General features: G+C 63.0%; 203 protein-coding genes, 5 tRNA genes, 8 pseudogenes and 1 other annotated feature (1 of these 217 running past the window's edge). Of the genes and pseudogenes, 100 read left to right on the forward strand and 116 right to left on the reverse strand.

Annotated elements, in window-relative coordinates:
• The 3 genes in view from kynA to kynB are tightly spaced (at most 10 nt apart) and all read right to left on the reverse strand, a layout consistent with a single transcriptional unit that may run on beyond the window.
• Positions 1-737, reverse strand: the 5' portion of a protein-coding gene (kynA, locus tag OKW44_RS33130) for a tryptophan 2,3-dioxygenase (protein ID WP_018421654.1). 190 nt of this gene lie to the left of the window's left edge; the window shows 737 of its 927 coding nt (coding positions 1-737); its start codon is at positions 735-737; its stop codon lies beyond the left edge, outside the window.
• 10 nt (positions 738-747) lie between these two features.
• The gene (gene kynU / locus OKW44_RS33135) at positions 748-1,998 is read right to left on the reverse strand and encodes a kynureninase (RefSeq protein ID WP_018421653.1); all 1,251 of its coding nucleotides are present in this window, start codon (positions 1,996-1,998) and stop codon (positions 748-750) included.
• Complete coding sequence (kynB, locus tag OKW44_RS33140) at positions 1,985-2,689, reverse strand: arylformamidase (RefSeq protein WP_018421652.1); 705 nt, start codon at positions 2,687-2,689, stop codon at positions 1,985-1,987. The genes kynU and kynB overlap by 14 nt, the downstream gene beginning before the upstream one ends.
• 130 nt (positions 2,690-2,819) lie before the next feature.
• On the opposite strand from kynB, the gene OKW44_RS33145 reads away from it, so the two are divergent.
• Positions 2,820-3,335 (forward strand): Lrp/AsnC family transcriptional regulator, encoded by a 516-nt coding sequence (locus OKW44_RS33145; protein ID WP_018421651.1) that lies wholly within the window; start codon positions 2,820-2,822, stop codon positions 3,333-3,335.
• Positions 3,336-3,415: 80 nt separating this feature from the next.
• On the opposite strand, the gene OKW44_RS33150 is transcribed toward OKW44_RS33145, so the two are convergent.
• Complete coding sequence (locus tag OKW44_RS33150; protein WP_018421650.1) at positions 3,416-3,925, reverse strand: flavin reductase family protein; 510 nt, start codon at positions 3,923-3,925, stop codon at positions 3,416-3,418.
• Positions 3,926-3,976: 51 nt separating this feature from the next.
• Complete coding sequence (locus OKW44_RS33155; protein ID WP_162633998.1) at positions 3,977-4,225, reverse strand: hypothetical protein; 249 nt, start codon at positions 4,223-4,225, stop codon at positions 3,977-3,979.
• Positions 4,226-4,424: 199 nt separating this feature from the next.
• Between OKW44_RS33155 and msrA the strand changes: the two genes are divergently transcribed.
• Complete coding sequence (gene msrA, locus OKW44_RS33160; RefSeq protein WP_018421649.1) at positions 4,425-4,964, forward strand: peptide-methionine (S)-S-oxide reductase MsrA; 540 nt, start codon at positions 4,425-4,427, stop codon at positions 4,962-4,964.
• 60 nt (positions 4,965-5,024) lie between these two features.
• Here the strand turns inward: msrA and OKW44_RS33165 are convergent, their stop codons facing one another.
• The 3 genes from OKW44_RS33165 to pdxH form a co-directional block, all read right to left on the reverse strand.
• A complete protein-coding gene (locus tag OKW44_RS33165; RefSeq protein WP_026226014.1) occupies positions 5,025-6,353 on the reverse strand; it encodes a DUF72 domain-containing protein in 1,329 nt (442 codons plus the stop codon).
• A gap of 96 nt (positions 6,354-6,449) precedes the next feature.
• Complete coding sequence (locus OKW44_RS33170) at positions 6,450-7,664, reverse strand: class I SAM-dependent methyltransferase (RefSeq protein WP_018421647.1); 1,215 nt, start codon at positions 7,662-7,664, stop codon at positions 6,450-6,452.
• A 149-nt stretch (positions 7,665-7,813) separates the two neighbouring features.
• Entirely contained in the window at positions 7,814-8,455 is a 642-nt protein-coding gene (gene pdxH, locus OKW44_RS33175; protein ID WP_018421646.1) for a pyridoxamine 5'-phosphate oxidase, read from the reverse strand.
• A gap of 264 nt (positions 8,456-8,719) precedes the next feature.
• Between pdxH and tcdA the strand changes: the two genes are divergently transcribed.
• The gene (gene tcdA / locus OKW44_RS33180; protein ID WP_026226013.1) at positions 8,720-9,577 is read left to right on the forward strand and encodes a tRNA cyclic N6-threonylcarbamoyladenosine(37) synthase TcdA; all 858 of its coding nucleotides are present in this window, start codon (positions 8,720-8,722) and stop codon (positions 9,575-9,577) included.
• A 67-nt stretch (positions 9,578-9,644) separates the two neighbouring features.
• On the opposite strand, the gene trxA is transcribed toward tcdA, so the two are convergent.
• Both trxA and OKW44_RS33190 read right to left on the reverse strand, forming a co-directional pair.
• Entirely contained in the window at positions 9,645-10,493 is an 849-nt protein-coding gene (trxA, locus tag OKW44_RS33185; protein ID WP_018421644.1) for a thioredoxin, read from the reverse strand.
• Between the two features lie 96 nt (positions 10,494-10,589).
• Positions 10,590-11,465, reverse strand: coding sequence for a pirin family protein (locus OKW44_RS33190; protein WP_018421643.1), 876 nt, complete (start codon positions 11,463-11,465; stop codon positions 10,590-10,592).
• A 166-nt stretch (positions 11,466-11,631) separates the two neighbouring features.
• On the opposite strand from OKW44_RS33190, the gene OKW44_RS33195 reads away from it, so the two are divergent.
• A complete protein-coding gene (locus tag OKW44_RS33195; protein ID WP_018421642.1) occupies positions 11,632-12,513 on the forward strand; it encodes an O-acetylserine/cysteine exporter in 882 nt (293 codons plus the stop codon).
• A gap of 82 nt (positions 12,514-12,595) precedes the next feature.
• On the opposite strand, the gene OKW44_RS33200 is transcribed toward OKW44_RS33195, so the two are convergent.
• A complete protein-coding gene (locus tag OKW44_RS33200; RefSeq protein WP_035471048.1) occupies positions 12,596-14,203 on the reverse strand; it encodes an N-acetylmuramoyl-L-alanine amidase in 1,608 nt (535 codons plus the stop codon).
• Positions 14,185-14,781 carry a tRNA (adenosine(37)-N6)-threonylcarbamoyltransferase complex ATPase subunit type 1 TsaE gene (gene tsaE, locus OKW44_RS33205; protein WP_026226012.1) on the reverse strand — a complete coding sequence of 199 codons (597 nt, stop codon included), beginning with the start codon at positions 14,779-14,781 and terminating at the stop codon, positions 14,185-14,187. Before tsaE ends, OKW44_RS33200 begins: the two co-directional genes overlap by 19 nt.
• A 17-nt stretch (positions 14,782-14,798) precedes the next feature.
• On the opposite strand from tsaE, the gene queG reads away from it, so the two are divergent.
• From queG to xerD, 3 genes are read left to right on the forward strand one after another with little or no spacing between them, the layout of a single operon-like run.
• Entirely contained in the window at positions 14,799-16,109 is a 1,311-nt protein-coding gene (queG, locus tag OKW44_RS33210) for a tRNA epoxyqueuosine(34) reductase QueG (protein WP_026226011.1), read from the forward strand.
• Between the two features lie 52 nt (positions 16,110-16,161).
• Complete coding sequence (locus tag OKW44_RS33215; RefSeq protein WP_018421638.1) at positions 16,162-16,632, forward strand: methylated-DNA--[protein]-cysteine S-methyltransferase; 471 nt, start codon at positions 16,162-16,164, stop codon at positions 16,630-16,632.
• Positions 16,629-17,585, forward strand: coding sequence for a site-specific tyrosine recombinase XerD (xerD, locus tag OKW44_RS33220; RefSeq protein ID WP_018421637.1), 957 nt, complete (start codon positions 16,629-16,631; stop codon positions 17,583-17,585). Before OKW44_RS33215 ends, xerD begins: the two co-directional genes overlap by 4 nt.
• A 33-nt stretch (positions 17,586-17,618) precedes the next feature.
• Here the strand turns inward: xerD and OKW44_RS33225 are convergent, their stop codons facing one another.
• Positions 17,619-19,181: a class I adenylate-forming enzyme family protein gene (locus OKW44_RS33225; RefSeq protein ID WP_018421636.1), complete on the reverse strand. Its 1,563-nt coding sequence runs from the start codon at positions 19,179-19,181 to the stop codon at positions 17,619-17,621.
• A gap of 151 nt (positions 19,182-19,332) precedes the next feature.
• Between OKW44_RS33225 and ybaK the strand changes: the two genes are divergently transcribed.
• On the forward strand, positions 19,333-19,824 hold the full coding sequence (ybaK, locus tag OKW44_RS33230; protein WP_018421635.1) for a Cys-tRNA(Pro) deacylase: 492 nt from the start codon (positions 19,333-19,335) through the stop codon (positions 19,822-19,824).
• 142 nt (positions 19,825-19,966) lie between these two features.
• Positions 19,967-20,602, forward strand: a complete 636-nt coding sequence (gene plsY / locus OKW44_RS33235; RefSeq protein ID WP_018421634.1) for a glycerol-3-phosphate 1-O-acyltransferase PlsY — start codon at positions 19,967-19,969, stop codon at positions 20,600-20,602.
• Between the two features lie 94 nt (positions 20,603-20,696).
• On the opposite strand, the gene OKW44_RS33240 is transcribed toward plsY, so the two are convergent.
• Positions 20,697-21,182 (reverse strand): YajQ family cyclic di-GMP-binding protein, encoded by a 486-nt coding sequence (locus OKW44_RS33240; protein WP_018421633.1) that lies wholly within the window; start codon positions 21,180-21,182, stop codon positions 20,697-20,699.
• A gap of 268 nt (positions 21,183-21,450) precedes the next feature.
• Between OKW44_RS33240 and murB the strand changes: the two genes are divergently transcribed.
• A complete protein-coding gene (murB, locus tag OKW44_RS33245) occupies positions 21,451-22,491 on the forward strand; it encodes a UDP-N-acetylmuramate dehydrogenase (RefSeq protein ID WP_018421632.1) in 1,041 nt (346 codons plus the stop codon).
• 131 nt (positions 22,492-22,622) lie between these two features.
• On the opposite strand, the gene argF is transcribed toward murB, so the two are convergent.
• Positions 22,623-23,552, reverse strand: coding sequence for an ornithine carbamoyltransferase (gene argF / locus OKW44_RS33250; RefSeq protein ID WP_018421631.1), 930 nt, complete (start codon positions 23,550-23,552; stop codon positions 22,623-22,625).
• 506 nt (positions 23,553-24,058) lie between these two features.
• Between argF and OKW44_RS33255 the strand changes: the two genes are divergently transcribed.
• The gene (locus tag OKW44_RS33255) at positions 24,059-24,406 is read left to right on the forward strand and encodes a DUF3579 domain-containing protein (RefSeq protein ID WP_018421630.1); all 348 of its coding nucleotides are present in this window, start codon (positions 24,059-24,061) and stop codon (positions 24,404-24,406) included.
• A 157-nt stretch (positions 24,407-24,563) separates the two neighbouring features.
• Here the strand turns inward: OKW44_RS33255 and rpsT are convergent, their stop codons facing one another.
• Positions 24,564-24,842, reverse strand: a complete 279-nt coding sequence (rpsT, locus tag OKW44_RS33260) for a 30S ribosomal protein S20 (protein WP_018421629.1) — start codon at positions 24,840-24,842, stop codon at positions 24,564-24,566.
• 505 nt (positions 24,843-25,347) lie between these two features.
• Between rpsT and murJ the strand changes: the two genes are divergently transcribed.
• Both murJ and OKW44_RS33270 read left to right on the forward strand, forming a co-directional pair.
• Positions 25,348-26,898: a murein biosynthesis integral membrane protein MurJ gene (gene murJ / locus OKW44_RS33265; protein WP_018421628.1), complete on the forward strand. Its 1,551-nt coding sequence runs from the start codon at positions 25,348-25,350 to the stop codon at positions 26,896-26,898.
• A gap of 5 nt (positions 26,899-26,903) precedes the next feature.
• Positions 26,904-27,746: a SirB1 family protein gene (locus OKW44_RS33270; protein ID WP_026226009.1), complete on the forward strand. Its 843-nt coding sequence runs from the start codon at positions 26,904-26,906 to the stop codon at positions 27,744-27,746.
• A gap of 127 nt (positions 27,747-27,873) precedes the next feature.
• Here the strand turns inward: OKW44_RS33270 and OKW44_RS33275 are convergent, their stop codons facing one another.
• The 5 genes from OKW44_RS33275 to lpxK form a co-directional block, all read right to left on the reverse strand.
• Positions 27,874-28,632: a 3-hydroxyacyl-CoA dehydrogenase gene (locus OKW44_RS33275; protein WP_026226008.1), complete on the reverse strand. Its 759-nt coding sequence runs from the start codon at positions 28,630-28,632 to the stop codon at positions 27,874-27,876.
• A gap of 258 nt (positions 28,633-28,890) precedes the next feature.
• On the reverse strand, positions 28,891-29,556 hold the full coding sequence (adk, locus tag OKW44_RS33280) for an adenylate kinase (RefSeq protein WP_018421625.1): 666 nt from the start codon (positions 29,554-29,556) through the stop codon (positions 28,891-28,893).
• 211 nt (positions 29,557-29,767) lie between these two features.
• Positions 29,768-30,562, reverse strand: a complete 795-nt coding sequence (kdsB, locus tag OKW44_RS33285; RefSeq protein WP_018421624.1) for a 3-deoxy-manno-octulosonate cytidylyltransferase — start codon at positions 30,560-30,562, stop codon at positions 29,768-29,770.
• 190 nt (positions 30,563-30,752) lie between these two features.
• Positions 30,753-30,956, reverse strand: coding sequence for a Trm112 family protein (locus OKW44_RS33290; protein ID WP_007180583.1), 204 nt, complete (start codon positions 30,954-30,956; stop codon positions 30,753-30,755).
• Positions 30,937-31,953, reverse strand: a complete 1,017-nt coding sequence (lpxK, locus tag OKW44_RS33295; protein ID WP_018421623.1) for a tetraacyldisaccharide 4'-kinase — start codon at positions 31,951-31,953, stop codon at positions 30,937-30,939. Before lpxK ends, OKW44_RS33290 begins: the two co-directional genes overlap by 20 nt.
• 549 nt (positions 31,954-32,502) lie before the next feature.
• Here lpxK and xseA point away from each other — a divergent pair.
• From xseA to OKW44_RS33310, 3 genes are all read left to right on the forward strand, one after another.
• Positions 32,503-33,882, forward strand: coding sequence for an exodeoxyribonuclease VII large subunit (gene xseA, locus OKW44_RS33300; protein WP_018421622.1), 1,380 nt, complete (start codon positions 32,503-32,505; stop codon positions 33,880-33,882).
• 215 nt (positions 33,883-34,097) lie between these two features.
• Complete coding sequence (gene sodB, locus OKW44_RS33305; protein WP_013090345.1) at positions 34,098-34,676, forward strand: superoxide dismutase [Fe]; 579 nt, start codon at positions 34,098-34,100, stop codon at positions 34,674-34,676.
• A gap of 696 nt (positions 34,677-35,372) precedes the next feature.
• On the forward strand, positions 35,373-35,924 hold the full coding sequence (locus tag OKW44_RS33310) for a glycine zipper family protein (protein ID WP_018421621.1): 552 nt from the start codon (positions 35,373-35,375) through the stop codon (positions 35,922-35,924).
• A 121-nt stretch (positions 35,925-36,045) separates the two neighbouring features.
• Here OKW44_RS33310 and OKW44_RS33315 read toward each other — a convergent pair whose 3' ends face one another.
• Complete coding sequence (locus OKW44_RS33315; RefSeq protein WP_026226007.1) at positions 36,046-37,599, reverse strand: NYN domain-containing protein; 1,554 nt, start codon at positions 37,597-37,599, stop codon at positions 36,046-36,048.
• Positions 37,600-37,763: 164 nt separating this feature from the next.
• Positions 37,764-38,411 carry an ATP-dependent Clp endopeptidase proteolytic subunit ClpP gene (gene clpP, locus OKW44_RS33320; RefSeq protein ID WP_018421618.1) on the reverse strand — a complete coding sequence of 216 codons (648 nt, stop codon included), beginning with the start codon at positions 38,409-38,411 and terminating at the stop codon, positions 37,764-37,766.
• Between the two features lie 259 nt (positions 38,412-38,670).
• Here clpP and OKW44_RS33325 point away from each other — a divergent pair.
• Positions 38,671-39,713 (forward strand): annotated as a pseudogene (locus tag OKW44_RS33325) (sigma-70 family RNA polymerase sigma factor).
• Here the strand turns inward: OKW44_RS33325 and OKW44_RS33330 are convergent.
• The 3 genes from OKW44_RS33330 to OKW44_RS33340 form a co-directional block, all read right to left on the reverse strand.
• Entirely contained in the window at positions 39,669-40,943 is a 1,275-nt protein-coding gene (locus OKW44_RS33330) for an EAL domain-containing protein (protein ID WP_018421616.1), read from the reverse strand. The pseudogene OKW44_RS33325 and the gene OKW44_RS33330 overlap by 45 nt on opposite strands.
• A 321-nt stretch (positions 40,944-41,264) precedes the next feature.
• The gene (gene mdtD, locus OKW44_RS33335; protein WP_026226006.1) at positions 41,265-42,722 is read right to left on the reverse strand and encodes a multidrug transporter subunit MdtD; all 1,458 of its coding nucleotides are present in this window, start codon (positions 42,720-42,722) and stop codon (positions 41,265-41,267) included.
• Between the two features lie 129 nt (positions 42,723-42,851).
• Complete coding sequence (locus OKW44_RS33340) at positions 42,852-44,270, reverse strand: aminotransferase-like domain-containing protein (RefSeq protein ID WP_018421614.1); 1,419 nt, start codon at positions 44,268-44,270, stop codon at positions 42,852-42,854.
• A gap of 183 nt (positions 44,271-44,453) precedes the next feature.
• On the opposite strand from OKW44_RS33340, the gene OKW44_RS33345 reads away from it, so the two are divergent.
• Positions 44,454-44,759: a DUF2917 domain-containing protein gene (locus OKW44_RS33345; protein WP_018421613.1), complete on the forward strand. Its 306-nt coding sequence runs from the start codon at positions 44,454-44,456 to the stop codon at positions 44,757-44,759.
• 35 nt (positions 44,760-44,794) lie between these two features.
• Here OKW44_RS33345 and OKW44_RS33350 read toward each other — a convergent pair whose 3' ends face one another.
• Positions 44,795-46,036 carry a citrate/2-methylcitrate synthase gene (locus OKW44_RS33350; RefSeq protein WP_018421612.1) on the reverse strand — a complete coding sequence of 414 codons (1,242 nt, stop codon included), beginning with the start codon at positions 46,034-46,036 and terminating at the stop codon, positions 44,795-44,797.
• Between the two features lie 126 nt (positions 46,037-46,162).
• On the opposite strand from OKW44_RS33350, the gene OKW44_RS33355 reads away from it, so the two are divergent.
• Positions 46,163-47,572 (forward strand): CoA transferase, encoded by a 1,410-nt coding sequence (locus OKW44_RS33355; RefSeq protein WP_018421611.1) that lies wholly within the window; start codon positions 46,163-46,165, stop codon positions 47,570-47,572.
• A 66-nt stretch (positions 47,573-47,638) separates the two neighbouring features.
• Here the strand turns inward: OKW44_RS33355 and OKW44_RS33360 are convergent, their stop codons facing one another.
• The gene (locus OKW44_RS33360) at positions 47,639-48,385 is read right to left on the reverse strand and encodes a GntR family transcriptional regulator (protein WP_018421610.1); all 747 of its coding nucleotides are present in this window, start codon (positions 48,383-48,385) and stop codon (positions 47,639-47,641) included.
• A gap of 195 nt (positions 48,386-48,580) precedes the next feature.
• Between OKW44_RS33360 and OKW44_RS33365 the strand changes: the two genes are divergently transcribed.
• The gene (locus OKW44_RS33365; protein WP_018421609.1) at positions 48,581-49,426 is read left to right on the forward strand and encodes an aldo/keto reductase; all 846 of its coding nucleotides are present in this window, start codon (positions 48,581-48,583) and stop codon (positions 49,424-49,426) included.
• A gap of 93 nt (positions 49,427-49,519) precedes the next feature.
• On the opposite strand, the gene OKW44_RS33370 is transcribed toward OKW44_RS33365, so the two are convergent.
• From OKW44_RS33370 to OKW44_RS33390, 5 genes are all read right to left on the reverse strand, one after another.
• Positions 49,520-49,981 (reverse strand): Rap1a/Tai family immunity protein, encoded by a 462-nt coding sequence (locus OKW44_RS33370; protein ID WP_026226005.1) that lies wholly within the window; start codon positions 49,979-49,981, stop codon positions 49,520-49,522.
• Between the two features lie 989 nt (positions 49,982-50,970).
• Positions 50,971-53,160, reverse strand: coding sequence for an ABC transporter ATP-binding protein (locus tag OKW44_RS33375; RefSeq protein WP_018421606.1), 2,190 nt, complete (start codon positions 53,158-53,160; stop codon positions 50,971-50,973).
• On the reverse strand, positions 53,157-54,053 hold the full coding sequence (locus OKW44_RS33380) for an ABC transporter permease (RefSeq protein WP_018421605.1): 897 nt from the start codon (positions 54,051-54,053) through the stop codon (positions 53,157-53,159). Before OKW44_RS33380 ends, OKW44_RS33375 begins: the two co-directional genes overlap by 4 nt.
• Positions 54,050-55,078 carry an ABC transporter permease gene (locus tag OKW44_RS33385; RefSeq protein ID WP_026226004.1) on the reverse strand — a complete coding sequence of 343 codons (1,029 nt, stop codon included), beginning with the start codon at positions 55,076-55,078 and terminating at the stop codon, positions 54,050-54,052. Before OKW44_RS33385 ends, OKW44_RS33380 begins: the two co-directional genes overlap by 4 nt.
• Before the next feature lie 41 nt (positions 55,079-55,119).
• Positions 55,120-56,793, reverse strand: coding sequence for an ABC transporter substrate-binding protein (locus OKW44_RS33390; protein ID WP_026226003.1), 1,674 nt, complete (start codon positions 56,791-56,793; stop codon positions 55,120-55,122).
• A gap of 363 nt (positions 56,794-57,156) precedes the next feature.
• Between OKW44_RS33390 and OKW44_RS33395 the strand changes: the two are divergent.
• Positions 57,157-57,252 (forward strand): annotated as a pseudogene (locus tag OKW44_RS33395) (transposase); the annotation flags it as partial.
• Positions 57,253-57,313: 61 nt separating this feature from the next.
• Here the strand turns inward: OKW44_RS33395 and OKW44_RS33400 are convergent.
• From OKW44_RS33400 to OKW44_RS33425, 6 genes are all read right to left on the reverse strand, one after another.
• Positions 57,314-58,333: a HoxN/HupN/NixA family nickel/cobalt transporter gene (locus tag OKW44_RS33400; protein WP_018421602.1), complete on the reverse strand. Its 1,020-nt coding sequence runs from the start codon at positions 58,331-58,333 to the stop codon at positions 57,314-57,316.
• A gap of 38 nt (positions 58,334-58,371) precedes the next feature.
• Positions 58,372-58,899 carry a cupin domain-containing protein gene (locus OKW44_RS33405; RefSeq protein ID WP_018421601.1) on the reverse strand — a complete coding sequence of 176 codons (528 nt, stop codon included), beginning with the start codon at positions 58,897-58,899 and terminating at the stop codon, positions 58,372-58,374.
• Positions 58,900-59,100: 201 nt separating this feature from the next.
• A complete protein-coding gene (gene fusA / locus OKW44_RS33410) occupies positions 59,101-61,206 on the reverse strand; it encodes an elongation factor G (protein ID WP_018421600.1) in 2,106 nt (701 codons plus the stop codon).
• A gap of 316 nt (positions 61,207-61,522) precedes the next feature.
• Complete coding sequence (locus OKW44_RS33415; RefSeq protein ID WP_026226002.1) at positions 61,523-62,038, reverse strand: DUF192 domain-containing protein; 516 nt, start codon at positions 62,036-62,038, stop codon at positions 61,523-61,525.
• Positions 62,039-62,182: 144 nt separating this feature from the next.
• Positions 62,183-62,371, reverse strand: a complete 189-nt coding sequence (locus OKW44_RS33420) for a hypothetical protein (protein ID WP_018421598.1) — start codon at positions 62,369-62,371, stop codon at positions 62,183-62,185.
• A 497-nt stretch (positions 62,372-62,868) separates the two neighbouring features.
• A complete protein-coding gene (locus tag OKW44_RS33425) occupies positions 62,869-63,438 on the reverse strand; it encodes a pseudouridine synthase (RefSeq protein ID WP_018421597.1) in 570 nt (189 codons plus the stop codon).
• Positions 63,439-63,699: 261 nt separating this feature from the next.
• Between OKW44_RS33425 and icd the strand changes: the two genes are divergently transcribed.
• Entirely contained in the window at positions 63,700-64,956 is a 1,257-nt protein-coding gene (gene icd / locus OKW44_RS33430) for an NADP-dependent isocitrate dehydrogenase (protein ID WP_018421596.1), read from the forward strand.
• 181 nt (positions 64,957-65,137) lie between these two features.
• On the opposite strand, the gene OKW44_RS33435 is transcribed toward icd, so the two are convergent.
• Positions 65,138-65,344: a cold-shock protein gene (locus OKW44_RS33435; RefSeq protein ID WP_018421595.1), complete on the reverse strand. Its 207-nt coding sequence runs from the start codon at positions 65,342-65,344 to the stop codon at positions 65,138-65,140.
• A 555-nt stretch (positions 65,345-65,899) separates the two neighbouring features.
• On the opposite strand from OKW44_RS33435, the gene clpS reads away from it, so the two are divergent.
• On the forward strand, positions 65,900-66,214 hold the full coding sequence (clpS, locus tag OKW44_RS33440) for an ATP-dependent Clp protease adapter ClpS (RefSeq protein ID WP_008919570.1): 315 nt from the start codon (positions 65,900-65,902) through the stop codon (positions 66,212-66,214).
• On the forward strand, positions 66,211-68,508 hold the full coding sequence (gene clpA, locus OKW44_RS33445; protein ID WP_018421594.1) for an ATP-dependent Clp protease ATP-binding subunit ClpA: 2,298 nt from the start codon (positions 66,211-66,213) through the stop codon (positions 68,506-68,508). The genes clpS and clpA overlap by 4 nt, the downstream gene beginning before the upstream one ends.
• 143 nt (positions 68,509-68,651) lie before the next feature.
• On the opposite strand, the gene dut is transcribed toward clpA, so the two are convergent.
• The 6 genes from dut to OKW44_RS33475 form a co-directional block, all read right to left on the reverse strand.
• Complete coding sequence (gene dut / locus OKW44_RS33450) at positions 68,652-69,098, reverse strand: dUTP diphosphatase (protein WP_018421593.1); 447 nt, start codon at positions 69,096-69,098, stop codon at positions 68,652-68,654.
• Positions 69,099-69,163: 65 nt separating this feature from the next.
• Positions 69,164-70,180 (reverse strand): LLM class flavin-dependent oxidoreductase, encoded by a 1,017-nt coding sequence (locus OKW44_RS33455; RefSeq protein ID WP_018421592.1) that lies wholly within the window; start codon positions 70,178-70,180, stop codon positions 69,164-69,166.
• An 80-nt stretch (positions 70,181-70,260) separates the two neighbouring features.
• Positions 70,261-71,478, reverse strand: coding sequence for a bifunctional phosphopantothenoylcysteine decarboxylase/phosphopantothenate--cysteine ligase CoaBC (gene coaBC, locus OKW44_RS33460; RefSeq protein WP_018421591.1), 1,218 nt, complete (start codon positions 71,476-71,478; stop codon positions 70,261-70,263).
• A 124-nt stretch (positions 71,479-71,602) separates the two neighbouring features.
• Positions 71,603-72,109 (reverse strand): signal peptidase II, encoded by a 507-nt coding sequence (lspA, locus tag OKW44_RS33465; RefSeq protein WP_018421590.1) that lies wholly within the window; start codon positions 72,107-72,109, stop codon positions 71,603-71,605.
• The gene (ileS, locus tag OKW44_RS33470) at positions 72,109-74,946 is read right to left on the reverse strand and encodes an isoleucine--tRNA ligase (protein ID WP_026226001.1); all 2,838 of its coding nucleotides are present in this window, start codon (positions 74,944-74,946) and stop codon (positions 72,109-72,111) included. The genes lspA and ileS overlap by 1 nt, the downstream gene beginning before the upstream one ends.
• 168 nt (positions 74,947-75,114) lie before the next feature.
• The gene (locus OKW44_RS33475; protein WP_035471153.1) at positions 75,115-76,110 is read right to left on the reverse strand and encodes a bifunctional riboflavin kinase/FAD synthetase; all 996 of its coding nucleotides are present in this window, start codon (positions 76,108-76,110) and stop codon (positions 75,115-75,117) included.
• Between the two features lie 138 nt (positions 76,111-76,248).
• Here OKW44_RS33475 and purN point away from each other — a divergent pair, with 138 nt between their 5' ends.
• The 6 genes and pseudogenes from purN (at position 76,249) to nadC (ending at position 83,209) form a co-directional block, all read left to right on the forward strand.
• A complete protein-coding gene (gene purN / locus OKW44_RS33480) occupies positions 76,249-76,902 on the forward strand; it encodes a phosphoribosylglycinamide formyltransferase (RefSeq protein ID WP_018421587.1) in 654 nt (217 codons plus the stop codon).
• The gene (locus OKW44_RS33485) at positions 76,899-78,158 is read left to right on the forward strand and encodes an RsmB/NOP family class I SAM-dependent RNA methyltransferase (protein ID WP_018421586.1); all 1,260 of its coding nucleotides are present in this window, start codon (positions 76,899-76,901) and stop codon (positions 78,156-78,158) included. The genes purN and OKW44_RS33485 overlap by 4 nt, the downstream gene beginning before the upstream one ends.
• A gap of 72 nt (positions 78,159-78,230) precedes the next feature.
• A pseudogene (locus OKW44_RS33490) lies at positions 78,231-79,608 on the forward strand (mechanosensitive ion channel family protein).
• Positions 79,609-79,818: 210 nt separating this feature from the next.
• Positions 79,819-81,015 carry a DesA family fatty acid desaturase gene (locus OKW44_RS33495; protein ID WP_026225997.1) on the forward strand — a complete coding sequence of 399 codons (1,197 nt, stop codon included), beginning with the start codon at positions 79,819-79,821 and terminating at the stop codon, positions 81,013-81,015.
• Between the two features lie 131 nt (positions 81,016-81,146).
• Positions 81,147-82,286 (forward strand): quinolinate synthase NadA, encoded by a 1,140-nt coding sequence (gene nadA / locus OKW44_RS33500; RefSeq protein ID WP_018421584.1) that lies wholly within the window; start codon positions 81,147-81,149, stop codon positions 82,284-82,286.
• Positions 82,286-83,209, forward strand: coding sequence for a carboxylating nicotinate-nucleotide diphosphorylase (gene nadC, locus OKW44_RS33505; RefSeq protein WP_018421583.1), 924 nt, complete (start codon positions 82,286-82,288; stop codon positions 83,207-83,209). The genes nadA and nadC overlap by 1 nt, the downstream gene beginning before the upstream one ends.
• Before the next feature lie 124 nt (positions 83,210-83,333).
• Here the strand turns inward: nadC and nadB are convergent, their stop codons facing one another.
• From nadB to radC, 4 genes are all read right to left on the reverse strand, one after another.
• Positions 83,334-84,932 carry an L-aspartate oxidase gene (gene nadB / locus OKW44_RS33510; RefSeq protein WP_018421582.1) on the reverse strand — a complete coding sequence of 533 codons (1,599 nt, stop codon included), beginning with the start codon at positions 84,930-84,932 and terminating at the stop codon, positions 83,334-83,336.
• A 225-nt stretch (positions 84,933-85,157) separates the two neighbouring features.
• Complete coding sequence (gene rpmG / locus OKW44_RS33515; RefSeq protein ID WP_008919555.1) at positions 85,158-85,325, reverse strand: 50S ribosomal protein L33; 168 nt, start codon at positions 85,323-85,325, stop codon at positions 85,158-85,160.
• A gap of 10 nt (positions 85,326-85,335) precedes the next feature.
• Complete coding sequence (gene rpmB, locus OKW44_RS33520; RefSeq protein WP_007180631.1) at positions 85,336-85,569, reverse strand: 50S ribosomal protein L28; 234 nt, start codon at positions 85,567-85,569, stop codon at positions 85,336-85,338.
• 210 nt (positions 85,570-85,779) lie between these two features.
• Positions 85,780-86,691, reverse strand: a complete 912-nt coding sequence (gene radC / locus OKW44_RS33525) for a RadC family protein (protein ID WP_026225996.1) — start codon at positions 86,689-86,691, stop codon at positions 85,780-85,782.
• A gap of 208 nt (positions 86,692-86,899) precedes the next feature.
• Between radC and OKW44_RS33530 the strand changes: the two genes are divergently transcribed.
• The 7 genes from OKW44_RS33530 to OKW44_RS33560 all read left to right on the forward strand — a co-directional run bounded on the left by OKW44_RS33530 (position 86,900) and on the right by OKW44_RS33560 (position 93,970).
• Positions 86,900-87,355: an FKBP-type peptidyl-prolyl cis-trans isomerase gene (locus tag OKW44_RS33530; RefSeq protein WP_018421579.1), complete on the forward strand. Its 456-nt coding sequence runs from the start codon at positions 86,900-86,902 to the stop codon at positions 87,353-87,355.
• 2 nt (positions 87,356-87,357) lie between these two features.
• Complete coding sequence (ispH, locus tag OKW44_RS33535) at positions 87,358-88,317, forward strand: 4-hydroxy-3-methylbut-2-enyl diphosphate reductase (protein ID WP_018421578.1); 960 nt, start codon at positions 87,358-87,360, stop codon at positions 88,315-88,317.
• 542 nt (positions 88,318-88,859) lie between these two features.
• Entirely contained in the window at positions 88,860-90,062 is a 1,203-nt protein-coding gene (locus OKW44_RS33540; protein ID WP_018421577.1) for a branched-chain amino acid ABC transporter substrate-binding protein, read from the forward strand.
• A 228-nt stretch (positions 90,063-90,290) separates the two neighbouring features.
• Positions 90,291-91,241: a branched-chain amino acid ABC transporter permease gene (locus tag OKW44_RS33545; protein ID WP_018421576.1), complete on the forward strand. Its 951-nt coding sequence runs from the start codon at positions 90,291-90,293 to the stop codon at positions 91,239-91,241.
• A gap of 26 nt (positions 91,242-91,267) precedes the next feature.
• Positions 91,268-92,437 carry an ABC transporter permease subunit gene (locus tag OKW44_RS33550; protein WP_018421575.1) on the forward strand — a complete coding sequence of 390 codons (1,170 nt, stop codon included), beginning with the start codon at positions 91,268-91,270 and terminating at the stop codon, positions 92,435-92,437.
• A 19-nt stretch (positions 92,438-92,456) separates the two neighbouring features.
• On the forward strand, positions 92,457-93,248 hold the full coding sequence (locus tag OKW44_RS33555) for an ABC transporter ATP-binding protein (RefSeq protein WP_018421574.1): 792 nt from the start codon (positions 92,457-92,459) through the stop codon (positions 93,246-93,248).
• A 17-nt stretch (positions 93,249-93,265) separates the two neighbouring features.
• A complete protein-coding gene (locus OKW44_RS33560) occupies positions 93,266-93,970 on the forward strand; it encodes an ABC transporter ATP-binding protein (protein WP_026225995.1) in 705 nt (234 codons plus the stop codon).
• Between the two features lie 132 nt (positions 93,971-94,102).
• Here the strand turns inward: OKW44_RS33560 and OKW44_RS33565 are convergent, their stop codons facing one another.
• From OKW44_RS33565 to OKW44_RS33580, 4 genes are all read right to left on the reverse strand, one after another.
• Positions 94,103-94,396: a GYD domain-containing protein gene (locus OKW44_RS33565; RefSeq protein ID WP_018421572.1), complete on the reverse strand. Its 294-nt coding sequence runs from the start codon at positions 94,394-94,396 to the stop codon at positions 94,103-94,105.
• A 265-nt stretch (positions 94,397-94,661) separates the two neighbouring features.
• Positions 94,662-95,135 carry a GNAT family acetyltransferase gene (locus tag OKW44_RS33570; RefSeq protein WP_018421571.1) on the reverse strand — a complete coding sequence of 158 codons (474 nt, stop codon included), beginning with the start codon at positions 95,133-95,135 and terminating at the stop codon, positions 94,662-94,664.
• A gap of 19 nt (positions 95,136-95,154) precedes the next feature.
• Positions 95,155-96,339, reverse strand: a complete 1,185-nt coding sequence (locus tag OKW44_RS33575) for an acetylornithine transaminase (RefSeq protein WP_018421570.1) — start codon at positions 96,337-96,339, stop codon at positions 95,155-95,157.
• 313 nt (positions 96,340-96,652) lie between these two features.
• Positions 96,653-97,684 carry a CDP-6-deoxy-delta-3,4-glucoseen reductase gene (locus tag OKW44_RS33580; protein WP_018421569.1) on the reverse strand — a complete coding sequence of 344 codons (1,032 nt, stop codon included), beginning with the start codon at positions 97,682-97,684 and terminating at the stop codon, positions 96,653-96,655.
• A gap of 94 nt (positions 97,685-97,778) precedes the next feature.
• Between OKW44_RS33580 and OKW44_RS33585 the strand changes: the two genes are divergently transcribed.
• Positions 97,779-98,810 (forward strand): Rossmann-fold NAD(P)-binding domain-containing protein, encoded by a 1,032-nt coding sequence (locus OKW44_RS33585; RefSeq protein ID WP_018421568.1) that lies wholly within the window; start codon positions 97,779-97,781, stop codon positions 98,808-98,810.
• Between the two features lie 113 nt (positions 98,811-98,923).
• Here the strand turns inward: OKW44_RS33585 and OKW44_RS33590 are convergent, their stop codons facing one another.
• Positions 98,924-99,112 carry a hypothetical protein gene (locus tag OKW44_RS33590; RefSeq protein WP_018421567.1) on the reverse strand — a complete coding sequence of 63 codons (189 nt, stop codon included), beginning with the start codon at positions 99,110-99,112 and terminating at the stop codon, positions 98,924-98,926.
• A gap of 167 nt (positions 99,113-99,279) precedes the next feature.
• On the reverse strand, positions 99,280-99,990 hold the full coding sequence (locus OKW44_RS33595) for a pseudouridine synthase (protein ID WP_018421566.1): 711 nt from the start codon (positions 99,988-99,990) through the stop codon (positions 99,280-99,282).
• Between the two features lie 94 nt (positions 99,991-100,084).
• Here OKW44_RS33595 and OKW44_RS33600 point away from each other — a divergent pair, with 94 nt between their 5' ends.
• From OKW44_RS33600 to OKW44_RS33640, 9 genes and pseudogenes are all read left to right on the forward strand, one after another.
• On the forward strand, positions 100,085-101,353 hold the full coding sequence (locus OKW44_RS33600) for an MFS transporter (protein ID WP_018421565.1): 1,269 nt from the start codon (positions 100,085-100,087) through the stop codon (positions 101,351-101,353).
• A 217-nt stretch (positions 101,354-101,570) separates the two neighbouring features.
• Positions 101,571-102,647: a MurR/RpiR family transcriptional regulator gene (locus tag OKW44_RS33605; RefSeq protein ID WP_018421564.1), complete on the forward strand. Its 1,077-nt coding sequence runs from the start codon at positions 101,571-101,573 to the stop codon at positions 102,645-102,647.
• Positions 102,644-103,633: an isoaspartyl peptidase/L-asparaginase family protein gene (locus OKW44_RS33610; protein WP_018421563.1), complete on the forward strand. Its 990-nt coding sequence runs from the start codon at positions 102,644-102,646 to the stop codon at positions 103,631-103,633. Before OKW44_RS33605 ends, OKW44_RS33610 begins: the two co-directional genes overlap by 4 nt.
• A gap of 70 nt (positions 103,634-103,703) precedes the next feature.
• Positions 103,704-105,627 (forward strand): annotated as a pseudogene (locus tag OKW44_RS33615) (dipeptide ABC transporter ATP-binding protein).
• A gap of 154 nt (positions 105,628-105,781) precedes the next feature.
• Positions 105,782-107,344: a glutathione ABC transporter substrate-binding protein GsiB gene (gene gsiB / locus OKW44_RS33620; protein WP_018421561.1), complete on the forward strand. Its 1,563-nt coding sequence runs from the start codon at positions 105,782-105,784 to the stop codon at positions 107,342-107,344.
• A gap of 116 nt (positions 107,345-107,460) precedes the next feature.
• Positions 107,461-108,381 (forward strand): glutathione ABC transporter permease GsiC, encoded by a 921-nt coding sequence (gene gsiC, locus OKW44_RS33625; RefSeq protein ID WP_018421560.1) that lies wholly within the window; start codon positions 107,461-107,463, stop codon positions 108,379-108,381.
• Positions 108,382-108,388: 7 nt separating this feature from the next.
• Positions 108,389-109,294 (forward strand): glutathione ABC transporter permease GsiD, encoded by a 906-nt coding sequence (gene gsiD, locus OKW44_RS33630; protein ID WP_018421559.1) that lies wholly within the window; start codon positions 108,389-108,391, stop codon positions 109,292-109,294.
• Positions 109,291-110,406: a DmpA family aminopeptidase gene (locus OKW44_RS33635; RefSeq protein ID WP_018421558.1), complete on the forward strand. Its 1,116-nt coding sequence runs from the start codon at positions 109,291-109,293 to the stop codon at positions 110,404-110,406. The genes gsiD and OKW44_RS33635 overlap by 4 nt, the downstream gene beginning before the upstream one ends.
• The gene (locus OKW44_RS33640) at positions 110,403-111,236 is read left to right on the forward strand and encodes a M55 family metallopeptidase (RefSeq protein ID WP_018421557.1); all 834 of its coding nucleotides are present in this window, start codon (positions 110,403-110,405) and stop codon (positions 111,234-111,236) included. The genes OKW44_RS33635 and OKW44_RS33640 overlap by 4 nt, the downstream gene beginning before the upstream one ends.
• 24 nt (positions 111,237-111,260) lie before the next feature.
• Here OKW44_RS33640 and OKW44_RS33645 read toward each other — a convergent pair whose 3' ends face one another.
• Positions 111,261-112,154: an alpha/beta fold hydrolase gene (locus OKW44_RS33645; protein ID WP_018421556.1), complete on the reverse strand. Its 894-nt coding sequence runs from the start codon at positions 112,152-112,154 to the stop codon at positions 111,261-111,263.
• Between the two features lie 244 nt (positions 112,155-112,398).
• Between OKW44_RS33645 and OKW44_RS33650 the strand changes: the two genes are divergently transcribed.
• The 3 genes from OKW44_RS33650 (at position 112,399) to OKW44_RS33660 (ending at position 114,970) form a co-directional block, all read left to right on the forward strand.
• On the forward strand, positions 112,399-112,557 hold the full coding sequence (locus OKW44_RS33650; RefSeq protein ID WP_018421555.1) for a hypothetical protein: 159 nt from the start codon (positions 112,399-112,401) through the stop codon (positions 112,555-112,557).
• Positions 112,558-112,853: 296 nt separating this feature from the next.
• The gene (locus OKW44_RS33655) at positions 112,854-114,119 is read left to right on the forward strand and encodes a glycosyltransferase family 87 protein (protein ID WP_018421554.1); all 1,266 of its coding nucleotides are present in this window, start codon (positions 112,854-112,856) and stop codon (positions 114,117-114,119) included.
• A gap of 167 nt (positions 114,120-114,286) precedes the next feature.
• Positions 114,287-114,970 carry an ureidoglycolate lyase gene (locus OKW44_RS33660; protein ID WP_026225994.1) on the forward strand — a complete coding sequence of 228 codons (684 nt, stop codon included), beginning with the start codon at positions 114,287-114,289 and terminating at the stop codon, positions 114,968-114,970.
• A 125-nt stretch (positions 114,971-115,095) separates the two neighbouring features.
• Here OKW44_RS33660 and OKW44_RS33665 read toward each other — a convergent pair whose 3' ends face one another.
• Positions 115,096-115,995 (reverse strand): DMT family transporter, encoded by a 900-nt coding sequence (locus tag OKW44_RS33665; RefSeq protein ID WP_018421552.1) that lies wholly within the window; start codon positions 115,993-115,995, stop codon positions 115,096-115,098.
• A 972-nt stretch (positions 115,996-116,967) separates the two neighbouring features.
• On the opposite strand from OKW44_RS33665, the gene OKW44_RS33670 reads away from it, so the two are divergent.
• Positions 116,968-117,453: a hypothetical protein gene (locus OKW44_RS33670; protein ID WP_018421551.1), complete on the forward strand. Its 486-nt coding sequence runs from the start codon at positions 116,968-116,970 to the stop codon at positions 117,451-117,453.
• Positions 117,454-117,844: 391 nt separating this feature from the next.
• Entirely contained in the window at positions 117,845-118,252 is a 408-nt protein-coding gene (locus OKW44_RS33675; RefSeq protein WP_018421550.1) for a DUF2278 family protein, read from the forward strand.
• A gap of 144 nt (positions 118,253-118,396) precedes the next feature.
• On the opposite strand, the gene OKW44_RS33680 is transcribed toward OKW44_RS33675, so the two are convergent.
• Positions 118,397-120,289: a phospholipase D-like domain-containing protein gene (locus OKW44_RS33680; RefSeq protein ID WP_018421549.1), complete on the reverse strand. Its 1,893-nt coding sequence runs from the start codon at positions 120,287-120,289 to the stop codon at positions 118,397-118,399.
• An 883-nt stretch (positions 120,290-121,172) separates the two neighbouring features.
• Positions 121,173-122,105, reverse strand: a complete 933-nt coding sequence (locus OKW44_RS33685; protein ID WP_018421548.1) for a LysR family transcriptional regulator — start codon at positions 122,103-122,105, stop codon at positions 121,173-121,175.
• A gap of 113 nt (positions 122,106-122,218) precedes the next feature.
• On the opposite strand from OKW44_RS33685, the gene OKW44_RS33690 reads away from it, so the two are divergent.
• Entirely contained in the window at positions 122,219-123,505 is a 1,287-nt protein-coding gene (locus OKW44_RS33690; protein ID WP_239499140.1) for an MFS transporter, read from the forward strand.
• 442 nt (positions 123,506-123,947) lie between these two features.
• Here the strand turns inward: OKW44_RS33690 and OKW44_RS33695 are convergent, their stop codons facing one another.
• A complete protein-coding gene (locus tag OKW44_RS33695; protein WP_018421547.1) occupies positions 123,948-126,062 on the reverse strand; it encodes an acyltransferase family protein in 2,115 nt (704 codons plus the stop codon).
• Positions 126,063-126,303: 241 nt separating this feature from the next.
• Here OKW44_RS33695 and OKW44_RS33700 point away from each other — a divergent pair, with 241 nt between their 5' ends.
• From OKW44_RS33700 to OKW44_RS33710, 3 genes are all read left to right on the forward strand, one after another.
• Positions 126,304-126,648: a hypothetical protein gene (locus tag OKW44_RS33700; protein WP_018421546.1), complete on the forward strand. Its 345-nt coding sequence runs from the start codon at positions 126,304-126,306 to the stop codon at positions 126,646-126,648.
• 216 nt (positions 126,649-126,864) lie between these two features.
• Complete coding sequence (locus OKW44_RS33705; RefSeq protein ID WP_429412277.1) at positions 126,865-129,999, forward strand: autotransporter-associated beta strand repeat-containing protein; 3,135 nt, start codon at positions 126,865-126,867, stop codon at positions 129,997-129,999.
• On the forward strand, positions 129,989-130,924 hold the full coding sequence (locus OKW44_RS33710) for an autotransporter domain-containing protein (protein ID WP_429412279.1): 936 nt from the start codon (positions 129,989-129,991) through the stop codon (positions 130,922-130,924). Before OKW44_RS33705 ends, OKW44_RS33710 begins: the two co-directional genes overlap by 11 nt.
• Positions 130,925-131,356: 432 nt before the next feature.
• Here OKW44_RS33710 and OKW44_RS33715 read toward each other — a convergent pair whose 3' ends face one another.
• The gene (locus OKW44_RS33715) at positions 131,357-131,944 is read right to left on the reverse strand and encodes a DUF4865 family protein (RefSeq protein WP_018421544.1); all 588 of its coding nucleotides are present in this window, start codon (positions 131,942-131,944) and stop codon (positions 131,357-131,359) included.
• 837 nt (positions 131,945-132,781) lie between these two features.
• On the opposite strand from OKW44_RS33715, the gene OKW44_RS33720 reads away from it, so the two are divergent.
• The 4 genes and pseudogenes from OKW44_RS33720 to OKW44_RS33735 all read left to right on the forward strand — a co-directional run bounded on the left by OKW44_RS33720 (position 132,782) and on the right by OKW44_RS33735 (position 137,026).
• Positions 132,782-133,072: a hypothetical protein gene (locus tag OKW44_RS33720; RefSeq protein ID WP_018421542.1), complete on the forward strand. Its 291-nt coding sequence runs from the start codon at positions 132,782-132,784 to the stop codon at positions 133,070-133,072.
• Between the two features lie 241 nt (positions 133,073-133,313).
• Positions 133,314-133,382 (forward strand): annotated as a pseudogene (locus OKW44_RS33725) (type II toxin-antitoxin system ParD family antitoxin); the annotation flags it as partial.
• 116 nt (positions 133,383-133,498) lie between these two features.
• Positions 133,499-136,642, forward strand: coding sequence for a CheR family methyltransferase (locus tag OKW44_RS33730; RefSeq protein WP_035471040.1), 3,144 nt, complete (start codon positions 133,499-133,501; stop codon positions 136,640-136,642).
• Positions 136,643-136,651: 9 nt separating this feature from the next.
• Positions 136,652-137,026 carry a response regulator gene (locus OKW44_RS33735; protein ID WP_018421540.1) on the forward strand — a complete coding sequence of 125 codons (375 nt, stop codon included), beginning with the start codon at positions 136,652-136,654 and terminating at the stop codon, positions 137,024-137,026.
• A gap of 136 nt (positions 137,027-137,162) precedes the next feature.
• Here OKW44_RS33735 and OKW44_RS33740 read toward each other — a convergent pair whose 3' ends face one another.
• The 3 genes from OKW44_RS33740 to hemN all read right to left on the reverse strand — a co-directional run bounded on the left by OKW44_RS33740 (position 137,163) and on the right by hemN (position 139,107).
• Entirely contained in the window at positions 137,163-137,339 is a 177-nt protein-coding gene (locus OKW44_RS33740; protein ID WP_018421539.1) for a hypothetical protein, read from the reverse strand.
• A 174-nt stretch (positions 137,340-137,513) separates the two neighbouring features.
• Positions 137,514-137,598, reverse strand: a tRNA-Leu gene (locus tag OKW44_RS33745).
• Between the two features lie 123 nt (positions 137,599-137,721).
• On the reverse strand, positions 137,722-139,107 hold the full coding sequence (hemN, locus tag OKW44_RS33750; RefSeq protein WP_018421538.1) for an oxygen-independent coproporphyrinogen III oxidase: 1,386 nt from the start codon (positions 139,105-139,107) through the stop codon (positions 137,722-137,724).
• 205 nt (positions 139,108-139,312) lie between these two features.
• Between hemN and OKW44_RS33755 the strand changes: the two genes are divergently transcribed.
• The 3 genes from OKW44_RS33755 (at position 139,313) to OKW44_RS33765 (ending at position 141,193) form a co-directional block, all read left to right on the forward strand.
• Positions 139,313-139,588: a YkgJ family cysteine cluster protein gene (locus OKW44_RS33755; RefSeq protein WP_018421537.1), complete on the forward strand. Its 276-nt coding sequence runs from the start codon at positions 139,313-139,315 to the stop codon at positions 139,586-139,588.
• 84 nt (positions 139,589-139,672) lie between these two features.
• A complete protein-coding gene (locus OKW44_RS33760) occupies positions 139,673-140,266 on the forward strand; it encodes a DUF1439 domain-containing protein (RefSeq protein WP_018421536.1) in 594 nt (197 codons plus the stop codon).
• Positions 140,267-140,356: 90 nt separating this feature from the next.
• Complete coding sequence (locus OKW44_RS33765; RefSeq protein ID WP_018421535.1) at positions 140,357-141,193, forward strand: undecaprenyl-diphosphate phosphatase; 837 nt, start codon at positions 140,357-140,359, stop codon at positions 141,191-141,193.
• 70 nt (positions 141,194-141,263) lie between these two features.
• Here the strand turns inward: OKW44_RS33765 and trmB are convergent, their stop codons facing one another.
• Together trmB and OKW44_RS33775 are read right to left on the reverse strand one after the other, a co-directional pair.
• The gene (trmB, locus tag OKW44_RS33770) at positions 141,264-142,070 is read right to left on the reverse strand and encodes a tRNA (guanosine(46)-N7)-methyltransferase TrmB (RefSeq protein ID WP_018421534.1); all 807 of its coding nucleotides are present in this window, start codon (positions 142,068-142,070) and stop codon (positions 141,264-141,266) included.
• Between the two features lie 126 nt (positions 142,071-142,196).
• Positions 142,197-142,270: transfer RNA gene (locus tag OKW44_RS33775), tRNA-Gly, on the reverse strand.
• Positions 142,271-142,494: 224 nt separating this feature from the next.
• Here OKW44_RS33775 and OKW44_RS33780 point away from each other — a divergent pair.
• Positions 142,495-144,078 carry a methyl-accepting chemotaxis protein gene (locus OKW44_RS33780; protein ID WP_018421533.1) on the forward strand — a complete coding sequence of 528 codons (1,584 nt, stop codon included), beginning with the start codon at positions 142,495-142,497 and terminating at the stop codon, positions 144,076-144,078.
• 56 nt (positions 144,079-144,134) lie between these two features.
• Here the strand turns inward: OKW44_RS33780 and OKW44_RS33785 are convergent, their stop codons facing one another.
• From OKW44_RS33785 to OKW44_RS33795, 3 genes are all read right to left on the reverse strand, one after another.
• A complete protein-coding gene (locus tag OKW44_RS33785; RefSeq protein ID WP_018421532.1) occupies positions 144,135-144,698 on the reverse strand; it encodes a YggT family protein in 564 nt (187 codons plus the stop codon).
• Between the two features lie 157 nt (positions 144,699-144,855).
• Positions 144,856-145,176: an EthD family reductase gene (locus tag OKW44_RS33790; protein WP_018421531.1), complete on the reverse strand. Its 321-nt coding sequence runs from the start codon at positions 145,174-145,176 to the stop codon at positions 144,856-144,858.
• Positions 145,177-145,261: 85 nt separating this feature from the next.
• The gene (locus tag OKW44_RS33795; RefSeq protein WP_026225991.1) at positions 145,262-146,197 is read right to left on the reverse strand and encodes a Rossmann-like and DUF2520 domain-containing protein; all 936 of its coding nucleotides are present in this window, start codon (positions 146,195-146,197) and stop codon (positions 145,262-145,264) included.
• Positions 146,198-146,473: 276 nt separating this feature from the next.
• Between OKW44_RS33795 and OKW44_RS33800 the strand changes: the two genes are divergently transcribed.
• From OKW44_RS33800 to OKW44_RS33810, 3 genes are all read left to right on the forward strand, one after another.
• Entirely contained in the window at positions 146,474-146,635 is a 162-nt protein-coding gene (locus OKW44_RS33800) for a hypothetical protein (protein ID WP_204357140.1), read from the forward strand.
• 386 nt (positions 146,636-147,021) lie between these two features.
• The gene (locus OKW44_RS33805; RefSeq protein ID WP_018421528.1) at positions 147,022-147,333 is read left to right on the forward strand and encodes a hypothetical protein; all 312 of its coding nucleotides are present in this window, start codon (positions 147,022-147,024) and stop codon (positions 147,331-147,333) included.
• Between the two features lie 207 nt (positions 147,334-147,540).
• The gene (locus OKW44_RS33810; protein ID WP_018421527.1) at positions 147,541-148,506 is read left to right on the forward strand and encodes a threo-3-hydroxy-L-aspartate ammonia-lyase; all 966 of its coding nucleotides are present in this window, start codon (positions 147,541-147,543) and stop codon (positions 148,504-148,506) included.
• Between the two features lie 72 nt (positions 148,507-148,578).
• On the opposite strand, the gene OKW44_RS33815 is transcribed toward OKW44_RS33810, so the two are convergent.
• Together OKW44_RS33815 and OKW44_RS33820 are read right to left on the reverse strand one after the other, a co-directional pair.
• Positions 148,579-149,259 carry a LysE family translocator gene (locus OKW44_RS33815; RefSeq protein ID WP_026225990.1) on the reverse strand — a complete coding sequence of 227 codons (681 nt, stop codon included), beginning with the start codon at positions 149,257-149,259 and terminating at the stop codon, positions 148,579-148,581.
• Positions 149,260-149,305: 46 nt separating this feature from the next.
• Positions 149,306-150,880 (reverse strand): UbiD family decarboxylase, encoded by a 1,575-nt coding sequence (locus OKW44_RS33820; protein WP_018421525.1) that lies wholly within the window; start codon positions 150,878-150,880, stop codon positions 149,306-149,308.
• Positions 150,881-151,496: 616 nt separating this feature from the next.
• Here OKW44_RS33820 and OKW44_RS33825 point away from each other — a divergent pair.
• Positions 151,497-152,711: a transglycosylase SLT domain-containing protein gene (locus tag OKW44_RS33825; RefSeq protein WP_018421524.1), complete on the forward strand. Its 1,215-nt coding sequence runs from the start codon at positions 151,497-151,499 to the stop codon at positions 152,709-152,711.
• Between the two features lie 100 nt (positions 152,712-152,811).
• Here the strand turns inward: OKW44_RS33825 and OKW44_RS33830 are convergent, their stop codons facing one another.
• The 4 genes from OKW44_RS33830 to ribBA all read right to left on the reverse strand — a co-directional run bounded on the left by OKW44_RS33830 (position 152,812) and on the right by ribBA (position 156,293).
• A complete protein-coding gene (locus tag OKW44_RS33830) occupies positions 152,812-154,008 on the reverse strand; it encodes a pyridoxal phosphate-dependent aminotransferase (RefSeq protein ID WP_018421523.1) in 1,197 nt (398 codons plus the stop codon).
• 159 nt (positions 154,009-154,167) lie between these two features.
• On the reverse strand, positions 154,168-154,602 hold the full coding sequence (gene nusB, locus OKW44_RS33835; RefSeq protein WP_018421522.1) for a transcription antitermination factor NusB: 435 nt from the start codon (positions 154,600-154,602) through the stop codon (positions 154,168-154,170).
• Positions 154,599-155,111: a 6,7-dimethyl-8-ribityllumazine synthase gene (ribH, locus tag OKW44_RS33840; RefSeq protein WP_018421521.1), complete on the reverse strand. Its 513-nt coding sequence runs from the start codon at positions 155,109-155,111 to the stop codon at positions 154,599-154,601. The genes nusB and ribH overlap by 4 nt, the downstream gene beginning before the upstream one ends.
• A 48-nt stretch (positions 155,112-155,159) precedes the next feature.
• Positions 155,160-156,293: a bifunctional 3,4-dihydroxy-2-butanone-4-phosphate synthase/GTP cyclohydrolase II gene (gene ribBA, locus OKW44_RS33845; protein WP_018421520.1), complete on the reverse strand. Its 1,134-nt coding sequence runs from the start codon at positions 156,291-156,293 to the stop codon at positions 155,160-155,162.
• Between the two features lie 328 nt (positions 156,294-156,621).
• Between ribBA and OKW44_RS33850 the strand changes: the two genes are divergently transcribed.
• The 8 genes from OKW44_RS33850 (at position 156,622) to OKW44_RS33885 (ending at position 165,064) form a co-directional block, all read left to right on the forward strand.
• Positions 156,622-157,743 carry an enolase C-terminal domain-like protein gene (locus tag OKW44_RS33850; RefSeq protein WP_018421519.1) on the forward strand — a complete coding sequence of 374 codons (1,122 nt, stop codon included), beginning with the start codon at positions 156,622-156,624 and terminating at the stop codon, positions 157,741-157,743.
• Positions 157,744-157,771: 28 nt separating this feature from the next.
• Positions 157,772-158,809: a hypothetical protein gene (locus tag OKW44_RS33855; RefSeq protein WP_026225989.1), complete on the forward strand. Its 1,038-nt coding sequence runs from the start codon at positions 157,772-157,774 to the stop codon at positions 158,807-158,809.
• On the forward strand, positions 158,806-159,471 hold the full coding sequence (locus OKW44_RS33860) for a gluconate 2-dehydrogenase subunit 3 family protein (RefSeq protein WP_018421517.1): 666 nt from the start codon (positions 158,806-158,808) through the stop codon (positions 159,469-159,471). The genes OKW44_RS33855 and OKW44_RS33860 overlap by 4 nt, the downstream gene beginning before the upstream one ends.
• Positions 159,461-161,104 (forward strand): GMC family oxidoreductase, encoded by a 1,644-nt coding sequence (locus OKW44_RS33865; protein WP_018421516.1) that lies wholly within the window; start codon positions 159,461-159,463, stop codon positions 161,102-161,104. The genes OKW44_RS33860 and OKW44_RS33865 overlap by 11 nt, the downstream gene beginning before the upstream one ends.
• A gap of 262 nt (positions 161,105-161,366) precedes the next feature.
• Positions 161,367-162,503: a muconate/chloromuconate family cycloisomerase gene (locus OKW44_RS33870; protein ID WP_018421515.1), complete on the forward strand. Its 1,137-nt coding sequence runs from the start codon at positions 161,367-161,369 to the stop codon at positions 162,501-162,503.
• Between the two features lie 27 nt (positions 162,504-162,530).
• Complete coding sequence (gene catC, locus OKW44_RS33875; RefSeq protein ID WP_026225988.1) at positions 162,531-162,821, forward strand: muconolactone Delta-isomerase; 291 nt, start codon at positions 162,531-162,533, stop codon at positions 162,819-162,821.
• 78 nt (positions 162,822-162,899) lie between these two features.
• Positions 162,900-163,835 (forward strand): catechol 1,2-dioxygenase, encoded by a 936-nt coding sequence (catA, locus tag OKW44_RS33880; RefSeq protein WP_018421513.1) that lies wholly within the window; start codon positions 162,900-162,902, stop codon positions 163,833-163,835.
• Between the two features lie 98 nt (positions 163,836-163,933).
• Complete coding sequence (locus OKW44_RS33885; RefSeq protein WP_018421512.1) at positions 163,934-165,064, forward strand: GTPase; 1,131 nt, start codon at positions 163,934-163,936, stop codon at positions 165,062-165,064.
• Positions 165,065-165,072: 8 nt separating this feature from the next.
• On the opposite strand, the gene OKW44_RS33890 is transcribed toward OKW44_RS33885, so the two are convergent.
• The 5 genes from OKW44_RS33890 to OKW44_RS33910 form a co-directional block, all read right to left on the reverse strand.
• Entirely contained in the window at positions 165,073-166,611 is a 1,539-nt protein-coding gene (locus OKW44_RS33890) for a TonB family protein (RefSeq protein ID WP_204357139.1), read from the reverse strand.
• A gap of 155 nt (positions 166,612-166,766) precedes the next feature.
• Positions 166,767-167,402 carry a riboflavin synthase gene (locus OKW44_RS33895; RefSeq protein WP_018421510.1) on the reverse strand — a complete coding sequence of 212 codons (636 nt, stop codon included), beginning with the start codon at positions 167,400-167,402 and terminating at the stop codon, positions 166,767-166,769.
• Positions 167,403-167,417: 15 nt separating this feature from the next.
• Positions 167,418-168,569 carry a bifunctional diaminohydroxyphosphoribosylaminopyrimidine deaminase/5-amino-6-(5-phosphoribosylamino)uracil reductase RibD gene (gene ribD / locus OKW44_RS33900; protein ID WP_018421509.1) on the reverse strand — a complete coding sequence of 384 codons (1,152 nt, stop codon included), beginning with the start codon at positions 168,567-168,569 and terminating at the stop codon, positions 167,418-167,420.
• A gap of 63 nt (positions 168,570-168,632) precedes the next feature.
• Positions 168,633-169,916 (reverse strand): glutamate-1-semialdehyde 2,1-aminomutase, encoded by a 1,284-nt coding sequence (gene hemL, locus OKW44_RS33905; RefSeq protein WP_018421508.1) that lies wholly within the window; start codon positions 169,914-169,916, stop codon positions 168,633-168,635.
• Positions 169,917-170,077: 161 nt separating this feature from the next.
• Positions 170,078-170,548, reverse strand: a complete 471-nt coding sequence (locus tag OKW44_RS33910; RefSeq protein WP_018421507.1) for a hypothetical protein — start codon at positions 170,546-170,548, stop codon at positions 170,078-170,080.
• A gap of 283 nt (positions 170,549-170,831) precedes the next feature.
• Between OKW44_RS33910 and OKW44_RS33915 the strand changes: the two genes are divergently transcribed.
• From OKW44_RS33915 to OKW44_RS33945, 7 genes are all read left to right on the forward strand, one after another.
• Positions 170,832-172,052 (forward strand): Bcr/CflA family multidrug efflux MFS transporter, encoded by a 1,221-nt coding sequence (locus tag OKW44_RS33915; protein ID WP_018421506.1) that lies wholly within the window; start codon positions 170,832-170,834, stop codon positions 172,050-172,052.
• 214 nt (positions 172,053-172,266) lie between these two features.
• Positions 172,267-172,497, forward strand: a complete 231-nt coding sequence (locus tag OKW44_RS33920; RefSeq protein ID WP_026225987.1) for a hypothetical protein — start codon at positions 172,267-172,269, stop codon at positions 172,495-172,497.
• An 82-nt stretch (positions 172,498-172,579) separates the two neighbouring features.
• On the forward strand, positions 172,580-172,984 hold the full coding sequence (locus OKW44_RS33925) for a RidA family protein (protein WP_018421504.1): 405 nt from the start codon (positions 172,580-172,582) through the stop codon (positions 172,982-172,984).
• Between the two features lie 321 nt (positions 172,985-173,305).
• Positions 173,306-173,635: a phage integrase central domain-containing protein gene (locus tag OKW44_RS33930; protein WP_018421503.1), complete on the forward strand. Its 330-nt coding sequence runs from the start codon at positions 173,306-173,308 to the stop codon at positions 173,633-173,635.
• Positions 173,636-173,651: 16 nt separating this feature from the next.
• Positions 173,652-173,819, forward strand: a complete 168-nt coding sequence (locus OKW44_RS33935; RefSeq protein WP_018421502.1) for a phage integrase central domain-containing protein — start codon at positions 173,652-173,654, stop codon at positions 173,817-173,819.
• Positions 173,816-174,217, forward strand: a complete 402-nt coding sequence (locus OKW44_RS33940) for a hypothetical protein (RefSeq protein ID WP_162633996.1) — start codon at positions 173,816-173,818, stop codon at positions 174,215-174,217. Before OKW44_RS33935 ends, OKW44_RS33940 begins: the two co-directional genes overlap by 4 nt.
• Positions 174,218-174,258: 41 nt before the next feature.
• Positions 174,259-174,783, forward strand: coding sequence for a hypothetical protein (locus OKW44_RS33945; protein ID WP_239499138.1), 525 nt, complete (start codon positions 174,259-174,261; stop codon positions 174,781-174,783).
• A 116-nt stretch (positions 174,784-174,899) separates the two neighbouring features.
• On the opposite strand, the pseudogene OKW44_RS33950 reads toward OKW44_RS33945, so the two are convergent.
• Together OKW44_RS33950 and OKW44_RS33955 are read right to left on the reverse strand one after the other, a co-directional pair.
• Positions 174,900-176,130 (reverse strand): annotated as a pseudogene (locus OKW44_RS33950) (IS3 family transposase).
• Positions 175,736-175,852: a sequence feature (AL1L pseudoknot), on the reverse strand. (Overlaps the previous pseudogene by 117 nt.)
• A 449-nt stretch (positions 176,131-176,579) precedes the next feature.
• Positions 176,580-177,603, reverse strand: a pseudogene (locus OKW44_RS33955) (IS30 family transposase).
• Between the two features lie 949 nt (positions 177,604-178,552).
• On the opposite strand from OKW44_RS33955, the gene OKW44_RS33960 reads away from it, so the two are divergent.
• The 6 genes and pseudogenes from OKW44_RS33960 to OKW44_RS33985 all read left to right on the forward strand — a co-directional run bounded on the left by OKW44_RS33960 (position 178,553) and on the right by OKW44_RS33985 (position 185,191).
• Positions 178,553-179,218 (forward strand): cupin domain-containing protein, encoded by a 666-nt coding sequence (locus OKW44_RS33960; protein WP_113061945.1) that lies wholly within the window; start codon positions 178,553-178,555, stop codon positions 179,216-179,218.
• A gap of 2 nt (positions 179,219-179,220) precedes the next feature.
• Positions 179,221-180,627, forward strand: coding sequence for a UDP-N-acetylmuramoyl-tripeptide--D-alanyl-D-alanine ligase (locus tag OKW44_RS33965; protein WP_018421495.1), 1,407 nt, complete (start codon positions 179,221-179,223; stop codon positions 180,625-180,627).
• A gap of 111 nt (positions 180,628-180,738) precedes the next feature.
• Entirely contained in the window at positions 180,739-182,496 is a 1,758-nt protein-coding gene (locus tag OKW44_RS33970; RefSeq protein ID WP_018421494.1) for an AGE family epimerase/isomerase, read from the forward strand.
• Between the two features lie 27 nt (positions 182,497-182,523).
• Entirely contained in the window at positions 182,524-183,594 is a 1,071-nt protein-coding gene (locus tag OKW44_RS33975; RefSeq protein WP_018421493.1) for an alpha/beta hydrolase family protein, read from the forward strand.
• A 6-nt stretch (positions 183,595-183,600) separates the two neighbouring features.
• Positions 183,601-183,721, forward strand: a pseudogene (locus OKW44_RS33980) (IS110 family transposase); the annotation flags it as partial.
• A 441-nt stretch (positions 183,722-184,162) separates the two neighbouring features.
• On the forward strand, positions 184,163-185,191 hold the full coding sequence (locus tag OKW44_RS33985; RefSeq protein WP_162633995.1) for a hypothetical protein: 1,029 nt from the start codon (positions 184,163-184,165) through the stop codon (positions 185,189-185,191).
• Positions 185,192-185,983: 792 nt separating this feature from the next.
• Here OKW44_RS33985 and OKW44_RS33990 read toward each other — a convergent pair.
• From OKW44_RS33990 to OKW44_RS34025, 8 genes are all read right to left on the reverse strand, one after another.
• Positions 185,984-186,619: a hypothetical protein gene (locus OKW44_RS33990; RefSeq protein WP_018421492.1), complete on the reverse strand. Its 636-nt coding sequence runs from the start codon at positions 186,617-186,619 to the stop codon at positions 185,984-185,986.
• A 22-nt stretch (positions 186,620-186,641) separates the two neighbouring features.
• Positions 186,642-187,184 carry a hypothetical protein gene (locus OKW44_RS33995; protein WP_018421491.1) on the reverse strand — a complete coding sequence of 181 codons (543 nt, stop codon included), beginning with the start codon at positions 187,182-187,184 and terminating at the stop codon, positions 186,642-186,644.
• The gene (locus tag OKW44_RS34000; RefSeq protein ID WP_018421490.1) at positions 187,181-187,591 is read right to left on the reverse strand and encodes a hypothetical protein; all 411 of its coding nucleotides are present in this window, start codon (positions 187,589-187,591) and stop codon (positions 187,181-187,183) included. The genes OKW44_RS33995 and OKW44_RS34000 overlap by 4 nt, the downstream gene beginning before the upstream one ends.
• Before the next feature lie 4 nt (positions 187,592-187,595).
• Entirely contained in the window at positions 187,596-188,171 is a 576-nt protein-coding gene (locus tag OKW44_RS34005; protein ID WP_084754179.1) for an AlpA family phage regulatory protein, read from the reverse strand.
• A gap of 262 nt (positions 188,172-188,433) precedes the next feature.
• Positions 188,434-188,994 (reverse strand): hypothetical protein, encoded by a 561-nt coding sequence (locus OKW44_RS34010; RefSeq protein WP_429412298.1) that lies wholly within the window; start codon positions 188,992-188,994, stop codon positions 188,434-188,436.
• A gap of 1,132 nt (positions 188,995-190,126) precedes the next feature.
• Complete coding sequence (locus tag OKW44_RS34015) at positions 190,127-190,633, reverse strand: hypothetical protein (protein WP_162633994.1); 507 nt, start codon at positions 190,631-190,633, stop codon at positions 190,127-190,129.
• Positions 190,634-190,660: 27 nt separating this feature from the next.
• A complete protein-coding gene (locus OKW44_RS34020) occupies positions 190,661-191,392 on the reverse strand; it encodes a helix-turn-helix domain-containing protein (protein WP_018421487.1) in 732 nt (243 codons plus the stop codon).
• A gap of 1 nt (position 191,393) precedes the next feature.
• A complete protein-coding gene (locus OKW44_RS34025; RefSeq protein WP_084754164.1) occupies positions 191,394-191,759 on the reverse strand; it encodes a DUF4258 domain-containing protein in 366 nt (121 codons plus the stop codon).
• A 677-nt stretch (positions 191,760-192,436) separates the two neighbouring features.
• On the opposite strand from OKW44_RS34025, the gene hsdR reads away from it, so the two are divergent.
• From hsdR to OKW44_RS34040, 3 genes are all read left to right on the forward strand, one after another.
• Positions 192,437-195,901: a type I restriction-modification system endonuclease gene (gene hsdR / locus OKW44_RS34030; protein WP_018421486.1), complete on the forward strand. Its 3,465-nt coding sequence runs from the start codon at positions 192,437-192,439 to the stop codon at positions 195,899-195,901.
• Between the two features lie 74 nt (positions 195,902-195,975).
• Positions 195,976-197,433: a class I SAM-dependent DNA methyltransferase gene (locus OKW44_RS34035; RefSeq protein WP_018421485.1), complete on the forward strand. Its 1,458-nt coding sequence runs from the start codon at positions 195,976-195,978 to the stop codon at positions 197,431-197,433.
• The gene (locus tag OKW44_RS34040; RefSeq protein WP_018421484.1) at positions 197,430-198,860 is read left to right on the forward strand and encodes a restriction endonuclease subunit S; all 1,431 of its coding nucleotides are present in this window, start codon (positions 197,430-197,432) and stop codon (positions 198,858-198,860) included. Before OKW44_RS34035 ends, OKW44_RS34040 begins: the two co-directional genes overlap by 4 nt.
• Before the next feature lie 983 nt (positions 198,861-199,843).
• Here OKW44_RS34040 and OKW44_RS34045 read toward each other — a convergent pair.
• The 3 genes from OKW44_RS34045 to OKW44_RS34055 form a co-directional block, all read right to left on the reverse strand.
• Positions 199,844-200,059 (reverse strand): hypothetical protein, encoded by a 216-nt coding sequence (locus tag OKW44_RS34045; RefSeq protein WP_162633993.1) that lies wholly within the window; start codon positions 200,057-200,059, stop codon positions 199,844-199,846.
• 578 nt (positions 200,060-200,637) lie between these two features.
• Complete coding sequence (locus tag OKW44_RS34050; RefSeq protein ID WP_018421480.1) at positions 200,638-201,420, reverse strand: helix-turn-helix domain-containing protein; 783 nt, start codon at positions 201,418-201,420, stop codon at positions 200,638-200,640.
• 323 nt (positions 201,421-201,743) lie between these two features.
• Positions 201,744-202,364 (reverse strand): hypothetical protein, encoded by a 621-nt coding sequence (locus OKW44_RS34055; protein WP_018421479.1) that lies wholly within the window; start codon positions 202,362-202,364, stop codon positions 201,744-201,746.
• Positions 202,365-202,528: 164 nt separating this feature from the next.
• Here OKW44_RS34055 and OKW44_RS34060 point away from each other — a divergent pair, with 164 nt between their 5' ends.
• The gene (locus OKW44_RS34060; protein WP_162633992.1) at positions 202,529-202,774 is read left to right on the forward strand and encodes a hypothetical protein; all 246 of its coding nucleotides are present in this window, start codon (positions 202,529-202,531) and stop codon (positions 202,772-202,774) included.
• Between the two features lie 56 nt (positions 202,775-202,830).
• Here the strand turns inward: OKW44_RS34060 and OKW44_RS34065 are convergent, their stop codons facing one another.
• The 4 genes from OKW44_RS34065 to OKW44_RS34080 form a co-directional block, all read right to left on the reverse strand.
• On the reverse strand, positions 202,831-203,115 hold the full coding sequence (locus OKW44_RS34065) for a hypothetical protein (protein ID WP_162633991.1): 285 nt from the start codon (positions 203,113-203,115) through the stop codon (positions 202,831-202,833).
• A gap of 108 nt (positions 203,116-203,223) precedes the next feature.
• Positions 203,224-203,688, reverse strand: a complete 465-nt coding sequence (locus tag OKW44_RS34070; protein WP_280785001.1) for a DUF1643 domain-containing protein — start codon at positions 203,686-203,688, stop codon at positions 203,224-203,226.
• A 13-nt stretch (positions 203,689-203,701) separates the two neighbouring features.
• Entirely contained in the window at positions 203,702-204,112 is a 411-nt protein-coding gene (locus OKW44_RS34075; protein ID WP_280785003.1) for a Lar family restriction alleviation protein, read from the reverse strand.
• Positions 204,109-204,396 (reverse strand): hypothetical protein, encoded by a 288-nt coding sequence (locus OKW44_RS34080; protein ID WP_429412304.1) that lies wholly within the window; start codon positions 204,394-204,396, stop codon positions 204,109-204,111. The genes OKW44_RS34075 and OKW44_RS34080 overlap by 4 nt, the downstream gene beginning before the upstream one ends.
• Positions 204,397-204,615: 219 nt before the next feature.
• On the opposite strand from OKW44_RS34080, the gene OKW44_RS34085 reads away from it, so the two are divergent.
• Complete coding sequence (locus OKW44_RS34085; RefSeq protein ID WP_162633990.1) at positions 204,616-204,924, forward strand: hypothetical protein; 309 nt, start codon at positions 204,616-204,618, stop codon at positions 204,922-204,924.
• 263 nt (positions 204,925-205,187) lie between these two features.
• Here OKW44_RS34085 and OKW44_RS34090 read toward each other — a convergent pair whose 3' ends face one another.
• The 15 genes from OKW44_RS34090 to rph form a co-directional block, all read right to left on the reverse strand.
• Positions 205,188-205,415, reverse strand: a complete 228-nt coding sequence (locus OKW44_RS34090) for a phage antirepressor KilAC domain-containing protein (protein WP_162633989.1) — start codon at positions 205,413-205,415, stop codon at positions 205,188-205,190.
• Between the two features lie 157 nt (positions 205,416-205,572).
• Positions 205,573-205,788, reverse strand: coding sequence for a hypothetical protein (locus OKW44_RS34095; protein ID WP_162633988.1), 216 nt, complete (start codon positions 205,786-205,788; stop codon positions 205,573-205,575).
• A 164-nt stretch (positions 205,789-205,952) separates the two neighbouring features.
• Positions 205,953-206,237 carry a hypothetical protein gene (locus OKW44_RS34100; protein ID WP_162633987.1) on the reverse strand — a complete coding sequence of 95 codons (285 nt, stop codon included), beginning with the start codon at positions 206,235-206,237 and terminating at the stop codon, positions 205,953-205,955.
• Positions 206,238-206,578: 341 nt separating this feature from the next.
• A complete protein-coding gene (locus OKW44_RS34105) occupies positions 206,579-209,383 on the reverse strand; it encodes a DUF927 domain-containing protein (RefSeq protein ID WP_018421474.1) in 2,805 nt (934 codons plus the stop codon).
• The gene (locus OKW44_RS34110) at positions 209,376-209,540 is read right to left on the reverse strand and encodes a hypothetical protein (RefSeq protein ID WP_018421473.1); all 165 of its coding nucleotides are present in this window, start codon (positions 209,538-209,540) and stop codon (positions 209,376-209,378) included. Before OKW44_RS34110 ends, OKW44_RS34105 begins: the two co-directional genes overlap by 8 nt.
• Positions 209,541-209,733: 193 nt before the next feature.
• A complete protein-coding gene (locus OKW44_RS34115; protein WP_018421472.1) occupies positions 209,734-209,904 on the reverse strand; it encodes a hypothetical protein in 171 nt (56 codons plus the stop codon).
• A gap of 284 nt (positions 209,905-210,188) precedes the next feature.
• Complete coding sequence (locus tag OKW44_RS34120; RefSeq protein WP_162633986.1) at positions 210,189-211,115, reverse strand: BRO-N domain-containing protein; 927 nt, start codon at positions 211,113-211,115, stop codon at positions 210,189-210,191.
• Positions 211,096-211,392 (reverse strand): hypothetical protein, encoded by a 297-nt coding sequence (locus OKW44_RS34125; protein ID WP_018421470.1) that lies wholly within the window; start codon positions 211,390-211,392, stop codon positions 211,096-211,098. Before OKW44_RS34125 ends, OKW44_RS34120 begins: the two co-directional genes overlap by 20 nt.
• Positions 211,392-211,613, reverse strand: coding sequence for a hypothetical protein (locus OKW44_RS34130; RefSeq protein WP_018421469.1), 222 nt, complete (start codon positions 211,611-211,613; stop codon positions 211,392-211,394). The genes OKW44_RS34125 and OKW44_RS34130 overlap by 1 nt, the downstream gene beginning before the upstream one ends.
• A 147-nt stretch (positions 211,614-211,760) precedes the next feature.
• Positions 211,761-212,687: a DUF6387 family protein gene (locus OKW44_RS34135; protein WP_162633985.1), complete on the reverse strand. Its 927-nt coding sequence runs from the start codon at positions 212,685-212,687 to the stop codon at positions 211,761-211,763.
• Between the two features lie 66 nt (positions 212,688-212,753).
• Positions 212,754-213,992, reverse strand: coding sequence for a tyrosine-type recombinase/integrase (locus OKW44_RS34140; RefSeq protein WP_018421467.1), 1,239 nt, complete (start codon positions 213,990-213,992; stop codon positions 212,754-212,756).
• Positions 213,993-214,178: 186 nt separating this feature from the next.
• Positions 214,179-214,268 (reverse strand) — tRNA-Ser (locus OKW44_RS34145).
• A 54-nt stretch (positions 214,269-214,322) separates the two neighbouring features.
• On the reverse strand, positions 214,323-215,552 hold the full coding sequence (gene hemW / locus OKW44_RS34150; RefSeq protein ID WP_018421466.1) for a radical SAM family heme chaperone HemW: 1,230 nt from the start codon (positions 215,550-215,552) through the stop codon (positions 214,323-214,325).
• Positions 215,549-216,211: an RdgB/HAM1 family non-canonical purine NTP pyrophosphatase gene (gene rdgB / locus OKW44_RS34155; protein ID WP_018421465.1), complete on the reverse strand. Its 663-nt coding sequence runs from the start codon at positions 216,209-216,211 to the stop codon at positions 215,549-215,551. The genes hemW and rdgB overlap by 4 nt, the downstream gene beginning before the upstream one ends.
• Positions 216,208-216,945, reverse strand: a complete 738-nt coding sequence (rph, locus tag OKW44_RS34160; protein ID WP_026225983.1) for a ribonuclease PH — start codon at positions 216,943-216,945, stop codon at positions 216,208-216,210. The genes rdgB and rph overlap by 4 nt, the downstream gene beginning before the upstream one ends.
• A gap of 325 nt (positions 216,946-217,270) precedes the next feature.
• On the opposite strand from rph, the gene OKW44_RS34165 reads away from it, so the two are divergent.
• From OKW44_RS34165 to OKW44_RS34185, 5 genes are all read left to right on the forward strand, one after another.
• Positions 217,271-218,194 (forward strand): YicC/YloC family endoribonuclease, encoded by a 924-nt coding sequence (locus tag OKW44_RS34165; protein WP_018421463.1) that lies wholly within the window; start codon positions 217,271-217,273, stop codon positions 218,192-218,194.
• Positions 218,195-218,213: 19 nt separating this feature from the next.
• A complete protein-coding gene (gene gmk, locus OKW44_RS34170) occupies positions 218,214-218,897 on the forward strand; it encodes a guanylate kinase (RefSeq protein ID WP_018421462.1) in 684 nt (227 codons plus the stop codon).
• A 60-nt stretch (positions 218,898-218,957) separates the two neighbouring features.
• Entirely contained in the window at positions 218,958-219,161 is a 204-nt protein-coding gene (gene rpoZ / locus OKW44_RS34175) for a DNA-directed RNA polymerase subunit omega (protein WP_008921215.1), read from the forward strand.
• Between the two features lie 98 nt (positions 219,162-219,259).
• Entirely contained in the window at positions 219,260-221,620 is a 2,361-nt protein-coding gene (locus OKW44_RS34180) for a RelA/SpoT family protein (RefSeq protein ID WP_018421461.1), read from the forward strand.
• Between the two features lie 123 nt (positions 221,621-221,743).
• The gene (locus tag OKW44_RS34185) at positions 221,744-222,229 is read left to right on the forward strand and encodes a phage protein NinX family protein (RefSeq protein ID WP_018421460.1); all 486 of its coding nucleotides are present in this window, start codon (positions 221,744-221,746) and stop codon (positions 222,227-222,229) included.
• Between the two features lie 74 nt (positions 222,230-222,303).
• Here OKW44_RS34185 and OKW44_RS34190 read toward each other — a convergent pair.
• A tRNA-Arg gene (locus tag OKW44_RS34190) sits at positions 222,304-222,380 on the reverse strand.
• Between the two features lie 75 nt (positions 222,381-222,455).
• Positions 222,456-222,532: transfer RNA gene (locus OKW44_RS34195), tRNA-Arg, on the reverse strand.
• A gap of 123 nt (positions 222,533-222,655) precedes the next feature.
• Between OKW44_RS34195 and greB the strand changes: the two genes are divergently transcribed.
• Positions 222,656-223,225 (forward strand): transcription elongation factor GreB, encoded by a 570-nt coding sequence (gene greB / locus OKW44_RS34200; RefSeq protein WP_018421459.1) that lies wholly within the window; start codon positions 222,656-222,658, stop codon positions 223,223-223,225.
• A gap of 134 nt (positions 223,226-223,359) precedes the next feature.
• On the opposite strand, the gene OKW44_RS34205 is transcribed toward greB, so the two are convergent.
• A complete protein-coding gene (locus tag OKW44_RS34205) occupies positions 223,360-224,529 on the reverse strand; it encodes a porin (RefSeq protein WP_018421458.1) in 1,170 nt (389 codons plus the stop codon).
• Positions 224,530-224,894: the final 365 nt, after the last annotated feature.

The raw sequence follows: 224,894 nt of genomic DNA on the forward strand, positions 1-224,894 counted from the left end.
TACAGCTCCCAATGCTCGGACGGATTGCGATACACCTCGAGCCACGCCGCTTCGACCGATGCATCATGTTCGGTCGGCTTCGTCCAGTCGCGTTCGAGCCGCGCGGGCGAAATCCTGAAGCCGCGGCGCGCGAGCAGCCTCACCACTTCGTCGTAGAACGACGGCGCTTCGAGCGATGCCTTCACTTGCGCGTACACGTCGGCGCGATGCGCGTGCGGCTTCAGCATCTGCTCGTTCTTGTTGCCGAGCAGGAATTCGATCTGCCGGTACTGATACGACTGAAAGCCCGACGAACTGCCGAGGTACGGCCGCATCGCCGTGTATTCGGACGGCGTCATCGTCGCGAGCACGCTCCACGCCTGCACCAGCTGCTCCATGATTCGCGACACGCGCGCAAGCATCTTGAACGCGGGCGGCAACTCGTCGCGATGCACGGCCGCGAGCGCCGCGCGCAGTTCGTACAGCGCGAGCTTCATCCATAGCTCGCTCGTCTGATGCTGGATGATGAACAGCATCTCGTTGTGATCCGGCGACAACGGATGCTGCGCGTCCAGCACCGTGCCGAGCGACAGATAATCGCCGTAGCTCATCGACTCCGAGAAGTCGAGCTGCGCGTCGTGCCAGCCGCTGTCGGCCGCGCTCGCGGACGGCGCCGACGCTGTCCGTCCGTGCCCGAACGGGCAGCCCTGTGCCGCCGGTTCTTCTGGCAAGCCCGGCGTGTGCATGTGATCGGTCATTCTGTCGTCCTCAGGTAACGGCGCCGCGCTGGGCGAATTCAGGCGCCCGCCAGGCCTCGCGAGTGAGCACGTCGCGCAAGATTTCGACGGCGTCCCATACGTCGACGAAGCGCGTGTACAGCGGCGTGAAGCCGAAGCGCAGCACGTGCGGCTCGCGATAGTCGCCGATCACGCCGTGCGCGATCAGCGCCTGCATCACCTCGTAGCCGTGCGGATGTTCGAAGCTCGCGTGCGAGCCGCGCTGCGCATGCTCACGCGGCGTCACGAGCTTCAGTGGAAATTCGCTGCAACGTGTCTCGACGAGTTCGATGAACAGATCGGTCAGCGCGAGCGACTTCTGGCGGACGGCCTCCATGGTCGTTTGCAGGAACACGTCGAGCCCGCATTCGACGAGCGCCATCGACACCATCGGCTGCGTGCCGCACAGGTAGCGGCCCACGCCGTTGTCGGGCTGATACGTCGGGTTCATCTCGAACGGCGCGCGATGCCCCCACCAGCCCGACAGCGGCTGCGCAAACTCGTTCTGGTGACGCCTGGGCACCCACACGTACGCGGGCGAACCGGGACCGCCGTTCAGATACTTGTAGGTGCAGCCGACCGCGTAGTCGGCACCGACGCCGTTCAGATCGACCGGCACCGCGCCCGCCGAATGCGCGAGATCCCACAGCGCGAGCGCGCCCCTGTCGTGAATCAGCTTCGTCAGCGCGGCCATGTCGTGCATATAGCCGGTGCGGTAGTTCACATGCGTGATCATCGCGATCGCGGTGTCCTCGCCGATCGCGCTGGGCAGTTCGGACGGATCGTCGACGAGGCGCAGCTCGTAGCCGCGATCGAGCTGCTCGATCAGGCCCTGCGCGATGTACAGATCGCTCGGGAAGTTCGAGCGCTCGGACACGATCACGCGACGCTTCGGATCGCGCGCATTGGCGAGCCGCACGGCGGCCGACAGCAGCTTGAACAGGTTGATCGAGATCGTGTCGGTAATCACGACTTCGTCTTCGGCCGCGCCGATCAGCGGCGCGAGCTTGTTGCCGAGTCGGCGCGGCAGCGCGAACCAGCCGGCATTGTTCCAGCTGCGGATCAGTCCCTCGCCCCATTCGGCGGCGATCACGGTCTGCGCGCGCTGCGCGGCGGCAGCCGGCGGCACGCCGAGCGAGTTGCCGTCGAGATAGATGGTCGTCGGCGACAGCGCGAACTGGTCACGCAGCGCTGCGAGCGGTTCGGCGCTGTCGAGCGCCACGGCTTCATCACGATGGTTCATGGTGGTTCGATGGGTTGGGTTGTCCGGTTGATCGCTCGCCGGGGAGCGTGGCTGAGCGCGAGCCGGGCAGTGCACGCAGCACCGCGCGCACCGGGCTCGCGTCGAGCGTGGTCAGCTTCAGCGGCAGCGCGATCAGCTCGTAGTCGCCAGGTTCGACCACGTCGAGCACGATGCCCTCGAGAATCGCCATCCGGTGAGCGCGAATGCGGTGATGCGCGTCCATCGTCTTCGATTCCTGCGGATCGAGCGACGGCGTGTCGATGCCGAGCAGCCTCACGCCGCGCGCGGCGAGCAGGTCGACGGTCTCGGGCGCGACCGCGCAGAACGCACTGTCCCACTCGCGCGTCGGCGCTTTTCTGTAAGTGCGCAGTAAGACTCGCGGCGGCAAATCGTCGAGCGAGCCGGCAAGATGTTGTGGCGTCACAACAGGCGACGCACCGATACAGTCAATCACTCTGCATAAACCGAGATATGCGTCGAGCGGCACGTTGCCGATCGCGGCGCCGTCGACGTCGTAGTGCAGCGGCGCGTCGGTATGCGCGCCGGTGTGCGGCGAGATCGTCAGACGCGCGACATTGACCGGCGAGCCAGCCTCCATGCGCCAGACGCGCTCGATGCCGACCGGCGTGTCGCCCGGCCAGACGGGCGTGGCGGTATCGACGGCGGGGGTGATGTCCCAGAGTGATCGCATGACGGTGTCGACGGTTGGTAACTGTCTCTAAATGATAGAGGTCAAGCTGTGAAATGTGATTGCGAAAAAATCTCCTTACCAGCCGTGTCTTGGAACATAATTTGAGTCAAACCGGAAAGGGAGACCGAATATGAACGCGATCTCGCTCGACGCCACCGATTGCCGTATCTTGACGGTGCTTCAGCAGGAAGGACGGATCAGCAATCTCGACCTGGCGGAGCGCATCTCGCTCTCGCCATCGGCCTGTCTGCGACGCTTGCGTCTGCTGGAAGAGCAGGGCGTCATCGAACACTACCGAGCGTGCCTGAACCGCGAAGTTTTGGGGTTCGAGCTCGAAGCGTTCGTGCAGGTATCGATGCGCAACGACCAGCAGAACTGGCACGAGAGTTTTGCCGAAGCGTTGCGCGACTGGCCCGAAGTGGTGGGCGCTTTCGTCGTGACCGGCGAAACCCACTATCTGCTGCGCGTGCTCGCGCACAACCTCAAACACTATTCGGACTTCGTGCTCAATCGCCTGTACAAGGCGCCGGGCGTGATGGACATTCGCTCGAACATCGTGCTCGAAACGCTGAAGGAAGATTCGGGCGTGCCGGTGTCGCTCGTGAAGAAGAACAGCGGGCACGGAGCCACGCATAGCGACCGTTGAGGATGATGAGGGCGGGGGCGCGCCGTTTTCGACGCGTCCGACCGACAGGCGCTACAGACGCCAGGGAAGTGCCGCGCCGCTCAAAGCGGCTTCAGGCCGTGGAACTGCGCGTTCTGGAACACGAGCGGCAGCATGTCCGCGGCATTTTCATGCACACCGCAGCGCTCCACTTCGCCGACGAAAATCACGTGGTCGCCTTCCTCGTAGCGGCTGCGGTTATGGCATTCGAACCACGCGAGTGCGCCGTCGAGCACCGGCATGCCGGTGTCGCCCGCCGCGTGCGACACGCCCTCGAAGCGGTCGCCCTTCACGGTCGCGAAGCGCTTGCACAGATCGAGCTGCGTCGAGGCCAACACATTGATCACGTAGTGACTGTTGGCGCGGAACACCGGCATCGACGCGGAGCGCGTTGCGAGACTCCACAGCACGAGCGGCGGAGAGAGCGACACCGAGTTGAACGAACTGGCCGTGATGCCGATCAGTTGGCCGGACGCGGCGCGCGTCGTGATCACGGTGACGCCGGTCGCGAACTGGCTGAGCGCCTGTTTGAACGCGGACGGGTCGAAGTTGGGTGGGCTCGCGCGCTTCATCGGGGCGAGGCCCCCGTCGCGCGCCGTGTGAAAGAACGACTGCAGCGCGAATCAAGGCGCGAATTGAAGCGTATACCCGCGCGGCGGGAAGCGGATGTTTCGAAAGTCATGGTGAAAATCGTTGATTTCTGCCAATTTTAACTGCAATCGCCGCGCGCGCCGCACGACGATGCGTGCGACGCGTGGCAGCCGGGCGGTTGCATCGACGATCTCCTCAAAAGGCTGCACGCGAAAATTTACCCATCGTGCTGGGTCGAGTTGCGGGCGCGGCGCTTGCGTGTATGAGGCACGGTTATTCACCCGTCGCCTGCCGGCGTTTCTATACTCGATATCTGCACGGCCGGATTTGCGGTCATTGCGCGACGGGTGCCTGACTCGTGCCTGACTGCGCCTTTCGGAACGCATTTTCGGCCATATATTCGGATGCGGTGGCAGATACGGCGGCGCTGCGCAGGCCGGCTGCCGATCATTGTGTGAATCTGATCCTGGGGTGAAGCTTATGAACGAGACAGCAACGCTCGGCGGTGGATGTTTCTGGTGCCTCGAAGCGGTGTATCTGGGCGTCGAGGGCGTCAATGCGGTGGAGTCGGGTTATGCGGGCGGTCACTCGCGCCATCCGAGCTACGAGCAGGTCTGCGACGGCGACACCGGTCACGCGGAAGTGGTCAAGGTCGACTTCGATCCGGCCAAGATCAGCTATCGCGAGATTCTCGACATCTTTTTCGCGATCCACGATCCGACCCAGCTGAACCGGCAGGGCAACGACGTCGGCACGCAATACCGCTCGGTGATCTTCACGCATTCCGACGCGCAACACGAAACCGCGCTACAGGCGATTCGCGAGATCGGCGAACAGCGCATTTACGACGGCAAGCTCGTGACGGAGGTGCTGCCGCTCGGCGACAATTACTGGCCCGCCGAGGCTTATCATCAGAACTATTTCGCGCAGCATCCGAATCAGGGCTACTGCTCGTTCGTGGTAGCGCCGAAAGTCGCGAAATTCCGCCAGAAGTTCGCGCATCGGATCAAGGCGGGTTAACGGCGCAGGAGGATTGGAGTCGGCAACGGGCGGATGCGTAAGACCGCCCGCTGCTGTTCGTCACTGCGGTTCCTGTGCTCGCGATGGCGCCTCGTCGCCGTTATCGCCGCGTCCCTGCGTGACTCGCACGCAGGCTTCGACGATTTCTTCGGCCAGTTTCACGCAGCTGAGCGGCGCCGATCCCTCCGCCTTGTTGTTGACCGCGATCACGACCGGCTGACCAGCGAGCGCGTAGCGCGCGGCCAGCGCGGCGAGCGACGCGCGCGTCGCCGGATCTTCGTCGACGAGCCGGTTGAACGGCTCGTACTTCGCCTTCGCCTGTTCGTACTTGAAACCGCCGTGCAGGCTCCAGCGCACGATCAGCGGACCGGCCGGCTCGCCATCGAGCAGCGCGAGCGCCGCGGCCTGGCGCAGCGGATCGGGCATCCGCGCATGAATGCCGACGCAGTAGCGCACGCCAGCCGTCTTCAGCATGCGGATGAAGCGCGGCGTGAGCAGGCTCGCGTCGCGAATCTCGACCGCGTAGCAACTGCCGTCTGGCAGCCCGGGCAGCGCGTCGAAAAACTCTCCCAGACGCTCGATGAATACGGCCGGCTGCGCAAGCATCTGATCCGGCAGCGGCGAAAACTGGAACACCAGCGCGCCGGCCTTTGCGCCGAGGCCTTCGAGGCAGGGCGTGACGAAATCGTCGATCGCCATCTGCGCGTTCAGGAAGCACGGGTTCAGCGACACCGGCTCGCCGCGCTCGGCGCGCACGGTGGCATCGGTGATCGTCATCGGCGCCTTGACGATGAAGCGGAAGTGCTCGGGCACCTGCTGCGCGTAGCGCAGGTATTCGGTGACCGTCAACGCCTGGTAGAACGAGCGGTCGATGCTGACCGTCTTCAGCAGCGGATGTGCGCCGTACGCACTCAAGCCCTCGCGCGACAGTTTGCTGTTGCTGTAGTCGTCGCCGTAGACGATGCCTGTCCAACCGGGGAACGACCATGTCGACGTGCCGAGGTGGATCTGCGGCGGCAATTGCGCCGCGAGCGCGAGCAGTTCCGGCGACGGCGGTGCAGCGAGCACGTCGCGGCTGCGGCGCTTTTTCGGGGCGTCGGCGGAGACCGGGGCGCAGTCTGGTTCAGGAGCGGGGCTGTCGGGCGGGGTGTGGTCTTCGAACAGCGACGCGGGGGCATTGGATATTGCGGTCTTCGGCGTGCGCTTGTGCTCTGGCTGCGCGGCAGCGCTTGCGGCCGAATCGGCTTCACGTGCGGACATGGCCGGCGATTCTGCCGCGGCCTCCACCGGCATCCCGAACAGATCGAACTGCTGGGTGGCCTGATGCGCCGCGTCGTCCGCGCTGCCGTCCAACGGCTCTTCAACGTCACTCGTCCTGCTCTGGTCCATCAATGTCCGGCCTGCTGTTCATCAGAATTGCGCCGCGGCGCGCGCTCCATGCACGCCGCCGCGGCGCGACCGGTCACAAACCGGGTCACAGCCGGGTCACAGCGGTTTTTCGTACATGTAGCGGCGCGACCACGGCAGGGTTTTCGCGCTGCGGCCGGCTTTGCGGCACACCACCTGGAAAATCGACACGTCGTCGTTTTCGAACGCATACGCGCAGCCGGCCAGATACACGCGCCAGATGCGGAATTTTTCGTCGTCGACGAGCTTGCGCGCCTGGTCCGCGCGGGCTTCGAAATTTTCCGCCCAGATGTCGAGCGTGTGCGCATAGTGACGGCGCAGGCTTTCGACGTCAACCGCTTCGAGCCCACCGCGCTGCATCGCTTCGAGCGCGAGGCTGATGTGCGGCAGCTCGCCGTCCGGGAACACGAAGCGGTCGATGAACTCACCGCCACCGAGCGCGGTTTCGCCGCTATCGGCGTCGCTCGACGTGATGCCGTGGTTCATCGCGATGCCGTCGTCGGCGAGCAGATCGTGCATCTTCTGGAAATAGCCGGGCAGGTTCTTGCGGCCGACGTGCTCGAACATGCCGACGCTCGTGATGCGATCGAACTGTCCCTGCACGTCGCGATAATCCTGCAGGCGGATTTCGATCTGGTTTTCGAGGCCCGCCGCTTTCACGCGCGCGGTGGCGAGGTCGAACTGGTTCTGCGACAGCGTGACACCGACGCACTTCGCGCCGAACTTCTGCGCGGCGCGCAGCACGAGAGCGCCCCAGCCGCAGCCGATGTCGAGCAGACGCTGCCCGGGCTGCAGCTGGATTTTGGTCAGAATGTGATCGATTTTCTTCAGCTGCGCGGTCGCGAGGTCTTCGGTGCCGGTCTCGAAGTACGCGCACGAGTAGACCATGTTCTCGTCGAGCCACAACTTGTAGAACTCGTTCGACACGTCGTAGTGATACTGGATCGCTTTCTTATCCGACGTCTTCGAGTGATTGAAGTAGCGCCGCACGCGCGCGAGCTTGCCAGCGCTCGTCACGGTGCTGCGCGCGAGCTGATAGCCGATATTGATGATGTCCGACAGCTTGCCCTCGATGTCGATCTTGCCTTTGACATAGGCTTCGCCAAGATTGTCGAGGCTCGGTTCGAGCAGATAGGGCAGCGCGGTTGCGCTCTTCACGTGTAGCGTGACCCGGGGCGCGGCGAACTGCCCGAAGTCGTGTTGCTGACCGTCCCACAGCACGAGGCGTGCGGGCAGGTTAGCTGTGGTTTTGACATCTTCAACCCACTGCGCCAGCTTTTTCTCCCAGAACATGTGATCTCTCCGTGTTCGTTGATTTAAAGCAAAGCTATGTGGATCGCGACATGGCGCGGCGCATTCCGCGGGCCGCGCAACGCAATCCCGCCGGCGCGCGCCGCTACGTTGGCGCCGCCGCCGGCCTCATTCGTCCGGTCATCGACCGGTCAGGGCGACAGACGTGCGATCAGCCAGTTGGCGCTTTCTTCCGCGCGCGTGAAAAGCAGCCGATCGTGCAGCCGAGACGGCCGCCCCTGCCAGAATTCGATCGCGTCGGGCACCAGACGGTAGCCACCCCAGTGCGGCGGACGCGGAGGATTTTCGCCGTATTGCAGGCTGATTTCGCGTTCGCGTACTTCGAGCTGCGAACGGCTTTCAATCACCTGACTCTGATTCGATGCCCATGCGCCGATCCTCGAGCCGAGCGGACGAGACGCGAAATACGCGTCACTGTCTGCCTCGCTCGTTTTGACGACGCGGCCCTCGATGCGCACCTGGCGTTCGAGTTCGATCCAGTGAAACAGCAGGCTCGCGTAGGGGTTCGCGCTCAGTTCGCGGCCCTTGCGGCTTTCATAGTTGGTGAAGAATACGAAACCGCGCTCGTCGACGCCCTTGATGAGCACGATGCGTGCCGAAGGCCGGCCGCGCGCGTCGACCGTAGCCAGCGTCATGGCATTCGGCTCGGGCAGCTTGGCGTCGATGGCCTGCTGGAACCACGTGTCGAATTGACGGAACGGATCGTGGTTGACGTCGGCAACGTCCAGTGAGCCCAGCGAGTAGTTTTTTCGAAGCTCGGCGAGTGAGATCATGTTCTTATGCGAACGCTACAGTGGGCCAAGTATAGCTAAGGCGTCAGGTTTTTGCGCGCGAGCGGAGCAACGTATGGCGCGGCGCATGTTGCGCCAGCGCAAGCCTGCAACATTGCGTCGCTGCTCGTGGTTCTGCGCGGCTGTTTGCACGTGTTCAGGCAAAATACGGGCTGCGCGCCCCATTTGCCAAAGCAATTTGCCAAGGCGATTTGCCAAGGCGCCACCGCCTGCTTTGTTCCGCCTGTGTTTTCGAGCCCTGCCATCATGTCCAGCACCGCCGCGCAATCCGATCTTACTACCAGCCTCGACGCGAACGAAACCGCCGACCGCGCGCGCCGTTTCGGCGGCATCGCCCGTCTGTATGGCGCGCCCGCGCTCGCCGCATTCGAGGGTGCGCACGTCGCGGTGATCGGCATCGGCGGGGTGGGGTCGTGGGTCGCGGAGGCGCTTGCGCGCAGCGCGCTCGGCACGCTGACGCTGATCGATCTCGACAACGTCGCGGAAAGCAACACGAACCGGCAGATTCACGCGCTCGACGGCAACTACGGAAAACCGAAGGTCGAAGCGATGGCCGAACGCATCGCGGCAATCAATCCGTACTGCGAGGTGCGGCTGATCGAGGACTTCGTCGAGCCGGACAATTTCGCGGCCATGCTCGGCGGCGGCTTCGACTATGTGATCGACGCGATCGACAGCGTGCGCACGAAGACCGCGCTGATCGCATGGTGCGTCGAGCGCAAGCAGCCGCTGATCACGGTCGGCGGCGCGGGCGGTCAGCTCGACCCGACGCGGATCCGCATCGACGATCTCGCGCTGACGATCCAGGACCCGCTGCTGTCGAAGGTGCGCGGGCAGTTGCGCAAGCAGCATGGCTTTCCGCGCGGGCCGAAGGCGAAGTTCAAGGTGAGCGCCGTGTATTCCGACGAGCCGTTGATCTATCCGGAAGCGGCCGTCTGCGATATCGATGAAGAAGCCGAGCACGTGAGCACGTCGCCGGGACATATGGGGCCGGTCGGCTTGAATTGCGCGGGGTTTGGCTCCAGCGTGTGCGTGACCGCGAGCTTTGGTTTTGCGGCCGCGGCGTTTGTGTTGCGGGAGCTGGCGAAGAAGGCGACGGTTTAGGTGGCAGCCCGGGCGGCGGTTTCAACCGCTCTGACCCAGGCTGCCATCGGGCAAAACATCACAATGATCAATATAACGACGCGCTCAGCCTGCGCCGCCACTGCGACACCAGCTCCGGCTGATGCGCGGCCAGATCGAACACCGACAACATCGTCTTGCGGCCGATATCGTCGCGGAACGTGCGGTCGCGTTGCACGATCGCGAGCAGATGTTCGAGCGCCTGCGCGTATTTGCGTCGCGCGATAAACGCATTCGCGAGATCGAAGCGTGCTTCGAGATCGTCGGGATTGCCGGCGACGCGCGCTTCGAGCGCATCGGTGGGCGGCAGGTCCGCGGCGGCGTCCACCGCGTCGAGCCGCGTCTTGATGGCGTTGAAACGCGCGTCGATGCCTTGCGTGGTTTTCGGCGACAGCAGATCGACTTCGTTGCGGGCCTCGTCGATGCGGTTGTCTTCGAGCAGTAACTCGATGCGGTCCATACGCGCGTCGTCGAAGCCCGGGTCGTACGCGAGCGCCGCTTGCAGCAGGTCGTAGGCGTCGTCACGGCGGCCTTCGGCGAGCGCGGTCTGCGCTTCGATGCGCGCGGCCGGCGCCCCTTGCGGCACGAGCCGGTCGAGGAACTCGCGCAGCTGTCCTTCCGTCAGCACGCCGACGAACTGATCGACGGCCTGGCCGTCGGCGAACGCGATCACGTGCGGAATGCTGCGGACCTGGAAGTGCGCGGCCAGTTCGTGGTTCTCGTCCACGTTGACCTTCACGAGCTTCCATTTGCCGGCGGCTTCGGCTTCGAGCTTTTCGAGCATCGGGCCGAGACTCTTGCAGGGGCCGCACCACGGCGCCCAGAAATCGACCAGCACGGGGGCCAGCATCGACGCCTTGATGACGTCCTGTTCGAAAGTGGCCAGAGTGGTGTCCATTGCGTCCTCGTCGATAGAAACGGTTTTTGAACAGGCACTAGTTGGGGCCGAATCGCGCGAATTCAATGCGGTGATTCGCGCGCGGGCCCGGCGCCGTCACTTGCGCTGCGGCAGCGGAATCCATTCGGTTTCGCCGGGCACATGGCCCATTTCCTGATTGGTCCACGCGAGCTTCGCGGCTTCGATCTTCTCGCGCGAGCTCGCGACGAAATTCCATTCGATGAAGCGCTCGCCGTCGAGCTTCTCGCCGCCGAGCAGCATCACGCGCGCGCCGTGCGTGCTCGCGAGCGTGACGGTTTCGTCGAGCGCGAGCACGGCCATCTCGGCCGCTTCGAGCGGCGTGCCGTCGATTTCCAGATCGCCTTCCACCAGATACACGCCGCGCTCCTCGTGCTCCGGTTCGAGCGCGAACGCGCTGCCCGGCGTGAAGTCAGCGGCGACGTACAGCGTGCCCGAAAACGTCGCGACCGGCGACACCGCGCCGAATGCGGTGCCCGCGATCACGCGCAGCGTCACGCCGTTGCGCTCGACGACCGGCAAGGTCGCCGCCGCATGATGCGCGAACGACGGCTCGGCGTCTTCATCGGCGAGCGGCAGTGCGACCCAGGTCTGAATGCCATGAACCGTCTGGCCGCGCGCGCGGTCTTCCGGCGGCGTTCGCTCCGAATGGACGATGCCGCGTCCGGCCGTCATCCAGTTGACGTCGCCGGGGACGATCTTCTGCTCGGAGCCGAGGCTGTCGCGATGCATGATCGCGCCGTCGTACAGATAGGTGACGGTCGCGAGGCCGATATGCGGATGCGGGCGCACGTCGAGGCCGCTGCCGGGTTCGAGGGTCGCGGGGCCCATGTGGTCGAAGAAAATGAACGGGCCGACGAGGCGCGCCGCCATCGCAGGCAGCACGCGCCGCACGGTCAGATTGCCGATGTCGCGTAAGTGCGGTTTGAGGACGGCTTTGATCGAGGAAGTCATGGGCAGGCTCGACGGGAAAGTGAAAGGAGAAGGCTCAATGGTCGATTCTACTGCGCGTCGCGCGCTGCCGACGGCAACGGCGCACGCTCGCCACGAGCGGGCGCAACGAAGCTAATTTGCGGCCTCCGTTACACTGCCAGATTGCACCGTTTCATTGGAGAGCCGGATGTCGCCCAGGGACTTGCTGCTCGCGCTGATCGTCGTGCTCGCGTGGGGCGTCAATTTCGTCGTGATCAAGGTCGGCCTGCATGGCGTGCCGCCGATGCTGCTCGGCGCGCTGCGCTTTACGCTCGCCGCGGTGCCGGCGGTGTTTTTCGTCAAGCGGCCGCAGTTGCCGTGGCGGTGGCTGTTCGCCTACGGCGCGACGATCTCGTTCGGGCAATTCGCGTTCCTGTTCTCGGCGATGTACGTCGGCATGCCGGCGGGGCTCGCATCGCTGGTGCTTCAGGCGCAGGCGTTTTTCACGCTGATCTTCGCGGCGCTGTTTCTGCACGAGCGCTTCCGTTTGCCGAACGTCGCGGGTCTGCTGATCGCCGCGGCGGGGCTCGCGGTGATCGGCCTGCAAGGCGGCCACACGATGTCCGTCGCTGGTTTCCTGCTGACGCTGTGCGCCGCGTGCATGTGGGCGCTCGGCAACATCGTTACGAAGAAGGTCGGCAAGGTCGATCTGGTCGGACTCGTCGTGTGGGGGAGCCTGATTCCGCCGCTGCCGTTTTTCGCGGCGTCGTTCGTGTTCGAAGGGCCGCGCGAGATCGCCGCCGCGCTGACCGGTATCAGCGCGCTGTCGATCTTCGCGATCGTCTATCTGGCGTTTGTCGCGACGCTGGTCGGCTATGGCTTGTGGAGCCGTCTGCTGTCGCGCTATCCGGCGAGTCAGGTCGCGCCGTTCTCGCTGCTGGTGCCAATCGTCGGACTCGCGTCGGCGTCGCTGCTGCTCGGCGAGCAACTGTCTGCGATGCAGGTGGCGGGCGCGTTGCTAGTGATGGCGGGGCTCGCGGTCAACGTGTTCGGCGGCTGGGTCGTGCAGCGCTTGATGCCGGCACGCTGAGCAACCGTTGCGCCACGGGTTGCGAGCGTGAATCACAAAACGGCCGGCGGGCCGTTTTGTGATTGGCTCGTGCGTGCCGACATCACGTCATGCGGCCCTTTGCGAGCGGCGGATTCGCCGCGAAATAGCGCTTGATGCCGGTCAGGATCGCGTTGGCCATCCTTTCGCGATACGCGTCGTCGTTCAGGCGGCGCTCTTCGTCCGGATTGCTGATGAACGCGGTCTCGACGAGGATCGACGGAATGTCCGGCGCCTTCAGCACTGCGAAGCCGGCCTGCTCGACCGAGCCCTTGTGCAGCTTGTTGATGTCGCCGATCTCTTTGAGCACGAAGTTGCCGTAGCGCATCGAGTCGCGAATCTGCGCGGTGGTCGACATGTCGAACAGCGCGCGGTTCACGGTGGCGTCGTCGGACTTGATGTTGATGCCGCCGATCAGATCCGACGAGTTCTCCTTGTTCGCCATCCAGCGCGCGGCCGCGCTCGACGCGCCGTGCTCCGACAGCGCGAACACCGAGGAGCCCTTCGCCTCGGGCGTCGTGAACGCGTCCGCGTGGATCGACACGAACAGGTCCGCGCCGACGCGGCGCGCTTTCTGCACGCGCACGTTCAGCGGCACGAAGAAGTCGGCGTCGCGCGTCATCATCGCGCGCATGTTCGGCTGCGCGTCGATCTTCGCGCGCAGCTTCTTCGCGATGTCGAGCGCGACGTGCTTCTCGTAGGTGCCTGCGCCGCCGATCGCGCCCGGGTCCTCGCCGCCATGACCCGGATCGATTGCGACGGTGAGCAGTCGCACGGTGTTGCTGCGGCTCGACTTCGGCGTGGTGAATGCGTAGGTGTCGCCGCTGTCGCCGAGGTTGTCGTTGTTGCTGTCGAGCCCGCGTGCGGTGCTGTTGCTGTTGGCGTTGCCACCCTTGTTGCGCGCCAGTGCGGCAGGCGGCGCGGAGGGCGCGGCCGGCGCCGCCTGCCTGCCGGCAATGACCGGCGCGGAGGGCGCCGTCGTGCCATGCGTGGGCGGATGCGGTACGCCCGCGGCGCCATTGCCGGCGCCACCGTTCTGCGCGTAGTGCTCGAAGAACGCTTCGCTGTTGTCGACGGGCGGCGCAGTGCCGGGGCCGGCAAGCGTCGCGGGCGGCGCGCTGTTTTCTTCGTCGAGCGCCTGCTGCTTGCGCTCGGTCTGCGCGAGCAGGTCCATCAACGGATCGGGCGCGACAGCCGGATACAGGTCGAACACGAGCCGGTACTTGTACGCGCCGACCGGCGGCAGCGCGAACACCTGCGGCTTCACCGAGCCCTTCAGGTCGAACACCATGCGCACGACGTGCGGCTGATACTGCCCGACCCGCACCGACGAAATCTGCGGATCGTTTGGTGTGATCTTCGAGACCAGCTCCTTCAGCGCCTGATCGAGATCGAGGCCGTTCAGATCGACGACGAGCCGGTCCGGTCCCTGCAACAACTGCTGCGTGTTCTGCAGCGGCTGATCGGATTCGATCGTCACGCGCGTGTAGTCGCGCGCGGGCCACACGCGCACGCCGAGCACCGAGCTCGCAAACGCGAGACGCGGAGCGACGAGGCCGAGCACCAGCGTCGACGCACTGGCGCGCAGGATCTGTCGGCGCCGCCAGTTATGCGTTGCGCCCGCCGCCGATTCGATCGATTGGAATGGTTTGATTAACATCTTTCGAGACATGCCTTTCCTGATTCGCTATAAGCGCGTGCGACGAGTACGCGTGCGTCCGCGTTTGCTTCTGTGTTGCCGACGAGCCCGAGCGAGAAGACGAGATCCGGCACGCCGAGCAGCGGTCCCGCGCGTTGCGGCCATTCGACGAGGCAGACCGCGCCGCTGTCGAAATATTCGCGAAAGCCCGCGTCGGCCCATTCGGCCGGATCGGTGAATCTGTACAGATCGAAGTGATAGAGCGCGAGTTCCCCGGCGGGCCGCTCGAGCACATACGGTTCGACGAGCGTGTAGGTCGGACTGCGCACGCGGCCCGTGTGGCCGAGGCCGCGCAAGGTCGCGCGCACGAGCGTGGTTTTGCCGGCGCCGAGATCGCCGAGCAGTTGGACTTGCAGGCCGTGGAACGCGAGGGCGCTTGCGGTGCCAGGCTGGGCTGGCTGTGCCTGATGCGAGTCCGCGCGCACGCTTTCGATCGCCTGTGCGAAGCGCGCGCCGAACGCCTGCGTGGCGGCTTCGTCCGCGAGCGCGAAAGAGCGTTCGAGCAGCACTTGAGCGGACGGTAGGGGCGCGTGATCGGGATTGACAGGCATTCTCGTAAAATGGCGTGATGAACCGAAGTCCGAAGTCCCCTGTTTTCTGCACGCCCGCATCGGCCGATGATGCCATGCGAGCTTCTGGCGCAACGTCCCGTTTCGACGAGGCGGCGCTTCGTGCGCTCGCGCTCGACATCAAGACGTGGGGCCGTGAACTCGGTTTCGGGGCGATCGGCATTAGCGATACCGATCTGTCGGCCGCCGAAGCGCCGCTTGCAGCGTGGCTCGAAGCGGGTTGCCACGGCGAGATGGATTATATGGCCAAACACGGCATGAAACGCGCGCGGCCGGCCGAGCTTGTGGCCGGCACGCGACGCGTGATCACCGCACGCATCGCCTATTTGCCTGCGCAGACGCTGGAAGCAGAGGCGACTGAAGGGGCGCATGAAGGGGGACATGAAAGCGCGCCTGAAAGCATGCCGCAAGACGTAACGCAACCCGCCTCACGCGCGACACCCCGCGCGCGCGACTGGCGCGCGGCCGAGCACGCGCGGCTCGCGGACCCGTCCACGGCGGTCGTGTCGATCTACGCGCGCGGCCGCGACTATCACAAGGTGATGCGTCAGCGCCTGCAACAACTGGCCGACCGGATCGAAGCGGTGATCGGGCCGTTCGGCTATCGCGTGTTCACCGATTCGGCGCCGGTGCTCGAAGTCGAGCTCGCGCAGAAGGCCGGCATCGGCTGGCGCGGCAAGCACACTTTGCTGCTGCAGCGCGACGCCGGCTCGCTGTTTTTCCTCGGCGAGATCTATGTCGACGTGCCGCTGCCGACCGACGCCGAAACCTCGCCCGAGGCCGCGCCCGAAACGCCGGGCTCGCATTGCGGCAGCTGCGCGCGCTGCATCGGCGCCTGTCCGACCGGTGCGATCGTCGCGCCGTACAAGGTCGACGCGCGGCGTTGCATCTCGTATCTGACGATCGAGCTGAAGGGCAGTATTCCGCTCGACCTGCGGCCGCTGATCGGCAATCGGGTGTACGGCTGTGACGATTGCCAGCTCGTGTGTCCCTGGAACAAGTTCGCGCAGGCCGCACCGGTCGCCGATTTCGACGTGCGGCACGGGCTCGATCGCGCGTCGCTGGTCGAACTGTTCGCGTGGAGCGCTGAGGAGTTCGATACGCGCATGCAGGGCAGCGCGATTCGCCGCATCGGCTATGAGAGCTGGCTGCGCAATCTCGCGGTCGGCATGGGCAACGCGTTGCGCGCCGCGCCCGGAAGTCTCGACCTCGATGCCCGTGGCGCGATCGTGCTGGCTTTGAGGCAGCGAGCCGACGATCCGTCGGCGGTCGTGCGCGAGCATGTGGAGTGGGCGCTCGAAGCGGCGTAAAGTCGTGGCAATTCGGTGCCGGCAATCTGGCACGCTAGAGGAGCAGGCAATCATGTTCAACTCAGTGATCGATGCGCCGTTCGGCAAGATCGGCATCCGGCTCGAAGGCGAAGCCGTGCGCGAGATCGTATATCTGCCCGACTCGACCCCCAACGTCGCGCCCGACACGCCGCTCGCACGCGAGGTGGCCGAACAGATCGAGCGTTATTTCGAGCACGCGTCAGCGAAATTCGAGCTGCCGCTCGCCGAGTGCGGCACCGCGTTCCAGCGGCGCGTGTGGCAGGCGATCAGCGACATCCCGCCCGGCGTCGTGCTGACTTACGGACAACTCGCCAAGCAGCTCGGCAGCGTGCCGCGCGCGGTCGGCCAGGCGTGCGGCGCCAATTTCTTTCCGATCGTGATTCCGTGTCACCGCGTGGTGAGTTCGAGCGGCATCGGCGGCTTCGCGCACGATGGCGGCGACGGCTTCTTCCGCAACGTGAAGCGCTGGTTGCTCGCGCATGAAGGTGTGCCGTACGTATGAGCACGAGCACCACCACCGATACCGCTGTACACGTCGAAGACACGGCAGCCGCATCACCGCTGCTGCTGACCAGCTCCGCATCGATCGACGCCTTCTGCGACGCGCTGTGGCTCGAACATGGCCTGTCGCGCAACACGCTCGACGCGTATCGCCGCGACTTGCGGCTCTTCTGCGAATGGCTCGCGCACGCGCGCAACGCTTCGCTCGACACCGCGAGCGAAGCCGACCTGAGCGCCTACAGCGCGGCGCGGCAAAAGGACAAGGCGACCTCGGCGAACCGCCGGCTGTCGGTGTTTCGCCGCTATTACGCGTGGGCCGTGCGCGAGCATCGCGCGGCCGCCGATCCGACCTTGCGCATCCGCTCGGCGAAGCAGCCGCCGCGATTTCCGTCGACGTTGAGCGAGGTCCAGGTCGAAGCGTTGCTCGGCGCACCCGACATCGACACGCCGCTCGGCTTGCGCGATCGCACGATGCTCGAGTTGATGTACGCGAGCGGCTTGCGCGTGACCGAACTGGTCACACTGAAAACCGTCGAGGTGGGACTCAACGAAGGCGTCGTGCGCGTCACTGGCAAGGGCTCGAAGGAGCGGCTGGTTCCGTTCGGCGAAGAGGCGCACGCGTGGATCGAGCGCTATCTGCGCGAGGCGCGTCCGGCGCTGCTCGGCCCGCGCGCGACCGATGCGCTATTCGTGACGACACGCGCGGAAGGCATGACGCGCCAGCAGTTCTGGAACATCATCAAGCGACACGCGCAGGCTGCGGGCGTCCATGCGCCGTTGTCGCCGCACACGCTGCGGCACGCGTTCGCGACCCATCTGCTCAATCACGGCGCGGATCTGCGCGTCGTGCAATTGCTGCTCGGTCACACCGATATTTCGACGACGCAGATCTATACGCACGTCGCGCGAGAGCGGCTGAAATCGCTGCATGCGCAGCATCATCCGCGCGGGTGAGCACGACGTGAAGCGCGCGGGTGCCCGCGCGCTTCACACGAACTCGCGTAACCGGTGCTTGAGAATCTTGCCGGTCGATGCGGCCGGCAGCGCCGCGAGCACCTTCAGCTCGGCTGGCCGCTTATATGGCGCGAGCCGCTCGCCGCACCACGCGATCAACTCCGCGGGCGTGACCGTCGCGCCGGAAACCAGCTCGACGAACGCGATCACCTCCTCGTTGCCCTCGATCGCGCGTCCGAGCACCGCCGACTGCACGACCTGCGGATGCGCGTTCAGCACATGCTCGACCTCGGCCGGATACACGTTGAAGCCGGAGCGGATGATCAGCTCCTTGCTGCGCCCGACGATATGCAACGCGCCGTCCGCGGCCTGCCGCGCGAGGTCGCCGGTCTTCAGCCAGCCATCCTCGGTGACGGTCGCGCGGGTCTGCTCGGGGTTGCGGTAATAGCCGAGCATCACGTTCGGCCCGCGCACCCATAGCTCGCCGATCTCGCCCGGCGCGGCTTCGACGCCGTCGAGCCCGACGAACTTCACCTCGACGCCTGGAATGACTTCGCCGACCGAGCAATCGGCGCGCGGCGCGTCGACCATCGTCTGCGACACGGTCGGGCTGCTTTCGGTCATGCCGTAGCCGTTGTGCAGCGGCAGACCGTACACCGCTTCGGCCTGCGCCTTCAGCGCGGCGTCGAGCGGTGAGCCGCCCGAGTAAGCGAAGCGCAGTCGCGGCGCGGACCATGAGTGGCCGTGCGTGTGCAGATGTTCGAGCAGCTTCGCGTGCATCGCCGGCACGCCCTGGAAGATCGAGACGTGCTCGGTGGCGAGGGCGAGGCGCACCGCTTCCGGCACGAAGCGCGGCGCGAGCCGCAACGTCGCGCCCGCATGCAGGCTGCCGAGGCACATCGACGCGAAGCCGTACACATGCGAGATCGGCAGCACCGCATAGACGACGTCGTCGGGCCCGACCTGGCGCAGCCGGCTCGACACGGCCGCGATGTACAGCAGATTGCGATGCGACAGCATCACGCCTTTCGGCGTGCCGGTGGTGCCGGTCGTGTAGATCAGCGCCGCGCATTGGCGGTCGCTGGCGGGTTCGACGGCTTCGGCTTGCACGCTGCTGTCCACCACATACGACCATGCGCCGATGTCCGGCGACAGCGTGGGTGCGTGCGTCGCTCGATGCCGCTCAGCATGCTGGCGTGCGTCGGGCGAGCTTTCGGGCGCATACGCGACGACGCGCGGTTGCGCATGCGCGCGGATCGACTCGAGTTCGGCGGCCGACAGTCGGGCGTTCGACACGAGCGCCCACGCATCGAGCTTCGCGGTCGCGAATAGCAGCACGATTTGCGCGATGCTGTTCTCCGCGACGATCATCACGCGATCGCCGCCGCGCACGCCCGAGTCGCGCAGCAGCGCGGCGGCCGCATCGACGGCCTCGCGCAGTTGCGCGTTGGTCAAGCGGCGCGCATCTTCGATCAGCGCGACATGCCGCGGATCGCGTGCGGCGGCGAGCGCCGGGATGTCGCCGATGCGCGCGGGCAGGGCGGCGAGCAGCGCGGGGATATCGATCGTGGAACGGATGGATGAAGCCTGCTTCAACACTGTCTCCTCTTTACCAATTCGTAGCCCTGCGCTCAGTATCTCGCACCGCGCAGGCATATTTTCGAACGATCGTGCCACAAGCGCCGAACCCGCACAATTGGCCATCCGGCAAATAGCCGTTGTGCAAACTCGCCATTACAATGCGCCGATGAGCAAATCCAGACACGTGTCCGAAACACCCGCCACGCAGCTGCTGCGCCGCCACGGCGTCACGTTCGGCGAGCATCCTTACGACTACGTCGAACATGGCGGCACCGCGGAATCGTCGTGCCAGCTCGGCGTCGACGAGCATCACGTCGTGAAGACGCTGGTGATGGAAGACGAGCACGCGAAGCCGTTGATCGTGCTGATGCACGGCGATCGCACCGTCAGCACCAAGAACCTCGCGCGGCAGATCGGCGTGAAGCGCGTCGAGCCGTGCAAGCCCGAGGTCGCGAACCGGCATTCGGGTTATCTGATCGGCGGCACGTCGCCGTTCGGCACGCGCAAGCAGATGCCGGTGTATGTCGAGTCGACCATTCTCGAGATGGACAAAATCTGGTTGAACGGCGGGCGGCGCGGCTTTCTCGTCAGCATCGAGCCGAAGGTGCTCACCGATCTGCTCGCGGCGAAGCCGGTGCAATGCGCGAGCGTGGACTGACGCCGATGAGCGGGTTGACGTTTGCCTGAACGTTTTTCGCGCGGACGCGTTCGGTAAAATGTGCGCCGCCCTGATTCGACGGGCATGCACTGTTGCGGTTGGGGTATCGAATGTCAGACCGCGATCCTTATAAGAGTCCCAGATGCAAAACCTGATCGTCGCTGTCGTTGCCTATCTGATCGGTTCGTTGTCGTTTGCCGTGATCGTGAGCGCCGCGATGGGTCTCGACGACCCGCGCTCGTACGGCTCGGGCAACCCGGGCGCCACCAACGTGCTGCGCAGCGGCAGCAAGAAGGCCGCGATTCTGACGCTGATCGGCGACGCCTTCAAGGGCTGGCTGCCGGTATGGCTGGTCGTTCATTTCGGCGCGCGTTACGGGCTCGACGAGCGCGCGATCGCGATTGCGTCGCTTGCGGTGTTTCTCGGTCACCTGTATCCGATTTTCTTCCGCTTCAAGGGCGGCAAAGGCGTCGCGACCGCCGCGGGCGTGCTGCTCGCGATCAACCCGACGCTCGGCGTCGCGACCTTGCTAACCTGGCTGATCGTCGCGTTCTTTACGCGCTACTCGTCGCTCGCGGCGCTGTGCTCGGCGCTGTTCGCGCCGCTCTTCTACGTGTTTCTGTTCGGGCCGCGTATCGTCGCGCTCGCGGTTCTGGTGATGAGCCTGCTGCTCGTGTGGCGGCATCGCGGCAATATTGCGAAGCTGATGCGGGGCCAGGAGAGCCGTATCGGCGACAAGAAGAAGGCAGCCAGTCCGGCGGCGGGCAACGATCTTTGAAGTGGGGCTGAGCGCTTCGCCCGGCCAGATGGCCCGATGCGAAGCGCTTCCGGGTCCGTGGGAGGCTCGTTGCAAGCCCGGCGCGTCGTGCCGCTTAGTCGCGGAAGTTGTTGAAGTCGAGCGGCGTGTCGGTCACGTCCTTGCGCAGCATCGCGATCACGCTTTGCAGATCATCGCGCTTCGCACCGGTGATGCGCACCGCATCGCCCTGAATGCTCGCCTGCACCTTGATCTTGCTGTCCTTCACCAGACGCACGATTTTCTTCGACAGATCGCCCGAGACGCCCTTCTTGATCTTGATGACCTGCTTGACCTTGTCGCCGCCGATCTTCTCGATCTTGCCGTAGTCGAGGAAGCGCACGTCGACGTTGCGCTTGGCCATTTTCGACAGCAGCACGTCCTTCACCTGGCCGAGCTTGAAGTCGTCGTCCGCGTACGCAGTGATTTCGTTTTCCTTGTGTTCGACGCGCGCGTCGGACCCCTTGAAGTCGAAACGCGTCGAAATTTCCTTGTTGGACTGCTCGATCGCGTTCTTGACTTCGATCATGTTCGCTTCGCAGACGACGTCAAACGATGGCATTGCTTTCTCCCAATAGTGCGGCAGTGCGCGACACAGCCGGTCGGCTGAGCGCGAGGCACTCGCTATAATCACGGACCGGACGTCATTTTACCGACGCCGCTCTCTTTTGCCCAAGGCCGCCGCGCGGCGTCGCGACGGCGGGCGGCGCCGCTCGTGTCGTCAGGCGCGTCGTTGGTTGTTTTTGTCGTTTCCTGTTGCTTCCCGTCGTTGCCCGGTTGCCATTCCCATGTCCCAATCCGCTCTTGCCGCTCCCGCCGTCGCGTCCCTCATGGGCGGCTATCCGCTGAAGGCCCACAACACGTTCGGCTTCGACGTGCGCGCGCAGTTAGCGTGCCTGGTCGAGCGTGAGGAACAGTTGCTCGCCGCGGTGCGCGATCCGCGCGTCGAGGGCCTGCCGCGCCTCGTGCTGGGCGGTGGCAGCAACGTCATGCTGACCGGCGACTTCGCCGGGCTCGTGCTGCTGGTGGCGCTGCGCGGGCGCCGCGTGGTGCGCGAGGATCAGGATGCGTGGTATGTCGAGGCGGCCGGCGGCGAGCCGTGGCACGAGTTCGTCGCGTGGACGTTGGCGCAGGGCATGCCCGGCCTCGAGAATCTCGCGCTGATTCCTGGCACGGTCGGCGCGGCGCCAATCCAGAACATCGGCGCGTACGGGCTCGAAATGTGCGAACGCTTCGTGTCGCTGCGGGCGATCGAGCTCGCGACCGGCGAGGCCGTCGAACTCGACGGCGATGCGTGCCGGTTCGGCTACCGCGACAGCTTTTTCAAGCGGGAAGGGCGCGAGCGCTTCGTGATTACGTCGGTGACGTTCCGTTTGCCGAAGGCGTGGCAGCCGCGCGCGGGCTACGCGGATCTCGCGCGCGAGCTGGCGGCGCGCGGTCATGCCGCGAGCGCTGGCCAAGCCGACGGTGCGGCCATGCAGCCGACCGCGCAAGCCATTTTCGATGCGGTCGTCGCCGTTCGGCGTGCGAAGCTGCCCGATCCGCTTGAACTGGGCAACGCGGGGAGCTTCTTCAAGAATCCGGTAATCGATGCCGCCCAGTTCGAGGCGCTGAAGCGTCGCGAGCCGGAAGTCGTGTCGTATGTGCAAGCGGATGGGCGGGTGAAGCTGGCGGCCGGCTGGCTGATCGACCGATGCGGCTGGAAGGGCCGCGCGATGGGCGCGGCGGCCGTGCATGAGCGGCAGGCGCTGGTGCTGGTGAATCGCGGTGGCGCGAGCGGCACGGAAGTGTTGGCGCTGGCACGGGCGATCCAGCACGACGTGTTCGAGCGATTTGGCGTGGAACTGGAGGCGGAGCCAGTTTGCCTGTGAGCGGCAGTTCTCTCTTTTCGCGCTGAGTTGCCCCGCGGAGCGTCGCCGCCGACGAATGCAAAAGGCGCCGGGAGTTTTCTCCCGGCGCCTTTTTTGTGCCCGCGGTTCCGGCGGGTGTATGGACCCGAGGCTTAGTGATTGAGCTTGCCGAGCAGCAGGTATTCCATCAACGCCTTCTGCACGTGCAGACGGTTTTCCGCCTCATCCCACACGACGCTCTGCGGTCCGTCGATCACTTCCGCGCTGACTTCTTCGCCGCGATGCGCGGGCAGGCAGTGCATGAAGAGCGCGTCGGGATTCGCGCGCGCCATCATGTCGGCGTCGACGCACCAGTCCGCGAAGGCCTTCTTGCGCGCTTCGTTCTCGGCCTCGAAGCCCATGCTGGTCCAAACGTCGGTGGTGACGAGATCGGCGCCCGTGCAGGCTTCGTTCGGGTCGTCGAATTCCTCGTAGAACGACGCGCTTTCCGCCGCGACGAGCGCGCGGTCGAGCTTGTAGCCGGGCGGCGTGGACAGGCGCAGCCTGAACCCGAGAATCTGCGCGGCTTCGATCCACGTATACAGCATGTTATTCGCGTCGCCGACCCACGCGACCGTCTTGTCGCGAATTGGACCGCGATGCTCGAAGTACGTGAAGATGTCTGCGAGCACCTGACACGGGTGGTATTCGTTCGTGAGCCCGTTGATCACCGGCACGCGCGAATTCTCGGCGAAGCGCTGGATGATGTCCTGGCCGAACGTGCGGATCATGATGATGTCGACCATACGCGAGATGACCTGCGCGGCGTCTTCGATCGGCTCGCCGCGACCGAGCTGCGTGTCGCGCGTGCTCATGAACACGGCGTGGCCGCCCAACTGGAAGATGCCGGCTTCGAACGACAGGCGCGTGCGTGTCGAATTCTTTTCGAAGATCATCGCCAGCGTGCGGTCATGCAGCGGGTGATAGGTCTCGTAGTTCTTGAATTTGCGTTTCAGGATGCGCGCGCGCTCCAGCACGTACTCGTAGTCTTCCAGCGAGAAGTCCTTGAACTGCAGGTAGTGGCGAATTTTCTTGGCGGTCATGAAACAAATACGGCGGTCTCACCCGGCAGGGTTGCCGGACTGCGCCGCCGTCGGTTTGGTGGTAACCCAATGCAGCATAAAGGATTTCGCCTCGTTTGACGAGTCGGCGGGAAGGCGCCGCAAGCGATTCGAAAGCGTCGTATCGGGCTTCGCGGGGGGCATCGGAAGGCGCTTGTGTGCGCTGCGGAAAAGGGCCCGCTGCGCTATAATCTACGGGTTATCCCAAAGCCCAGCAGGCCGGCGTTTCGCATGAAGAAACGCGGCTCGCGCGGTGCGGAAAGCCTGTCACGGGGTGGCCGTCATGACAGACGCCAGAGCGGTTCAGCCGGTTCGCCGCAGCGGTTCTCGTGGTGCGGTTCGTCATTGTTGCGTTAGCGCCAGATCCCACGCACGTCGCAGGTGGCTGCAAGCGCTTGCCGTACATGCCGCTTGCGGTGAATTCGAGCGTACAACTGGCGTCTCCGGTTGGTCGTCATTCCGCTGGGCAGTCACACAGGTATTTCTACATGGCCGAAGCAGCTCCAATCGAATATTTCATTCAGGGCATTACGTCGACCGGAAAAAAATTTCGGCCGAGCGACTGGTCGGAGCGGCTCGCGGGCGTCATGTCGTCGTTCGGGCCTGGCGTGAGGAAGGGGCCGAACGCCTATATGCAGTACTCGCTGTACGTGCGGCCGATCATGATCGGCGACCTCAAATGCGTGATTCTCGATTCGCGGCTGCGCGACATCGAACCAATGGCCTTCGATTTCGTTATGAACTTCGCGAAAGACAACGACCTGCTGGTGACCGAGGCGTGTGAACTGGAACTCGAGCATGCGCCTGCGCCGCAAGCCAAACGGCACGTCATCTGATGTCAGTCGGCCGGATTGGCAAAAGCAAAAAAACAAAAACCCGCAAGCAGCGGGTTTTTTTGTGGCTGGCAGTTCAACCAAAACAAAAAAGCCCGCCAAAGCGGGCTTCTTGTGCAGCGGAAACAGGAGGTAGCCCGCCGAAGCGGGCCGACCGGAATTACTGCGCTGCGGGCGCTTGCAGACCCTTGAGGGCTGCAGCGAGGCGGCTCTTGTTGCGAGCTGCCTTGTTCTTGTGAACGATGTTCTTGTCGGCGATGATGTCGATGGTCTTCGACGATGCCTTGAAGATTTCGGCGGCCTTAGCGTGATCGCCTGCGTCGATTGCCTTGCGGACAGCCTTGATAGCCGTGCGGAACTTCGAGCGCAGTGCCGAGTTGTGCGAGTTTGCCTTCGCGGCCTGGCGGGCGCGCTTGCGTGCTTGTGCGGAGTTAGCCATGACGGTTCCTTATCCTGTTCCTGTTTCCAGTACCCGGCCTTCAAAGATGAGGCGAGGTGCTGCTTCTCGATCCGAACCCTTGGAAGCGATTGCCCAAGGGCGCAAAAGTGTCGAAAAAATCGATCGAACTACGCGAAGGCGGGCCCGTGTTTCGAGGCATCCGGATGTATTGACAGGCGGTGCGCCAACCTGAGAACCGCGTCCGAAGACCATTCGAAAACTGAGCAAGCTTCGAAACCGACAATTATAGCAACAAGATCAGGCACGTGACAACGGAAAACACGCGCCGGCGCCACGATGACCGGAGCGGCGTCAGGTCGGGGCGTATGTGCTGGCCCTCCTGCGAGGGCGCCGATGGAAGGCGGGGGCGCTGACGGGAAGACCGCAGAAAACACAAAAAATCGCGCTTTCCAGCCGATCGCGGCGAACGTCCGCGTGGCAAATCGGTCCGAATCGCGTTCTGGCTCGTCGCCCGCATTGGCGGGACCCGTATAATAAGCGCCCCATGAATCTATTACGAGCCCTGCTGACGGTCAGCGGCTTCACGCTGCTGTCACGCGTGACCGGACTGGCCCGTGAAACGCTGATCGCCCGTGCGTTCGGCGCCAGTCAATACACCGACGCTTTCTACGTCGCCTTTCGCATTCCGAACCTGCTGCGTCGCATTTCCGCCGAAGGCGCGTTCTCGCAGGCCTTCGTGCCGATCCTCGCGGAGTTCAAGAACCAGCAAGGCCACGACGCCACCAAGGCGCTCGTCGACGCGACCTCGACCGTGCTCGCGTGGGCGCTCGCCGTGCTGTCAGTGATCGGCGTGGTCGGCGCGTCGGGCGTCGTGTTCGTCGTCGCGTCGGGCCTCGCGCATGAGGGCCACGCGTACCAGCTCGCGGTTGCGATGACGCGCATCATGTTCCCCTACATCATTTTCATCTCGCTGACGTCGCTGGCGTCGGGCGTGCTGAATACGTACAAGAACTTTTCGTTGCCCGCGTTCGCGCCCGTGCTGCTGAACGTCGCGTTCATCGTCTCCGCCGTATTCCTCGCGCCGCGCCTGCAAACGCCGGTCTATGCGCTCGCCTGGGCAGTGATCGTCGGCGGCGTGCTGCAATTCGTCGTGCAGCTGCCGGGCCTCAAGAAGATCGACATGGTGCCGCTCATCGGCCTGAACCCGCTGCGCGCGCTCGCGCATCGCGGCGTAAAGCGGGTGCTCGCGAAAATGGTGCCGGCGATGTTCGCGGTGTCGGTCGCGCAGATCAGCCTGATCATCAACACTAACATCGCGTCGCACATCGGCCCCGGCGCGGTGTCGTGGATCAACTACGCCGACCGGCTGATGGAGTTTCCGACCGCGCTGCTCGGCGTCGCGCTGGGCACGATCCTGCTGCCGAGCCTGTCGAAGGCGCACGTCGATGCCGACCCGCATGAGTATTCGTCGCTGCTCGACTGGGGACTGCGCGTCACGTTCCTGCTCGCCGCGCCGAGCGCGATCGCGCTATTCTTTTTCGCCCAGCCGCTGACAGCGGTGCTGTTCAACTACGGCAAGTTCGACGGCAATGCGGTCGTGATGGTGAGCCGCGCGCTCGCCGCCTACGGAGTCGGCCTGATCGGCCTGATCCTCATCAAGATCCTCGCGCCGGGCTTTTACGCGAAGCAAGACATCAAGACGCCAGTGAAGATCGGCATCGGCGTGCTGGTCGTCACGCAGCTGAGCAACTACGCGTTCGTGCCGGTATTCGCGCATGCGGGTCTCACGCTGAGCGTCGGGCTCGGCGCTTGCGTCAATGCGTTGCTGCTATTCATTGGTCTGCGCAAACGTGGCATTTATATGCCGTCGAGCGGCTGGCTCAAGTTTTTCGTTCAGTTGCTCGGAGCGTGCCTCGTGCTCGCCGGCGTGATGCGCTGGCTCGCGATCAGCTTCGACTGGATCGGCATGCATACCCAGCCGGTCAGTCGCATGGTGTTGCTCGGTGCGTGTCTCGTGCTGTTCGCCGCGCTGTATTTCGGTATGCTTTGGCTGATGGGCTTCAAGTACGCGTATTTCAAAAGGCGAGTGAAGTGATCACGATGTCGCGGGTTCTCGATTATTTCAGTACGCTCGTCGCCGAAGACGAGAGCCTGCCGCTGACCGAGACGGCGCTCTCGATCGCGCAGGATGCCTACCCCGACCTCGATCTACAGTCGGTGCTCGCGGAGATCGACGAACTGGTGCTGCGGTTGCGGCGCCGCATGCCCGACGATGCCGACATCCGTCAGAAGGTTGGCATCCTCAATCGTTTCTTTTTCCGCGAACTCGGTTTCGCGAGCAATCTGAACGATTACTACGACCCCGACAACAGCCATCTGAACGTCGTACTCAAACGTCGCCGCGGCATTCCGATTTCGCTCGCGGTGCTCTATCTGGAGATGGCCGAGCAATTCGGCGTTCCGGTGCGTGGGGTGTCGTTTCCAGGCCACTTCCTGCTGCGCGTGACGACGCCCGACGGCGACGTGATGCTCGATCCGACCACCGGTCATTCGCTGTCCGAAACGCAGATGGTCGAGATGCTCGAGCCGTACGTCGCGTCGGCTGGCGATTCGGTCGGGCGCGCGCTACGCATGCTGCTGCAACCGGCCACGCGTCGCGAGATCGTCGCGCGGATGTTGCGCAACCTGAAGGCGATCTACCTTCAGACCGAGCGTTGGCAACGTCTGCTCGCGGTGCAGCAACGGCTCGTCATTCTGCTGCCGGACAATATCGAGGAAGTGCGGGATCGCGGTTTCGCGTATGCGCGGCTCGATTATCTGCGGCCCGCGCTCGAGGACCTCGAAAGCTATCTCGGCGATCGCCCCGATGCGGAAGATGCCACCGTGGTCGAGTCGCAGTTGCATGAATTGCGGCAGCGCACGCGGCATGATGGCGGCGAATAGCGACGCGCGTTTTCACGCTGCATAAAACACAAACGCCTGCACATGTCGCACATGTACAGGCGTTTTTTTATCGCCGTATGCGGGCCTTGGCCAAGCATCGGCGACCAGCTCGATCGCTAAGCGATCCTCACTTCGGCTGCATGCGGATCGCGCCGTCCAGCCGGATCACCTCGCCGTTCAGCATCGGATTGTCGAAGATCTGCTTGGCGAGCATCGCGTATTCGGCCGGTTTGCCGAGGCGTGGCGGGAACGGCACCATGGCACCGAGCGCGTCCTGCACTTCCTGCGGCATGCCGAGCAGCATCGGCGTTTCGAAGAGGCCGGGGGCGATCGTCATCACGCGGATCGCGTTGCGCGACAGGTCTCGCGCGATCGGCAGCGTCATACCGACCACGCCAGCCTTCGACGCGGAGTAGGCCGCCTGGCCGATCTGGCCGTCGAACGCGGCGACCGATGCGGTGTTGATGATCACGCCGCGCTCGCCGTTGGCGTTCGGCTCGTTCTTCGACATTTGCGCCGCGGCGAGCCGGATCATGTTGAACGTGCCGATCAGATTGATCGAGATCGTGCGCGTGAACACATCGAGCGAATGAGGGCCATCCTTGCCGACGGTCTTCGCGGCCGGCGCGACGCCCGCGCAGTTGACGAGACCGCGCAACGCGCCGAGCTTCGTCGCGGCTTCGACGGCCTGTTGCGCGTCCTTTTCCCGGCTCACGTCGCATTTGACGAAAACGCCGCCAAGTTCCTTTGCGAGCGCCTCGCCCGCGTCCAGATTCAGGTCGGCGAGGACGACTTTGCCGCCGTTCTCGACGAGCAGGCGCGCGGTGGCAGCGCCAAGCCCTGATGCACCGCCGGTGATCAGGAACACGTTGTCACGAATTTCCATGTCTTCTCCTTTGCTACGGTTGTTCAGTGCGGTCTCGAGCGAAGCATTTTTCGACGATCGATTGTAGCGGCTGTGCTGCGCTGCGGAAAGCGAAGCGGGCGGCGGCATGCGAGCGCTATGGAACACTAACTAGTTCCGCTGAGCGTTCCCCGCCGCTTGCCGCTTTTAGTTTGCGCACCGAGCCAAATAAAAAAACCCGCCCAACGTGGGCGGGTTTTGGTCAAACGAAAACAGCGGTAATGTTTGGACCAAGCCGGCTTACTTCAGCGCGTCGAACGCGCGGGCGCGAATTTCATCGACGCTGCCGAGGCCCGAAATGCGGCGATATTGGGGCGCCTTCACTGAGTTCGACGTATCTCCGTTCTTCGCCCAGCCGTTGTAGTACTCGATCAGCGGCTTGGTTTGCGATTCGTACACTGCCAGACGCTTCTTGACCGTTTCTTCCTTGTCGTCGTCGCGCTGGATCAGCGGCTCGCCGGTCACGTCGTCGATGCCCTCGACCTTCGGCGGATTGAACGTCACGTGATAGGTGCGGCCCGACGCGGGGTGCGAGCGGCGGCCGCTCATGCGCACGATGATCTCGTCGAACGGCACGTCGATTTCGAGCACGTAGTCGATCGCGACACCGGCCTGCTTCATTGCTTCGGCTTGCGGAATCGTACGCGGGAAGCCGTCGAACAGATAGCCGTTCGCGCAATCCGGCTGCTGCAGACGTTCCTTCACGAGGTTGATGATCAGCTCATCCGTGACGAGCTCGCCGGCGTCCATGAAGCGCTTTGCTTCGAGGCCGAGCGGCGTGCCAGCCTTGACGGCCGCGCGCAGCATGTCGCCGGTCGAAATTTGCGGGATGCCGAACTTTTCCTTGATGAAGTTGGCCTGAGTGCCTTTGCCGGCACCCGGTGCACCCAACAGGATCAAACGCATGGATATCTCCAGATCTATGTGAATTCTTTGTTGACGCGGCATGCTTCCCGGCGATTCTCGCAGGTTCCGCATCGGCTACCGTTGGCTACCTCGCGCTGCACGTCGAATACGACGGCGCTGCAAGATCCGCACGGCGCGACCGGGATAACCCGAGTGTCGCCTGCGCTGGGAGACGCGCATAACCGTTCGATTATGCCACGGCTTCCCGCGCTCAAGACCCGAATAAGGCCCGTACGCGCGCGAGATCGGCGGGGGTATCGACCCCCGGCAACGGTACGTCTTGCGTGACGAGAACCGCGATGCGCTCGCCATGCCACATCGCGCGCAGCTGTTCGAGCGCTTCGACCTGCTCGATCGGCGAGATCGCGAGGCTCGGGTACGTGCGCAGAAATTTCACGCGATACGCGTACAGGCCGATGTGCCGGTATACGACGGCGGGTGCGGGCGGCGTCGGCATCGACGCGACGTTGGGCCAGTGCGGTTGCCATGCGTCGCGCGCCCACGGGATCGGCGCGCGCGAGAAATACAGTGCGACGCCGCGCGCATCCGGCACGACCTTGACGACGTTCGGATTGAAAATTTCGGCGGAATCGGTGATCGGATGCGCGGCCGTCGCGATCGCGCAGTCGCTCGTCGTTGCCAGATGCGCGGCGACGCCGCGCACGAGCGCCGGGTCGATCAGCGGCTCGTCGCCCTGCACGTTGACGACGATCGTGTCGTCGCTCCAGCCGAAACGTGTTGCCACTTCCGCGAGACGATCGGTGCCCGACGGATGGTCGGCGCGCGTGAGTACCGCGTCGAAGCCGTGGTCTCGCGCCGCGTCGAGCACTTCCTGCGCGTCCGACGCGACCAGCACCTGCTGCGCGCCCGATTCGCGCGCGCGCTCCGCGACGCGCACGACCATCGGTTTGCCGCCGATGTCCGCGAGCGGCTTGTTGGGCAGACGGGTCGACGCGAGGCGGGCCGGCACGACGGCGATAAACGGATGAGGGGTGGTGTGGATCATCGGATCAGGAACGGGCGGCGATCAGGCCGGAGGAAGAGGCTGCGCGCGCGACGCGACCGCAGGGTCGGCGAAAACGGCCGCGGATCGATTTTGGAGCGCATGCGGGAAGGGGGCGTTGGCATCGATGAAGCCTGCCTTGACCCGCGCGCGCGAGAGACGTCGCGGCACCTCGGTGCCGCGACGCGCCGGGTCAGGCGACCGAGCCTGGATTCAGATCGACCGGCGTGCCTTCGACGGTCTGCCTCGCTTCGTCGACAAGCATCACGGGAATGCCGTCGCGGATCGGATAGGCGAGCTTGTCCGCGTTGCAGATCAGTTCCTGCGCGGCGCGGTCGTAGCTGAGCGGGCCCTTGCAGATCGGGCAGACGAGGATTTCAAGCAGGCGAGCGTCCACGGACTTTCTCCACAACTAATGCAGTGAGGCGGTGATCAAGCGCGGCTTCGACCGGGACTACCCAGATGCGCGCGTCGTGCCAGGCCCCCAATTTTACCGCATCCTTTTCCGTAATCAGGATCGCGTCGGCGTCGACGTCGGTGAACGGATTGCGCTCGAACGCGTAGTGGTCGGGCAGCGCGCGCGTCGTGGGCGCGAGGCCGGCCGCGCGCACTGTGGCGAAAAAGCGTTCCGGCGCGCCGATGCCGGCCGCGGCCAGCACGCGTTGACCGGCGAATTGCGCAAGCGGGCGGCGCAGTGCGGGATTGTCGAGATGCCACGCGTCGGCAGGGGCGAGCTGCAGTGCGAACGTGTTCGGCCACGCGGGCAGCGTGCGCGCATACGGATCGTTGATCAGCGTCGCGTCGCGGCGGCGCGACAGCGGCTCGCGCAGCGGCCCGGCCGGTAGCAGGAAACCGTTGCCGCCGAGCCGGTGATCGAACACGACGAGTTCGACATCGCGCGCGAGGCGATAGTGCTGCAAGCCGTCGTCGCTGACGATCACGTCGACGTCGCGATGCGCGGCGCACAGCGCCTGCGCGGCGGCGACGCGGTCCGGACAGACCCACACGGGTGCGCCGGTGCGGCGCGCGATCAGCAACGGCTCGTCTCCGCCGACCCGTGCCGACGAACCGGGCGTGACCTGGGTCGGCGTGCTCACGCGCGCGCCGTAGCCGCGCGACACGATGCCGGGCGTTAAGCCCGCGGCGCGCAACGCTTCGACGAGCGCGATGACGGTCGGCGTCTTGCCGGTGCCCCCGACCGTCACGTTGCCGACCACCACCACCGGCACGCCGACGCGCACCGATTTCAGCCAGCCGAGCGAAAACGCGGCGCGGCGCGCGGCCGCGACTGCGCCGAACACGCAGGCGAGCGGCGTCAGCGCCCAGGCGAGCGGCCCACGTTGCTGCCATTCGCGCGAGAGGCGCGCTCCGAGACGGTCGCTGAGTTCGCTCATGGGCGGGTTGCGAGCACGGACTGCGCGCCGTGCGCACTACGCGGGGTCAACATCAACGCGGTTCTCCGGGCAATCGAATGCGAATACGGGTCAAAAAATGAGGTGCGAGCGGCGCGCCGAAAGGGGCCCGCGCCCAGTGGCCTCGGGCCGGCAAGCTCTCCGCTGCGCTGCGCGGTCGACATGCCGTCGAACCCGGCACTGTAGCGCGCGGGCGTCCCGCCCGGCAAGTCGCGTAAGGTCCAACGCACGCCGCTCCACGCTATGTGCGGTTGCCCACAGTCTGTGGATAACTTTGTGGAGAACCTGCCGTCCGATCGTCCGGAAGGGCCATTCCGTGCGCTTTGGATCGCAGTACTTGCTCGCTATCCAGATCCAAACGCCATATAAATCAAGGCTCTGCCACGAATTTATTGACGCTGGCGGGCGTTCTGGCGGAATTCGTCAGGCGGTTCCCGCCATGTGGACACTTTTAACAATCCTGCGATTCCGGCTGGACGCCGCTCTTCGCTCGGTCTATCGTCTGTCCGGCCAGCGCTACTTATTCCTTGCATGAACCCCGAAAATCCTTTTGCTTCCGCGGCCACACCAGGCGGTGAGGTCGTCGTTCCCGTCTCCGCGCTCAATCGCGCGATCGGCACGATGCTCGAACGCTCGTTTCCACTCGTTTGGGTCGCGGGTGAAGTGTCGAACTTCACGCGCGCCGCGAGCGGCCATTGGTACTTCTCGATCAAGGACGCGCAGGCGCAGATGCGCTGCGTGATGTTCCGCGGTCGAGCTCAGTACGCCGAATTCACGCCGCGCGAAGGCGATCGCATCGAAGTGCGCGCCCTCGTCACGATGTACGAGCCGCGCGGCGAACTGCAGCTTAACGTCGAAGCGGTGCGCCGCACCGGCCAGGGGCGTCTGTACGAAGCGTTTCTGCGGTTGAAGGCGCAACTCGAGGCCGAGGGGCTGTTCGCCGCCGAGCGCAAGCGCGCGCTGCCGACGCATCCTCGCGCGATCGGTATCGTCACGTCGTTGCAGGCGGCCGCATTGCGCGACGTGCTGACGACGCTGTCGCGTCGCGCGCCGCATATTCCGGTGATCGTTTATCCGGCGCCGGTGCAGGGCGCGGGCGTCAGCGCGAAGCTCGCGGCGATGGTCGAGGCGGCTGGCGCGCGCCGCGAGGTCGACGTGCTGATCGTGTGTCGCGGCGGCGGCTCGATCGAAGATCTGTGGGCGTTCAACGAAGAAGTGCTTGCGCGCGCGATTGCCGAAAGCGTCATACCCGTGGTGAGCGGCGTCGGTCACGAGACCGATTTCACGATTGCCGATTTCGCCGCCGACGTACGCGCACCGACGCCGACCGGTGCCGCCGAACTCGTCAGTCCACAGCGCGTCATGCTGCTGCGCGAACTTGATCATCGGCACGCGACGCTTGCGCGCGCGTTCGGCCGCATGATGGAGCGGCGCGCGCAGCAACTCGACTGGCTGGCGCGCCGGCTCGTGTCGCCCGCCGAGCGGCTCGCTCGGCAGCGCACGCATCTGCAGCAGTTGCGCGTTCGGCTCGCGTCGGCGGGCGCCCGGCCGGTGCGCGACGCTCGTGCGCGATTTTCGCTGCTGCAGATGCGTTGGCAACGCTGGCGTCCGGATCTCGCGGCCGAGCGCACGCGCGTCAACCTGCTGGCGCAGCGTCTGAATGCGGCCCTATCGCGCCAGCATGAACGACAGGTCGCGCGCATCGACATGCTCAGCGCGCGACTCGAAGTGCTGAGTCCACAGCGCACGCTCGAGCGCGGTTATGCGGCCGTGCTCGATGCGCAAAGCGGTCGGGCGATTCGCACGCCGTCGTCGCTGAAACCTGGACGTCGTCTGACGATGCATCTCGCCGAAGGCTCGGCCGATGTCGCGCTCGCCGACGTGCAGGCGCGTCTGACCGACGGTTTCTGACGTTTCGCCGGTGGGCGCGTTACGCCCGTTTACTGTCTTCCGACGAGCCGGGCACGCGCCATGCGCGCCCTTATCAAGGGCCTTGCGCACGGCGTGTTCGACATGCCGGACATAAAGGCCGTTGGTTTGCGGGGTTATTCCAACTCGCCTACAATCGAGTGCTCGATAGCGTCATCCGCAGACTCCCCACAACAGATACAGAGAAGGAAAGCACCATGGAACATACGCTCCCGCCGCTGCCGTTTGCGAAAAACGCGCTCGCTCCGCACATGTCGGAAGAGACGCTCGAATTTCACTATGGCAAGCATCACCAGACCTATGTGACCAACCTGAACAATCTGATCAAGGGCACGGAGTTCGAAAACCTGTCGCTGGAAGAGATCGTCAAGAAGTCGTCGGGTGGTATCTTCAACAATTCGGCTCAGGTATGGAATCACACGTTCTTCTGGAACAGCCTGTCGCCGCAAGGTGGCGGCGCACCGACCGGCGCGCTGGCTGACGCCATCAACGCGAAGTGGGGTTCGTTCGACAAGTTCAAGGAAGAGTTTGCGAAGACCGCGGTCGGCACGTTCGGCTCGGGCTGGGCATGGCTCGTGAAGAAGGCTGACGGTTCGCTCGACCTCGTGTCGACGAGCAACGCCGCCACGCCGCTCACCACCGACGCGAAGGCTCTGCTGACGATCGACGTGTGGGAGCACGCTTACTACATCGACTATCGCAATGCGCGTCCGAAGTTTGTCGAAGCGTACTGGAACATCGTCAACTGGGACTTCGCAGCGAAAAACTTCGCTTGAGATTGCCGGTTGCAGCTCGCCGTCTGATGTCGTGATCCTTGCGGTCGCGATTGAAGATGGTAGAGAAGAAAGCCCTCCATCGCGAGGGCTTTTTCTTTCTGGAAGCGATTGGAAGGGGAAGGATTGGTATTGCTACACCGACGGATGCGCTTCTTACGCTCTTCTGAAAGAAGTTTGTCACAGTTGGTAACTGAGGTTTCGCGGGGCGCGGCGCTAAGAGAAATTGCCCCGCGGCTAATCGTTGGGTGCAAGAATTCGTGGACATCTGTCGATGCCGATGAGCCCGGTCCCCGCCCGTCGACTTCGCCGAACTGGCGGGGGCGGACGCTGGCGGCGGATGGTTCATGTACTGGAAGTTCGGCGCGGCCGGCGTCGATGGGGCGAACCCGGGCGCGCTGCAGGCGACGCAAGCCCCTGCGGCGGCGAGAATGAGCCGGTTTCAAAGAGGCGTTCTTCGTGTGGTCGATTGGGTTGGGCGGCGGAGATCGTTTGACGCGAGTGCAGGCCGCGCTTCTTGTCAATCGATGCCAGCTCATCTACAAGCATTACTTGATATAACGTACCAATCGCCGCAGCGACTCGCAGCAAGATCGAGGCCAGCCAGCCGGGCAAAAAAACTTTCTGTAACTGAGCCGTAACCACGGAATTTCGCGATTAGCCTAACGTTTGAATTCCAATCCTCCGAAGTGCACCGCCATGATTTCCAGCAATAAAACGATTAGCCTGGCGATTCCCGCCGCCGTCATCGCGCTCGCGTTAGGCGGTTGCGCAGTGGCGCCACCGAGCGGCCCGAGCATAGCCGCGATGCCGCGCAGCGGCGAGCCGCTCAGCCAGTTCCAGCAGAACGACTACGCGTGCCGCGACTACGCGAATCAATCGACGAATCCGTCCGGCGCTGCGCAGGCGGCCACCACGAACAGCGTGAACAGCGCGGCGCTCGGCACGCTCGGCGGCGCGGCGATCGGCGCGCTGTTCGGCGCCGCGGCGGGCAACGCCGGCGCGGGCGCGGCGATCGGCGCCGGCAGCGGTCTGCTGATCGGGGGCGCGAACGGCGCGAATGGCGCCCAGTATTCGGCGGCCGGCATGCAGGCGCGCTACGACACCGCCTACGCCCAGTGCATGACCTCGAAGGGCGAGACGATCGTTCAGCCGCAGCCCTACTATTCGACGCAACCGGTGTACGTCGCGCCCCGTCCTTATTACGCGCCGCCTCCGCCCGTCATGTATGGGCCTTATCCGGCTTACTGAGCGGTGATAGCTGAGGCCGGCCGGCTTGCTTGTCTTGCATTGTCGGCCGGTACTGCGTTTCAAGTCCGAAGGACGGTCGGGCGGTAGCTTTTAGTGACGATCGTCGAATCCGTGCCGCTACTTATTCCGCGCTGTCGGTTGACGCCGCTTTGCGCGGGCGACGGCTCCGGGACGCCGATTTACGGGCTGCCTTCCTGACGGCCTCAGACCCTTCTTCCGAGTTGATGGCTGGCGCAGGGGGCTCGGCCGGCGCTGCGATCTTAGGTAGTTCCTCGATCGTGCGTGGCGTGCTTTTCTTCACTTTGTTCGCGGCCGTTTTGCGCGAGGCGCGCTTTTTGGCGCCTTGACGCAGCGCGGGTTGGTCGCTGTCGGTGGAATGGTCGGTTCCTTGGCCGCCGAAAACGCCTTGTTCAGCGGCTGTATCCGCTTTCGCCGTTACAGCGCGAGCTTTGGACTCTTCAGCGATCGGTTCAGTGACGAACTCATGTGGGAGCGGCGCGTGCTCACGCGGTTCCTGCCGCTCGACCTCTTCGGCGGGTTCCGCGTGTTCGGTGAGAGCCGGAGCGTTAGCCGCATGCTGTTCATCAGCCGTTTCGTGGTGACCGCGCTTGCTGTGCGCGGCCTCCTGCAGACCCCGCCCCGGCTTGCGGTTGTTGCGCTCCTTGCGCCGCGACTTGTGCTTGCCGCCCGACTCGGACGCGGCCGCTTGCGCAGCCTGCGCTTCATACGAATGTTCGGCCGCCTGTTCAGCCGATACCGCTTCAGCCGACCCCGTTTCCGCAGACTCCGCCGCTGTTTCGCCGATGGTTTCACTTGCCGCTTCACTCGCGACGTTCACGGCTGTGCTTCGATAGACGTACGCGCCTGACTTTTCATCGCGGCCGAATTCGAGCAGCCCGCGCGCCTGCGCTTCTTCCAGCAGATTGCCGAAAGCGCGAAACCCGTAATACGTCTCGTTGAAATCCGGTTTGCGCCGTTTGATCGCGTTCTTCAGCACGGACGCCCAGATCTTGCCGCTGTCGCCACGTTCGGAAGCGAGCGCGTCGAATGTCTGCACCGCAATTTCAACGGCCTTGCTGCGGCGCTTCTCCAGATCTTCCTTGGGCGGAGCCTTCTCTTCACCAGGCGCACGTTTGGTTGCCTGCTGCGCGCTCTGCTGCTGACGCGACGATTCGGGCCTCGCGACTGCGCGCTGACTTTCGCGTACAAGATCGTCGTAAAAGAAGAACTCGTCGCAATTCGCAATCAGCAGATCCGAGGTGGACTGTTGCACACCGACGCCGATCACCTGTTTGGCGTTCTCGCGCAGCTTCGACACGAGCGGCGAGAAGTCCGAATCGCCACTGATGATGACGAACGTGTTGACGTGCGATTTCGTGTAACAAAGATCGAGCGCATCGACGACGAGCCGGATGTCGGCCGAATTCTTGCCCGATTGGCGCACGTGCGGAATTTCGATCAACTCGAAATTGGCCTCGTGCATCGCGCCTTTGAAGCTCTTGTAACGGTCCCAGTCGCAATACGCTTTCTTGACGACGATGCTGCCCTTCAGTAGCAGGCGCTCGAGCACCAGCTTGATGTCGAATTTGTCGTACTTCGCGTCGCGCACGCCAAGCGCGACATTCTCGAAGTCGCAGAACAGAGCCATGCTGACGTTTTCGTTGGATGACGCCATGTGTATCTCCATTGAAGCGGTCGTCGAAGTCGACGAATCGCGACATGATAGCGATTCCAGCGAAGGTGAGCAGCTTTTGTCGTGAGCTCGCACCGATCGGTAGGTGGGAATTTGCAGCAAGCGGTCCAACTGGTGGTCCAGCGCGCGGCTCGATGTCAGTTCCGTTACAGGGTGTCGCGACGGCCTGCGTTGTTCCATGTCGCGCGAGCTTCCAGCACGTCATCGATCAATCCGTATTCCCTCGCTTCGAGCGCCGACATGAAGTTGTCGCGGTCGGTATCGCGCGCGATTTCTTCGATGCTGCGTCCGGTGCGTTCGGCCATCATCGCATTGAGACGCGCTCGTACATACAGCACCTCCTTGGCCTGGATTTCGATGTCCGCCGCGGTGCCCTGACCGCCGCCCGACGGCTGGTGAATCATGATGCGCGCATTGGGTAGCGCATACCGTTTGCCGCGTTGACCCGCCGTGAGCAGAAAGGTGCCCATGCTCGCGGCAAAACCCGTGCACAAGGTAGAGACCTCCGGCTTGATGAACTGCATGGTGTCGTAAATGGCGAGGCCGTCGTACACAGAGCCGCCGGGCGAGTTGATGTAAAAAGAAATATCCTTGTCGGGATTCTCCGATTCGAGAAACAGCAATTGCGCGACGATCAGACTGGCTGACTGCTCGTTCACGGGCCCGACAAGAAAGACGATGCGCTCGCGCAGCAGGCGGGAGTAGATGTCATAGGCACGTTCGCCCCGGCCGGATTGTTCGATCACCGTGGGCACAAGGCCGAGGCCGGAGACAGACGGGTAACTGGAAGGCATGGATTCCTCGTTCAGATGGATGGCGCGGGCGTTCCGGGATGCGCAGGCCGCCGCGGATCAGAAGCCGCCTGACATGCGCCGGTTGTTGCTCATTTGACGGAGCAGCCAATGGCGTTGTGACAGAAATTTTTTTGCGCCGCGCTGTCACATCACCGGTTGCCCACGCGTCAAGCTCGGGAATACCGAACATGACGCGCGCCTGAGCGATGCCACCGGTATGCAGCCGCTTTTTCACCACGCACCATTGGGAGGTCGACGCATGACGGAACAGGGAATCGACAAGGCATCCAGTTTCGAGGCCGCGCGCGCCCGTCTGCTGGCACTCGCATATCGGATGCTCGGCAGTCGCGCGGAGGCCGAAGACGTGGTACAGGATGTCTGGCTCAAATGGCACCTGGCCGATACGCAGGCGGTGCAAACGCCGGTCGCGTGGCTAACCACGCTTACCACGCGCACGGCGATCGACCGTCTGCGGCATGCACAGCGCGAGCGCGCGTCGCAAGTTAGCGGCTGGTTGCCGGAGCCGTGGCTCGACGAGGTCGCACCATCGGCGGAGGAGTTGGCGTTGCGAGCGGCCGATATGTCGTACGGCGTGATGCTGCTTCTCGAATATCTGAAGCCAGACGAACGTGCGGCGCTCGTCCTGCATGAAGCGTTCGAGTGTGGTTATGCGGAAATCGCCTCGATTCTCGAGCGTACGCCGGCCGCTTGCCGGCAAATGGTTCATCGCGCCAAGGAGCGTCTGAGACGTGCGGGAGCCCCGATCCGGCGGTGCATGGGCGAATCGTCGAGCGTTTGCGCGCGGCGCTCGAAGCGCAAGACCGGGCGGGCCTGCTACAGCTTTTCAGCGATGCGCCGCAACTGATCAGCGACGTACCTTTGTACGCTCCGCCCCCTCCGTTCCCCACAGCCAATCCGGCCCTTCGAGCACAAGGGCCAATGCCTGAAACCGAAGCGCAACGCGACCGCGAACCGGGTTCAGGTCCGAAGTGGATGGCTGTAGTCACATCGCTCGCGCAACAGGCGAGCCATGCCGAGGTGGTGTCGATGGCGGGTGCGGTGTGCATCGCACTGTTCTGCGACGGCGACATCGTCGCGCTAATCGACGTGGTGACGGATGGCAAAACGGAACTATCGGCGAAAATCGTCTCGCTGCGCATCCTGACCAGCGCCGCGCATCTGCAGGCGGCCAACCAGATGGTGGGCCGTGATGCGGTCACGGAACTGCTTGCCCGCATCAAGGACCATCCGGGGGCGTCAGTTACGGTGAGCCGCGACTTCCCAGTTGATGTCGACGCATAGCACCTGCGTACCATGCGATGTGTGCGCGGCAATCGAGGCGGTCACGCACAGATGCGCTTCGTTGATCGACAGATACGGCGGCGTCAGATGGACCCGCCCCGGTTGACGCATCGCCTGAATGAAGTACGGGCGGCGCTCCCAACTCGCGCCTTCGGAATGCAGCAGCGGGCTGAAGCGCTTTGCGCGTTGCGATGTGCGGCCCGGCGGCAGCACGTTGTCGCCAATCTGCCGCCCCGAGCCGTCCAGAACAAAGCAGCGCGCCGTTTCTCCGAGCGCGAGCAGAGGTGCGGTCGACTGCGTGATCGATTCCCCGGCAACCAACTGCGCGGCGGCTGCCTCGAGCGCCGTGACATACGGCGCGAGCCGCGCGGATTGCGCTTTCTCTCGAGCGGCAACGCGTTCGCGCAGCGAAGCGGAGAGCGAATCCATCAGGCCAGCGGCAACTTGCGGCTTGACGGGTTCGACGCTCGGACCCGCGAAAAATGCGCCCTGGACGAAGTCGACATTGCATTCGAGCGCGATCAGCGCATCACGTTCGGTGCTCAGACCGCCCATCAGCACCAGTTGCCCAGACTCGTGCAACAGAGAGACGAGGCCCGGCAACACGCGTTCGATATGCGAGTGTTCACTCGCTTGCGCGAGGATGCAGCGGTCGAGCGTGACGATGTCCGGCCGCAGATTCCACACCCGGTCGATGTTCGAATGCTTGGCGCCAAAGCCGTCGAGCGCGATCAGGAAACCGGACTTGCGCAGCGAATCGACAATTTCGGCGAAGCGCGTGGTTTCGCCGCCAGCCTGTTCGGATACTTCGAGCACCACGCGCTGCGGCGGCAGGCCCAGCGCCTTCAGGCTGGCAAGCAGCGCGTCGCCGTAACTGGTGTCCATCAGCGCGGCCGGATGCAGGCTGAGGAAGAGCCATTCATCGTGGCTGTCGAATGCGTTGAAGTTGCCGAGGTGCAGCGATTCGGCCAGCCGTCCGAGTTCCAGCAGATCTCCGCGTCGCGCGGCCTGCGTAAAGACTTCGTGCGAGGGCACTTGCCGCTCATGCTCGTCGTGCACGCGCAGCGACGCGTGATACCCGATCGCGCGCCGGTGCGATACCGAAAAGACCGGCTGAAACACGCTGAAAACGGTGTAGCCGCCATAGAGAACGGTACGCCGGGAGCCTTCGTCGCCGGCCATCGGGCGTGGTGGCTGGAAGCCGGGAGGATCGAGTTCGATCATGCTCATCGTGTCAGTCGTGTGGAAATGGCGGCGCTTGCTGGGCAAGGCAGGAGTTCGCGCGCGAAGAACAAGAGTTTACAGGATAGATGAGCAAGAACTATGCGCGTGCTCAAACAAAGCTCGAGCATCCACCAGCAATGCTCCGAGGAAAATCATTGTGCGCCCGCCGCGATACGAAGGCGATAACGCGCACTTCGCTGGTGCGGGACGCGCCCTGTTGCGGGTCGGCGACGCTGTGCAACAGTGCTGCGTGCGGCGCGCGCGGAGCGATGCCCGGAAATCCGTTCGCGACTGCACGAGGATGCGTCGTCCTGGCTCGTGCGGCTTTCAAGTTCGCTCCGAAGGATCGGTCTTTTTCGCGGGCGTGCGAATCTCCGGCGACAACTGCGCAAAGATCCATGACGAGCATGCGGTGATGATGCCGACACACAGGAACGTCGCATGAAACGCGGGCAGCGAATTGGCGCCGCTCACGCGTTGCATGATGCCGGTAAAGGTTGTCAGCAACGCACCGGCCACCGTCACGCCGAGACTCATCGAAAGCATCTGCACGAGCGAAAACAGGCTATTGCCGCTGCTGGCGCCGCCGGTGCCGAGGTCCTTCAACGTCAACGTGTTCATCGCGGTGAACTGCATCGAGTTCACGCCGCCGAAGAGCGCCAGTTGCACGAGCCGCAGCCACAGCGGCTGATGCGTGCTCGTGAGCGCGAAACTCGCCATCATCAGGCCGACCAGAATCGTGTTCGCCATCAGCACGCGCCGGTAGCTGTACTTCAGAATCAGCTTCGTCACGAGGCGCTTCGTCGCCATGCCCGCGGCCGCCACGGGCAGCATCATCAGCCCGGCTTCGAATGCGCTATAGCCGAGGCTCACCTGCAACAGCAGAGGAATCAGGTAGGGCATCGAGCCGCTGCCGATCCGCGCGAACAGATTACCAAGCAGCCCAACGCTAAACGTGTGGATCTTGAACAGATCGAGCGGGAAGATCGGCGCGGGCTCGCGCACCGCGTGCAGCCCATACGCAACGAAGCACGCCATGCTCAGAATCAGCAGCACCAGCACCGTCGCATGTTGAATGCCGAACTCGGTGCGGCCATCGAGCGCGAACGAAATCGCCACCATGCCCACCACCAGCAACAGGTAGCCGCCAAGGTCGAATTTGCCCGTGTGTTCGTTGCGGCTATCCGGCATGAAGATAAACGTCGCGATGCAGCCCACGATGCCCACCGGCACGTTGATCAGGAAGATCCAGTGCCACGACGCGATTTTGACGAGCCAGCCGCCGAGCGTCGGTCCGATCAACGGTCCGATCAGCCCCGGAATCGCCACGAACGACAACGCCGGCAGATAGCGCTCAGCCGGAAAGGTTCGCAGCACCGCGAGCCGCCCAACCGGCAGAAGCATCGCGCCGCCCACGCCTTGCAGAACGCGGAAGAGCACCAGTTGGTTCAGCGTATGCGCGTTCGCGCACAGCAACGAGCCCACCGCGAACACGAGGATCGCACTGAAGAACACGCGCCGCGTGCCGAGTCTGTCGGCGAGCCAGCCGGACACGGGGATCATCACCGCCATCGTCAGCGAGTAGGCGATCACCACCGATTGCATGCGCAGCGGCAGCTCGCCGAGGCTTGTCGCCATCGCGGGCAGCGCGGTGTTGACGATCGTCGAATCGAGCGTCTGCATGAAGAAGCCGGTGGCGACCAGCCACAGCATCACGGTCAGCGAGCGGGGCGAAGGACCCGAGGGGATATCGGGAGCGAGGGCGGGCGGAGGCGGCGTGGACATATGAGGCGGCTGGGCGCGCTCGGTCGGGCTGGGACTCGCTATTCTAGGGAAAAGCGGGTCCCAGCGCAGCCGGCAGCGCAGCGTTGCACGAGGCTCGGCGCTGCGTCACGGCCGCGCTCCGCGCCGTGTTCACGCATCAGGAGGCAACTGCGCCGCCGCATGAAAAAACGCCTGCGCCCGTGGCTCGTTGCCAAACGCCACATGAATCCTGATCCACGGGCTCACCTCCCGGTTCGGCCTGAAGTGCTGTCCAGGCAGCACCGTCACTCCGAGGGGCTCGCCGCATTCGACGAGCCGCTCGGCGTCCGCGACATGCGGCACGCGTGCCCACACGAACTTGCCGCCCGCTGGTTCTTCGAAGATCTCCCAGCCGGCATCTTCGAGTGTCTGGACGGTCGAGCCGAGCGCGCCGCGCATCTGGCGGCGCAGTCGCTCCAGATATTTGCGATATGCGCCGCGCTCCAGCATCGACACCGCCACCGCTTCGGCAAAGCGCGAACAGCCGATGCTCGTCAGCATCTTGATGTCGACCAGGTCCTTGATGATCGCGTGACTCGCAACCACGCAGCCGATCCGTAGCGAAGACGACAGCGTTTTCGACAATCCGCCGATGTAGATCACCTGTTCGAGTTGGTCGAGGGTGGCCAGGCGGTCGGTGAGCTCGGTCTGAAAATCCGCGTAGATATCGTCCTCGATGATCTGGAAGCCATGCTCTCGCGCCATTTGCAGCAAACGGAATGCGACCTGCGGTGCGACCGTGGTGCCGGTCGGATTGTGGAACACGGTGTTGATGAGCAGCAACCTGGGCCGGTGCAGCTTCAGTTGCGCCTGCATCGCGTCGAGGTCGGGACCATTGCCGGTGCGTGGAATGCCGATCAGCTTCATGCCGTGCAGGCGCAACAGGCCGTACAGGTTGTAGTAACCGGGGTCCTCGACAAAGATCGTATCGCCTGGCTTGAGCATGTAGCGCACCAGCAGATCGAACGCCTGGCTCGCGCCATTGGTGATCAGAATCTGCGATGCGTCTGCCTGGATGCCCAACTGGCCAATCCGGCCGCGCAACTGTTCGCGCAAGACCGGGTTGCCGAGCGGCGTCGCGTACTCGACCATGCTAGCCGGATCGGTTCGCGACACGTGGCGGATCGCCTGCGCAATGCCATCGATGTCGCGCCAGCTTTCGGGGATGAAACCGGTGCTGAGCTTCAGCGTCTCGCCCGGAAAGTTGAATTGCTCGAGCAGATGGTCCGACTCGACATCGGCGCGGCGCGGGTCCGAAGTGCCTTGGCAGCGCATGTCTGTCGGTTGGCGATCGGCGACGTAAAAGCCGGAGCCGTGGCGCGAGTCGACATAGCCGAGCGACACCAACCGGTCGTATGCCTCGATCACCGGAAAGCGGCTTACGCCGAAGTCGGCGGCGAACTGGCGGATCGACGGCAGCTTTGAACCGGGATGTGCATTGCGCGAGCGGATCCATGCCGAGACGCTCGCGACGATCTGCTCGGTCAGCGGCACGCCGTTGTCCCGATCGAGCTGGATTTCGAGTTTCATACGCTTGCCTTCTGTCGCCGGGCTGCGAACGCGAAAGTTTTAAACCTGCGCCGCGCGAGCCATGCCAACTGTTCGGTTTTTTGACTGAACAGTTCCGATGAAAGTGTTCGGAACTGTGCATGGGTCTCCGATCATCGCACGTCAATAATCGGTACAACAGAAAGTTCATCGAGGAGAACGGCGATGCGAGAAGTGCGAGTTTTCGAGCTGGAACATGGCGAGCCCGTCACGGCCTGGCGGGTTGCGCGTCCGACGATTTTCAAGGTGATCAGCGGCAACGTCTGGCTGACCGTCGAGGGCGAGCATGAGGATCACTGGCTGGCGGCGGGGCAGTCGATCGAGTTGGCGCGTGGATCGGTGGCATGGATCAGCGCCGGGCGGGACGGGGCGCGTTTTGCGCTGGCGAGCGGCTCGGAACGCAAGCTGCCGACGCTGCTATTCGGCTGGCCGATGCCGGCTTGGCTGGCGCGCCGGCCAGGCGTGGTCTGATGCAGGGCGAACGGCGAGCCGCCTCTTCGTAGCCCCTAAGCAGCACCTCCCGCCTCATACTCCCCGATATACCGCGCCCGCGGCCGGATCAACCGGCCATCGCGCGCCTGCTCCATCGCGTGCGCGATCCAGCCGACCATCCGCCCGAGCGCGAACAGCGTGAACGCGGCCCCGCTCGGCAAGCCGAGCACGCGCTCGATCGCGGCAAGCGCGAAATCCACCGTCGGCTCCGCGCCGGTCGTGTCGCGCACCGCTCGCTCGACCTGCAGCACCTCGTTGAGCGGCGAGCGGGCTGGCGCGCAGTCGGCGAGCATCGTCAGCAACAACCGCGCGCGCGGATCACCGTCCGGATAGAGCGGATGACCGAAGCCCGACAGCACCGGACCTTGCGCGCCGTGCTCGTAGCGCGCGAGACGGTTCGCCAGATAGCGGTCCAGTTCGGGCGAGCGCGACGCCTCATCGAGCAGCGCGGCGATGCGCACGGTTTCGCCGCCGTGACGCGGCCCGGAAAACGCCGCGAGCCCGCCCGCAACCGCACAGAACAGATGCGCGCCCGTCGACGTGATACAACGGACCGTGAACGTCGACGCGTTCAGCTCGTGATCCGCGCAGGCGACCAAGGCCGCGCGCAGCAGTCCGCTTTGCTGACGGCTGCGCACCCGCCAGGCCGTCGCGATCTGCCGATGCAGCGGTTCGTTCGACGGCGCCGCCGGCAGCATCGCGGCGGCCAGCAGCCGCATCACGGCGCACGCGGTGTCGAGCTGCGCATCGCGGCCGAGCGCCCACACGCGCGGCATCTGCGCGGCGGCGGCCGGCAGCAGCACCAGCGCGCGATCGAGCGGCGTGCTGTCACTCCACAGCTTGAGCCACGCGGCCCATTGCGCGGGGGCGAGCGGCATGGCGGGCGCATCGGCGATGCGCCGCGCGCTGCATTCCCACAGCAGCGCCGCGACGTCTTCGAGTGACGCACTGCGCGCGAGCTCGATCGCATCGTGGCCGCGATACAGCGGCCGACCGTCCGCGACCAGCGTGATCGACGATTCGAGCACCGGTACGCCCCAGTCGAGCACCTTCTGCGCGACCTTGCCGGCGCGTTTGCCGTCCGCCTTGCGACGCGCGAGGCGGCGCACCTCGGCGGCATCGTAGAGCCGATGCCTGCCTTGCGTATCCGGCGACGAGCCGAGCATGCCGCGGCTCACATACGCGTACAGCGTCGGCAAACTGACGCCGAGCGTTGCGGCCGCTTCGGCGGCGCTCAGGTAAATCGAGGCTGGCATAAAAGTGCGTATAAACCGAAGAAATCAATATATGTTGATTATCATAATCAAGGTTGATTGCGGCAAAGCGCAAATTTAGACTCAGTGCATCCGCTTCCTGTCCGCGCGGCCAGCGCGCCCGATCCCATGACGCCCGAACTCGCGCTCAAGCACATCTGGACCCTCGCCGGCTGCGATCCAATCGCGCTGCACACCGTGTCACTTGCCGGCGCGGACCCCGGCTTGCCGTCGGTCTACCGCGTCGGCAGCCTCGCGGCGTCTACCATCGCCGCGACGGGCCTCGCCGCCGCCGAGTACTGGCGCTTGCGCAGCGGACGCCGGCAACAGGTGTCGGTGCAGATGCGTCGCGCGCTGGCGGCCTTTCGCAGCGAACGCTATTTGCGGATCGACGATGGGCCGCCGCCCGCGCTGCGCGATCCGGTCACCGGCTTCTATGAAACGGGCGACGGCCGCTGGATCCAGCTGCATACGAATTTCGCGCATCACTTGAAGGGCGTGCTCGAGGTGCTCGGCTGTGACAATGGGCGGCCCTCGGTGGCGGCCGCGATTCGCGGCTGGGAGGGCGCGACGCTCGATCAAACGCTCGCCGACGCGGGCCTGTGCGCCGCCTTGATTCGCACGCCCGACGAATGGGCCGCGCTCGAGCAGGCCAAAGCGATCGCGCGCTTGCCGCTGTTCGAGATCGAGCGCATCGGCGACGCCCCGGCCGAGCCGCCGCGCCACGCCGACGCTGACGCTGACCCCGGCATCGACCGCCCGCTCGCGGGTGTGCGGGTGCTGGATCTGTCGCGGATCATCGCGGGACCGGTGGCCGGCCGCGCGCTCGCGCATCATGGCGCGGACGTGTTGACGATCAACGGGCCGCATCTGCCGAACATCGCGCCGCTCGTGATCGACAACGGCCGCGGCAAGCGTTCGGCAATCGTCGATTTGCGCGAGGCGGCAGGCTGCGACACGTTGCGCGGACTCGCGCGCGATGCCGACGTGTTCCTGCAGGCCTATCGTCCGGGCGCGCTCGAGGCGCGCGGCTTCGGGCCGGACGAGCTTGCGCGGCTGCGGCCCGGCATCGTCTATGTCTCGGTGTGCGCGTACGGGCACACAGGGCCGTGGGCGCAGCGACGCGGCTTCGATAGTCTGGTGCAGTCGGCGAGCGGCATCGCGTGGACCGAGCGCGCGGCGGCGGGTTCAGCCGAGCCGCGGCATCTGCCGTGTCAGGCGCTCGATCACGCGACCGGCTATCTGGCCGCGTTCGGCGCGATGGTCGCGCTCGCGCGGCGCGCTCGCGAGGGCGGCAGCTGGCATGTGAAGGTGTCGCTTGCGCAGACGGGGCGTTGGCTGCGGTCGTTCGGGCTGCTGGCCGACGGACAGCAGGCGCCCGAGGTGTCGCTCGACGATGTGCGCGATTGCGTCGCGAGCGTGCAGTCGGAGTTCGGGCGTGTGCTTGGCGTGCTGCCGGCGGAGGAACTGGAGCAGACGCCTGCGTTTTATGCGCTGCCGCCGGCGCGCATCGGCGCGCACGAAGCCCGGTGGACGTGACGGTTGGAGCGGGCGGCGCGTTCAGATTGGGAACGCGGCGTACCTAACTGCCCACCGTGTCGCAGCTTACTTCCGCAACTCCGCCACGAAGTCGTAGTAATCGTTGCGGCAGTACGTGTCCGTCAGTTCGATCGCGCGCTGATCCGCCGTATAACCCACGCGCGTGATCAACAGCAACGCCTCGTTCGTTGCGATGCTCATCTGCTGCGCGATCTCGTCGCTCGCGTTCACCGCGCGGAAGTGCTGCAACGCGCGCACGATCGTCAGTCCGCGATTCTCCAGATACGTGTACAGCGAGTCGCCGATTGCCTGTGGATCGGGAATCACCGCGGCCGGGAACGTCGAATTCTCGACCGCCATCACGATGCCGTCGGCGAGCCGCAGCCGCCGCAGCCGCGTGACCGCGGCGGCCGGCGACAGCCCCAGTTGGATCACCTCGTCGCGATTGGCCGGCGAGATTTCGCGCGACAGCCACTTCGAACTCGGCGTGAAGCCGCGCCGCCGCAGCATTTCGCTGAAGCTCGACAGACGCGACAATGGATCTTCGTAGCGCGGCGTGATGAAGCTGCCCGCGCCTTGGGTGCGGCGGATCAAACCCTGCTCCACGAGCAGCGCGATCGCCTTGCGCGACGTGATGCGCGACACGCCGAGCGCCTCCGACAGCACGCGCTCCGAAGGCAGCGCCTCGCCGGCGTTCCAGCGGTTTTCGTGGATCGCGCTGCCGAGCTTGCGGGCAAGTTGCAGATAGAGCGGCGTGTCGTTTTCCGGGTCCGGGCGCAGGTCGCGCCAGCGGTCTTCCGAGGCAGAGGTCATGGGGCTCACGCAAGATGGGCAAGCGGCAATTTTAAAACATCGGCGCGTCCCGTTATAGCTGGCTTTTGCCAGGCACGCCGTTGTGAGGCCGCGGAGCCGCTAAACTCGTCGCTAGGTTTTTCGTAGCGTGCGTTGCGTGATGAGGCGGCGGGCCAGCGCATCGCATCTGAATCGAGCCACTTTCGAGGAGTCAGCATGACGAGCGAGATCGCAAGCGTGAGCCTGCCGGGCGGCGAGCGCATGCCAGCACTGGGGCAGGGCACGTGGGAGATGGGCGAGCAGCGGGCACGACGCGCGGCGGAAATCGATGCGCTGCGCTGCGGCATCGAACTCGGCATGACGCTGGTCGATACCGCCGAAATGTACGGCGACGGCGCGACCGAGTCGCTGCTCGGCGAAGCGCTCGCGGGTTTGCGCGACAGGGTGTTTCTGGTCAGCAAGGTGTATCCGCACAACGCCAGCCGGCGCGGCGTGATCGCCGCGTGCGAGCAGAGCCTGAAGCGTCTGAAAACGGACCGGCTCGACCTGTATCTACTGCACTGGCGTGGCTCGGTGCCACTGGCGGAAACCGTCGACGGCTTCGAGGCGCTGCGGCGCGCGGGCAAGATCCGTCACTGGGGCGTCAGCAACTTCGATACCGACGACATGGAAGAACTCGTCGCGACGCCAGGCGGCGACGCGTGCGCGACCAACCAGATTCTGTACAACGTGGCGCGGCGCGGGCCGGAGTTCGATCTGTTGCCGTGGCTCGCCGCGCGCGGCATGCCCGCGATGGCGTATAGCCCGGTTGATCATGCGCGGCTGCCGAAACGCTCGCCGCTCGACGATATCGCCGACGCGCGCGGCGTCTCGGTGTTTCAGGTGGCGCTCGCGTGGGTGCTGGGCAAGCCCAATGTGTGCGCGATTCCGAAGGCGGCGCGCGTCGAGCATGTGCGCGACAACCATCGCGCGTCGCAACTGGTGCTGGAAGCCGGCGAACTCGCCGCGCTCGACGCGTACTTCAAGCCGCCGCGCGGCAAGCGTGCGCTGGAGATGTTGTAAGCGCCGGCGCGGCCGTCATCCGTTGCGGAACGGCGGCGCGCGAGGCTCGAAGCGCTGTGGGTGTCGATGACGCCGCTCGCGCTGACGCGGCGCTCAGGTGCAGGGATGGTGCTGATGCACGGAGCCGAGCACGGCGACTTCGGCGGGGGTGTGCTGCAGCGCGTCGTCCGGCACCTGGGTGGCATCGGCGAGGAAGTCGTCGACGATCGACGACACCGCCACGTCGCGCAGGCATAGCGACACGCGCTGCGTTTCGTTGGCGGGGAGGGTTGCTCGTTGCGAGAGGAACAGCACGCCGTATTGATAGCCGTGGATGATGCCGCGGATCGCGCCGACGCATTGCCCTTGCGCGACGTTGTCGTGGCGCTGTTTGCAGCTCTGGACGAGCGAGTAGGCGGAGAAGCTCGGGTCGACCGGCGGCGCCGCTTGCGACAAGGTTTGCGCCATTGGCTGCGCGGGAGTTTGCGCATTGGCGAGCGATGCGAGGCCCAGGGCGGCAGCGGTCAGCACGGCGGCTGCCGTGCGGGTCGCGGAGGGGGGGACGCTTCTATGCATGTTGTGGGCCCTCATATCGAACGATGAATTTGATATGAGGCGGTCGTCTCGGATTGGTTCCATAACACTCGCACGCAATGGAGGCTGTGTTCCCGCCGCTCGCAGTGCGGTTCGCGCGATGGCGCGAGGCGCGGCTCGCGCTCTCTCCGAGCCATTCCGTCAGCGCGCGCCGAAGGCGGGCGTGCCGCCCCGACCGGCCTCCGGCGGTGACACCCGACCGGGGGATCGGGACATCACCGCCGTTGCGAGCGGATAGCGGACAGCATGCCGGGACATGTCGCCGGCGGGTAGGGCGCGGGGCCCCTACCCGGAGGCAACGGGCGACGACTAGTGCCCGTTCCCGCCACCCTTGCCTCCGTGACCGCCGCCGAAGCCTCCGCCAAAGCCTCTGCCGAAGCCGCCACTGAAGCCACCACCATTCGCACCGCCGAAACCACCGCTAGGGCCACCGCCAAAGCCACCACATGGGCCACCGCTGGAGCCTCCGCAACCGCAGCCGCCGCTCCCGCAGCCGCCACCGCGCGGCGCATCATTGCACGGTAGTACTGATCTGATTTTCCGGTCTTCATCGCGCGTCTCCAGAGCGAAGGACGGTACCTCTCTGCCGCCTTCACTAGCTGCTCCAGCGGCGGCCGACCTGCCTGCACGCGGGTCTTGTCGAACCCCCAGTCCGTTGTGTCGAAGTTGTCCGTGCGTCGCTGCCGTGCTGATCGCGCGAGGTCGCGCCATCGCGTGGTGACGCTCGTCGGGCGGATATGCGCGGCGTTGCGCGCCCGGGTTGGCTTCGAATCTCTGGCCGCTAAGTTAGCGATATCCATGCCACGCGTCGCAAAGCCTTGAAGCGACACGGGCGATATCGGGATGTGCAATGCGCACGCTGGAAAAACGCCTCAAAACGTTGCGACGATGAAACGCGCGGACGCAAAAGTGTGTTCCGACGTGGGATTCGTTAAGAGGGGCGGTGTGCGTCGATGAGGTTCGAGTCGACGCTAGCTGGCGTTTTCCGACGCATCGTCGGAGGTGCCGCCATTCGTCGGGTCGCCCGCATTGTCGTCGCGCGGCTCGCTTTGCAGCTCGCGAAGTGTGGCGACCGGAATATGGCAGCGAATCCGGTGCGCCGAAGACGAATCGGCGGCGCCGTCCGCGTCGAGAAACGGCGGGTCCTGCTGCTCGCAGATCGCGCCGAGCTTGCGTGGACAGCGCGTGTGAAACACGCAGCCCGACGGCATCGCGCCGGGCCCGGGCAACTCGCCGGAAAGACGGATACGCGTACGTTGATGCATCTCGCCGCATGCGCCGTCGCCCGGCAGCGTCGGCACGGCGGACAGCAGTGCCTCCGTATAGGGATGCTGCGGTCCATCGAACACGGCCGCCGCCGGGCCGATTTCGAGCAGCCGACCGAGATAGAGCACCGCGATGCGATCCGACACATAGCGGACCACGTGCAGATCGTGCGAGATAAATACGTAGCTGACGCCGCGCTCGCGCTGCAGATCGGCGAGCAGGTTCAGAATCGCGGCCTGCACCGACACGTCGAGCGATGAAGTCGGCTCATCGCACACGACGACGCGTGGTTCGCCGGCGAACGCGCGCGCGATCGCGACGCGCTGCTTGAGCCCACCCGAAAGCTGGCGCGAACGTGCGTCCAGATAGCGCTCGGGCAGCCGCACGGCGTCCGTCAGCGTGGCGAGCCGTGCCTCGATCTCGGGCCCGCGCAGCGCGGTGAAGCGCGCGAGCGCACGGCCGATCAGCCGCTTGACGGAATGCGCGCGATTGAGCGCCGAGTCCGGATTCTGGAACACGATCTGCAGCGATTTCAGCTGCTCGTCGCTGCGTCGTGTGACGCGCGCGGCGAGCGGGGCGCCGTCGAGTTCGAGCACGCTGCCGGCATCGGGTGCGAGCAGGCCGAGCAGCAGCCGCGCGAGCGTTGTCTTGCCGCTGCCCGATTCGCCGACGAGGCCGAGAGTCTCGCCGCTCGCGAGTTCGAGCGACACGTCGTCGACCGCGCGCAGCGGGGCGCCCGATACGTGGAATGTTTTCGACAGGTTCCGAGCGCGCAAGACCGGCGCAGAGGGCGCGCGCGGCGCCGCGTTGGATGATGCGGCCGCCCCCGGCGCCGCGCTCGATGTCGCACGCGGCAGTTCGATCGCACGCTCGTGATAGTGGCAGCGCGCCATCTGATCGCCATGCCGGGCGCCGAGGCGATAGGGCGGCGGCGCGTCGCGGCGGCAGCGCTCGTCGGCGAGACGGCAACGCTCCGCATAGATGCAGCCCTGCGTGACCGAGCCCGGCAGAGGCAGGCCGCCCGCGATCGTATCGAGCCGCTCGCTGTCCTTGCTGCGTCCGGCCGTCGGCAGGCAGCGCAGCAACCCGACCGTGTACGGATGACGCGGCCGCGCGAACACGTCCTGGGTCGCGCCTTCCTCGACCAGCTTGCCCGCGTACAGCACGCCGACGCGTTCGCACATGCGGCCGATCACCGCGAGATTGTGGCTGATGAACAGCACCGCGGTGCCGAGTTCCTCGCGCAACTGTGCGACGAGATCGAGCACTTCCGCTTCGACGGTCGCGTCAAGTCCGGTAGTCGGTTCGTCGAGAATCAGCAGCGCGGGGTTCGACGCGAGCGCCATCGCGATCACGACGCGCTGCTGCATGCCGCCCGATAATTGATGCGGATAGCTGTTCATCACGCGCTCGGGCGCCGCGATGCGGACGCGTTTGAGTATCTCGAGCGTGTGTTGCAGCGCCTCGTCGCGCGCGACGCCGGCCGCCTCGAATGCTTCGGAAACCTGACGGGCAATCGTCAGCGATGGATTCAGTGCGCGCCCCGGGTCCTGGTAGACCATCGAGACGGTCGTCGCACGCATGCTGCGCAGCGCGTCGGCACCCAGCTTCTGCACGTCCTCACCGGCGATTACGATCTTGCCGGCCTTCACCTTGCCATTGCGCGGCAGATAGCGCAGCGTCGCCATTGCCACGGTCGACTTGCCGCAACCGGATTCGCCGACGAGCCCATACGCCTCGCCGCGTCGCACGCGAAACGATACGTCCTGCAGCACTTCACGGTCGCGTCCGCGGATCCGGTAGGTGACCGTCAGGCCGACCACGGTCAGGGCATCGGTGCGATCGCTTTTCGACACGTCGAACGCGGCGAACGAGGAGGGCGGTGGGCCATTCATTGGTCGAGCACTCCCTGCACGCCGTCGGCGATCAGATTGACGCCGACCACCAGTGACGCGATCGCGCCCGCCGAGAACACGACGGTCCACCACGCGCCGCCCGCCATCAGCGTGTAAGACTCCGACAGCGCGAGCCCCCAGTCGGCCGACGGCGGCTGGATGCCGAAGCCGAGAAACGACAGCGTCGCGACCGCGAAGATCGCATAGCCGAGCCGCACCGTCGCTTCGACGACGATCGGCGGCAGGACGTTCGGCAGGATCTCCGCGAACATGACGTACGGCGCGCGTTCGCCACGCAGCTGCGCGGCGGCCACATAGTCGAGATGCCGCTCTGCGAACACGGCGGCGCGCACGGTGCGGGCTGTTATCGGCGTGAAGGTGGTGCCGATCACGAGAATCACCGTGAAGTTCGACGCACCGACCGCGGCGAGCGCGAGCAGCGCGACGATCACGAGCGGCAGCGCGAGCACCGCGTCGATCATGCGGCCGATCACGTCGTCGACCCAGCCGTCGAAGTAGCCGACCAGCAGGCCGAGCGCGGTGCCCGCCGCGGTGCCGAGCAGGGTCGCGAGCGGCGCGATCGTCAGGATGTCGCGCGCGCCGACGATAACGCGTGAGAATACGTCGCGGCCGAGCTGATCGGTGCCGAACCAGTGCGTGCGATCGGGCGGCGTCAGCGAATTGAGCGGATCGGACGCGTATGGATCGAGATGCACGAACCACGGCCCGGCGATCGCGCAGACGATCCACCACGCGACGATCAGCGCGCCCACGATGAAGGTCGGCGAACCGAGGAGCAGGAGGAGGCGCGGGAAACGCGGCTCGGAGCCCGGTGCGCCTGGCGCGGGCGAGCCTGGTGGCGTCGATGAAGCCGGCGGCACGGTCGTATTCATTCGGCGGTCCTCACCCGCAGTCGCGGATTGAGCAGCACGTGCAGCGCATCGGCGACCAGATTCGCGAGCGTATAGACGACGCCGATCGTCAGTACGCCCGCTTCGAGCATTGGAAAATCCTTCGCCTTGGCGGCGTTGTAGATCAGCGAGCCGATGCCCTGGTAGTGGAACAGCGTCTCGACCACCACGAGTCCGCCGATCATGTAGCCGAGTTGGGTGGCGGCGACGGTGATCGTCGGCAGCAGTGCATTGCGCAGCACGTGCCGCCAGATCACGACGTGGCGCGGCAGGCCCTTGAGGATGGCGGTGCGCGTGTAGTCGGCGTCGAGCGCTTCGACGGTGCCCGCGCGTGCCATTCGCGCGATGTAGCCGAAGAACACGAGGACGAGCGGCAGCACCGGCAGCACCAGATGCCGCAGCTGTTCGAGCACGCTCGCATCGGGCGGATATGAGGCCTCGATGGGCAGCCAGCGCAGCCACACGCCGAACACGAGAATCAGCACGATCGACGACACGAACTCCGGCACCACGGTCGCCGACAAACCGGCGATGCTGATCGTGCGATCGAGCCAGCGCCCCGCATGCATCGCCGACCACACGCCGCCTGCGATGCCGAGCGGCACGACGACGATGAACGCGAGCAGACCGAGCTTCGCCGAATGCCCGAGCGCATCGGCGATGAACGGCCTGACCGGTTCGCGATACGCGTACGACAGCCCCATGTTGCCGCGCACGAAATGCGTGATCCAGTCGATGTATTGCGTGAGCAGCGGCCGGTCGGCGCCGAGCTGATGATCGAGCGCGGCGACCGCGCGCGCATCGGCGAGCGGCCCGAGCACCGCGCGGCCGATATCGCCGGGCAGCAGTTGGCCGCCCGCGAACACGATCGCCGACAGCAGCCACAGCGTGATCAGCGAAAGACCCACGCGCGTCGCGAGAAAACGCGCGACGCGGCCCGCGTTGCCGTTCGTCGCGCGCGGCATACGCGATGTATTCGAGGCGGGAGAGGGCGCCGGAGCCGACATCTTGAGTTCTCCTGCGAAAAGCGAGGCGGACAGCGCGCTGCTTACGCGCTGAGCGTCGCGCGATCGAAATACAGTTGCGCGAGCGCAGTGAAGCGCACGCCGTTCACGCCCTTGCGCATCGCGATCAGCTGATCGTAGAAGAACGGGATGATCAGTGGCGTTTCGTCGAGCAATAGTGTCTGGATCTGCCCGGAGATTTTCTTTTGCGTGGCGAGATCGATCGCCGCGACGAACTGTGCGACCAGTTGATCGTATTGCGGATTCTTGAAGTGCGCGGCGTTCCACGTGCCGTTGCTCGTCAGCGTCGCGTTGAGGAACACGTTCGGCACGCCGCGATGGCCGTAATCGGTGATGCCGAGCGGCGAGTCGAGCCAGTCGGATTTGCCCGGCGTGCCCGCGCCGTAGTAGAGCGATTGGCTCTCGACCTTCAGATTGATGCGCACGCCGATCGCCTTCGCGGCGTTCTGCACGACGACCGCGAGGTCGGGGATCTCCATGTATTTTTCGGTGGTCAGCGTGACGTCGAAACCGTTCGGCACGCCGGCCTGCGCGAGCAGCTGCTTCGCCTTCGCGACGTCGATCTTGCGTTGCGGCACGCCCGCATCCGACGATGGAAACACCGGCGCGAACGGGCTGTCGTTGCCGAGTTGTGCGCGACCCTTGAAGAGACCGCGCACGATCACGTCGCGATCGAGCGACAACGCGAGTGCCTGACGCACGCGCTTGTCCTTGAAGAGCGGGCTGTCGTTGCGCATGTGAATCTGCCGGTGCGCGCTCGACTTGACGCCGACCGCCTTGTAGTCCGGGTTGTTCAGGATGGCCGCGCCGCCCTGCACGGTGAACGTGCCCATCACGTCGGCCTGGTGGCCTTGCAACGCGAGCAGTTGAGACTGCTCGTCGGCGTAGAACGAAAACTGTACGCGTTGCGGTAACGCTTTTTCGCCCCAGTAGTCGGGATTGCGCACGAACGACGCGCCAACCTTCGGCTGATACTTTTCGAATTTGAACGGACCCGTGCCGATGAAACTCTTTTTGTAGTTGCCCGCGAAGTTCGCGGGCAGGATCACCGCGTTGTAATTATCCGAGGAAACGTAGTACGGGAAATTGCCGGTCGGCGCGTCGAGATGAAACTCGACCGTGTGTTCGTCGACGACCTTCGCGCCGCCTTTCGACAGCACGCCCTTTAGTACCGATAGCGCGGCCGAGCCGCTCGCCGGATCGGCGAGACGGTCGAAGGTCGCGACTACATCTTTCGCGCCGAAGCTCTGGCCGTCGTGGAATTTTACGTTCTGGCGCAGTTTGAAAGTCCACACGTCGCCCTTGTCGTTCGGCTTCCACGACAGCGCGAGCGCGGGCTTCAGCATCAGCTTCTCGCCGTCGTCGTCGATCAGGAATTCGCCGGTCTGGTTCAGCAGCGCGAGACTCGCGGCGTCAGTCACCGTCAGCGGATCGACGGCGCCCGCTGGCGTCAGATGCGCGACGCGGATCGTCTGGTTCGACCCGGCCGAAGCACCTTGTGCCCGCGCTCGCGGCGCGCCGAGCAAGCCGCCACCCGCGAGCGACAGACCGATCACGCTCGCATGGCGCAGCAGTTCGCGGCGCGTGATGCGGCCGGCGACAAACTCGTCGAGGGCGTGGTTGCCATAGGCGTCGGCTGTGAGGCGGGCTGCGTCCAATGCGTCAGGTGCGAGAAATCGGTCCGCTGGCGTTTTCATCGATGGCGTGTCCAACCCGTTCTGTTGCTGGTTCCGAGGCGTCGCGCGAGCCGCGCGACGGCGCGAGGTGCAGCGAGCCTTCCGATGGGCGGTGGAATGTGGTGGGGCCGCTATCGCGAAAGGGCAACGCTATGCAGAGCGGTCTCAGTGTAAGCGATTGCTCGCGGCTCTGGCGCACCGGGGGCGCGCCGCGCTAGTCGATCGGCCGATAAATGACGCGCGGTGTGTCGTCGTCACAACGGTTACCGGACGCGTGCTCGCGAGGGGCGGCCGCGATGGTGGACGGATTGGCGGAGCAACACGGTGCGAACTGCGGTTTCGAACTCCACAAGGTGGAACTCTCAAGGAAACCTACGAATAAACCCGATCTGCGATGAGGTGCCGCGCGACCGGGATGGCAGCTTCGAACCGATGCTGATGCCCAAGCACGACCGACGCTTCACATGCTTCGACGACAGGACCAATGAAGGTCCGCGGAAGACGCTGAACTACGAAACGTCAGCCGAACGGTTCCGGCCACTTATCGTGCCGCCGTACCCGGCCGTCTCCAGCGATGAAACAGCACCGAGCCGATCCAGCACCCCATGAAGGCCGCGATGATCGCATAGCCGAGCGCGCCGAAATGATCGTTGATTCCGACGATCGCATCCGACACCCCGCCGCTCCAGCCGAAGCGATCCGACAGCAGCCCCAGCGCCTCGACGCCGCCAATCACGATCGCGACCATCGCCGACACGAACGTGATGCTCGCGTTGTAGTAAAGCTTGCGCTTCGGGTCGTCCATCGCCCAGCCGTACGCGTGCACCATCAGCACGTTGTCGGTCGAATCGACAAGCGTCATGCCGGCCGTGAAGAGCGCCGGGAACACAAGGATCGAATAGAGCGGCAGGCCAGTGCTGGCCTGCGACGCAGCGATCGCGAGCAGGCCGATCTCGGTCGCGGTGTCGAAGCCGAGCCCGAACAGCACGCCGACCGGATACATGTGCCAGCTTTTCGTGACCAGCCGAAACAGCGGCCGCAATGCGCGCGACAGCAGCCCGGCTGGAGCGAGCGCATCGGCCGACGCTGCGGTCGCAGCGTCGCCACGTTGCGTGTGCCGGTAGCGGCGCCACACGTCGCGCAGGACCACGAGATTGACCGCCGCGAGCACCAGCAGGAACGACGCGGAAACCAGTGTCCCGAGCGTGCCACCCACTTCCTTGAAGCTTTCGAAGCGCCCGTTCAGCGAATGCGTGGTCCAGGCGATGCCGATCGTCGCCGCGATCACGATCGTCGAATGGCCGAGCGAAAACGCGAGCCCGATCCCGACCGGTCGCATGCCGGTTTGCATCAGCTTGCGCGTAACGGCGTCGATCGCCGCGATGTGGTCGGCGTCGACCGCATGACGCAGTCCGAAGCCATACGCGAGCAGCGCGGTGCCGAGCAGCAGCGGGTAGTGGCGAAACGCGATTAGCGCCCACAGCCATGCGCCGAGGTTGGCGGCGAGCAGCACCGCGTAGAGCGCGACGAGGCGAGGGCGCAGCGAGGCGTTAGGCGTCATGTGGCACGAGCGGATGAATGGGTGGGTTGATGAGCGGCTTAGTGATCGTGCGGATGCTTGTGGATCGGATCGACCCAGTAGACGGTTTCCGGCTGCTCGACCGCGTCGATGTTCAAATTGACGACGACCGCTTCGTTGTCGCTGCGCACGAGCACGCATTCGAGCGGCTCGTCGGTGCTCGCGTTGATCTCCTGATGCGGCACATAGGGTGGCACGAAGATGAAGTCGCCGGGACCGGCCTCGGCGGTGAATTCCAGATGCTCGCCCCAGCGCATGCGCGCCTGGCCGCGCACAACGTAGATCACGCTTTCGAGCGAGCCATGATGATGTGCGCCGGTCTTCGCATTCGGATGGATCGTCACGGTGCCGGCCCAGATTTTCTGCGCGCCGACGCGCGCCGCGTTGATTGCGGCCGCGCGGTTCATGCCCGGCGTTTGCGCGGTGTTGGTGTCGAGCTGATCGCCGCGGATGACCTTCACGCCGTGTTCGCGCCAGTCGATCTGCTGGCTAGCTTCGGTGGCGTCGTGCTCGGCCCGGTAATGCGGATGTTCATGATCGTGGCTCATCGTGTCTCCTCCTCGGCTGGCGTGCCGCGTTCGAGTCGTTCGCTTCGGTCCTACGATTCAGGGGCGTGCCGCACGGCTGGTCAATATTCTGGCACGTTCAAAAAACGGGTGCGTGGCTCGACGATGCAAACGGCGCCGTAAAAAAGCCCGCTCACAGGGAGCGGGCTTCGGCTTGTCGCGCTCAACGCCGCCGCGTCAGCGTCATTGCTTCTTCGCGTTGATCACGGCCTCGGCGACATTGCTCGGCGTCTCGGCGTAATGCTTGAACTCCATCGTGTAGGTCGCGCGGCCCTGGGTGGCCGAGCGCAGCGACGTCGAATAGCCGAACATCTCGGCGAGCGGCACTTCCGCGCGTACCAGCTTGCCGCCGCCGCCCGCGATGTCTTCCATGCCCTGCACCATGCCGCGTCGGCTCGACAGGTCGCCCATCACGTTGCCCATGAAGTCCTCGGGCGTTTCCACCTCGACGGCCATCATCGGTTCGAGCAGGATGGGCTTCGCCTTGCGCATCGCTTCCTTGAACGCTATCGAGCCGGCCATGCGGAACGCGTTTTCGTTCGAGTCGACGTCGTGGTACGAACCGAAGGTCAGCGTGACCTTCACGTCTACGACCGGATAGCCCGCGAGCACGCCGGCTTTCAGCGTTTCCACGATGCCCTTGTCGACCGCGGGGATGAATTCGCGCGGAATCACGCCGCCCTTGATCGCGTCTACGAATTCGTAGCCCTTGCCCTGCTCGGACGGCTCCAACGTAATCACCGCGTGGCCATACTGACCGCGGCCGCCCGACTGCTTGACGAACTTGCCTTCGACGTCCTCGACCTTGTTGCGCACGGTTTCGCGATACGCGACCTGCGGCTTGCCGACGGTCGCTTCCACGCCGAACTCGCGCTTCATCCGGTCGACCAGAATTTCGAGGTGCAGCTCGCCCATGCCGGAGATGATCGTCTGCCCGGATTCCTCATCGGTCTGCACGCGGAACGACGGGTCTTCCTGCGCGAGACGGTTCAGCGCAATGCCCATCTTTTCCTGGTCGGCCTTGGTCTTCGGTTCGACGGCCTGCGAGATCACCGGGTCCGGGAAGATCATCTTTTCAAGGATGATCACATGATTAGGATCGCAGAGCGTGTCGCCGGTGGTCGCTTCCTTCAGGCCGACGGCCGCGGCGATGTCGCCCGCGTAGACCTCCTTGATTTCCTTGCGCTCGTTCGCGTGCATCTGCAGAATCCGGCCGAGGCGTTCCTTCTTTTCCTTGACCGCGTTGTAGACCGTGTCGCCCGAGTTGACGACGCCCGAGTACACGCGGAAGAAGATCAGCTGACCGACGAACGGGTCGGTCATGATCTTGAAGGCAAGCGCCGAGAACGGATCCTCGTCGTTGGGATGACGCTCGATTTCCTTGTCGTGCTCGTCGTGACCGGTGATCGCGGGCACGTCGACCGGCGACGGCAGATAGTCGATCACCGCGTCGAGCATCGCCTGCACGCCCTTGTTCTTGAACGCGCTGCCGCACAACATCGGCACGATCTCGTTGGCGATCGTGCGCGCGCGGATGCCGTGCTTGATTTCGGCTTCGCTCAGCGGTTCGCCGCCGAGGTATTTCTCGAGCAGTTCCTCGTTCGCCTCGGCCGCGGCCTCGACCATCTTGTCGTGCCATTCCTTCGCGGTGGCCGCGAGCTCAGCCGGGATGTCGCGGTACTCGAACTTGATGCCCTGGCTGTCGTCGTCCCAGTAGATCGCTTTCATCTTGACGAGGTCGACCACGCCCTGGAAGTGATCTTCCGCGCCGACCGGAATCTGGATCGGCACGGCGACCCCCTTCAGACGATCGCCGATCTGCCGCTGCACGCGGAAGAAGTCCGCGCCGACCCGGTCCATCTTGTTGACGAATGCGATGCGCGGCACCTTGTACTTGTTCGCCTGACGCCACACGGTTTCCGATTGCGGCTGCACGCCGCCGACCGAGTCGTACACCATGCAGGCGCCGTCGAGCACGCGCATCGAGCGCTCGACTTCGATCGTGAAGTCGACGTGCCCGGGGGTGTCGATGATGTTGATCCGATGCTCGGGATAGTTGCCGGCCATGCCTTTCCAGAACGCGGTCGTGGCCGCCGACGTGATCGTGATGCCGCGCTCCTGCTCCTGTTCCATCCAATCCATCGTCGCCGCACCGTCGTGAACCTCGCCGATCTTGTGGGTCACGCCGGTGTAGAACAGGATCCGTTCGGTGGTGGTGGTTTTGCCGGCATCGATGTGAGCGCTGATGCCGATATTCCGGTAGCGCTCGATGGGAGTCTTGCGGGGCACGTGAATCTCCTTGTAATGGCGCGCCTGAAACGCATGCCGGGCGACCGCGTGGGCCGCCCGGGGAGTCTGAGTGGTGCTTTATCTGGCGTTACCTTATCGAGATTACAAGGATAGCGCGTCGATTGGTCTTTTGCATGAATCTTGCCAGCCGGCGCGAAGGCTGGTGGCGCGGGGCTGCGCGGGCGAAAAAAAGCCGGCGCCTCGGGTTGAGACGCCGGCTTTTCGCGGGACAGCGTGGCGGGGCGGTGTCGCCGCTCAGAGGCCGCTCCGGGGTCATTTACGGGCTGCAGGGGCGCGCGGCCCGGCGCTGAGGGTTTTACTGCGTGATACCCGGCACCGGCGGTAAGCCCTGGATCTGCATGCCCGGCTTGATGCCTTTCGCCGAGAACCAGCCCTTGGGCATTTCCAGCGCGAACACGCCGTTGTGCGTCGGGCAGTGGTTGTTGGTGGTCTCGGCCTGCATCTCGTCGATGTCGGTGATCGTGCCGTCGGCGCGCATGAATGCGATCGACAGCGGGATCAGCGTGTTCTTCATCCAGAAGCAGTGGCCCGCGTTCTCGTTGAACACGAACAGCATCCCTTCGTTCGGCGCGAGCTTCGTGCGATACATCAAGCCCTGTTCGCGGTCCGCGTCGTTGGCGGCGACGGCCGCGTCGATCACGAACATGCCAGCGGTCAGCTTGACGCGCGGAAACTCGCTCGGCTGCTTGACGCCCGGCGGCATCTGCTGCGCCTGGGCGGGAGCCGTGGTGACGACGAACGACAGCGCCGCGAGCGGCAGTGCTACGGCAATGGCGAAACGCGCCATCGACGAGCGCATGGAAAATCGCACGGCAAGACTCCTTGCTGAAATTGACTCGCGCATGTTACGCGAGCGCGTCAAAAACAAAAAGGCAGATCGCCTTGCGGTGATCTGCCTTACAACGCCGTAAGAACGGCAATGAAGCTAGTTCTTTACTGCGTTTTTACAAGCAACTTACTCCGAAGCTGCCGAAGCTGCAGCCGCTGCCTTCTTGTGCGACTTCTTGTGAGCGTGCTTGGTCGTCTTCTTTGCCGACGAAGCTGCTGCTGCCGGAGCTGCCGAAGCTGCTTCCGGTGCCGATGCTTGTGCGAATGCTGCCGTTGCGAAGAGGCCAGCGACCAGAGCGGCGATCAGTTTGTTCATTGTGTGAATCCTCAGCTTGAGTTAATTAACCAAATGACCCGGCATATGTAGAGTCATGTCGGTAAACGTGCCATCCACCTTTCGGTTGACAGCCGCATCGAACAAATTTTTCGACGCGTCTGATAGCGTTCGGACTTTCGTACTCGCCGCGCGAAAACGGCTTATGCAAAGGTCTTTAAGGCTGAATGCCGGATAGCTTCGGCGGCATCTGCGTCGGATAACGCGTGGAGTTGTACGGCGGTTGACGCGAATTGCGCGGAAATTTTGATCGTCATGACACGCGATCAAACCGCGTGGCGCAGGCTCGCGGCGAGCCCTCTTGTTTCACGCATTTCGGGCCTGCGTTTCACGCATTATTTTGCGTGCCGCTACAACGAGTTAGCTTGATTGTCACAGCCGTGAAACCTGTTTGGAGTGAGCACGTGCGGGCTGATTCGCGCGTGCGTGAGTTCGGCACGCGGTGTCGCGGCGATGAACGAACAATCGTTAAATAATGTTCAGGCGACGCCATCCCATGGCGCGTTCGCTCGCAACTCCGTGCTCTGTCCGGGTTGCAGTCCGAGTGAAAAAATGTCAAGCGCACCGATGCCGACGCGCACGAGACGCAGAGTCGGAAAACCCACAGCCGCTGTCATGCGACGCACCTGACGGTTCTTGCCTTCGGTGATCGACAGCTCGATCCATGTGGTCGGGATCGCGGCGCGATAACGGATCGGCGGCGTACGCGCCCACAGCGAGCTGGACGGCTCAACATAGGTCGCCTGACATGGGCGTGTCACGTAATCGCCGAGATCGACGCCGCGCGCGAGCTTTTTCAACGCGGCGTCGTCGAGCGCGCCTTCGACTTGCGCCCAATAGCGTTTGACGAGCTTGTGACGCGGCTCGGCGATGCGCGCCTGCAGCGCGCCGTCGTCGGTGAGCAGCAGAAGGCCTTCGCTATCGGAGTCGAGCCGGCCGGCCGGATAGACGCCGGGTAACTTGACCCAGTCGGCAAGCGACGTCCGCGTCTCGTGTGGCGAAAATTGACAGATGGTGCCGAACGGCTTGTTGAGGGCGAGAAGGCGCATAGGAGAGCGATACGGCAGAGCGATACGGCGCGATGATAATGCATGAACCGGGATGCAGATTCTTCTATCTTATAGAGGAGCGTGGCGCGTTCGAGAGGCCGTCTATGTTGGAAAACCCGGAGCGAGGGGCGGCCGCGCCGCGCGTGGGGCGTGGGCTAGAATAACGGCCAGGCCGCTCGCGGCGGTTCGGCATTGCGCGGCGAGGGCGTCTCTTTCGCAGTCTCCCATCAGCTTTTGCATAGCTTTCACTGGAGTCCGATCATGCCGTATCAGCACATCAAGATTCCGACAGGTGGCGATAAGATCACCGTCAACGCCGACTTTTCGCTCAACGTTTCCGACGAGCCGATCATCCCATACATCGAAGGCGACGGCACCGGTCTGGACATCACGCCGGTCATGCTCAAGGTCGTGGATGCGGCGGTCGAAAAGGCGTACGGCGGCAAGAAGAAAATCCACTGGATGGAAATCTACGCGGGCGAGAAGGCGACCCGGGTGTACGGCCCGGACGTATGGCTGCCGGACGAAACGCTGCAGGCGGTCAAGGAATACATCGTGTCGATCAAGGGGCCGCTCACCACGCCAGTCGGGGGCGGCATCCGCTCGCTGAACGTCGCGTTGCGCCAGGAACTGGACCTCTATGTGTGCCTGCGCCCGGTGCGATATTTGAAGGGCGTGCCGTCGCCGGTGCGCGAGCCCGAGAAGACCAACATGGTGATCTTCCGCGAGAATTCGGAAGACATCTACGCGGGCATCGAATGGCCAGCTGAATCCGAACAGGCGAAGAAAATCATCAAGTTCTTGCGCGAAGAAATGGGCGTGAAGAAGATCCGCTTTCCGGATTCGTCGGGTATCGGCATCAAGCCGGTGTCGCGCGAAGGTACCGAGCGTCTGGTGCGCAAGGCGATCCAGTACGCGATCGACAATGAACGCCGCTCGGTCACGCTGGTGCACAAGGGCAACATCATGAAGTACACCGAAGGCGCGTTTCGCGACTACGGCTACGCGCTCGTGCAGAAGGAGTTCAACGCGGAACTGATCGACGGCGGTCCCTGGATGAAAGTCAGTAATCCGAAGACCGGCGGCGATGTCGTCGTGAAGGACGTGATTGCCGACGCGTTCCTGCAGCAGATCCTGCTGCGTCCGGCCGAATACGACGTGATCGCCACGCTGAACCTGAACGGCGACTACATCTCGGATGCGCTCGCCGCGCAGGTCGGCGGAATCGGAATCGCGCCTGGCGCGAACCTGTCGGATTCGGTTGCGATGTTTGAAGCGACGCACGGCACGGCGCCGAAATACGCGGGCAAGGATTACGTGAATCCCGGCTCGGAAATCCTGTCAGCGGAAATGATGCTGCGCCACCTGGGCTGGTTCGAGGCAGCGGATCTGATAATCAGCTCGATGGAAAAATCGATCCTGCAAAAGCGCGTTACTTATGATTTTGCCCGCCTGATGGAAGGCGCGACTCAGGTGTCGTGCTCGGCATTTGGGCAAGTGATGATCGAAAATATGTAATTGCCGCGCCGGGATTATCCGGTTTGCATAAAAACCCGGCGCCAGCAAACGGCCGGGGTATTTTTTTACCCGAAATTTTCGCGCGGTTTTCAAGCCGGATAATCCGTTGCAATAGAAAGCTGCCGCAAAAAAGAAACCCGGCGCGGAGCCGGGTTTCAAAAAGGACGGGTGTCGAAACGCTTCAGACTGGCGCCTGAATATTCGATGCCTGTTTGCCTTTCGGGCCTTGCACGACTTCGAAGGTGACCTTCTGGCCTTCCTTCAGCGTCTTGAAGCCATTCATCTGGATGGCCGAGAAGTGTGCAAACAGATCCTCGCCGCCCTCGTCAGGCGTGATGAATCCGAAACCCTTTGCGTCGTTAAACCATTTGACCGTACCAGTTGCCATTCCAACTTCCCCTGTAACTCATGTCACTACCACGAGCCCTCGAAAAGCCACGACCACGCGAGGCGGTCGTTCCCTCCTCACAAGCTCACCATCGGCATTTTTTCGAAATTATGGCTTAGTGAAAAAAGTGCCAGCTTAATTGTTGGGGCTCTTTATTCGAGTGTCAAGAAAATTTTGAGACGTCGTTGTCGCGTTGCAAACAGGCCGCTTTCCAGGGTTTTTACCGCTTCCGTATGTGCGGTGGCGCAAGCGGCGTGGCTTGAAAAGTCGCATAATCGACTCACTTGCTGACTGTGCCCGCGGCGCCGACGCCCAGCGCGGCGAGCGCTCGAAGCCAGTACCGGCAGGTTGTGCGATACTCGATCCGACCGCGGTGCAGCACGCGCCGCGCATGACAGGATCGGGGCCGGCACCGCAATCGGCTCGTCGAAAGCGCGCAGGCCAGGCCGAACATGACAGCATCGTGACGGCCGGGCGGCAGCGAACGGGCTCATCGGCCGGGCGGCCGGGTTTCGACAGGATTGCGGGCCTGTCCTAGTTGTTTAGAATGGGTGTATGGCGATTATCCCGGACAAGCAGGACGGCACCGTACTGGAGCGGCAGGAGCAGAAACTCAAGCCGCCGTCCATGTACAAGGTGGTGCTGCTGAATGACGACTTCACGCCGATGGAATTTGTCGTGATGATCGTGCAGGAATATTTCAATAAGGATCGTGAAACCGCAACGCAGGTCATGTTGAAGGTGCATCGCGAGGGCAGGGGAGTTTGTGGGGTCTATACGCGGGACATCGCGTCGACCAAAGTCGAGCAAGTCGTTACCCACGCACGGCAGGCCGGGCATCCGCTGCAGTGTGTGATGGAGGAAGCATGATTGCCCAGGAACTGGAAGTCAGCCTGCATATGGCGTTCATGGAAGCGCGCCAGGCAAGGCACGAGTTCATAACGGTCGAACATCTTTTGCTCGCGCTGTTGGATAACCCGACGGCGGCAGAGGTACTTCGCGCATGCGCGGCCAATATCGAGGATCTGCGCCAGAACCTGCGCAACTTCATTCATGACAACACGCCGACCGTGCCGGGCACGGACGACGTCGACACGCAGCCCACGCTCGGTTTCCAGCGTGTGATCCAGCGCGCGATCATGCATGTGCAGTCCACCTCGAACGGCAAGAAGGAAGTGACCGGCGCAAACGTGCTGGTCGCGATCTTCGGCGAGAAGGACTCGCATGCGGTGTACTACCTGCAGCAGCAGGGCGTCACGCGTCTGGACGTGGTCAATTTCATCTCGCACGGCATCGCCAAGACGAGCAGCTCGGACGCCGCGAAGGCGAGCGACGCGAATGCCGAGTCCGACGAAGCCGCCGCGCAGAAGGAAACGCCGCTCGCCCAGTTCACGCAGAACCTGAACCAGATGGCGAAGGACGGCCGCATCGATCCGCTGATCGGACGTGAGTCGGAAGTCGAGCGGGTGGTGCAGGTGCTGTGCCGCCGCCGCAAGAACAATCCGCTGCTGGTCGGCGAGGCCGGTGTCGGCAAGACCGCGATCGCCGAAGGGCTCGCATGGCGCATCACGCGCGGCGAAGTGCCGGATATTCTCGCTGATGCCCAGGTGTATTCGCTCGACATGGGCGCGCTGCTCGCGGGCACCAAGTATCGCGGCGACTTCGAGCAGCGTCTGAAGACGGTGCTGAAGGAACTGAAGGAGCGTCCGCACGCCATTCTGTTCATCGACGAAATCCATACGCTGATCGGCGCGGGCGCCGCGTCGGGTGGTACGCTGGATGCGTCGAACCTGCTGAAGCCGGCGCTCTCGTCGGGCACGCTGAAGTGCATCGGCGCCACCACCTTCACCGAATATCGCGGCATCTTCGAGAAGGACGCGGCGCTGTCGCGTCGTTTCCAGAAGGTCGACGTGACCGAGCCGACCGTCGAGCAGACGGTCGCGATCCTGCGTGGCCTGAAGTCGCGTTTCGAAGAGCACCACGGCGTCAAGTACTCGTCGGGTGCGCTGTCGGCGGCGGCCGAGCTGTCGGCACGCTTCATTACGGACCGTCATTTGCCGGACAAAGCGATCGACGTGATCGACGAAGCGGGCGCGGCGCAGCGCATTCTGCCGAAGTCGAAGCAGAAGAAGACGATCGGCAAGAACGAGATCGAGGAAATCATTTCCAAGATCGCGCGCGTGCCGGCGCAAAGCGTGTCGCAGGACGATCGCAGCAAGCTGCAGACGCTCGACCGCGATCTGAAGAGCGTCGTGTTTGGCCAGGATCCGGCGATCGACGCGCTGTCGGCCGCGATCAAGATGGCGCGCGCGGGCCTCGGCAAGCTCGACAAGCCGATCGGCGCATTCCTGTTCTCGGGTCCGACCGGCGTCGGCAAGACCGAGGTCGCGAAGCAGCTTGCGTTCACACTCGGCATCGAGCTGATCCGCTTCGACATGTCGGAGTACATGGAGCGTCATGCGGTGAGCCGGCTGATCGGCGCGCCGCCGGGCTACGTCGGTTTCGACCAGGGCGGCCTGCTGACCGAGGCGATCACGAAGAAGCCGCATTGCGTGCTGCTGCTCGACGAAATCGAAAAGGCGCATCCGGACATTTTCAACGTGCTGCTGCAGGTGATGGACCACGGCACGCTGACGGACAACAACGGCCGCAAGGCGGACTTCCGCAACGTCATCATCATCATGACGACGAACGCGGGCGCCGAGGCGATGGGCAAGTCGGTGATCGGCTTCACGAACCGCCGCGAGGCGGGCGACGAAATGGTCGACATCAAGCGCATGTTCACGCCTGAGTTCCGCAACCGTCTGGACGCGACGATCAGCTTCCGTTCGCTCGATGAGGAAATCATCATGCGCGTGGTCGACAAGTTCCTGATGCAACTGGAAGATCAGCTGCATGAGAAGAAGGTCGATGCGCTGTTCACCGATGCGCTGCGCAAGCATCTGGCGAAGCACGGTTTCGATCCGCTGATGGGCGCGCGGCCAATGCAGCGTCTGATCCAGGACACGATCCGTCGCGCGCTCGCCGACGAGCTGCTGTTCGGCAAGCTGATGAACGGCGGCCGCGTGACGGTCGACGTCGATGCCGACGACAAGGTGCAGTTGACCTTCGACGAGCATCCGGCGCCGCGCAATCCGAATCCGGAGGCGGTGGAAGTCGAGTGATGTCAGTCAGGCCCGCGTTGCGTTAAGCTGGCCGGACACCAAAGGCAGAACGGCGCGGGTTTTATCCCGCGCCGTTTTTTTATGCTCTGGTTTTTTCTCACGGCGTGCGCTGAAGGCGCCAGCCGCCGCGTCGCAGCAATCGATCAATGCTTGCCGGTGCTACCAAACCCGCCCGCGCCGCGCACGCTTTCCTCGAAGTCATCGACGATATTGAACCCAGCCTGCACGACGGGCACGATCACAAGTTGCGCGAGGCGTTCCATCGGATTCAGCACGAATGTCGTCTCGCCGCGATTCCACGTCGAAATCATCAGTTGGCCCTGGTAATCGGAATCGATCAGGCCGACCAGATTGCCGAGCACGATCCCATGCTTATGGCCGAGACCCGAGCGCGGCAGAATCAGCGCCGCATAACCGGGGTCGCCGACGTGGATCGCGAGTCCGGTCGGCACCAGCGCGGTTTCGCCGGGTTTCAGCGTCAGCGGTTCGTCGAGGCAGGCGCGCAGATCGAGGCCGGCGCTACCGGTCGTCGCGTAAGCGGGGAGCTGTTCGCGCATGCGCTGATCGAGAATCTTCAGGTCGAGTTTCATTCAGGTTCGATAGTTGGAGTTGAGATTGGTGAAGGGGACGCGTCTGACTGGCAACGCCTTTGCGATCAAGCCGCCTGGTTCGAGCCGAGCTGAAACGCGTCGGCGAGCAGTTCGTAGGAGCGCAAGCGCGCACGATAGCTGCCGGCGACGGTCAGCACCATGAGCTCGTCGGCCTGGAACTGCTGCTGTAAATCCGTGAGCCGTTCGGTCACGCGCTCAGGCGTGCCGATGATGCTGCGCGGCTTTTCGCGGTCGATCACGAGCTGTTCGCGCTCGCCATATTCTTGCGCGATGCCTTGCTCGATCGACGGTACCGGTTCGTTCAGACCATGCGCCATCTGCACGCGACGCAGATCGACGGCTTTTTCGAGGTCCGCGGCTTCCTGCTCGGTATCTGCGCAGATCACGAAGACCGCGGCCGCGAGATACGGCTGCGATGCCTCGTTGCCAGGCTTGAAACGCTCGCGATACGCAAGCGCGACCTGCCTGCCGAAATGCGCGTTGATGAAATGCGCAAACGAGAAGCGGATGCCGAGCTGCGCCGCGAGCAGACCGCCGAATTCGCTCGACCCGAGCATCCACAGCTGCGGGCGCGTATCGATCTGCGGCTGCAGCAGCACGCCCTGCGCGAGATGATCGTCGGGCAGCGCGCCGTGCATGAGGCCGAGCAACTCGGCGACCTGCTGCGGAAAAAGCTCGCCGCGATTGTAAGCGCCGGCGGCGACCGCCTGCGCGGTGCGCATGTCGCCGCCCGGCGCGCGTCCGACGCCGAGATCGACGCGATTCGGAAACAGCGCCTCGAGCATCATGAACTGCTCGGCGACCTTGAACGGGCTGTAGTACGGCAGCATGATGCCGCCCGAGCCGATGCGAATGCGTTTGGTCATGCTGCCGAGGCGCGCCAGCATCACTTCAGGGCAGGGATTCGACACGCCGCGCAGGCCGTGGTGCTCGGCGCACCAGTAGCGCGTGTAGCCGAGGTCGTCGGCGAGCTGCGCGAGTTCGACGGTCGCGGCGATCGCGTCCGCCACCGAATGGCCGGCGATCACCGGTGTTTGATCGAGCACGGAGAGTAGCGTCATGGCGGTAGTGCTCCAGATGATTCCGGTCGGCTATGCGAGCGAGACGGCGGGGGCATCCAGGCCCGTCGCCGTCCGCTCGCTCAGCGAACCCGATCGTGGACGGGCGGCAGACGCTTGGCGATTTCCGCGATCAGTGCGCGCGCGAGCGTCTGCTTGTCGGCGCGTGGCAGCTTCGTTGCGCCGCCTGCTTCGAACAGAATCACTTCGTTGTCGTCGAGCCCGAACGTTTCCGGCCCCAGATTGCCGATCAGCAGCGGCACGTTCTTGCGCGCGCGTTTTTCCTCGCCGTGGACTTCGAGGTTGTCGCTCTCCGCGGCGAAGCCGACCGTGAACGGCGGCTTTGGCAGCCCGGCGACCGCGGCAAGGATGTCTGGATTCTCGACGAATGAAAAGCTCGGCAGCGCGTGCTCCGCGGTCTTCTTGATCTTCTGATCGCTGACTTGGTCGACACGCCAGTCGGCCACCGCCGCGACGCCGATGAAAATGTCCGCCTCCGCGACCGCGCGCATCACCGCATCGTGCATCTGCTGCGCGGTCTGCACGTCCTCGCGCAAGACGCCCCACGGCGTTTCCAGCGCGACCGGACCGGCCACCAGATGCACGTCGGCGCCGGCCTGCTGCGCGGCGCGCGCGAGCGCGAAGCCCATCTTGCCGCTCGAACGATTGGTGATGCCGCGCACCGGGTCGAGCGGTTCGAAGGTCGGCCCGGCGGTCAGCAGCACGCGCCGGCCGGACAGGATCTTCGGCGCGAAGAACGACGCGACCGCCTCGTAGGTCGCGGCCGCTTCGAGCATGCGCCCATCGCCGATTTCGCCGCAGGCCTGCGGGCCCGAATCGGGGCCGAGCACCTCGACGCCGTCCGCGCGCAGTTGCGCGACGTTGCGTTGCGTGGCCGGGTTCTGCCACATCTGCCGGTTCATCGCCGGCACGACGAGCAGCGGGCAGTCGCGTGCGATGCACAGCGTCGACAGCAGATCGTCGGCCATGCCGTGCGCGAGCTTGGCGAGGAAGTCGGTCGACGCCGGCGCGATCATGATCGCATCGGCTTCGCGCGATAGATCGATGTGCGCCATGTTGTTCGGCATGCGACCGTCCCACTGGCTCGTGTAGACCGGCCGGCCCGACAGCGCCTGCATCGTGACGGGGGTGATGAACTGGGTGGCCGCTTCGGTCATGACGACCTGCACGGTCGCGCCTGCCTTGGTCAGCAGACGCGTGAGTTCGGCGATCTTGTAGCAGGCGATGCCGCCCGTCATGCCGAGGACGAGGTGTTTGCCTGCGAGTTCTGCGGTTGCCAACGAAAGCCTCCGACAAAGCGTGATCGCGCGGCGGCGCGAGGGCGTTGCCCGTCGTCGCCGCGCGCTTCAAACCGGACCTGAGGCACGGCTCGCGCAGCCGCGACCGTGCATCACCTCGGCGAAGTTAGCGTGTGCCGCGTACCCGCCGCAGCTCGTCGATCACGAGCAGGATCGCGCCGATCGTGATCGCGCTGTCGGCGAGATTGAACGCCGGCCAGTGCCAGCCGCCCACGTGGAAATCGAGGAAGTCGATCACGTGGCCGTACGCGAGCCGGTCGATCACATTGCCGAGCGCGCCGCCGAGAATCAGCGCGAGCGCCGTGCAGAACATTTTCTGCCCGCTATGCCGCTTGAGCAGATAGCAGATCACGAGCGCCGCGACCACGCCGAGCGCGGTGAATGCCCAGCGCTGCCAGCCGCCCGCCATCGCGAGGAAGCTGAACGCGGCGCCGCGGTTGAACACGAGAATCAGGTTGAAGAACGGCGTGACCTCGTGCGGCACACCGTAGGCGAACACCTTGCGCACGGCGATTTTCGTCAGCTGGTCGAACAGAATGACGATCAGCGCGACGCCGAGCCAAGGTGCGAGCGAACTGCTTCCGGTGGACGTCTTCGACATGGTTCTCGCCATTATGCCGCGCTCCTCGTTTCGCCACTGCCGAACAGATTGCTGAAGCAGCGGCCGCACAGCGACGGATGCTCGGCGTTCGCGCCGACGTCCGCGCGATAGTTCCAGCAGCGCTCGCACTTCAGGTACGTCGACGCGATTACTTCGACGCCTTCATCGGCTTCGCTGTCGACCTTGACGACGTTGGCCGCCGACGTGATCAGCACGAACTTCAGGTCGTCGCCGAGGCTCGCGAGTGCGTCGTAACGCGCACCGCTCGCGCGGATTTCGACTTCCGCCTGCAGCGACGAGCCGATCAGGTTCGCGACCCGCGCCTCTTCGAGCGCCTTGGTCACGTCGCCGCGCACCGCGCGCAGCAGCGTCCACTTGTCGAGCAGCGCGCCCGCGTCCGGCATGGCCGGGTACGAGTGGTACGTCTCGGTGAAGATCGTCTCGCCATTGGGCTGGAATACCTTCCACGCTTCTTCTGCGGTGAACGACAGGAACGGGGCCATCACGCGCAGCAGCCCGTGAGCGATGTGGTAGAGCGCGGTCTGCGCCGAGCGGCGGGCGACCGAATCCGCCGCGCTCGTGTAGAGGCGGTCCTTCAGCACGTCGAGGTAGAAGCCGCCCAGGTCTTCCGAGCAGAACGTCTGCAACTTGGCGACGACCGGGTGGAACTCGTACCTCTCGTAGTGCGCGAGGATGTCGTTCTGCAGATTCGCCGACAGCGCCACCGCGTAACGGTCGATCTCGAGCCAGTCTTCGACCGGGCGCGCGTGCTGCGCGAAGTCGAAGTCCGACAGGTTCGCGAGCAGGAAACGCAGCGTGTTGCGGATACGGCGATAGCCTTCCGTGACGCGCTTCAGGATTTCCTCGGAGATCGCGAGCTCACCCGAGTAGTCGGTCGACGCGATCCACAGGCGGATGATTTCCGCGCCGAGGCGGTTTGCGACTTCATGCGGATCGATGCCGTTGCCGAGCGACTTGCTCATCTTGCGGCCTTCGCCGTCGACGGTGAAGCCGTGCGTGAGCAGGGCGTTGTAGGGCGGCCGGCCGTCGAGCATCGACGCGGTCAACAGCGACGAATGGAACCAGCCGCGATGCTGGTCCGAGCCTTCGAGGTACAGGTCGGCCGGGAACTGCAGCTCGTCCTTGTGCGAGCCGCGCAGCACGTGCCAGTGCGTGGTGCCTGAATCGAACCACACGTCGAGCGTGTCGCGGTTCTTTTCGTACAGGTTGGCGTCCTCGCCGATCAGCTCTCGCGGATCGAGCGTCTGCCATGCCTCGATGCCTTCCTTCTCGACGCGCTGCGCGACCTGTTCGAGCAACTCCAGCGTGCGCGGATGCAGCTCGCCAGTTTCCTTGTGCACGAAGAACGCCATCGGCACGCCCCACTGGCGCTGCCGCGACAGCGTCCAGTCCGGGCGGTTCGCGATCATGCTGAAGAGGCGCTGCTTGCCCCACGACGGATAGAACGCCGTGTTCTCGATGCCTTCGAGTGCGGTCTCGCGCAGCGTCTTGTCGCCGTCGTTCGGTTTCACGTCCATGCCGGCGAACCACTGCGAAGTGGCGCGGTAGATGATCGGCGTCTTGTGGCGCCAGCAGTGCATGTAGCTGTGCGTGTACTTTTCGGTGCGCAGCAGCGAGCGGGCGCCTTGCAGCGCCTCGACGATCTGCGGATTGGCCGCCCAGATCGACAGGCCGCCGAACAGCGCGAGCGACTCGATGTAGCGGCCGTCGCCCATCACCGGGTTGATGATGTCCGAGTCAGCCATGCCGTGCGCCTTGCACGACACGAAGTCTTCCACGCCGTACGCCGGCGACGAGTGCACGATGCCGGTGCCGGTTTCGGTCGTCACGTAGTCGCCGAGGTAGACCGGCGCGGTGCGCTTGTAGCCCGGATGCGCGGACGCGAGCGGGTGGTTGAAGCGCAGGTTCACGAGCTTTTCGCCCGGCGTCGTCGCGACGACCGTGCCTTCGAGACCGTACAGCTTCAGGCACGCCTCGACGCGTTCCTCGGCGAGGATCAGCAGGCCGCGCGGCGTGTCGACGAGCGCGTAGACGATTTCCGGATGAAGGTTCAGCGCCTGGTTGGCGGGGATGGTCCACGGCGTGGTGGTCCAGATCACGATGCCGCCGTCGTTGCGCGGCAGCGCGGCGAGGCCGAACGCCTGCGCGGTCTTCTCCGGTTCGGCGAAGCCGAACAGCACGTCGATGGTCGGGTCGGTCTTGTCCTTGTACTCGACTTCCGCTTCGGCGAGCGCCGAGCCGCAGTCGAAACACCAGTTGACCGGCTTCAGGCCGCGGAATACGTAGCCTTTTTCCATGATTTTCGCGAGCGCGCGGATTTCGCCGGCTTCATTCGCGAAGTTCATCGTCTTGTACGGATTGTCCCAGTCGCCGAGCACGCCCAGACGGCGGAAGCCGGCCTTCTGCTTCTCGATCTGCTCGGTCGCGTAGGCGCGCGCCTTCTGCATCACTTCGGCCGCCGGCAGCGACTTGCCGAATTGCTTTTCGATCTGGATTTCGATCGGCATGCCGTGACAGTCCCAGCCCGGCACGTAGACCGCGTCGAAGCCTGCCAGATTGCGCGCCTTGACGATCATGTCCTTCAGGATCTTGTTCACCGCGTGACCGAGGTGAATGTCGCCGTTTGCATACGGCGGGCCATCGTGCAGGATGAACTTCGTGCGGCCCCTGGAGGCGGCGCGGATCTTGTCGTACACCCTGCGTTCCTGCCAGTCCTTGACCCATTGCGGCTCGCGCTTGGGCAGGTCGCCGCGCATAGGGAACGGCGTGTCGAGCAGGTTGACCGGGTAGCGGGACTGCGGTTTCGAATCGGCTTTCTTGTTGCTCATGATGTGGGTGGCGGTGAATTCGTTTCTATGCGTAGCAGCGCGCGGATTGCGCGCTGCGCGAGGAGCGTGGGGCGCGCCCGGCAGGCGGCTCCGCGTGAAGCCCGGACGCCCTTCCATGCGCGCGGCGACGGTTCGTGCGGCGCGCCGCGCCGGCCCGAACCGCGGCGGTTATCTAATTCGGTCGGTGGCCGCGGTGGCGAAACCGGTGGAACGGCTGCCCGGCGTGCCGGCGCCGACCGCAGCGAACCATGCGCGCGCATTGGCGACGTCCCGCGCGATCGCGGCGGTCAGCGTTTCGAGGTCGACGAACTTCTCCTCGTCGCGCAGCTTCTTCAGAAATTCGACGCGCACGAGTTTGCCATACGCGTCGCCGTGCCAATCGAGCAGGTGCACTTCGAGCAGCACACGGCCGGAATCGTCGACGGTGGGGCGCAGGCCGAGGCTCGCGACGCCCGGCAGCGGTTGCTCGGCGATGCCGTGCACCTGTACGACGAAGATGCCGGCCAGTGCCGGACGCTTGTGCGCGATCGGCAGATTGAGCGTCGGAAAGCCGAGATCGCGGCCGAGCTTCATGCCATGGGTGACGTGGCCGCTGATCAGATAGTCGCGACCGAGCGCTGCGCGCGCCGAGTCGAGGTCGCCCGCGACCAGCGCCGCGCGCACGCCCGAGCTCGAGATGCGCGCGCCCGACGGATCGGCGACCGTCGCCATCTGTTCGACTTCGAAGCCGTACTGCTTGCCGGCCGTCTGCAGCGACGCGAAATCGCCGGCGCGCTTCGCGCCGTAGCGGAAGTCGTCGCCGATCATGATCCAGCGCGCGTGCAGGCCGTTGACGATGATCCGCTCGACGAACGCATCTGGCGACTGGCTCGCGAACGTGTGATTGAAGTGCTCGACGACGACCCGGTCGACCCCGTTGGTGCGCAGCGCCTCCAGCTTGTCGCGCAGCATCGCGATGCGCGGCGGCGCACCGGCCGGGTTGAAGAACTCGCGCGGGTGTGGCTCGAAGGTCATCACGCAGACGGGCAGGCCACGCGCGTTTGCGGCCGCTCGTACGTGCGCGAGCAGAGCCTGGTGGCCGCGGTGGACACCGTCGAAGTTGCCGATGGTCAGCGCGCACGGCGCACGGCTCTCGGCATTGGGAAGACCGCGGAAGACTCTCACGATAGCGGGTTGCAGGCGTTGCTGCGATTGCAATAGGGGCGCGGGCGGGTTGCCGCAAAACAATCGATTATAAACGCTTGGCGCAATAGACGGCTGCGCGGTCGCGGTCGAGCGATTGCCGAATGATAAAATCCGCGCATGAAAAAACTCGTCATCCTGATTTCCGGGCGGGGGAGCAACATGGAAGCCATCGTGCGCGCCTGCGCGAGCGAGGGCTGGCCGGCGCGGATCGCCGCCGTGATTGCCAACCGTCCTGATGCAGCGGGGCTCGCGTTCGCGGCGTCGCATGGCATCGCCACGGCGGTGGTCGACCACCGCCAGTATCCGGATCGCGACAGCTTCGACGCGGCACTCGCCGAGCAGATCGACGCCATCGCGCCGGACCTCGTCGTGCTCGCGGGCTTCATGCGGGTGCTGAGCGAGCGCTTCGTCGACCATTACGCCGGGCGCATGCTGAACGTGCATCCGTCGCTGCTGCCGAGCTTTCCGGGCCTGAAGACTCACCAGCAGGCGCTCGACGCCGGCGTGCGGTTCCACGGCGCGTCGGTGCATTTTGTCACATCAAAGCTGGATCACGGGCCGATCGTCCTGCAGTCGGCGGTGCCTGTCGAGGCGGGCGATACCGCACAGACGCTCGCCACACGCGTGCTCGCGACCGAGCACATCATTTATCCACGCGCGGTGCGCTGGTTCGTCGAAGGGCGTCTCGCTCTGGACGGCTCGCGCGTCACGCTTACGCCGTCGGAGCCGCAATGGCTCTTTGCCGGTCACACCGCCGGAGAGGGCGCATGAGATTGCATGGTTTCCTGATTGGACAAACTGAAACGCTGCTGGCCGAAGTGCTGCGGCTGAACGGCCCCGCCGACGCCACCACGAGCCGCTTCTTTCGCGCGCATCCCAAGCTCGGGCACGCCGAGCGCGGCGTGATCGCCGAGGCGGTGTTTGCCGTGCTGCGCCGCCGGATGGAGTTCGCGCATCTGGCCGAAAGCGGCACTGGCAGCCCCGCGCGCCGCATGGCGCTGCTGGGCCTGATGCAGACTGCCGGACGCTCGGCGCTCAAGCCGTTCGTCACCGAGGCCGAGGCAACGTGGCTCGAACATGTGTCGAAGATCGACCCGGAAAGCTTGCCGCTGCGGATTCGCCTGAACCTGCCCGACTGGATCAGCCAGGCGCTCAGCTCGCGCTTCGAGGCCGCCGAGTTCGCGCAGCTGGCCGCCGCGCTGAACTACCCGGCGCCGCTCGATCTGCGCGCGAACCCGATCAAGGCGAGCCGCGACGACGTGCTGGGTGCGCTGTCGAAGGCGGGCATCGAGGCGGGCGCGACGCCGTTCGCACCGCTCGGGGTGCGCGTGGTCGGCAAGCCGGCGCTCACCAAGCTCGACGCATTCCAGCAGGGCTGGCTCGAAGTGCAGGACGAGGGCAGCCAGCTGCTGTGCTCGCTGGTCGCGCCTCGGCGCGGCGAGATGATCGTCGATTTCTGTGCGGGCGCGGGCGGCAAGACGCTGGCGCTCGGCGCGGCAATGCGCTCGACCGGCCGGCTCTATGCGTTCGATATCTCCGAGCGGCGTCTCGCGAAGCTGAAGCCGCGTCTCGCGCGCAGCGGCCTGTCGAACGTGAACCCGGTGCTGATCGACAGCGAACACGACGCGAAGATCAAGCGTCTGGCTGGCAAGATCGACCGCGTCCTCGTCGATGCACCGTGCAGCGGCCTCGGCACGCTGCGCCGCAATCCGGACCTGAAGTGGCGCCAGTCGCCGGAATCGATCGCCGAACTGGCGCCGAAGCAGACGTCGATTCTCACGAGCGCGGCGCGTCTCGTGAAGAAGGGAGGGCGGCTCGTCTATGCTACGTGCTCGATTCTCGAAGCGGAAAACGAGGTGGTCGTGCAGCAGTTCCTCGCCGCTCACCCTGATTTCGCGCTGGTGCCCGTGCGCGACGTGCTCGCCGAGCAGCGCATCGAACTGGAGATGGGCGACTACCTGTCGCTGTGGCCGCACCGCCACGCGACCGACGGCTTTTTCGCCGCCGTGCTCGAGCGCCAGAGCTAGGCAACCGGCTGCAGGCAGGCACGCGCGGAATGGCGGATGAATCCGCGCGTGCCTGCCATTTTGGCGACATCCATGGATACGACCTTACCCCACACGTTCAGCGACATCGCGCGCGACTTCGGTCAGCCGGTGATGCTGTGGCAGGTCGCGATCCTGCTTGCGACGCTGCTCGTCGCGTGGCTGCTCGCGCGGACGCTGTGCCGCCGCATCAAGCGGCCGCAGTCGCCGCGCTACGAGAGCCTGCGTTTCGGCATGGAAAGCCTCGACCGGGCGGCTTTTCCGCTGATCGGCGCGGCACTGGTGTGGCTCGCGCGGGCGATCGCCGGCCAGTTCATGGACACCGCGCTGCTCGATCTGGCGCTGGTGCCGCTCGCCGCATCGGGCTGATCTACATCGTGTTCTTCTTCGTGCGGCGAGTGTTCAACCGCGAAGGTGGCGAGCATCCGTGGCTGTTTCTCGTCGAGAAGATCGTGTCGGTAGTCGTGTGGATCGGCATGGTACTCACGCTGTTGGGCATTCAGAACGCCGTGGGCGCGTGGATGGACAGCGTGAGCTTCCGCGTAGGTAATGCGCATATGACGCTGCTGTCGCTGATCACGGGACTGTTGTGGGTCGGCGTCACGATGATCGTCGCGATGTGGCTCGGCTCGTCGTTCGAAGATCGCCTGATGCGCTCGAAGACGCTCGACGCGAATCTGAAGGTCGTGGTCGCGCGCGTCGGCCGAGCGGCCTTCGTGCTGGCGGCGATCCTGATCAGCCTGTCGATCGTCGGCATCGACATCACGGTGTTCGGCGGCGCGCTCGGCGTCGGGCTCGGCTTCGGCATGCAGAAGATCGCGACAACTATGTATCGGGCTTCATCATCCTTCTGGACCGCTCGTTGCGGATCGGCGACACGATCAACGTGAGCGGCCTGCAGGGCCGCGTTACGCAGATCCGCACACGCTATACCGTGGTGCGCGGACTCGACCGCATCGAGACGCTGATTCCGAACGAAAAGCTGATCACCGACGTCGTGTAGAACCAGTCGTCGTATCTGACCCGCGGCTATGCGAGGGCGGCCGTGCAGATCGCCTACACATCCGGCGTCGAGTCGGCGATGACGCTGCTCGCCCCGGCCGCCGCCGACGTGCCGCGGGTGCTGCGCGAACCGTCGCCGACGCCATTTCTGGTCGGCTTTGGCCCGGACGGCATCAATCTCGAGTTGGGTTTCTGGATCGAAGATGCGGCCAGCGGCACGCGCGGCGTGCTCTCGACCGTCGACCGGAATATCTGGCGTCTCTTTTCCGAGCACGGCATCACTATTGCGGTCCCGCAACGCGAGGTGCACATCGTCGGTCGGGCAAGCGGCGCAACGCCGCACCCGGTGGCGATGACCGATCCGGTTTCCGACACCACGTCCGATCCGTCGCTCAGGCCCGCGGACTATGCCGCAAACGAAGGCCGTTAAGCCCCGTTAAGCCCCGTTTCGCGCCGCGGCGAGGCATGCGCCAGTGCCCAGGCAATCGCTATCGACTTGATGGCGCACAAAAAATCCCTATTTGTTACAAACACTTGGAACCCTTCAAGTAGAATATCGTCCTATCCCGCTGTATGCTTTCACTTTCATGACACACGCGCCGCGTGTGCTTCGTATCTCTCGTTCTGCAGGTAACTTACCTTGTTGAATTCTTTGCTCGATTTCCTTGCCCACGGGCTGCTGCATTTCTCGTGGTGGCAACTCGTCGTGTACACGCTGATCGCGACGCACATCACGATTATCGGTGTGACCGTCTATCTGCATCGCTGCCAGGCGCATCGCGCGCTGGATCTGCACCCGATCGCCAGTCATTTTTTCCGCTTCTGGCTGTGGATGACCACCGGCATGCTGACTGGCCAGTGGGCCGCAATTCACCGCAAGCACCACGCGAAGTGCGAGACCGAAGAGGATCCGCACAGCCCGCAGACGCGCGGCATCTGGAAGGTGCTGCTCGAAGGCGCCGAGCTCTATCGCACCGAAGCGAAAAACGAAGAAACGATGCGCAAGTTCAGTCACGGTACGCCGAACGACTGGATGGAGCGCAACGTCTACACGAAATACCCGATTCTTGGCGTGAGCCTCATGATGGTGATCAACGTCGCGCTGTTCGGCGTCGTTGGCCTGACCATCTGGGCCGTGCAGATGGTGTGGATCCCTTTCTGGGCCGCGGGCGTGGTCAACGGCCTCGCGCACTTCTGGGGCTATCGCAACTTCAATTCGTCGGATGCGAGCACCAACATTTTTCCGTGGGGCATCATCATCGGCGGCGAGGAGCTGCATAACAATCACCACACGTACGCGACGTCGGCGAAGCTGTCGAACAAGTGGTACGAGTTCGACATTGGCTGGATGTACATCCGCATCATGCAGGCGTTTCGTCTGGCCAAGGTTAAGAAGGTCGCGCCGACGCCGCGCCTGACCACCGGCAAGCTCGTGCTCGATCAGGACACGTTGCAGGCCGTGCTCGCGAACCGCTACGAAGTGATGGCACGTTACGCGAAGGCGATCAAGCGCGCATACCGCCAGGAGCTCGCGCATCTGAAGGAAGTCGGCGCGCGCGAAAAGTATCAGGTGATGCGTGGTGCGCGTAGCTGGTTCCACAAGGAAGAGGCGGGCCTGAACGAGCCGCAAAAGCTCCAGCTGCCGCAGATTTTCGCGAACAGCCAGAAGCTGAAGACCTACATCGACATGCGCAACGAACTGGCGGCGATGTGGGAGCGCTCCAACGCGTCGCGCGAGCAATTGCTGGTGCAATTGCAGGACTGGTGCCATCGCGCAGAGCAGAGCGGTATCAAGGCGCTGCAAGACTTCGCGATGCGACTGCGTCGCTATGCCTGAAATCCATTAAAATTTCAGAACGTCACAAAACCCCGCGTTGGCGGGGTTTTGCGTTTTTGGGCCGTGGAAAAGCATCGCGTGTGTGTAGCGCGAGCGGCAAGCCGCGGCGGCCAGGTGAGGGCAGAGACATGATGGAGCAGCAGGCGATCAAGACCGTCGAATACGATCGACCTCAGGCGCAGGGCACGGCCTGCGGGATCGGGCAGGCGTGGGCGAAGGTGCCCGGGACGCCGTCGGTCGAAGAGAAACGGGCGCTGAAGGCGCGCATTCGCGAGTTACTCAAGCGCGAGAAAGCGGTGCTGGTCGCGCATTATTATGTCGACGCTGAATTGCAGGAGCTCGCCGACGAAACCGGCGGCTGCGTGGCCGATTCGCTGGAAATGGCGCGCTTCGGGCGCGATCACGAGGCGCAGACGTTGGTGGTCGCGGGCGTGCGCTTCATGGGCGAGACCGCAAAAATTCTCAGTCCAGACAAGCGCATTCTGATGCCGGATCTGGATGCGACCTGTTCGCTCGACCTCGGCTGTCCGGTCGACGAGTTCTCGGCGTTCTGCGACACGCACCCGGATCGCACGGTGGTCGTGTACGCGAACACGAGCGCGGCCGTGAAGGCGCGCGCGGACTGGATGGTGACGTCGTCGATCGGGCTGGAGATCGTCGCCGATCTGCATGCGCGCGGCGAGAAGATCATCTGGGCGCCGGACCGTCATCTCGGCAGCTACATCCAGGGCAAGACCGGCGCGGACATGTTGATGTGGCAGGGCTCGTGCCTCGTGCACGACGAATTCAAGAGCATCGAGCTCGATCTGCTGCGCGCCGACTATCCGCACGCAAAGGTGCTCGTGCATCCGGAGTCGCCGGCCAACGTGGTCGCACAGGCGGACGTGGTCGGCTCGACTACGCAGTTGATCGACGCCGCGCAGAAGATCGATGCGACACATTTCATCGTCGCGACCGACCTCGGCATCCTGCACAAGATGCAACTCGCCGCGCCCGGCAAAACGCTGATTGCCGCGCCGACGGCCGGCAACAGCGCGACCTGCAAGAGCTGCGCGCATTGCCCGTGGATGGCGATGAACGGACTCGCCAATCTGGCCGATGTGCTCGAGCGCGGCCACAACGAAATCTTCGTCGATCGCGGGATCGGCGAGCGTGCGCGTCTGCCGATCGATCGCATGCTCGATTTCGCGGCGCGTCACAAGAAGCGCGTGCAGGCGAGCGGCGATCTCGCGCGCGACGCGCAACTGTATTCGAATGTGGGGGCTGCGTAATGAAGGTGGTGGAGAAGGCGCCTGAGCAGGTAGTGGCGCGCGAAGGGGCCGACGCAGTGTCGCCGCTTTTCGCGGCGATTCACACGCAATATGGCGTGGCGTTCGACGCGGCGCTCGCGCGCAATGTCGCCGATGCACTCGCCGAAGATATCGGCACCGGCGATCAGACCGGCCGCCTCGTGCCTGCCGATGACGTTCGCGACGCGCGCATCATCGTGCGCGAGGAAGCGGTACTGTGCGGCGTGCCGTGGTTCAACGCGGTGATGCGCGCGGTCGATCCTCGCATCGTAGTTCAATGGCGTTATCGCGAGGGCGACCGCATGAGCGCCGACACGACGGTCTGCGATCTTCGCGGGCCGGTGCGCGCGCTGCTGACTGCCGAGCGCAACGCGATGAATTTCCTGCAGCTGCTGTCGGGCGTGGCGAGCGCGACGCGCCGCTATGTCGACGCGATTGCTCACACGCGCGCGCGCGTTCTCGATACGCGCAAGACGCTCCCGGGCTTGCGGCTCGCGCAGAAGTACGCGGTGCGCATCGGCGGCGGTGCGAACCAGCGGCTCGCGCTGTATGACGGCATTCTGATCAAGGAAAACCATATCGCCGCGGCCGGTGGCTTGGGCGCGGCGATGGACGCGGCGCTCGCGTTGAATGCAGGCGTGCCGATCCAGATCGAAGTCGAAACGCTCGAACAACTGGAAACCGCGCTCGCGCATGGCGCGCAGTCGATCCTGCTCGACAACTTCTCGTTCGACATGATGCGCGACTCGGTTCGCATCACGGCCGGGCGTGCGGTGCTCGAAGTGTCCGGCGGCGTGAATTTCGAGACCGTGCGCACGATCGCGGAGACGGGCGTGGACCGCGTGTCGATTGGCGCACTGACCAAAGACGTGCGCGCGACCGACTACTCGATGCGGATCGTTTGAGCGCGGCGCGTTTTAGCGCGACAGTCGACGCTCGTGACGACTTAACAAGGCCATTGCCGGAGCTTACCGGTAATGGCCTTGTCGTTTGCGGCGTCGTTTCAGCGTGTATTTCGGCCCAAGGCTGTCAGGTATTCCGCCTGCGTACATACTTCGGCGTGAGCACCGTCGGTAGCGCCTTGGGTAATGTGGACGGCCAGTCGCGGCTGAAATGCAGGCCGCGGCTCTCGCGCCGCGAGCGCGCGCTGTCCACGATCAGCGACGCCACATCGACCAGATTGCGCAGCTCCAGCAGATCGCGGCTCACCTTGAAGTTCGCGTAGTACTCGTGGATCTCGTCGCGCAGCAGCGCAAGCCGATGCTTCGCGCGCTCGAGCCGCTTGTCGGTGCGCACGATACCGACGTAGTTCCACATCAGCCGGCGCAGTTCGTCCCAGTTGTGCGCGACCACGACCTCCTCGTCCGGATCGGACACGCGGCTTTCGTCCCAAGCCGGCAGCGGCGCGTGAACGGCGGCGGCGAAGCCTTCCGCTTCGATCGCCTGGGCGGCGGAGCGGCCGATCACGAGGCATTCGAGCAGCGAATTGCTGGCAAGTCGGTTCGCGCCGTGCAGGCCGGTGCAGGACGTTTCGCCGACCGCGTAGAGACCGGCGAGATCGGTGCGGCCCGCCAGATCGGTGACGACGCCGCCGCACGTGTAATGCGCGGCCGGTACCACTGGAATAGGCTCTTTCGTGATGTCGATGCCGAACTCGAGGCAGCGTGCCAGGATCGTCGGGAAATGCTCGTGCAGGAACGCGGCCGGCTGGTGGCTGATGTCGAGGTACACGCAATCGATGCCGCGTTTCTTGATCTCGAAGTCGATCGCCCGCGCGACGATGTCGCGTGGCGCAAGCTCCGCGCGCTCGTCGTGATTGGGCATGAAGCGCGTGCCATCCGGCAGTTTCAGAATGCCGCCTTCGCCGCGCACTGCTTCCGAAATCAGGAACGACTTCGCGTACGGGTGAAACAGGCACGTCGGGTGGAACTGGATGAATTCCATGTTCGACACGCGGCAGCCGGCGCGCCATGCCATCGCGATGCCATCGCCGGTCGCGGTGTCGGGGTTAGTCGTGTACAGGTAGACCTTGCCGGCGCCGCCGGTCGCGAGCACCGTATGCGGCGCTTCGATCGTAACGGCGCGGCCGCTTTGCAGATCCAGCGCATACAGGCCATGGCAGCGGCGGCCGGGCAGGCCGAGGCGTTCGGACGTGATCAGGTCGATTGCGTGATGGTTTTCGAACAGCGTGATGTTCGGATGCTGGCGCACCTGCTCGCTGAGCGTGGCGACGACCGCATGGCCGGTCGCGTCGGCCGCGTGAATGATCCGGCGATGGCTATGGCCGCCTTCGCGCGTCAAATGAAAGCCCAGTTCGGCGGCCTCGTCTTTCGTGAACGGCACGCCCTGTCCGATCAGCCATTCGATCGCGGCGCGCCCATGCTCGACGATAAAGCGTGTCGCCGCCTCGTCGCACAGGCCGCCGCCTGCGGCCAGCGTATCGCGCACGTGATTCTCGACGCTGTCCGCCGAATCGAGCACCGCGGCGATGCCACCTTGCGCCCAGTCGCTCGCGCCTTCGGTCAGCGATCGCTTGGCGATCACAGCAACGCGCCGTGTCTGCGCGAGATTGAGCGCGACGCTCAAACCAGCCAGACCGCTACCGACAATCGCCACATCGAATTCCATTGCCCACATCTCCGTCTTTCGTTTTGCGATGACGGCGCGCGAACCGCACGCCGCGAAAACGACAAAGGATACGCGCCGCAACGCCCTGGCGAAAGCTGGCCAAACGGAATAGGGCGATTCGCGTGCGCATTGCGGAGCTATCGCGAGGTCCGCGCAAAAACAAAAAAGCCTCGCAGGATGCGAGGCTTTTCATGTTTTTGCCTTCGTCAGGCTGGAGAGCCAAGATTACTTGATCTTGGTTTCCTTGTAGTCAACGTGCTTGCGGATGACCGGATCAAATTTCTTGATCAACATCTTTTCCGGCATGTTGCGTTTGTTCTTCGTGGTCGTGTAGAAGTGACCCGTGCCTGCGGTCGATTCCAGCTTGATCTTGTCGCGTGCGCCTTTCGCCATGATTTACTCCTTAGGCTTCACCGCGTGCGCGCAGGTCTGCGAGCACAGCGTCGATACCGTTCTTGTCGATCAGGCGCAGGCCGGCGTTCGAAACGCGCAGGCGCACCCAACGGTTTTCGCTTTCCACCCAGATACGGCGGTTTTGCAGGTTCGGCAGGAACCGGCGCTTGGTCTTGTTGTTCGCGTGGGAAACGTTGTTGCCGCTCATCGGCGCTTTCCCAGTTACTTGGCATACGCGTGCCATGAGAGCACTCCTAATACGCTAATTCTGAGTTCGAACGCCGTGAAAGTTTCCCGAAAAGAGCCGCGCTGAAAGTGTGCGAAGTTGCGCCGAATTTGCATCGAGACACTTCGCTACCACAGCCGCCCGACCTTTGCGGAACGCCTCGATGGCTTCGGAACAGGGGGTTGGAAATAGGCAAACCGGAATTCTAGCAGAAAAAAAGCCGCAAAATCAAACCTTATTTGCGATGCGGGACACGGCGCCGTACGGCGGCCCTTCCGCTGCCCGCGCTCGGGCGGGCTTGCGCGCGAACCCCGGCCAGCCGGCGCGGGCGAACGAGTATACGCTATCCGCGCCGATCACCAGATGATCGATCAACTGCACATCGACGAGCGCGAGCGCGTCGCGCAGCGTCTGCGTTAGGCGGCAGTCGCTGGCACTCGGCTCGACGGCGCCGGACGGATGATTATGCGCGACGATCAGGCTGGCCGCGTTCGCAGCGAGCGCCCGCCGCACGATCTCGCGCGGATATACGGCCATGCGCGTGAGCGAGCCGCGCGCGCTTTCCTCGCAGCGGATCAGCCGATGCCGGGCGTCGAGAAACAGCGACACGAACACCTCCTGCGGCTGTCCGCCGATCAGAAGGCGCAGATAACTTTCGACCGCTTCGGGCGAATTCATGAGCGGGCGCTTGCGCATCTTGTCGACGAGCGAGCGACGCGCCATTTCCATGATCGCGAGTAATTGCGCTTTTTTGGCGGGGCCGATGCCGCGAATGCCGTCGAAGTCCGCATAAGTCGCGTCGAGCATCGCGCGCAGGGAGCCGAAGCGATCCAACAGCGCCCGCGCGACACTGAACACGTCGTGACCGGGCAGGCCGGAGCCGAGCACGAGCGCGATCATTTCGGTGTCCGACAGCACGTCGGGGCCGTGCTCGATCAGTCGCTCGCGCGGCATGTCGCGCCGGAGCCATTTACCCCGAAACAGTTGCCGCCGGCAGCGGGCGGTGGAGTCGGCGGCTTTTGACGGGGCCTCGGCCGACCGATTCGCGGCGGCTTTCACGCCGCCTCCGGCGCGTGCCGGCGCCTTCGGTCGCAGCGTTGCCGCAGGTGTTTCGTCGATTGTGCTGGCGAAATCAGCCATATATATAGAGTCCTCCGCGTAAGGTTGACGGCGCACGCGGTGCAACGCGCCGCCGGGCCGTGCCGACCTCGCGCGCGACGGACTCAAGCCGGCGCCCGCTAGGTGGCTTACAATAAACGCTTTGCGCACGGCACGCCGACGGTTTGCCACACGCGTCGACTGCCCCGCGGCGCACGCGTGCAGCGCGCTTCGACTGAGCGAGCATTGCATGAGCATCATCCATATTTCCGAGGTGAAACCCGGTTCACACGTCACGCTGCATTACCGGCTTTCCCTTGCCGATGGCGCCGAAGTGATCAGCACGTTCAACGACAAGCCGGCCACGCTGCTGCTCGGCGCCGATCAACTGGCGCCGCCGCTGGAAGATATTTTGCTAGGTTTGAAGGCGGGCCACCATTCGACCTTTCAGCTAGCGCCGGGGCAGGCGTTCGGCCCGCGCAATCCGGATCTGATCCAGCGCGTGTCCCTCGCCACGCTGCGGGAGAACAGCATGATCGGCGAGGATTTTTCCCCGGGTGACCTGGTAGAATTCAACGCGCCGGGCGGCGGGCGCTATGCCGGCGTACTGAAGGAAGTCGGCGAAACGTCGGCCCTGTTCGATTTCAATCACCCGCTTGCCGGCCAGGCGCTGGCGTTTGAAGTGAAAATCATCGGGATTCTGTAAACATGAGCATCACGGATACGACTCTTGCCGAAGCGGAGATCCTGTTAGCCCAGCCACGCGGGTTCTGCGCAGGCGTCGACCGGGCGATCGAGATCGTCGAGCGGGCCATCAAGCTGTATGGCTCGCCGATCTACGTGCGTCACGAAATCGTCCATAACGCCTATGTGGTCGAAGACCTGCGCAAGAAGGGAGCGATCTTCATCGAGAACCTGGACGAAGTGCCGGCGGGCAACACGGTGATCTTCAGCGCGCATGGCGTGTCGAAGGCCGTGCGCTCGGAGGCGGAGTCGCGCGGGCTGCGGGTGTACGACGCCACCTGTCCGCTCGTGACCAAGGTGCATATCGAAGTCGCGAAGATGCGCCAGGACGGCTTCGACATCGTGATGATCGGCCACAAGGGCCACCCGGAAGTCGAAGGCACGATGGGCCAGGCGGCCGAGGGCATGCATCTGGTCGAGGACATCGAGGATGTGCAGGCGTTGCAGCTCGCCGATCCGGAGCGGATCGCCTTCGTCACGCAAACCACGCTGTCGGTCGACGACGCCGCCGAAATCATCGGCGCACTGAAGGCCAGGTACCCGTCCATCCGTGAGCCGAAGAAGCAGGACATCTGCTACGCCACGCAGAATCGCCAGGACGCAGTGAAGTTCATGGCTCCGCAGTGCGACGTCGTGATCGTCGTCGGCAGTCCAAACAGCTCGAATTCGAACCGCTTGCGCGAGCTCGCCGAGAAGCTCGGCGTGCCAGCCTATATGGTCGATTCGCCCGATCAGATCGATCCGGTTTGGGTCGAGGGCAAGCGCCGCATTGGCGTGACCGCCGGTGCGTCGGCGCCGGAAGTGCTGGCGCAGGCGGTGATCGCGCGTCTGCGTGAACTGGGTGTGCGCAACGTGCGCGCGCTCGAGGGCATCGAGGAAAACATCGCGTTCCCGCTGCCGCGCGGGCTCGGTCTGCCAGCCTGACAATCCGTTAGCACCGCTGAAAGGAAAGCGCGCCCCTGGGCGCGCTTTTTTTATGCCCGTGCCCGACGAACCTTTGATTAAATTAAGTGCCACATCGAAAGACCGGTCGACTTTCGGTAGTCTCGCGCACAAATTATTTTGAATTGTGAGCGGGGCTTTTATCGATTTTGGCCCGATACGTCCCCGTTTTAAGCGCGCAAAAGCTTTAAACCGGATTGAGCATGCACTGAAGTGGTGCAATTTACCGAGCGCGCGCTAAATGGCCATACCCGACGCAAAGCCCGGCCTATCCGGGATTCGCGGCGATCGCCCGCAACACTTGATGCCAGCGGCTTCGGCGCCGGTGCAACTGGTGCACGAAAACGGATCGCAACCAGGTTGCGCCTTTTAACGGATTTCCTCTCCAAATCAGGTTGCAATGCAGGAAAACCCCACCGGTTCAACAATATTGCCACCCGCATAATTGGAGTTACAATGCGCGCGTTCTCAAGGCCTTGAGGTCCTGGACAGTGGATTTTGCAAGGCGCAGGAGACCTTACTTGATGCGAGTCAAATTTGCTTACGCCGTGTCGATCGCGGCCACGGTTGCGATGCTGACCGCGTGCGGCAAGAAACAGGATGGCGAAGCAGGAACGGGCGCATCGGCGGCCTCGGCCGCGGCGGTTGCCGCCGCGAGCGAAGCGACTATCGTGAAGATCGGTCACGCGGCTCCGTTGACGGGCGGCATCGCGCACCTCGGCAAGGACAACGAAAATGGGGCGCGCCTCGCGGTCGAAGAAATCAATGCGCAAGGTTTGACGATCGACGGTCGCAAGATCCAGCTGCAACTCGACGCGCAGGACGATGCGGCGGACCCGAAAGCCGGCACCGCCGTCGCGCAGAAGCTGGTCGACGATCACGTGGTCGCGGTGATCGGACACCTGAACTCCGGGGTCTCGATTCCGGCGTCGAAGATCTATAGCGACGCGAGCATCGTCGAGATCTCGCCGTCGTCGACGAATCCGGCCTATACGCAGCAAGGGTTCAAGACGACCTATCGGGTGGTCGCGACCGACGCGCAGCAGGGTCCGGCGCTCGCCAATTACGCGACGAAGGCGCTGGGCGCCAAACGCATCGCGGTCGTGGACGATGCGACCGCCTACGGCAAAGGTCTCGCGGACGAGTTCGCGAAGACCGCCGAGGCGAGCGGCGCGAAGATCGTCGCGCGGGAGGCGACGAGCGACAAGGCCACGGATTTCCGGGCCATTCTCACGAAGATCAAGAGTGTTCAGCCGGACGCCATCATGTTCGGCGGCATGGACGCGACGGGCGGGCCGTTTACGAAGCAGGCGGCGGCGCTCGGTATCAGGGCAAAAATCCTTGGCGGCGACGGTGTGTGTACCGACAAGGTAGGTGAGCTGGCGGGTACCGCCGTGCAAAACCTGGTCTGTTCGGAAGCAGGACTCGCGCTTTCGAAAATGACCAATGGAGCGGACTTCGAAAAGAAGTACGAAGACCGCTTCCACACGCCGGTGCAGATTTACGCGCCGTTCACGTATGACGCTGTGTACGTGATCGTCGATGCAATGAAGCGCGCTAATTCTATCGAGGCGCCCAAGGTGCTGGCTGCGATGCCTTCGACCGATTACAACGGGGTAATCGGCCACATCGCGTTCGACGACAAGGGTGATTTGAAAGAGGGCGCCATTACGCTTTACGACTTCAAGGACGGCAAGAAAGCAGTGCTCGACGTCGTAAAGATGTGATGACGGGAAGTTCGGCCTGACGGCACCGACACCATCCAACGGTGCCGTTTTTGCATCCGCCCAAGGGGGGCTCGCGACCGCATCACGATCGTCAGGGCAAGCCGGCAGCGGATAACCCTTACCGGTCTTTTACATCAGTACCCGCAGTGCCGTTGAGATTCGTAGCGCATCACCGCCCACCGGCAGATGAAAAACGCGAATCCAGTCGCACGGGCTAAGGAGCATTAAATGGATATCTTCATCCAGCAGATCCTGAATGGACTGGTGCTTGGCAGTGTCTACGCCATCATCGCACTGGGCTATACGATGGTTTACGGCATTCTGGGCATCATCAACTTCGCTCATGGCGACGTGTTGATGGTGGGCGCTATGGTTGCGCTCTCCGCCATAGGTGTGCTGCAGAACCACTTCCCCGGCCTCGGCAATGTGCTGACGCTCGTGATCGCGTTGATCATCGCAGCGGCGGTCTGCGCGGTGGTCGGCTACACAATCGAACGCGTGGCCTACCGGCCGTTGCGGCGTGCGCCGCGTCTCGCGCCGCTGATCACCGCGATCGGGGTATCGATCCTGCTGCAGACGCTCGCGATGATGATCTGGTCGCGCAATCCGCTGCCGTTCCCGCAGCTGTTGCCCACCGACCCGATCAACGTGATCAAGGCCACCGACACGACGCCCGGCGCCGTGATCTCGATGACTGAAATCGTGATCATCGTGGCGGCGTTCCTCGTGATGGGCGGCCTCCTGCTGCTCGTGCACAAGACCAGGCTCGGCCGTGCGATGCGCGCGATCGCCGAGAACCCGAACGTCGCGAGTCTGATGGGCGTGAACCCGAATTTCGTGATTTCGGCGACCTTCATGATCGGCTCGGCGCTGGCTGCGCTCGCCGGCGTGATGATCGCGTCCGAATACGGCAACGCGCACTTCTACATGGGCTTCATCCCTGGCCTGAAGGCCTTTACCGCGGCGGTGCTCGGCGGTATCGGCAATCTCGGCGGCGCGATGGTCGGCGGCGTGCTCCTCGGCCTGATCGAGCAGTTGGGTGCCGGCTATATCGGCGACCTCACGGGCGGCGTGTTCGGCAGTAACTACCAGGACGTGTTCGCGTTCATCGTGCTGATCGTCGTGCTGGTGTTCCGTCCGTCGGGCCTGCTCGGCGAACGTGTCGCGGATCGCGCCTGATCCCGGGCCACAAGGAGTCAACAATCATGACCTCAATTCAACCGATCGAGCCGTCCACGACGCTCATCCCCGAAAAGAACCGCACGAAGACGCTGACCATCGGTATTCTCACGGCGATCTTCGTGATCGCGGCGCCGATGGTCATCGGCGCCGCGGGCGGCAATTATTGGGTCCGCGTGCTCGACTTCGCGATGCTGTACGTGATGCTCGCGTTGGGCCTGAACGTGGTGGTCGGCTTTGCCGGCCTGCTGGACCTGGGCTACATCGCGTTCTACGCGATCGGCGCCTACACGGCCGCGCTGCTGAGCTCACCGCACCTCGCGACGCAATTCGAGTGGATCGCGCATCTCGCGCCGAACGGCATCCACGTGCCGATCTGGATCATCGCGCCGATCGCGATGGCGCTCGCCGCGATGTTCGGGATTCTGCTCGGTGCGCCGACACTGCGTCTGCGTGGCGACTACCTCGCGATCGTGACCCTCGGCTTCGGGGAAATCGTGCGGATCTTCATGAACAACCTCGATCGTCCGGTGAACATCACCAACGGCCCGAAGGGGATCACCGGGATCGATCCGGTGCAGGTCGGCGGCTTCAGCCTTGCGCAGACGCACTCGCTGTTCGGCATGCAGTTTCCGTCGGTGTACCTGTACTACTACCTGTTCGTGCTGTGCGCGCTGTTCGTGATCTGGACCTGTACTCGTCTGCAGCATTCGCGTATCGGCCGCGCGTGGGCCGCAATCCGCGAAGACGAAATCGCCGCCAAGGCGATGGGCATCAACACCCGTAACGTGAAGCTGCTTGCGTTCGCGATGGGCGCGTCGTTCGGCGGCCTGTCGGGCGCGATGTTCGGCTCGTTCCAGGGCTTCGTGTCGCCGGAATCGTTCACCTTCTGGGAATCGGTCGTGGTGCTCGCCTGCGTGGTGCTCGGCGGCATGGGCCACATTCCGGGCGTGATCCTCGGCGCGGTGCTGCTCGCCGTGTTCCCCGAGTTCCTGCGCTCGACGATGGGTCCGCTGCAGAACATGATCTTCGGCCATGAAATCGTCGATACCGAAGTGATCCGTCAGCTGCTGTACGGTCTGGCGATGGTCGTGATCATGCTGTATCGCTCGGAAGGCCTGTGGCCCGCGCCGAAGCACGAAGACAGGATTGCGAAGCTGGCGAAGCGTGGCGGCAAGAAGCCGGTGCGCGCATAAGGTCCGGTGGAGAAAAGACATGAGCGATAACGTAAGCAACAACGCAGCGATCCGTCTGTCGGTGAAGGGCGTCAACAAGCGCTTCGGCGGCCTGCAAGCGCTTTCCGAGGTCGGACTGCAGATCCGCGCAGGCGAGATCTACGGTCTGATCGGCCCGAACGGCGCCGGCAAGACAACCTTCTTCAACGTGATCACGGGTCTGTACACGCCGGATTCGGGCGAGTTCAAGCTCAATGGCGAGAACTACACGCCGACCGCGGTCTATCAGGTCGCGAAGGCGGGCATCGCGCGCACGTTCCAGAACATCCGTCTGTTCGGCGGCATGACCGCGCTGGAAAACGTGATGGTCGGCCGTCACGTGCGCACCAAACACGGTCTGCTCGGCGCGGTGTTCCAGACCCCGGCCGAGCGTCAGGAAGAGCGCGAGATCAAGGAACGCGCGCTCGAACTGCTCGACTACGTCGGCATCACGCAGTACGCGGACTACACGTCGCGCAACCTGTCGTATGGCCACCAGCGTCGGCTGGAAATCGCCCGTGCATTGGCGACCGATCCGAAGCTGCTCGCGCTCGACGAACCGGCGGCCGGCATGAACGCCACCGAGAAGGTCGAGCTGACCAAGCTGCTCGACAAGATCCGCGCGGACGGCAAGACGATTCTGCTGATCGAACACGACGTGAAGCTCGTGATGGGCCTGTGCAACCAGATGACGGTGCTCGACTACGGCAAGGTGATTGCTCAGGGTCTGCCGCAGGATGTGCAGAAGGATGCGAAGGTGATCGAAGCTTATCTGGGTGCGGGGGTCCACTGATGTCCACGACACAAGCAATGTTGAAAATCAAGGGCCTGCAGGTCAACTACGGTGGCATCCAGGCGGTCAAGGGTGTCGACCTCGAGGTCGGGCAGGGCGAACTCGTCACGCTGATCGGCGCGAACGGTGCGGGCAAGACCACGACGATGAAGGCGATCACGGGCCTGAAGGCGTATGCGGCCGGCGACATCGAGTACATGGGTCAGTCGATCAAGGGACTGCCGGCGCACGAGCTTCTGAAGCGCGGTCTCGCAATGGTGCCGGAAGGGCGCGGCATCTTCGCGCGCATGTCGATCGTCGAGAACATGCAAATGGGCGCGTATCTGCGCAACGATGACGATGGCATCAAGTCGGACGTCGAGCGCATGTTCGGCTTTTTCCCGCGTCTGAAGGAGCGTGCATCGCAATACGCGGGCACGCTGTCGGGCGGCGAGCAGCAGATGCTCGCGATGGCGCGCGCGATCATCTCCCGTCCGAAACTGTTACTGCTCGACGAACCGTCGATGGGTCTGTCGCCGATCATGGTCGAGAAGATCTTCGAAGTGGTGCGCCTGATTTCCTCTGAAGGCATGACTGTGCTGCTCGTCGAGCAGAACGCGCGGCTCGCGCTGCAGGCGGCGAATCGCGGTTACGTGATGGACTCCGGTCTGATCACGATGTCGGGCGATGCGAAACAGATGCTTGACGATCCGAAGGTTCGGGCCGCGTATTTGGGCGAATGAGCGGGCGAGCGAGTGGGTGAATAAGCATGTGACGAGTTGGAGTGCGCGCCGGTGGCGCACACGTCCGGCTTGCAACGCGCCCCGCGATGCAATGTCGCGGGGCGCGTTTTATTTTTCCGGTTGGGACGTGTATTAAGGGAGTCGCCCGATAACCGAACTGATTTCGTCTTTTGTGAACGCACGCAGCGTTTGCGAGCGGACATTGCCGGCCGAGCCGAGTGCGAAGCCGAAGGCGAGGAAGCTCTGCTCGTCTGCCGCTTCGACGACCGAGACAACGTCGTATGCCCCTAACGTCCAGTAGATCTGCTTCATTTCGCAGCCAAAAGATTTCGCCATTTCCGCCGCCTGCCCGGCTCGCTCTGCACTGTTCTTGATCGTGCGGATACCCTGATCCGTAAATTGCAGGAGCACCACATAAGTCGCCATGAAGATTCCCCTTAGGATTCCAACGCGTTGGGACTCAGACGCATGAGCCGCCCCCGGGGGGAAAGGGTCGCGATTCGCCGCAAACCGGTCTTTCCAGCGCCGGCGTCGTCTCGTGCGTAAACGATTTTAGGCAATCCGTCTGTCCGCCATACGCTGTTTGTCCGAATCCGCCGATATGTGCGCCGCTCAGTTGGAGAACCATTCAAAAAGGCCGCATACGCGAATCAGCGCATGCGGCCTTCTTTGATCAGGTGTGCGACGCGAATCAGCCCGCCGGGGCCGCGTCCGCGTATTCGCCGAGCCGCTTGCCGAGGCTGATCACCGCATCGGCGCGATAGCCGAGCGCATCGTAGAACGCGCGCACTTCAGGCGTCGCCGACGATAGCACCTGCAGATTCAGCTTCGGACAACCACGCTTGGTCAACTCGCTCTCGACGTGCGCGACGAGTCGCGTGCCGATGCCATGACGTCGCAGCGATGCATCGACCGCGAGCGAATACAGCCAGCCGCGGTGTCCGTCATAGCCGCCCATTACGGTGCCGACGATACGGCCATCGAGCACCGCGACGAAGAACAGCTCCGGTTGCGTCGCGAGCTTGTTGGCGATCGACAGACGCGGGTTGCGCTGCGGTCGCGTCACGTCGCGATACTCGGGAAACACGTCCTGCCATAGCGCAATCACGGCTTCGGTATCGGTCGCGTCGAAGCGGCGGATCGACAGCGTCGTGTTCGTCGTCATCGGTGCGCTCCGTGGTTGATTACAGCGAGTCGAGAACCGAGCGCAGCATCGCCAGCATCTGGTCGATTTCTTCGGTCGTCACGTTAAGCGCCGGCATGAAGCGCAGCAGGTTCGGACGCGCGGCGTTCAGCAGCACGCCGTCGGGTTGCATGTCGCGCGCCTTCTCGACAATCTGGTTGCCGCTGTCCTTGCTGAGCAGCAGCGCGCGCAGCAGACCCTCGCCGCGCTCGCCCTTGAAGCCGCGCTCCTCGGACAGTTCGAGCAGCTTCGTGCGCAGATATTCGCCGCGCGAGCGCACGCCTTCGAGGAAGCCCGGTGCCGTCAGCTGCGAGATTACCGAGTAGCCGACCGCGGTCATCAGCGGATTGCCGTTGTAGGTGCCGCCCTGGTCGCCCGCTTCGAACACGGCGATTTCCGCCTTCGACAGCAGCGCCGCGAGCGGCACGCCGCCGCCGATGCCCTTGCCGAGCGTCATGATGTCCGGCTCGATGCCCGACAACTGATACGCGAACAGCGTGCCGGCGCGACCACAGCCGCTTTGCACTTCATCGACGATCAGCAGAATGTTGTGCTTTTTCGTCAGCTCGCGCAGTTGCTGCATGAATTCCCGGGTCGCGGGGATCACGCCGCCTTCGCCCTGGATTGGCTCGAGCATCACCGCGACGGTCTTCGCGTTGATCAGCTTTTCCACCGACGCGATGTCGTTCAGGTCCGCCTTCGGGAAGCCCGGCACCTGCGGCGCGTAGATCGTGTCCCAGCCCGGCTTGCCGCTGGCCGACATCGTCGCGAGCGTGCGGCCGTGGAAGCTGTGGTCGAACGTGATGATCTCGAACGCGCCGTCTTTGAACTTCCTGCCCCACTTGCGCGCGAGCTTGATCGCGCCTTCGTTCGCCTCGGCGCCGCTGTTCGCGAAGAACACCTTGTCGAAGCAGCTGTGCTGCGTGAGCAGGCCCGCGAGCTTCGCCATCGGCTCGTTGTAGAACGCCGGCGACGGGTTGATCAGCAGCTTGGCCTGCTGGTTCAGCGCTTCGATCATGCCGTCGTTGCAGTGGCCGAGGCTATTGACCGCCCAGCCCTGAATGAAATCCAGGTAGCGCTTGCCGTTGTTGTCGTAAATCCACGAGCCTTTGCCGTGCGTGAAAACGATTTCAGGCCGGTTCGTGATGTACATCAGCGAATCGATTGGATACTCATTGAAATTCATGACAGCAGACTCCAGGCAAAAGGGTATGAGCAGGGTGAAGAAACGGTGACGATTTGGCCAATAAAAACGGCGGCCGGAAAAACAGAAAAGCCACGGCATGCCGTGGCTTTCATGATTCGAACAGCTTGCGCCCAGGTTTTGTGTGGCGCGAGTCCGTGACGAAGCCAGCGGCGTCCCTAGGGGAGCGGCGAGCGGCGACGTCGGAATTCGGACTGGATGCGGTTCATGCGCGAAAGAATACGATAAGGAAAGCGCTGATGTAAACGATGAATTTGCACTTGCGCTGCATCGGGGGGAATTTGCCGCCGTGCAATCAGACCGCGTTCGCGAGATCGGCCGCGCTGGTGAACGAGTCCGCGTAGAACTCGTCTTCCGGTAACTGGTGATGCTGCGTGAAGTCGCGCAGCGCCGATTCGACCATCACCGGCGCGCCGCATGCATACACCTGGTAGGCCGACAGATCGGGCAGATCCTCGATCACCGCCCGATGCACGAAGCCCGTGCGGCCCGTCCATGCGTCGCCCGCATCGGGCTCGGAGAGCACCGGCACGAACTTGAAGTTCGGAATCTCGCGCGCCCATTGCTCGGCGAGTTCGAGCAGATACAGGTCTTTCTTGCGGCGCGCGCCCCAGTAGAGCGTCATCGGGCGCGTCATGTTCTTGAACACCGCATGCTCGACGATCGCCTTCAGCGGCGCGAAGCCGGTGCCCGACGCGAGCAGTACGATCGGCTTGTCCGAGTCTTCGCGCAGGAAGAACGTGCCGAGCGGCGCTTCGAAGCGCAGGATGTCGCGTTCCTTCATCGTGTTGAACACATGGTCGGTGAACGCACCGCCGGGCATGTGGCGGATGTGCAGCTCGACCGGGCCTTCGACGTGCGGCGCGCTCGCCATCGAATAGCTGCGGCGCTTGCCGTCCTTCAGGATGAATTCGAGGTACTGGCCGGCCAGATATTGCAGACGTTCGTTGGCGGGCAGTTGCAGCTTCACGACGATCACGTCGTCGGCCTTGCGCTCGATCGCGTTCACGCGGCACGGCAGCTTCTTGACCTGCACGTCTCCGACGCCGGCCACTTCGCGGATGTCGACTTCGAGATCGGAACACGCCGTCGCGCAGCACAGGAGCGCCATGTTGCGCGTCTTTTCGTCGTTCGACAGCGCCGACGACGAGTGCGCGCGCTGTTCGACCTCGCCGCTCACGACCGTGCCTTTGCACGAACCGCACGCGCCGTTCTTGCAGCCATACGGCAGGCCGATGCCTTGACGCAGCGCTGCGGAGAGCACCGGTTCATCCTGTTCTACCTGAAACTGCCGGCCGGTTTGCCGGAGCGTGACGTTAAATGCCATAAAGTGTTCGGAATCGAAAAGTCGGAATCGTAATCGGACCCGCCGGATCAACCGCGCGGTACCTGTTGCGTGTGACCGCTACAATGCGCCCACCATGAAAGCGACACGAAACTTCCGCCGGCCGCGCGTGCTGATCGTAGGATGCGGCGACGTCGGCATGCGCTGCGTGCCCCTCTTGCGGCCGCGCGCGCGTATCTTCGCGTTGACGAGCCATGCCGCGCGCTGCGATGAGTTGCGCGCCGCGGGCGTGACGCCGCTCGTCGGCGATCTCGACGCGCGCGGCAGCCTCAAACGGCTCGCGCGCCTCGCGCCGACGGTGCTGCATCTCGCGCCGCCGCAGAAGTCCGGCGACGACGATCGACGCACTCGCGCGCTGCTTGCGACGTTAGGTGCCGGGGGCCGCATGAACGCTTGCGCGGCGAGGTTGTCCGTCGTGCCGATCGCGCGCTTGCGCCGTGCGCGCGCTTCAGGTCTGGACGCTGAAACACCCGATATTGTACCCGACGGGGTGCGCCGGACCGGCGCTTGGCGGGCACTGGTGCGCATCGTTTACGCGAGCACGACGGGCGTCTACGGCGATTGCGGCGGTGCGTGGATCGACGAAACGCGCGCGCTGCGGCCCGCGAATGCGCGCGCCAAACGTCGCGTGTCGGCCGAGCGGCAGTTGCGGCACGCGACGGCGCGCGGCAGCGTCGCCACGAGCATCGCGCGGATTCCGGGCATCTATGCGCGCAACCGTCTGCCGCTCGCGCGGCTCGAAAGAGGCACGCCGGCGCTCGTCGATGCCGACGACGTCTACACGAATCACATCCACGCCGACGACCTCGCCGCGATCCTCGTGCGTCTCGCCACGCATGGCCGGCCCGCGCGCGCACTGCATGCGTCCGACGATTCGTCGCTGAAAATGGGGGAGTATTTCGACGCGGTCGCCGATGCGTTCGGGCTCGCGCGCCCGCCGCGCATCACGAGAGAGCAGGCGGAGCAGCAGATCGATCCGATGCTGCTGTCGTTCATGCGCGAGTCGCGCCGGCTCGTGAACCGGCGTCTGAAGGATGAATTGCGGGTACGTCTGCGCTATCCGAGCGTCGAGGATTTTTTGCGCGAGGCGAACGGGAAACGCGGCTAGGCCGGCAGCAGAAACAAAATACCGCCTCGCGAGGGCCGGGTTGCCCCCGCCACGCGTATCCGCCGCACCGCATCAATGCGCCGCGCAAAACGAGCTGCGCGGTCCGACCGGCATCAAGTCAGCGCAGGCAGCACTTCCAGCAACAGGAAGCACAGCATGCCGCCGATCAATGCGCCGATCAGATTCGGATGGTACTTGTGCCGCAGCCGCATGATGACCAGCAATCCGCCGACCAGCAGCAGCGCAAAGCAGATGAACACGATCATTGCGTGCGAAAACGCCATCGTGCCGTCGATATGCATGGCGCCCCTCCTTGAAACCTTTGTATTCGTTTGTTTAGTCGAGTATAGGGCGACATGTAAGCAACGGCATGCTGCAACGCAACGACCTACGTTCGGTGCACCGCAATGCGCGCGCGGTTTGTCCGGCGCATCAAGGTCTTAGGCGGGCCCTCGTTGCGGCTAGTCGTTTACCCGGCCCGCAGCGCGGCAAGGCCCGCTGCGTCGAGCCATTGCCATGCGCCGGGCGCGAGCGCCGCGGGAAGCGCGAGCCCACCGATCCGTTCTCGATGCAGCGCCTCGCAGCGGTTGCCCGAGGCCGCGATCATCCGCTTGACCTGGTGGTATTTGCCTTCGAGCACGGTGAGCGCGAGCGTGTGAGTGTCGCGCGCCTGGGCGTCGAGCGCGGCGCTCGGTTTCGTTTCGCCGTGCAGCAGCACGCCGTCGCGCAGCGCGGCGAGCTGCGCGTCGTCGAGCGGATGGCGCGTGGTCGCGACGTAGAGCTTCGGCACCTTGCGTTTCGGCGACGTGAACTGATGCACGAACTTGCCGTCGTCGGAGAGCAGCAGGAGGCCCGTGGTGTCCTGATCGAGACGGCCGACGCACTGCACGCCGCGCTCGGCGAACTGCGGCGGCAGCAGGCTGAACACGCTCAGATGATGCTGCGGATCGCGCGAGCATTCGTAGCCGATGGGCTTGTTCAACAGCAGATACGCGTGCTCGCGATACGGCCATTCGACGCCGTCGACGCTAAAGCGCAACGCGCCGCCATCAACAGCGAAATCGGCGTCGGCATCGGTGCAAATCGCACCGTCGACGCTGACGCGGCCGTCGCCGATCAGCGCGCGGCATTGGCGGCGCGAACCGAAACCTTGAGTGAAGAGGATGCTTTCGAGATTCATGGCGAGCGAAGAATAACACCGCAAGAAGCGGAGCGCCCCGCAAGTCCCAAGCGCCGACGATGAATGCCTCACGTCAAACCTCGGGAGTGCATCGATGTCCGCCACGTCTTCCCCTTCGTCGTCTTCGCCGTCCAATGCGCAACGTCTGCCCCGCGTATTCCAGCGCCTCGCCTGGTCGAACCTGTGCGCGCAATCGGCGGAGCAGATCAGCCTCGCGGCCGCGCCGCTCGTCGCGGTGTTCGCGCTCGGCGCCAACGCGCGCGATACCGGGCTGCTGCAAACCGCGCAGACGCTGCCGTTCCTGTTGCTGTCGATGCCGCTCGGCGTCTGGGCCGACCGCCGCTCGCGCCGCGTGCTGATGACGCTCGCCGAGAGCGTGCGGGTCTGCGCGATGTTGTGCGTGCTGCTGCTGGTGCTAACGCATGCGCTGAACCTGCCGCTGCTCGCCGCGCTCGGCTTCGTCGCCGCGACGGGTACGGTCGCCTACAACGTTGCGGCGCCGTCGCTGGTGCCGTCGATCGTGCCGCGCGACGCCTATGCGAGCGCGAACGGCCGGCTCGAACTCGCGCGCAGCGTCGCGTATTCGGCGGGGCCGGCGCTGGGCGGCGTGCTGGTCGGCTGGATCGGCGCGGGCTGGGCGTATGGCGGCGCGGCGATGTTGTCGGCGTTCGCGGTCGCGATGCTGGCGGGATTGCGCGAGCCGCAGCGCGCGGCCGCGCCGCGACGGCACTTCATGCTGGAGCTGCGCGACGGCACGCGCTTCGTGCTGCGCGATCCGTTGCTGCTGCCGATGCTGCTGACCGCCGTGTTCTTCAATCTCGGCTTCTTCATCCTGCAGGCGGTCTATGTACCTTACGCGGTGCATCGGCTGGGGCTCAATGCCTCGGCGGTCGGCGTGACGCTCGGCGCGTACGGGGTCGGCATGGTCTGCGGCGCGCTCGCCGCGCCCGCGGTCGCGCGGCGTCTCGCATTCGGCCGTCTGCTGATCGTCGGACCGTCGTGCGGCCTGCTCGCGTCGCTCGTGATGGTGGCGACGCTGATCGTCCCATCGTTCTGGCTCGCGCTCGCGAGCTTCTTCCTGCTTGGCGCGGGACCAATCCTGTGGGTCGTCGGCTCGACCACGCTGCGTCAGGCGATCACGCCCGAACGGATGATCGGCCGCGTGTCCGCGCTGATCAGCACCGCCACCTACGGCGCGCGGCCGGTGGGCGCGCTGCTCGGCGCCGCGCTCAGCTCGCGCTGGAGCATCGACGTGTGTCTGGTCGCGGCGTCGCTCGCGTTCGTCGTGCAGGCGCTGATCATCGTGATGTCGCCGGCGGCGCGGCTCATGGGCATTCCCGAACATAGCGCGGCGGCGTGCTGAGCGGCGGAGCGCGGCACGCGGTGAAGCCACCCATCGCCCCGATGAAAATGGATTTTCACCGGGGCGTAACAGGAACTCGGCCGCCGAAAGGCCCTTGTCTGAAGGGCTTTGTACGGTGAAAACCCTCGGAATGTGAAAATGAATTTTTTTTGGCGCATTTTCCATGTAAATATAATTTCATCCAGTTCGCATCGAACAACCGCGCCTTTCCGCCCGCATGATCCATCACCCGTCCGCTGTGCCGAACCCCGCCGAGCAGGCCATTGCCGCGCGCATCACCGCCGCGATGCCGACGCTCACGCCGATCCACCAGCGCATGGGCGAGTACGTGCTGGCCCATCTCTTCCGCGCGGCGACGATGCGTATCGACGAGCTCGCGAGCGTGGTCGGCGCGTCGGTCGCGAGCGCGAATCGCTTTGCGCGCGCGCTCGGCTTCGACGGTTATCCGCAGTTTCGCGAGGCGCTCGTGCGTGGCTTCGAGGCGACGCTCGCGCCGGTCGAGCGGCTGCGCAGCGCGCAGGAAACGCTCGCGCCCGGTGACGATCTGATCGACGCGTCGCTCGAGCAGGCCGCCAACAATCTGCACGCAACGCGCACGTCGATCGATCGCGCGACCGCCGACGCCGCCGTCGACGCGATCATCGCCGCGCGTCGCGTATTCGTGATCGGTTTCGGCGCCAGCGCGTTTCTCGCGAGCCTGATGGAGCACGGACTGCTGCCGTATCACGACAACGTGCATTCGCTCGCGCTGAGCGGCGGGCCGTCGCATGCGGCGCGGCACCTCGTGGGTTCAGGCCCGGGCGATCTCGTGATCGGCATCGCGTTTCCGCGCTATGTCGAGGACACGATCGAGCTCGCGCGCCGCGCCTCCGAACGCGGCGCACGCGTGCTCGCGCTCACCGACGGTCCGCGCTCGCCGCTCGTGCAGTTCGCGGACCTGTCGCTGTATGTCCGCACCGACCGGCGTCTCGCGTCGAACGCCGATTCGGCCGTGCTCGCGGTCATCGAGGCGTTGTGCGACGCGGTCGCGTATCGCGCGCAACGCTCGGTCAAGGCGGCCGCCGAGGTCAGCGAGTTCGTGCTGCCGTGGCTGTTCGATCCGCAGTCGGGTGCGGCCGGCGCCGCGCAGGAGCCGGCGCGCGCCCTGAGCAAAGCCGCGCGCGCGAAGGCTGCAAGGCTAAAACACAGCGACGGCGCAAAGGCCGACAGCACTCAAGCCAGGGATGCCGAAGCAAAAGCCACCACAGCACCCCGCACTCCCCGAACCACACGCACTCCTCAATCCAAACGATGAACTTCAACGCAGTCATTGCCATTCACGGCGGGGCAGGAACGATCCTGCGCACTTCGATGTCGGCCAGCGCCGAAAGCGGATATCACGCGGCGCTCAACGCGGTGCTGAGCGCTGGCCAGCGCGTGCTCGCCGACGGCGGCAGCGCGCTCGACGCGGTCAGCGAAGCGGTGCGGCTGCTCGAAGACTGCGCGCTCTTCAACGCGGGCCACGGCGCGGTGTACACGGCGGCCGGCACGCACGAGCTCGACGCCGCGATCATGGACGGCCGCACGCTCGACGCGGGCGCGATCTGTTGCGTGACGCGCGTGCGCAATCCGATTCTCGCCGCGCGCCGCGTGCTCGAGCGCAGCGACCACGTGCTGTTCACCGGTGAAGGCGCGGAAGCATTCGCGGCCGCGCAGGGGCTCGCGTTCGTCGACAACAGCTACTTCGATACCGACGCGCGCTATCGCCAATGGCAACTGGCCCGTGAGCAGCAGCGTCCGATGCTCGATCACGACGCCGCGACGCTCGCGTCCACGGCTTCGAGCAACGACGACCCGACGCCGCACGAGCCGATCGATCCGAACCGCAAGTTCGGCACGGTCGGCGCAGTCGCGCTCGACCGCCACGGCCATCTCGCCGCGGCGACCTCGACGGGCGGCGTGACCAACAAGCAGGCGGGCCGCGTCGGCGATACGCCGCTGATCGGCGCGGGCTGTTATGCGGACGACGCGACCTGCGCGGTATCGACCACCGGCTCCGGCGAAATGTTCATGCGCATGGTCGCCGCCTACGACGTCGCCGCGCAGATGGCCTATCGCCAGGTCTCGCTCGAAGAAGCCGCGCACGACGTCGTGATGAACCGCTTGCCGAAGATCGACGGACGCGGCGGCCTCGTCGCCGTCGACGCGCGGGGCAACGTCACGCTGCCGTTCAATACCGAGGGTATGTACCGCGGTTTCGCGCGGCTCGGCGAAGCGCCGGTGACGGCGATCTATCGCTAGCCGCTGGCGCGTGTCGCCACATGCCTGAGGCCCCGTTAGCCGCGTTCGAATTCAAAGCAAAGGAACCACCGTGCCGACTTCCTCGCACACCGCCAGCCCGCTTATCGAAACCCTGCCGCCGCAGCGCGTGCTCGCGGTCAACGATCTGACGGTCGCGTTCCGCCGCGGCGACTCGACCTTCAACGCGGTGCGCAATCTGTCGTTCGCGGTCGAGCGCGGCGAGACGCTCGCGATCGTCGGCGAATCGGGCTCTGGCAAGTCGGTCACGTCGCTGGCGCTGATGCGGCTGATCGAGCATGGGCGGCGGCCGTCTTGCCGGCGGCAGCATCGCATTCCGGCGGCGCGACGGCAGCGTGCTCGATCTCGCGAAGACGTCGTCCGGCACGATGCGCACGGTCCGCGGCGCCGACATCGCGATGATCTTCCAGGAGCCGATGACCTCGCTCAATCCGGTCTTCACGGTCGGCGATCAGATCAGCGAGGCGATCGCGCTGCACCAGGGCAAGAGCCGCGAGGCGGCGCGCGCCGAAACCTTGCGTCTGCTCGAACTCGTTCGGATTCCAGAAGCAAAGCGCGTTGCCGCGCGTTTCCCGCATCAGCTGTCGGGCGGCATGCGCCAGCGCGTGATGATCGCGATGGCGTTGTCGTGCAAGCCCGCGCTCCTGATCGCCGATGAACCGACCACAGCGCTCGACGTCACGATCCAGGCGCAGATCCTGCAACTGATTCGCGGCTTGCAGGACGAGATGAACATGGGCGTGATCTTCATCACGCACGACATGGGCGTGGTCGCCGAAGTGGCCGACCGCGTGCTCGTCATGTATCGCGGCGAGAAGGTCGAGGAGGGCGCGTCGGACACGCTGTTCGCCGCACCGTCGCATCCGTACACGAAGGCGCTGCTCGCGTCGGTGCCGCGGCTCGGCTCGATGCACGGCACCGATCAGCCCGCGCGCTTTCCGATCCTGAGCGTCGAGCAGGCCGGTGCGAATGGCGCCGATGCGGCGGTGCAGCCGGCGGCGGCTGTCGCCGAAGAAGCGCAGCCGCTGGTGCGCGACGACACGCCGCCGATCCTGCGCGTGCGCGACCTGGTCACGCGCTTTCCGGTCCGCAGCGGCCTGTTCGGCCGTATGACGGGCCGTGTGCATGCGGTCGAAAAAGTCAGCTTCGATCTGCGGCCCGGCGAAACCCTCGCGCTGGTCGGCGAGTCGGGCTGCGGCAAGTCGACCACGGGCCGCTCGCTGCTGAGGCTCGTCGAAAGTCAGAGCGGCTCGATCGAATTCAATGGCAAGGAAATCAGCTCGCTCAGCGGGCCCCCATTGCAGGCGTTGCGCCGCGATATCCAGTTTATTTTCCAGGACCCGTTCGCCTCGCTGAATCCACGCTTGACCGTCGGCTTTTCGATCATGGAGCCGCTGCTCGTGCACGGTGTCGCGCAGGGTGCCGAAGCGCAGGCGCGCGTCGCGTGGCTGCTCGAGAAAGTCGGCTTGCCGGCCGAAGCCGCGCGCCGCTATCCGCATGAGTTTTCGGGCGGGCAGCGTCAGCGTATCGCGATTGCTCGCGCGCTCGCGCTGAATCCGAAAGTCGTGATCGCCGACGAATCGGTGTCCGCGCTCGACGTCTCCGTGCAGGCGCAGATCGTCAATCTGATGCTCGACCTGCAGCGCGAGCTCGGCGTCGCGTATCTGTTCATTTCGCACGACATGGCGGTGGTCGAGCGGGTCAGCCATCGCGTCGCGGTGATGTATCTCGGCCAGATCGTCGAGATCGGTCCGCGTCGCGCGGTGTTCGAGGCGCCCCAGCATCCGTACACGAAGAAGCTGATGAGCGCGGTGCCGGTCGCCGATCCCGCGCGCCGTCACGCGCAACGCCTGCTCGCCGCCGACGATATTCCGAGCCCGATTCGCGCGCTGCACGACGAGCCGGTCGTCGCGCCGCTCGTCGCGGTGGGACCGGATCATTTCGTCGCGCAGCATCGCGTCGGCGGCGCTTATTGAGCGAAGCGCCGCATCGCATTGAAGCGGAAGACCTGAAGCGCGAGACCCGAAGCATCAGCAATCGAAGCAACAGCAAGAGAAACATCAGCAATAGAAGCCACGCCAATCATAACGGCCCCTGTCACATCCTTAACCCGCAGCCTGGAGCAATCTCATGAACCTGCTGTTCCCGTCCTCTCCGTTTCGTTTGCGCGCGCTCGTCAGCGGCGGCGCGGTGGTGTTCGCGGCGCTCGCGGGCAATCTGGCGCACGCCGAAACGACGGCCGTGATGGCCGTCGCGTCGACCTTCACGTCGCTCGATCCGTACGACGCGAACGACACGCTGTCGCAGGCGGTCGCGAAATCGTTCTATCAGGGGCTGTTCGGCTTCGACAAGGACATGAAGCTCGTCAACGTGCTTGCCGACAGCTATGAGGCGAGCCCCGACGCGCGCGTCTATACGATCAAGCTGCGCCATGGCGTGAAGTTCCAGGACGGCACCGACTTCAATGCGGCCGCCGTGAAGGCCAACTTCGACCGCGTGACCGATCCGGCCAACAAGCTGAAGCGCTACAACATGTTCAGCCGCATCGAGAAAACGGAAGTTGGCGATCCGTACACGGTGCGCGTCACGCTGAAGGCGCCGTTCTCGGCGTTCATCAACGTGCTCGCGCATCCGTCTGCGGTGATGATCTCGCCGGACGCGCTGAAGAAGTACGGCAAGGACATCGCGTTTCATCCGGTCGGCACGGGCCCGTTCGAACTCGTGAAGTGGGACCCGGCCGGCGACCTGACCGTGAAGAAGTTCGCCGGCTACTGGAAGAAGGGTTATCCGAAGATCGATGCGATCGACTGGAAGCCGGTCGTCGACAACAACACGCGCGCCGCGCTGATGCGCACCGGCGAAGCGGACTTCGCGTTCCAGGTGCCATTCGAGCAGGCCGCGCAACTGCAGTCGAGCCCGAAGATCGATCTGATCGCGGCGCCGTCGATCATCGAGCGCTACATCAGCATGAACATGAACCAGAAGCCGTTCGACAACCCGAAGGTGCGTGAAGCGCTGAACTACGCGGTCAACAAGGAAGCGCTGACGAAGGTCGCATTCGCCGGGTACGCGACGCCGGCCGACGGCGTCGTGCCGCAGGGCGTCGACTATGCGGTCAAGCTCGGACCCTGGCCGTACGATCCCGCGAAGGCGCGCGAACTGCTGAAGGAAGCGGGCTATCCGAACGGCTTCGAAACGACGCTGTGGTCCGCGTATAACTACTCGACCGCGCAGAAGGTGATCCAGTTCGTGCAGCAGCAGCTCGCGCAGGTCGGTATCAAGGCCAGCGTCGAGGCGCTCGAAGCGGGTCAGCGCGTCGCCAAGGTCGAAAGCGCGCAGGACCCGGCGACCGCGCCGGTGCGGATGTACTACGCGGGCTGGTCGTCGTCGACCGGCGAGGCCGACTGGGCGATCAGCCCGCTGCTCGCGGGCTACTCGATTCCGCCGAAGATGGTCAACACGTCGTACTACAAGAGCGACGCGGTCGACAACGATCTGAAGCAGGCGCTCGAAACCACCGACCGCACGCAGAAGGCCACGCTCTACGCCGACGCGCAGAAGCGCATCTGGGCCGACGCGCCGTGGATCTTCCTCGTCAAGGAGAAGGTCGTATATGCGCGCAGCAAGCGTCTGTCGGGCGCTTACGTCGCGCCGGACGGCTCGTTCAACTTCGACGAGATCGCGATCAAGTGATGAGCTGACGAGGCGGCATGCGCAGACGGCGGTTCACCCAGCCCGCCGCCGCACACGAGTCCTCGTTGCCCGCCTGATTTGCCGCTCATTTGCCGCTCATTTGCCGGATTGGTTTCATGCTGAACTTCCTCGTCAAACGTCTGCTAGGCCTGCTGCCGACGCTCTTCATCGTCGCCGTGCTGGTGTTCCTGTTCGTGCATCTGCTACCGGGCGATCCGGCGCGGCTCGCCGCCGGTCCTGAAGCGGACGAGGCGACCGTGGCGCTCGTGCGCTCCGACCTCGGGCTCGACAAGCCGCTGCCGCGGCAGTTCGTCCGTTTCTTCTGGCGGATGGCGCATGGCGACTTCGGCGTTTCGACGCGCAGCAAGCGGCCGGTGAGCCAGGAGATTGCGGAACGCTTCTTCCCGACGTTGTGGCTGACGATCGCGAGCATGGTGTGGGCGGTCGTGATCGGCATGGCGATTGGCATCGCCTCGGCGGTGTGGCGCAACCGCTGGCCGGACCGCCTGGGCATGACGCTCGCGGTGTCGGGCATTTCGTTTCCGGCGTTCGCGCTCGGCATGCTGCTGATGCAAATTTTCTCGGTGCAACTCGGCTGGCTGCCGATCGTCGGCGACGGTTCGTGGCGCAGCTACGTGCTGCCGTCGCTGACGCTCGGCGCGGCGGTCGCGGCCGTGATGGCGCGCTTCACGCGGGCCTCGTTCGTCGAAGTGCTGCACGAGGACTTCGTGCGCACCGCGCGCGCGAAGGGCGTGCCCGAGCGGCTCGTGATCATCAAGCACTGCCTGCGCAACGCGCTGATTCCCGTCGTCACGATGATGGGTCTGCAGTTCGGCTTTCTGCTCGGCGGCTCGATCGTCGTCGAAGTGGTGTTCAACTGGCCGGGCCTCGGCCGTTTGCTCGTCGATGCGGTGTCGATGCGCGACTATCCGATCATTCAGGCCGAGGTGCTGTTGTTCTCGCTCGAATTCATCGTCATCAACCTGATCGTCGACGTGCTGTACGCGGTGATCAACCCGACCATCCGTTTCAAGTGAGGCCCGCATGAGCACCACTGCCACCGGGCCGAATGCGGCCACTCCCGTTGCCTCCGAACGCGCGATCCGCACACCGTGGAGCGAATTCTGGCGCAAGTTTCGCAAGCAGCATGTCGCGCTGGCCGCCGGCGTGTTCGTGCTGCTCCTGATCGTGGTCGCGATCATCGCGCCGCATATCGTGCGGTACGACCCCGAGAACTTCTTCGACTACGACGCGCTGAACGCGGGGCCGTCGGCCGCGCACTGGTTCGGCGTCGATTCCCTGGGCCGCGATATCTTCAGCCGCATCCTCGTCGGCTCGCGCATTTCGCTCGAGGCAGGCTTTCTGTCCGTGGCGATCGGCGCGGTGATCGGCACGTTCTTCGGTCTGCTTGCCGGTTACTACGAGGGCTGGTGGGATCGCATCACAATGCGCGTGGCCGACGTGCTGTTCGCGTTCCCCGGCATTCTGCTCGCGATCGGCGTGGTCGCGATTCTCGGCAACGGCATGATCAACGTGATCTGCGCCGTGGCGATCTTCAGCATTCCGGCGTTCGCGCGGCTCGTGCGCGGCAATACGCTGATGCTCAAGCAGCTCACCTATATCGAAGCGGCACGCAGCATCGGGGCGTCGGACTGGACGATCATCGCGCGGCACATTCTGCCGGGCACGATTTCATCGGTCGTCGTGTACCTGACGATGCGCATCGGCACGTCGATCATCACGGCGGCGAGCCTGTCGTTTCTCGGCTTGGGCGCGCAGCCGCCGACGCCCGAGTGGGGCGCGATGCTCAACGAAGCTCGCGCCGACATGGTGACCGCGCCGCATATCGCGCTGTTTCCGAGCCTCGCTATCTTCCTGACCGTGCTCGCGTTCAACCTGCTCGGCGACGGTCTGCGCGATGCGCTCGATCCGAAGCTGGATCGGCCATGAGCATGAGCAGCCATCATTCGGCTGAGCGCGCGCCGCATATCGGCACGTTGCCGGCCGGAGCGCTCGGCACGATCGCCGACGTGGACGGCGTCAGCGTCGGTCATTGCACGCTTGCCGAAGGCGCGCTGCAAACCGGCGTGACCGTGATCCGGCCGCATCGCGGCGATCCGTTCGTCGACAAGGTGCCGGCCGCCGCATCAGTGATCAACGGCTTCGGCAAGAGCGTCGGGCTCGTGCAGCTCGACGAACTCGGCACGCTGGAGACGCCGATCGCGCTGACCAACACGTTCGGCGTCGGTACGGTCGCGCAGGCGCAGATCCGCGCGGCGATTCGCGCGAATCCGCGCATCGGCCGCGAATGGTCGACGGTCAATCCGCTCGTGTTCGAATGCAACGACGGCTACCTGAACGACATTCAGGCGCTTGCCGTGACCGAACGGCATTTCAACGAAGCATTCGACGCGGCAAGCGCCGATGTCGCGAGCGGTGCGCTCGGCGCGGGGCGCGGCATGTCGTGTTTCGATCTGAAGGGCGGCATCGGCACTGCGTCGCGCGTGTTCAGTGCGGCGGGCCGCGACTACACCGTTGGCGCGCTCGTGCTTGCCAACTTCGGCCGGCTGCCGATGCTGACGATCGACGGCACGCCGCTCGGCCGCATTCTGGCCGAACGCGCGGCCGTCGCTGAGGCGGCGAATGCTGCCAATGCCGCTGCTAACGCGACCCCCGATCAACCCGAGCAAGGCTCGATCATCATGATCGTCGCGACCGATGCGCCGCTCGACGCGCGCCAGCTGAAACACCTGTCGTTGCGCGCGGCGGCCGGTCTCGCGCGTACCGGCTCGGTATACGGCCACGGCAGCGGCGATATCGCGCTCGCGTTTTCGACCGCGTACACGGTGCCGCACGGCGCGGACTTCGTCGTGCTGCCGCCGCTGGTCGCGGATCACTGTATGGACCCGCTGTTTCGCGCCTGCGCCGACAGCGTCGAGCAGGCGATCGTCGATGCATTGTGGAGCGCCGAGACCGTCACGGGTCGCGACGGCCATCGGCGGCTGTCGCTGCGCGACAGCGTGCCGGACCTTGCCCACCTGCTGAGGAATTCCGCGCGATGAAAGTCCTGATCTCCACCGACATCGAAGGCATCGCCGGCGTGTTCCATGCCGAGCAGACGCGCGCGGGCAACGGCGAATACGAAGCCGCGCGACGCTGGATGACGCTCGAAGCCAATGCGGCCGTCGAAGGCGCGTTCGCGGGCGGCGCGACCGACGTGTGGGTCAATGATTCGCACGGCGGCTTTCGCAACCTGCTGCCCGATCTGCTCGATCCGCGCGCCCAGCTCGTGCTCGGCAAGCCGCGCATGCTCGGCATGATGGCCGGGCTCGAATACGGTGCGGCGCTGGTCTTCATGATCGGCTATCACGCGAAGGCGCAAACGCGCGGCATCCTCGCGCACACGATCAACAGCTTCGCGTTCGCGCGCGTGGCGTTCAACGGCGTGGAGCTGGGCGAAGCGGGGCTGTACGGTGCGCTCGCCGAAGAATATGGCGCGCGTGTGGTGCTTTTATCGGGTGACGACGTGTTCGCCGAGGAAACCGCGCCGCGTTTTCCCGGCGCGCGTTTCGTCGTCACGAAGACCGCGACCGGGCAAGCAAGCGGCGTCACGCAGTCGCCCGCGAGCGTGCGCGAGGCGATGCGGGCCGCCGCGCGCGACGTGGTCCGTCAGCATGTCGAAGCGGGCCGCGCGCCTGCCGCGACGCGCGCAGAGCCGCGAACGATCGACTGCGAACTGCGCGTGCAAACGAGCGGGCTCGCCGATCTGTTCTGCCAATGGCCGACGCTTACGCGCGTCGATGGCGTGACGTTGCGCTTCAGTGCGGCGTCGGCCGAGCATGCGGTGCGAATGCTGAACTGTCTGTCGGCGATGTCGTTCATGCTGCGCTGAGCCGCGCGGCGTCGAGCCGCCGGCCTACTGCTGCTGCCGGCTCAACTCGCGCGCCGCGTGATCGATCGCCTCCGCCACCGCCCCGGCGTGCGACACCGGCGCGAGATGGCTCGACGCGACCGGTACCACCTTCGCGCCGATGCGCGCGGCGATCATTTTCTGCAGATCGGGCGATACCGCGTGGTCTTTCGTCGTCAACACGTACCACGACGGTTTGTCCTTCCAGCCGACCTGATCGACCGGTTCGTCGAATGCGCTCGCGGCGATCGGCACCTGCGCGGCGGCGAGCACGCGTGCGACGGTCTCGGGCACGTCGGCGGCGAGATCGGCGTGATAGCGCGCGCGATCGATCCACAAAAACCCGTTCGCGTCCTTGCTGATGCTCTGGCCGGCCGGCATCGGGCCGCCGGCCTTCATCACGTCCATCGCCGATTCGTGCAGTTGCGGCGCAAGCGCGGCGACATACACGAGACCGGCGACGTTCGGCGCATTCGCGGCGACCTCGGTGATCACGACGCCGCCCCACGAGTGACCGACCAGCAGCACCGGACCGTTCTCGCGATCGAGCACGCGGCGGGTCGCGGCGACGTCGTCGGCGAGCGAGGTCAGCGGGTTCTGCACCGAGCTCACGTGGTAACCCTTTTGCTGCAGCTTCGCGACCACGCCGTTCCAGCTCGATCCGTCGACGAACGCGCCATGCACGAGCACGATGTTGCGCACCGGGCCGCCGAGCGCGGCGGCAGGCGGCTTGCTGGCAGTAGCGGGGGCAGGCGCTGGCGCAGGCTGGCCGCTTGCCTGCGACGCGGCGTCATCGGCCGGTTGCTGGGCGGCGGGCACCGTCTGCGCGAGCGCGGACGTACTGACGACCGCGAAACAGAGGCACAACACGGCGGCGCAAAGCAGACGTTTGGGCAACATATTGAAGCTCCGCGGCGTGAAAAGTGGACTTCGGGAACATACCCGGGCGCCATCCCCGTGACAATCACAATCCGCGCGCTTAAGTGCGGCGCAGAACGAAGCGGGCGGCTCCGAATGTCAGAGGAATATCGGGCGGGGTAAAATTAGCGGTTTGCTAGGCCGGACCGTATAGTCCAGCCGTGCAATCTGCCACAGCGCTGCCTTCGACAGCGTTCCACGCCCAGCGGCGACATGCGGCGACCACATGCGGCGACCACATGCGGCGAACACAGCGGCGCTGACACCGGGCTTGTCGGTCTCGGTGTGGCTCGTGCCGGCATGGTTCGTGCTGATGTGGGGCGGCTACATGATCAAGCGACGCCGCGAGGTTGCGCGCGCTGGGATGGGAGCCGCGAGCCGATAAGCGCCGATCGGCGCGACGCGCGTGGCATGCCGCCACGAACGCCGCAATTCGCCGCCAACGAACCATCTTGACGCGTCGAAGTTCCCGACATAGGTCGGTCTCGTGTGGGCGAGCGCACAGATCGATTTTTGCGAATCGGTAATCTCTGTCCGGTCGTCCGGCGAAGCAGGCATGGCTGGGCATGCCGGCCATCCCCGGACCGTACCGGCGACATGGTCTGCTGGTACGCCCTGGCTAGCGCGGGTCTCAAGGGCGCAGCAACTCCCACGTTGATTGACGTACCGCGGAGAGACACCATGTTCAACGCAGGCGCCGTACGGACCAGGTCGAACTTCGGCGCGGGTGCCGCGCTCCTTTTGCTGATTGCAGTAGCCTGCCTCGCGCTGCGTATCCTGCACGTCGTCGCGAAGTTTCGTGGCAACGTCCCTGACGCCTTCGGCGATTTCAATTTCTACCTGTACGCCTTCAACGTCGTGCTGCATGACCCGGCGCGCCTGTACGATCACGACGCGCTCATCGCGTTTTTGCAGGGCATCGGCGCGCGCTCGACGGGCGACGACATCTTCTACGCTTACCCGCCGCAGTTCGCGCTGGTGTTTGCGCCGCTCGCGCTGCTGACGCCGCTCGCCGCGAAAATCGTCTGGGTGAGTACGTCGATCGTGTTGTTCTCGGTGGCTTTGTATCTCGTCGTCGCGATGGCGTACCGCGGCACGGAGCGCAGCGTGAACCTGCTGCTGGTGGCGGTTGCGCTGCTGAGCTTTCCGCTCGTCGAAGATACCTACGATGGCCAATCGAACGAACTGCTGTTCTTCCTGTTGATTGCGACTTTCGCGCTGATCGAGCGTGGCAAAGGTTATGCCGCTGGACTCTTTCTTGGCTTTGCGATCGCGATCAAGCTCACGCCCCTGGCCGTTGCCGGCCTGCTGTTGCTGCGTCGCGAATGGCGGACGTTCGTGATGGCGAGCATCGTTGCGATTGCGTTGACGCTGATCACCGGAGCGCGCGTCGGCTTCGACGTTTTGTGGCACTACTTCGTGTCGGACATGCCGCGCCTGAACGGCATGGCACTGGCGATGAGCGGTGGCGGCGCGCCGATGAACAATGCCGTGAGGGGCGCGCTGCAGACGCTATCGGCGACGGTCGGCATGCCGGTGTCCGGTACGTTGCTGTCGATTGCTTCGCATGCGTTGGTGCTGGCTGCTTGCCTGCTGTCCGCGTATCTGGTGTTTCGCCGCCATCGGGACAGCCGCATCGACTACGCGCTCGCTTCGATGACGATGCTCGTGGCTTATCCGATCCTCGAGCCGATCCACATGGTGCTCGCGTTGATCCCGTTGCTGATTTTGCTGGGCACCGCTTTCGAAGCGCGCGGCGGGCAGCTGTCGGCGCTCGGTCCGAGACTGGAGATGCTGCTGGCCGCGGTCGTCGTGGTCTTGCTGTTCTTTGCGGCGCGATTCGTGTCCTATACGGTCGCGGCGCTGATCACTTACGGGCTCTGTGTCGCAAGGTACTTTCCACCGTCGGGAGTGAGGCGGCGAGGGCGTGCTTACCAGCCTGGATGAATGATGATGCGACTTGCGATGTTTTCCGGACGATTGGGAATCGGGAAGATTGTTTGATGGTGCCAGGGCCGGAATGGAAAAATTCCTGCTAACGCTTTGCTGGGGCGGGTTCGTGAAATTTGCCCGGTGCTGATACCGCCAACGTTCTACACCTGTAGACTGCCGCAATGACCCAAGAAATCGATTACCTCAATCCCAGCCTTCCTTCTGGCCTTCGGCGCGTGTCGATGCCCGTGGTCGATGCGACCCCAACAACGCTCGATGGATTCGGCAGGCTTGTAGCCGACCCGAGCGAGTGTTCGATCGAGATTGTGCAGTGGCCGGCAATGGGTGCAAGGCCCGTTGACGCTGGAACCGGTGATGAGGCAGGCACCACCGAAGGCACATTTGTGAGCGAATGGCGCGGGGACATTCTGTACGGTCGAAACGAGGCTGTGGGCGGCAACTACATCCTTGCGTACGCAGTGGAGCCTGAAGCAGCCCGTGACGACAACACCAATGTACCTGAGCGCATGTTGCTTTGGCACGCGAACTACCACCCAGACGGTGGACAACTGTTCTTTCCTCTCGACCATCGCCCGTTCTACGTTCCCTTGGCGCTGCCCGGGGACGACATAGCGCCAGAGAACTTCGTGTGCTTTCGCTTTGACGGACAGCAGGGCCTCTACATCCATCCAAACATCTGGCACGAAGGTGTGTTCACTCTCGAAGGAACCCAGCGGTTCTTTGACAAGCAGGGCGCCGTCCACGCGCGCGTCTCTGTCGACTTTGGCCGCGAGTTTGGTTGTCTCCTCGAGGCACCGATTGCCCGCGACGCCCAACCCCTCCGAGGCGGCGGCCTACAGCGGTAGGGAGAAGGGAACACGCGCTCCCGACCCTCCAGGGACCTTCAGCTTTCTCGATAACGGCCGCTCGGCAGTCGGGGCAGAACTTGGTTGGCACCTGAGCGGTCTCTACGCTCGAACTCGCTCCGGCATTAAACCGCTGGTCCCTCAGGAGGTTGTTCGCGGATCGCCACAGCGATGGAACTTCCAATAATTGATGCTATTCCAACGATGGATAAGAAACTCAGCGTCTCGCCCCATACGATGAAGCCGAATAACGTGGCCCAAATGATACTGGTATAGGTATACGGTGCTAACGCTGCTGCACTCTCTCGCCTTACCGCGACAGTGAAAAGGAGCTGGCCCACTGTGGCGAAAACAGCCAGCAATGCCATGATCGCCAGATCTCTGAGTGTCGGAGTGCGCCAAGCGAAAACAAGAGACAACCCGGTTACCACAGTCCCGAAAGCTGTGAAGTACAGAACGGTTATGCCGGAGTCGTCGCTGGTTCTGAGTTTTCGAATTTGAATCATGGAAAGCGCACCGCATAGGGCGCTTGATAGCAGAAGGATGGGGCCAATGAGATTCGATAAACTACCTTGAGGTCGCACCACCAAAAGAACACCTACGAAGCCGATGCAAGCAGCAATGGCGTTGCGGGCTAGCAAACGCTCGCCGAGCATGAATGGCGCGAGAAGAATGACGAAGATCGCTTCTGAATAAACAATTGCGACGGCCTCGCTCAAGGGCAGATAAGGCAGTCCCGCGAAAAACAATGCTGAAGCGCCGAGCAGAGTCAGAGCGCGGATAGTCTGCCCGCGAATGTCAAGATTACGAATTCGAGCCGTTATCGAGGGTCCATGCATACTGACTGCGACAGCAGGGACCATCCCAAATAACATACGGAAAAACGTGACTTCGTTCGCGGGGTAGCTGAGCGCCACGGCTTTGCCAAGTGCATCGACGACCGCAAAACAGAACATGGATACGAGTATCAAAGCAATGCTTTGATATTGGGCGGTGCGCTCGGCAACGATATCGTTAAGTCGCATGTATTCTCGTTGGACAGGCTAGGCGGTTCGACGGACGACGAAACAGGAAGGAAGGCGGCTCGATTGTCGACGATCTCCCAGGGTTAGTCCAATGTCCGGACTCTGGCCGAACCCGGTCCGATAGCTGAATTGAGAACCGCTTGCCGGCCCGCAGCGGATGATCGCGTCGCAAGCCGACCCTCAACGGCCCTACGCGGTCGCGATGGCTCGAAGGCCGCTTCCAGCGGTACAGTGGTCATTCGTAGACACGACATACCATTGTCATATCGTCCCAATGTCCCAAGCAATGTTACGTCTCCGAAAGCCGCTCAGCCGGCGACTCCCAATGCCTGCCCGGTGCAAAGCCACTGCATATTGGACTCGAGCGACGCTGCAATCCGTTTGATTGCGTTGAGCGGAGGCACCGCAATTCCCCGGCGCCAGAACTGAACAGTTCGGAGCACAGGCTTATCGCACTCGACCAGAAGCGCACTCGCGTGCGTGCAGTGGGAACGCGGGGACCGTTACAGCGACCGGATTGCCAAGGCATCCGATTGAACAGCAAATACGTGTGGGCTACCGCACACTGACCGTCGACTCCAAGCCTAAAGATCGCCATACATTGCCTAATCTCATAGAGAATCGCACCGGGCAAATTTGCGATAGAACAAGATTTCCTGCAGAGACGCAACTAAAAGCCCCGAAGCGCGGAAACAGACGGCACATAAAAATCAGCTTACTGAGTGAGGGCCATCTTCGCGGAAGCACGGTTGTTTCCGATGGTGACATCTCATCCTTGGCGCCAGAAATTGCGGATGGGTCGCCGGGCTTGGTGACGCCTTCGCTCACGGCTTTCGCATTTGCGTAGAAAACATACGCCGATCTCCCTCGTCAGTATCTCGTTTGGTGCACTCACTGAGTGCTTTCCACCGCTTATCGCGTCAAAGCGACGGCGACGTGATGCGGTATGCCATTTTGACATGAGGTGATGACATGCCAACAAATCCGAAATTCATTCTCGTCATGCGACACGCGGAGAAGCCGGCGGACCCCATGGACCCGAACTTGTCTGAACAGGGATTTGCTCGAGCCAGGAGCCTGGCCACTTACATACCTGAAACACGTGAGACTCTTGGGTCACCGGACTTTATCTTCGCGGCAGCCATTTCGAAGCATAGCGCCCGGCCATATGAGACGGTGGAACCGTTAGCAAAGGCGACGGGAAAACCGATCGACGCGACTTTTGCGGATCAGGATTACAGCGCTCTTGCCAGCACGTTGCTCTCGACACCGCCATACGCCGATCAGCAGCTCGTAGTCTGCTGGCATCATGGGAACATTCCTTCCCTGATGCGAATGCTTGGCTGCAAGGAAGGAGCCTATCCCAACCCTTGGGATCACAAGGTTTTCAATCTTATTCTGAAGGTCGAATTTGCTCACGGCACACCCAGCGTTTCGCAGATTGTAGAACCGTTCTAGCGAGCGCGGCTGTCTCGCCATCTTGTGTGACTGGCGGGCATGGAGTAGCGCGCAGGCTTCCGACCTGTGTGAGATCGACGACCTGCAACCCTCTGCGCTCCGGTCGTTTCCACTTCCTTTTGGTTGTTATCGACCCGGAGATCTGCAAAATGGCCAAAAACGTATATACCCTCTTCAAAGGGGCGCTTAAATTCGGCGTTCCCTATCTTCACAGTTACAACGGCGATCACCATTACGTGATTGTGGTCGATGACGGAAACGACGGCCTGTTCAGGATTGTGGCCAATGTCAAGTCGGACAGCTCACAAGACGGCCCCGATGGATACGATGTTCTCTGCACGTGGAGTCAATTTTTCGATCATCCAATGGTCCCCGCGCTCAAGCCCTTCCAATGGGGCTTGCGCAACCAGGATTCCCGAAACTCGATTACGTGCACGACCCACGATTGCTTGACCTCGGCAGCACGAGGCCCATTGCTTTCGATACTGATGACGAGACAAATGACATCAATGATGTCCTGGACGGTATGCTGCGACTCGACCGCAGTACCGAGCCGGTGAAATATGTCTATCCGGGCAAAAGCGGCGACGACCTCAGGAAAAGCTGGACATCGCCTCAAGACGTCATTGCGTACGGTTTTGGCTTCCTAGTCGAACCGAAGCAGGATGGTCTCCATGAAACCCACATGAACCAGCGAAATCCAAAGCCACAACCGGGAAGTCACGTCAGGGACCATTCGTCGGAAAATGGCCCATTCCAGGATGGCGCGGTGATCGCGCAGGTTGCGCGACAGTTTTGAAGCCCTGTTTGTTGCTTTCCAGACGCAGCTTGTGCCCACCGACAATCGTGGAAGACCGGTTCGCCACGGAGCCCACCCCATTTTGACGCTAAGCTAGGGATGCTGACGGTGACCCGCGGGTCACCGTCAGAAGCGGTTCGGAGATTAGCCAAGGTAACGAGCTAACGAGGGTGCTTGCATGTCGGACGTCTTTTGCCAGCTGGCGTCTGTCTTGAGAAACCCGCTCCATGGCCGCTTTCCGTCATGTTTTAGCTCTGCCTGAACACCGCGGAAGCGATAATGCTCGTACAGGTCAAGGACGTGGACCATGTAAGCCTTTGCTAACGCCGGGTTACGTCGAACGATGAGGAGATTGTCGTCATTCGCGTAGGATGCCTTGTAGCCGAGATTGTGACTTCCCGTCACCACCACGCAGTCATCGGCAGAGAGCGGATCAATCACGAGAATCTTGTCATGGATGATCGCGTTACCAGCGCTCAGCATCTCGCGCTCGAAATTACCCGTGATATCGCCCGCGTTCAGTGCATTGGCGCGCACGATATGCACTCCGCTCTCCTCGAATAACGACGGCTCATAGTGCGCGTCTGATGTGTCTTCACTGTCGTCGTCACCACCGGCCGCTCTATCTTTCGGGCTGATGTAGTTAGGCATGGCCATCGGACTGCTGATTGCGCCATAGACCAGCAAGGTACTGTCCTTGCGGCCAATGTCGATCGCCTCCTGGATGATGCTGGTCGCTCCCTTCACGCCGGGCAGAAATACTGCGAAGAAGACAGCCTGCCTCGCGTTTCGAAGGAGACCATATACCTCAGTAAGGTCCGGCGGCAGAGCAGGACTCGTCGACGGCTTGTTAGCCTGACGCGTGTTGGGCGACCTCCAGAGACGAACGGCCCCGTTCGTCAGTTCAAGTGCCTTGAGTGGGGCAGCGTTTTGGCTACGTAGAGGCGCACCCTGCACGTTGCGCGTCGGCGCGGAGACAGGGTGGGGTTGCTCGAAATGTCCGCTGTCGTCGCGAAGTCCCTTCCAGTAGTCAAGGAACTGCTCGGCCAGTTCCTTGTGCTCCGCTACATAGCAGTTATTACTCTGGGCACAAAGGCCGTTTTGTGTCCAGTTCGTGCTTCCGGCGAGAACGGTTTGGGCCTGTCCAGTTTTATCAACGTAAACACCAAACTTGTTGTGCCCGATGTGAGCGTTGTTGTTGAACATCCGGTCGTACATCTCGGCAAGACCTGCTTCATGCAACTGGGCGCGGAAAGGCTTGTTCTCCAGGTCCCACTGTTCGGTCTTCTTATCGAGACTGGTATTGGAAAGAATCAGGTGAATTTTCGGGGCATGCTCTTTGATAAGACCGACCAGCAGTGGGTCGGTCAACTCGTAAAGGGCGAGAAATAGCTCACCTCCATTCTTCAGATGGTCGAAGAAATCCTTCATCATGACTGGAAGGTCGCCGGCGAGATACGCCCGGATGGGACTATCGACCTTTGCGATTTCCGTCTTGACATCGTCTTTCGTCGGCACGTGCCCCAGGGTCTGTTCCATTGCATGCGTTAGCCATTGCGTAGACAGAATGCCGCTGTTGAACGCCGCGTGCACCTCGTCGAACCTGCTTGTCACTGCGACCTGGTTGGTTTCTATTCCTTCGTCCAGATAGCCTAGCGGCACCGGCGCACCGCTGTAATCTGCCGCTGCAGGGGCTGGTACGGGTTCCAGGCCTTCACGCATATGAGCCACAGGGCGAACGAGATACTTCAGAACGGGATCAGCAGCACGCAGTGTTGCCTGGTCGCGCCGCTGACGCACCGTGAGGTCGCGCCAGGTAAATTTCTGGACCGGCCAGACGGACGTCGTTTCGGGCAACCATTTCGGATTGGACTGACCATCGAAGGCCACCCAGGCGGCGAGTACGCGTTTGCTGCCGTCCTCATAGATGCGCGTAATCTCGAATCCGAGGCAGTCTGGGATGGCTGCATCGACCGTCCATGCCAGGTAAGCGACGGCATTATTCGCATAAGCGTTAGCAGAACGGATGAATAGCATGACGTCTCCTCACTTACGTTAATTAACTGAGTTACCGGCCGCATAGTTTGGTAATCGTCGACATAGTCAGTGACAAACTTATGAAGTCACCGAGTCTAAACACGCTGCATAACGACACTCGCGATTTCCGCGGTGCGAGATATCATCCTGCTTGAAAGGACTGATCGAGATCTGACCAAACGGCGGAGACTGATTGTCCCGCGTTTAGCCCAGAAATACCCCGCGAATCGTGCCGTGCAAAATTCCTGTGACATCGTCGCACTCCCAAAAGGCGTAAATCGGGAAGAAACAGATGTCTGGCTAACCGGCCCAGCGCGTTGCACGTAGGCATAAGCATCGCGCGGTGAAACGCAACCGCTCCCGCGCGTACGCGGAATTGTGCGGACCTTGCGCCACCTTCCGCAGTAATGGAGCCGTTCCTACGGCAGGTTTCAGAGCCGACCGGAAACGCGCCGGTCGCAGCATCTGAAGAATAGCCGAAGGGTTTGCGGATGCATGCCGATACCTCTGCGTTTTGCGCCTTCTTATCGTGCTCTTGTGACCGTCTTCCCTGTGAGAGTTCTCGTGATGCGTTTGCTAAATCGACGCAAACTGCTCAACGACGCGACTGGATTTTCTCGGCCGCTTCTGACACGATCGGCGGACAGCATATGTGGACGGACGAGAGCCGGGTTCATCTCTAAAAGGCCAATGACCGTTTGCACACTTAGCCGACGTCTGACCGTCTGTCCAACCGGAAAGGAGAACGGCGAGTGGTGGCCAATCCGGGCAGATCGCGAACGCGCCAAAGCGACCCGTAGCAGTCAACCGGCCAGCATCTCTGATAGCCCGCTGACCGCGCGAGAACCGACGTTGAGAAGAACCCCGATCGCTGCGGCATGGGTTATTCGCTGTGCGAGCCGGAGTATTTCGATCGCACGCTGTGCCCCATAGCATCCGCGTCTTGACCGCTTTCCGTGAAGGCGGAATGCTCCGCCACGATTTTCAGCAGAAAGTCCATCACGGCCCGTACTTGCGGCGAACGCCGCAGGTCCCGATGTACAGCCATCCAGATATCTCGCGAAAAACGTTCGCCGTCGTATGTGACGCGTTGCAACTTCACGTCGGTATCTGCCAGGAAGCATGGTAGGCCAGCGACACCCGCGCCTGCCTGAGTTGCCGCCAGATGGGCATTGATATCGCTGATCTCGCAGGCGATCGGCCGTCCCCTTGCAACGCTCATCAACCATTTCTGCTGGGGCATGTCCGCGAATCCGGCATCGTAGGCGATGAACTCCCAGGCAGATGGATTGTGCAGGTGCGGATAGTCCCTGCTCGCGTACAGGTCGAACGACATACGCCCTAGCTTGCGTACCACGCTGGTCGCCTCTTCTGGCCGAACCAGCCTTAGGGCGATGTCCGCCTCCCTTCGGCTAAGGGAAACCTGCCGCGCCTGGGCAGAAACAGACAACTGGACGCCGGGATGTGCTAGCCGGAAGTCCGCGAGATGCTTTACCAGAAAATTGGCCACTAGCACCGGCGGTGCGCTCAACGTGACTTTGCCGCTCAGCGGGGACAGGCTGGCGTCCAGGAATCGCTCAATCGCATACGCGTCTTCTTCCATTCCCTGCGCCAGTTCGAACACACGCTGGCCAACCGGAGTGAGCTTGCAGGCCCTGGGGAGGCGTTCGACCAAACGGGTCTTGATTTCGTCCTCCAGTGCGCTCAAGCGTCGGCTCACCGTCGCGTGATCAACCTTCAGGCTGCGAGCGGCCCCCGACAACGTACCGATGCGAGCGACAGCCAGGAAATGGCGAATATTTTCCCAATCGAGCATCTGTGCATTTTCTCAAGGATGGTTTGCAGTTATGTGGAATATTCGCACAAAGCCGATATGCCTAACATCGAGACTCGTTCAGCCGATAAGGTTTATTCCAGATGAGCACGTCCATGAGCCGCGATCAACGCGGCACCCTCGCCGCCGCAGGACTGGGTTTTGTCGTCGTTTTGCTTGATGTCAGCGTTGTCAACGTCGCGCTCGATGCGTTGCGAGGCCGCTTCGCCACGGACGTGACCGGGCTGCAATGGGTGGTCAACGCGTACACGCTGGCATTCGCGTCGCTGCTTCTCACTACCGGCGATTTAGGCGACCGCTTCGGCGCAAAGCGAATCTTCAATGCGGGATTCGCCGTCTTTACTGTGGCATCGATTGCGTGTGGATTCGCTGACTCGTTGCCGGTTCTTGTGGCCGCACGCGTCGTACAGGGCATGGGCGCCGCGCTGCTGGTGCCCAATTCGCTAGCCATGCTGCGCCAGGCATTCCCTGAGACGGAGCAAAGAAGCCGCGCGGTGGGCTGGTGGGGTGCAGCGGGAGGCATTGCACTTGCCGCAGGACCTGTGTTGGGCGGCCTGCTGGTAACTCACATCGGCTGGCGCAGCATCTTTCTGATCAATCTGCCCATCGGCATCGCGGGCGTGACCCTGACTCTCCGTCATGCGGCGACAGCCGCACGAGCGCATAGCCGAAGCATTGATGTTGCAGGCCAACTGGCGGCGATTCTGGCGCTCGTCGCTTTAACCGTGTGTCTCACAGAAGCTGCCCGGTTCGGATGGCACCATCCGTTGGTCTACGGCGCGCTACTGTTCTCGGTTGCTGCCACCCTGGCTTTTCTGCGGCTGGAGTCATGCAGCACAGAGCCCATGCTCCCATTGGCTCTGTTTCGAACGACTACGTTCTCTGCGGCGTCGGCCGCCGGCGTCATCGTGAACTTTGCCTACTACGGTTTGATCTTTGTTTTTAGTCTCTTCTTTCAGATAGAGCAGCAGTTGTTGGCCCAACGGACCGGCCTCGCGTTTTTGCCGATGACAGTTGTTCTGATGGCAGTGAATATCCTGGCGGGCCGGCTGCTCAACCGGATAGGCGCAAAGACACTCATGATTGCCGGCATGCTGATTGCCGCGTCGGGTTATCTGCTGCTGTTGCCGGTTCGCATAGACGGCTCGTACTGGATGCTGGTCGTGCCAATGCTCATAGCCGCAAGCGGCATTGCCTTAATGGTGCCAACCATGACAAACGTCACGCTGTCATCCGTGGATGCTTCCCGCTCGGGCATCGCGTCGGGAATACTGAACGCTGCGAGGCAGGTAGGCGGCATGCTCGGGGTGGCGGTGTTCGGGTTTTTCGTACGCGATACCGTCCTGATGCATTTATGCAAGGTATGCATCTTTCCATCGTGACCGCGGCGGTGCTCCTGCTGTGCGGCAGCGTGATGTGCCTGTACGGAATCAGAACGCCACGGCCCGTGCACATTGAGAACACTTCGAAGATTCTGGCCCAGATAAGACTCGATTCTTCAGATGTGCAGTCGCGCGCTAACGACAATGACTCATGTATGCCTGTAAGCGGAGACGCTGGAGTTTAAGCTGAATGCCCGTTGATGGCCGACGGACTAAACCGCTCGCGCGGTAGGGGCTACGGTCAGACGCCGGTGGTCAGAGAGAGGCCGGCATCGCGGTTCCGTATGTTGGCGAATGAGGCAATCCGCCTCGTTCTCCAGCCGGAGCCGAATCATGACCTCCTCACAGTCAAACGTCAGTCCGCTGCACCAGCGCATGAGCGACGATATGCGCATGCGCCAGCTTGCCCCCAAGACGCAGGACATCTATCTGCTGCCCCGCATCAGCTCGCGGACCCCGCTTCCATAAGCTTGCTGACGAGCTGCTTAAAGCTTGGCAACAGAAGCCTGTTCGCATAGCCGCTGAGGTGATCGCCATCGAAGACGAGCGGCCGGCCGTCGGCGGTGTGCGTTGAGCAGACCGAATCTGGGCACAGTGGTGGCAACGGGTCCCATACGCTAACTTCGGGGACCGCCTGCACGATGTGCGCATAGGATTCGAGCACCGGCGCCCGCAAGGCTTCCAGATCCGCACGGGCGATGCGGTCGCCGCCGGAACAGATGGGATTGTCGCGATTGAACCAGTCCGAACATCGGAACGGCTGGCTCCGAAACTCGGGTGTCGGCCCCTCCAGGATGACCTTCGCCCCTTTGGCTGCCAGTTTCTGCAAGATTGGAATGGCCTCTCGCACGCCGTCTACCCGGCTTTGCACGGCCTCTGGACCAAACATGTAGCCCCAGGCGCTCGAGTCGTCGAAGCGGGCCCACTCGTCGGAGAAACGTGGCAGCCGCAGCGAAGGCAGGAAGACCACGTCACCGGGCCTGACCTGCGCCTCGATTTGAGCGATTGCCGCATCCGTCTCCGGCGCACAGCTCGCCACCTCATCTTGTTTGCGCGGCAGCAAAGCAATGAACGGACAGCCTCCATTGTTGTACGCGAAGACCTTCACGCCAGTATCCCGGGCGAATTCGCGCAACATCCTGTTGTAGGCCATCGCGTGCGAATCGCCGATCACGTACAGGCGCCCGCGATAGGTCGCCGGAAGCGAACATCCCGCACGTGAATATGTCCATACGGGCCCCCCATTGAGCTTCGTCCTATTCCACGTGTCCAGACATCCGTCATTGCTGGGCTCAAGGGGGCGGCTCGGATACCAGTCGTCGGCACGTTGTGACACCACGCTCAGCGACAGATTCAGTTTCAGTTGGGCTGCCTGAATGCCGACCCACAACAGCGCTCCGCACGTCAACGTAGCTAAGCCCGCACCTACGAGAGCGGGACGCCGCATGCCTTTCAGGACCGCCGAGCGCCGCACAGGATTCTCGACGTAGTACCAGGACGCTGTCGCCAGCGCGAAGCTCAGTACGGCCGCAAGCACGCGCCAGACAGGCGCATCGATCCCCGTCGTCCACCGCAGCAGCACGATCACAGGCCAGTGCCAGAGATAAAGCGAATATGAGATCTTGCCGACGAAAGTCACCGCTGGTGAAATGAGCAGCCTGTGCAGCCAATCCCGCGGCGCTCTTCCGTGCAGCGCGTACAGTACGCCAAGCGTGCCGGCAACCGGCAGCAGCGCTCCCGGAAAAGGAAGCTGCTCCGGGCGCAAGACCTTGAAACCGGCCGCAAGCAGCACCAGCGAACCAACGAGCAACGCCATCGAACCCAGCGTCCCATTGCGGTCGATCACGCCGAGCGGGCGCTTCGCGAGCGCGAGGAACTGGTATAGCAGGATACCGGATGCCAATTCCCAGAAACGCCCTGGAATCAGGTAAAAGTTTAGCCCCTCATTTCGCCTCGAAAGCCAACATGCGCTCAACACGGACAGAGCGAGCCCGCCGGCGAACAGAACAACGCAAAGCGTCTTTCTCGGACGTTTGCTCACCCACATGAAGAAAAGCAACGGAAAGATCAGATAAAACTGCTCTTCTATCCCAAGCGACCAGGTATGCAGGTACGGGTTGAATTCGGCGCGTGGCGAAAAATAGTCATCACCGATGAACGCGAGCACCACATTGCTCAACCCAAAGAAAGCAAAGAAGCCGGTGTATTTGTTGGTATCGCTCAGCCACGCGTTTGGAATGAACAGTGCTGAAAACAAGCCGGTCACCAGCAGGCACACCACGAGCGCTGGCACGATCCGCTGCACTCGACGCGAATAGAAATAGAACACGAAGCGCGAAAACTGCATCGATTCGAGGTTTCCAACGGATGCGCTGACAACAAACCCGGAAACCACGAAAAAGATGTCGACCCCTGCAAGCCCGCCGGGTAACCACTGCGCGTACAGGTGATAAACGATGACCGACAACACTGCGACCGCACGCAAACCGTCGATGTATGCCGCGTGCGCAGGACGGGTGAGTTGCGGCGCAGTAGTAGCGTTATGGCGTGGATTCATGGCATGAGAGCTAATGAGGTCGGTCGGAATCCGTGGACGCCAACGGGTTTGGCAGCGATCTTGTTCAAGTAGAAACGCTGCGTGAAAACCGCGGGAGACAGATAGTCAAGCTGCGCTTGTGTCCGCTGCCGGTTATTAAATAACCAGAAAAAGCGAAGGTGCCGTTGCCGTTGCCCTTTCTCTCGTTTGCTTTTACGTACGATTGTGACGTGAAAAGTTTAGGGAAATGTATAGGCCCGCGATGTATTTCGTGCGCTGCCCCACAAAAGCGATAAGAAATGTCGACTTCATCGTCGAGGAACTTCATCGGCGCGAACCGGAGGATCCATCGCGCATCGGTGCGACGCGCGTTGCCCTGCAGAACCAGCGTAACAATCTGCTTGCCTTCGCTGGCGTGCTGAACCAGAAGCTCGGCGCCATGGACCGCGCGAGCGGCGTTTCGGACCACCTCGTGCGGGCGACTTGTCTGCTGCACCGCAAGCCGGACACCTCCGTCACGTTCTGGCAGGCGTGGAACCGGCTGCACGCCGCCATCGGCCACAAGTTCCACGATCTCTACACGGCCGTGTCGCAGGCTCGACGATGAGGACAGCGCTGACTGCCAGCGTGAAATACGCATCGGCCCGATCAATACCGACCCAGACTCCGACGGCGAATGCAAGCATGACACCGAGCGTCGAAACTAAGCGCAAGCGGAAGGTCATGTAACGGACGAAGTGGCGCAGGCGGCTATACTTGCCGAGCATCGGCGCTACGGATTCGTCGCTGAACGCGAGGCCAAGGCTGCTGAATGCAAATGCGAGTGCCAGCGCGAACTGCAACTGGCAACGGCGGCACCCTGGGCAGTATCGTCGGGGATGTCGCCGACAACGGCACGCTGGTGTTCAACCGCGCCGACACCGTGACGTTCGGCGGCCTCGTCTCGGGGACGGGGCTGCTCAATCAGGCCGGAACGGGCACCACGGTGCTGACGAACAACGACACCTACACGGGCGGCACGACGGTCAGCAGCGGCACGCTGCAACTGGGCAGCGGCGGCACCACCGGCAGCATCGTCGGCAACGTGACGGATAACGGCGCGCTGGTATTCAACCGCTCCGACTCCGTCAGCTTCGACGGCATCGTCTCCGGAACAGGCCTGCTCAATCAGGCGGGGACCGGCACCACAGTGCTGACGAACGGCAACACCTACACGGGAGGGACAACGGTCAGTGCCGGGACGCTGCAGCTTGGTAACGGCGGCATGACCGGCAGCATAGTCGGCGACGTCACCGACAACGGCACGCTTGCGTTCAATCGCTCGGACACAGTCACCTTTGGCGGCTCGGTGACCGGCACCGGCGCACTCAGTCAGCGTGGGACCGGCACCACGGTGCTGACCAACAGCAACACCTACACGGGAGGGACGACAGTTAGCGCCGGCGCGCTGCAGATCGGCAACGGTGGCACGACTGGCAGCATAGTCGGCGACGTCACTGACAACGGCTCATTGATCTTCAACCGGCTAGACGACATCACCTACGATGGGCGGATCACCGGCAGCGGTTCGGTGCTGAAACAGGGCGCGGGCACCGCGATTCTCACCAGCGGCAGCACCTACGCGGGCGGTACGACCATCAGCGCCGGCACGCTGCAGCTGGGCAACGGCGGCAACTCCGGCAGCATCGTCGGCGACATCGTCAACGATGGCACGCTGGCGATCGAGCACAGCGATGTGCTGCCGGTCGTCGGCAACGTGTCGGGCTCGGGCGGCATCGTGCAGCGTGGTACCGGCGCGGCCGTGCTGCTCGGAACGAACAGCTACAGCGGGCCGACCGACGTCGCGACAGGTGCGCTGTACGTCGATGGCGACCAGACGGCCGCGACCGGCATCACGACCGCGGCCAGCGGCAGCACGCTAGGCGGCTCTGGCATCATCGGCGGTAACGTCACCATTGCCAATGGTGGCGCGTTGGCGCCGGGCCAGATCGGTGTCGCGCCGGGCACGCTGACGATCAACGGCAACCTGAATCTGAGCAGCGGCTCGATTCTCAACTACGGATTCGGGCAGGCCAACGTCGTCGGCGGCGCCCTCAACGACCTGACCGTCGTGCAGGGCAACGTGACGCTTGCCGGAACGCTCAACGTCCAGACGAGCGAGGCCGGCACGTTCGATCCCGGCATCTACCGCATCATCAGCTATGCGGGTTCTCTGACCAACAATGGACTAGCGATCGGCACTATCCCGTCGCCGGATTTTTTTGTGCAGGCATCCATTGCTCATCAGGTCAACCTTATCAATACCGCCGGCCTCACCTTCAGTTACTGGGATGGCGTTGCCGGACCCAAGGACGACAATGCCATCCAAGGCGGCAACGGCGCGTGGCAGAACTTCCGTGGCAATAACAATTGGACTGATGAACTGGGCGCGCCCAATGCCGCATTCGCCGACAGCACCTTCGCGATCTTCGCGGGGACCGGGGGCACGGTGACGGTGGATGGCAGCCTGGGAGCAGTACAGGCCGCCGGTATGCAGTTCGCCGTCAACGGTTACGTACTGACCGGCGGCCCGATCACGCTGGTCGGTTCGGCGGCGACGCCGGGCGAGTCGATCATCCGGGTCGGCGACGGCACCGCGCCTGGGGCCAGCTACGTTGCGACGATCGACTCGGTCCTTGCCGGCAACTCCCGGCTCGTCAAGAGCGACCTGGGCACGCTGGTGATGGACGGCGCGAACGCCTATACGGGCGGCACGCAGATGAACGGCGGCGTGTTGCAGGTCCGGTCCGACAGCAACCTCGGCGCAAGCAGCGGCACGCTCGGCTTCAACGGCGGTACCTTGCGAACCACCGGGACCTTCGCCACCGCGCGCGCGACCACTCTTGGCGACGACGGTGGTACGTTCGAGCCCATCGCGGGAACGACGCTCACGCTCGACAGCGGCGTCAGCGGGACCGGCGTTCTGACAAAGGCTGGTCCAGGCACGCTGGTATTCGCCGCCGACAACAGCTATACGAACCGCACGGAGATTAAGGCGGGTACCTTGCAGCTCGGCAACGGCGGCACGGCAGGCAGCATCGCCGGCAACGTGATCGACGATGGCGTGCTGGCGTTCAACCGGTCCGACACCTACACGTATGGCGGCAATATATGGGGAAGCGGCGCGGTCCAGCAGATCGGCCCTGGCGTGACCGTGATGACCGGCAGCAACACCTACACGGGCCCGACCTTCGTCGTAGCTGGCACATTGCGCGCGGGCGCGACGAATACGCTGAGTCCCGGTTCAGTGGTGGGTATTGATCCCCGCGCGGCCCTCGACTTGAACGGTTTCGACGAGACAGTTGCGGGGCTGGCGAACGCCGGGCTGGTTCGCTTCGGCGGTGCGCCCGGGACGACGCTGCGCGTGGCCGGCAACTACATCGGCGATGGCGGTGCGCTTGCGCTCAATACTTACCTTGGAAGCGATGGCTCTCCGACGGACCGTCTCGTCATTGACGGTGGCACGGCCACCGGCGCAGCGGCGTCACCGGCCATCGTCGCGGCGAAGCAGTCGGCGAAGGCTAACGGGGCCCTGGCCAAGGCAGCCGCGGCGAGCGGCGGCACGTCGCTGCTGGTGAACAATGCTGGCGGACCGGGCGCCAGAACCACCGGTGACGGCATTCTCGTGGTCGATGCCGTCAACGGCGCGACGACCTCGCCCAGCGCGTTCTCGCTCGGTACGCCTGTGGCCGCGGGACCATACGAATATTCGCTATATCGCGGCGGCGCTGCCGTCGGTTCGAGCGACGACTGGTTTCTTCGCTCGATCCTCAACTGTGCAACCGCTCCGGATGTAGCCGGATGCCAGCCAACGTCGTCGCCACCCGGCGCGTCGGCTGTGCCAGTCTATCGCGCCCGAGACGTCGCTTTACGCGGCGCTTCCGTCACTGGCACTGAGCTTCGGAGGTGTGCTGCTTGATTCGCTTCATGAGCGTATGGGCGGCCAGATCGGACCTCAGGCCGACATGCCCTCCGGCGGCAATGCGAAGCAGCGCAATGCGCTCGGCTGGGGGCGCATCGTCGGTATCACGGGCACGCGGGACGGCGGCGCTTCGGGCATCTATAGCAATGACGGCCCCTCGTATGACTACCGCCTGTATGCGGCACAGGCGGGCATGGACGTTTATCAATCGAAGCAGCCGGATAACACTGCGGACCACGCTGGCCTCTACGTCGCATACGGCGAGATCGATGGCGACGTCGACCACTTCGACGGCAGCGACGCAGGCAATGACCGGATTAGCGGTGCAACCGTCGGCGTTTACTGGACGCACTTCGGCCCGACCGGCTGGTACGTCGACAACGTCATCCAGGGCACGCGATACAACGTCAAGGCAGACGGACCCACAGGCCACCTGGATTCGGAGGGCACTGGCCTTGGCGCTTCGGTCGAAGGAGGCTATCCGATTGCGGTCGGCAACGGCGTCGTGATCGAGCTGCAGGCGCAGCTCGTGTACCAGACCATTCATCTGAACGCGACGCACGACAACGCGGCAAACGTGAATTTCAGCGACGTCGAAAGTCTGACGGGCCGGCTAGGCGTGCGCTTGTCCCGAACCTGGGAGTTTGCACCCGGCACAGCCACCGCACCGGCGCGCAAGGCCACCGCATGGGTGCGGGCGAGCTTCATCAACGAATTCCTCGGACATCCGGTGACGGGCTTTTCGTCGGCGGACGGATATGTGCCATTCGAAGTGAGTGTTCACGGTCCGGGAGGAAAGCTTGACGCAGGACTGGACGCTCAGGTGTCGAAAAGCACGTCCGTGTATGGAAGCGTGCAAGGTCAGTTCACCGGAGGCGGGCATGCGGTGGGCGCCGAAGTTGGGGTGAAGGTCAGGTTTTGATCTTTGAGCACGCTGGAATTCTTCCACCTCGCGGCGATCGAATTTCCTGCTCGCCGAGGGTTTGAGTTTTTCTGCCCACGCGCGTCGCTGGATGAGCGGGATGGGCGGAAGCCGGCGCATGTGCGAGTTGAAGCGCCCGGTTCGACATTCGTCGGGACCCAGGAACTGCCTTTCTCCGCGATATGTGTGTTGGTCCGGACCGTTCGTTTTTTCGCCGAAAACGGCAGTTGAATGTGTCCGGCGAGCGACCGGTTCTGGCCTCCCACATCGTTCGTCGGACAACGCTCGAGGGAGGAAACCGCGGAGTGCACCTGGGCGGCTATGGGGATTGAAGTGGGTGGGTAACGCAGTCGGTGACGCGGCAGTGGGTTAGAGCCGAAGGCTGGTTGATGCCGATGCGGTTGCAATGCGGTCGCACAGCGCATTTGCTATCTATTCTGTTGACGGCGCCAGTTCATCGAAGCCTGGGCGCGACAAGTGCAGCACTTCGTAGCGTTCGCCTGGGGCAACTGCTTCTGGTGTGTCGGCCCAAAGCGTGAAGGTGACACGCTCCCAGGAGCGCGGATCAATCGCACAGGCACTGGCGATCACACTACTATGCCTGGCGATACGCTCGACTTCAGCGACCGCATCTCGCGCGGCCTGCGCGAGATCGGCTTCGCGAGGAACGACCACTCGCTCCCGCGTCGCCGCGCAAGGCAATGCGCCGGACGCCGGTCCGCGCTGGCACAAGAGGCCTGACCATGTCAGCACGACGGGCCGTCCGAACGATTCGACGATGCCTTGGAAACCGCCTCCTTGCCACAGAAAACGGTTCATACCAGCGGTGTCATTCCACAAGTAGAACGGCGAATACTGGTTGAGCGTCGCACCTGCCTTGTCGCGCTCGCGGATCAGGTAAGCCTTGAGACCAAGGCCAGCGAACGTGTCGGTCATGTGCCCGCGGTCCGCGACGCGATTTCGGATGATCTGCATATCGTAGTCGGCGGGCAAGGTGATTTCATAATGCATCGCATACATGGTCGGGCTCCAGAGGCAGTAAGTGGTGTCCGGGCTGTGGCGTATCAGGTCGAGAACGCCGCGTCACCATTGGCATGGGAATAAGTATCGTCCCATCATCAGCAGCGCGAGAATGCTGATGATAGTTGCCGGTCGTATCGCGCACGCCCGTGCTGCTGCATGGGCGTCACGATTCTCTCGACAGCGATCCGATCCGCGATTATTTGCATACGCATCCTGCAGTGTCTTTCTCCATCCGACAGCCTTGCACTGCGGTACCGGCGAATCCGCATGACACGTGGGAGATTTACGTAGCGTTGTAATTTTAGGCGTGCCTTTCTCCGCAAGCCCGACCGGCACCACTTCCGCTAAATCCGCCTGCAGCGCCCGCTCGTGGAGACGCGCGAGTGTATGGGGCATGCAATTTGCGCTACTTCCAATGACCGGTCGAAGTGCAACAGGCCCGCAGGTCGCATGCATCCCGTTCACCGAAAGCCGGGTTGCAGCCAGGGCAGGAGGAATCTGCGATGAAACTAACTGCGAGACATTTTGTAATTGCGGCGTCGGTCGTGCTGCTGGCGATGAGCGCATCTGGATGCAAGCGGGCGGACAACAGTAGCGAGACCAGCGGCGCAGCGGCGGGCAGTAGCGGCACGATGACTAACCCCGCAGCGACCGGAGCGATGGGCGCAAGCGGCCCGGCGGCAGCATCGGGCGCCAGCCAGTAACGGAAAACACGTTAGCCCGCACACGTTAGCCCGCAAGTGAGTGGGTATCAAATTGGCAGAGGAAGCCGGCGGGAGCCGCCCCTCAGGAACATCGCAGCTCCCGATGAGGCTGGACTGAGGAGATTCAATCATGGAGTCTGCGATCCACTATCAGGTCAATATCTGCGGTGGTGATTTCCAGCACGTCAGGGACTGTTTCAACGACTGGAAGCGCCAACCGCTTGTTTATCGCACGGACCGGTCGATGTTCGAAGGCAAACAGGAAGTCCGTCCGTTGTCTGCCGGGCCGTTCAGCGATGGACAAGCAGCGCAGACCCAACTGGAGCAGACGTGCGACCCCTGTGATCCTTACGCCCTGGCGGCGGAAATCCGGGACGGTCAGCACGATATGTGGCTGGTGATGGCAGCCTACGAGGAGTAATGTCCGTTGCGCACGGGCGCTACTGAAGACGAGGCAGTCGACCCGTTACTCCGGTCGGCAAATTCGTGCCAACGTCCCAGGTTTCGCCCGAAGCAGCCGTTCCCCCGTGTCCGGGCGTTCGGGCATCACCTAACTTCACGATCAACCTCGCATGATCACAGCGGCGAGGTGCACCTGGCCGAACACTGCGTGAGACAAAATCTGAAGTTAGCGCGCCCGTAGACTCGGGTACGACAAGGTAGTACCGTCGGGCCGTTACCGCACGGCGAGCGAGGTGGTGCGGGAGGCGCTTCGCCTGCTGGAGTCATAGTTGTCGAACCGGGGACCGTCCACCCAGAATACCGTTGCGCCGACCAATCGCACCCCGGCCTCAGCCACTCGAGATGACGACCGCGAACTGTTGACGCAAACGCGTGGGAGAGATTTGTGAACGATGCATCGCGGTTCCCGGTTGCCGGCGTCGGCGCCTCGGCCGGGGGAATAGAGGCGCTAGACGGTTTCTTTCGCGGGATGCCCGCCGAGCCCGGCGTCGCTCTTGTCGTCGTGACGCATCTCGGCCCGGAGCGTGAGAGCCTGCTGCACGAGATCATGGCGCGATATACGGCGCTACCGGTACAGGTCGCGGCCGACGGTATGCCGGTGGAGATAAACAGCGTCTACGTGGCGCCGTCCAATGTGGTCCTCGGGATTGGGAACGGCCATCTCCGGGTTCACGTGCAGAGTACAAGCCGGCGCGAGCGCAAGCCCATTGACATCTTTTTCAGCGAACTGGCAAATGACCAGGGCGAACTGGCGGTGGGCATCGTCTTGTCCGGTGGCGACTCCGATGGCGCGCTCGGGGTCAAGGCAGTCAAGGAGCACGGCGGTCTCACCATGGCGCAGATCGCGGACGGATTCGGGCCGCAGCACGCAAGCATGCCCGAGAGTGCGATCGCCACGGGGCTCATCGACTTTGCCATCCCCGTTGAACAGATGGGGCCGAAACTCGCTGAATTCGCCCGTAGCACCTATGTGCTGGACGATATTGCCTTCAAGGCCAAAAACGCGGCGGAGCAGCAACAGATCGATGACGCGCGAAAGGAGATTTGCGGCATCCTGCGCGGCCAGCTCGGTCACGACTTCAGTGGCTACAAGACCAGGACTTTCATGCGCCGCGTGCAGCGGCGCATGCAGGTAATCCATGCCGAGTCAGTCGATGCCTATGTCGAACACCTGCGGCGCGATTCGCAGGAAGTCGGCGCACTGTTCCGCGATCTTCTCATCAACGTGACCAATTTTTTTCGCGACGCGGAAGCGTTCGAAGAGCTCGCGAATACCGTCATACCACGGCTTTTCGAGGAGCGCGGAGTGGACGATGTGGTGCGCGTCTGGGTCCCCGGTTGCGCGACCGGGGAAGAGGTCTACTCGCTGGGTATCCTGCTGCGCGAACACATGGATAAGCTTGCGAGCGTGCCCCGGGTGCAGATCTTTGCCAGCGATATTGACGAACATGCACTTGCAGTTGCGCGCGCAGCCAAATATCCTGGCCAGTTGCTCGATGGTGTGTCCCCCGAGCGCCGGAAACGCTTTTTCATTCCCGACGGCGCGAGTTATGTGGTGGCCAAAGAGGTGCGCGACCTGTGCATCTTCTCGCCGCACAGTGTGATTCGCGACCCGCCTTTTTCTCGGATCGACCTGGTCTCCTGCCGTAACCTGCTGATCTATTTCGGCCAGGATGTTCAGGGACAGGTCATTCCGACGTTCCACTATGCGTTGCGTCCCGACGGCTACCTGTTTCTTGGCACATCGGAAAGCGTCAGTCAGTTCGACGATCTGTTTGCACCGGTCGAGAAAAAACATCGCATCTTCCGTCGCCGGTCGGTGCCCGCACCGCACGTTCGACTCCCGCTGATGGTCTCGTCGATGCGGACCGGTCGCGCGGGCGAGCTGACGGCGCGGCGCACGGAAGTTGGCGGTGTTGCGCTGCGCGAGATGGTCGATGCTCAGGTGCTAGAGCGCTTTTCGCCGCCTCACGTGCTGGTCAATCGCGACGGTGATGTTGCCTACTATTCAGCGCGGACCGGCAAATATCTCGAACCGCCCGCCGGCATTCCCTCGCGTCAGATATTCACCATGGCGCGCAAGGGCATTCGCCTCGAACTACGAACGGTGTTCCGCGAAGCGGTCGAATCCGGGCGCTCGGTGACACAGGAAGGCATACCGGTCGAGGAAGACGATGGACGCGTGCAGATGGTCACTGTGACGGTCGAGCCGCTCAACAGCCGGCCCGGCGTTGAGCCGCTCTTTCTGATTCTGTTCATTGATCAGGGGGCGGTCCTGAGCCGCGAAGAAGCATTAAGTCGTGCTCACGCTGCGCACGACGGCACGACGGTGCAGATGGAACGGGAACTCCGCGACACACGCGAGCGCCTGCAATCCGTGATCGAGGAATACGAGACCGCACTGGAGGAACTCAAGTCGTCGAACGAGGAACTTGTTTCGGTCAATGAGGAGATGCAGTCGACCAACGAAGAGCTGGAAGCGTCGAAGGAGGAACTGGTCTCGCTCAACGAGGAACTGCACACCGTCAATAGCGAACTGAACGGGAAGATCGAAGCGCTCGATCGCGCAAACAGCGATCTGCAAAACCTGTTCGAGAGCACGGCGGTCGCCACGGTTTTTCTGGACCGGCATCTCGTGATTCGCAGCTTCACGCCAGCCATGACGGACGTATTCAATATCCGTCCGGCCGACCGGGGACGGCCCATCACCGACCTGGCAAGTCCGCTGAATATGCCGGAGCTTGCCAGCGATATCGCGCGCACGGTGACTGAAGGCGAAGTGATCGAGCGTCGTATCGATAGCAGCGACCAGGCGATCAATTATCTGGTCCGTCTCGCGCCCTACCGGAATGGCGACCGGCGGGCGGAAGGTGTGGTGGTCACGTTCCTGAATATTACCGGCCTCACCCACGCCGAGGCGCGCCAGAAGGTGCTCATTGCGGAACTCCAGCATCGCACGCGCAATCTTCTCGCACTCGTTGAGTCAATCGCGCGTCAGACCTTGCGGAAGGAGCCGCCGCTTGAAGCATTTACCTCGCGATTGCGTGCCCTCGGGCGTCTGCAGGGGATTCTCGGAAAAGCGGCGGGCGAGCATGTCGATCTGGGTGACATCGTACGCATGGAGGTGGAGACGATCGCCGGTGTCGACGCTGACAACATTGCCATGACCGGCCCGAAAGTTCCCCTCGGCCTCGAATATGTTCAGAACATCATGCTGGCCATACACGAACTCGCAACGAACGCGTTGAAATACGGAGCGCTAAAAGACCGTCAGGGGCGGCTGGATATCCGCTGGCGTGTGGAAGACATACAGCAGGACCAGTCATTGCTTCTGATGGATTGGCGGGAAAGCGGTCTGGCCGTCCCGCCCGACCCTTCGAAACGCGGGTACGGACGGCAGTTGATCGAACAGGCGCTGTCTTACTCCTTGCGGGCGAAGGCAGAACTGCTCTTTTGTGACGATGGGATTTGGTGCCGGATCGAAATGCCGTTTGAGCGAAAACGTTCCAATGCTGCCGACCAGACCTGAGGAAAACTGATGGGACAGGGTACAGAACTTCAGGGACGCCGGATACTGGTTGTCGAAGACGACTTCGTCGTTGCACAAGCGCTTTGTGGCCTGATCGAAGAGGCCGGTGCAACGGCTGTGGGCCCGATCGGCTTTGCGGACGAGGCGCTGGCATACATCCAGTCCAATAGGGACGCCTTTAATGGCGTGGTGCTTGACGTTAATCTGCACGGACAGAAGTCGTACGCGATCGCGGACTGGCTGACCGAGAATAGCGTGGACTTTGTCTTTACAACCGGCTATGGCGCGGAGGCGCTCGATCCTGCCTATGCCGGCTGCCCCCGGTGCGAGAAACCCTTCGATCCACGGGTTCTTTTCAGGCTGCTCGGTTCCAGCACTCTCTAGATTGAGTCTGCTGCGTCTTCTGGCCCATCTGGCACCGTCCAATGCTTTGGTCCGTCTGCATGGCGACGGACTGAAGGAAACCACTTGCGGATCGACGTTTTGCATGTGTCAGCGCGAAGGCGCGAATGGCCGGTCGCTACCGACGTTCAGTCTCACCGGTCGTTCGCGACTGGCAGTTCATGGCGGCGCGCTGACAGTATTTCGCGCCGAACTTGGCGAGCTGAAGATACATGCGGCCGCCATCCGCAAGGCGATTGCCGGTTCCCGCAGGGTTATAGCGAGTGTTCCTAACCTGGGCGTCGGTCAGCGGCATGGTGGTATCTCCTGTCGGAGAAGCTCAGAAACGAGGCGGATACCACAAAAAATGCCACCCGATACCACCGGCTGTCGACGGGTCAATCCGGTTCGCCGAAGAATAAAAAAACCCCGTAAGACCTTGATCTTACGGGGTTTCTTGGAATACTTCGGCTCTTGCCGGCACAACTGTTGGTGCCCAGGGCCGGAATCGAACCGGCACGCCTTGCGGCGGGGGATTTTGAGTCCCCTGCGTCTACCAATTTCACCACCTGGGCAGATACTGCAGCGCGCGCATCGGGAGTTCAGCGCGCGAGGAAGACGCAGATTATGGCCGAAAATCGGTAGACCGGCAAGTCGATTGCCTTCACCCGCCACAGCGCGTTCGCGGCGAGTGGTGCTCAGACCGTGCGCGAGAATCGTGTGAGCGTCTGCTCGCCCAGATAGCGGTCAAATACCATCGCGAGATTGCGCACGAGCATGCGGCCGGCCCTTCGCACTTCGAGCTTGCGTGCGCCGAGCAAGATCAGCCCGTTGTCCTCGAATGAACGCAGACGCGCGAGTTCCGGCGCGAACGTGTCGGCGAAGTGGATGCCGTACGCCGCTTCGAATTCGTCGAAGCGCAGTTCGAGGTTGCACATCAGCTGCGTGATCACGTCGCGCCGCAGACGGTCGTCGGCGGACAGGCGGATGCCGCGCGCGATCGCGAGCCGGCCCGCATCGATCGAGTCGGTGTAAGGGGGCAGCTCTCGCGCGTTCTGCGCGTACACGTCGCCGACCTTGCCGATCGACGAGGCGCCAAAACCGATCAGATCGCACTCGGCCCGCGTGCTATAGCCCTGGAAATTGCGATGCAGCGTGCGCTGCGCCTGTGCGCGAGCGAGCTCATCGGTGGGCAGCGCGAAGTGATCCATGCCGATGTACACATAACCCGCCTCAGTCAACCGTTCGACGACCCGTTGCAGCAGGGCCAGCCGCTCCTCGCTCGACGGCAGCGTCGCGGGATCCATCTGGCGCTGCATCTTGAAGAGCCGCGGCATGTGCGCATACGCGAACACCGACAGCCGGTCCGGTGCCAGTTTGAGCATCATGTCGAGCGTGCGGCTGAAGCTCGCGACGGTTTGATGCGGCAGCCCGTAAATCAGATCGACGCCGATCGAATGAAAACCGTACGTGCGCGCCGCCTGCATCACCGATGCGGTCATCTCGAACGGCTGGATGCGATTGATCGCCTGCTGCAGGCGCGGATCGAAGTCCTGCACGCCCAGGCTCAGCCGGTTGAAGCCGAGGCGGCGCAGAAGCGCGACCGTGTCGGGCGACGCCTCGCGCGGATCGACCTCGATCGAATATTCGGCTAGATCGTCGGGCAGAAGTTTGAAGTGCTCGCGCGTCGCGGCCATCAGCTCGGCCATCTCGTCATGCGACAAAAACGTCGGCGTGCCGCCGCCCCAATGCAATTGCGATACGGGCCGCTGTGTATCGAAACACGCCGCCTGCAAACCGATTTCGTGTTTGAGCCGCTCAAGGTATGGCCGCGCATGCGCGCGATTTTTCGTCACGACCTTGTTGCAGCCGCAGTAGAAGCACACGGTGTCGCAAAACGGAATGTGGAAGTACAGAGACAGATCGGTCGACGCGGAACTCGGGTCGGCGGCCGCGCGGTGATAGTCGGCGGTGTCGAACGATTCGCGGAACTGCGGCGCGGTCGGATAGGACGTATACCGGGGACCATTCGCGCTGTAGCGCGCGAGCAGGTCGGGGCGGAACAGGGTGTCGGTTTGGGACATGAGCGGTATCGGACGGTGGGCGGCTCTCGCAGCGTGCCGCGTGTCATGGTCAGTCAGCAGCTTTGAGCTTACGTGCGTGCCCGCGGGACCCGATTGTGTAAAGAGGTCGCGCGGACAGGCAGTGGCACAATGCGGGTCTGGCAACACGTTGCCAAGGTTTGAGTTCAGGAAAGATGACGTGGATCAAAGGTTGAACAGTGCACGGATGGACGCTCACGCGTGCCGTCCCGATTGCGGCGCGTGCTGTATCGCGCCGTCGATTTCGAGCCCGATTCCAGGCATGCCGAACGGCAAGCCGGCGGGCGTTCGCTGCGTGCAACTCGGTGACGATCTGCGCTGCGCGATCTTCGGGCGGCCGGAGCGGCCCGCGTGCTGCTCGGGTCTGCAGCCGCAACTCGAGATGTGTGGCGCGAATCGCGGCGAAGCGCTCGCGTGGCTCACGCGACTCGAGGCGCAAACACAACCGGCATCCCATCCATGACGCGCGGCATGCGGTAAACGCCGTCGCTGACCACACCCGTCAACGCAAGCCGATGTCCGCAAGGGCTTCCACAGGAGATTTCGCATGACTCGACCCGCAGCGCCGGCCCGGCGCCGCTTTCTGCGCGCTGCGCTGACCGGCTGCAGCGTGCTTGGCATCACTGTGTCGCTCGCGGCTTGCGCGAGCCCGACGTTTCCGTTCATGCCGTCGCACTACACGTTCTCGCAGAAGCAGGTGCAGGAGGCCGTGCAGCGCAAGTTCCCGTATCAGCGCACGGTGTCGCAGGTGTTCGACGTCGCGCTGAGCAATCCGGTGGTGGGCATGCTGCCCGATGCGAACCGCGTGCAGGTGAAGCTCGACGCGCGTTTCGCGAGTCCGTTCCTGCAGCAGCCGGTCGATGGCGTGTTCACGCTGTCGAGTGAACTTGCATACGACGCGGCGAGCCGTTCGGTGATCCTCAAATCGCCGAGTGTCGACAACGTCAGTGTGAGCGGCGAGGCGCAGATGTACACGCAGCAGATCAACGCGGCCGCGGCGCTGCTCGCGACCCAATTGCTGACCAACTATCCGATCTACACGTTCAAGCCCGAGCAGCTGCAATTTGCCGGCGCCAACTACGAACCCGGTACAATCACCATCCTTACAAACGGCATACGCGTGCAGATCGTCGAAAGATGACTGGCATGCGCGGCCACGAGGGCCGCGCATGCCAGTCATGACCGTGCGGCCCCATTTCGTTGCAGTAACCTACCGCGATAAGGGGCACGGATGGACTGGCTACTGGCTTGCAAGGCGCTGATTCTCGGCGTGGTCGAGGGTTTGACGGAGTTCCTGCCGGTGTCGAGCACCGGGCATCTGATCGTCGTCGGCAGTCTGCTGGATTTCTCCGACGAGCACGCGAAGACCTTCGATGTCGTGATCCAGCTCGGCGCGATTCTCGCTGTGTGCTGGGAGTTTCGCCGCCGCATCGGCAACGTGATCGTGGGGCTGCCGAGCCAGCCCGAGGCGCGCCGCTTCGCGCTGAACGTGATCATTGCGACGATTCCGGCAGTCGTGCTCGGCCTGCTGTTCGAGAAGTCGATCAAGGAGGCGCTGTTTTCACCGGTGCCGGTCGCGTTTGCGCTGGTCGCGGGCGGCGTCGTGATCCTGTGGGCGGAGGCGCGCCAGCGCGCGCGCGGCGACGCGGCGGTGCGGGTGCGCAGCATCGACGATCTGAGCCCGCTCGATGCGTTGAAAGTCGGCCTTGCGCAGTGCTTCGCGCTGATTCCGGGGACCTCGCGCTCGGGCTCGACGATCATCGGCGGCATGCTGTTCGGCATCGAGCGCCGCGCCGCGACCGAGTTTTCATTCTTTCTCGCGATTCCGATCATCTTCGGCGCGACGGCCTACGAGCTGTACAAGGACTGGCACCTGCTCACCACCGATGCGCTCGGCAGCTTCGCGCTCGGCTTCGCGGCCGCGTTCGTCAGTGCGTTCGTCTGCATCCGCTGGCTGCTGCGCTATGTCGCGTCGCACGACTTCACGGTGTTCGCGTGGTATCGGATCGGCTTTGGCCTGCTGATCCTGCTGATCGGTTATAGCGGCGGGTTGAGCTGGGCCGATTGAGATTTGCCGTGCGATGAAAAAAGGTCCGCGTATGCGGACCTTTTTTTCGTTGGCTTGCCGTCCCGTCGCGTTACGCGGCGCTGCGCTTGCGGAACACGAGATCCCACACGCCGTGTCCGAGCCGCAGGCCGCGCCGCTCGAACTTCGTCACCGGACGATAGTCGGGCCGCGGCGCGTAGGTGTCGGCGGTATTTTCGAGCCGCGGATCGGCGCCGAGCACTTCAAGCATCTGTTCGGCGTAGTTCTGCCAGTCGGTCGCGCAATGCAGATACGCATCCGGCTTCAGACGCGACACGAGCAGCGCGACGAACTTCGGCTGGATCAGCCGGCGCTTGTGATGGCGCGCCTTGTGCCACGGGTCGGGGAAAAAGATGTGCACGCCGTCGAGGCTGTCGGGCGCGATCATGTGCTCGAGCACTTCGACCGCGTCGTGCTGGATGATGCGGATGTTCGTCAGCGACTGCTCGCCGATCAACTTCAGCAACGCGCCGACGCCGGGCTCGTGGACTTCGACGCCCAGGAAGTCGTCGGCGGGACGGTGCGCGGCGATCTCCGCGGTGGTGGCGCCCATGCCGAAGCCGATCTCCAGCACGCGCGGCGCTTCGCGGCCGAACACGCCGGTCCAGTCGGGTTGTTGTGGCGCATAGGGCACGACGAAGCGCGGGCCGAACTCATCGAGCGCGCGGCGCTGGCCGGTCGACACGCGACCCGCGCGCGTGACGAAGCTGCGGATGCGGCGGTGATGAAGCGTATCTGCCGGCGTTGCACCCGGCGTGCCGTCGACGTCGTTCGTCTCGTTGCCGGCGGGCTGGTCGGCTGCGCTCGTGGGGGTCGGGGAGTCGTCCGGGAGACCGGAGTCGTTTGGATCGTGGATCATCGTCGATGCTACTGCAAGGGTTAGGGCTGCGCGGCTTGCGCGCTGTGCCGGGCCGTTGCCACTACAAAAAAGCCGCCTTCAGGGAGGCGGCTCTTGCTGGATTCCGCTGAACACTCAGCGGGAAAGTGGAGCGGGCGATGGGAATCGAACCCACGGCTCTAGCTTGGGAAGCTAGGGTATTACCATTATACGACGCCCGCAGAACTCGCGATTTTACAGGCTTTTGAGCCGTTTGGGCAGAGGTATGGTTCGCGCGCACGAGCAGCCGACCCGTCTTTTCGCTTCTGCGGTTCGAACGGCGCGAGCCTTCAGACTGTGTCTGCGCCTGCCGTTAACGCAAATACAGCCCAACACCGCGCGCTTGCGCACCCGCAAGCCGGCACGAACCCGGCGCTTCCCATCCCGATCAAGAGATTTTCCCAAGATGCAGTGGCTTTCCAATCTGAAACTGAGCCAGAAGCTTGTCGGCTCGTTGATGCTGTGCGCGTTCGTGACGGCCATCGTCGGCACCGTCGGTGTGCTGAAGGTGCGCGAAGTCGCGACGATGCAAACCGAAATGTACGACCGCGAATTCGTGCCTGTGCGCGACGACGGCACCGCCGCGTGGCAGGCGGCTTCGCACTTCCGGCGCCTCTATTCGTACATTCTGAATCCGGAGCCGGCAGGCCGCGCTGATACGGTGCGCCTGAATCACGGCGGTGAAGCGGCGATCCTGTCGGCATTCGACTACGAGCGCAAGCATGCGACCACCGACGCGCAGAAGCAATTGCTGAGCGACTTCGACGCCGCCTATCCGGCCTATATGAGTTCGGTCGCGAAGGTGATGGCGCTGGCCGATCAGGGCGATCAGACCGGCGCGCTCGCCGAGCTCAAATCGACCACCGACCCCCTGCACGTCAAGCTGCGCACGCTGATGATCAAGCTGTCCGACGTGCGGGATGAGTTGGCCAGACAGCGTGTCGCGAACGGCGTCGAGATGGTTCGCTCGGTGACCTGGTGGATCGCGAGCTGCGCGGTCGTCGGCGTCGCGGTTGCGATCGGCCTGGGGCTGCTGGTGACGCGCGCGGTCGTGCGGCAGATCGGTGGCGAACCGGCCGAAGTCGCGAAGGTCGTCGAGCAGATCGCGGGCGGCGACTTGAGCCAGCGACTGCACACCGGCGCCGCCGACGACGGCAGCATCTTGCGCGCGGTCACGCACATGCAGGAGCGTCTCGCGGCGACGATCGGTTCGATCCGCGAAAGCGCCGAGTCGGTCAGCATCGCTTCGCAGCAGATCGCGAGCGGCAACATCGATCTGTCCGCTCGCACCGAAGAGCAGGCCGCTTCGCTCGAAGAGACCGCAGCGAGCATGTCGGAGTTGACGCAGACCGTCAGCCGCAACAGCGACAACGCGCGCAACGCGAGCGCGCTCGCGACTGAGGCGGCACAGGTCGCCAACACCGGCAACACTGCCGTCGAGGGCATGGTGCGCACCATCGGTGATATCAGCGGCAGTTCGACGAAGATCTCGGAGATCACCGGCGTGATCGAGGGCATCGCGTTCCAAACCAATATTCTCGCGTTGAACGCGGCGGTCGAGGCCGCGCGCGCGGGCGAGCAGGGGCGCGGTTTCGCGGTGGTCGCGAGCGAGGTGCGCAACCTCGCGCAGCGCTCGGCGAGCGCGGCCAAGGAGATCAAGGAGATGATCACGACGTCGGTCGCGATCATCGAAGGCGGCACGCAGCAGGCAGCCGAAGTCAGCACAACGATGTCGGATATCAAGGCCGCGATTCATCGCGTCTCGGATATCGTCAGCGAGATCGCAACGGCCTCCGAAGAGCAGAACCGCAGCATTCACCAGGTCGGCCAGGCCGTCACGCAGATGGACGAGACCACGCAGCAGAACGCGGCGCTCGTCGAACAGGCCGCGGCGGCCGCGCAATCGCTCGAGACGCAGGCGCGCAGGATGAAGCAGACGGTGTCGGTGTTCCGGACGGGGGAGAGCCGCGGTTTCGCGGCAGCCGTGTAGAAGCCGCGCCGACTCAAGCGGCCGCCGCGCGTCAGCCCAACTTTCCCGCAATCAGCTCAGATCACAAAATAAGTCAGCTGAACCGCCGCGCGCGTGACGACCATCTGCAGCACCTGCACGATCACGAACAGCAGGATCGGCGACAGATCGATACCGCCGAATTTCGGCAGCACGCGGCGCAACGGATTCAGAAACGGCGCGGTCAGCTGATACAGAATCGGCATCGCGGGCGAACGCGGATTGAGCCACGACAGCAGCGCCATCAGGATCGTCATCCAGATGATCAGATTGAGCGCCCACTTGATCGCGGTGAGCACCGCGACGATCAGCAGCGTCGGCACGAGCGTCAGCGGATCGGCGCCCGTCAGCACGATCATCAGGACGACATAGATGATCGCGGCGATCAGCGTCGCGACCACGCTCGCCCAGTCGATGTTGCGCGTGCTCGGCAGGATGCGCCGCAGCGGCAGCACGATCCAGTTGGTCGCCTGCAGCACGGCGTTCGAGACCGGGTTGTACGGCGGCAGGCGCACAACCTGCAACCACGCGCGCAACAGCAGCGCGGCGCCAAACAGCGTGAAAACGGTATTGAGCAGAAAACGGGCGATATCGCCAAACATCTCGTGTCCTTATGCTTCTGATGGCGGCCGCCGACCGGCCGCGGGCTGCCGGCGTCGCCCGATCGGTGCGCGCCGGCGGTTTTCTGGATTTACCCGGTTAGCCAACCGGAGGTTCGACGTCATTGCGCGCCGCCTCCCGATGGCTGTCTGTCCGGCATCACACGGAAGTCCGGACCTCGCTGATCAGGATCGTGCCGTTGCCGCCGTCGGTGTAGTTCGGGATATCCGCTAATAGTTGCTCGGACGCGGGCTTGAACACTTTATAGAAGTCATCCGCGCTATCGAACAGGAAGTGTCCCGCGGCCACGTAAGGCGGTGGCGTGCCGGGCGGCCCGGCGTTCAGGCCCGCGTCGACCGACCAGCCTTTCAGCGCCGGCCCGAACAGCTTCGCCGCGAGCGGCATATGGGTCGCGCAGTAGTAGTCCATGTCGAAGCGGCCGTTTTCCCGGTACGGGTAGAGGATGCTGACCTTGATCATTGTGCGTTCTCGTCTGTTGGTCCCGAAGCGCGGCGCGGGTCGTCGCGTGGTTCGCCCAGCGTGCCGGACGTCACATTATCACGGCTTACTTGACGCTTGCACCTGCCGCGGCCTGATTCAGCGAGCGGCCCAGCGATTTTTCCACAGCTTCGGAGATCGCTTCAATCGTCGCGGCCGGCGTTGCGCGACGTCGGGCGAGATTGACCGCGCGGCGCGTCAGCAGACCATACAGCGCGGCATGGTCGCCGCCGAAGCCTTCGAGCAGCGCAAGCTGCTTCTCGACGACACCCGCGTCGCCGCGCGATACCGGCCCCGCGAGCGCGTTCGGCAGGCCCTTGTCGCGCGCGGTTTCGATCGTGCCGGCGAGCATCGGCAGCAGCGCGCGCAGCGCGTCGTCTTCGGCGAAGCCGAGCGTGCGCCACAACGCCACGCATTCGGCGAGGCTGCAGAGCGCGAAGCTCGCCGCGTAATGCGCGGCGGCGTGATACAGCATGCGGCCGCCCGGCGGAATCGACAGCGGATGGCAGCGCAGCGCGAGCGCGAGCGCGGTCAGCGTCTCCTTCAGTTCGCCGTCGGCTTCGATCGTCACCGAGCAGCCGACGATACGCTCGAGATCGGCGAACTCGCCGCTAAATAGATACAACGGATGAAAGCCGCCGATCGCCGCGCCCTGATCCCGCGCTGGTGCGAGCAGTTCGACCGGCGAGGCGCCGCTGCAGTGCACGAGCGCCTTGCCGGGGTGGCTTGCCGCATCGCCTCCAAAGCGAAGTGTGTGCGCTGTCGTACCGATGCTGTCGTCAGGAACGGCTAAAAAAACGATATCGGCGGCGTCGACGACCTGTTGCGGGTCGTCAGAGGCCGCGCAGTGTGCGATCTGGGCGGCGAGCCGGCGCGCGGAACTGGCCGAGCGGCTCGCCACCGCGGTGACCGGATAGCCGGCGCGCGCAAACGCGAGCGCGACACAACGCGCGAGCCGCCCCGCGCCGATGAAGCCGACGCGCGGCAAGGAAGACTGGGACATGGTCACCTGCTCCAGACGGATCGTGTGAACGGGAAAGCAGCAGTATCTCGCATCCGGCGAAGCGCGGGCGCGATCCGGCCCCTTGCACGGTTCGACAGCGGTCGTCGGATGAGTTTGCGGGCGATATGGCGCCAACCGTCGGTCATCGGGTGGCGTGACGCCCACGGGTGTGAAAACTGTTCACAATCGTACGTGACAGGAACAGTGGTCGATGAGCCGGTTTGGCAGTCGTATTTTCAATACTTCGTTCACAGTCGGAATTTCGGGAGGGTCGAGATGAGTATTTTTTCTTACCGAAAGCACTTGCGGTTCCTGACGCACGCCCAGCGCCGTCGCTGGTGGGATCAGAAAAAGCGCCTTAAGCCGCGCGTGCAGATCAGCGGCGCATACGTGCCGCCCAACGTGTCCCGCGAATTCGTGTACGTGAAGGTCGGTTAGTCGCGCCGTCTTTGCAGGTGAGAAAATGCCCGGCTCGAGCCATTGAGCTGGGCATTTTTTATTGGGAAATTCCTTTCGGCTGTCAGGATTGAAGCGAATTTGTAATTAAAGATTACCGATGCGCGAACTCAAACCCCCGGGCTCGATCAGACCTGTGACGCGCGGCCCGTCGCCCGCGCGCAACCCCTTGATTCCCGGCTGATTTCGCTCAGGGCGGGACGGCGGGTCGGCAAGCTCGCGCCGCGCTCGGCAAAACGCCTGGGCTCCCCTTTGCAATTTGCAACAAATGCGAACAGTTCGGCCGGGGCTTTTTAGATACATTGTGTCCAGAGCATGCGAGGCATGCGCAGTCGGCGACCTTGGCAGGCCGCGCTAGGAGAATAGAAGTGAAAAAGATCGTTCCGTTTGTCGTTGCAGCCGCACTCGGCTTGGGACTTGCCGGGGCTGCTGAGGCAGGTGTTTCCGTCGGTATCGGCCTTGGGGTGCCGATCGCGCCGGCCTATCCGGTCTATGCGGCGCCGCCGCCTGTCTATTACGCGCCGCCGCCTCCGCCGGTGTACGCGCCGCCGATTGTGGTCGCACCGGCTCCGGTGGTGGTCGGAGGCTATTACGGCTATGGCCGACCTTACTATCGTGGCTACTACCACGGCTACCATGGCTACTATCGCGGCTACGGGCACCCGTACTATCGTCGTTAAGAAGTGCGGGCGCGCTTGACGCGCGTGGGAACGTCGACGACGTAACGCCGGCTTGTGCCGGGTTACGTCGTTTCTTTTTGCCTCGCTGGCTTTTTGCTTTCCGCAGCGTTCCTGGCTGGTGTCGCGCGCTCGCGCGAGCGCCGTTCCAAAGCATTGAGGAAGCTGGGAGAATGGCGGCTTCGCCACCGCTCCAGGAGAGTTTCGCCGATGCAAGCGCTTCCCGCTCCCACCTTCGATGACGTCCTCGACGCCGCCGCGCGTCTCGAAGGCGTCGCGCACCGCACCCCCGTTCTGACGTCGAGCACGTTCGACGAGCGCACTGGCGCGTCGGTGTTCTTCAAGTGCGAAAACTTCCAGCGCATGGGCGCGTTCAAGTTCCGCGGCGCGTGCAACGCGATTTCGCATTTCGACGAGGAGCAGCGCAAGGCGGGCGTGCTGACCTATTCGTCGGGCAATCACGCGCAGGCGATCGCGCTGTCGGCGCGCCTCGCCGGTATTCACGCGACGATCGTGATGCCGCACGACGCACCCGAGGCCAAGGTTGCCGCGACCAAAGGCTACGGCGGCGAAGTGATTACCTACGACCGCTACAAGGAAAATCGCGAGGAAATCGGCCGCCGGCTCGCCGAAGAGCGCGGCATGACGCTGATTCCGCCGTACGATCATCCGCACGTGATCGCCGGCCAGGGCACCGCGGTCAAAGAACTGATCGACGAAACCGGTCCGCTCGACATGTTGTTCGTGTGTCTTGGCGGCGGCGGGTTGATCAGTGGCAGCGCATTGTCGGCGGCCGCGCTGAGCCCGGCCTGCACGGTGATCGGCATCGAGCCCGAGGCGGGCAACGACGGCCAGCAGTCGCTCGCACGCGGCGAGATCGTTCATATCGACACGCCGCGCACGATTGCCGATGGCGCCGCCTCGACGCATCTGGGCCATTACACGTTCGCGGTCATCCGCCAGCTCGTCGCGCGAATCGAAACGGTCAGCGATGCGCAACTGATCGAGACGATGCGCTTTTTCGCGCAGCGCATGAAGATCGTCGTCGAGCCGACTGGTTGTCTCGCGGCGGCGGCGGTGCTGAACGGCGTCGTGCCGGTGAAGGGCAAGCGCGTCGGCGTGGTGGTGAGCGGTGGCAATGTCGATCTGCCGAAGCTCGCGCAGTACCTCGCATGAGCGGCTCACGTCGAGTCGCATGAAGAAAACGGCTCGCCGATGCGAGCCGTTTTTTTTTGTTCGCGAGCCGCTTCAGCTTGCCACTTGCGCGGTGCTCTGCACGATCAGATCGCGATACCCGTTGACGATCACGCTGTACGAGAAATAGGCGAACAGCAGCGCTGACAGGACGTGACACGCGCGCAGCAGACCGGCGCCCGCGCGCTTGCGTCCCTGGCTGCCGAGCCCGCAGATGAAAAGCGTCCAGCACAGGCCGCCCAGAAAGAATCCGCCGAGGAAGATCAGCGCGGTTGTCGGGCTCGTTGCGCCGGCCTTCGCGATCAGCGCGCCGCCGACCGCCGCGAACCACAGGATCGCCGAGGGCGACGACACCGCGAGTAGCACGCCGCGCAGAAACCCGCGCCATGCCGACTGATGCGGCGCAGCCGCGTCGCATTCGCCGGCAACGGCTGGCGCCGTGGCTGGGAACACCGCTTCACGCGCCATCTTCCAGGTGAGAAACAGGAGGATCGCCGCGCCGCCGATCCATACGACCCAGCGCACCGATTCGAACTGGAGCAGCGCGGCCATGCCCGCGAGCGCGAGCGTCGCGTAAATGAGATCGCCGACGCACGAGCCGAGCCCGAGCCAGAAGCCCGGCCGAAAGCCGTGCGACAGCGTCAGCGAAATGATCGCCACGTTGACGAGACCGATATCGAGGCACAGCGACAAGGACAGAAAAAAGCCGTCCGACATCATTGAGAAAGCGTGCATGCGCGCGAGCGCTCCATCCGTTATTGATTGTGTTGTCCGGCGCGCGTTACAGGCCGAGGCCCAACTCGTTCCACAGGCTATCGACACGCTGCTTGACCGCGTCGTCCATCACGATCGGGCGGCCCCATTCGCGGTCGGTTTCGCCCGGCCACTTGTTGGTTGCATCGAGCCCCATCTTCGAGCCGAGGCCGGCTACCGGCGACGCGAAATCGAGATAATCGATCGGCGTGCGGTCGACGAGCACCGTGTCGCGCGTCGGGTCCACTCGCGTGGTGATCGCCCAGATCACTTCCTTCCAGTCCCGGATATTGACGTCCTCATCGACGACGACGATGAACTTCGTATACATGAACTGCCGCAGGAAGCTCCACACGCCGAACATCACGCGTTTTGCGTGGCCGGGGTAGCTCTTCTTCACTTGCACGATCGCCATGCGATAACTGCAGCCTTCGGGCGGCAGATAGAAGTCCGTGATCTCGGTGAACTGCTTCTGCAGCAGCGGTACGAACACTTCGTTCAGCGCGACGCCGAGCACCGCCGGCTCGTCGGGCGGTTTGCCGGTGTAGGTGGAGTGATAGATCGCGTCGCGGCGCATCGTGATGCGCTCGACCGTGAAGACCGGGAACCACTCCTGTTCGTTGTAGTAGCCGGTGTGATCGCCATACGGGCCTTCGAGCGCGTGTTCGTACGTGGCCGACGCGCCCTTCGACGGACGCGGCGGTGCGCCCGCCGGGGCGGGCGAGGGTGCGCCTTCCTGCGGATAGATGAAGCCCTCGAGCACGATCTCGGCACGCGCGGGGACCTGCAGACCGTCGACGCCCGGTGTGACGCATTTCGCGAGCTCGGTGCGCCCGCCGCGCAGCAGGCCGGCGAACTGGTATTCGGACAGCGTGTCGGGCACCGGCGTGACCGCGCCGAGAATCGTCGCCGGGTCCGCGCCGAGCACGACGGCCACCGGATACGGCTTGCCGGGATTTTTCAGCGCGAACTCACGAAAGTCGAGCGCGCCGCCGCGATGCGCGAGCCAGCGCATGATCAGTTTGTTACGCCCGATCAGTTGCTGGCGATAGATACCCAGGTTTTGTCGACTCTTGTTCGGCCCTTTCGTGACGGTCAGACCCCAGGTGATCAGCGGCCCGGCATCGCCGGGCCAGCAGGTCTGGATGGGCAATTTGGCAAGGTCGACGTCATTGCCTTCCCAGACGATTTCCTGGCAGGGCGGTGCGCTGACCGTCTTTGGGGCCATGTCCCACACGGCCTTCGCTAGCGACAGCAGCTTGCCGGCGTCCTTGAGCCCTTTCGGCGGCTCGGGTTCCTTCAACGCGGAGAGGAGCCGACCGACGTCGCGCAGCGATTCGAGCGCCGCCTGATCGCCCGCGCCGGCTTCGGCATCGATACCCATGCCAAGCGCGACGCGGCGCGGCGTGCCGAACAGATTGCCGAGCACCGGGAACGCGTGCCGTTCGGTGTTCTCGAACAACAGAGCCGGGCCGCCCGCGCGGAGCACACGGTCGCACAGTTCGGTCATTTCGAGATTCGGCGACACTTTTTGCGAAATTCGGCGCAATTCACCGATCGCCTCGAGGCGGCCGATGAAATCGCGTAAGTCTTTGTATTTCATCTGTGACGGTTCAGGGCCGCATGCGCGGCGCATAGGACGGGGAGGGCAGGAGGGACGGCGTTGGTACCTATCTGCGCCAAAAACGATTGTCGATTTTACCTGCGTTGGCCACCGCACGTAGATCAACCAAATGGTCTAATCCAAACAGCCAGGGTCGGATCGCGCGAAACGCGCATTGAGCGCGGTTTTCGGGCGACTGAACACTGTTCATAATTACAAATAGTTATAGTTCTTGCATTCTATAGTGTTGACGATCTATAAAACCGTGCATAGAATCCGTCCACATTGGGTTGCAGGGCGTTAACCTTTTTACCGTCGCCCCCGGTCCTCAGACGCAGCGCGTCACCGTTTTGCTTCCCTGCAGGGTAGAACGGCATTATTGAAGTCCCTCACCAGCGTCCACCAACGCTGGTTTTTCGCGTGGGAGCCAAGCCCGATACACATCGAGTATGTGTGGGCTGTTTTTGAGATGGCTCCCCAAACGGTATTTGTTGCCGTTTTCCCGACGTCGCTGCTGCTCAACCAGAGAGCACGCGATGTCTTGACTCTGCGAGCGCGCTGTACCGCCTGATTTGTCCCGGCGGAGTTCGCGGATCATGCAAGATGGGAGATCTGAATGAACGCCTGGTTATCGTGGCGTCCCGATGAGCGTATTGCGCAGGTTGTGCGCGGTGCGCTGCGCCGCGGGACGCGATTGAGTCATCACCTGTTCAGTATTGTCGGCGGGATCGCCGTAGTGCTGGCTCTCGCACTGTGGCTGATGCCGACGTGGCGCGGCGCGCTCGCCGCGCGTTTGATGCCGGTTATTTCCGCCGCCGTGCAAGCGGGCCCCGCCCGCCTGCTGCAGGGCAATCCGCTGCCTGCCATCGGACCGACCAGAAACGCCGGCGCATCCTCCGACGAATCGCTGTCGGCCAATTCGCCGACCACGCTGACCGCGCCGAGTCGCACCGATGACTCGAACGACGGCAGCATGACCCTCACCGCGGCCACCACCAGCTTCGACGGCGCGTTCGACGGCGCTGGCACGTCGGGCACGAGCGCCGCCGCGCTCAACGGCCTCGATCCGCGCACGATGCAGGGCGTCAGCGCGCTCGCACGTCTGATCCCGCAGCAGCGCGTGTCCGCCGATGCGCGCGATGATCGCGTGCTCGTGTCGAGCCGCGAGCAGGACCTGGTCGCGTCGTACCTCGCGCGGCGTTATCGCGTAGCTCAGGAACCCGTCGGCGAGCTCGTAAAAGCCGCGTTCGACACCGGCCGCGAAGTCGGCCTCGATCCGCTGCTGCTGCTGTCAGTGATGGCGATCGAATCGGGCTTCAATCCGTACGCCGAGAGCGGCGTCGGCGCGCAGGGCCTGATGCAGGTGATGTCGAAGGTGCATTCGGACAAGTTCCAGTATTTCGGTGGCCAAAGCGCGGCGCTCGAGCCGCTCGCGAACATCAAGGTCGGCGCGCTCGTGCTGAAGGATTGCATCGCGCGTGGCGGCTCTCTGCCGGGCGGTCTGCGTCTGTACGTCGGCTCGACCACGCCGGATGACGGCGGCTACGGCGCGAAGGTGATGGCCGAGCGCGGCCGTCTGCGCGACGTCGCGCGGGGCCGTAAGGTGCCGATCAATGCGCCGCAAGCTCCGGTGCTGACCGCGTCGGCAACGCCGGCGCCAGCCGCGGCGACGAGCGGTGGCAACGGTAAGCGCGTTGAGGTGACGCTGCAAGGCGGTCACGCGCTGAGTCCGGCGACGTCGGCGGTGCACACGCAGCCGGCCGATCAGGACGACGCGAGCGCCAATTCGACGACGCGCCACGTGGCGTCGGCGTCGGAGCTGGGGGCTTGAGTTAGACGTTGCCGTGCCAGACGCAAAAAAGGACACCCTCGCAGGTGTCCTTTTTTTTTGCGTCTGGCAGGCCGGTTGCTGCCGAATCAATCCCGATGCGTCAATGCCGCCCGAACAGCTTTGCCAGCCGCTCGACCGCCTCTTCGAGCTTTGGATACGCGGTCGCATACGACAGCCGGATGTAGTCCTTCGGCGCGTGCGTGCCGAAGTCCATGCCCGGCACCAGCACGACCCCGGCATCGTGCAGCATCGCCTTCGTGAGCGCCGCGCTGTCGCCGGCCGCCGGATGCGCGACGCCACGGCAGTCCGCGTACACGTAGAACGCGCCGTCCGGCATCACCGGTACGGAGAAGCCGAGCGATTCGAGCGCCGGCGCGATGAAGTCGCGGCGTCGCTTGAATTCGAGGCGCCGCGCTTCGTAGATCGCGATCGTCTCCGGCTCGAAACAGGCGAGCGCCGCGTGCTGCGCGAGCGCCGACGCGCAGATGAACAGGTTCTGCGCGAGCTTTTCGAGCGCGCTGACCATCGCGGGCGGCACGACGAGCCAGCCGAGGCGCCAGCCGGTCATGTTGAAGTACTTCGAGAAGCTGTTGACGGTGACTACGTCGTCGCCGAACGACAGCGCCGACACCGGCTTCGCGTCGTAGCTGAGGCCCTGATAGATCTCGTCGACGATCGTGAAGCCGCCGCGCGCGCGCACGGCCTTGACGATGCGCTGGAGTTCGGCGGGCTCGATCGACGTGCCGGTCGGATTCGACGGCGACGCGAGCAGCACGCCGCGGGTGCGCTCGCCCCACAGGCGTTCGACGTCGGCGGCGGTCAGCTGGAAGCGCTCGGCCGGCCCGCTCGGCACCATCACCGGCTTGCCTTCGGCGGCGATCACGAAATGGCGGTTGCACGGATAGCACGGGTCGGGCATCAACACTTCGTCATCGCGATCGACGAGCGCCGCGCAGGCCAGCAGCAGCGCCGCAGACGCGCCCGCCGTGACCACGATCCGCGCCGGATCCACGTCGATGCCGTAGAACTCGGCGTAATGTGCGGAAATCGCATCGCGCAGCGCGTGCACGCCGAGCGCGCTGGTGTACTGCGTGACGCCGCGGCGCAGCGCGCTCGCGGCCGCCTCGATGACCGGCTCGGGCGCCGTGAAATCCGGCTCGCCGATGCCCATGTGAATGATGTCGCGCCCCGCGCGTTCGAGCAGCGTGGCCTCCTTGGCCAGTTCCATCACGTAGAAAGGCTGGATGGCATCGACGCGCGCGGCAAGCCGCACGAGAGGTTCGGTCACGGAGTTCATACGGTCAGTCCAGTTCAGAAGCAGGACGGCGCCTACCCATCAAACGATGCGCTCATCGATGCGCGCAGCGCCGTCCTCGCGGGCGATCGAGGTGCTTCGCCCTGTGCAGTGCGACGTGGCAAGGAGCCGATGCGCGGCATGGCCCCACCGGCGCCGCGCTCAGCTCTTGCGAGCCGCCTGCGTTTCGGTGGCGCGCAGTTGCGCCGAGAGCTTGTCGAGCACGCCGTTCACGTACTTGTAGCCGTCCGAGCCGCCGAACGTCTTGGTCAGCTCGACCGCTTCGTTGATGACCACGCGATACGGAATGTCGACGTGATTCTTCAGTTCGAACGCGGCGACCAGCAGCACCGCGCGTTCGACCGGCGACAGTTGATCGATCGGACGGTCGAGGCACGGCGCGATCGCGGCGGAAAGCGCTTCGGAATCGCGCATCACGCCATGCAGGATCGCGTTCAGATGCTCGTGGTCAGCCTTGTCGTAACCTTGCGCGCCGCGCAGTTGCGCGTCGATCTCACCGCCGGGCGAGCCCGACAGCAGCCACTGGTAAAGCCCCTGCGTGGCCAGTTCGCGGGAGCGTCGGCGTGCGCTCTTCATGCCTCTTCCTCGTCGCCTTCGTCTTCATCTTCGTCGTCATCGCCGCCGAGCTGCTCGAGCGCGACCGCGAGGTTCGCCATTTCGACAGCCACGCGCGCGGCGTCGCGACCCTTCTCGGTCATGCGCGCGACGGCTTGCTCGTCGTTCTCGGTGGTCAACACGGCATTCGCGACCGGAATGCCGAAGTCGAGGCCGATGCGCGTGATGCCCGCGCCGCTTTCGTTCGAAACCAGCTCGAAGTGGTAGGTCTCGCCGCGGATCACCGCGCCGAGCGCGATCAGCGCGTCGAATTGCGCGCTTTCCGCGAGCTTTTGCAGCGCGAGCGGGATTTCCAGGGCGCCCGGTACCGTGACGAGCAGCACGTCCTGGCCGGTCACGCCGAGGCGTTCGAGTTCTTCGATGCAGGAGTCGGCGAGGCCGTTGCAGACGGGTTCGTTAAAGCGCGCCTGGACGATGCCGATGCGCAGTCCGTCGCCGTCGAGATTCGGTTGGTATTGTCCGATTTCCATATGAATTCCGTAGTGTTTGAGTGGGCGCGAGGCGCGTGAGTGGCAGGATCAGACTTGCGGGGCTTGCGTTTTGCTGCCGGGCATCGGAATGAAGCCCGTGACTTCGAGACCATAACCCGACATGCTGCCGAGCTTGCGTGGGTTCGACAGCACCTGCATCTTGCCCACGCCGAGTTCGCGCAGAATCTGCGCGCCGATGCCGTAGGTCTTGAAGTCGACCGGCCGGCGCTTCAGCGCGTCCGCTTTTTCCTTCGAGTCGAACGCCTTGAAGACGTCGATCAGATGATCTTTCGAGTCGCCGCAGTTCAGCAGCACGACCACGCCGAGATCGCGTTCTGCGATTTCTTTGATGGCCGCGTCCAGCGTCCAGGAATGGGTGGATTCGCCGACTTCGAGCAGATCGAGCACCGACAGCGGCTCGTGCACGCGCACCGGCGTGTCTCGATCGGGCATCGGCGTGCCGCGCACCAGCGCGATGTGCGGCTGGCCGCTCGGCTGATCGAGATACATGACCGCGCGGAACGCGCCGTGCGCGGTTTGCATCGTGCGTTCGCAAATACGCTCGACGATCGATTCGGTGCGGCTGCGATAGTGAACCAGATCGGCGATCGTGCCGGTCTTCAGGCCGTGTTCCTTGCTGAACTCGAGCAGGTCCGGCAGACGCGCCATCGTGCCGTCGTCCTTGATCACTTCGCAGATCACCGCGGCCGGCGTGAGGCCCGCGAGCCTCGTGAAGTCACAGCCGGCCTCGGTATGGCCGGCGCGCACCAGCACGCCGCCCGGCTGGGCCATGATCGGGAAGATATGGCCCGGCTGCACGATGTGCTCGGCCTTGGCGTCCGGCGCGACCGCGGCCGCGATCGTGCGGGCCCGGTCGGCCGCCGAGATGCCGGTCGTCACGCCTTCGGCCGCTTCGATGCTGACCGTGAACGCGGTGCCGTACTGCGTGCCGTTGCGGTAGGTCATCAGCGGCAGGTTTAGCTGCTTGCAGCGATCCTGGGTCAGCGTCAGGCAGATCAGGCCGCGGCCGTAGCGGGCCATGAAATTGATCGCTTCCGGAGTGACAAACTCGGCGGCGATCACGAGGTCGCCCTCGTTTTCGCGGTCTTCTTCATCGACGAGGATCACCATCCGGCCGGCTTTCAGTTCGGCAATGATCTCTTGGGTGGAGGCGAGCGTCATGTTGGCGAGTTTTTCGGGAAAGCGCGTATTTTACGCCACGCGCGAGTCCAAGTCGCCTCCGCCAGACGACATAGGCCGTTTGGCCGACTGTGACGAGCCGGGCGGGGTTGCCATGCTCCTCGAAACGGTGGGCGAGCGCGCGACTGGCGTTGGCGGCAACGCGAAGTGTGCTCCAGCGCGGCCCGCTTTACGGATTGCAATAGTGCGGAACGGTACTTGCGACGCAGCAGGCAGCTTCGTCTCACTACCACCCGGAGACCGGAATGTCGGGGACCGTCGGCTGTTGCACCAATGAAGGGCGTCACGCGTGCGCGCAAGGAGCGCGTCGATGAAGCGCGGCGCCACGAGCGGGGGCTCGTCGCAAGCGCCCGTGACCGCGCTGCGCGCGAGCGCGTACCGCATTCCGACCGACGCGCCGGAGGCCGACGGCACGTTCGCGTGGGACGCGACCACGCTGGTCGTCGTCGAGGTCGACGCGGGCGGCGACACCGGCATCGGCTACACGTACAGCGATGCCTGCATCGTCGCGCTGACCCAGGGCGCGCTCGCCACCTGCGTGCTGAATCACGACGGATTGGACGTCGGCGCGCATTGGCAACGGTTGCAACGCCAGGTGCGCAATCTCGGCCGCGCGGGACTGGCCGCGACAGCCATTTCGGCAATCGACTGCGCGCTGTGGGACCTGAAGGCGAAGCTGCTCGGCGTGCCGCTCGTCGGGCTGCTCGGCGCGTTGCGCCCGGCCGTGCCGGCTTACGGCAGCGGCGGCTTCACCACGTATACGAACCAGCGCTTGCAGCAGCAGTTCGCCGGCTGGGTCGCGCAGGACGGCTGCCGGTGGGTAAAGATGAAAATCGGCAGCGAGCCGGACAAGGACCCGGCGCGCGTCGCGGCGGCGCGCGCGGCGATCGGCGGCGCGGGCCTGTTCGTCGACGCGAACGGCGCGTTCACGCCGCAACGGGCGCTGTACTACGCGCAACGGTTCGCCGAGCACCAGGTGAGCTGGTTCGAGGAGCCCGTGTCTTCGGACGACGAAGTGGGCCTGCGCGGCGTACGCGAGCGCGTGCCGGCCGGCATGGAGATCGCCGCCGGCGAATACGGCTATACGCTCGACGACTTCCGCCACCTGCTCGCGGCGGGGGCCGTCGACGTGCTGCAGGCCGACGCGAGCCGTTGCGGCGGCATCACCGGCTTTCTGCAGGCCGCCGCGCTGTGCGACGCGTATCACGTGCCGCTGTCCGCGCATTGCGCACCGGCGCTGCATCTGCACGTCGCGTGCGCGGCGCCGCGCTTGCGCCATCAGGAGTGGTTCCATGACCACGCCCGAATCGAAGCCATGCTGTTCGACGGTGCGCCGCGGTTGCGCGACGGCCAGATGGAGCCGGATCTGTCGCGGCCCGGTTGCGGGCTCGAGTTCAAGCATGGCGACGCCGAGCGCTACCTCATCAAATAAAGCAGGCCACGACAAGGAAGCGATATCGATGGGCTCTTCACGCGTACCCGGATTGCTGTACACGGCGGCGGCGGTCACGGCCGTCGCGGCGTTGGCCGCGCGCGGCGCGGGAAGACCTGAGTCGCATCGCGAACGGCGTGAGACCGGCCCGCAACACCACGAGCGTCGGGCATCCGTGACGTTCCCGACGTGTGCCGCCCGCAGCCATCAGCGCGCGCCGGCGCGCGTGCACGCGAGCGAACCCACCGCCGAGGTGGAGGCACACGTCGAAGCGGCCCGCACCTTCAACCACAGCTCCGCGCTGCTCGCGCTGTCGGTGCTCGCCGACAGCGCGATGGAGCACTACCGCGGCTCGTTCGACAACCCCGCGATGTTCACGCCACTCGTCAGCGCGAGTCTGTCGCTCGCCGCGGGCCTGCATGGTGGCGCGGATCGTCGCGGCCAGACGCACCGCGCGCGCCATGCGATCTATCTGGCCGCGGCGGCGACGGGCATCGCTGGCACGGGCTTCCATTTCTACAACGTGATGAAGCGGCCGGGCGGCTGGAGCTGGAACAACCTGTTTCACGCGGCACCGCTCGGCGCGCCGAGCGCGTTGCTGCTGTCTGGCGCGCTCGGTGCCGTCGCCGAACGCTTGCGCGACGAGCCCGCGGACGACCCGCAACTGCTCGGCATGCCGGCCGGTCAGGCGCTCGGTCTGCTGGTCGCGGCGGGTCTCGTCGGCACGGTGGGGGAGGCCGCGCTGCTGCATTTTCGTGGCGCGTTTCAGCATCGCGCGATGTACGCGCCGGTCAGCATTCCGCCCATCACCGCCGCGCTGCTCGCGCATGCCGCGTTGTCCGCTCCGCGCGAGCGCTGGTACACGCGGCTCTGGTTACGCATCACGACCGTGCTCGGCTTTGTCGGCGCGGGTTTTCACGCGCGCGGGATCGCGCGTCGTCAGGGCGGCTGGCGCAACTGGAGCCAGAATCTGTTCGACGGGCCGCCGCTGCCCGCGCCGCCGAGCTTTTCCGCACTGGCGCTCGCCGGGCTCGCCGCACTGCGTCTGCGGGAGACTGAAAAATGACCAACCGACCACGCTCGACCCGAGCCACCCGCTATCCCGGCTACGACGTGCTCGACAAACGCACGACGCCGTCGTGGGACGCGCACACCCGCGCGGTGATCGCCGAACGCCTCGCGACACCGCTCGAGCCGCGCTTTTTCAACGCGGTGGAATGGCTCGCGGTCACGTCGCTGTGCGCCCGCATCGTGCCGCAAGCGAATGCTCAACCGGTGGTGCCCCTCGCCGTCCTGCTCGACGCGCGGCTCGCCGGCAATGGCAACGACGGCTACCGCGACGCCCGTTTGCCGCCGATGCGCGACGCCTGGCGCATCGGCCTCGCCGCGCTCGATGCCGAGTGCCGCGAGCGCGGCGGCCTGCCGTTCGCGAGCCTCGCGGAGGACACGCAGATCGCGCTGCTCGGCCAGATGCAGCGCGGCGAACTGACGAACCCCGCGTGGCGCGGCATGCCGTCGAAGCTGTTCTTCGGCGAGCGCGTGCTGCACGACATCTGCGGGCTCTACTACTCGCACCCGCACGCGTGGAGCGAGATCGGCTTCGGCGGCCCGGCGAATCCGCGCGGCTATGTGCGCATGTACCTGAACCGGCGCGATCCGTGGGAGGCGGTCGAAGCGACGCCCGACACCCATGAGCAGGCCGCGAAGGAGAACCGCCGTGTCCGATGACGCGCAGCAACGGCCGCGCGGCAAGGACGGCCGCGCACCCGACGTGTTCCAGCGCGGCGGCTGGGTGCCGATGCGCACATACCCTGACGGCGAGGAGGTCGATTTCGCGATCGTCGGCACCGGCGCCGGTGGTGGCACGCTCGCGTGCCGGCTCGCGGAGAAAGGCTTCAAGGTCGTCGCGTTCGATGCCGGCGCGTGGTGGCGCCCGCTCGAAGAGTTCGCGTCGGACGAAGCGCATCAGGAAAAACTGTTCTGGACCGACGAGCGTATCTGCGACGGCGACAATCCGCTGAAGCTCGGCAACAACAACAGCGGCAAGGCGGTGGGCGGCAGCACGGTCCATTTCGCGATGGTGTCGCTGCGTTTTCGGCCCGAGTGGTTCAAGTCGCGCAGCGTGCTCGGCTATGGTGCCGACTGGCCGCTCGACTGGCGCGAGATGTGGCACTACTACGGCCAGGTCGAGGACGCGCTGAAAATCTCCGGACCGGTGAACTATCCGTGGGGGCCGAAGCGGCCGCGCTATCCGTATCGCGCGCATGAGCTGAACGCGGCGGCGCTGGTGCTCGCGCGCGGCGCCGAGGCGCTAGGCATCGGCTGGAGCCCGACGCCGCTCGCGACCCTCTCCGCGCCGCGCGGCCGCGCGCATCCGTGCGTGTACCGCGGCTTTTGCGTGTCCGGCTGCGCGACCAACGCGAAGCAAAGCGCGCTCGTCACGTGGATCCCGCGTGCGCTGCGAGCCGGCGCCGAGGTGCGCGATCTGGCGATGGTCGGCCGCGTCGTCACCAACGACGCGGGGCTCGCCACCGGCGTCGAATATCTGCGCGAAGGACGCTGGCGATTCCAGCGCGCGAAGCACGTGGTGGTGGCCGGCTACGCGATCGAAACGCCGCGCCTGTTGCTGATGTCGGCCAACAGCCGCTTTCCCGACGGACTCGCGAACAGTTCGGGACTTGTGGGCAAAAACCTGATGGCGCAGTCGAATCAGGCCGTCTACGGCACCTTCGATGAAGACATCCGCTGGTACAAGGGGCCGCCGTCGCTCGCGCTCACCGAGCACTGGAACTACGAAGACAAGGGCAAAGATTTTTTCGGCGGCTACTGCTACATGAGCCAGGGGCCGCTGCCGAACGCATGGGTCGCGGTGCAGAACGGCCGCGGCTTGTGGGGCGACGCGCTCGGCGCGGAAATGCTCAAGTACAACCACCAGGCGGGGCTGAAGATCGTCGGCGAGATGCTGCCGCAGGAGCCCAACCGCGTGACGCTTGCCGACGAGAAAGACCAGTACGGGCTGCCGATCGCGCGCGTCACCTATTCATGGTGCGACAACGACAAGCGGCTCATCGCTCATTCGCTCGACTTCATGGAGCAGGCGCTCGCGGCCGCCGGCGGCAAGGAGATCTGGCGCGAGACCGACGACACCTGCCACCTGAACGGCACCGCGCGCATGGGTGACGATCCGTCGACGAGCGTCGTCGACGCGGACTGCCGCAGTTGGGACATCCGCAACCTGTGGGTGTGCGACGGCTCGGTGTTTCCGACCGTCGGCGGCGTGAATCCGTCGCTGACGATTCAGGCGATCGCGTGCCGCACCGCCGAGCGCATCGCCGCGCTGGCCGCGCGCGGCGAGTTGTAGCAGTACTCACTGCGCGATCCGGGTGGTTACACAACATGCTCTGCATGCATCGAACATTGACTCACGTCATGTTTGCGGCGCAAAAGCGGCCTCTTTTTCGATGCCCCAGCTGCATGGTGCAGTGCGATAACCATAGAAAGGCCGGGCTTGCTGACCTCACCATACCCTGCAGGTATGAAAAAGGACAGGAAAAGTATTGGACGGGCCAAACGGGCGAAGGGTATAAAAACATCCAATGAACTCACTTCCCCCCGCAGCCGCCATGCCCCAAGCGACCATCGAACGTATCGAAACCCGCCTCGTCGATTTGCCGACGATCCGCCCTCACAAGCTGTCGGTCGCCACGATGTACGGGCAGACGCTGATGCTGGTCAAGGTGTACTGCAGCGACGGCATCGTCGGGATTGGCGAAGGCACCACGATCGCCGGCATGGCCTATGGCCCGGAAAGCCCCGAAGCAATGAAGCTCGCGATCGACGCCTACTTCGCCCCGGCGATGATCGGCAAGGACGCGACGCAGATCCAGGCGCTGATGGCGCACCTCGGCAAGCTGGTCAAGCTCAATCATTTCTCGAAGAGCGCGCTCGAAACCGCGCTGCTCGACGCACAAGGCAAACGTCTCGGCGTGCCGGTGAGCGAGCTGCTCGGCGGCCGTCGTCGTGAGCGCCTGCCGGTTGCGTGGACGCTCGCGTCGGGCGATACCGCGAAGGACATCGCCGAAGCCGGGCACATGCTCGACGTGCGCCGCCACAACGTCTTCAAGCTGAAGATCGGCGCGAAGGAACTGAAGACCGACATCAAGCACGTCGCCGAGATCAAGAAAGCGGTCGGCGAGCGCGCCGCGGTGCGCGTCGACGTGAACATGGCGTGGAGCGAGACCCAGGCCGCCTGGGCGATTCCGGCGCTGGCCGACGCGGGCTGCGATCTGGTCGAGCAGCCCGTCGCGTCCGCCGCGGCGCTCGCGCGACTGATGCGCCGCTTCCCGGTCGCGCTGATGGCCGACGAAGTCTTGCAAGGCCCGGACAGCGCGTTCGAGATCGCCAAGAACGGCGGCGCCGATGTGTTCGCGATCAAGATCGAACAGAGCGGCGGCCTGTTCGCCGCGCAGCGCGTGGCCGCGATCGCAGATGCCGCTGGCATCGAGCTGTACGGCGGCACGATGCTCGAAGGCGCGTTCAGCACGGTGGCGTCGGCGCACCTGTTCGCGAGCTTCGCGAATCTGCAATGGGGCACCGAGCTGTTCGGGCCGCTGCTGATCACCGAAGAAATTCTGACCACGCCGCTCGACTACAGCGACTTCGAACTGACCGTGCCGAACGGCCCGGGTCTCGGCATCGAACTCGACGAGGCGAAGGTCAAACGATTCACGCGAGACGGGTTGATGAAGGTCACCCGCTAAACGGATTTAGATCAAGAGGATTCAACGATGCTTTTCCATGTGCGAATGGACGTGCACCTGCCGGTCGACATGCCGGCCGAAGTGGCGAACGAAATCAAGACCCGCGAGAAGGCTTACTCGCAGGAGCTCCAGCGTAGCGGCAAGTGGCGTCATATCTGGCGCCTCGTTGGCGAGTACGCGAATTACAGCATCTTCGATGTAGAGAGCAATGCCGAACTTCACGACATTCTGTCCGGCTTGCCTCTGTTCCCGTACATGAAGATTTCGGTGACGCCTCTGTGTCGTCACCCGTCGTCGATTCGGGACGACGACATCTGAGCCCAGGGGCCAGGCGCTTTTGACGGCGAGCGCATCCAAAGCCATCTTTTCCCCCTATACCAACTGGAGACAGTCATCGTGAGCGTCAAAGTATTTGAAACCAAAGAAGTGCAGGATCTGCTGAAAGCCGCTTCCAACGTCGATGCCGGGAATGGCAACGCGCGTTTCCAGCAGATCGTTTTCCGTCTGCTGGGCGACCTGTTCAAGGCAATCGATGACCTCGACATCACGCCCGACGAAGTCTGGGCCGGCGTCAACTATCTGAACAAGCTCGGTCAGGATGGCGAAGCGGCGCTGCTGGCGGCCGGCCTCGGTCTCGAGAAGTATCTCGACATCCGCATGGACGCCGAGGACAAGAAGATCGGTCTCGAAGGCGGCACGCCGCGTACGATCGAAGGCCCGCTGTATGTCGCCGGCGCGACGATGCACGAGGGCGTCTCGAAGATCGACATCAACGCCGACGAAGACGCGGGCCCGCTGGTGATCCGCGGCACGGTCAAGGATCTGGACGGCAAGCCGGTCGCCGGCGCGGTCGTCGAGTGCTGGCACGCGAACTCAAAGGGCTTCTACTCGCACTTCGATCCGACCGGCGCGCAGAGCGACTTCAACCTGCGCGGCGCGGTGAAGACCGGGGCCGACGGCAAGTACGAATTCCGCACGCTGATGCCGGTAGGCTACGGCTGCCCGCCGCACGGCTCGACGCAGCAGCTGCTGAACGTGCTGGGCCGTCACGGCAACCGTCCGGCGCACGTGCACTTCTTCGTCAGCAGCGACGGCCATCGCAAGCTGACCACGCAGTTCAACATCGAAGGCGATCCGCTGATCTGGGACGACTTCGCGTATGCAACGCGCGAAGAGCTGATTCCGCCGGTCGTCGACAAAAGCGGTGGCGCGGCGCTGGGCCTGAAGGCCGACGAGTACAAGGAAATCGAGTTCAACTTCACGATCACCCCGCTCGTCCAGGGTAAGGACAACCAGCTCGTCCATCGTCCGCGCGCTTCGGCCGAAGCGTAATCGCACGAGGCGGCGCCGTGGCCACACGGCCGCCGCCTTTCGTTGCCAACGGCCGGCGGTCCTGCCGGCCGAATCCCTGAAGCGTCGAGGGGTAGACGGTGTCGAGCAAACCTCGTGAGCAGGCAGCACGCGATCTCGCGTCCGTGCTGCCCGATCGGGCCCACGATCTGGCGCGTCTGCTGATTCTGATCGACGACAGCGAACCGGTCGTCACCGTCGTCGGCAAATACAACCACGGCAAGAGCAGCCTGCTCAACGAGCTGTTGGGCCGCGATGCGTTCGCGGTCTCCGACCGGCGCGAAACGGTGCGCCTGTCCGATAGCGTGCATCAGGGCGTGCGCTGGCTCGACGCACCCGGACTCGACGCCGACGTCGGCAGCGAAGACGACCGCGAAGCGTTGCGCGCCGCGTGGCTGAAGTCCGACATTCGCCTGTTCGTGCATGCCGCGAAAGAGGGCGAACTCGACGCTAAAGAACTGACGCTGTTGACCGAGCTCGACGCCGACCGCGTCAGGACCGGGCGGCAAACGCTGTTCGTGCTGTCGCAAGTCGACCAGCTCCCCGACGACGCCGCGTTGCTCGACATCACCGGACCGGCGCTCGCGTATAAACGGCGCAAGCGGGTCGAAGTGCTGCTGCATCATCTGGAAGAGAACGGGCTCGGCAGCTTGCAAAGCAACGTGCTGCCGTTGCTTGGCGATCTGGGCGAGTCGTCGCAAGGGGCGCTCGCAAGGCTCGAGCAACAGCAGGAGCAGCTTGCCAACGTGGTGTGGCGCGGCATCGTGCCGACGCTGCCCGCTTTGCTCGATGCGCAAGCGGCGACGCATGACGTGATCGGGCTGTGCAACGCTCTGTCGCAGTCGATCTTCGAGCTGTATCGTCGCGAGGCAGACAGGCTGTTGGGCGATGATTATCTGATCGAGCCCGACGCTTCGGTCGCGACTATCGAACTCGCTGACGATGTGGGTTTCGACGATATCGTCGTCGGGCGTGCGGGCGCAAATGGAGCGGTGCGGGAAGTTGCGGACGTCGACTACGGACGCCTTCGCGCCGCGCTCAGCCACGCGATTCGCGAGTGCGTGCTGAGTCTGTCCGGCCATGCCGCGCAACGGTGCCGCGCGTCGATCGCTCAGCTGACGATGCTCGCGCGACGTCTCGAGGCGTCGTTGGCGATGCATGAGGAAGGCTTGCTCGATCGGGAGTCGCAGGTGCGGTCGGAAACTTTCTGAAGCGCCCTTCAAACGCCAGGCCTCAGCGTGATCGTGAACGACCGAGGTGTCTCACCGTTTTCATCGCGCGGCATCGGGTCGGAGCGCTTGACCGCCTCGATGGCGGCTTTGTCCCACGCCCGATCGCCACTAGATCGAACGATCTTTACCGATTCGAGGCTGCCAGACGACGTGCAGTGCACTTCGACCACGGTTTCGCGATGCACGGTCTTGCCATTCCAGACGATATTGGGCTGCACGCGTTTCCGGACGAGTTCTGCGTAGTCGAATACTTTCGCCGCGGACGCCGGTTGTCGAGGCGCCGCCGAAGCGAAATTATTCAGCGCCGAGATCAGTGACGCCGCCGAACGTCTGCTGCTGTCGAGTTCCGCTAGCGTGATCCATTCGCGCGCGGGTTGCGGCGTTTTATCGAACGCCTGGCGGTAAAAGCGCATGGCCTTGCACCACGCCTCGGGCGAAAGCTCGCCTTGGCGGCCGCTCGTCAACAGCCCCAGATCATCGGCCTCGGAAGGGTCGCGATTCAGCGCGTCCGCGAGCGACGCCGACAGCGCAAGTTGCCCGCGCAGCCGTTGTCCTGGCGTGACTTGCGGCAGCGGCGTGGTTTGCGTCGACTGTTTGACGAGGTTGAACATCGCCTGCAGTTGCGCCTGCAGTTCCGCGTCGGTCTCCTTATCCATCGACAGATAGCGCGACGTGATCAGTTGCAGATTCTTGAGCCCGCCGCAATCGGGCGGTGCGTCGTTCAGCGCGCGCGTCGTCAGGCTCATCAGCTGTTCGCGATCCTGCTGCGAGATGCGCGCCATGCCGTCCAGCACGCCTAGCGCGCGAGCGAGCACAGCGGAACCCGCCGTAGCCGCATTGCTGTCGGACGAAAAGTAGTAGCGCTGAATGTCCGGATCGGCTGTCAGTTTCTGCGCCCAGTCCGCGAGCAGCTTCGCTTTGGACGAGCCGGCCGCGATGCCCAAGCGGTTGGCGAGTTCGGCGGCATCGAGCGGTTTGCCGGGTAGAAACGGCAAGGCGGTCGACAGCAGCGAAGAACCGGTCGCGCCCGTGGGAGAAGACGGCAGTCGTGTGGAGTCCGCGTTGCTTGCGGCCGCCGCGACGCCTGCGCCGGAGCGAGCCGTATCGCCGCTCGCGTGCGGCAGCTTGAAAACGAAATTCGTTTCGACCGCCACAGGCTGATTGTCCATGCCCGTGAAGGGGCTGCACTGGGCACGCCGCGATGCCTGAAGGGCGAGGTTGTCGAACGCCGGATTGCCGGACGAGACTTCGACGACCGCGTCGCTGATCTGTCCACGTTCGTCGACCCATGCGCGCACGATCGCATTGGGACGCGGCGAGTGCGCGACCGCAGAGCCGGCGGACTTCAGATCGTCGTTGGACAAGCCGTAGGTGCAGGCCAGGCTCTGCGCGGACACGAAGTGCGGTGTCGACGCGATCGTGGCACTGGCTGCGTCCGTACCGACGATGCAGGCAAGGATTAGCGACGCTTTCGTCAGGTGCACACGCAGCGGATTCCAGCGACGGAGCAGGTGCGGCTCTTTCATTGTGTTTGTCAGCTTCGGATCGTGCACGCGCGCTGGGTTACGGCGCCGGATTCGCCTCGCCCAAACCGGCTTGCTGCGCAGATCGATCGCTTTCCCGATACGCACCGAGCATGGGCTCCAGGTATCGCGTAACGGTCTCGAGGCAAGTGGCCAGGTTACGTCGAGGATGGATCGCCATCGCGCGGCGCGTTGAGCATCCGCTCGACATAGCGCGCAATCAGATCGATCTCCAGATTCACTTTTTCCCCGTCGTGCAGATGCTTGAGCGCCGTCACCTGCACGGTATGCGGAATCAGATTGATCGAGAACTCGCAGCCGTCGTCGCGATCAACGACGGAGTTCACGGTCAGGCTCACGCCATTGACCGTAATCGATCCTTTGTACGCGAGATAACGACCGATGTCGCGCGGCGCGAGAATGCGCAGCTCGTGCGATTCGCCGACCGGGGCGAAACGCGTGACGACACCGAGCCCGTCGACGTGTCCGGACACGATATGTCCACCGAGCCGGTCATGCGCGCGCAGCGCTTTCTCGAGATTGACCTCGCCGGTTTCGCCGAGACCGGCCGTGCGGTTCAGGCTCTCGCGCGACACGTCGACCTCGAACGAATGAGCGGTCTTCGCGACCACCGTCATGCAGGCGCCCTGGATCGTGATGCTGTCGCCGAGCTGCACATCGGCGAGGTCGAGCCCGCCCGCATCGACGTTCAGGCGCACGCCCGCGTCGCCGCCCGTGCCAAGCGGCTCGACTGATTCGATGCGGCCCACTGCCGCGACGATTCCTGTAAACATCGTGCTAGTCCTTGATCATTTCGAAACGGTGGGAGACACGGCGTCGGTCCCGGGTAAGGCTGTCGGCGCGAAACGCGCGAGGATCCGCAGATCGTCGCCGATCCGCTCGACCGTGTGGAAATTCAGCTTCACGCGGTCTTCGAGCCGGTCGGGCGCGTCCAGGTTGAACATGCTCATCGAGTCCACGCCGAGCAGGCTCGGCGCGAGATAGACCAGCAGTTCATCGACGCAGCCTTCGCGCAGCAGCGAGCCGTTCAGCTTGTAGCCGGCTTCGACGTGCAGCTCGTTGACGTGACGCTCGCCGAGCACGCTCAGCATGCGCGGGAGATCCACCTTGCCGAACGCGTTCGGCAGCGGCACGATCTCGGCGCCGCGCTCGCGCAGCGCGCTCGCGCGTTTTTCGAGACGCGCGTCGAGCTCGCCGCAGAAGATCAGGGTCGGCGCGCCGGCCAGGATCTGCGCGTCGAGCGGCACGTCGAGCTGGCTGTCGATCAGCACGCGGTGCGGTTGGCGTGGTGTATCGACCGCGCGCACGGTCATGCGCGGATTGTCCCCTCGCACAGTGCCGATGCCGGTCAGGATCGCCGACGCGCGCGCACGCCACGCATGACCGTCGGCCCGCGCGGCCGCGCTCGTGATCCACTGGCTCTCACCCGACGGCAAGCCGGTGCGGCCATCGAGCGACGCCGCCACTTTCATGCGTACCCACGGACGGCCGCGCGTCATGCGCGACACGAAGCCGATGTTCAGCTCCCGCGCTTCGTTCGCGAGCAGCCCGCAGCGCACTTCGATACCGGCTTCGCGCAGCATCGCGAGACCGCGGCCGGAGACGTGCGGGTTCGGATCTTCCATCGCCGCGATCACGCGGCCGATCTGCGCTTCGATCAGCGCGTTCGCGCACGGCGGCGTGCGGCCGAAATGGCTGCACGGTTCGAGCGTCACGTAGGCGGTCGCGCCGCGCAGGTCGTGGCCGCGCGAGCGCGCGTCCTTCAGCGCGCGAATTTCGGCGTGATCCTGGCCGGCCGGCTGCGTGAAGCCTTCGCCGATCACCTCGCCGTTTCTGACGAGCACGCAACCGACCCGCGGGTTCGGGTCGGTCGTGTACATGCCGCGCTTCGCGAGCGCGAGCGCGCGTTCCATGTGGACGAAATCGGTTTGCGAGAACATCGGTGTCCGTTGTGGTGCGGTGTCTGGGTCGTGCGGGTTGCGGCCTTTGCTTCGGGCCCGGCTTCAGCCCTTCAACGCTGTGAAAGCGCCGCGCGCGGCGTCGATCGTCGCGTCGATCACCGCGTCGTCGTGCGCGCTCGACACGAAGCCGGCCTCATACGCGGACGGCGCGAAGTACACGCCCGCGTCGAGCATCTTGTGGAAGAACGCGTTGAAGCGCGGCACATCGCTCTTCGTGACCTCGGCGAAGCTCGTTGGGATCGATTCGCGAAAGTAGATGCCGAACATGCCGCCGAGCGCATCGGCCGCGAACGGCACGTCCGCTTCGCTTGCCGCCCGTGCGAGCCCTTGCGCGAGACGCGTGGTGCGCGCGGCGAGCGTGTCGTAGAAGCCGGGCGCCTGGATCAGCTGCAGCGTCTTCAGGCCGGCCGCGACCGCGATCGGATTGCCCGACAGCGTGCCCGCCTGATAGACGCCGCCGAGCGGCGCGAGGTGAGCCATGATGTCGCGCCGGCCGCCGAACGCCGCCGCCGGCATGCCGCCGCCGATTATCTTGCCGAGACAGGTGAGGTCCGGCGTGATGCCATAGAGTTGCTGCGCGCCGCCGAGCGCGACGCGGAAGCCGCACATCACTTCGTCGAAAATCAGCACCGCGTCGTACTCGGAGCACAGGCGCCGCAGCGCCTGCAGGAATTCAGGGGTCGCGCGCACGAGGTTCATGTTGCCCGCGACCGGCTCGACGATCACCGAGGCGATCTCGTTGCCGAACGCCTTGAACGCTTCTTCGAGCTCGGCGACGTTGTTGTATTCGAGCACGGTGGTGTGCTTGGCGATATCGACCGGCACGCCCGCCGAGGTCGGATTGCCGAAGGTCAGGAGGCCCGAGCCGGCCTTCACGAGCAGGCTGTCTGCGTGGCCGTGATAGCAGCCTTCGAACTTGACGATGCGGCTGCGGTTCGTGAAGCCGCGCGCGAGACGCAGCGCGCTCATCGTCGCCTCGGTGCCGCTCGACACCATGCGCACCTGTTCGATCGACGGCACCAGCTTGCAGATTTCCTCGGCGATCTCGACTTCCGACTCGGTCGGCGCGCCGAACGAAAAGCCATTCACGAGCACGCGCTGCACGGCTTCCAGCACTTCGGGATGAACCTGGCCGAGGATCATGGGGCCCCACGAGCCGATGTAGTCGGTATAGCGCTGGCCGTCCGCGTCCCAGAAGTACGGGCCTTGCGCGCGCTCGACGAAACGCGGTGTGCCGCCGACGGAACGGAAAGCGCGCACCGGCGAATTCACGCCGCCGGGGATCGTGCGTTGCGCGCGTTCGAAGAGGGTTTCGTTTCTGGACATGGCGATGGCTGGAATAGGGAACAGGGGTTGCGCAGCGGCGCAAGGGGCCTCGGACGATTCCCGCGGACACTTCGCGCGATGCTGGGATGGATCGAGAAATTGTACCGGAGTCGGCGCCGGCGGGCTGTGCGGGCGGGCGGTCGCGGCGGCGCGTGTTTCGCCTAGCTGCCCGGTGCGGGTATCGTCGGCGACTTGCGCCTGCCGGTCAATTCGGCCCAGCGCTTCTCCAGCGCGCCTTCGGCGATCGGCTTGATGATCGTGCCCGAGCTTTGCGCATCCCACGTCTGCACCGACAACGGATGCACACGCAGCTGATCGCGCGTGATGACCGGCGCGTGGTGCGCATCGACGAGCCAGTCGTAGACGAAATCGATGCACAGCCGGTAGCCGCGTTTGGTCGACGCGTCGGGGACTTCGTAGGGCGCGCGCGTCACGTAGCCCGAACCGAAGATGCCCTTCGGCTCCTGCGCGACGCGATGCAGGAACACGCGATCGCCGGGCAGGATGCCGCGCGCAAAGCCGCAGCCCCATGCGTCGGCCACCGCGTCGCCGGCCGCCACGCGTTTCGCGATGTCGGGCAACTCGGGCCACGGCCATTTTTTGGGGCTCCAGATCAGCAGGAAGGCGGTCATCGCGGGTTCGAACGGGATCAGAGGAGGGCGGTTGCGCGACGTCGAGCTTTTTATGTCGGGACGTCAAGCTGCGCGTACGGAAGCGCGTTGGACATGCAGGCGGCAGCTTAACCGATCGAGGCTGATTGCGCCGCGCGGCGCTGTCGCGCAACGTCCACGCAGCGGGCCACGAGCGCGGTCAGCGGATTAACCGTCGCGTACAATCGAGCCGGTCAACTGATGGCCGTTCCCGCTTCACCCGTTCCGCTGCCGATGCCGGCGCGGCGTTCCATTCGGATTTCCCATGTCTCACGTCGTCAGACGCCGGCCCGATGGCCGGCTGATCCTGTTGCTCGGCGCGCTGGCCGCGTGCGGGCCGATCTCCATCGACATGTATCTGCCGAGCCTGCCGACCATCGCGCAGGCATTCGCGGTCGGCACGGGCGCCGCGCAATCGACGCTCACGAGCTTCATGTTCGGCTTTTCGATCGGCATGCTGCTGTACGGTCCGCTGTCCGATACGTATGGCCGTCGGCCCATCCTGCTTGGCGGCATCATCATGTATGCGCTCGCCAGCATCGCCTGCTCGCTGTCGGTCTCGATCGGCTCGCTGGTCGGTTTCCGCTTCGTGCAGGCGTTGGGAGCGGGCGCGGCGTCGGTGCTGGCTCGCGCGATCGCGCGCGACGCGCACGAGCCGGGCGACGCGGCGCGCGTCCTGTCGATGATCGCGATCGTCACGGCGATCGGTCCACTGCTCGCGCCGCTGATCGGCGGACAGTTGCTGCTGCTGGGCGGCTGGCGCGCCGTGTTCGTCGCGCTGACGCTGTTCGGTTCCGTGTGCGCGGTGACCGCATTCCTGAAGGTGCCGGAGACGTGGCCGCGCGAGATGCGCGCGCAGTCGGCGCTGCTGAAGTCGTTCGGCGCGTATGGCACGCTGCTGCGCGATCCGGTCGCGTGGGGACACATGTTGTGCGGCGGCATGGCGTTCGCGTCGATGTTCGCGTACATCACGGCGACACCGTTCGTATACATCGAGTATTTCCACGTGTCCGCGCAGCACTATGGATTCCTGTTCGCGCTGAACATTGTCGGCATCATCTTCGGCAATTACCTGAACACGCGGCTCGTCGGCCGGCTCGGGCCGGTGCCGATCATCTCGTTCGCGGCGATCGTGAGCTTTGTCGCGTCGCTGTTCGTGTGTGTCGTGTCGCTGACGGGGTGGGGCGGCTTATGGTCGATCGTGTTCGGGCTGTTCTTCGTCGTCAGCGTGGTGGGCGTGTTGTCCGCCAACTGCACGACCGATCTGATGCATCGCTATCCCGCCAACGCGGGCGCCGCGGCGGCCGTGTTCGGCGCGGTGCAGCTCGCGCTCGGCGCACTGGCGAGCCTCGCGGTCGGACTGTGGCAGGACGGCACGCCGAAGGGCATGGGTATCGTGGTCGGCGTGGCGGGCTGTCTGTGCTTTGTCGGACGCATGCTCGTGATGCGTTGGCACGGGACGAAGTCGCCGGTTGCGGCTGTGTGAGCGCGTTGTTCGGATATCGAGGGTGAGCACTGCGCGAGCGCTGTGAAAACGGCGTGAAAACTGGATGACGATCGTGCTATTCCGGCGGTGGGCATCGGCCGACGCGTGAGTTCATCGGACGCGTCTCCGGAAAACACCTGGTGTTGCGCGCGCACCACCGTGCGTCGCGGTGTGCATTGCTATGATGAAGTCACTGTTCCTCGGAGCGGCATTCATGGCGATCAAAGACCTGATGAACGGCGAACGGCAATTTGCCGCATTCGCCGAAGCGCAACGGCTGGCCGACAGCGGCGCTTATTACGATTACACCGACATCGAATACTTCTTGCGCTTTGATCACGGTTTGACGGATGTATCGGCTCTGCTCGATAGCCAGTTGATGCATCGCGATCTGAATCGTCGTTGCGCTGATGCGCGCGAAAAGCTCGAGATGGCGGGCGCGTGATGCGTGTTGCGTCCTGCGCGGGTTCGTGCGGAATGAAGCACGGCGATGAATCGCTCCGAGATTTTCACTTCTGGAGTGGTTGATGACCGATAGCACGCACGCCTTACGTTTGCCCCATACCGACAATCCGGCCGCGCTGGCGAAACCCGGCGGCCACTACAGTCATGTCGCGGTCGCGAATGGCTTCGTCTTCGTGTCCGGGCAATTGCCGATCAACGCGCAAGGCGAAAAGCTCGCCGATGCGTCGTTCGACGCGCAGGCCGAACAGGTTCTGGCCAATGTGAAGGCGGCGCTCGAAAGCGTCGGCAGCAGCGTCGCGCAACTGGTGCAGGTGCGCGTGTATGTTGTCGATGTCGAACATTGGGCGAGCTTCAATCAGATCTATGCGGGCTGGGCCGGCGAGGCAAGGCCGGCGCGCGCGGTCGTGCCGGTGCCGCAGTTGCACTATGGGTTCAAGATCGAGGTTGAGGCGGTGGCGATGGTTTAGTTCGTGATGGTGGGAACGGAATACGCGAATTTCCGCTCGCATTTCGATGCCTGCCTGAAGTGTGTTGAGCAGGCGGACGGTTTGAATTCAACACGTTCCAAACCGACGGCGTTTTCAGAGTCGCAAAAACAAAACCCCGTCGTTCATGAGAATTGACGGGGTTGGAGTGCCACGGAATCTGGCTCATGGCTACGGCAGTTAGCCGAGTTGCCCACGCATTCGTTGATCGTACCGCCGAGGCGGGCGACTACTACTGTGACGGCAATGGCTTGTATCTGCAAATCGCGACGGCGGGCGTCAAGTCCCAGGCTGTATCGCTACATGCGCCAAGGCCGCGCCCGCTACATTGGTGTCGGACCTTTGCGCACTGTCGGACTGGCTGACGCCCGCCAGCGTGCGCTCGAATGCTGCCGCCAGCTACTTGACGGCGTTGGTCCGCTCGACGCCCGGCAGGGCGAGCGGACAGCGGCGAAGGTCGAAAAGGCAAAGGGCATGACGTTCGCCGCGTGCGCGACGGCCTATATCGACGCTCACCGCAACGGCTGCAAGAACGCGAAGCAGGTCAGTCAGTGGACGAACACCATCAGGACCTACGCCGGGCCGGTATTCGGTGAACTTCCGCTCGCCGCCGTCGAACCGCGCTCGTCATGAAGGTGCTGGAGCCGATGTGCGCGACGCAAGCCCAAACGCGTCGCGCCTTCGCGGGCGCATCGAACCGGTTCTCGACTGGGTGACGGTGCGCGGCCACCGCAGCGGCGACAACCCGGCGCGCTGGCGCGGCCAGCTCGACAAGCAACTGCCGAAGCGCTGGAACCGCAGCGCGCCCACCTCGTGATGGCGCTCGCCGCCGCTGCGCAGTCCGTGAGGTTCATTCGGCCGGGTTCGACAGAATACGGCGCGGCAAAGGCCCGCGTGTCGCTGCTGCACAACGAATTGGGTCTTATGCGTGGCGGGCTTGGCGTCGCGACGAAACGCCACGACCTCGGCGAACTGCTGGTTGAGCCGCATCAACCGAATGGCAATACATTGTTGACGAAGCGCGACGGCGGTACGACGCGCAAGGAAACTCAAGAACGGCAGCGCACGGCTGGCGGACTTCGACCCGAGACAAGCTCGACCGGTAGAGGACAACTAAAGGCCACCGGCCGGAGGGAAGCGGCAAATTTTCATTTGACAATCGTTTGCATAAATTCAGAGCGCGACGCATTGATGCTGGCTCTCGATCCGTCATAAGGTGGTGCGACCTCATCATCTATACGGAGTGCACCGAATCCGTGACGAGCAAGTCGGTACCGCGTAACCCGCAAACGCCACCACCGCCTGGCCTCAAGCAACTGGCATTTGCCTTTCCCTTGCTGCGCAAGGCGCAAGGCAATGCCCGATCGTCAGCCCAGTTCACCGATGAGCACGATATTTACCGGCTGCTCGCCGCAAGCGAGCCGTCCGGCGCGTATCTCGTCAGCCGCAAGGGCATGTGGCACGGCGGGGTTCACATCACCGAGGCCGGCGCGGGGCAGGCGTTGGACCTTGACGCCGGAGTGCGATGCATTGCGGACGGCGTGCTGATCGCTTACCGCGCCAACAAGGACTACCCGGTCAGCGAGCTGGCAATGGACGGCGGCAATGCGCCGTGTCAGGCTCCCTACAGTACGGGCTTTGCCCTCGTGCGGCACGAGATGGAGTTTCCGCGCCGAGAGCGAGTGGGCGAACCCGTCAAAATGGAAGCAGCTCATCGCCGAGCTGGAGAAGCAGACGGGGCCAAAGTCGCAGCACGAGGAAGAGCAGAAGCGGATCGATAAGCTCGTGTGGTGGGATGAGGTGAAGGCAAGAGTACCGCGCTTCCCCGCTCCGGAGGTTTTTCACATTCATCCTATTGCACTTTGAACCGCCCCGGAAATCGTGGAGGCTGGTTGGTTTAAGTTGATGCGGATTCGGCGACCGGCGTTTCAAGTTGCCGATAGTAGTTTGCCTCAGCTTCAGCAGGCGGGATGTAGCCGAGGGGTTCCATCAATCGATGATGATTGAACCAGGCCACCCATTCCAGCGTAGCCAACTCGACGGACTCCCGTGTTTTACAGGTGCGGCGATGAATCAGTTCAGCCTTGTACAAACCGTTGATTGTCTCGGCCAGTGCGTTGTCGTAACTGTCGCCACGGCTACCAACCGAGGGCTCTATGCCCGCTTCGGCCAGTCGCTCGCTATAGCGAATGCTAACGTATTGCGAGCCTCTGTCGGAGTGATGTATCAATGTTCCATCGCCGCCTGGGCGTCGCGCATAAAGTGCCTGTTCAAGTGCATCCAGAACGAAGTCTGTAGTCATCGACGAACTGACGCGCCAACCGACAATCCGTCGGGCGAACACGTCGATCACGAAGGCCACGTAGAGCCAGCCCTGCCACGTCGAGACATAGGTGAAATCAGAAACCCAGAGCTGGTTTGGCCGGTCTGCCCTGAACTGCCGGTTGACCCGATCCAGCGGGCGCGCGGCCGCCGCATCGGAAATGGTCGTGCGAATACGTTTGCCTCGCATCACGCCACGCAAACCCAGTTGCTTCATCAGCCGTTCGACAGTACAGCGAGCCACCGCGATACGCTTCCGGTTCATCTGCTTCCAGACTTTATCCGCTCCGTAGACCCCCATTTTGGCTTGCCAGACCGCTGGATCTCGGACCGCAGTCGTTCATCGCGTATAGCACGAGCGCAGCGGCGCGACGGATCGCGAAGTTGTGCAGCATGGCGCCGGTAGCCCGACGGGGCAATCCGCAAGACCTTGCAGATCGGCTCGACCCCGAAGGTGTCGCGATGCTGATCGATGAAGGCCTTCAGGACTTCAGGCGGCGGTCGAGCTCCGCCTGGGCGAAAAACGCACTCGCCAGTTTCAGAATCTCGTTGGCGCGGCGCAGTTCCTTGACTTCGCGCTCCAGTGCTTTAAGACGTTCGCGTTCCGACGTGCTCACGCCCTCGCGCTCGCCGCTATCGACTTCATCTCGTTTGACCCACCCCAGCAATGTCTGGCTCGTGCAGCCGATCTTGAGGGCGATGGATTCGATCGCCGCCCACTGTGACGGATACTCGCCCCGATGCTCTTGCACCATGCGCACTGCACGTTCCCGGACTTCAGTAGAAAATCTGTTCGACTTGTTCATGGCTCCATTTTCTCAAGAGTTGGAGCCTCCACCAAATCCGGGGCGGTTCACTTCGAGCTAACTTCGCATCGATGTTTCAATTCACGTTGTCAATGCTTCAGCACATTTTCGCCAATGCATTAGCAAACACGCTTCAAGAAGTTGTTGATGAGCTGAATGCGCATATCACGTTGTATAGATTGGATAATGCGCTCCGAAGAGAGCATTTCTTTGCTCAGGTAAAGCAGGAAACAGGTTCGGCCTTGCTGCTATACAACGAAAGCTTAATTATGCTGCCGAGGCGCTTACTACAGGAACATTCTCCCATTTCTTGAAACATCCAGAAGAGGCGAAAGAATATGGAAGGACCAAGGACCATCCAGCGAACGAGGAAGCTATCGCTAACCGAGTGTACGCGGGACAAGATTGTAATGGCGAGCCAGAAAGCGGTGACGGGGCAGTCTCAAGAGTCAAGTGCAACGTTTAGCTAATCCGGCCTTCTCTAACTCTTTAGCCATTGCTTCCTCGGGGGAGTCCCAGCCGAGCGTCTGGCGAGGTCGCCCGTTGAGCAATTTGGCGATGTCATTGAGTTGGGTCTGCGAGAGCGTCGAAAGGTCTGTGCCCTTTGGCAGAAACTGACGCAGCAAGCCGTTGGTGTTCTCATTGCTGCCGCGCTGCCAGGGCGTATGCGGATCAGCAAACCAGATATCGATATTGAGCCGCCTGGAGAGCTCGACATGGCAGGCCATTTCCGTTCCCCGATCGTAGGTCAGGCTTTCGCGAAGAAAGGCCGGCAACTTCTTCATTTGCCGCGAGAAGCCTTCCAGCGCATCCTTGGCCGTACAGCCATCCATGCGGCACAGAATCACGAAGCGCGTCTTGCGTTCGACCAGCGTGCCCACGGCGGAACGATTAAACGCACCCTTGATGAAGTCGCCCTCCCAGTGCCCTGGCAACAACCGTTGCTCGATCTGCTCCGGGCGATATTGGATGCGCAAATCCTCGGGAACATAGCTGCCGCCAGCAAGCGTCGTGCGCCGATTCCCGCGCGCCGGTTTTTCTTGGCGCAAGGCTGCGATCATGGCCGGTTTCAGCGAGCCACGTGCATAGGTGTAAATGGCAGCGTAGACCGTCTCGTGGCTGACGTGCTGACTTGGGTCGTCTGGATACATGGCCCGCAGTTTGGCAGCAATTTGCTGCGGCGACCAGCGCCAGTAGACCAGGTGATCATGCACATGCCGATAAAGCGCGCTGCCTTCGATCAACTTGTGCGGCCGTACGCAGCGCCGACGACGCAGCCGATAGGCCGAGGCCGCCTGCGTCGCACAGTAGCGCGGCGCGTCCACGCTGCAATTACGCGCCAGTTCGCGCGACACCGTCGAAGCGCTGCGCCCCAGCAGGCCCCGCAATAGTTCTTATGCTGCCGCCCTTTCGATGTTCGATCATGATCGCCGCGCGTTCTTCCGCACTCAAATGCTTGTAGTTCTTCTTCATCGCAACACCCTACCTCATTCAAGGTGTTGCACTTCGAACTTAGAGACTAATCCTCCTAATGTGACGCGCGTCCGCTGTTGATTCATGAAACCGATAATCATTCGTGATGCAAAATAATATTTTCAGGTGATTATGAGCCGTTTTCGCATAGCTATCCTGATCGGTTTATAGGACCAGTATGATTTAATGTCAAATCTGGTTGAGAAGGATTGCGAACGTCTGCCGGAGTGAGATAGGCTTTCGCGCAATCTTCCTGTTGCCGCGGCAATAATCGGTTTGGGTGGGTCTATCAGGGGCTGCCAGGAGGGACCTCAGTTGCTTTGGAGAACTGAAAAACATGCCGTCAGTGCAAAAAATAATTCTGGCACGGCTCTCACAGGGTGAGGCTGCGAGAAGTCGCGAACACTTCGAAGATATCCGGCCGGGTGGCGATGCGCGCCGTCCGATGTGCGTGCGTATCACTGCCACCGTCATGATGGTTGTGATGTATTCGCGCCAGTCGTGCTGCTTGCTGATCAGGTCGCACATGCCGCGTCGATCATCGATCCGCGTGCGTCCGGTGCATTGCAGCCGAATTCGCGAGCGCGGGTCTTGCGATTACCCACAATTTTTGACGCTCCCATCTGCTCTGTTAGCCGAAGGCCCATTCTGCTAACTTCGTTGAACATACATACGATGGTAGCGAGGGATGGAAAAAGGAGAGGGCCCAGTTTTCATATATTCGAAAGCCAGTCTTTTTGTACGTACAGTGAGCATCACTACCTCGCCACAATGAAACCCAGAATCAAGCCGATATCGCTTCGGATGCAAAGGGGAATCAATCAAGCGCCGCGCTGGCGACGCTGCTGAGTCGGGGAAGGTCGCACAACGCTATGCCTCATCGCTGCGTGCACCGATGTTGGGGCGCCGTCCTCACCGCCAATTGGAAACCGTGGAATCAGGAAAGCCTATGAAGCAGTCAAGAGATGTCATGTTCGCGCGTCTGAAAAATTTCAAGACGGACCCTGAGGCGCTGCGTACGCTTTTCATCGAGCGCATCCAGAAGATGCCTTCGACACCGTACCGCGACAACAGGGTCGACTACGTGGGCTGGGCAGTGACCAGCCGCGATGGAGCGATGGACGACGGTATCCGGCGTATTGCGCCAGGAGGCCCCAGCGTGCGTGGCGTGACGCCCACCGCGGCTTGCAGCGGCTGCCTGATGCATGTCATTGATACTTTGAACCGCGGGGGGCTTAAGCCCTATCGGGCGCGCATCATGCAGTTGGAAAGCGAGGGCGCGGAGATGCCGCTACACAAAGATGCGAACGCGGAAACTTGGCGCTTGCATGTCCCCATCATTACCAACCCTAACTGCTTCTTCGAGTGGCAGCGCGCCGACGGCAGCATCGAGAGCGTTCATCTGCCTGCAGACGGATCTGCCTTTCTGGTGCGGGTGGACGTGAACCATCGAGCTGTCAATCGCAGCAACGAAGCATCGCAACGAGTGCATCTGCTGATGGGCCTAGGCGAGAATCCGGCGTTCGAGATGCTCGCCGAACCCCGACTGCCGGTCACGCGCGCAGACAAACCCGCCGTGGACCTGAGTCTCTTCACCCGTTCGATGGATGGCTGAGGATGCACATTCAAAATGGCTGGAACGCCGACGAACTCGCCCGAGTCACGCAAGGACGCTGGAGAACAGCTCCGCCTTCCGCTGAATGGCGATGCGACGGCATCTGCGCAGAACAGGGCCAGTTCCGCAAAACGCAGATGTTGCTCGCGCGGGCCGGGGCCTCGGGTCTGCGGCCTCACGTACTCGAGCGGCTGATGGCAAGGGCTGCGGGCAGCATTGCGCAAACCGGCGAAGCCCAAGCCCATTGGGGCGGTCCGCTGTTGGAAGTGAAAGATCTGAACGAAGCAGTAGCAGCACTGGCGCGCGACAGCCGCAGACGCTTCAGGGGGCAGGTCATCGCCGTGACGGGCAGCGTAGGCAAGACGTCCACGGTCGCGATGGCCGCCCATGCGCTGAGCGGTGTGGGCCCGAGCGATTGCAGTCAAACGACTGCGAACTCGCTCTTCGGAATCGGGTGGAATATCGCTTCGATGAACCGGAACGCCAGCTTCTGGGTTCAGGAGGTAGCGTTCGCGCGCATGGAAGCATGCAGTGCGCTAATTCAGGCTCATGTAGCCATCGTCACGGCTATCGCACCCGCCCACGTGGCGCGCGTTGGCGACACGGCCGAGATCGCACGGCAGAAGGCTCTAGTTTATACCGGCATGGCCCCTGGGGGCATTGCGGTGATCAATGCCGACATGCCAGAGTTCCCGATCTTCGAGTCCAGCGCCCAGGCGGCGAGACTTCGCGTTGTGCGGTTTGGAAGTACCAAGGACTGCGATGTGCGGTTGATCCGCATTGAGGGCTCAACAGTCAGCGTCGACGTCTTCGGGGAGGTTCATAACTTCGAACTCGGTGCCGCCGGCCGGCACATGGCGATGAACGCGACAGCGGTGCTGGCGTCAACTGCCGCGATGGGCCTGCCCACGTCGTCGGTGGCGCGGCAGCTTGCCAGTTTCAAGCCCTTGCCCGGACGCGGTCGGCGCGTGCGCACAGTTCATGCGAACGGGAACATTGAGGTTTGGGACGAGGCGTACAACGCCAATCCTGCGTCGATGCGTGCCGCGCTGCAGGTACTCTCGGACGCCGCCCCCAAAGAAGTGCCTTACGCTTCACGAGTTCTGGTGCTGGGCGACATGCTTGAACTCGGCAAGGATGCGGAGGCGATGCATCTGGCCCTGGAAGCCGACGTGCGCGCGGCGCGCCCCGACCGGGTCTTGCTGTGTGGAAAGCTGACGCACGCTCTGTCCAGTCGGTTGCATGGGGATATCAAGGGGCAGTGGTTCGAGGACGTGGACGCCCTGCTGCCGGCATTGGATGCATGGATTAAGCACGGCGACGTGGTGCTGGTCAAGAGCTCCCACGGCATCGGCCTCACGCAAGTCGTCACTCGCCTGCTGCGGCCGGCACCGGGCGCAGCAGCATGATGGCGCGTCCGAGTTTGAATGGCCTCCTCCGCCGTGGCTTCGATTGCTCCCGCGAGCTGTTGTGCGACGGGCCGAGTATGCATTACGTCCAGTGGTAAGGAGATTAGTCTCATGAGACTGAGCCAATTGTTGGCCATGGCGCGCCCGGCCGCCGTCAAGATCTGGGAAGAATGCCGTGCGGTGTCGCCGGATGCCGAAAGTACGTCCCAGGTACTTTTCATCTCCGCCTGCACAGGCAAGGATCGAGCACATGTCGTTGTCGCGAGCGGCAAGGAGTTCGACTCGGCCTGGCGGCGAGGCTCCCAGTTACTGAACGCATGGCAACGCCATGACACCACGTTGCCAGTGCTCTGGCTGCGCGTAGATATGGTTCACACGGTGCACGAGATGACCTGGGAGACCTTGGCGAAAGGCCTTGCCGTCACCAAGCGCAACTATTTCCGCTTCGGGATTGCCTTTGACCAGGCATTTTCTGTAGCGATGCTTGAGCCCGAGATCGGCGCCAATGCGGTGCTGTACGACAGGACCAAGAACGAAGCAACGCCGAATGAGGCCAATCTCAGGCGCTATGGCCAGCGTCGATTCGGACATGAACTGAAATGGCCCACACAGCCAGGAGATCGCGTGTGGCTCTTCGAAACCCGAGCAGTCTTTACCGACGGCAAGGCACTGCACCGCGTGGAGCACCACGGACGAAACCGTGGTCATCGCATGTTGCCGGCGTGGGATGCGACATGCGTGCGAGAGGTGATTACCACGAGCACAGCGTACCTGGCACGACAAGTCACTTCATCGGGCAAGTACCATTATGGGTGGTTTCCCTGCTTCGATCGCGCCATTCCGACGTACAACACTTTGCGGCATGCCAGTTCGACCTATGCGTTGCTCGAAGGATGGGAACTTACGCGCGACCCTCAGCACAAGGCGGCGATCGACAAGGCGCTGGCCCACCTGACTGAGCACTTCATACATCACGTGACGCTTGCTTCGGGCGCGCACGCCGCCTTCCTTGTGGATACGGGAGACGAAATCAAGCTCGGCGGCAATGCGGTGTGCGTGCTGGCTCTGTCGAAGTACGCCGAGCTCACCGGCGACACTAGGTACGTGCCGCTTCTCGAGCAATTGGCGCTCGGCATCCTCCACATGCAAAACCCGTCGACGGGGCGCTTCGTGCATGTGCTTCACTATCCCGATCTGGGCGTCAAGGAAGAAAACCGAATCATCTACTACGATGGCGAAGCCACGTTCGGCCTAATGCGACTGTACGGTCTGACGAAGGATCCGAGATGGCTCCAGGCGGTGGAGCGGGCCTTTGGCTATTTCATCGAAGCCAAGCACTGGAAGGCGCATGACCATTGGCTGAGCTATTGCGTCAACGAACTCACTCTCTACAAGCCCGAGGCGCGTTACTTCCGCTTCGGGCTGGACAACGTGCGAGACCACCTCGACTTCGTGCTCGGACGCATCACCACCTTTCCCACCTTGCTGGAGTTGATGATGGCGGCCGAAAGAATGATCGCACGCTTGCAGTCCACGCCGGAACTCTCACACCTGCTGGAAGGCTTCGATCTTGACAAGTTCTATAACGCCCTCGAACAACGCGCCAGGTATCTGATGACCGGTCACTTTTTCCCGGAGCTGGCCATGTTTTTCAAGAACCCCGCCCGGGTGGTGGGCAGCTTCTTCATTCGACACCACGGGTTCCGGGTGCGCATCGACGACGTGGAGCACTACTTGTCGGGCTTCGTGGCGTACCTGAAGTATCTCAACGATCAGCAGACTTCGGCATCTAAGCACATCTACCGGGACGCCAGCGACATGCAGGCTGCTAGTGGCGGCACGAGGTTCACGCTCCCGCCGGCCAAATGAAGCGCAAGGGCCCTTGCATCGATATTTATGCGTTCAATCAGAATCTACATGCATCGTAGGTGGCGCGTCGCGCGCTGGAGGATTTCTAAATTCCTCTTCGTTGCCTTTGGGATCGGGGGACTGTCAGCAGGCAGTCACCGCGATGAAAATTTTCTCGGTCCCTTTGAGAAACCACAACCCCAGGAATTGCGCATCACGCGTGAGAGCGACCGCTTTGATGTGACGGAGGCGCTCAACGGCGCTTTTAGCTCCCCCGAGCACTGCGCTCGCGTGCCCAACGGGTTGTGGATCGAAGTGGACGGCAGCGGCGAGTGCATCAGGTATTACGCCCACGGATTTGGCGATGGGGAGAACTCAATCGCGTTGGTCTATTTCAGTGGTGACGTCATGCTGAGAACCTCGAAAGGCGCCAGGCACATTAGCCGGGCTTACGTGGCCGCCTCGCCGATGAAGATCGAAAAGGACCTGGCGGCGTGGTCAGCCGAGGCCCAGCGCCCTGCGATCTTTCTTGCTCGCCCAGGCATCTATGGCTCCTCGGGAGACCACAACCTCAGGCGCAGGCCGCGCGAGATCGAGTTGATGAACCGTGCACTGGACGTCCTGAAGGAGGACTTCAAGATCTCCTCGTTCATCCTGGCTGGCCACTCCGGGGGCGGTCAGATCGCGGCCGCTTTGCTCAATAAGCGATCGGATATCGAGGCCGGCGTATTCTCTTCCGGCCTCGTTTCTGTCAAACAGGTCACGGCCTATTGGGAGTACCGACGTGAGATTCCTGGCAAGCTTCTCGACGATGCCACGACCTACTATGACCCCGTCGACGAAATCGGCAATATCCGACGAGACCCGATGCCGGCCATCTACGTGATCTCGGATCCGGAGGATCGCAGTGTTCCGTTTTACAGTCAGCTGTACTACGTGCGTCGTTTGCGCACTATCGGGCTCAACCCGCGCCACATCTATGCCCATGCTGCACCGCCTCAGCGTCATTTACTGGCCGAACATGCCAAGCGCGCGGCATCGTTGCTGGCCCGGGGGCAGTCGGAGAAGGATGTGCGCCGGGCGCTTCAGGAAATTGACTTGTTGCAGGTCAAGTCGTAGTCCCCACGTTATGTACCCGAACTGCTCGAAGATGCAGAGAGCGAACTAACTGGCTCGTTTCGATTGCTCGTCCAGCGCCTCATGGGCAATCTGAAGGAGGCTTGACAGGCAGCTTCGGGAGCGTGAGATATCGGGCGTTTCGCGCCATTCGTGATCGGCATATCGACCTGAGCAGCGGGACAAGCGGCAGTTGCACACGGCATCGCGTGGCGCCTCCGGCAGGCGGTCAAGCTGGCGGCGGATTCGCCCGGCCTGCGTGGTCGCGCCGCGTTGCAGGTCAGTGTCGCGACGGTGGCCGCGCCCTGATGCAGCACGCCGAGTACCATGTACCGCTGCGCTCGACCGCATGAGGCAGCGGTGAACGAACCGTTCGGAGATGCATTGAGGCAATGAAGAAATTCCGAATGCCTCTAATCTAAATCAGCCTAAGGTGAGTCAGAAATCGCTACTCCGACTCGCCGACCTTTCGGTAGGAGTGTTTCAGTAGCACCCGTCGAGCGAAATTGACAAATCTCTCGTCTGTATCATTAACGTCCTCGAAGATCGAATAAAAATAAGGAGCTCATTAATGTCACTTGGAAGAAGAATTCAGAAAACAGGCCTTGCTCTGTTTTTTGGGGGCTTATTTTTCACCGAAAGCGTCAATTCCCAGTCAATAAACCCATGTCTAATCGATGGAGTGTCGACAGGCTTTATACCGTCCCTCACGGAAAAATATGAGCTGGAGGGAAGTGGCATAAGAGTATTCTATACGCGTAGTGGCGATAATCAGATTGTCGATCAAACGGATGTCAATTCCAACGGAGTGCCCGACTACGTTGAAAACGTAGCGCGGCAGGCAGCTGCGGCCAGAAAAGCGTTCAATCTTCTGGCGTTTCGTGATCCTCTTGAGAGCGCCCGCTATCGAGCCGCTTCATACATTGACATAAATTTGGGAAATATTTCCGGGAATGGACTGGCCTACAGCGAGCCATCGAGCTATTCCGCAGTCCCGCAAAGGGGCGATGCATGTTCGATAAGAATTGATATTTCCAGTAGGTTAGATAAATTCCCGGGGTCATGGAGCGTTGTTTCCCATGAACTTTTTCATCTATACCAGTACGGATACATGGGGTTCAAGAGGTCGTGGCTGCTTGAGCCGACCGCCAATTGGGCAGAACGGGTGATCCGAACGGGATCCCTGTACCCGGCTCCAGATGTAGCACAACCGCTTCCCGCTTCTATGACTGAAATGCAATCGCGGGTGTTTACGCAAAGCTTCCCTTATGATTTTTGGAGCCGACTAGCGAGCTTTATGGATGAGGCCGATGAGGTCATGCATCTTCCAAACGCGCTTCGATACGCTACTTATACAGACGGCACTTCAATATTTAAGGATGATTACATTCGAGGGCTCGCCTTTTTGAGCACGGTTTTGCAGTCCCTTGAGGCTGAGAGTACTATCGTTTCAAGCTTGAATGATTGGCCTCCGTATCGATGGGGTGCAAATCAGTCGAGCGCGTCGCACGATGTGCGGATACTTAAAGTCATACAACGTGCAGTTCGTCGCACTGGAGTCAGAAATTATGAAATCGATTCGTTTCTAGCGATTGAGTGAGCTTTTGATTCTTTCTTCCGCGCGTAGCTACCAAACTTCGCGTGGAAGTTGTCGCGCTGGCGTTAGATCCGCTCGTAGCAGACGACCGCGCCACGCGCGAACAGAAGTACTTCGACGGTCGCGCAGGCTGAGTTGAAATGGGGTTATAGGCCGGAAACCATCTCAGATCGTTAATGTCGCCGGCGTCGTCGAAGGACATAGTAAAGGTGCGCCGCAGCGAATTGACGGACGCGTCTCCAAAGCGGCTCATAAGGCGGTCAAACCGGGATGGCGAAAGCCAAAGCGACGCTGGAATCAGTCGCTAGGACGCGATGCGCAATACCGCCTCACACGGCTTGGCCCAGCTCGCAGCAAGCAGAAAGAGCGGCGCCGCGTGCGCATCAGCATAGTCCGAACGGAACGGAGCTTAGCGGCGCACCCGGCCAGTTTTGCCCAGAGCGGTGCGAGCCAGGTGCCGAGCGATATGTAAGCACCTGATTTGCACCGTAGTGACAGCGTATTGTTCCGTCTTTATTTGATGGTTCATGGCGGCTCCATTATATTTGGATGGCAATCCGGTTCTATGTCCGTGCATTCATACGTATATCGCTGTATCGGTCCTTTCCAGTCTAAAAGAGGGACGCCGTACTCGAATAATTTCCGAATTATTGCCGCTGCTTGCGGGAGGGGTATTTCGACAGATGTTCCCGGCACTCACTCAGCAGTTCATTCACGCGACGCCGTTCGTCGCGCCAGTACGCCGAGCGCATTCCATGTTTCAGCGCATTGAGCTTCGCCGCAGCCTTCCCCGCGTCAGTCGCCGGTCCCGTTGATCTTTCCCACGGCTTCCAGCGCCGGATTGCTTCGGCCTGCTTTACCCGCTGCTCCGCCGTCCAGTGTCGTCCCATGATCGTCCGTTAATAGTCCGTTCGCCGCTTCGCCGCTTTTCCCACGCGCGCGAGGTTCGGGCGCGGCCCCGTTGTTCAACTGCTGCGGCCCGTTCGCGATGTTCGCCTGCTTCACGAACGCCAGCGGGCGTGGGTTCTTCATTTCGGCAAGCGCTTCGAGCGTCGCGCGGCATAGCGCCTGCGCCTTCAGGGCAAGCGCCAGATGCGCCTGAAACTGGTTCAGGTATTCACAGAAGGCTGCCTTGCGGGCAAGCTGGTTAAAGATCATGTCGAGCGTGTTGGCCTGCGTGGCGAGCATCGTTTCCAGCCCTGTCATGTCGCCGCCTTTCACCGCATTCGCCTGCGTGTGAAGCTCGGCCAGGTACTCGGATAGATCCGTGTCCGCGCCGAATCTCCCCTCACTGTACTTGCGGCCCGTCACCGCGCCGCGCGCCAGCGGACTCGATGCGAGCATCGCGTCGCGCTTTACCGGGTCGGTATAGCGCGGGTCCGTGACCTTCAGCGCGTCCCGGTCATGCGCTCCGGGTGGCGGCTTTGCCACGCCTGCTTTTCTGGTTGCCACGTCACCCCCTCCGGTCGTCGAGCCCTTGCAGCCGCCATGAACGTGCCGCCGGCAGCGCGCGCGTTTCCGCCTGAGCGCGGCACTCGATCACCTGCGCACGGAAGTATGCGATGTTCGGCAACAGGTCCGACAACGGCCCGTTTGCCGCGCGGCCCATCGTGTCGGCGTAGCGCTCGCGCGTCCAGCCTTCGGCGTGCGCCAGTTCGTCTATCATCGCGAACAGTTCCGCACGCAGCCGCCGCACATTGTCTGCTGCAAGGTATGGCCCCCACGGCAGGTACGCACCGCAGTCCGGGTCGATCAATGCCCCGGCGCATTCGTCGGCCACGTCAGCGCCTGGCGGCGCGCTAACGGCTGGCCCCGGCGTGGTTTGCGCGTGCGCGCCGCCGTGCAGGTAGGCCAGAATCTCCGGCTTGTGTGCCGCAATCTCGGGTTTGATCGTCGCGACCGCGCGCGCCGGTCCTTCCATGCTGATGCGTCCATCCTCAATCCACAGGCGCACACGCATCGCCGTGGCACGTTCCACGATCTGGGCCGCGTTCATACCGAATCCTGCATGCTGCTATCGTCGTCGCCCGAATCTTTTCCGCTGCCACCTTCACGAGCGCCGCCCCGGTCCGGGTCCTCCGGCTCCGAAGGGGACAAACAAGGTCCGCTGTCCCCTTCGGCAAATCCGTCATAAGGGGCAGTCCGCAAAGCCACGCCAGAGCCGAAGGAGACAAGCGCATCCGAGGGAGACACCGTTTTCGTGTTGGGATTCTTAGTTTCCTCGTCGGTGGCTGTCCTCTTCGGCAACGCCCATTGCCATCCTTCCTTCATACCGATCTTGCGTCGCTGAACGTCAAGCCGGGACGCCGCCCGCTGCATCGTTTTCCAGCTAAACCCCGCGCCGTTCGCGTCGGCTTTCAGTACACGCGCACGCACCGGCCCATCGGCCAGCAGTCCGCGCAAAAGCTCACAGCGCTTCCCACAGACAGCATCGCGCGTTGTCTTCCATCCACGCGCGATGCTCGCGCCACTGCTCCGGCGACATGCAGCGTTCGCAACGGGCGAATTCCTTCGCCAACCGGGCTTCGAACCGGGCGAGCATCGATTCGGCCTTGCGGCGGCGCGGCCCGCCCATAACAGCAATGCTCGCCGGTTCCATCGGTGTCGCTACCGGAGCCGCTGCGATGCGAAGCGCCCCCGACGCCAGGCGGCGGGATTCGGCGTAGGAGGGAAGTTCGCCGCGCCAGCGCGCCCAGAATTCGGCGCGCGCGGCGTCAAGCACGTCGGCGTCATCGGGCGGCCCTTGCAGATATCCGGCCATGGTTTCGTCCTTCGCACGGTAGCCAGCCGGGTCGGACAGAAAGCGGTCAATGTCGCCCGCACGCCACCCAACGGAGCGGCTCCCCGGCGGCCCGAGCGGGACAGGGGAGGGGAAAGTACCGTCCTTGATGCGTTGGTAGATCGTCGAACGCGAAAGCCCTGTCTCACGTTCAACCTGTTTGCGCCGCATGATTGCAAGCGCGTTGCGAAAGAGTTCGGCCATATTCATCCCGTTGTGGAGGTTCCGGGATCGTCCCGGAACACATGGCCGAATTACACGTGTTGTTCGGTGGGGCATATGCCAGCTGGCAAAACTCGTTGCCAGCTGGCACATCGCCTATCGGTTTATCAAATCGATCCCGGTCTTGATGTTGGCGCGGATACTTGACGGACTCAGGCCGTGGCGGTTTGCATCGGGCAACTGATTCAGAATTTCACTGGCTGCGTCAGCGATCTGCTTGGCGTTTGGCTTGCCGCCGCGCTGATTAACGCCCCAGCCTGGCCGCGATGACCATCGCCAGCGCTCCGACTTGACGAAGCAGTGTTTCCCGCTCTCGTTCGCCAAGAATATCCTCTGGCGTACTATCGGCGACGTGATAGTTTTTGTGTAGATGGACAAGGCTGGCGCGGTCAAACTGAAATTCGTTCTCGGACGGGAATTCAAGGTCCACCATAAAATCTGTGGCGCGATTCGAGCCGGGGGGCCGGCCGGGGATTTGCCGCAAGAGTTGCAACACACATTCGTTGCCGTCTCCGTCTACACCGTGCAGGAGTATCCCGTCCTCGAAAATGACGCGGCCTTTTCGCTCGCCTTCAAATACTTCTTTTCGCCGCACTAGACCGTCAAAGTAAAGTTGAAAACGGCCCTCCAATATCGAGACGACCTCTGACTGCTGATGCCAAGATTCGGACTGAATTCTTTTAATTTCACCCGTAAATTGCTTGACTATTTCTGCCCGTCCCATCTGCCCTTGGTGTCGTACAAGATGTGCTGCCGTGCGGGTCGCTCCATACGGCATGAATCCGCAAATGCGGCCGACCGGCATAGCGTATCGACCCGTTGAGTCCCACCACGCAGGCAAGCGTCGTTGCTTCACGCAATCGACTACATCGGATTCGCTTATGTTGTCTTCATTGAATAAGAGCCCAATCGCATCCGCCGCTTCGCTTAGCAGTGAACCACTGCTTGAACCAGTCCAATGAGGACATCGCGTTCCCTGAATGCGCTCTCTATGAATAAATAACGGGGGTCGCGCCAGCCGGGTAGGGTGCCCGGTTTTCGATTCGTCGATGTAGGCGCGGTTTCAGTCTCCGGTTGCCAAAGTCGGCAACGGTTGCGAATGATCGTAGCAGGATACGATCGGCCTGGGTGTTCCAACAAGGTACGGGAGATTCCCGCGAGTCGGCACGGAGCCCCTTCGGCCCTAGCGTAGTCCGGATGATGGGCTATTTGACGGGCCGAAAAAAACATAACCCCGTAAGTCGCTGACTTTACAGGGGTTTTTGGTTGATTCTGGCGGAGGCGGTGTCCGCCCAGTATTCAGTATTGGCGGGGCTTTCGGCAGTGCATTTCCGAATAGTCCACCATCCAGTCCACCATCTCAGTGGCTTCTTCGTGGAAGCTGTGGCAGACGAGCGCTACCGCAAATAACCGATCGCCACCAAGGAGACTGTGGCACGAGCCACCTCGCTGCTGACGCTGAGTGATGCACCGACGTCGCCCAATGCGTTCGCGGCTGCATGACGGCGATCGGGCGGAAGAAAGAACCCGGTTATTCGAATTCCGCGATTGATGCTGGTGTTGCATGATGCATCGCACGAAACCAGCAACCTGTGTACCCTCCCAGCATCGGTCGCCTATCGACCGAGGCCGTGTGAAAACGCAAAAGTACTCGGTTTTTGGGTGTCGCTTTACCCTTCCCGAGTTGCCACTAGGCCAACACAGAGCGATCTGGAGGGTCAATTTTTTCGAGCACCGCATTATGCATTCGTTTTCACACGGCCTCGACCCGGAGCCGACAGTGGGCCCAGCACCACATATTCGACAGCTTCCAAACTACAGCGGCCATTCACTCCCGCTAGTCGCTCGGCGGATCATCGGCCATAGCAACCACGGCCTAACGCGACCACATAGCAAAACGGCCCCTTTGGGCCGTTTGCGTGAGACCATGAAATCGGTCACGGCTTTGCAGGTTTCCTTCTGACTTTTTTTGTAGCTACCGCTTTCTTAGCAGCGCCGCCACTAGCCTTCTCCGTCGCTTGTTTTTTGACCGCTGCGCTCAGTTTCTCTTGGAAGTCAGGTGTATATGGAAGGCGCGTAGGCATTCCCAGTGATAACAATCCGTGTTCGGCACGGTTCAATGCGATCAACAACGCGGGAGTTATATAAGGTTGCAACGCATCCACCGGCGGACTCTCGATATTCTCGACTCCGACATAGCTAGAAACATTAAGTGCTAATCTGTGAACGCTCCGATATTGCAAAACAGCAACATCGCTTTCCGCCCCACTCACATCAATCACGGTATTCAGCGTCAAAATTATCTCATCTTCCTGCGTGCCAGACCGTTTCCTTGAAGTCACACCCAAATTCAGCTTCACATGGGTCTTTGACTTCAAATTAGCAGTCTCAGGGTCATCAAGCAAAACATTAAGAGATTCGGAGATTAATCTCAAATCTCGCACGACCGCACTAATGCTAGGCTGCATAATTTAGTGGAAAGTATGATTTAAATTAACGCCCGAGGTAACCGTAACTCTCTGCAGGTCGGGTACAACGTCCTCAAACTCATCTGTAAAGGACGAATCAATTAGTTCAACATTGAAAGTAACACCCTTTTTGAGCGCATCGCAACGCACAAACTGCACTACTGGATCCGAGTGAACTTGCTTATCCAAAACGTCTAAATAGCTCAGATCCAACCACGTCGCATCCACGTCAACTTCGTTAATAGTCACGTTCGCTACAGAAAAACTGTTCACCACGCTGTATTCATAGGCAGGCTTCCATGCAGAGTCTTCCCGCACAAAAACGATATTCAATAGATGCTGCGGCGCAGCAAGTCTTGTCAGGTCGAGAATAGACACCCTACCCAATGCATCCATCTGCGCAGATTCGAGGCGCTCGATAACGAGTGACCTTAGCAAAACATCCTCGGCCAGTGGAATAGAATGCCGACCCCGCTCCCATAGAGATACGGTTTGCTCCTTCACACCGAGGCGCTCGGCGCATTCTGTCTGCGTGATGTCCAATTTTGTCCGCAGAAATGCAATGGCACCGCCGTTCAAACGTGCAGGTTGCCTTAGCACGGCCGCAAGCACGCCTATCCCTAACGCACGAATTTCCTCTATCACCGTGGCAGAACCATACGGTGTATTCTTCTTTAGAAATCCGTTTGCTAGCCAAACGTTATCCAATAATCCTTCGTATTTAAACCGTTCCATTTTATCTGCCGCTTTTCGGTTTGCGCGTCCACATAGTTATTACCCACAAATCTGGATCTTCATCCGACAGCGCCACCACAACTTCAATCACTTCAATCGTCGATTCCAACGAAAGAGTCAAATGCATGTTCGAACCATCGCTACGATCGTGTTGCTCCCAACGCGAAGCACGCCCCTTGCAGATGCATGCCACTGCCTCATCTTGCGAAATAGCACGCTCGCTGGACCGGGTCAACGCATGATCAACGAAAGCAATCTGCACCGTCCCCAAATTTGCCGCACTCCGCACCCATCGTCCCGCCTGCTGAATACTCCACTTGAGAACAGATGATTTCGGTCTAGGATACTCTCTCTCAGTTGCCGCCATTGTAGTCCATAATTATTATGGGTGCGCCTTCCATTGTTCTCAGCCCTCCGCGCAAGTGTCGCGAGGAGCAAGGTGTAGGAAAGATACTAGGGTCGCGTTGCCGACGACAGAGTTTAAGCTTTTCACCTGGCCGTTGCAAAACGACTTCTGACGCCAGCTACGCCCTCCGTCACAGCTCTGTGGTCGATGGCAGCACCCCCTCAATTCCTGTCACCAGAATCCCCTCTTCGCTTCAAAGGTGACCGCTGTTGCCGGCACGCGTGCAATGCAGTCATTCATCTGGCCCGGTCATTACCTGTGCGACACTCGTCATGCTGCCGCCCAGTTCCTGTTTACAACGGACACAAGCGACCGACGCACCTCCTTGGTTTGGCTGTCAGGCTCCAGAGCGGAGCGGTCGTTCCAATGACCACCCCTGCGAGTTGGACGAGCGGCAGAAACTGGCCGAACTCGGACTAAAGCCGTCTCGCGAGGATTGCCGTTCGCGGCAGTCGTGCAACCAGTACAGTTCTCTCCCTTGTAGCCTGTCGCGAATGACCGATGCGGACAGCAACACTGTATTTCTGCGCGGTCGGACCGACGGATGTCTCGCGGTGCTGTCGAAGCGGCGCACACGTTTCTATTCCTGCACGTTTCGCGTAAACTTCCTCAGACAATAACGACCGATCACACGAGCCGTGAACCAGACTGGGAATTTCAGCTTTTTAGCCGAGCATTCGCCGCTTCTCGCCCAGCTCGGCGCTGCCGCTGAGCAGACCTTCGCCAGCGACCCGAATACGACCCTCATAAAGTTGCGTCAGTTCGGCGAGGCGATGGCCCAAGACCTGGCCTCGCGCTTTGGCGTCGAGTTCGATCAGACTACGAAGCAGGCGGACCTGCTATTTCAGCTTGACCGAGAGGCAGGCCTCGACAAAGCGATCCGTGGCCTGTTCCACACACTCCGCGTCGAGGGCAACAAGGCCACTCACGAATTCAAGACTCAGCATAAGGAGGCGATGGACGGCCTGAAGATCGCCCGCGCGCTCGCAATCTGGTTCGAAACGTCGTTCGGGAAGCAAGGCACGGCATTCAAGCCAGGTCCATTCGTGCCCCCCGAGGACCCCAGCACACACCTGCGCTATCTCCAGATCGAGATTGACCAGCTTAAAGCACAACTGAAGAGCGCGTCCCAGTCCCTCGAAAGCAGCCAGCATCTCGCCGACCTCGTAGCGCAGGAGAAGGAGACGTACGAGACGCTCGCGTTGCAGATGGACGTCGAGGCGAAGACCTACAAGGAACTGGCGTTCGAACAGGAAGCGGCGCTGAAGAATGTGCAGCAGGCCTTCGACGCGCAGTTGAAGGCGCTTCAGGACCAGCTCGATGCGAAGCAGGTTACTCAGGCGAAGGTCAGCACGCAGAAGGCTACGAAGCAGCTCGTGCTATCGGAGGACTTGACGCGTATTCTCATCGACCAGCAATTGATGGAAGCGGGATGGGATGCGGACACGGTCGAGCTAACATACGCAAAGGGCGTGCGCCCTGAACTGGGAAAGAACAAGGCCATCGCGGAATGGCCTACCCACGACGGTCCCGCCGACTACGTACTCTTCGCTGGCATGATGCCTATCGCCATCGTCGAGGCGAAGAAGCAAAGCAAGGGCGTGGCGGATACGATCCAGCAGGCGGAGCGGTATTCGCGCGGATTGAAGCTTGCCCCCGATCACATCGCACCGTGGCAAGTGGAAGGACAGGCAGGGCCGTGGCCGGATGGTCAGACAGGCTCCTTTAAAGTGCCGTTCGTGTACTCGTGCAATAGTCGCCCCTACATCAAGCAACTTGCCGAGCAGAGCGGTACATGGTTCCGTGATGTAAGGGCACCTTCGAATCTTTCGAGCCCGCTGGCAGGCTTCCATCAACCGGCAGGGTTGCTCGACCGGCTGAAGCGGAGCAAGGAAGACGCCGAAGCAAAGCTTGAAGTGGAAGGCTTCGGCTACCTGAAGCTACGCGATTATCAGGTGAAAGCGATTCAGGCCGTCGAGACGGCGCTTGCCGATGGACAGCGCGAGGCCCTCGTTGCTATGGCGACCGGGACAGGCAAGACGCGAACCATCATCGGTCTCATGTATCGCCTGTTGAAGGCGGAGCGCTTTCGGCGGATCTTGTTCCTCGTAGATCGCACGGCCTTGGGGCAACAGGCGACCGATACATTCGAGGAAGCGCTGCTTGAGCAGAATCAGCCGCTTTCGAAGATTTACAACGTCGCGAAGCTGGGCGATATGTCTGCCGAAGCCGAGACTCGCGTACAGATTGCAACTGTGCAGGCAATGGTCCGGCGCGTCTTCCAGTCCGACACTCCTCCGGGCATCGATGAATTCGATTGCATAATTGTGGATGAGGCGCATCGAGGCTATACGCTAGATCAAGAGATGACTGAAGGCGAGCTTGTGATGCGCGACCAAGGTCAATACCTGTCGAGCTATCGTCGCGTGCTGGACTACTTCGACGCAGTAAAGGTAGCGCTGACTGCCACACCCGCGAAGCACACGACCGAGATTTTCGGAAAACCCGTCTATACATACTCGTATCGTGAAGCGGTTGCTGACGATTGGCTGATCGACCACGAACCGCCAATTCGTTACGAAACCCTCTTGTCGAAGAATGGCATTCACTTCCAGAAGGGCGAGACCGTAACAGCCATCAACACGTCGACAGGCGAGATAGAGCTGTCGGAGTTGGACGACGAGGTTGACTTCAGCGTCGAGGCGTTCAATAAGAGCGTCATTAATGAGCAATTCAACAAGGTCATCTGCGACCAGTTAGCGAAGGAGCTGGATCCGTTCGGCGACGAGAAGACGCTCATCTTCTGCGCCACCGATTTGCATGCCGAGATGGTCAAGCGCCTGCTCAACGAAGCTTTTAGGGATGTGTGGGGTGATTCGTATAACGAGGCGGCGGTCAAGAAGATCACTGGTGCTTCGGACAAAGTTGAACAGCTGATTCGCCTGTACAAGAACGAGAAGTTTCCGAACATTGCCATCACGGTTGATCTGCTGACGACCGGCATCGACGTTCCGACCATATCCCATCTCGTGTTCCTGCGCCGGGTGCGCTCCCGTATCCTCTTCGAGCAGATGATCGGGCGTGCAACTCGCCGATGCGATGAGATCGGCAAGACCGTTTTTAGGATTTACGACCCGGTAGACATCTACGCCGCGCTTCAGGACGTTACGACGATGAAGCCGCTGGTGAAAGACCCGAACGTCACAATGGAGCAGTTGATCGAGGAGCTTGCTGACCCTGCCAGCTTGGCTGCGCCTGGTAGTGGGCCTGATCGCACGCACGCTCACGATGTACTTGATGCGCTCAGTCAAGGCCTCATGCGTGTGCTTCGGAAGGCCACATACGCAGCCGGGAAACGGCCCGCCCTTGGCGAGCGGCTTGCACAACTTGAGCAGACCTGGGGTGTGCCTCCGAGTAAGCTTCACAAGCACTTGCACTCGCTGGGGCCGATCTGCGCGGCGGACTTCGTGCGCGAGCATAAGCAGCTTTTGGAGCAACTCGCCGAGGTGAAGCAACTTGTGGGAACTGGCCATATGCAAATCATCTCCGAGCATGCGGACGAATTGGTATCGCGCGAGCAGAGCTACGGCGAATACGGACGCCCTGAAGATTACCTTGATAGCTTCAGCCACTTCATCCACGAGCAGATCAATCAGTCGGCGGCGTTGGCCGTAGTCGTGAATCGACCGAAGGACTTGACGCGCGCGGACCTGAAGGAAGTTCGCCTGCTGCTCGACCAGCACGGCTTCAACGAGGCAAGGATCAAAACCGCCTGGCGAAACCAGACCAACCAGGACATTGCTGCCAGCATCGTGGGTTACATCCGACAGGCTGCGCTTGGTGAAGCCCTCGTTCCGTTCGACCAGCGCGTAGCTCGCGCGATGGAAGGCATCTATAAGCTCACCAAGTGGACGCAGGTACAGCGAAACTGGCTGGGGCGACTGGCGAAGCAGCTTGCACACGAAGTGGTCCTTGATCAGCAGTTCGTAAACAGCACGTTCGCGAATGATGGCGGCGCGAAACAGCTAGACAAGATGCTCGGCGGCAAGCTGGATGCCGTGCTACACGACCTCGCGGAAGCGTTGTGGCCGCAGGTGGCATAATTCAGCTCGAAATCTTCGCGGGTCATCGTGTATTCAACTGCGGCGATCCGCTAACCCCTTCAGCATCAGACCCCATGAGCAACAACGATATTGTCCAGAAGTTGTGGAACCTGTGTGACGTGCTCCGCGACGACGGCATCAACTATTCGGACTACGTGACCGAATTGGTGCTGCTTCTCTTCATCAAAATGGAGCATGAGAACGCGCAGAGCGGCGTGTTGAGCAAGCACAAGCTGCCGGAGGGTGCGCGTTGGCCCGATCTGACTGGCAAGAGTGGGCTGAACCTGTTGAATCACTATCGCGCCACGTTGTTATCGCTCAGCCAGAGCGCCGATCAGTTAATCGCAGCGATCTACGCTGACGCGCAGACCAGTCTGAAAGAACCGCGCCACCTGGAGCAGCTCATCAAGAGCCTGGACGGCATCGATTGGTTCTCTGCGAAGCGAGACGGACTGGGCGACTTGTACGAAGGCCTGTTGCAGAAGAATGCGAGTGAAACCAAGTCCGGCGCAGGACAATACTTCACGCCCCGCCCCTTGATCGACAGCATGATCCACCTCATCAAGCCGCAGCATGGCGAGACGATTCAGGACCCAGCGGCGGGAACGGCGGGCTTCCTGATCGCTGCAGACGCCTATATTAAATCGCACACCGATAATCTGTACGACCTTAACGCCAGGCAGCAAGCCTTCCAGCGCAACAAGGCGTTCCTCGGCATGGAACTGGTGTCAAGCACGAGACGGCTCGCGTTGATGAACTGCATGTTGCACGGCATGGAAGGCGACGATGAAGGTGTGGTGCACATTGGCAATACGCTAGGTAATGCGGGTGCGGCGTTGCCGAAGGCCGACATCATCCTCAGCAATCCGCCGTTCGGCACGGCAAAAGGCGGCGGCGGTCCTACGCGTGATGACCTGACGTATGCGACGGGCAACAAGCAACTGGCATTCTTGCAACACATCGTGCGTCATCTGAAAGACGGAGGCCGTGCTGCTGTCGTCTTGCCCGATAACGTGCTGTTTGAGGCAGGTGTGGGCGCTGACGTTCGTCGCGACCTCATGAACAAGTGCAAACTGCACACTATCTTGCGCCTCCCTACAGGCATCTTCTACGCGCAAGGGGTCAAGACCAATGTGCTGTTTTTCAGCAAGGTTAGTCAGGCAGCTACCGATAGCACTAAACACGTCTGGGTGTTCGACTTGCGTGCAAATGCGCCGAAATTTGGAAAGCGCACGCCGCTGACGCGCGAGTACTTCGGTGAGTTCGAGGCCGCGTATGGGGCGGCCGTAGACGGAACCAGCGCGCGAGTTGATCAAGGAGAGCTTGGGCGATTCCGTCCATTTAGTCGCGAATGGATTGCGGGGCGAGCTGACAACCTAGACATCGCGTGGCTCAAGGACGACAGCGCCGACGATGCTTCAGACCTACCGGAGCCGTCATTGCTGGCGCGCGAGGCGGTTGAAGAACTGAATGGCGCAATACTTGAATTGCAAGCGATCTTGCACGATCTGGGCGACGAGGTGAACGAATGACCCAGAGTCCCGCAGCCTGGACTACGGCTAAGCTCTCAGAGATAGCGACTGTTGTGCGCGGTATTACATTTCCCGGTTCCGTTAAAGAGTCGTCCCATACAGCCACTAATGTCTGCTGCCTCCGCACCAGCAACATTCAGAGGGAGGTTGAATGGCAGGACGTCTACTTTGTGCCGAAGAGTTATGTCAAGCGACAGGACCAATACGTTCAACGTGGTGACGTGTTGATGTCTATGGCGAACAGCTACGAGTTGGTCGGCAAGGTCGCTGTAGCCAAAGATGTCTCGCATGCGACCGCGTTTGGAGCTTTTTTAGCGGCAATTCGCCCGACTGCGGCAGTGAATGGTCAGTATCTTTTCCATTTGCTCAGAACCCGCAAAGTCCAATCAGAACTGCGGCAAGGCTCTAGCCAGACCACTAACATCGCGAATATTTCGGTCACGACGCTCGGAACGATTCAGGTGCCCGTTGCCCCACTCCCTGAACAGAAGCGCATCGCCGACAAACTCGACGCCGTCCTCGCGCGCGTGGATGCCTGCCAGGAACGCCTTGACCGTGTGCCAACGATCCTTAAGCGTTTTCGCCAGTCGGTGCTCGCGGCTGCGTTTTCAGGCCGCTTGACCAAGGACTGGCGGGGTGGAGCAGAGTCTGACGACGCTCATCAATCCCCCGTCTACCGCTATACAACATTTGGAGAAGTCGGAAAGGTCTCAGGCGGGATAACAAAGAATGCGAAACGTACGGCACACACGCTAAAAAAGGCATATCTGCGAGTCGCGAACGTCTACGAGAATGAGTTACGCCTTGACGACGTTGCGGAGATAGGGCTGACCAATGCAGAGTACGAGAAGACGAGGCTGCGAGCGGGAGACCTTCTTATCGTTGAGGGCAATGGTAGTTTGAGTCAAATCGGTCGCGCGGCGCTCTGGAACAACGAGATTGAAGATTGCGTCCACCAAAATCACATCATAAAGTGGCGTGCCAGCGAGGCCGTGGCCCCAGCGTTTGCCTTGTACTATCTGATGAGCCAGGAAGGGCGTGGCAATATTATCGACGTTGCTAGCTCAACGACCGGGTTACATACGCTCAGTACGTCAAAAATCTCAGCACTACCTTTGCCCCTGCCGCCAACTGCGGAGCAGGAGCTTATTGTTCGCCGTGTCGCCGCGTTGTTTGATTTTGCCGACGCAATGGAAGCGCGTTTGGCGGCTGCCAGCAATGCGATAGAGCGCCTCACGCCTGCACTTCTCGCCAAGGCCTTCCGTGGCGAACTGGCGCCGCAAGACCCCACCGACGAGCCCGCGTCGGAACTGATGAAGCGCTTGACCGAACAGCGATCCGGAGCAGGTGAAGCGGTGAAGCGTAAGCGTACAAAGGGCGCTACTCAGACGGTATCGAGCGAGCCGGAGAGCCTGGTCGTTTCATAGAAGCGCGCTGCGTTGGTTCGCTCGTTCAGCGCAGTTTTGCGCTCAGTCCAAAATCGGGCTTAACCGTCACCGTCTCCTCAAAACCGAGGAGACGGTATGTAGCCTACCGACCGTCAGCGGAAAATTGAGCAGACGGTGCCCGCATGCCATCGTACACAAGGCGCCCACACCAGGTCTCACAAGGCCGCCGCGAAAGGCACGGCGGTGGCCGCGCTCGTTTGAGTGAGATCGCAACATGGCACGTTCATGCCATGGTTTATTTTCCTCACCTGGACGGTTTCCGCCACGGTCCCGCCGGTGAAGGTCATGCTTCGATGGTTTATGCGTTCGGGCCGAAGCCTTGAACGGCGACGGGCGGCAGCGACACGGCAAAAGCGGATGTAGCCTATCAGTCGCGAAGGGCAGCAGGCGTTAAGGGTTATTCGACGTCTGCCCTCATTCACATGGCTGTGAGTGTGCCGCGGCGCGTGTGGGCAGGCGTCGGATAAGCCTTAACGGACGGCGCCCATGGACTACCCGGTAATGCCCGCAAGCAATTGCTGCTGGCACAAATGGAAATCAACCGCAGCATCCCAAACTCCAAAAGCCGCCCGAAGGAGGACCAAGACCGCCTCATCGTTCGGTACTACCCCATAAGTACCCCTTCCAGCTCTTTGCTTAGTCCGTGGTTGGCCTCGCTTGCTCTGTCATGACAAGGGGCTGGTGCGCACATGCCCGGCATGGGCGGGCGGTATTCATCCACGGGCATCGGTTGCCGGTCAATCGCAGCCGAGTGCGGCCCGGCGTTGCTCGCGAAACTCGCAAGCCTTATGGCGTAAGGCAAAATGAAAAAGCCCCCGATGCCAGCACTGATCGATGCAGCCATCGCTACCGTCGAGCATGCCTGCACCGGGAAAGCGGCAAAAAAATAGCCCCGGCATGTTAGGACCGGGGCTTGGTGTTTCTCGCGCTGCCGTCGGAAAACGCTCTGCGTCTTCCTCCGCTTAAGCTTTTCTCTCCGCGCAAAATTCAATCACGTCCTCAGGCGTTAACTCGTACCGAACGCCTTCTACGACCATGTTGACGTACTGGTCAACGAGTTGAAACCTACCGAGATTATCGCAGTGCTGTCGTTGTCGGGATTTAGTCGCCACCAAGTCAACTGACCTTGCAGCGCGCCGCGCCCTCGCTTCAAGTGCCTTCTCTTGCATTTCAGACATGATTCGCTCCTTTTGAGGTTCATTTCGAAAGAAGCGGTCCAGGTCGTACATTCCGGGCACCGACCCATCCGCTCACGTCCATGCCTCGCCGCGATCAACCCACCAACGGCGGGTAGCCGGAATGCATGGCGATAATATCATGGGCCGGCGGCTGATTAACTGGCGGCGATGCCCCCGGTTGCGATCTGCGCGAGTCGCCCGTCGGAGAGGTCTTGCCCCACGGTCGTATCTTTCGCCACACGAACGTCAATTGGCCCCGGCGTGTTCATCGGTTGCGGAATGCTGGCCGCGACCGTCGGCGGCGCGACAGCGGATGCGGGCGCAGAGGCGACCGGCATCGGCGGCGCAGGCGGCAAGCAGGCGCGGCAGCAGCAATGACGGACGGCGGCAGGGAAGGGGCGGCAGTCATCGCCGGGTCTGCGGCCCGATAGCTGGCAAGAAGCGGACCGCGCTGTTGGATGCCAAGCAGACCGGGGTCGATAGCCTTTGTCGCATCGGTCACGTCGCCACGCTTGCCCGCGTCAGACAGACCCTTGCGGCTATTCCCGTACCCATCAGATTTCGCTGGCAAGCGATTGTCATTCCGGCGTGTCGCAGTCGTCCGTCAACCACGGAATCGGCGTCAGCTTGCCTGCGCGCAAAGCGGCGAACAGCTTTTCGGTTTCGACAAACTTCCCATGCACCCGGCGAAGCGACGCAACACTTTGTGTCAGGCGTTGCAGCGCGGCGACGACCGGCGCGCCGCCCGGCATGTCTTCGAAGGCATCCTGCGCGGAGAACTTCTCGAAGCGAGCCGCCGCGCCGTCGATAGCGTCGATAAGGTCCGATACCTCTGCGGGGGTGATTTCCAAGGCCTGCGCGGTCCGCTCCAGCGCCCCGACAAATTGGCTCAAGATGCCAGTGACGACGCCCTCAGTGCCGCGCAGCAAGGCGATGCTCATGGAAGCTTTGGGGTCGAGAGCCGTGACGGGCGACAGACCTAACAACCAATCGACCGATATGCTGTAGGCATCTGCGGCCTGTTTGAGAAAGCGCCAGTCTTTCGGCGTTGGACACTTGCCCGATTCGATTTTCGCCAAACTGACCGACTTGGCCGCGCCCGCCTCGCAGAGTCGCGCGGCCGCTTCCGCGATGGAAAAGCCGTTCTCGACGCGAGCGCGAATGAGCCTGTAGCGCAGGTCTTCGAGTTCGGCGGGCGTGCTACGGTTGCGCACGAAGCGCGTGAGCGGCGTTTTAAGTTCGGCTTCGCGCTGTGCATCTTCGCGCGCAATGCGGGCCTCTTCGCGGGCCTGCGCAGATTGCAGTATGCGCGGTTTTCTCGGACGGCCGTGCCGCGTGACCTGCTGCTCGACCTGATTCATCTACCCTCCGGCATGAGCTTCAGAATAGTTTCGAGCCGGTCCGCGACGCGCTCAAGGCGTTCAACCGGCGACGGCGTGGCGGCGGCCCGAGGTGTATCTCGCCACCGTTCAGACGAAGAGCGGTGAAAAATTGCGCTGGCCGAAACACCGTGCCGTCTTGCAAGTTGCTTGGCGGTCGAGCCCGCGCGATACGAGACTTCAATCTCCTGCCACACCTCGTCAGAAAGTCGAATTGCCATGGCTAGAAGACGACAATGAGCTTCGGAGAGCGCGCGCCCGAGTCCGACGACAGGACGCGGCTAGAGGAGCTACCCGAAAAACGGTCAGCCGACGGCATGCGCGCCACCTTCGAGCAAGGTCACATCGAACAGCGGTCCGGATGCGATAAACGCCTTCGCACGAATAACCTGATCGCGTTTCGCCGCAAGGTCGCGCCGCCACCCGGCAAGCTCTTTTGCACCGGGCTTCAGCAGGTCCGCACTGTCAATCTGCTCGCTATCCAAACCCGCTTCGAGAAGGCGTTCGCGGTGCTCGGCCCGTGCGCGGTCGTAACCACGAATTTTTGCCTCAAGGCCTGGAATTTCAACGCACTCACCGTCGAGCGTGGTACGAACTGCCTGGCAGGTCTGCGCGGCGAACCGGTTACGCGCGTCCGCGATGAACTTGTCGCATGCGGCATTCGCCACCTGAGCCTCGGACACGATCCCGCTCAGTGCAGACGCCTCAGCGGCCAGACTCTCGCACAGCGCGACTTCGCCGACGACGCCGCGCGCCGCGTGCTCTGCCAGGACGCCACGTGCGCCATCCGCCTTGGCAAGCGCTGCACGCATTGCGGATATCTTGAGCGCTAGACGAACGCAGGCGTTGCTCTTCACCGCATCGAAAAAGTTGCGCTGCTCTGCGAGGTCTGCATCGGGTGACACGATTTGAGAAAGCTTGCTCATTGGAAGTCTTCGATTCGGGTTGAGAAGGCCCAATGCTCGCACCGGTCGAACGTGACACGGCTGAGCGTTTTCCAACTTCAGCATCAAAATTGCAAACCGGCGTGGTTGCCTCGACGGTCTGAACGTGGCACGCGCGCGCCCGCACGCGCACGCGCGCTCCGTGCATGAAAATTCCGGTCAAACTGTTCGTTTTAAATCGTACCGAGTTCCTGTATGCCTTAACCAGCAAGCGTTTGGCGGGCAATGTCGAAGTCGAAAATGCGCAAATAATCATGCGACTTGACCGATATGCAAGTGCGCCGGGATTGCTGCCGACCGAATGGCAACACGCCCCACCATCCGTTCCGTATTGCAGATTGGCTAAAGGTGCAGAAATTGCACCTGTCGCAAAGGGGCAAACGGCGGCATAAAGGGCGCAACTGACGACAGAAAAGGGTGCAACAGCTATTGCACCCGCAAGTAACCGTCAACAATCATCAACCAATCCTAAGTGCGCCATTTCGACGTGTGCGCCGATGGCGTACACCCATCCGCAGAATGGAATGGCCAGCAATACACCGAGCACCTCGTTGGCAAGCGCGACAGTTACAGGATCGTTCGTCCTGCAATGCAGGACGATGTGGCGACACGGGGTGGCGAATGTCACGCGTGACATTAAACGTGACGCCGTGATGGTCACGGCGAAGTCACGCGTACACATACAGAGAAAGACATGATACTGCGCTGGGCTGCGATTGACGGCCTGGTTCAAGACAGGGAGGTCTCCTTGTTTTTAAGGAGACCGTGCTCCACGCGCAGTACTTGCCGCCGAACTCTGCGATATATCCGGGCATTATCGGCTCCAATCCACAAGCGGCGTTTAGTAGGCCAGCCTGAGCGGGTGTAACGGGTCGCCATACTTCGAGAAGCCGAACGTTTTTATCTGTCGCCCGCTATCAAGGAGCATCGCTTCCACCTGGTCAAACCGGTAGCGCAGGGCGCGCGGCACCTTCTCCCGAATGCCCCAACACGGGATAACTACATCGGCGTTCGCCATGATCGCGCGCAGGTGCTCGTCGTTCGCCGGGCCAACCGGATCACGCGCCGCCGCAAGCTCGCACACGTCCGTTGCGCGGTAGGCGAACAGATTGCCGACGACGAAATGCGAGCCGCCATAACGGGTCGTGAAGCTGCGCCACTTGCGCACGGTCGCATCGTCTAGCGTGGCGTCCGCGGTGGACGGATTCATGCCGATATACGCCAAGGTGTGCAACGCCACGGCGGTCTCAATCCGGCGTTCAAGCCGGTAGCGGTACGTGCCGCATTCACTCAGGATCGCGCTCACTTCGAGTGCCTCGTCACAGTGGCGGGCGGTCTTTCAACGTCTCGCCCGGCATGAGCGCGACGACCTTCATTGCGTGCTTCATGACGTAATCGCGCTGGCGTTCGTTCATGTCCGCGAGCAAACGCACCGTTGTTTTCGGCGGTACTTCATAGGTCGTCATCCATGCGACCGGTGCGGCAAGAGCCGCCCCGTCGCGCGCAAGCAACTCCGCAGCGGCCCGATAAACGTAGTCTTTCAGGTCGTTCTGGTCTTCCTTGATGCTGAAGCCGTTGCGCATGAAAATCACGCGAGTGTTCCACGCCTCGCATGCGGCGGCAGTCGTGGCGCGCTGAATCTGCGCCTTGCACATGTAGCAATGCACGATTCCGCTGCTGCCGCGGACGTCACCCGATCCGCAGAACGGGCAGTCTTCCAGTTCCTTCATTTCTTCTCCAATGTCTGCGCGTTCACGAGCGGGAACAGGCGTGAAACGTCATCCGGCGCGGTCGGCTCGACGTGCGCCGCACGCGCGGGAACGGACGGGAACTGCGGATGAACCGTCCAGTGCGTGTGATAGCCGGGCCAGTCACTACCATCCGGCTTGCCGATCCACGCCGGTTCGCCAAGCCATACGCCGTTTTCGTCCGCCGCCCACCATACGACCGGACGCATGTCTTCGTGATACTCGTCAAGCGGCGCGGGGGATACTGAGAATGCGCGCCTGCGCATCCTTCAACTGCGCTTCGAGCGTGGCGATACGCGCCTGCAAGACGACTTCCCGGTCGAGAGCCTCTTGTGCCGTGACCCTTCGTTCTTTCGAGACAAGCTGGGTTGCGAATGGGCGCTCGCTTACCAGTGCGCGGCATGGCTGACCCGGTGCAGGCGTTCCGGTGGTCGGTCGCATGTGGGCATCGCTTGTCGCCGCAGTCTGGGCACACGATCATGCGTATGTCCGTCAACGTGAGCGGGTGGCACTTCTCGCACCAACAATCAGGCTTGCCGCCCGGATTCAGTATCAGGACTTCAGGCATGGTCGCCTCCGGTGAGCGCGAGAAGGCTTTGCGAATCCCTGGCTTCAATCGACACGCTGGTATCCGCGCTGTCGGCGACCGACGCGATGGTTCGATTGCCGTAGCGTTTCCGTTCCCACGTCTTCAGAAGATTGCCGATCCGGCAATGAAGATGTTAGTACGCCGTATGCTTTTATGTATGCGCTTTGGGGAAAGCCTGTTTTCTTGTGTCGGCAAACGAACATAAGCCAGGCGAAAAACGACCCGTGGATGGGGGCAAGTGCAAAAAGGTTCTAGAGCTACATGAAGAGAGTGTCCCCGGTATGTTTTTATTCAACAGCAGCGTATCTGTCCGCCCAGACCGGTTCCAGGTACGTCCCCACGCCGACGTCAGCGGCCTGTAGCGCGCGGTTGGCGGCCCACCAGTATGGGCCGTTTCGCAGATATCACAGCACTGCTCACTGCGAGGCTGGGTTACGAATTCAGGAGATCAGGTCCGTCGCATGAAATTCATCCATGAGCGAGGCGGCGCGCGATTTCAGCCCGGCCATGGGGCGTCAGTTGCGGCCACGCGATTGAAGAAGGTCCGCGCATCACAGCAAGTTCGTCCGCGAGCGCCTGCGCCGTTGCGCACCATCTGTCGTCGCTCGTGCGATACAGCCAGCCTTCGCGAACGAGCAGTTCGAAAAGGTCGCCGCGACGCAGGCCGAGGGCTTTCGCGGTCGCCGTCACGCTCATGCAGTCAGCATAAAAATTGCCCCTCCCGCGACGTTCGACCCGGCGCTCAAAGATGGCCTGCACCCGCGATTCGTCTAGCGGCGTCACCCCGAGCCGCTTGCAAAGGTCATTTAGTCGAGCGGCGCGGCGAGCGAACCGTGGCGTCATTTTGCGATGGTCATTCACGAGAATCTCCGTCGAGCATGCGGTGCGCGGCGACGCGGACTGCATGATTTGCGGCAAGGCCTTTTGCCACGTCGCTGGGCTTGCTTGTGGATGCGTCACGCTGCACCTGAGTACGCCACTCGACGGAGAGCGCGACTTCGCGAACAAGGCGAAGGCGTTTTAGGTGTACGGCCATATCCGGCGATGGTCTTGCTTTTCCGCGTTCCATATAATTCTCCTAATTGAATTAGTTATCCTAAATTTACTGGCGAATAGAGATTCGATTAAACGGCGTCTAACGGCTTTGCCGCACCGTGTTGACCCCGCACCATATCCCCCATGTCGCGAAGCCCGCCGCGCGCCGCCAAACAAGCTCAGTGCGATTTCAATCGGCTATCCAAGGTCACGCAGCGCGTCGGAGAGCTCATCCACGGGGATAACGGCCATCGCTCTGCGTGTGAGTTCGATCAGTTGGGAAGAGTATTCCCCGCGATCCAGAAGGCCGCGAAGGGCATCCTCCTGGTCAAAGCCGTGACGGCGAGCCACGTCAAGCAGCCGGTCAACGACGGCGGCTTCCCGTGCCCGGTCTACCGCGTCGTGATCTGGATCGCGTGACGCATCGAAGGCGAGCAGCAAGGTCGATGCAGCGCGCCGATGGATTTTGTCGAGTCTCTTCATGTTCAAGGAAACTCCTATGTGAGTGCTGTAGAGAAAGGCAGTGTGCCGCGTATATATACGCAAAACCATGCGCCAACAGCGCCAATGCGCCAACACGAGCCGCAAATCCTTATCCAGCAATGGTTTCAGCATTGGCGCATTCTAAAAAACGAGCGCCAACGCCTACGGAAAAGCGCCAACAGGTAGCTCATCGTCATCTCACATTGTAAAAGCGCCAACAATGCGCCAACGATGCGCCAACGCCGAAAGCCTTATCCCATAAGGGTTTGATATGTCTGTTGGCGCATTGGCGCTGTTGGCGCATGGTTTTTTCACATGTGCGCGCGTAGGTCTGACGTTCCTTAGGCGTCTTCATCATCCGGTTCAGCCTCGCCTTCGAGAGGATGCATCCGGTATGCGTCGCCAAGGCTTGTGCCCTTGAACTTGCCGATATTTACCTTGAATGACCGGCGCTTCTCATTCCGATGCAGCATGCCTGCCTCGTGCAGCACCTTGCAGGCGTGCCGCAGGTCGAAACCGGCGATCACATCGTTGCGAAACGCGTGCTCGTGTACGTAGAACGTGACGCGTCCATCCTTGTAACGCCGGTAGCCCATGACGTCGCGCACGCTCGGCTCTTCGCGCTCTCCTTCGGCGGACAGGAGGATGAACCGCCCATACTCATTCGACAAAAGCACGGCGTTGGCCTGCTCTATCAGCCGTTCGTTGTCACGGTCTTTCGTGCCGAAGGCATCAAGCCAGCGTTTCCAGACGATATCGATGGCCGTGCGGGCTTCGTCTGCCGTCCACCCGGTCAACCCCGCTTCCGATGCCATGACGGCGGCGGCGGAAAGGATGGCGAATTTGCGCGTAGCTCGACGAACAGGCGGGGCCGATCCTTCAGGAACCATTGCGGCCATGCGGTCGCGCTCGTGCCCGATGACCTCTCGGGCTTCGTCCCAGCGCGGCGCAAGCCATTCCACGAATGATCTGCCAAGCGTGCCGTACTGTTCTCGCGCCGCCGTCGACATGGCCTCGGCGAATTCGCCCGCCGCCGTGAAGCCGTGCAGGCAGTCGAAGGCGCGATGCGCGCCGCCATCGGCTGGGACGTCCAACATGCGGATTTCCTGCCCGCCGCGCGGCGTAAGACCACCTTCGCTCAGGTATCGGCCCATTGCGACTTCGCCACTCGAAAGGAACGTCGAGAGCCACGAACGTGCAGCGACAGTCCCGCCGTCCCGCGCGCCCTGAGCTTTCGACTGGCCGTTCAACATCATGTAAAGCGCCGGTCCGATTCGGCTTGCGTCGCCCGCGCCGATCTCATCGAGATACAGCAAGCGATGATTGGCGGCTTCGGCATTCAGCGCGTGGCCTAGTGAGGTTCCGCTCCAACTCGTCTTTGTGCGCTGCGGACAGCCCCATACGCTTGCCGCAATGTCGCCGGTCGTCGTCTTGCCCGATGACGTGTTCGCGAACAGGTGCAGGCCGATGCCGTCCTTCTCGCCAGCAATCGGCAAAATCGGACCTGCCAGCGCGCACGCAATCGCCACCATCGGAAGGGCATTCCCGCGCGCCCAAGCGCCGACAGAATCACGCCAGCCGTCGAGAGTGCCGCATGGCACATAGGCGGACTGGTTGCCCGGTTTGCCGTTGAAATACATGTTGGCGATCTGTTTGCCGATGATTTCCCCGGTCGGCAGGACGAATGCTCCCCTCGTCCATCCGGTTCGCTCGATCACGATATGCAGGTCGTCAGCCCCTTCTCTCTGCAAGTAGTCGGCGAGCTTTTCGAGTGCTTTGCGCGATGAACTGATCGCCAGCCCGCCGCGCCGCAGCATCGCCCATCCTTCGCGCTCCCCGATCAACTCAAGAGGCAGGCAACACGAACGCTGTCCACCGCTACCACGCGCCGCCCAGCGCAGGATGCGGCTCGAATGCCCTTGCTCGTCTTCGCCACGCCCGACTAGCTCAAGCCTGTCACAGAGCCATATGGGCTTGGCTTTGACCGTCCTTCCCGCAGACGTGCTATTCGCGATGCCGTGAAAGAACACACCTTCAGGGCGCACCGCGTAATGCTCGCGCGGCTCGTCCTGTTCGTCATCGTCGTCCGACTCATCGTCATCTGCGGCAACCGGAACAGTCGATGCAACATGCGCACGCCCGATCTGTTCGCGCACGGCATCCTCACCGCGAAGCTTGCGCAAGTCATCGAAGTCCGTCGCGTCGTCCGGGTTGTCGGGTCCGAAGTCGGGCTTCACGCACGCGCCGCCGACAGCCGCCGCCGCGTCGAGAGCTTGCTTTTCGCCGTTGCCAACGTCCGCCAGCAGGACCAATTCCGCATCCGGGAATCGCCCACGTAGAGCCTCCGCTACCTTCCTCATGTTGCCAGCAGAGAGCGACGCGACAGCCGGTTCGTCCGTGCAAACGTGAGCGGACAGTGCCGTCGCCATGCCTTCGCAAATGAAGATGCGCTTCGGCGTGTCCGGGAGCCTCGTGACAGACCAGAATCCGGCCGCCTTCGCGCCGCCCTTCAGGGCAGTCTTGAGGCCTTCACCGTCGATAAATTCCACCGTCGAAAGGTCCGAACCGACTTTCACGGGCACAACGAGTACACGGCCCGACAGCGGTTTGCCGGACGATTGTGGCGCGTAGCCAATGAGAGCAGGCAGGGCTTCCGCGTCGATCTCACGCAGCGAATCCACGGCAGCAAGCCCCTTGCGCCGCAGGTAGGGATGATCGTTGGTCGCGGTCGATGCCGCGCTCCAGATAGCCCGCGCCCGCGCCGCCGCTTTGCTTGTCTCCCGCGTACGCTTGGCCTCGACCTGGGCGTTGTCGGCGGCACGCTTCGCCTTGATGCGCTCGGCTTCCGCGTGGTCGGGCACATAGCGCGGTCCGTCATCAGCAAAGCCGTGTTGACGGGCGAAATGGATGATCGTCCCGCCATTTACCGCGCCCGCCTTGACGGAACGCCACGTCGAGAGCACGTCGGCGGCGGCATACGATTCTCCGGCTTGGCTCCACGAATCGAACACATCGAAACCGGCCTCACCAAGCTCGCTCTTAATCGCCGTGCCGATGCGGACCCAATCATCGCGTCCTACATCAGCCGGAATGCAGGCGAGCGCCGCCTTGATGCGCTCGCCATCGCTCAGATGGCCGTTAAGCATTGAGCCTCCTCGCCTTCGGTCGATGCGGACGCGCTTTCCCAAGATCGGCCCGTGCGGCGACTTCCATCCATTCCGCGAGGCGTTCGGCCTGCTCGGCGAGCATTTCGGCGCTCGCCTCGGCAAGCGCGAGCAGGACATCTGCTGTCGTCGTGTGCATCAGGTCCGGCTCCCCGCGATCAACACGCAAGGCTTGCGCACGTGCGACACGAACTGCGGCAGCGACGCCTTGGCTTACGGCATGCGCACGGACGAGGTAGCTGGCGACAGGGCTAACAGGGATGCGGGATGGGCTGTCTGCGTGGTCGAGTGCATCGCCAACAGGACCGTGATTGCGTTCGAGGAAGGGCAGCCTACGCATGGCGCACCTCCGCAGGGGCGATTTCGGCAAGGCGAACAAGGACTTGACCGGCCAGCTCCAACGCGTCGTAGACGGTCGGCGCGGTCGCAGCGTCGCGCAGGGCGCGGTTGATGATTTGAATGGCGGGTTCGGTTTGCTGAGGACGAGCGGGACCTTGGCGCATGGTGCGACCTCTTCGGTTTGCGGTTAATCCGCGTCCCACTGTCAAATGGGGCGAGCGGGCACAAGGCAAGGTTGACAGACCGGAAACCGAAGGAACCGGCGCATCCGAAGATGCCCCCGCCGAGGCCCGCCCATTGAAGAAGGCGCACGAAGGCGACACGCACAAAAAAGCCGCTATGCGCGGCTGTGCGCTTCGATTGTTCGGGCTGTCAAACCCGGTACCTGTTGTCTCAGGCACGCGCTCAGTACATCCGAACGCGTCAGGCTTACAAGCACGGGAATGCATTAAGCGTCCTCCGTGTCGGCGTTGCGCACGATATCGAGCAGATCGGCGAAACGATGTTCGTACCAGTGCGGCTGGACTTCGCGCGGGCATTGCGGGGATGCGATGTTTTTGCCGAACTTGAGACCCGGCCCAGTGATAACCCAGAAGAATTTAACGCCGTCAGGATGGCTCTTGCCTGGCTTCGTCTTGCGCGAATCCTTCCTCATGTACCCAAGGCGCGCCAAGGCGACATAAAAGGCTGTCGCGCCCATTTCCGTACCGGTCGCTTTAAGCAGCACCGTCGCGGACTTCGTGACTTCGCTGGAGGCAGCATTCGGGTCCGGCGAATCGATTGTATGGCTCGGCAGCAAGCCCACGTCGAGCTTGTGAGTGCGTGCAACACGCTGGAAGGCGGCAAGCTTGCTAGACGCCGAATAATTGAAGGCGCGCGCCGCAATCTCCGCGAGATGCAGGTCGCCAACAATCGTAGTCGGCGCGGACGGCGCGGGATCGGGGGCGGCGGGCATGACATAGGCTCCCGTCTTGCGGATCGACGGCAACACTTCACTACGAACCCACTTGGCGAAACGCTTTGCTTCGGGCTTGCGCGAGCGCATCACAAGCGCATAGAAACCGGATTCCGTGATGCAATTGGTCGGACCGCCCGGCAACCCTATGTTAAACATAGCCTTCTCGTCGTCGTCCAAGGGCTGTACCGCTTGCGTCGGGTTCGCGATACCCAGCACAGCGCACACATCGACGACGACGAACCATGTCGATCCATCGACCGTTACGACGATGCGAACGGCAGCACCGCCGAACAGGAACACGCGCGTATTAGGCGCGGCACTGCCGCTAATTGCACCCATCAGAACGGCTTTAGCGTGCGAGTCGTCGCCAACCACGACGACCGGATTGGTTTTGCTCCTAGCCATGATCGGCTCCAAGGTAGCTGTCGGGACGGCGCACGGCGGTTTCGAGACGGCAGCGCGCGTTGTGAAGGTCGTTACGGGCGGCGCACAGGGAGCGGTATGTCTTGCGAGTAGCGCGATGGAACTCCGGGTCGTCGCGGTCGATGCAGGTCAGCCCGTGGCGTTCCCAAAAGCGTGCGCACCCTTCGCAATACTCGTCGCGAGCGATGCGCATGGCGGACTGGGCGCGGACAAAATCGATGGCACGGCGTGCCACAAGGTCGGCGGTCCAAGGGGTCGCGAGCGGGGCCATTACACGGCCTCCGGCATCAAGCGCTTGCGGAGCGCGCCAACATTCCAGCGCGTGTGCCCAGCAATATTGATCGGTTTAGGCAGATGGCCGCGTTTAGTGCGTGCCCAGACGGCAGCAACGCTACAGTCGCAGAGTTCTGCAACGACTTCGACAGAGACACCAGCCGCGTTCGGCAACGTGTCGAAGTTAGAGATGTCTTTCTTGGCTTTCTTCGCTTTCATCGTATCGACTCAAAATTGTCCAAACTTGGACGGGTCGATACTGATTAGATACCTGAAACAAACTTGAAACGAGTAATGGCGCAGCGAGGCATTAGACGCCGGAATGTGATCGTAACTTCACGAGGGCGGCCTATGTTCGCGCATTACTCATTCCGGAGTCTGAATTCGGTTTTTTCGTTCCGCCTTGATGTGCTGCGCTTGCATTAGTCGAAGTATCCGCACGTCCATCAACCTCTTTGCTTCGCGCGCGACGACCTTCCGAACCCGGTCTTCAGGACTAACGTTAAATTCGTCGGGAAAGAGTACGCGTCCCATTAATGAAGTCCCGATTTTCAGATTCCTCGATTGCGCCCAAAGGAGCAGGTCGATATATGCGAGTACGCGCATGTCGGACCAAAGCTTCAGGTCGGATGCCGAAAATGAGCGAGTTAGGGGAACAATCTGAAGATTGATTCGAGTTTCTGCGACCCACCTTTTAAAATCCTCGATCAATTCATCGTCGGGAGTCTCCAAGTCAACATTCGCAGCCACAAAACCGCCGAATCTTTTACCTTCGCCGTAGACTTCTTTAGTCATAACCCATGCCGGGGTTTCGATGAGATAGTCGGCGCAAATGTACGCCTCTTCTGATGCGTTCGGTATTTCGGCGTGAGTTTCTATGTCAAACGCTTCCTTCGCCCGCTCATAGATTCTACGAAACCCCGCGAACTCTTCGGCTTCGAAGAAATCTCGTACGCGAAGAATTTGCATACAGCTAAATCCGCGAACTCGCCTTTCGACTGCCGGCGTAGAGTTCGGGTGTCCATCTATAGCGCCTTCCTCAGCGCTCCCGAAACTGAGTTCAGGATTGTCGAACACTGCTGCCGTCGTCGCGCGCATGATGGCATCGTCCTTGGGATCGTCAAAAGACAATGGAATGATCGACTCGCGAACGATTCGCTCGTAGAGGTTTCCGACCCACCATCCTAGGTCCTTGCCAGCGCAGACCTTGTATTTGCTCAAGTCAAAATTTTTTGGTATTTCTTCGTATTTAGCCCGTCGAATGCTCATTATTTGCCTTGTTGAAGAGATCATTGAGAGTCGTGCGAGTCGGGTAGCGAGACCCGGCGTTCGTCCTGTCGGCCTAGGTACGGCCAACCTCTACGCTTGCTCGTGAATTGGAATCACGTCTCCCGCCGTGATGATCGTCGCGCAAAATTCGGCCCAATCTGTCATTAGTCGGCGGCGCTTTTCCAGCACGTCGCCGCGCCAGTAGGCAGCTTCTGTCGCATCGCCCTTGATGTGTGCCAGCGCAACTTCTGCAAGCTCGCGCGGATAGTTCGTGTATTCACCCGCCCAGTCCCGGAACGTTGACCGGAAACCGTGCGGCGTCGCCTTCAGGCCCTGCCGCCGCATGATCGCGAGCAGGGACATATCCGACAGCGCGCCGCCAGCACGTGGACTTGGGAATACAAGATCAGCGCCATCTTTGCGCTCGATGGACTTAATCAACTTCACGGCTGCGGACGATAACGGGACACGATGTTCTTTCTTCGCCTTCATTTTTTCCGCAGGTACGGCCCATATCTGCTTTTCGAGATCGATCTCAGACCACTCGGCGAACCTCGCTTCACCAGAGCGTGCACCAGTCAAGATTGCGAACTCAAGACAGCGAGCACTTACGCCTTCCGTCGCTCGAAGCTTTTCCATGAACACCCCCATCTGAACGATAGGCAGTGCGGGGTGATTGCGAACGCGCTTCGTCTTCTTCGGGGCGGATAACAGCTTGTCAAGGTTCCCGCGCCACGCGGCAGGGTTGATGCCCTCATCTCGAAACCCTTTGACGCGCGCCCAATCAAGAACAGCTTCCAGCCGTCCACGAAGGCGTGAGGCGGTCTCCGTCTTTGTGGCCCAGATCGGCTCAAGAATTTCGGTGACGTGCTCGCGCGTGACGTGCCGGACCATCATCTTCCCGATGACCGGATACGCGAACTCTTCAAGCGTGTATGTCCACTGCGCGCCGTGTTTGGTGTTACGCCACTCGGGTTCCTTCGCCTTCACGAATCGCTTCGCAGCGTCCTCGAACGTCGTTTCGAGTGCTTGGCTCGCGCGCAGTCGGCTGGCGGCTTCCTTTCGCTGCAATACGGGATCGATGCCGTTCACGATCTCGTCGCGCGTCTGCTGTGCCTTCTTTTGTGCGTCTGCCAGTCCGACGCCAGGATAAGCGCCGAGGCCTATCTCGCGCCGTTTCCCGGCCACCGATACCCGGAGCACCCAAGATTTCGATGCGGTGTCTGTGACCTTTAGGTATAGGCCCGCCACGCCGCCTACCGGATGCTTACCCGGCTTCGTCACGCGCTTCACGGCCAGCGCCCCTAATTCCTTCGCTTTCTTCGGCATCGTCGCTCGTCTTCGGCGGCTACTTCCGCCAGTCCACCATCAGGTCCACCATAAAATGTACGACTGAACGCGACGAATCGCAACGAATTTAGACGTTGCAGGGGAGGGGTTTGTGCTGAATGCCTTGCTGAGCGGGGATTTGCGGGGTAAAGCGAGACGAATCTGGACGATTCAAAATGGTCTGGGTGGCGGAGGCGGTGAGATTCGAACTCACGGAAGGATTGCTCCTTCGCCGGTTTTCAAGACCGGTGCCTTAAACCACTCGGCCACACCTCCAAGCCGCGAATTGTAACCTGAAAAGACCTCGTTGCGAGTCCGGCCGACCGGCCATCACTGCGGATCTTTCAGAAACAGCGCCTGCAAGTCGTTCAGGAACGCCTGCCCAAGCGGCGTCGGCGCGATCCGTTCGTGGTCGCGTGTGATCAGCTTGCGCTGTTCCGCTTCCTGCAACGCCGGCTCGATCGTCGTGATCGACAGGCCCGTGCGCTCGATGAACCGATGCACCGGAAATCCTTCTACCAGGCGCAGCGCGTTCAGCATGAACTCGAACGGCAGATCGCGCGGCCCGACCTCATGCTCTTCCTGCACGCCTGCACCAGCCCTGGCCTGCTCGATGAACGTGGTCGGATGTTTGTAGCGCGCCTGGCGCACGATGCGATTAGGAAACGACAGCTTCGTATGCGCGCCCGCGCCGATGCCGAGATAGTCGCCGAAGCGCCAGTAGTTCAGATTGTGTTTGCTCTGCCGATGCGGCTGCGCATACGCGGACACCTCATAGCGCCCGTAGCCGGCCTCGGCGGTGCGTTGATGAATCCAGTCCTGCATGTCTGCGGACGCGTCGTCGTCGGGCAACGCGGGAGGAAACTTGGCGAATAGCGTGTTCGGTTCGAGCGTCAGGTGATACAGCGACAGATGCGGCGGTGCAAACGACAACGCCGTCTCGACGTCGGTCTGGCATTCGGCGAGCGTTTGCTTGGGCAGCGCGAACATCAGGTCGAGGTTGAAGTTGTCGAACGTGGTCGCGGCGACTTCGACCGCGTGACGCGCCTGCGCCGCGTCGTGAATACGGCCGAGCGCCTTCAGATGCGTTTCGTTGAAACTCTGGATGCCCACCGACAGCCGGTTCACGCCACTTGCGCGAAACTGCGCGAACTTATCGGCTTCGAACGTGCCGGGGTTCGCTTCGAGCGTGATTTCCGCGTCGGCGTCGAGCGGCAGCAGCGCGCGAATATCCGACAGCATGCGATCGAGTCCCGCCGCCGACAGCAGACTCGGCGTGCCCCCGCCGATGAACACCGTATGCACCTGGCGCCCCCAGATCAGCGGCAACGCCATTTCCAGATCGGCGCGCAGCGCGTCGAGGTAGTCGTTCTCCGGAAACGTCTCGCCTTTCCACTCGTGCGAATTGAAGTCGCAGTACGGGCACTTGCGCACGCACCACGGGAAATGCACGTACAACGCAAGTGGCGGCAGCGACGTCAAACGGATGCTGCCCGGCGACGTGAACGCACTGACGACACCTTTGCCGATGTCCGCCGGCGTCGATCGGATCGGAATCACGCTTCCTCCGATAGACGCGCGAGCAGTTGCCGCAGCGCGATCGCGCGATGGCTGCTCGCGTTCTTGACCGCCGGCTCGAGTTCGGCGGCGCTCGCGTTCAGCGACGGCAGATAGAAGTACGGGTCGTAACCGAAGCCATGCTCGCCGCGCGGCGCGTTCAGGATTTCGCCATGCCAGCGGCCTTCGGCGATCAGCGGTTCGGGATCGTCCGCGTGACGCACGAGTGCGAGCACGCAATAGTAATAGCCGCGGCGGTCGCTCACGTCCCGCAGTTCGTCGACGAGGCGCGCGTTGTTCGCCGCGTCGCTTTTCTCGCCGCCGGCGAGTTGCGCGAAGCGCGCCGAATAGACGCCCGGCGCGCCGAGCAGCGCGCGCACGCAGAGGCCCGAATCGTCGGCGAGCGCGGGCAGACCGGTGAGCCTCGCGGCGTGACGCGCCTTCGTCAGCGCGTTTTCGACGAAGGTGGGATGCGGTTCTTCCGCTTCCGGCACGTTGAGTTCGCCTTGCGCGATCAACTCGATGCCGGCCGCGCCGAGCAGCGCCGCAAATTCGCGCAGCTTGCCCGCGTTGTTCGACGCGAGCACGACCTTTTTCAGAGGCATTCCCGACGTTACGCCGTGAGCATTGTTCGCGCCGCCGTCCTGACGAACCTCATTCACTGCTGCACTCCCAGCGCGTCTTTCTGCTTCGCGATCAACGTGCTGATGCCGTCGCTAGCGAGATCGAGCAGCGCATTCATTTCTTCGCGCGAGAACGGCACGCCTTCCGCGGTGCCCTGAATTTCGACGAAGCCGCCCGCCCCCGTCATTACGACGTTCATGTCGGTGTCGCACTGCGAGTCTTCGTCGTAGTCGAGGTCGAGCACCGGCACGCCGTCGTACACGCCGACCGAAATCGCGGCGACGTAATCCAGGATCGGCGAGCTTTCGATGCGGCCCGTAGCGAGCAATCCGGCGACCGCATCATGCGCGGCGACGAACGCGCCGGTGATGCTCGCGGTGCGTGTGCCGCCATCGGCCTGGATCACGTCGCAGTCGAGATTGAGCGTGCGCGCGCCGAGCTTCTCGAGATCGAACACCGAGCGCAGCGCGCGGCCGATCAGCCGCTGGATTTCTTGCGTGCGGCCGGTTTGTTTGCCGCGCGCGGCTTCACGGTCGCTGCGGGTATGCGTGGCGCGCGGCAGCATGCCGTATTCGGCGGTGAGCCAGCCCTGGCCACGATCGCGCAGAAACGGCGGTACGCTCTCGCTGACGCTCGCGGTGCAGATCACCTTGGTGTCGCCGAATTCGACCAGCACCGAGCCCTCCGCATGCTTCGTGTAGTGACGCGTGATGCGCACGTCGCGCAACTGGTGGGGCTGGCGGCCGCTGGGGCGTTGGGTGTCGTTGCTCATGTCGGAATGGGTCGGGATGGGCCGGAGGAGGGCGGAAGAAAAACACTGATTTTACCGCCGATCGGATAGGGCGGTTGCCCAGACGGATGGCACGCGAGGTTGGGGGCGACGCGTGCGGCATGAGTACGTAAGCGCATCTTAACGACGAGCGGCAATCTGTAGTGATATGACGACCACGTCCGGAGCCGTATCCCTGCTCGCTCGCGAGGGGATGGCTGCGACAAAAATGGGATAATGCCGATTCCCCGCCCCGCGTCTCGTACACGCCGGGCGATCCGCTTCCCAGGCCATCGTTCAACGCATGGCCGCAATCGCGAGAAAAACGATGATCTACAGCATGACTGGCTATGCGAGCGCCACGCGCGAACTCGTGGCAGCCTCGGGCACGGGTGGCGTCAGCGTGTCGGTCGAATTGCGCACAGTGAACTCGCGCTTTCTCGATCTGAACTTCCGCATGCCGGAAGACGTGCGCGTCGTCGAACCGACGCTGCGCGAGATGCTGATGAACAAGCTGTCGCGCGGCAAGGTCGACATTCGCGTGAATCTGCAGCGCAGCGAGCAGTCGGCGAACGCGGGCGCGATCAACCGCGACGCGCTCGCGCAACTCGCGCAGCTGGAACGCACGGTGCTCGGCACGTTTCCTGAAGCCGGCCGTCTGCGCACCGGCGAAATTTTGCGCTGGCCGGGCGTGCTCGCCGAAAGCGGCATCGCGCCCGAGACGCTGCGCGACGCGGTGCTCGGATGCGGCAAGCAGGCGATCGCGGACCTGATCGACGTGCGCGCGCGCGAAGGCGCGCAACTCGCGACGATGCTGCTCGCCAACGTCACCGAAATGGAGGCGATCGTCGTGAAGATCACCCCGCTCGTGCCCGAGCTGATTGCGCGACATCAGCAGAAAATCGTCGAGCGTCTGCAGGAAGCGCTCGGCATCGCCGCGCCGGATGCGGCCGTGACGATCGTGTCGCGCGAAGAGATCAACGAGCGGATTCGCCAGGAAGTGACGATGTACGGGATTCGCATCGACATCGCCGAAGAGCTGTCGCGCCTCACCGCGCACCTGAACGAAACGCGTCACGTGATCGAGAAGGGCGGCAAGGTCGGCAAGCGGCTCGACTTCATGATGCAGGAGCTGAACCGCGAAGCGAACACGCTCGGTTCGAAGGCGGCGGCGAAGGAACTCGCGGATTCGTCGATGACGCTGAAGCTCTTGATCGAACAGATGCGCGAGCAGGTACAGAATCTCGAATAAGGCTGGAGCACGACACATCATGACCGACCACCATCCACGCGAAACCGGCGCGGCGCGCCATCCGTACGCCGGCGCTTATCCCGGCAACCTGTTCATGGTCGTCGCGCCGTCGGGAGCGGGCAAGTCGACGCTCGTGAACGCGCTGCTCGCGGGCGACGACGCGATCCGTCTGTCGATCTCCTACACGACTCGCCCGCCGCGTCCGAAGGAGCAGGACGGCGAGCACTATCACTTCACGACCGTCGAAGATTTCATGCAGCGTCACGACGCGGGCGAGTTTCTCGAAAGCGCGGAAGTGCACGGCAACTATTACGGCACGTCGCGCGTGTGGATCGAGGAGCAGATGAAAAACGGCCATGACGTGCTGCTCGAAATCGACTGGCAGGGTGCGCAGCAGGTGAAGAAGCAATTCCACAACGCGGTGGAGATTTTCATTCTGCCGCCGTCGCTCGAAGCGCTCGAGGAGCGTCTGAGAAAACGTGGCCAGGACCAGCCGAACGTAATCACGCGACGCCTGCTCGCGGCGGGCGGCGAGATGGCGCACGCGGCCGAAGCGGAGTACGTCGTGATCAACGAGAACTTCGATCGCGCGCTCGCCGAACTGCAGTGCCTCGTCGGCGCGACGCGCTCGCGCTTCGCGTCGCAGTACGCGCGTCACACGCAGCTTTTCATGCAGCTCGGCATCCACCTGCCGCACGCGTGAGCGCGGCGTGGTGTCAAGCACATAAGGTAGAATGAGCAACATACTGAGAAGGAACCCAACATGGCCCGCATTACCGTCGAAGACTGCCTCAAACAGATCCCGAACCGTTTCGAACTCGCGCTTGCCGCAACCTATCGCGCGCGTCAACTCGCTCAAGGCCACACGCCGAAAATCGAAAGCCGCGACAAGCCCACCGTCCTCGCGCTGCGTGAAATCGCATCGGGGCAGGTCGGCGTCGAAATGCTGAAGAAGGTGCCGGTCTAAGGCCCAGGGATTTTCGTTTTCGACTTGCCGGTATTCGCCACACCGGATTGCTCAACGTGCAGAACTGCGTCCAACCCTGACCGCTACCGGAGGCGACCATGAGTGCTACCCCGCCCACCGCCACGGAAGCGGAGCACGACACCGACTCGCCGTCGTCTGCACGCAAGTACATCGACGCAGTCCTCGAGCAATCGTTTCGTCATCTGTTCGGGCCGACCGCCACGCCGGAGCAGCCGCGCCGGCATGACGTCGTCTCCATCGCCAATCTGACGTCTGCGCTGTCCGGCTATCTGCAGCCGGAAGAGATCAAGGACATCAAGGCGGCGTTCCACTTCAGCGACGAAGCTCACCTCGGCCAGTATCGCCAGAGCGGCGAGCCCTACATCACGCATCCGGTCGCCGTCGCGGAAATCTGCGCGGGCTGGAATCTCGACGCCCAGGCGATCATGGCGGCGCTGCTGCACGACGTGATGGAAGACCAGGGCGTAACCAAGGCGGAGCTCGCCGAGCGTTTCGGCGCGAAGGTCGCGGAGCTGGTCGACGGTTTGTCGAAGCTGGACAAGATGGAGTTTCGCAATCGCGAGGAGGCGCAAGCGGAGAACTTCCGCAAGATGCTGCTCGCGATGGCGCGCGACGTGCGCGTGATCCTCGTGAAGCTCGCCGACCGGCTGCACAACATGCGCACGCTCGGCGCGGTGCCGCCGGAGAAACGTCGCCGTGTCGCGCGCGAAACGCTAGACATTTACGCGCCGATCGCTCACCGGCTCGGCCTGAATAATACCTATCGCGAGCTGCAGGACCTGAGCTTCGCGAACTTCAACCCGCACCGTTACGCGACACTCGAAAAAGCCGTGAAGGCGGCGCGCGGCAATCGTCGCGAGGTGGTCGGCAAGATTCTCGAATCGGTGCAGCGCGCGATTGCGGACGCGAAGCTCGACGCCGAAGTCACCGGTCGCGAGAAAACCATCTTCAGCATCTACAAGAAGATGCGCGACAAGCAGCTGTCGTTTTCGCAGGTGCTCGACGTGTATGGTTTTCGCGTGGTCGTCGAGAGCGCGCTCGAGTGTTATACCTGCATCGGCGCGTTGCATGCGCTTTTCAAGCCTGTTCCGGGCAAGTTCAAGGATTACATCGCGATCCCGAAGGTGAACGGCTATCAGTCGCTGCACACCACGCTCGTCGGCCCGTTCGGCGCACCGATCGAGTTTCAGGTGCGCACGCGCAAGATGCACGAGATCGCCGAAGCGGGCGTTGCCGCGCACTGGCTGTACAAGAACGGCAGCGCGGATCTGAACGACGTGCAGATGCGTGCGCACCAGTGGCTGAAGTCGCTGCTCGACATTCAGAGCGAAGCGGGCGATTCGAGCGAATTCCTCGAGCACGTGAAGATCGACCTGTTCCCGGATGCGGTCTACGTGTTCACGCCGAAGTCGAAGATCATGGCGCTGCCGCGCGGCGCCACCGCGCTCGACTTCGCATACTCGATCCACAGCGACCTCGGCAACCAGTGCGTCGCGGTGAAGATCAACAACGAGCTGTTGCCGTTGCGTACCGAGCTGAAGAGTGGCGACATCGTCGAAGTCATTACGGCGCCGTATTCGAAGCCGAACCCCGCATGGCTCGGCTTCGTGCGCAGCGGCAAGGCGCGCTCGGCGATCCGTCATTATCTGAAGACGATGCGTCTGAACGAGTCGGTGCAGCTCGGCGAGCGTCTCGTCGATCAAGCGTTGAAGGGCTATGGCCTCGCGCTATCGGATGTGACGCCGGAGGCGTGGGAAAAGCTCGTGCAGTGGACGGGCAACAAGAACCGTCAGGAAATTTTCGCGGACATCGGTCTCGGCCGGCGGGTCGCCGCGGTGATGGCCAAGCGCATCGAAGTGTTGATGAGCGGGCGCGACGCCGACGACGACGGCTCGCGCTCCGAGTCCGGCTCGACGCCGCACGCGCCGCCGGTCGTCATCACCGGTACCGAGGGCATGTCGGTGCAGCTGTCCGCGTGTTGCCGTCCGATTCCAGGCGACGACATTATGGGCTATATCGGCATCGGTCTCGGCATGGCGATTCATACCACCGACTGCCGCGTCGCGCAGCGTATCCACCGGCGCGATCCGGGCCGCTGGATCGACGTCGCGTGGGCACCGCAGCCGGGTCGGCTGTTCGATGTCGCGGTCAAGGTACTGGTCAAGAACACCAAGGGCGTGTTCGCCCGCGTAGCGGCCGACATCACATCGGCGGACGCGAACATCGTCCATATCGCGATGGACGAGGATCTGTCGCAGGAATCCACGATTCTGCGCTTTGTGATTCAGGTCAGCGACCGTGTGCATCTGGCCAACGTGATGCGGCGCGTGCGCACGAATCTCGATGTGATGCGCATCACGCGTGAGCGGCCTAGCGAAGAGGGGCATCACCGCCACGACGGCGGCATGCGCATCGACCGCGAGCGCGCGGATTACTGAACGGCTTCAGGCTGGGCGTCGGCACGGCTTGGACTGGCGCTTCGCGCCAGTCAGGCATCTTTCGTGCGGCGGCTCAGGATACAACTCAAGGCAGGTCTCACCTGAACTCCAGGGGGAACGCAGATGAACGTGTCCGACCTCGCTGGCGTGGCGCTCGATTACTGGGTGGCGCGCGGCCTGCACGACTTCGTGCGCGAAATCTACTTTACCGATAGTGGCGAGACTGTTGCGATCCGCGGCAACGATCGTGGTCGTCCGTGGGACGGGCGTTTCTCGCCTTCCGCGTCATGGGAGGCGGCTGCCGTTGTGCTCGAGCGCGCGATGCGGCTCGACGTGCGGGAGCAGAGCGATAAAGGCGCGGTATGCGTCGCTGAGTTCAAGGGCGGGCAGCGAGCCTCGGAGGGAATGGGCGACTCGCTGCGCATTGCTTTGCTGCGGGCGTTTGTCGTGAGCCATTTCGGCGATACCGTCGACGACGTGCTGCGCGAGCGCCAGGCACTGACCGGCATACGGACCGAGACGATCAGCGAGCAAACGGTGGGCGGGGTCGTCGAGGACTTGCCGCACCCGGATGGGCAAATTGGGGATATCCAGTCGCCGCCGCGATGAGTGCTGGCGCACGGGCACGGCATGGTGCGCCAGAAAAAACAAAGGGCCTTCTGGTTTGGAAGGCCCTTCATAGGTGGTGCGGCTGGCAGGATTCGAACCCACGACCCCTTGGTTCGTAGCCAAGTACTCTATCCAACTGAGCTACAGCCGCACGCAAAACGGTGATGCTTACTGTAAAAACTGATGAAACCTGAGAGCTCACTGTAAGGAGCGCCCTCGAATAAGGTGGCGCGGCTGGCAGGATTCGAACCCACGACCCCTTGGTTCGTAGCCAAGTACTCTATCCAACTGAGCTACAGCCGCACACAGAAACGAGATTATAGCCAACGGATTTGAAAAACGGAAGCCCATGACGGCGATTTGTGTCGCCGGCCCGATCGTGTAACCTCTTATGAGATTGTTGCTAGTTGCTGTTAACGGATGATTATGAACAAGGCCTTTGTCAAAGAGTCGAGCGAAGACAACGATGATGATCTCGACATCGCCCAGCCCGACGTGCCCGCAGGCACCAAAAACTACATGACTCCCGCGGGTCATCGGCGTATGCGTGATGAATTGCTTCGTCTGATCGATGTCGAGCGGCCCGAGGTTGTCAAGCTCGTGTCGTGGGCGGCGTCGAACGGCGACCGCTCGGAGAATGGCGACTACATCTACGGCAAACGCCGTCTGCGGGAAATCGACCGGCGCATCCGTTTTCTGACCAAGCGACTCGATCTAGCCGAGGTCGTCGATAGCAGCCGGCAGGAAAACGTCGACCAGGTGTTTTTCGGCGCGACGGTCGACTATGCGACCGAGGACGGCGAAGAGCATCAGGTGACGATCGTCGGTGTCGACGAGGTCGACCTGGACATCGGGCACGTAAGCTGGATTTCGCCCATTGCGCGTGCGCTGCTAAAGGCTAAAGTCGGCGATACGGTCACGCTGTTCACGCCGGCCGGTCCGCAGTCGATCGATATTCTCGACGTCAAGTATCCGCTGCCTGATAGCGGCCGCTAGGCCTCTGGCGAGGACCTGGGCTCACCTGCACGCACGCAGGCCTGCGCACAAAGCGGCAAAAACCCACGTCGGCACGGACATGAAAAAAGGCGCCGCGAACGGCGCCTTCTCTACTGCCAGTCCTTGCGCAGTGCCTAGAAGCGGTGACGCAGACCTGCGGTCACAGCGACTTGCTTGTTGTTGCCCGAAGCACCGCCCACGCCATTGATGTAGGCGTTAACGATCGAGTCTTCGTTTGCTGCCTGATACACGCCTTGCAGATACACGTCGGTACGCTTGGACAATGCGTAATCGGTTTGCAGGTTGACCTGGTTCCAGTGCACGTGCGAGCTGGAGAGGTTGGCGCGGGTGTACGTGTACGCGCCAGCGATGCTGATTGCCGGCGTCAGCGCGTAACGGGCGTTGGCTTCAAAGTTCTGGAACTGAGCGCTGTTGGTCGGAAAGCCGACGCCGCCCGTTATGCCCGATGCGGCCGCGCTGATACCTGCCAAGCCATGCAGGTTCGTCTGCGAGTACACGAGGCCGACCGTTGCCGGGCCGAACGCGTAGTTGGCGCCTGCGCCCCACGTTTGCTGACGCTGAGCGAAGAACGTGTTGTCGCCCGACACCGCGCCACCCGAGTTGAACGCAGCGGCTGCGCTGTTCGCGCCATTGCTGTTCAGTTGCATGTACGCAGCGGCAACGTTCAGGCCGCCCCAGTTATACGACGCGCCCGCACTGTAAGCGCGGTTGTTGGCGAAGCCGGCAGCCTGGTTCGAGAAGCCGTACAAGCCGCCAAACTTGAAGCCGCCGTAGTTCGCGCTCTGGAATTTGGCCGAATTGTTGATACGGAACGAGTTGTTCAAGTTGTCGTTGTCGAACGGGTGCGCGAACTGCGTGCCGCCGTACTGCGTGCCGGTCAGTGCCAGCGGGCCGACGTAGTCGACCATGCTGTCGTATTGACGGCCGAGGGTCACGGCACCGAACTGGTCGCTCGACAGACCGACGAAGGCCTGACGGCCGAACAGACGGCTGTTCTGCTTGAGCGTGCCGTCATTGATGCCGAAGCCGTTCTCCAACGTGAAGATGGCCTTCAGACCGCCGCCCAGATCTTCAGCGCCACGCAGGCCGAAACGGCTACCGTTCACCGAGCCGCTCGTCATCGCCACGTTGGCGCCGTGCTGGTTACTACTCGGATTCGGATGCTGGTTGTTCGTATAAGTGATTCCGGCGTCGATCAGGCCATACAGGGTGACGCTACTTTGTGCGTGCGCTGCAGTTACGAAAACGCCCGACAGGGCAGCGACCATGAGTGTCTTCTTCATTGATATAACTCCAAGAGCGGGAGAGGTATAAAACCCTGGCTTAGGAGACCTTCACGCGAGCGCTGCGAGAAGCGGAATCAGCGTGAGAAGCGCGTTGACCAGATCCGCGCCGGTTTCCGATTAGCCAGAGTGTAGAGAGACACTTCCAGGAGTTGGCGTTCCGATTCGCGCAATAAAGTATTACGCGAGGAGAAACGATCGTTAATCGCCATTCGAGCCTTATAGATAAAGGCTTTGCGCCGACTGGGCGGATTCAGCGTCTGAATTTTCCTAAAGTTCGTTGCTGATTCGCGACATCGAACGATGCGGAAAAACAACGGGAAGAAACGCGGAAAACGATTGTTGTGGTTGCGGCAATAGACGAT

This window comes from Paraburkholderia lebeckiae (genome assembly GCF_050436325.1).
GTDB classification, from domain to species: domain Bacteria; phylum Pseudomonadota; class Gammaproteobacteria; order Burkholderiales; family Burkholderiaceae; genus Paraburkholderia; species Paraburkholderia tuberum.

What these genes read in the sequence shown, in the direction of transcription:
- queG (WP_026226011.1), top strand. Translation starts at nt 14,799, where the DNA reads ATGAACCGAAGTCCGAAGTCCCCTGTTTTCTGCACGCCCGCATCGGCC.
- gsiC (WP_018421560.1), top strand. Translation starts at nt 107,461, where the DNA reads ATGCTGAACTTCCTCGTCAAACGTCTGCTAGGCCTGCTGCCGACGCTC.
- OKW44_RS33720 (WP_018421542.1), top strand. Translation starts at nt 132,782, where the DNA reads ATGGAGTCTGCGATCCACTATCAGGTCAATATCTGCGGTGGTGATTTC.
- xseA (WP_018421622.1), top strand. Translation starts at nt 32,503, where the DNA reads ATGAACCCCGAAAATCCTTTTGCTTCCGCGGCCACACCAGGCGGTGAG.
- OKW44_RS33405 (WP_018421601.1), bottom strand. Translation starts at nt 58,899, where the DNA reads ATGAGCCACGATCATGAACATCCGCATTACCGGGCCGAGCACGACGCC.
- OKW44_RS33965 (WP_018421495.1), top strand. Translation starts at nt 179,221, where the DNA reads ATGCACATTCAAAATGGCTGGAACGCCGACGAACTCGCCCGAGTCACG.
- OKW44_RS34005 (WP_084754179.1), bottom strand. Translation starts at nt 188,171, where the DNA reads ATGGCCGAACTCTTTCGCAACGCGCTTGCAATCATGCGGCGCAAACAG.
- OKW44_RS33765 (WP_018421535.1), top strand. Translation starts at nt 140,357, where the DNA reads ATGGACTGGCTACTGGCTTGCAAGGCGCTGATTCTCGGCGTGGTCGAG.
- OKW44_RS33345 (WP_018421613.1), top strand. Translation starts at nt 44,454, where the DNA reads ATGCGAGAAGTGCGAGTTTTCGAGCTGGAACATGGCGAGCCCGTCACG.
- murB (WP_018421632.1), top strand. Translation starts at nt 21,451, where the DNA reads ATGGGCGGCTATCCGCTGAAGGCCCACAACACGTTCGGCTTCGACGTG.
- OKW44_RS33420 (WP_018421598.1), bottom strand. Translation starts at nt 62,371, where the DNA reads ATGAACAAACTGATCGCCGCTCTGGTCGCTGGCCTCTTCGCAACGGCA.
- ileS (WP_026226001.1), bottom strand. Translation starts at nt 74,946, where the DNA reads ATGAGCAACAAGAAAGCCGATTCGAAACCGCAGTCCCGCTACCCGGTC.
- ribBA (WP_018421520.1), bottom strand. Translation starts at nt 156,293, where the DNA reads ATGACGCTCGCCTCCACCCAAGAGATCATTGCCGAACTGAAAGCCGGC.
- OKW44_RS33690 (WP_239499140.1), top strand. Translation starts at nt 122,219, where the DNA reads ATGAGCCGCGATCAACGCGGCACCCTCGCCGCCGCAGGACTGGGTTTT.
- mdtD (WP_026226006.1), bottom strand. Translation starts at nt 42,722, where the DNA reads ATGTCCACGCCGCCTCCGCCCGCCCTCGCTCCCGATATCCCCTCGGGT.
- pdxH (WP_018421646.1), bottom strand. Translation starts at nt 8,455, where the DNA reads ATGATCTCACTCGCCGAGCTTCGAAAAAACTACTCGCTGGGCTCACTG.
- OKW44_RS33740 (WP_018421539.1), bottom strand. Translation starts at nt 137,339, where the DNA reads ATGCCGCTGACCGACGCCCAGGTTAGGAACACTCGCTATAACCCTGCG.
- OKW44_RS33310 (WP_018421621.1), top strand. Translation starts at nt 35,373, where the DNA reads ATGATTTCCAGCAATAAAACGATTAGCCTGGCGATTCCCGCCGCCGTC.
- OKW44_RS33375 (WP_018421606.1), bottom strand. Translation starts at nt 53,160, where the DNA reads ATGAATGGCCCACCGCCCTCCTCGTTCGCCGCGTTCGACGTGTCGAAA.
- OKW44_RS33920 (WP_026225987.1), top strand. Translation starts at nt 172,267, where the DNA reads ATGGCGATCAAAGACCTGATGAACGGCGAACGGCAATTTGCCGCATTC.
- OKW44_RS33565 (WP_018421572.1), bottom strand. Translation starts at nt 94,396, where the DNA reads ATGGCGACTTATGTGGTGCTCCTGCAATTTACGGATCAGGGTATCCGC.
- ribD (WP_018421509.1), bottom strand. Translation starts at nt 168,569, where the DNA reads ATGTTCTCGCAAACCGATTTCGTCCACATGGAACGCGCGCTCGCGCTC.
- OKW44_RS33640 (WP_018421557.1), top strand. Translation starts at nt 110,403, where the DNA reads ATGAAAGTCCTGATCTCCACCGACATCGAAGGCATCGCCGGCGTGTTC.
- OKW44_RS33555 (WP_018421574.1), top strand. Translation starts at nt 92,457, where the DNA reads ATGAGCGATAACGTAAGCAACAACGCAGCGATCCGTCTGTCGGTGAAG.
- OKW44_RS33925 (WP_018421504.1), top strand. Translation starts at nt 172,580, where the DNA reads ATGACCGATAGCACGCACGCCTTACGTTTGCCCCATACCGACAATCCG.
- OKW44_RS33170 (WP_018421647.1), bottom strand. Translation starts at nt 7,664, where the DNA reads ATGTTCTGGGAGAAAAAGCTGGCGCAGTGGGTTGAAGATGTCAAAACC.
- OKW44_RS33200 (WP_035471048.1), bottom strand. Translation starts at nt 14,203, where the DNA reads ATGTCTCGAAAGATGTTAATCAAACCATTCCAATCGATCGAATCGGCG.
- OKW44_RS33915 (WP_018421506.1), top strand. Translation starts at nt 170,832, where the DNA reads ATGTCTCACGTCGTCAGACGCCGGCCCGATGGCCGGCTGATCCTGTTG.
- msrA (WP_018421649.1), top strand. Translation starts at nt 4,425, where the DNA reads ATGAACGAGACAGCAACGCTCGGCGGTGGATGTTTCTGGTGCCTCGAA.
- OKW44_RS33995 (WP_018421491.1), bottom strand. Translation starts at nt 187,184, where the DNA reads ATGAACGCGGCCCAGATCGTGGAACGTGCCACGGCGATGCGTGTGCGC.
- catC (WP_026225988.1), top strand. Translation starts at nt 162,531, where the DNA reads ATGCTTTTCCATGTGCGAATGGACGTGCACCTGCCGGTCGACATGCCG.
- OKW44_RS34140 (WP_018421467.1), bottom strand. Translation starts at nt 213,992, where the DNA reads ATGCCGAAGAAAGCGAAGGAATTAGGGGCGCTGGCCGTGAAGCGCGTG.
- murJ (WP_018421628.1), top strand. Translation starts at nt 25,348, where the DNA reads ATGAATCTATTACGAGCCCTGCTGACGGTCAGCGGCTTCACGCTGCTG.
- OKW44_RS33425 (WP_018421597.1), bottom strand. Translation starts at nt 63,438, where the DNA reads ATGCGCCTTCTCGCCCTCAACAAGCCGTTCGGCACCATCTGTCAATTT.
- OKW44_RS33240 (WP_018421633.1), bottom strand. Translation starts at nt 21,182, where the DNA reads ATGCCATCGTTTGACGTCGTCTGCGAAGCGAACATGATCGAAGTCAAG.
- rpoZ (WP_008921215.1), top strand. Translation starts at nt 218,958, where the DNA reads ATGGCCCGCATTACCGTCGAAGACTGCCTCAAACAGATCCCGAACCGT.
- OKW44_RS33570 (WP_018421571.1), bottom strand. Translation starts at nt 95,135, where the DNA reads ATGACGACGAACACGACGCTGTCGATCCGCCGCTTCGACGCGACCGAT.
- OKW44_RS33400 (WP_018421602.1), bottom strand. Translation starts at nt 58,333, where the DNA reads ATGACGCCTAACGCCTCGCTGCGCCCTCGCCTCGTCGCGCTCTACGCG.
- OKW44_RS33985 (WP_162633995.1), top strand. Translation starts at nt 184,163, where the DNA reads ATGTCACTTGGAAGAAGAATTCAGAAAACAGGCCTTGCTCTGTTTTTT.
- OKW44_RS33960 (WP_113061945.1), top strand. Translation starts at nt 178,553, where the DNA reads ATGAAGCAGTCAAGAGATGTCATGTTCGCGCGTCTGAAAAATTTCAAG.
- OKW44_RS33390 (WP_026226003.1), bottom strand. Translation starts at nt 56,793, where the DNA reads ATGAAAACGCCAGCGGACCGATTTCTCGCACCTGACGCATTGGACGCA.
- OKW44_RS33380 (WP_018421605.1), bottom strand. Translation starts at nt 54,053, where the DNA reads ATGAATACGACCGTGCCGCCGGCTTCATCGACGCCACCAGGCTCGCCC.
- OKW44_RS34025 (WP_084754164.1), bottom strand. Translation starts at nt 191,759, where the DNA reads ATGGCGGCAACTGAGAGAGAGTATCCTAGACCGAAATCATCTGTTCTC.
- sodB (WP_013090345.1), top strand. Translation starts at nt 34,098, where the DNA reads ATGGAACATACGCTCCCGCCGCTGCCGTTTGCGAAAAACGCGCTCGCT.
- OKW44_RS33850 (WP_018421519.1), top strand. Translation starts at nt 156,622, where the DNA reads ATGAAGCGCGGCGCCACGAGCGGGGGCTCGTCGCAAGCGCCCGTGACC.
- OKW44_RS33350 (WP_018421612.1), bottom strand. Translation starts at nt 46,036, where the DNA reads ATGCCAGCCTCGATTTACCTGAGCGCCGCCGAAGCGGCCGCAACGCTC.
- OKW44_RS33870 (WP_018421515.1), top strand. Translation starts at nt 161,367, where the DNA reads ATGCCCCAAGCGACCATCGAACGTATCGAAACCCGCCTCGTCGATTTG.
- OKW44_RS33795 (WP_026225991.1), bottom strand. Translation starts at nt 146,197, where the DNA reads ATGTCCCAGTCTTCCTTGCCGCGCGTCGGCTTCATCGGCGCGGGGCGG.
- OKW44_RS33340 (WP_018421614.1), bottom strand. Translation starts at nt 44,270, where the DNA reads ATGAAACTCGAAATCCAGCTCGATCGGGACAACGGCGTGCCGCTGACC.
- OKW44_RS33820 (WP_018421525.1), bottom strand. Translation starts at nt 150,880, where the DNA reads ATGAAATACAAAGACTTACGCGATTTCATCGGCCGCCTCGAGGCGATC.
- OKW44_RS33930 (WP_018421503.1), top strand. Translation starts at nt 173,306, where the DNA reads ATGCGCCAAGGCCGCGCCCGCTACATTGGTGTCGGACCTTTGCGCACT.
- OKW44_RS33575 (WP_018421570.1), bottom strand. Translation starts at nt 96,339, where the DNA reads ATGAATTTCAATGAGTATCCAATCGATTCGCTGATGTACATCACGAAC.
- OKW44_RS34205 (WP_018421458.1), bottom strand. Translation starts at nt 224,529, where the DNA reads ATGAAGAAGACACTCATGGTCGCTGCCCTGTCGGGCGTTTTCGTAACT.
- OKW44_RS33890 (WP_204357139.1), bottom strand. Translation starts at nt 166,611, where the DNA reads ATGAAAGAGCCGCACCTGCTCCGTCGCTGGAATCCGCTGCGTGTGCAC.
- OKW44_RS33785 (WP_018421532.1), bottom strand. Translation starts at nt 144,698, where the DNA reads ATGTTTGGCGATATCGCCCGTTTTCTGCTCAATACCGTTTTCACGCTG.
- purN (WP_018421587.1), top strand. Translation starts at nt 76,249, where the DNA reads ATGAAAAAACTCGTCATCCTGATTTCCGGGCGGGGGAGCAACATGGAA.
- argF (WP_018421631.1), bottom strand. Translation starts at nt 23,552, where the DNA reads ATGACCGCCAAGAAAATTCGCCACTACCTGCAGTTCAAGGACTTCTCG.
- OKW44_RS33215 (WP_018421638.1), top strand. Translation starts at nt 16,162, where the DNA reads ATGTTCAACTCAGTGATCGATGCGCCGTTCGGCAAGATCGGCATCCGG.
- OKW44_RS33755 (WP_018421537.1), top strand. Translation starts at nt 139,313, where the DNA reads ATGGACGCTCACGCGTGCCGTCCCGATTGCGGCGCGTGCTGTATCGCG.
- OKW44_RS33810 (WP_018421527.1), top strand. Translation starts at nt 147,541, where the DNA reads ATGCAAGCGCTTCCCGCTCCCACCTTCGATGACGTCCTCGACGCCGCC.
- xerD (WP_018421637.1), top strand. Translation starts at nt 16,629, where the DNA reads ATGAGCACGAGCACCACCACCGATACCGCTGTACACGTCGAAGACACG.
- OKW44_RS33970 (WP_018421494.1), top strand. Translation starts at nt 180,739, where the DNA reads ATGAGACTGAGCCAATTGTTGGCCATGGCGCGCCCGGCCGCCGTCAAG.
- OKW44_RS33695 (WP_018421547.1), bottom strand. Translation starts at nt 126,062, where the DNA reads ATGAATCCACGCCATAACGCTACTACTGCGCCGCAACTCACCCGTCCT.
- OKW44_RS33145 (WP_018421651.1), top strand. Translation starts at nt 2,820, where the DNA reads ATGAACGCGATCTCGCTCGACGCCACCGATTGCCGTATCTTGACGGTG.
- OKW44_RS33530 (WP_018421579.1), top strand. Translation starts at nt 86,900, where the DNA reads ATGAGCATCATCCATATTTCCGAGGTGAAACCCGGTTCACACGTCACG.
- OKW44_RS34095 (WP_162633988.1), bottom strand. Translation starts at nt 205,788, where the DNA reads ATGGAACGCGGAAAAGCAAGACCATCGCCGGATATGGCCGTACACCTA.
- OKW44_RS33165 (WP_026226014.1), bottom strand. Translation starts at nt 6,353, where the DNA reads ATGGACCAGAGCAGGACGAGTGACGTTGAAGAGCCGTTGGACGGCAGC.
- OKW44_RS33190 (WP_018421643.1), bottom strand. Translation starts at nt 11,465, where the DNA reads ATGACTTCCTCGATCAAAGCCGTCCTCAAACCGCACTTACGCGACATC.
- OKW44_RS33550 (WP_018421575.1), top strand. Translation starts at nt 91,268, where the DNA reads ATGACCTCAATTCAACCGATCGAGCCGTCCACGACGCTCATCCCCGAA.
- OKW44_RS33825 (WP_018421524.1), top strand. Translation starts at nt 151,497, where the DNA reads ATGAACGCCTGGTTATCGTGGCGTCCCGATGAGCGTATTGCGCAGGTT.
- OKW44_RS33605 (WP_018421564.1), top strand. Translation starts at nt 101,571, where the DNA reads ATGATCCATCACCCGTCCGCTGTGCCGAACCCCGCCGAGCAGGCCATT.
- rpmG (WP_008919555.1), bottom strand. Translation starts at nt 85,325, where the DNA reads ATGGCGAAAGGCGCACGCGACAAGATCAAGCTGGAATCGACCGCAGGC.
- OKW44_RS34075 (WP_280785003.1), bottom strand. Translation starts at nt 204,112, where the DNA reads ATGAAGGAACTGGAAGACTGCCCGTTCTGCGGATCGGGTGACGTCCGC.
- OKW44_RS33675 (WP_018421550.1), top strand. Translation starts at nt 117,845, where the DNA reads ATGGGGCTTGCGCAACCAGGATTCCCGAAACTCGATTACGTGCACGAC.
- OKW44_RS33680 (WP_018421549.1), bottom strand. Translation starts at nt 120,289, where the DNA reads ATGCTATTCATCCGTTCTGCTAACGCTTATGCGAATAATGCCGTCGCT.
- OKW44_RS34100 (WP_162633987.1), bottom strand. Translation starts at nt 206,237, where the DNA reads ATGAAGAGACTCGACAAAATCCATCGGCGCGCTGCATCGACCTTGCTG.
- hemL (WP_018421508.1), bottom strand. Translation starts at nt 169,916, where the DNA reads ATGTCCAGAAACGAAACCCTCTTCGAACGCGCGCAACGCACGATCCCC.
- hemN (WP_018421538.1), bottom strand. Translation starts at nt 139,107, where the DNA reads ATGTCCCAAACCGACACCCTGTTCCGCCCCGACCTGCTCGCGCGCTAC.
- OKW44_RS33650 (WP_018421555.1), top strand. Translation starts at nt 112,399, where the DNA reads ATGCGGCGACCACATGCGGCGAACACAGCGGCGCTGACACCGGGCTTG.
- plsY (WP_018421634.1), top strand. Translation starts at nt 19,967, where the DNA reads ATGCAAAACCTGATCGTCGCTGTCGTTGCCTATCTGATCGGTTCGTTG.
- OKW44_RS33255 (WP_018421630.1), top strand. Translation starts at nt 24,059, where the DNA reads ATGGCCGAAGCAGCTCCAATCGAATATTTCATTCAGGGCATTACGTCG.
- nadA (WP_018421584.1), top strand. Translation starts at nt 81,147, where the DNA reads ATGGAGCAGCAGGCGATCAAGACCGTCGAATACGATCGACCTCAGGCG.
- trxA (WP_018421644.1), bottom strand. Translation starts at nt 10,493, where the DNA reads ATGGACACCACTCTGGCCACTTTCGAACAGGACGTCATCAAGGCGTCG.
- OKW44_RS33780 (WP_018421533.1), top strand. Translation starts at nt 142,495, where the DNA reads ATGCAGTGGCTTTCCAATCTGAAACTGAGCCAGAAGCTTGTCGGCTCG.
- clpP (WP_018421618.1), bottom strand. Translation starts at nt 38,411, where the DNA reads ATGCCTTCCAGTTACCCGTCTGTCTCCGGCCTCGGCCTTGTGCCCACG.
- lpxK (WP_018421623.1), bottom strand. Translation starts at nt 31,953, where the DNA reads ATGAGCGAACTCAGCGACCGTCTCGGAGCGCGCCTCTCGCGCGAATGG.
- adk (WP_018421625.1), bottom strand. Translation starts at nt 29,556, where the DNA reads ATGCGTTTGATCCTGTTGGGTGCACCGGGTGCCGGCAAAGGCACTCAG.
- greB (WP_018421459.1), top strand. Translation starts at nt 222,656, where the DNA reads ATGAACAAGGCCTTTGTCAAAGAGTCGAGCGAAGACAACGATGATGAT.
- OKW44_RS33360 (WP_018421610.1), bottom strand. Translation starts at nt 48,385, where the DNA reads ATGACCTCTGCCTCGGAAGACCGCTGGCGCGACCTGCGCCCGGACCCG.
- rpsT (WP_018421629.1), bottom strand. Translation starts at nt 24,842, where the DNA reads ATGGCTAACTCCGCACAAGCACGCAAGCGCGCCCGCCAGGCCGCGAAG.
- OKW44_RS34115 (WP_018421472.1), bottom strand. Translation starts at nt 209,904, where the DNA reads ATGCGCCAAGGTCCCGCTCGTCCTCAGCAAACCGAACCCGCCATTCAA.
- OKW44_RS33370 (WP_026226005.1), bottom strand. Translation starts at nt 49,981, where the DNA reads ATGCATAGAAGCGTCCCCCCCTCCGCGACCCGCACGGCAGCCGCCGTG.
- OKW44_RS34045 (WP_162633993.1), bottom strand. Translation starts at nt 200,059, where the DNA reads ATGTCTGAAATGCAAGAGAAGGCACTTGAAGCGAGGGCGCGGCGCGCT.
- kdsB (WP_018421624.1), bottom strand. Translation starts at nt 30,562, where the DNA reads ATGATCCACACCACCCCTCATCCGTTTATCGCCGTCGTGCCGGCCCGC.
- OKW44_RS34055 (WP_018421479.1), bottom strand. Translation starts at nt 202,364, where the DNA reads ATGAGCAAGCTTTCTCAAATCGTGTCACCCGATGCAGACCTCGCAGAG.
- OKW44_RS33830 (WP_018421523.1), bottom strand. Translation starts at nt 154,008, where the DNA reads ATGAACTCCGTGACCGAACCTCTCGTGCGGCTTGCCGCGCGCGTCGAT.
- trmB (WP_018421534.1), bottom strand. Translation starts at nt 142,070, where the DNA reads ATGATCCACGATCCAAACGACTCCGGTCTCCCGGACGACTCCCCGACC.
- gsiD (WP_018421559.1), top strand. Translation starts at nt 108,389, where the DNA reads ATGAGCACCACTGCCACCGGGCCGAATGCGGCCACTCCCGTTGCCTCC.
- rph (WP_026225983.1), bottom strand. Translation starts at nt 216,945, where the DNA reads ATGAGCAACGACACCCAACGCCCCAGCGGCCGCCAGCCCCACCAGTTG.
- ribH (WP_018421521.1), bottom strand. Translation starts at nt 155,111, where the DNA reads ATGGAAATCGGACAATACCAACCGAATCTCGACGGCGACGGACTGCGC.
- OKW44_RS33655 (WP_018421554.1), top strand. Translation starts at nt 112,854, where the DNA reads ATGTTCAACGCAGGCGCCGTACGGACCAGGTCGAACTTCGGCGCGGGT.
- OKW44_RS34035 (WP_018421485.1), top strand. Translation starts at nt 195,976, where the DNA reads ATGAGCAACAACGATATTGTCCAGAAGTTGTGGAACCTGTGTGACGTG.
- kynB (WP_018421652.1), bottom strand. Translation starts at nt 2,689, where the DNA reads ATGCGATCACTCTGGGACATCACCCCCGCCGTCGATACCGCCACGCCC.
- OKW44_RS34105 (WP_018421474.1), bottom strand. Translation starts at nt 209,383, where the DNA reads ATGCTTAACGGCCATCTGAGCGATGGCGAGCGCATCAAGGCGGCGCTC.
- OKW44_RS33760 (WP_018421536.1), top strand. Translation starts at nt 139,673, where the DNA reads ATGACTCGACCCGCAGCGCCGGCCCGGCGCCGCTTTCTGCGCGCTGCG.
- OKW44_RS33855 (WP_026225989.1), top strand. Translation starts at nt 157,772, where the DNA reads ATGGGCTCTTCACGCGTACCCGGATTGCTGTACACGGCGGCGGCGGTC.
- tsaE (WP_026226012.1), bottom strand. Translation starts at nt 14,781, where the DNA reads ATGCCTGTCAATCCCGATCACGCGCCCCTACCGTCCGCTCAAGTGCTG.
- ybaK (WP_018421635.1), top strand. Translation starts at nt 19,333, where the DNA reads ATGAGCAAATCCAGACACGTGTCCGAAACACCCGCCACGCAGCTGCTG.
- OKW44_RS33580 (WP_018421569.1), bottom strand. Translation starts at nt 97,684, where the DNA reads ATGGCATTTAACGTCACGCTCCGGCAAACCGGCCGGCAGTTTCAGGTA.
- nusB (WP_018421522.1), bottom strand. Translation starts at nt 154,602, where the DNA reads ATGAAGAGCGCACGCCGACGCTCCCGCGAACTGGCCACGCAGGGGCTT.
- OKW44_RS33585 (WP_018421568.1), top strand. Translation starts at nt 97,779, where the DNA reads ATGAAAGCGACACGAAACTTCCGCCGGCCGCGCGTGCTGATCGTAGGA.
- OKW44_RS33860 (WP_018421517.1), top strand. Translation starts at nt 158,806, where the DNA reads ATGACCAACCGACCACGCTCGACCCGAGCCACCCGCTATCCCGGCTAC.
- OKW44_RS33685 (WP_018421548.1), bottom strand. Translation starts at nt 122,105, where the DNA reads ATGCTCGATTGGGAAAATATTCGCCATTTCCTGGCTGTCGCTCGCATC.
- OKW44_RS33665 (WP_018421552.1), bottom strand. Translation starts at nt 115,995, where the DNA reads ATGCGACTTAACGATATCGTTGCCGAGCGCACCGCCCAATATCAAAGC.
- OKW44_RS33610 (WP_018421563.1), top strand. Translation starts at nt 102,644, where the DNA reads ATGAACTTCAACGCAGTCATTGCCATTCACGGCGGGGCAGGAACGATC.
- radC (WP_026225996.1), bottom strand. Translation starts at nt 86,691, where the DNA reads ATGGCTGATTTCGCCAGCACAATCGACGAAACACCTGCGGCAACGCTG.
- OKW44_RS33150 (WP_018421650.1), bottom strand. Translation starts at nt 3,925, where the DNA reads ATGAAGCGCGCGAGCCCACCCAACTTCGACCCGTCCGCGTTCAAACAG.
- OKW44_RS34040 (WP_018421484.1), top strand. Translation starts at nt 197,430, where the DNA reads ATGACCCAGAGTCCCGCAGCCTGGACTACGGCTAAGCTCTCAGAGATA.
- kynU (WP_018421653.1), bottom strand. Translation starts at nt 1,998, where the DNA reads ATGAACCATCGTGATGAAGCCGTGGCGCTCGACAGCGCCGAACCGCTC.
- OKW44_RS33645 (WP_018421556.1), bottom strand. Translation starts at nt 112,154, where the DNA reads ATGTTGCCCAAACGTCTGCTTTGCGCCGCCGTGTTGTGCCTCTGTTTC.
- clpS (WP_008919570.1), top strand. Translation starts at nt 65,900, where the DNA reads ATGGCGATTATCCCGGACAAGCAGGACGGCACCGTACTGGAGCGGCAG.
- OKW44_RS33455 (WP_018421592.1), bottom strand. Translation starts at nt 70,180, where the DNA reads ATGACGCTACTCTCCGTGCTCGATCAAACACCGGTGATCGCCGGCCAT.
- OKW44_RS33485 (WP_018421586.1), top strand. Translation starts at nt 76,899, where the DNA reads ATGAGATTGCATGGTTTCCTGATTGGACAAACTGAAACGCTGCTGGCC.
- OKW44_RS33670 (WP_018421551.1), top strand. Translation starts at nt 116,968, where the DNA reads ATGCCAACAAATCCGAAATTCATTCTCGTCATGCGACACGCGGAGAAG.
- gsiB (WP_018421561.1), top strand. Translation starts at nt 105,782, where the DNA reads ATGAACCTGCTGTTCCCGTCCTCTCCGTTTCGTTTGCGCGCGCTCGTC.
- nadC (WP_018421583.1), top strand. Translation starts at nt 82,286, where the DNA reads ATGAAGGTGGTGGAGAAGGCGCCTGAGCAGGTAGTGGCGCGCGAAGGG.
- OKW44_RS33540 (WP_018421577.1), top strand. Translation starts at nt 88,860, where the DNA reads ATGCGAGTCAAATTTGCTTACGCCGTGTCGATCGCGGCCACGGTTGCG.
- OKW44_RS33800 (WP_204357140.1), top strand. Translation starts at nt 146,474, where the DNA reads ATGAGTATTTTTTCTTACCGAAAGCACTTGCGGTTCCTGACGCACGCC.
- OKW44_RS33700 (WP_018421546.1), top strand. Translation starts at nt 126,304, where the DNA reads ATGTATTTCGTGCGCTGCCCCACAAAAGCGATAAGAAATGTCGACTTC.
- OKW44_RS34165 (WP_018421463.1), top strand. Translation starts at nt 217,271, where the DNA reads ATGATCTACAGCATGACTGGCTATGCGAGCGCCACGCGCGAACTCGTG.
- lspA (WP_018421590.1), bottom strand. Translation starts at nt 72,109, where the DNA reads ATGGCGAGAACCATGTCGAAGACGTCCACCGGAAGCAGTTCGCTCGCA.
- OKW44_RS33635 (WP_018421558.1), top strand. Translation starts at nt 109,291, where the DNA reads ATGAGCATGAGCAGCCATCATTCGGCTGAGCGCGCGCCGCATATCGGC.
- OKW44_RS34135 (WP_162633985.1), bottom strand. Translation starts at nt 212,687, where the DNA reads ATGATCTCTTCAACAAGGCAAATAATGAGCATTCGACGGGCTAAATAC.
- OKW44_RS34060 (WP_162633992.1), top strand. Translation starts at nt 202,529, where the DNA reads ATGAAAATTCCGGTCAAACTGTTCGTTTTAAATCGTACCGAGTTCCTG.
- OKW44_RS34110 (WP_018421473.1), bottom strand. Translation starts at nt 209,540, where the DNA reads ATGCACACGACGACAGCAGATGTCCTGCTCGCGCTTGCCGAGGCGAGC.
- OKW44_RS33435 (WP_018421595.1), bottom strand. Translation starts at nt 65,344, where the DNA reads ATGGCAACTGGTACGGTCAAATGGTTTAACGACGCAAAGGGTTTCGGA.
- clpA (WP_018421594.1), top strand. Translation starts at nt 66,211, where the DNA reads ATGATTGCCCAGGAACTGGAAGTCAGCCTGCATATGGCGTTCATGGAA.
- OKW44_RS33385 (WP_026226004.1), bottom strand. Translation starts at nt 55,078, where the DNA reads ATGTCGGCTCCGGCGCCCTCTCCCGCCTCGAATACATCGCGTATGCCG.
- OKW44_RS33790 (WP_018421531.1), bottom strand. Translation starts at nt 145,176, where the DNA reads ATGATCAAGGTCAGCATCCTCTACCCGTACCGGGAAAACGGCCGCTTC.
- OKW44_RS33275 (WP_026226008.1), bottom strand. Translation starts at nt 28,632, where the DNA reads ATGGAAATTCGTGACAACGTGTTCCTGATCACCGGCGGTGCATCAGGG.
- OKW44_RS34050 (WP_018421480.1), bottom strand. Translation starts at nt 201,420, where the DNA reads ATGAATCAGGTCGAGCAGCAGGTCACGCGGCACGGCCGTCCGAGAAAA.
- OKW44_RS33815 (WP_026225990.1), bottom strand. Translation starts at nt 149,259, where the DNA reads ATGCACGCTTTCTCAATGATGTCGGACGGCTTTTTTCTGTCCTTGTCG.
- OKW44_RS34130 (WP_018421469.1), bottom strand. Translation starts at nt 211,613, where the DNA reads ATGAAAGCGAAGAAAGCCAAGAAAGACATCTCTAACTTCGACACGTTG.
- OKW44_RS33365 (WP_018421609.1), top strand. Translation starts at nt 48,581, where the DNA reads ATGACGAGCGAGATCGCAAGCGTGAGCCTGCCGGGCGGCGAGCGCATG.
- OKW44_RS33195 (WP_018421642.1), top strand. Translation starts at nt 11,632, where the DNA reads ATGTCGCCCAGGGACTTGCTGCTCGCGCTGATCGTCGTGCTCGCGTGG.
- OKW44_RS33660 (WP_026225994.1), top strand. Translation starts at nt 114,287, where the DNA reads ATGACCCAAGAAATCGATTACCTCAATCCCAGCCTTCCTTCTGGCCTT.
- OKW44_RS33735 (WP_018421540.1), top strand. Translation starts at nt 136,652, where the DNA reads ATGGGACAGGGTACAGAACTTCAGGGACGCCGGATACTGGTTGTCGAA.
- OKW44_RS33270 (WP_026226009.1), top strand. Translation starts at nt 26,904, where the DNA reads ATGTCGCGGGTTCTCGATTATTTCAGTACGCTCGTCGCCGAAGACGAG.
- OKW44_RS33545 (WP_018421576.1), top strand. Translation starts at nt 90,291, where the DNA reads ATGGATATCTTCATCCAGCAGATCCTGAATGGACTGGTGCTTGGCAGT.
- OKW44_RS33975 (WP_018421493.1), top strand. Translation starts at nt 182,524, where the DNA reads ATGCGTTCAATCAGAATCTACATGCATCGTAGGTGGCGCGTCGCGCGC.
- rpmB (WP_007180631.1), bottom strand. Translation starts at nt 85,569, where the DNA reads ATGGCACGCGTATGCCAAGTAACTGGGAAAGCGCCGATGAGCGGCAAC.
- OKW44_RS33355 (WP_018421611.1), top strand. Translation starts at nt 46,163, where the DNA reads ATGACGCCCGAACTCGCGCTCAAGCACATCTGGACCCTCGCCGGCTGC.
- OKW44_RS34125 (WP_018421470.1), bottom strand. Translation starts at nt 211,392, where the DNA reads ATGGCCCCGCTCGCGACCCCTTGGACCGCCGACCTTGTGGCACGCCGT.
- OKW44_RS34080 (WP_429412304.1), bottom strand. Translation starts at nt 204,396, where the DNA reads ATGCGCAGGCGCGCATTCTCAGTATCCCCCGCGCCGCTTGACGAGTAT.
- OKW44_RS33910 (WP_018421507.1), bottom strand. Translation starts at nt 170,548, where the DNA reads ATGACCGCCTTCCTGCTGATCTGGAGCCCCAAAAAATGGCCGTGGCCC.
- OKW44_RS34185 (WP_018421460.1), top strand. Translation starts at nt 221,744, where the DNA reads ATGAACGTGTCCGACCTCGCTGGCGTGGCGCTCGATTACTGGGTGGCG.
- OKW44_RS34085 (WP_162633990.1), top strand. Translation starts at nt 204,616, where the DNA reads ATGTCCGTCAACGTGAGCGGGTGGCACTTCTCGCACCAACAATCAGGC.
- OKW44_RS33600 (WP_018421565.1), top strand. Translation starts at nt 100,085, where the DNA reads ATGTCCGCCACGTCTTCCCCTTCGTCGTCTTCGCCGTCCAATGCGCAA.
- OKW44_RS34090 (WP_162633989.1), bottom strand. Translation starts at nt 205,415, where the DNA reads ATGAGCGTGACGGCGACCGCGAAAGCCCTCGGCCTGCGTCGCGGCGAC.
- OKW44_RS33560 (WP_026225995.1), top strand. Translation starts at nt 93,266, where the DNA reads ATGTTGAAAATCAAGGGCCTGCAGGTCAACTACGGTGGCATCCAGGCG.
- OKW44_RS33315 (WP_026226007.1), bottom strand. Translation starts at nt 37,599, where the DNA reads ATGGCGTCATCCAACGAAAACGTCAGCATGGCTCTGTTCTGCGACTTC.
- OKW44_RS33595 (WP_018421566.1), bottom strand. Translation starts at nt 99,990, where the DNA reads ATGAATCTCGAAAGCATCCTCTTCACTCAAGGTTTCGGTTCGCGCCGC.
- OKW44_RS34010 (WP_429412298.1), bottom strand. Translation starts at nt 188,994, where the DNA reads ATGCCGGTCGGCCGCATTTGCGGATTCATGCCGTATGGAGCGACCCGC.
- OKW44_RS34180 (WP_018421461.1), top strand. Translation starts at nt 219,260, where the DNA reads ATGAGTGCTACCCCGCCCACCGCCACGGAAGCGGAGCACGACACCGAC.
- nadB (WP_018421582.1), bottom strand. Translation starts at nt 84,932, where the DNA reads ATGGAATTCGATGTGGCGATTGTCGGTAGCGGTCTGGCTGGTTTGAGC.
- gmk (WP_018421462.1), top strand. Translation starts at nt 218,214, where the DNA reads ATGACCGACCACCATCCACGCGAAACCGGCGCGGCGCGCCATCCGTAC.
- OKW44_RS33330 (WP_018421616.1), bottom strand. Translation starts at nt 40,943, where the DNA reads ATGAGCATGATCGAACTCGATCCTCCCGGCTTCCAGCCACCACGCCCG.
- OKW44_RS33715 (WP_018421544.1), bottom strand. Translation starts at nt 131,944, where the DNA reads ATGTATGCGATGCATTATGAAATCACCTTGCCCGCCGACTACGATATG.
- OKW44_RS34020 (WP_018421487.1), bottom strand. Translation starts at nt 191,392, where the DNA reads ATGGAACGGTTTAAATACGAAGGATTATTGGATAACGTTTGGCTAGCA.
- tcdA (WP_026226013.1), top strand. Translation starts at nt 8,720, where the DNA reads ATGTCCAGCACCGCCGCGCAATCCGATCTTACTACCAGCCTCGACGCG.
- OKW44_RS33895 (WP_018421510.1), bottom strand. Translation starts at nt 167,402, where the DNA reads ATGTTTACAGGAATCGTCGCGGCAGTGGGCCGCATCGAATCAGTCGAG.
- icd (WP_018421596.1), top strand. Translation starts at nt 63,700, where the DNA reads ATGCCGTATCAGCACATCAAGATTCCGACAGGTGGCGATAAGATCACC.
- ispH (WP_018421578.1), top strand. Translation starts at nt 87,358, where the DNA reads ATGAGCATCACGGATACGACTCTTGCCGAAGCGGAGATCCTGTTAGCC.
- dut (WP_018421593.1), bottom strand. Translation starts at nt 69,098, where the DNA reads ATGAAACTCGACCTGAAGATTCTCGATCAGCGCATGCGCGAACAGCTC.
- OKW44_RS33590 (WP_018421567.1), bottom strand. Translation starts at nt 99,112, where the DNA reads ATGCATATCGACGGCACGATGGCGTTTTCGCACGCAATGATCGTGTTC.